Here is a 230,686-nt window from a genome sequence, read left to right on the forward strand (position 1 = left end):
CGCAACAAGCGCACGATCACCGCCGACCTCGGCAGCGAAGGCGGCCGCGAGGTCTTCCTCGCCCTCGCGACCACCGCCGACGTCGTGATCGAGAACTTCCGCCCGGGCACCCTCGAGCGCTGGCACCTCGGGTACGAGGAACTGGCGAGCTGGAACCCGAAGCTCGTCCTCGCCCGCGTCACCGGCTTCGGGCAGACCGGCCCGTACCGCACCCGGCCCGGCTTCGGCACCCTCGCCGAAGCGATGAGCGGCTTCGCGGCGACCACCGGGGAGCCCGACGGCCCGCCGACGCTCCCGCCGTTCGGCCTGGCCGACGGGGTCGCGTCCCTGGCCACGGCGTACGCGATCATGGTCGCGCTCGCCGCGCGCGCGAACACCGGGCGCGGGCAGGTCGTCGACACCGCGATCATCGAGCCGATGCTGGCCATGCTCGGCCCGCAGATCACGCGCTGGGACCAGCTGCGCACCGTCCAGCCGCGCACCGGCAACCGGTCGATCAACAACGCGCCGCGCAACACCTACCGCACCGCCGACGGCCAGTGGGTCGCGGTGTCCACGTCGGCCCAGTCGATCGCCGAGCGCGTGGTCGGGCTGGTCGGCCGGCCCGACCTGGCGGCCGAACCGTGGTTCGCCAGCGGCGCCGAGCGCGCCCGGCACGCCGACGAGCTCGACGAAGCCGTCGGCAAGTGGATCGGGCAGCGCACGCGCGACGAAGTCGTCGCCGCGTTCGAAGCGGCGCAGGCCGCGGTGGCGCCGATCTACGACGCCGCCGACGTCGTCGCCGACCCGCAGTTCCGGGCGCTCGGCACGATCCACGAGATCGACGACCCCGAGCTGGGGCCGATGCTGATGCAAGGCCCGCTGTTCCGGCTTTCGGGTCACGACGGGGTCATCGGGTTCACCGGGCGCCCGCACGGCGCCGACACCGACGCGGTCCTGGACGAGCTCGGGTTCGCGCCGGAGCGCGTGGCGGAGCTGCGGGACCGGGGTGCGGTGTGACCCCGCCGCTGACGTTCCTCTACGCGCCGGCCGACCGGCCGGACCGGGTGCGGAAGGCCCTGGAATCCGAGGCCGACGTCGTGCTCGTCGACCTCGAGGACGCCGTCGCCCCGGCCCGCAAGGACGAAGCCCGCGAGAACGCCGTCCGGCTGCTCGCCGCCGGGGACCGGCCCGTGCAGGTGCGCGTCAACCACCCGAGCACGCCGTGGCACGATGCCGATCTCGCGGCGGTCGCCGGCTTGCCGCCGTCGGTCGGGGTCCGGCTGCCGAAAGCCGAGGCACCGGCGGAAATCCTGGCCGTGGCCGCGGTGCTCGGAGACCGGGACCTGCACCCGCTGATCGAGTCCGCGCTCGGCGTGGAACGGGCACTGGAGCTCGCGACGGCGTCGCCGCGGGTGGCGTCGATCGGGCTGGGCGAGGCCGACCTGCGCTCGGACCTCGGCGTGGCCGACGACGCCGGGCTGACCTGGGCGCGCAGCCGGGTGATCGTCGCGGCGCGGGCTGCGCGGCTCGCCCCGCCCGCGATGTCCGCCTACCCGAACGTCCGCGACCTCGACGGGCTCGCGGCGTCCTGCCGCGCGGGCCGGGCGCTGGGGTTCCGCGGCCGGACCGCGATCCACCCGGTGCAGCTGGCGACGATCCGCGCCGCGTTCCGGCCGACCGAGCAGGAAGTCTCGCGCGCGCGGGAAGTCCTCGCGCGGGTGGCGGGCGCGACGGCCGCCGGGGTCGGCGCGATCGCCCTGCCGGACGGGACCTTCCTCGACGTCGCCATGGTCGAGCAGGCGCGCACGGTGCTCGCCCTGGCCGACTAGTACAAGCGCGTTGTACGGATTTTGGACCCGCGTGTGGCGCACTGGCGCCCATGCGAATTCCGAAAGCGATCGTCCTCGCGCTGGCCGTGGTGGCCGGCGCACTGGCGCTGCCCGGGACGGCGAGCGCCGCCTACAGCGACCCGCTGACGACCACCACGAAGCAGAACCTGGTCTGGCACGCCACGCCGGCCGCGGCGCTCACCGCGCTGGACAACGCGCTGCCGAACGTCAGCCTCAACACCGTCGTCAACGACACCAGCTACGCGATGACCGGCTGCACGAGCGCGGAGAAGGCCGCGCTGCCCAAAGCACCGGTGGCCACCAAGTCGCTGTGCTGGGACAGCGAGCGGGCCGGCAGCACGACGTGGGTGCCCCAGGGCATCACGACGTCCGGTGACGCCGACGACGACGGTATGTGGGGCGCGGACAAGATCATCCTGTCCGGCTGGCACGGCACCGACGCGCTCGGCCGGTACAACGACGCCCGGATCCAGGCGATCAACTACAACGACCCGGCGTCGGCCGCGCACCGGATGATGTACCTGGCCGTGCCGAACAGCACCGGCAGCAGCTTCACCGCGGCGAAGGCGCACATGGGCGGGATGGCCTGGCTCGGCGACAAGGTCTACGTCACCGCCGTCGGCAACACCTCGACCGCGATCCGGGTGTTCAGCACCAAGCACATCCTGCAGCTCAGCGACACGACGTCGAACGCGATCGGCAAGACGTCCGGCGGCTACGCGGCCTACACCTACAAGTACGCGATGATGCAGATCGGCTACTACTCCTACGCGGGCGGCACGTGCAGCATGTCCTCCGACACGGGCGTGCCGTGCTTTTCGTCGCTGTCACTGGACCGCAGCACCAGCCCGGCTTCGGTGGTCACCACGGAGTACTTCTCCGACCAGGCCCTCCACGGCCGCCTCTACCGCTTCCCGATGGGCGCGGACTACCTGCTGACCGGGACCGCGACCGAGGCGTTCCGCAGCTACGTCGGCAACATGCAGGGCGTGCTGTCCCACGACGGCAAGTGGTACGTGGCCCACAGCTCGGCGACCATCAACGGCCAGCTCTGGTCCCAGACGACCACGGCGAGCACCTCGGCGACCTGCGGCTCGACGACGGCCTGCTGGGCGATCCACCCGGAGGCACTGACGTACGACTGGGCGACCGGCCTGGTCTGGTCCCAGTCCGAGTGGTCGACGGCGGACTGCGCGGCGCAGAGCCAGACGTGCGGCCGGACGGTGTTCGCGGTGCCGCTGGCCTCGCTGGGCTAACCGGCCAGTAGGGACGTTCCGAGCGCCGTGATCAGGTAAAGGACCTGGCGTCCGGAGCGTTCCCGGTCGACCAGCCCGTTCTCCCGCAGGACCGCCAGGTGCTGCGAGACGGCGCTGGGCGTGACACCGAGGGCGCTGGCCAGCTCGGTCGTGGTCGCGGGGGAGCGGAGGGCTTCGAGGAGCCCGGCCCGCGCCCGGCCGAGCAGCCGGACCGTGGCCCTCGCCGGGGGCCGGGTGCCGGCCGTCCACAGCGCGCCGCGGCCGCGGGCGGGGTAGCGGACCGTCGTCTGCGTGGAGGTGTTCCGCTTGACCAGGACGTGCGGCGAGCCGAGCACGACGGGGATGAGGACGAGCCCGCCGGGCCCCCGGTTGACCGGGCGGACGTCGTTCAGCAGCAGCTTCCCCTCGTGCCAGCGCAGGTTCGGGTGGAGGCCGGCGAACAGCTTCTCGGCCCCGCCCGTGGCCAGCGCGCGGGCGCGGTGGGCGACGTCGGCGTCGAGGACGGCCCGGATCCGCGGCCAGTGCGGCGCCACCAGCCGGTCGTGCGCCGCGCGCAGCTCCGCGGCGATCACCCGCAGGCCGGCCGCCGGGCGGGCGGCGAGGTCGGCGGCGGGCCCGGGGAGCTCCGCGCCGAACACGCGGGTGAGGCTGGCCCGGACCTGGCGGGCGGTCGTGCGCCGCAGCGCGGCCAGGTCGTCCTCGATGGACGGACCCGAGTTCTTCGGCGCGGGCACCAGGAATTCCGGCCAGCCGGGCCGGTCGTGCACGAGCAGCGGCCACGTCCAGGCGAGGTCCAGGGGTTCGCGGGCGAGCTCGCCGGAAGCCCAGCGCAGCCACGGCAAGGTGGCCGCCTGGCGGTCGCGGCCGCCGAGCTGTTGCAGGCACGCCACGGTTTCCGACAGCGGGGAGACGGCGAAGCGGGTCGCCGCCAGCTCGGCGACGTCGAGTTCCACCGTGAGGACCACGGTCCCGAGTATGTAGCACCGCGCTAAAAGGTGTCCGGCCGCGGCGAAGCGCCGAAGGATCCCCGGTTGTGCCCCGGCTGCCTTATCGGCGTCTGTGGTGGGCGATCGGCGTCGACAACCTCGGCACCGGGGCGGTCACCGCGGCGATGCCCCTGCTGACCGTGACGGTGACGCGCGACCCCCGGCTCGTGTCCTTCGTCGCGACCGCCGCCGCTCTGCCGTGGCTCCTGCTGGCCCTTCCCGCGGGCGCACTGGCCGACCGGCACGACCGGGCCACCCTGATGTGGCGGGCGCAGGCGGGCCAGGCCGCACTGGCCGGGGTGCTCGCCGTGGTGGCCGCCTGCGGCGGAGCCGGCGTGCCGGTCCTGGCCGTCGTCGCGTTCGGGCTCGGTACGGGAGACGTCGTCTTCGGCACCGCGGCGCAGGCGATCCTGCCGGACCTGCTCCCGCCGCCCGACCTGCCGCGGGCGAACGGCCGTCAGCAGGCCATCACCACGGTCGCCCAGCAGTTCGCCGGGCCACCTCTGGGCAGCGCGTTGTTCGGCGTCGCCGCCGCGTGGCCGTTCGGGCTCGACGCCGTCTCGTACGCGGTGTCCGCGGCGGTGGTGGCGACGCTGCCCCGGCGAGCCCGCGGCGGTGCGCGGCGCTCCGGCGTCCGCGAGGGGCTGACCTGGCTCCGCCGGCACCGGTTGCTGCGGACCCTCGCCGTCCTGCTGGGCGTCAACGCTTTCTGCGGCCAGCTCGCGGCCGTGACGCTGGCCCTGCTCGCCACCGAGGTGGTGCACGTCGGCGCCCGCGGCTACGGCGTGCTGCTCGCCGGCGCGGCGGTCGGCAGCGTCCTCGGCGGGCTGGTCAACGCGCGCCTCGTGGCCCGGATCGGGACCCGGGCGGCGCTGGTGACGGCGCTGACCGTGAACGCCGGCGCGTTCGCCGGGATCGGCCTGAGCCCGGCGGCCGTCCCGATGGGGGCGTTCCTGGCCGTGTCCGGCTTCGCCACGACGCTCTGGAACATCGTGGCGATCGGCCTCCGGCAGCGGCTCGTGCCGCCCGCGCTGCTCGGCCGCGTCACCGGTGCCTACCGCCTGCTGGGCTGGGGACTGATCCCGGCCGGCACCCTGGCGGGCGGGCTGGTCGCGCACGGCCTGGGCCTGCGCGCGCCCTACCTGGTCGCGGCCGTCGTGCGCGGGCTCGCGCTGGTGCCGGCGCTGCCGATCCTGCTGCGCGAGCTCCGGGACACCGTCAGGTGACCGGCTGCGGCTCGGGCTCCGGCGCCGGCGGGGTGGCCGCGGCCCGGCGCCGCCCCCACCGCGCCTTCGCGCGCCGGTAGAGCGGGGGCGCCGCCACCACGCACAGCGCGAGCGCCGCGACGTCCAGCAGGTACGCCGCCAGCCACACGTGCTTGGCGATCTCGAAGTAGCCGTCGCCGACCACCGACATCGTCACGATGCCGAGCGCGCTCGTCACCGCCACGCCCGCGACAGCGCCGTAGCGGGTCGTCGCCGCGCGGTGGCGGCGCAGCAGGGCCGGCACCGTCGCGGCCAGGCCGAGCAGGACGAGCAGGACCGGCCACCACCACAGGCCCATGCTGTCGAGCCACGCCTGGAACGTCGTCGCGTCACCGCCCATGTCACCGCTGACCGGGGCCGAATTGTCCGGGGGCCGGGTCGCCGCCGTCCACGGCTCGTCCGGCAGGTAGGGCAGGCTGCGCCCGAGGGTGGCCTGCAGGCCGGTGCCGATCGCGGCCACCAGCGCGCCCGGGTTCGCCAGCAGCAGGTCCCAGACCTTGTGCTTGACCGTCGCCGGGTCCTCCAGCAGCACGTCCGAGCCGTTCAGCGCCTCCGGGCCGTCCGGGTAGTACGCGTGCCCCGCGCTCTGCTGCGCCTCCGCGGGCAGGCCGAGCCGGGCCGCCGAGCCCGGCAGCTCGACCAGGCCGAGGGTGTAGACCACGTTGACCGCGTTGACGTCGGCGTAGTTGCGGTCCTGCCAGGCGAGGTTCGCCCGGATCGGCGCGATGAGCTCCAGCACGAGCAGGATCGCGAGCACCGGCCCGACGATCCGGCCGGACCACCAGCGGCCCCGCCCCGGCCGGGCCGCGGTCACCGCGCACACGAGCACGGCCAGCACGAACAGGGGCAGGAACCCGATCTTCGCCAGCCCGCCCACGACCCCGCCGACGGCGACGAGGCCGAGCGCCGCCAGCCGCGCGAAGCCGTCCTCGGCCTTGGTCGCGGCGATGACCGCCAGCCCGCACAGCAGCGTGTACGCGCCGAACAGCCCGGCGGGCTCGGCGAAGGTCGAGATGAACAGCCGCGCGAAGGACGGTTCGAGCAGGGGGAGCAGCGGCGGGAGCAGGAAGAGCAGGCGCCGGGTGCCGCGGGCCTGCACCGCCCAGGCGGCCGGCAGCGTGACCAGGAAGACCAGGAGCACGTACAGCCAGCCCAGCTTGACGAGGCTGAACGAGCCGTCCCCGCCCGCGACGGACTCGAAGAGCACCGCGGCGCTCGACGGCTGCGGGTCCGGGCACGGCGTGCCGCGCCCGAAGTCGAGCACCACGCCGCCCAGCCAGCTCGCCTTGTGACCCGGCGTGGCCGGCGTCAGCCCCGGTCCGCAGAACAGCCGGTACCCGTCCCCGTTGTCCCCGGCGCCGGTCGGTGTACCGCCCAGCAAACCGAGGACGAGCGCCAGCACGAGCGCGGCGATCGCCGCGGTCGCCGTGGCGATCCCCACCCTCTTCATGCCGGTCAGCGTAGGTGGTCGGTCCGTCCGGTGGTTCCGGAACTCCCGATTTCCCCTTTCCGCGCCGGCGTGCTCAGGCGCCCGGGTGACCGCACGCGTAGACGTTCGCCGAAGCGAGCGCGACGCAGGCGGGACAGGTGTTCACCGGCCGGTCGCGGCGGCCGTAGTAGGGGTGGCGGGCGCCGCACAACGCCGTGAGCACGTCCCCGGGCCGGGGCTCCGGGTGGCACCGGGGGCAGAAGGCGTGCGCGGCGCGTTCGACGTCGGTGCTCATGGCGCCGGAGTACCCCTGGCGGCGGTGCGCCAACCGAGCACCGGCTTGCCGCCGGTGAAGCACCAGATCGCGATGACCGGGTCGCAGAGCGCGCAGCCGAACGACGAATCGTGCGCGAACGGCAGGATCGGCTGGCCCTTGAGGTGGTGCACGACGTCCCAGCCCGTGTGCAGCAGCCAGCCGATGCCGATGAACGTCCACGAGTCGAGCCCGCGGAAGGCCACGTACGTCAGGACGGCGCAGAACACGAGTTCCCACGGCCCGAGCGCGCCGCCCGAAAGGTACGCGGCGCCCGCACCGCCGACGACCACGGCGTTGAGCCGCCGCCGGTGGGCTTCGGGGACGAACGAGTTGAGCCCGGCGTAGAGGAGGCCGATCAGGATCGGCGCGAGGATCTCGATCACGCCGGAAACGCTAGGAACCGGCGGCCCGCCGGGCCAGTGGCTGTCCGGCCACCCTCCGCCGGGTTCTCGCCAGCGGCGCCCGCTCCGTAAGGTGTGGACCGGGAACGATCAGGGTGGGCTGGATGAACGTGAAGGCGGACCGCGCGAGTGCGACGCGGGAAAGCATCCTCGTGACGGCGGAGCGGCTCTTCGCCGAGCACGGGGTGCATGTGGTGTCCAACCGGCACATCAGCGAGGCGGCCGGGCAGGGCAACAACGCGGCGGTGAACTACCACTTCGGCACCAAGGTCGACCTGGTCCGCGCGATCGTCCGCAGGCACGCGGAACCCATGGAGCGGCTGCGCGCGGAGCTGGTCGAGGCCATCGACGGCGCCGGCGAACTCCGCGACTGGGTGGCCTGCCTGGTCCGCCCGAGCACGAGCCACCTGCGGGAACTGGGCGCGCCGACGTGGTTCGCGCGGTTCAGCGCCCAGGTGATGACCGACCCGGCGCTGCGGGCGATCATCGCCGAGGAGTCGCTGTCCTCACCGGCGCTGGCCCGTGCGGTCGAGGGCCTGGACCGCTGCCTGGACGGCCTGCCCCCGGACGTCCGCGCCGAGCGCGGCGACATGGCCCGCCAGCTGATGATCCACATGACCGCGGAGCGCGAACGCGCGCTGGCGGAGGGAACGCCCACGCCGCGGGCGAGCTGGGACGACGCGGGAACCGGCCTGATCGACGCGATCACCGGCCTGCTCCTGGCCCCGGTCTCGGGTCACGACGTCTCGTAGGCCAGCGTCAGCCAGTCCCGGACCTCCTCGTCCACATCGGACACCGCACGCAGCTTGAGCTGGTGTCCCACCCGGGCTCCGCTCGCCCAGCGCGCCGGCGCGATCCGCGCCGTTTCCACCGGGTGCGGCAGCCACAGGTACACCAGGACGTCCTTGGACCGCGGCCGCAGCTCGGCGAGCTTGTGGTCGCGCTTGAGGAACACCCCGACCTTGACGGCGTCCTCGTGCACGTCGCCGAGGTCGCGCAGGTGCCCGACGACGGCGTCGTAGACCGCGCGCTGCCACGGCGCCTTCCCGGCGAAGGTCTCCTCGACGGTGCAGCCGGGAACGCAGGTGTGCCCCTGGCGGGCGCGCGCGAACTCGCGGTCGCAGCGGGGGCAGGTCCAGCGGGTCGGCATGCCGTCTAGGATGGCACTCACCGCACCGCCGGGCCGAGCGCCGGGACCCTGGCGGCCGCGCGCACCAGCCGCCGGGCCGCCGTGGCTTGCGCTGCGCGGGCGGCAGCCGGTCCAGCAGCTCGCCCAGCGCCGCGTGCCGCCGCTCGAGGACGCGGTCCACGGGCGCGTGCCCCGGCTTCGGTGACCTCCAGGCGGGTCGGGTCAGCATGGTGATCCGGCCACCCGCACGTCATGACGACGAGCGTCAGCGGGTCGGGGGCACGATCCCGTACTCGTGGATCTTGCGGTAGATCGTCGCCCGTGAAATGCCCAGCAGCTTCGCCGCGCGGACCTTGTTGCCGTCCGCGTCCTCCAGGCAGCGCACGATGGCGTCGCGCTCGATCGACTCGAAGCGGTTGAGCGGGCGGCGGGTGACCGCGTGGAACTCCGCCGGGAGGTCGCCGGGGCGGATGCTGCCGGCGCGGCGGCGCTGGGCCACCTTGCGCAGCACCGCGTACAGCTGTCCGGTGTTGCCCGGCCACTCCGCGCGCATCAGCAGGTGCAGGGCCGCCGCCGAGCACGTCAGGCGGCCGCCGTAGCCGAGTTTGCTCAAGACCAGGGGGACCAGCTCGGCCAGGTCCTCGACGTGGTGGCGCAGCGGCGGGACCCGGACCGTGCGCGGGAACGCCTTGAGCAGCTCGGCCAGCGCCGGCTCGGTCTCCGCCTCGGGGACCAGCGTGACGACGACCCAGGGCGCGGCCGGGCTTTCGCGCAGCCGCCGCAGGACCGCCGCCAGCGCGTTCGCCGCCGGGGCCGTCAGCCGGTCGGCGTGGCGGACCACCAGCGTGCGGATCGGGGTTTCGGCGTGCTCGCGCAGCAGGGCGTCGCCGTCCAGGGCGCCGGCCGCGTCGACGGTGACCAGCCGGGCCGCCGGGTGGTGCCGCTGGTGCAGGCCCTTCGCCAGGGTCAGCTTGCCGGTGCCCGGCTCGCCCTCCAGCGCGACCCATTCGCCGCGCTGGTGCCCGGCGTCGAGCTCGTGCCCGCAGCGCAGCCACAGCGGGGCCGAGCCGACCACGCCCGGCAGGTACATCGGCAGCATCGGCGTTGACGCGGCGAGGGTCTCCTCGGCCTCGATCAGCTTCACCGACAGGACGCCGCCCGCGGTGTCGGTCTCGCGCTGGCCCGGGACGCGGCGGCAGAACACCCGGACCCGCAGGCCGCTGGACAGCGACAGCGTCGCCGGCGTCCGCCGTCCCTCGGCCAGCGCCTCCGTGGCGTGGCCGAGCAGCACCGACTGGTCGGCCGGGTCGAGCAGCTGCCGGGCCCGGTCGTTCATCATCACGATGTCGTCGTTGAACGCCAGCACGATGCCCGTCCACCGGCGGCACGTCTGCAGGTAGGCCTGGAAGAGGATCATCTCGCGCAGGTCGCTGTGCCGCAGCAGCGCCTGGCGGATCTGCTCCGCGGTCGAGCGGGCGAGCGCGATGAGCAGCCCGCCCGCGTCCTTGTGCCAGCAGGTGAGGTCGACCGCGCCGATCTTCTTGCCGGAGATCGGGTGGTGGATCGGCACGCCCGCGCACGCCAGGTTCTCCAGGTGTTCGGCGTAGTGCTCGTGGCCGAACACCGTCGTCGCGCGGCCGTCCTCCAGCGCCGTGCCGATGCCGTTGGTCCCGACGGACTGCTCGCCGTAGCTGAACCCCGGTACGAGCTCGACGCGCTCCAAGTGCCGTCGCAGGTCGGCGTCGCCGGTCCGCTGGGTGAGCACGACCCCGGCCGGGTCGGTGAGGATCAGGCTGATCGGCTGGCCGTCGAACTGCTCGCCGAGCTTGTGCAGCACCGGCTCCGCGCCGCGCATCAGCGGGATGTCGAGGTTCTGGTCGCCGAGGTAGTGCGGGTCGATCCGGTCGGCCTCGACGCGGAACTCCCGCGAGCGCCGCCAGGAGGCCAGGATCGTCTGGCGCACGACACCGGGCGGCACCGCTTCGGCGGTCAGGAAACGCACCCGGGTGCGGGCGAGCTCGTCGTCGGCGAGCAGGGTGCCGGGCGCGTTCTCGTCCACGTGACCTCCAGTTCCCCGCGGCCCACGTGGGTGCGGGCACACCCGTTGTGCCGCCCGTCCAGCCTAAGCGTCGCCCGCCCGCACCGGTGTCTCAAATTGAGACGCCCCGCACCCGGGCGGCGGCGGTGCCATGGGGGCATGGCCGCCGAGACGTACAACCCCTGGACGATCGTCAACCTGGTCTTCACCCACCTGGCCGAGGCGGGCCTGCACCCGACCCTCGGCGCGGAAGGTCACCCCGGAGAACCCGCCGCCGCGCTGCTGCGCGCGCTCGGCATCGTCCCCACCGTCGAGGGCGACGGGCGCGTGCAGGCCGGCGTCCACGAGGAGCTCGCCGCGTTGCGCGCCCGGGTGCTCGGCGCGACCGAAACGCCCTGAGCAGCGGTTCTGTCTCAGATTGAGACCCGCGTCACCCGCGGCCGCCCCGTTCAATGGTCACGCAGGACGCCCTGGGCGGCGAGCTCAGGAGATAAGGAGTGATCCATGAGTCGCCAGAGTGTGGCGAAAGCCCACCAGAAGATCCAGGAACTGTCGTGGGAACCGGCGTACCACACCCCGGTTTCGCACTACGGCACCGACTACACGTTCCGGAAGGCCAAGAAGAAGGACCCGTTGAAGCAGGTCCTCCGCTCGTACTTCCCGATGCAGGAGGAAAAGGACCACCGGGTCTACGGCGCCGAGGACGGCGCGATCCGCGGCAACATGTTCCGCCAGGTCCAGGAACGCTGGCTGGAGTGGCAGAAGCTGTTCCTCAGCATCATCCCGCTGCCGGAGATCTCCGCGGCCCGCGCGATGCCGCTGCTGTTCCGCACGGTCCCGAACCCGGAACTGCACAACGGCCAGGCGATCCAGATGATCGACGAGGTCCGCCACTCGACGATCCAGCAGAACCTCAAGCGCCTGTACATGCAGAACTACATCGACCCCGCGGGCTTCAACTCGAGCCTGCGCAACTTCCAGAACGACTACTGCGGCACCATCGGCCGCCAGTTCGCCGAGGGCTTCATCACCGGTGACGCCATCACCGCGGCGAGCATCTACCTCACGATCGTGGCCGAAACGGCGTTCACGAACACGTTGTTCGTCGCCATGCCGGCCGAAGCCGCCGCCAACGGCGACTACCTGCTGCCGACGGTGTTCCACTCCGTGCAGTCCGACGAATCCCGCCACATCAGCAACGGCTACGCGACGCTGCTGATGGCGCTGTCCGACGAAAGCAACCACCAGCTGCTCGAACGCGACCTGCGGTACGCGTGGTGGAACAACCACGCCGTCGTCGACGCGGCGATCGGGACGTTCATCGAATACGGCACCAAGGACCGCCGCAAGGACCGCGAAAGCTACGCGGAGATGTGGCGCCGCTGGATCTACGACGACTACTACCGCTCGTACCTGGTCCCGCTGGAGAAGTACGGGCTCGTGATCCCGCACGACCTCATCGAAGAGGCGTGGAACCGGATCTGGAACAAGGGCTACGTCCACGAAGTCGCGCAGTTCTTCGCCACCGGGTGGCTCGCCAACTACTGGCGCATCGACCCGATGACCGACGAGGACTTCGAGTGGTTCGAGTACAAGTACCCGGGCTGGTACGACAAGTACGGCAAGTGGTGGGAGAACTACGCCCGCCTCGCGACGCCGAACGGGCACCACCCGATCGTCGCCGAAGACGTCGGCTACGTGTACCCGCACCGCTGCTGGACGTGCATGGTGCCGTGCCTCATCCGCGAGGACATGGTGGTCGACGAGGTCGACGGCCAGCACCGCACGTACTGCTCGGAGACGTGCCGCTGGACCGACGCCGAGGCGTTCCGGCCCACCTACCAGGGCCGCAACACCCCGAACATGGGCCAGCTGGTCGGCGCCCGCGAGTGGGAGACGCTCTACCACGGCTGGAACTGGGCCGACGTCGTGTCCGACATGGGCTTCGTGCGCGACGACGGCAAGACCATGGTCGCGCAGCCGCACCTGAACCTGGACCCGAAGAAGATGTGGACGCTCGACCACCTGCGCCGGATGCCCGAGGTGCAGTCGCCGAACGTGCTCCTCAACCAGATGACCGACGAGCAGCGCGCCGCCTTCGTGGCCGACTACAACCGCCAGGGCCCGGCCGGGCGCCCGGCACCGCAGACGGCCTGATACGACCACGAGGGGCCGCACTTTCACGTGAAAGTGCGGCCCCCAGGTGGGCACTTTCACGTGAAAGTGCCGGAATGGGGCTGGGATGGCGGAAAAGCACCGCGTCCGGTTCGAGCCGGTCGGGATCGAGATCGACGTCGCCGAGGACACCACGATCCTGCGCGCCGCCGCCGAGCAAGGCGTCATGCTCATGCACGGCTGCAAGGAAGGGCAGTGCGCGGCGTGCAAGTCGTTCATCCTCGACGGCGACGACGTCGAACACGACCGGTACTCGACCTTCGCGCTCCCCGACTACGAAAAGGAGGAAGGCTTCACGCTGCTGTGCCGGGCCCACGCCTACGAAGACCTGACCATCGAGCTGCTCAACTACGACGAGGAGATGATCCAGTCCGGGCTGCCGATCCAGGAGGCGACCGTCGAGGTCGTCGCGAACGAGCACGTCACGCACGACCTGCGGCACCTGGTGGTGCGGCTCGACGAGGAACTGAAGTTCTTCCCCGGCCAGTACCTGGACTTCGCGGTCCCGGGCACCGAGGAGACGCGCTCGTTCTCGATGGCCAACACCTCGGCGCGCGACGGGCTGCTGGAGTTCGTCATCAAGATCTACCCCGACGGGCTGTTCTCCCGGTTCCTCGACACGCGGGTCGCGGTCGGCGACCGGCTCCGGGTGACCGGCCCGTTCGGGGTGTTCACCCTGCGGGACAACCCGGGCAAGGACCTCGTCTTCGTCGGCGGTGGCGCCGGGATGGCGCCGATCCTGGCGCTGCTGCGGTCCATGGCCGAGCGCGGCCTCGACCGGAAGGCGGTCTTCTACTACGGCGCCCGCCGCCGCCACGACCTCTGCTTCGAGGCCGAGCTGCGGGAGCTGGAAGAGAAACTGCCGGACTTCCGTTACGTTCCAGCGCTTTCCGAGCCCGGCGACGACGACTGGACCGGCGAGACCGGCTTCGTCACCGACGTCCTGCGCCGGGCCGGCCTGGACCTGTCCGGCGCCGACGCCTACGTCTGCGGGCCCCCGCCGATGGTGGAAGCCGCGCTGGAACTGCTGCCCGCGCTCGGCGTCGCCGACAAGCGCGTCTTCTACGACAAGTTCACCACCACGGGCGAAGGGTAAGGAACCCATGACAGCCACTTCCGAACGCAGCGTGCCGAAGCCGGCGTTCACCGACGCCGAAGCGGGCGCGAAGGTCTTCCCGGACTCCACTGCCCGCCAGTACAACTACTTCACCCCCGCCAAGCGCAAGCAGAGCCACTACGAGGACGTCACCGTCGAGGTCCAGCCCGACCCGCGCCACTACCTGTCCCAGGGCTGGCTCTACGCCTTCGCCGACGGCAAGGGCGGCTACCCGCTCGAGTGGACCGCGTTGAAGGCGTGGGGCTCCGACCGGCCGCTGCCCGAACGCGGCCCGGGCTCCGGCGGCAAGGGCTACGACTGGCCGGCCCACGGCTGGCACGAGTTCCGCGACCCGAACGAGGAGTGGGAGCTCACCCTCTACCGCTACAACGCCAACGTCGTGCGCCAACTGAACCAGAACATCGACGCCGCGCGCCAGGCCAAGGCGTTCGAGCAGTGGAACCGGAACTGGGTCGACTTCGTCGCCAAGCACGTCGGCGCCTGGATGCACGTCGACCACGGCCTCGGCCTGTACCTGTTCGCGAACGCCAACCGCCGGGCGCCGACGAACATGCACAACAACGCGATCTCGGTGAACAGCATGCACCGGATCCGCGCGGCGCAGGACCTGGCGCTGTACAACCTGACCCTCACCGAAGAGGTCGAAGGCTTCGACGGCACCGCCCACCTGGCCACCTGGAACGAAGACCCGGCGTGGCAGGGCGTGCGGGACACCGCCGAGCAGCTGACCGGGATCTGGGACTGGGGCGAGGCGATCTTCGCCGCGAACGTCGTCTTCGAGCCCCTCGTCGGCGAGCTGTTCCGCAGCAACCTGGTGCAGCAGGCCGCGCCGGCGAACGGCGACTTCGTCACCCCGACGCTGATCGGCGCCGAGGAGTTCGACTTCTCCGAACGCGACCTCCGCTACACCAAGTCGCTGTACCACCTGCTGATCAACGACAAGGAGTTCGCCGACCACAACAAGGCGCTGCTGCAGAAGTGGCTCGAGGACTGGGTGCCGCGGTGCATCGCCGCCGCCCGCGCGCTGCAGCCGCTGTGGTCGCAGCCCGACGCCAAGCCGATCCGGTTCGAGGACGGCCTCGACCGCGTGAAGAGCCGGTTCGCCGGAATCCTGTCCGAATTGGGCCTCAAAGCACCGGAGGAGCTGGGCCAGTGACCATCTTCAAGACGGCGGAAAGCCCGTTCAAGGCCGACAACACCGCGTCGAACATGTGCGGCTTCACCCTGATGAACAACCAGGTCGGCGCGATCATCGCGGAAGTCATGGCCACCAAGGAGAACGTGACCGTGACACCGCTGCCCTCGATGATCCGCGTCGACGCCAAGGGCCGGACGGACCTGGTCTACGCCGAGGTCGACGAGGCCGCCGGCGAGGAAGAAGGCTGGTTCAACGCGGCGGAGTTCGAGGAGAGCATGTCCACCCACTACGGGCGGATGATCCACGAAGACGACCGCACGATCATGTTCGCCAACCCCGAGGACGCGGCCGAGTACCTCGACTTCGACCTCAAGGTCATCAAGTAGTCAGCAAGGAAGCACTCGGTCCCGCTCAGGAGGATCAGCGATGTACGAAAAAGACGGCGAAAAATACTTCGTGGTGGACGCCCACACCCACTTCTGGGACGCGAGCCCGGACAACTGGGTCAAGGGCCAGGAGGAATACGCCAAGGGCTGGATCGAGTGCTTCCACGCCTACCAGGGCCTCGGGCCGAAGGAGACGCACTGGCCGATCGACCGGTTCCAGAAGTACTCCGAAGAACTGATGATGCACGACCTGTTCGAAGTCGGGCACGTGGACACGGCCATCTTCCAGCCGACGAACCTGCGGCAGTGGTACAAGAACGGCTTCAACACCACCGAGGCCGACGGCGCGCTGGCCGCCAAGCACCCGGGCAAGTTCCTCGTGAACACCACCTTCGACCCGCGTGAAGGCGACGAGGGGCTGAAGGCGTTCGAGGACCGCGTCAAGCGGTACGGCTGCAAGGGCGTCAAGCTCTACACGGCCGAGTGGCGCGGCGACTCCCGCGGCTGGAGCCTGAAGGACCCGGAAGCCGCGCGCTACCTCGAGAAGTGTGAGGAGCTCGGCGTCAAGAACATCCACGTCCACAAGGGACCGACGATCTGGCCGCTGGACAAGGACGCGTTCGACGTGTCCGATGTGGACCACGTGGCGACGAACTTCCAGGGCCTCAACTTCATCGTCGAGCACGTCGGCCTGCCGCGCATCGAGGACTTCTGCTTCATGGCCACCCAGGAGCGCAACGTCTACGCGGGACTCGCCGTCGTGGTCGGCGGCCTGATGCACGCCCGGCCGAAGTTCTTCGCGAAGGTCATGGGCGAGCTGATGTTCTGGCTCGGCGAGGACAAGCTGATCTTCGGCGCCGACTACGCCATCTGGGAACCCAAGTGGCAGGTCGAAGGCTTCGTCGACTGGAACATGCCCGGTGACGACGAGCTGTCGGACTTCGCGCCGCTGACCGTCGACCAGAAGAAGAAGATCCTCGGGCTCAACGCCGCGCGGCTCTACGACATCGACGTGCCGGCGGAGCTGCGGCTCAAGGACCCGGAGTCGGTCGAGCCGGTCGGCGTGCCGAACTCATGACCACCCTGGTGCTCGGTGCCCGCGCCGCCGTGTGGGCGGCGCTGGGCACCGTCCGCGATCCCGAACTGGACGAACCCCTCACCGACCTCGGGTTCGTCGCCCGCTGCGAAGTGGACGACGCGGGCCACGCGATCATCCGGCTCCGGCTGCCGACGTACTTCTGCGCGCCCAACTTCGCGTTCCTCATGGTGGCCGACGCCTACGACGCCGTGGCCGGGGTGCCGGGCCTGACCGGGCTCGACATCCGGCTGGACGACCACTTCGCGTCCGACGTCATCAACCGCGGGGTGGCGGCCCGGCAGGGGTTCGTCGCGTCGTTCGAAGGCGAGGCCGCCGACGAGCTCGACACGCTGCGGTACGACTTCGTCCGCAAGGCGGTGCTGGCCGGCACCGACCGCGTCTGCCGGTCCCTGGCCGGGCTCGACCCGCTGTCGCTGACCCTCGGCGAAGTCCCGCCGAGCCCCGACCTGGACCGGCTGCGGGCCCGCCGCCGCGAGCTCGGCCTGCCCGCCGGCGACGGCGACCCGCTGCTGCTCGACCCGGCCACCGGGCGAGCCGTCGCCCCTGCCGACGCGAAGCGCCACCTGGCCTTCGCCCGGCTCACCCGCACCAGCATGGAGGCCAACTCGGGGGTGTGCCGCGGCATGCTGCGCGCGCGGTATTCCCTGACCGGTGAAGAGGAGGGCACGGGATGAAGGCCGTGCGGCTGCAGAAGTACCACCAGCACCCGGTGATCGAAGACGTCCCGGAGCCGCGCGCCACCGGGCCCTTCGACGTCGTGGTCAAGATCGGCGGCGCCGGCGTGTGCCGCACCGACCTGCACATCATCGAGGAGCAGTGGGCCGAGAAGTCCGGCGTCGCGCTGCCGTACACGATCGGCCACGAGAACGCGGGCTGGGTGCACGAGGTCGGCCCGGCGGTGACGAACGTCGAGGTCGGCGACACGGTCATCCTGCACCCGACGCCGACGTGCGGGCTGTGCCACGCCTGCCGCGCGGGCGACGACATGCACTGCCCGAACGGGAGCTTCCCGGGCATCGACTCCGACGGCGGGATGGCGGAGTACCTGCTGACCTCGGCGCGGGCGTGCATCAAGCTCGACCCCTCGACGCAACCGGAAGACGTCGCCGCGCTGGCCGACGCGGGCATCACCGCCTACCACGCGGTGCGCAAGTCCGTGCCGCTGCTGTACCCGGGCACCACCTGCGTCGTCAACGGCGCCGGCGGCCTCGGGCACATCGGCATCCAGTCGCTCAAGGCGCTCACCGCGACCCGCGTGATCGTGGTGGACCGCAACGCCGACGCCCTCGAACTGGCGGCCACCCTGGGCGCCGACGAGACGGTGCTGGCCGACGGCAAGCAGGTCGAGGCGGTGCTCGACCTGACGAGCGGCGACGGCGCCGAGGTCGTCCTCGACTTCGTCGCCGAGCAGGGCGCCCAGCAGGACGCGTTCGCGATGACCCGCCGCGCCGGGTCGCACTTCGTCATCGGCTACGGCTCGAACATCGAGATCCCGACGATCGACATCATCTCCACCGAGCGCAACATCATCGGCAACCTCGTGGGCACCTACAACGACCTCGCGGAGCTGATGGTGCTGGCCCAGGCCGGCCAGGTCACCCTGCACACGAAGAAGTACCCCCTGGACGCGGCGCTCGACGCGCTGGCCGACCTCGACGCGGGCCGCGTGCGCGGCCGGGCGATCCTCACCCCCTAGGAGCAGGCACATGGCGAAGGAACTGCGGTTCGGCTCGGACGCCCGCGGCCTGCTGCTGTCGGGCGTCGACAAGCTGGCGGAAGCGGTCAAGTCCACCCTCGGCCCCAAGGGCCGCAACGTGATCATCGAGAAGATCACCGGCTCGCCGGTGGTCACCAACGACGGCGTCACCATCGCGCGCGAGATCCACCTGAAGAACCAGTTCGAGAACATGGGCGCGCAGCTGGTCAAGGAAGCGGCGATCAAGACCAACGACGTCGTCGGCGACGGCACCACCACGGCCACCGTGCTCGCCCAGGCGATCATCCGCGAGGGCATGCGGGCGATCGAGCACGGCGGCAACCCGGTGCTCGTCAAGCGCGGCATCGACCACGCGGTCGGGTTGCTGGTGGCGCACCTGGAGAAGCAGGCGCACCCGGTGGTGTCCGAACAGGACTACGCGCGGGTGGCGGCGATCTCGGCCAACGACGACGACGCCGTCGGCGCGGTGATCGCGAAGGCGCTGCACACCGTCGGCGACGGCGGCGTGGTGACGGTCGAGGAGTCGCCGTCGATCGGGATGGGCGTCGACTTCGTCGAAGGGTTCGAGTTCGACAACGGCTACCTCTCGCCGTACCTGGTCACCGACCCCGGCCGGCTGGAGGCGGTGCTCGACGACCCCTACATCCTGATGTGCGCGGAGAAGATCACCAAGGTGCAGCAGCTGATGCCGTTGCTGGACAAGGTGATGCGCGCGCCGAGGCCGTTGGTGGTGATCGGCGAGACGGTCGAGGGCACGGCGCTGTCGATGCTGGTGCACAACCACATGAACGGCACGTTCCAGTCGGTCGCGATCCGCGCCCCGGGGTTCGGCGACCGGCGGCTGCACAAGCTGGAGGACCTGGCCGCCATCGTCGGCGGCGCGGTCCTTTCGCGACAGTCCGGGTTCACGATGGAGACGATGACCCTGGAGCACCTCGGCCGGGCGAAGCAGGTCCGCGTCACCGAGAACCGCACGACGATCGTCGGCGGCGCGGGGTCTTCGGAAGCGGTCGACTTCCGGGTCGGCCAGCTGCGCGCGGAGCTGGAGCGCGCGCAGTTCGGCGTCGACGAGGACGTCCTGACCGAGCGCATCGGCGCCCTGACGGGAAAGGTCGCGGTGGTCCACGTCGGCGCGGCGACCCCGGCGGAGCTGAAGGAGCTGCAGCACCGGGTCGAGGACGCCCTCTCGGCCACCCGCGCGGCGATGGCCGAAGGCATCGTGGCCGGCGGGGGAGCGGCCCTGCTGCACGCCGAGAAGGCGCTGGAAGGCCTCGGGCTCGAAGGCGACCAGGCGGTCGGGGTGGAGATCGTGCGGCGGGCGCTGGCCGAACCGGCGTTCCTCATCGCCCACAACGCGGGCCACCCGGCGCACGAGATCGTCGCGCGCACCCGCGAGCTGGGCGACGACGAAGGGTTCGACGCCCTGCACGACCGCTACGGCGACATGGTCGCGATGGGGGTCGTGGACCCGCTGCGCGTCTGCCGGTCGGCGGTGCAGAACGGCGCTTCGGTGGCGGGGCTGCTGCTCACGACGAACTCCCTGATCGCCGAGGAACAGACCCCGTGGGGCGGCAGCGCGGCGCTGATGACCGAGTTCGGCCCGCTGGACGAGGGCTTGCACCAGCCTTCACCGGACGCGAGCACGCCGCAGTCCCTCGGGATGGGCCCCTCCGTCGGCTGAGTCCGCGCCGCGGAGAACGGAGGTCCCCCCACCGGCGTCCTGAGCCGCCGTGGGGGGACCTTCCCCGTGCGCGGGGCGGCCGGCGGTGCCACCCTGGTGATCATGACGCACTACGTTCTCGCGCAGACGGTGGCGGCGGTCGGGGAGTTCGAGGCCAAGGGCTTCCTCGGCACGGTGGGCAAGATCGCCGCCGCGACGGTGATCTTCTTCATCGCGATCGGCCTGGTCGCCGGGTTGCTGCTGGGCTTCTTCATCGGCCGCTCGGTCGGGCGGCGGCAGGGCCCGCGCTGAGGACGGCCCGGCTCAGGGGGCGAGGCCGTGGCGGGCGAGTTCGCGGCCGGCGAGTTCCTCGATGACGTCCCGGTCCCGCTCCCGCCAGCCCGTGGCCACGTTGTTCCCGGATGCCAGGCGCCGCAACGGTTGCGTGGTCAACGCCCGCAGCGCGAGCAGGTCGAGGCCCTCGTCCCCGAGGTTCCGCAGCCGGGCGGCGGCGGTCGCGTGGCGGGCGAAGTGCCAGCGCAGCGGGAGCCAGGTCACGACGAGCGTGAGCAGCGGCAGCACGACGATGATCGCGGCCAGCCACCACGCCAGGCTTTCGACGGCTTCGATCTGCCAGCGGCCGGCGTCGGCGAGCTGGTTGCCGACGTTCGAGCCGCCGTGCAGGGCGTTCGCGAGCGCGTCGCCGACGAGCGGGATGCCGCCGGCGGAGTCCGCGGCGCCGTCGAACGTGCCGCGCAGGCCGGTGCCGGCGTTCACCAGCCCGTCGCCGGGGGCGCGCAGCTTCATCACCTGGTCGTACACCGAGGTCGCGAGCCACACCGCGAAGACGACGAGCAGCAGGGCGAGCAAGTCGCTGACGAGCTGGGCGGTGCGGCGGATCGGCCGTTCGGCGTAGAGCTGCATCGAGGATGCCTTTCGCGGTGGGGGAGCGCGGCCACGGCAACGTACCCGCACGGCGATGGCGCGAATCCCCGGCTACGGCGGGGGTGTCGCGCCTGGTCCGCGGGAGAACAGGTAGGTGCCCATCACCCAGCCGTGGACAGTTTCGCCCGCGCCTGCGGACGGGTGGTTCTCCGGCGTCTTGACGACGGGGGCGAAGGTGGTGTGCAGGGATTCGAGCCGCCAGCCCGCGGAGGTGATGGCGTTGAGCGCCGCAGATTCGGCCGGGCCGTCGGGTGCCTCTTTCCAGGTTCGGTCCGCCGAGGTCCGAGGCCCGGTCGCGACCAAGGGGATCGAGATCTGGAACCACTCTTCGCCCGCCTCGTAGGCCGCGCGTGCCCGGCCCGGCAGGGAATTCTTCAGCTTCTCGGCGGCCAGTACGGCGTCGACCTTTTCCCGCAGCTGCTGCGTGGTCGGCACCTTCAGCGGTTCATGGCCGAACGATGACATCGAAGCTTCCTTCCCCGCGGGGCCCGTCCTTGCCCAACGGTCGCCGCGCCCGGTGCGGGCGTTACGCCACCGCTGATCTATGACAGCCGTCATAGTGTGTCGGTCCCCGCGATGTGCTCTCATGGGACTATGACCACCGTCATAGAGATCCGCGAAGCCGGCGACGCCGATCGCGAGTGCGTCGGCGCGCTGGTCGAGGCCTGCTCTCCCGCCAGCCTGCGGCGCCGCTTCCTCATGGGCGGTCCCGCCGAGCCGGCCGAGGTCTTCCGGCGCTACCAGCGGTTCCTGCTCGCGGGGCCGCCGGACGGCGTCGCGCTGCTCGCGTACCGGGGCGGCACGCCGGTGGGCCTGCTCAACTTCGCCTCGGAGACCCCGGGGACCGCCGAGATCGGCATCCTGGTCGCCGATGCGTGGCAGCGGCAGGGCGTCGGCACCGCGCTGAGCCGCCGGCTGTGGGCGTCCGGGCGGTGGCCGGGCTGGACCGTGCGGGCCACCGTCCAGTCCGGGAACGCCGGTGCCGAAGCGCTGCTGCTGGGGCAGGGCTTCCGGCCGGTGCCGTCGTACGAGCGGGGCGAGCGCGACTTCGCGCTGGTCGTCCCCGACTGGGCTATCATGACGGACGTCATGAAGGAGGCAGCCGATGACGAGGACGCCGCGCGAGCGGATGGTGCTCAGCGCCGCGCAGCTGGTGCGGATCCACGGTGTCGGGGCGACCGGCATGCGGGACGTGGCCGTCCACGCCGAAGCCCCGCGGGGGTCCCTGCAGCACTACTTCCCGGGCGGTAAGGACCAGCTGATCGCCGAAGCCGTCGCGTGGGCCGGCGACTACGCCGCCCGCCGGGTGGCGCGCGTCGTCACCCGGATCGAGGACCCGACACCGGGCAAGCTCTTCGCGGCGATGGCCGGCCAGTGGCGAGACCAGTTCACCGACGACGGCTTCGACGCGGGCTGCCCGCTGGTCGCGACGGTCGCCGACGCGGCGGCCACGAGCGACAGCCTCCGCGAAGCGGTCGGCAAGGCCTTCGACGGCTGGCAGCGCCCGGTCGCGACGGCCCTCGAACAGCTCGGCGTCCCCCCGGCCCGCAGCACCTCGCTGGCGGTCCTCATGCTCAGCACCCTGGAGGGCGCGATCGTCCTGGCCCGCGCCCACCGGGACGTCGCACCGCTCGAGACGGTGGTCGAGGAACTGCGCCCCCTGCTGGACGGCGCCGTCGACCGGCGGCGCCGCCGCGAGATCTGACGTGTACGCGCCGATGCCGTCCCACCTCGGGACCGAGCGCTTGCTCCTGCGCCCGTGGGCCGAGCCGGACGCCGATGACCTGCGCGCCCTGCACGCCGAACGCGGCAAGGGAACGCCCGCGCTCGGGGAGATGCGGGAACTCATCGCGAAGATGGCGGCCGCGGCTACGGGGATCGCCCTGCTGCCCATCCAGCGCCGTGCCGAAGGCGACTTCATCGGCTATTGCGGGCTGATCGTCGGCCGCGCCACCCTCGAGGAACCCGAGATCGCGTACGAGCTCTTCCGGCGCGCGCACGGAAACGGGTACGCCACCGAGGCGGCCGCCGCGGTGCTCGAAGCCGCGACGGCCACCGGGCGGAAGCGGCTCTGGGCGACTGTCGGGGCGGAGAACACGCCGTCGTTCCGCGTCCTCGAGAAGCTCGGGTTCGAGCGGGACCACGTGTCCGCGGAAGACAGTGGTGCGGTCGTCTGGCTGACCCGCTCGCTGGGCTAGATGTGATGTCCAGGGAGGTTGGTCAGGCGGGTGACCGGCGGCTTGCCGCCGGTTGAGCTGTGGGGTCGGTGATGATTGTAGAAGTGCAACCAGCCCGGTAACGCCGCCCGCCGCAGGGTTTCCGTGGGGTAGAACCGGGCGTAGGCCCAGCCTTCGGCGAGGGTTCCATGGAACCGTTCGATCTTGCCGTTGGTCTGCGGCCGGTAGGGCCGGGTCCGTTTCGGGGTGATCTCCAGCTCGGTGCAGGTATCACTCCAGGCGTGCGACCGATAGGCCGAGCCGTTGTCGGACAGGACCCGCTCGACGGTGACGCCGAGGTCGGCGAACCAGGCCACAGCCCGGCGCAGCACCGCGGTGGCGGTGGCGGCGGTTTCGTCGGTGTGGATTTCGGCGTAGGCGACGCGGGAGTGGTCGTCGATGACGGTATGCACGAAGGCGGTGCCGGTGCGGGGTTTGCGGTCGGCGCCGCGGGGCAGGTTCGGGGTGGCGCGTTTGTTGCGGTCGCCTTGGGCGCGTCCGACAAAGCGGTGCCCGCCACCGTCGGGGATGTTGCCGAACTTGGTGACATCGACATGGATCAGCGAGCCGGGATGGTCGTGTTCGTAGCGGCGCAAGGGTTCGCCGGTGACCCGGTCGATGCGGGACAGGCGGTTGATCCGGCAGCGCACCAGCATCGCGTGCACCGTCGAGGCGGGCAGCCCGAGCCGGCCGGCGATCTGGACCGGACCCAGCCGGTGCCACCACCGCAGCCGCACGATCGCCCGCACCACCGGCCTCGGGGTGCGGGCCGGGCTGTGGTGGGGACGGCTGCTGCGATCAGCCATCCCGGCCACGCCTTCGGCCCGGTAACGCCAGGCCCACTTCGCGGCGGTCTTGGCCGCGACCATGAACATCTTCGCTGCTTCGGCGCAGGTCCAGCCCTGCTCGACGATCAGGCGCGCAAGCCGGAGTCGGGTGCGTGGGGTCAAGGTGGCGTTAGGGTGGGACACGAAGGCCTCCGGTGGGTGACGTGGTTCCTAGACAGCTCCACTTCACATCCGGAGGCCTTCACCTGTCTGCACGACAGGCCGCCGCAGGTCACCTCAACTCGGGACAACGTCCCTGGACATCACAGCTAGAGCTCCCGGAAGAACTCGCGGATGTCGCGCACCAGCACGTCCGGTGCCTGCAGCGACGCGAAGTGCCCGCCGGCGTCGTACTCCGACCACCGCGTCACCGTGTTCGACAGCTCGGCCAGTCCCCGCAACGCGTGGTCGCCGCGGAAGTTCGCCACCGCCGTCGGGACGCCGGACGGGGGTGGGCGCTCGCCCCAGCCGTCCTGGCCCGTCTCCAGGTAGAGGCGGGCCGCCGAGCCGGCGGTGCCGGTGAGCCAGAAGATCGTCACGTCGGTCAGGATCGCGTCCCACGACACTGCCGTCTGCCGCGTCGCCGCGGGATCCCAGTCCACGAACCACTCCAGGTTCCATGCGAGCTGCCCGGCCGGGGAGTCGTTGAGCGCGTAGGCCAGCGTCTGCGGGCGGGTGGCCATCTGCGTGGCGTAACCCGAGTGGGCGTACCACCACACCTCGTTCTCCCGCGCCCGCTTCCGGTCCTCTTCGGACAGTCGCTCGAGGTCGCCCGGCGCGGTCGGCACCCCGGCGTTCGCGACGGCGTTGACGTGCACCCCGAGCACCGACGACGGCGCGACGCGGCCGAGTTCGGGCGAGACGATGCTGCCGAAGTCGCCGCCCTGGGCGCCGTAGCGCTCGTAACCCAGGCGCCGCATCAGCTCGACCCACGCGCGGGCCGTGCGGCGCGTGTTCCAGCCCGGCTCGGCCGTCGGGCCGGAGAACGCGAAGCCGGGGACCGAAGGGGCGACGAGGTGGAACGCGTCGGCCGGGTCGGCGCCGTGGGCGCGCGGGTCGGTGAGCGGGCCGATGACGTCGAGGAAGTCCGCGACCGTGCTCGGCCAGCCGTGGGTCATGATCAGCGGCTTCGCGCCGGGTTCGGGGGAGCGGACGTGGAGGAAGTGCACGCGCTGCCCGTCGATCGTGGTGGTGAACTGCGGAAGCGCGTTGAGCCGCGCCTCCTGCGCGCGCCAGTCGAAGCCGGTGCGCCAGTACTCGGCCAGCTCGCGGAGGTGGGGCTCGCTGACGCCGTACGCCCACCCGGCGCCGGGCAGCTCGCCCGGCCAGCGCGTGCGGGCGAGCCGGTGGTGCAGTTCGTCGAGGTCGGCCTGCGGGACGTCGATGCGGAAGGGATCCATGTCCGGCACCCTCCCGCCCGTGTAGGACAGGAACGGTCCTCGATGTCCGGCAGACTCGTCCCATGCGCGAAACCCCCGGCCGGCTGCTCCGGCTGCTGTCGCTGCTCCAGATGCACCGCGACTGGTCCGGCACCGAGCTGGCCGGCCGCCTCGGCGTGACGACCCGCACGATCCGCCGCGACGTCGACCGCCTGCGCGAACTGGGCTACCCGGTGCACGCGGCGATGGGCCCGATCGGCGGCTACCGCCTCGGCGCCGGCGCGGAACTCCCGCCGTTGCTGCTCGACGACGACGAAGCGGTCGCGGTGGTGGTCGGCCTGCACGCCGGCGGCGTCTCGGGCTTGGAAGAGGCGTCGCTGCGGGCGCTGACGAAGGTCGAGCAGGTCTTGCCGTCCCGGCTGCGCCACCGCGTGGCGGCGCTGGAGGCGAGCGTGCTCGCGCTCCCGGCCCGCGGTCCCGTGGTCGCGGCGGCGGTGCTCACGGCGGTGTCGGCGGCGATCCGCGCGGCGGAAACGCTGCGCTTCGACTACGTGAACCACGACGGCCGCGAGTCCCGCCGCGCGGTCGAGCCGCACCGCCTGGTGACGTGGGGCCGCCGCTGGTACCTGGTCGGCTGGGACACCGGCCGCGCGGACTGGCGGACGTTCCGCGCGGACCGCCTGACCCTGCGCACGCCCAACGGCCCCCGCTTCACCCACCGCGAACCCCCGGACGGTGACCTCACGGCATACCTCACGCGCACGATGGGCCGGGAGATGTGGCCGCTGCGCGCCCGCCTGAAGCTCCACGCACCGGCGTCCGAGCTGGCCGGTCGGGTGGACGGCGAGCTGACCCCGATCGACGCGGGGACGTGCCGGCTCGAACTGGCTTCGGATTCGTACGACGTCGTGGCGTTCGTGGTGGGGATGCTCGACGTGCCGTTCGAGGTGGAGTCCCCACCGGAACTGGCCGACCGGATCGCGGTGCTTTCCTCGCGGTACGCGGCGGCGGCCGGCGGCAGCTGAGAAGGTTCAGCCCGGCCTAGGTGTGCGTGCCGCCGTCCACGCGGATTTCCGTGCCCGTGATGAACTCGCCGTCGTCCGAGGCCAGCATCGCCACCACTCCCGCGACCGCCTCGGGGCGGGCCACCGGGTTGCCGACCTCCGTGGCCAGTCCCGTCGGGAGGATCGGCAGCAGGCGCCCGAACAGCGTGAAGTCGACGTCCTGGGGCAGCCAGCTCGCCGCCGAGTCCGTGATCCCGCTCTTCACGCTGCCCGGTGCGACGCTCACCGCGCGCAGGCCCTGCTTGGCGTACTCCAGCGCCAGCGAGTGCGTGAACGCCTGGATCCCGCCCTTGCTCGCGCAGTACGCCGCCATGTACGGGTGGGCGAAGGAAGCCGACGTGGAACTGAAGTTCACCACCACGCCCTTCCGCGAAGCCAGCAGCGCCGGCAGGGCCGCGCGGGTCACCAGGAACGTGCCGGTCAGGTTCACCGCCAGCACCCGGTTCCACAGCTCCAGCGAAGTCTCGTGGGTGTGCGACGCCAGCAGGATGCCGGCCGCGTTCACCAGCACGTCGAGGCCGCCCAACGTCGCCAGCGCGGAAGCCACCCCGGCGGCCACCGCGGCCTCGTCCGCGACGTCCATCGCCAGCGTCTCGAGCGCGGCCGAGGCGGGCAGGTCGTCGAGGCCCTTGACGTCGGTGGCGACGACCCGCGCCCCCTCGTCGAGCAGGCGGAGCGTGGTGGCCCGGCCGATGCCGGAACCGGCGCCGGTGACCAGGACCCGGCGATCGCGCAGGCGTTCCATGGCGATCACCGTAGCCGCAGAACTACAGCTCGGGCACCCTTTCGGCCACCGGTGGCGGGCCCGGCGGGGTGCCGTCACCGAACGGGCGGCCGCCGAGCTGTTCGCGGTCGTGCGGGGTGAGCCAGCCCGAGACGTCCGGGCCGAGCGGGACGATCCCGGTCGGGTTCACGTTCTTGTGCACCACGTAGTAGTGCTCCTTGATCTGCGGGAAGTCGATCGTGTCGCCGAACCCGGGCGTCTGGAAGAGGTCGCGCGTGTAGGCCCACAGCACCGGCAGCTCGGTGAGCTTCTGCCGGTTGCACTTGAAGTGGCCGTGGTAGACCGCGTCGAAGCGGACGAGTGTGGTGAACAGCCGGACGTCGGCTTCGGTGATCGTGTCGCCGACGAGGTAGCGCCGGTCGGCGAGGCGCTCCGACAGCCAGTCCAGCCGGGCGAACAGCTTGCGGTAGGAGTGCTCGTACGCCTCCTGGGACCGGGCGAAGCCGCACTGGTAGACCGCGTTGTTGACGTCGGTGAACACCTTCTGCGCGACGTCGTCGATCTCGTCGCGCAGCTTCTCCGGGTACAGCTCGGGCGCGCCGTCGCGGTGGTACGCCGTCCACTCGGTCGACATGTCGAGGGTCATCTGCGCGAAGTCGTTGGTGACGACCTGGCCGGTCGGCACGTCGACGAACGCGGGCACGGTGATGCCGCGCGGGTAGTCCGGGTCGCGCTTGAAGAACGCCTCCTGCAGCCGCTCGATGCCGAGCACCGGGTCGCGGCCACCGGGATCGAGGTCGAAGCTCCAGCTGCGCTCGTCGTGCACCGGCCCGGCGATGCCCATGGACAGCACGGGTTCCAGGCCCAGCAGCCGCCGGACGATCACCGCTCGGTTGGCCCACGGGCAGGCGCGGGCGACGATCAGCCGGTACCGGTCCGGCTCGACCGGCCAGCCGTCGCGGCCATCGGCGGTGATGCGGTCCGGGAGGTAGTTCAGGTCCCGCTGGTACTCGCCCTTGTCGCTCATCGCGTCCTCAGCACTCGTCGGTCGGGGGAGCGGCGTCGAGCGCCGCGGCCAGCCGGGCCAGCACCGGCCCGGCGGTCCGGATGTCTTCGGCGCTCAGGTGGTCGAACACCGAAGCCCGGACGCGGGCCAGGTGGCTCGGGTAGGCCGCCTCCAGTCTGGCCAATCCGGCGTCGGTCAGCACGGCGTTGGACGCGCGCCCGTCTTCCTCGCAGCGCCGCTTCTCGACCAGCCCGCGGCGGGTCAGGTCGTCGACCACCCGGCTGATCCGGCTGAGCGACAACGCCGTCGCCGCCGCCAGCGCGGAGATGCGGAGCAGGCGATCCGGTGCTTCGGACAGCGCGACGAGCACGCCGTAGTCGCTGATCGTGAGGCCGGTCTCCGGCAGGAACTGGTCTTCCAATGCGCGCGGCAGCACGGTCGTGACGCGGATCAGCGACCGCCAGAACGCGGCTTCCCCGGTGTCGAGCGCGGACAGATCACCCATACCGGCGACTCTACCGAAAGCTTGCTTGCGCAACCAGTAAAAGTGAGTACAGTGTCGTTGAACCCTCAATCACCCGGGGGACGCCACCACGAGGAGAGAAGACCAGCGATGACCAGCGCGACCACCTACCCCCAGCTGACCGGCGAATACACCCTCGACGCCGCCCACTCGCGGATCGGGTTCGTCGCCCGCCACGCGATGGTGACCAAGGTGCGCGGCAGCTTCAACGAGTTCACGGGTGCCGCGACGATCGACGGCGACGCGCCGGAGAAGTCGAGCGTCCAGGTGACCATCCAGGCCCACAGCATCGACACCCGCAACGCGGACCGCGACGGGCACCTGAAGAGCAACGACTTCCTGTCGATGGACGAGTACCCGCAGATCACCTTCACCTCGACCGAGATCAAGCAGACCGGCGAGACCTCCTTCGACGTCACCGGTGACCTGACCATCAAGGACGTCACCCGCTCGGTGACCGTCCCGTTCGAGTTCGAGGGCTCCGCGAAGGACCCGTTCGGCAACGACCGCATCGGCTTCGAAGGCTCCACCACGATCAGCCGCAAGGACTACGGCATCACCTGGAACGCCGCCCTCGAGACCGGTGGCGTGCTGGTGAGCGACAAGGTCACCCTCGAGTTCGAGATCTCCGCGATCAAGAACGCCTGACTTCGGGAGCGGGAACCGGGCTCACCGGTTCCCGCTCGCCCGCAGGTTCTCGATCCCGACGTCGAGCGCCGCTTCGAGGTGATCGATGCGGCCGGTCGAGAGCATCACCACCACGCCGCCCTGGATCCCGGCCAGCAGAGCGGCCGCGGTGCGTTCGGCGTCGGTGTCCGCGGCGACCTCGCCGGCGGCCTGCAGGTGGCGGATGCCGGCCGCGATCTCCCGCCGCCACTGCTCCAGCATCTCGCCGACGACCTTCTGCGCGCCGGGGGTCGCGCGGCCCAGCTGTGAGATGAGCACGTTGAGCGGGCAGTGCTGGCCGCGTTCGGTGTAGTGCGAGACGACCGTGTCGCGCCAGCGCCGCCACGCCGCCCACGACGTCAGCCCGCCGAGCTGGGGCTGCTGGGCCGCGATGACCTGATCCGCTTCGTACCGGGCCACCTCCAGCAGCAGGTCTTCCTTGCCGCCGGGGAAGTAGTGGAAGAGCTGGCTCTTGCTCGTGCCGGTCCGCGCCCGGATGTCGTCCAGCGTCGTGACGGCGACACCGCGCTCCCGGATCTCCTGCGCCGCGCCTTCGACGATGCGCTGCCGCGTCGCGGCGCCCTTGGCGGTCAGCTGCTTGTTGACTGGACTCACGGGTCCAATCTAGTCCGTTCGGGCGATTTCGGCCCGGCGAGGTGTCGGCGGCCCCGGGAACGGGGAATCGTTTTCCCGGCCGGGGAGGGAATCATGCTGCTGGACAAGTTCGTCTTCGACGGGGAGCCCGCGCAGGTCCGCCGGGTCCGCGCCTGGGTGCGCGAGCGCTTGGCCGCGGCCGAAGAGGTCCCGGACGAGGTCGCGGCGGACGTCGTGCTGATCGCGGGGGAGCTGGCCGCGAACGCCGTCCGCCACGCGAGGGGACCGGTGCGCGCGCTGCTGACGTGCGCGGACTCCGCGGTGTGGATCGGCGTCGAGGACGCGGGCGGAGCGGCGTGGTTCGACCCGGCGGCCCCCGACGTGGCCCCGGTCGGCACCGGACTGGCGCTCGTCGCCGCGTGCAGCCGACGGCGGGGCCACTTCCACCGCGCGGACGGCGGCAAGACGGTCTGGGCGGAGATCCCGATCGGCACCTGAGCACGGCCCGGCAAAGTCAAGACGGCGCTCCTGGCCCGGTGACAACAGCTCCACCAAGGTCGCGAATGACTCATTGGGGACCTCCGAGGTCCCCAATGAGTCATTCGCGACACCACAGCAGCAGCCGGAACCACCCGACTTCCCCGGGAACACCAGCCTCACAGAGTCGTGAACGACCCTTTCACCTCACCCGACGTCATGAACGACCCGTTCACCACATCTCGGCGACGTCAGCAGGCCCCGGGGGGGCACGACATTGCCGGGACCCTGTCGTCGGGCGCGGTGAACGACCCTTTCATGACACCCGGAGCCGGGCGCGGTCAGTGCGGGGTGTTGCGGGCGTACTCGGTCAACGCGCTCCGGTTCTGCAGGTTCGACTTCGCCATCAGGCTGGCCACGTGCTTCTCCACCGTCCGCGGCGAAATGTGCAGCCGGCGGGCGATGTCCTTGTTGCCCATGTTGTCCGCCAGCAGCTGCAGCACCTCGTACTCGCGGACCGTCACCCCCGCCGAGCGCAGGCCCGCCGGGAGGCGATCCGAACCCGTGCGGCGCTGGCCGACCGCGACGCCGGTCTTGCGCAGCAGCCCGCGGCACGCGCTCGCCACCGCCGTCACGTCCGCCTGGTGGAAGTACTCCTCCGCCTCCTTGAGCCACGTCACCGGGTCGCCCCAGCCGTCGGCCGCGGCGGACTCCGCCACCATGCGCAGGCCCAGGTGCCTGCTCATCGGGAACGGGGTGGCCGCTTCGATCGCCGCCGCCACCGCTTCGTCCGCGCGGTCCGGTTCGCCGGCGCGGCCGTGGTGGACGGCGTCGCCCAGCAGGACGAACTGGCGGTTCCAGCGCATGCCGCTCACCGCCGCCGGGGGCCGGGCCGGGGGCGCGGTGCCGTCGAGCGCTTCGAACAGCAGCCGCAGGCCGTGCTGGCCCGCCAGGTGGAAGCGGCTCGGCTGGCGTTCCTCCAGCGCCAGCACCTGCGCGAGCTCGCGGCGGGCGCGCTCGGCGTCCTCCTCCAGCAGTGAGCAGAACACCTGCGCCAGCCCGACGCTCAGCACCAGCTCCTGCGCGCTGGTGCCGCCCTCGGCGCGGAAGTCGTCGAGGGCGGCTTCCATCCGGGGCCGGTCCGCCTGGTGGGCGGCCACCATCGCGCGCGTCATGTGCGTGTATTGCAGCAGCGCCACCAGCCGGAGCCGGCCGAGGACGGCGAGGTTCTCGTCGAGGATCCGCTCGGCTTGCGCGAACTCGCCGCGCATCACCGCGTGCACCGCGCGGCTGGCGTCGACCGCGCAGGTGAGCGTGATCGCGCCGGTGCGCTGGGCTTCGGCGCGAGCCAGGTCGAACGTGCGGACGTCGCCCTCGGCGAGCATCCGGTGCCCGCCGAGGCGGACCAGCACCTGGGTGCGCAGGTGCGTCAGCTGGTGGCGTTCGGCCAGCCGCCGCGCCAGCTGCAGGTAGCGCTCGGCTTCCGCCAGGTCGGTCTCCAGCGCCACCATGCCGAGCACCTGCAACGCCTGGCACGACACGAACGGCACGCCGGCCCGCTCGGCCACCTGCCACGCCTGTTCGGCGAGCTTGCGGGCGCGTTCGGTGTGCGCCGGGCCCGGGATGTCCAGCCACAGCGTCGCTTCGACGGCGTCGAGGCCCGCCTTCTGCTCCTCGGTCATCTCGCCGCCGAGCGGGGCGCGGGCCTGCTCGATCTGGTTGAGGCACTCGTCGTGCCGCCCGCCGATGTAGGCCGCCCACGCCAGCTGGATGTGCAGGTCGACCGCGCGCTCCAGCCGGCCGATCTCCGCGAAGCGAGCGGAGAACTCGACTGCCCGGTCGAACTGCCCGGTCTGCCCGAGCGCGTGCAGCAGGGACTCCAGGGCGTCGGCGCGGTCGTCCGGGTTCGCCGTGGCCATCAGGTCGACGGCGCGGGTCAGCATGGTCACCGCGGAGTCGGCGGCGCCGCCGTCGAGGGCGCGGCGGCCGGCTTCGGCGAACAGCCGGCCGGCACCCGGGTGGTCCAGCGCCGTCAGCCGCAGCGCCGCGGCCAGCGCGCACAGCTCGCCGGGCAGGCCCGGGTGCAGCTGCTCGACGGCGTCCGCGGCCCGCCGCGCCAGGTTCGCCTTCGTCGACGGCACGAGCCGGGCCAGCAGGGCTTCCGCGGTGAGCGGGTGGCGGAAGGCGTACCAGCCGGGCGTCGTCTCGTCGGTGGTGACCAGGTGCGCGGCGACGCTCGCGCTGATGTGGTTGTGCAGCATGCGGTCGTCCATGTCGGTGACCGCCTGCACGACCGACAGCGGGAACCGCCGGCCCAGCACGGCGGCCACCGACAGCAGCGTCTCGCCGTCCGCGCCGAGTGCGTCGACGCGCGCGGCGATGCTGCTGATCAGCGCCTCCGGGACGCGGGCCTGCAGTTCGCCGACGACCTGCCAGCCGCCCGGGCCGCCGACGAGCAGGCCGTCGGTGACCATGCCGTGCAGCAGTTCTTCGACGACGAACGGCACGCCCTCGCTGTTCTGCCACAACAGGTTCGCGACGGCGGCCGGCACCGCCGACGGCTCGGTTTCCAGGCAGGCGGCGGCGAACTCGCGGGTACTCGCGGCGTCGAGCCGGGTCAGTTCGAAGGTGCGGCTGGCCGAACGCTGCGCCGCCGCGGTCGCCAGCCGGAGCGCCTCGCCCGGTTCGTTGCGCAGGGTGCCGATCAGCATCACGCGGCTCGACGCGAGGTTGTCGACGAGGTACTCGACGATGAACAGGGTCTCGGCGTCCGCGTTGTGCAGGTCTTCCAGGACGATCAGGCAGCCGGTTTCCCGCCCCGCCACCGACAGCAGCCGGAACACGGCCTCGGCGAGCACGAGGAGGTTGCCGTTGTCGTGGGGGCGGTCGCCGCGGTACCAGTCGGGCACGAGCCGGGCGAGCACCGGCACGAGCGGGTCGAGTTCGGGCGCCGCCGGCGGGTGGCCGCCCCGGAAGTGCGAAAGCAGGGCCTCGGCCAGCGGCCGGAACGGGACCATCGGCCCGATCGAGCTGGCTCGTCCGCGCAGCACCGGGAGCCCGGTCGCCAGTGCCCGCGCGGCGACGTCGGCGGCGAGCCGGGACTTCCCGATCCCGCCCTCGCCGACAAGGAAGAAGGCCCCACCGTGGTCGGTGCGGGCCTTCTCCAGGGCCTGGGACAGTGCGCCGAGCTCCCTGTCGCGCCCGATCAGGCGCGTCGATCGGATGCCCATCGCGGTCACTATAACCGGACGGACCCCCTCCGGGCGTAGGCCGAAATGCCGACGCCCGGGTCCGTCTCACTATCCGGGGAACGCACCCGTGACGACCGTGATGTCCATCGTCGTCAGGGAGTTCTGGCTGACCCGCGCCGCCTTGCCGGACAGGGCGTGGTTGCGCGCGCCCGTCCGGACCGACGTCGGAAGGGTCAAGTCGCCGATCGGGTTGTCCGCGCCGGCGAAGTCGTGCTCGGTCATGCAGGTGGCTCCACTCTCGGTAGTCGTACGGGGCGAAACGGAAGCTGTTCGGCGCTGAAGCTATTCAACGAAGGCGACGGTGAAGACCGGCGTGATGTCGAGGGTGCTCAGGCTGTTCTGGCTCAGCCGCGGCGCCTGGCCGGACAGCGCGCGGTTGCGGGCGCCGGTGCGGGTGGAGACCGGGAGGGTCAGGTCGCCGACGGGGTTCTCGGGGACGTCGTGCTCGGTCATGGCTTCGCTTTCGGTGCCGGGGGACGGGGGGAAGGAGTCAGAGGGCGAAGGTGCCGTGGGTGACGACGGTCGGCGAACCGAGCGTGTCGAGCGTGACGCCGGACAGCCGGGGCCGCGTGCCCGCGAGCGCCTGGTTGCGGGAGCCGGCGTGGTTCGCCCGCGGGAGCACCAGGGCGCCGACGGTGGCTTCGGCGGTCTCGGTCGTGGTTTCGCGCATCGGTGGTTCTCTCCTCGTGAGGTGGGGCGGGGGTGATCAGCGGGTCGGGGGTTGCAGGAGCAGGGCGGACGGGACGCGGGGGCCGAAGCCGAGGCGCAGCAGGCCGTACCCGATCCCGGCCAGGCCGGTCAGCAGGCCGGGGGAGGGCACGCCGTCCGGGGTGCCGCAGCGCGCGCCGTCCTGTTCGACGGCGGTCAGCAGCAGGCCGGTCCGGGTGGCCAGCGCGGCCTGCGCGCCGGCGTGGCCGGTCTCGGCCAGCACGCCGAGGACGTCGGTGATGCCGGTTTCGCCGTGGCACAGCGACAGGTCGCGCAGCGGCTCCTGGGCGGCCAGGCGCCGGACCTGCTCGTCGAGGCCGCCGAGCACGTCGGGGTCACCGGCGTAGGCGAGCACCTGGCCGGCGAGGCCGGAGCACCAGCCGTGCCCGGTCGCGGGCTTCGCGGGCGGCAGGGTCGCGGTCTCGCGCGGGTGCCCGGACAGCGCCCAGTCGACGCCGGCCGCGCCGTGCGCGAACCCGGGGTCGGCCAGGTCGGGGTCGATGGACCGGCTCGCGAGCTCGGCCGCGTAGGCCCCGGCGAGCACGGTGGCCGGCTCGAGGCCGGTCTGCGCGGCGACCGAGCGCAGCGCGACCAGGCCGCCGGCCAGCCCGGTGGTGAACCGCGGTGACGTCCGCGGCGTCGGGGCCGGCATCACCGCGACCGTGCGGGCGCAGAGGTCGAGCAGGTCCGGCCGGTCGAGCAGCCGCGCGAGGCGGGCCGCGGCGTAGGCGACCCCGCCGAGCCCGAGCAGCCCGCCCGGCCCGGCCGCTTCGGCGAGCTCCGGGTCGGCTTCGAGCGCGGAAACCAGCGACGGCAGGCCGGACAGCGCCTTCCCGGCGAGGTCCCGGTAGCGGTCGATGCCGGTCAGCTCGGCGAGCTGGGCGAGGAACAGCGCCACGCCGGGGTAGCCCTCGCCGAGCCCGCCGCCCATCGGCAGCACGGTCCAGTACTTCTCGTCGACGAGCTCCAGCCCGACCCAGTTGACCCGCCCGCCCGCGGTGCAGGCGCGGGCGATGATGGCGTCGGCGACCCCGCACGCGGCCGAGAGCAGGTGCGCGGGCTCGGGGGCCTTGCTCGGCAGGATGCCGTCGCTGACCCCGCTCCCGGCGTGCGTCTCGGCGTCGGGCCGGGTGGCCAGTGCGGCGGAGATCAGCCACTCCTGGTCGCGGCGGTCGATGGTGGTCATGCCGGCGACCTTCGCCCGCACCGACGCCAGCGGCGTCGTGCCGAGCAGGCCGGCCAGCCGGTTGCCCTCGGTGTCCCGGATGTCGGCGGAGCCGGGCTCGCCGGTGAACATCGGGACGTCGCCCGCCCACAGGTCGGTCAGCTCGGCGGCCACCAGCTCGCGGCGGACGTCGTCGGTGCTGTCGTCGTGCAGCAGCCCGAACGCTTCGTCGCGCGCGGCCGCGTCGGCCAGCAGTGACGGGTGCGTGGTCTCGTCGAGCAGCCGCGTGTAGAAGCTCGTGGGGCGGACCAGGACGCGGATGCCCGCGCCGGCGCAGCTTTCCAGCAGCGCGGCGAACTCGGTCGCGCCGGCGGCGATGGCGTCGTACCCGGCGCGGAACCCGGCCAGCAGCGCGGCACCGTGCTCGGCCGGCTCGACGTCGACGCCGCCGAGGGTGGGCCGGTTGACGCCGGTACCGACACCCCCGGGCACCCGGACCAGCCGCATCCGGTCGGTGCCGGCGTCGAGCCAGTCGACGCGCTCCAGGGCCGGGGCCGCGGCGCGGCCGCCGCCGAGCCCGGAGATGTCGACCGCGCCGTGCTCGCCGACGATCATCTGCGGCAGCAGCATGGTCCGGTGCACCGAGCGGGCGAGCAGCTCCGCGGCCGGGTCGGTTTCGGTGCTTTCGGCCGGCAGCACCGGCTGGAACAGCGTTTCGATGTCGATCAGCACCGGCTGGTCACCGGCCGCGATGATGTTCTCGAAGTGCACGTCGGTGCCGTCGAGGGCGTGCAGCAGGGCGAGCAGCACGCCCTGGCGGCGGTAGAAGCGGTCGATCTCGGTGAGGTCGGCGCACGGCCGGTGCTCGACGAACCGCAGCCAGCCGTAGCCGGGCCGGTTCAGGACCTCGACGGTCGCCAGCTCCAGGCCGGGGACACGCGGGTTGAGCCAGCCCACCAGCGCGGTGAACGCCGTGTGCAGGTCGAGCGGGCGCGGCTTGTAGACGACCCGCGCGCCGCCGGCGAACCGAAGTTCGCGGACCGCGCGGCCGCGCTGGTGGGCGTCCCCGGTGCCGCCGGTGACCTCGACCAGCGGGCCGGGGTCGGTGCCGACGAACGCGGCGAGGGCCACGCGGTCGGCGTCGAAGCGGCCCAGCAGCTCGGTGGCGGCGGCGATCGCGTGCAGCGACGCCTGCGCGGTGAGCCGGGCGAGCACCGGGTAGCGGTGCAGCAGGTCGGTCAGCCCGGCGGGGGTGCCGGTCCGGCGGACGAAGTCGGCGAAGCGCGCTTCCGGGGTTTCGCCCTCGAGGATCGCCTTGTGCCGCGCCCGGCCGAGCTCCAGCACCAGGGTGCGGGCGGCGAGGCCGGCCAGCTGGTGACCGAGCTGCGCGGCGCAGCCGTCCGCGACCGGCCCGGCGTCGACGGCGGGCGAACCCGCTGCGGCACCGGCGATCGCGGCGCGGGCCGCGTCGGTGAAGGGGCGGAACACCGCGGCGAACGCCGTCCGCCAAGCCGCACTTTCACGTGAAAGCTCCGACCAGGGGGCCGCACTTTCACGTGAAAGTGCGGCCTCGGCGAAGTCCACCCACGCGGGGCGGGTGCCGCCGGGGCGCCGCTCGTGCGGGGTCAGCCCGGCCGCCCACCAGGTGGGCGGGAGCGTCGTGGTCGCCGGGTTCGGCTGCGGGGGAATCACGGGATCGAGCATGCCAGCGGGTGACGCGGACCACATGGGGGTGCTACGCCCGCATTCCCGCGCGGCATGGGGGCGTTCTGGGGGTTCATGGGGGATCGGGCGGGGAAACGCCTGGTCGCGGCGTGGGGGATTGCGCCGTTCGGACGTGGCGGTTGCGCCGTCCGGCGGGCGGGTCCGACAGGGGTTCCCGCGGGGGCGACGGGGCGCGATCCCCCATGCGGGGCACTGCCGGCACACCGGACTCCGCGCCTCATGCGCGCGGCCGCGACGCCCGCGCGCGAGGCGGACCGGGGGGGCGGGACCGGCGGGGGAATGCGGGGCCGCCGCACCCATGTGTGCCGGGCGCCGGGCGATGACGATTCGTCGTGAGAAGTTCGCGGCCCGCACCGCGGACGTTCCCCGAACGCACAGGGAGCGACGCACGATGACCACCTTCCAGATCGAGCAGACCCCGGACCGGCCCGCCGTGTCCGCGGGGCCCCCGCTGAAGTTCGTCCTGTCCAGCGTCGAGTCCGACTCGCACATGTGGAACCTCGTCGCCCTCCAGCTGATCATGGAGGAAATGGGCCACGAGGTCGTCAACCTCGGTGCCTGCGTCCCGGTCGGGCGGCTGCTGGCCGCCTGCCGCGACGAGCGGCCGGACTGCCTGGTGATCAGCACCATCAACGGCCACGGCCACGTCGACGGCGCCCGGGTGATCTCGGCGCTGCGGTCCGACGCCGTCCTGGCCGGGCTGCCCGCCGTGATCGGCGGCAAGCTCGGCGTCCACGGCGACGCGAACAGCGCGCTGGAGGCCGAGCTGCTGGCGCTGGGCTACGACGCGGTCTTCCACGTCGGCGCCGGCGACTCCGGCCAGGCGATCGAGTCCTTCCGCGAGTTCGTCGCCGCGAACATCCGGACCTTGCGGTGACCGCTGCCCGGTCGGTGTTCAGCGCGTTCGTGGCCGAGCACCGCCGCCGCCGGACGCTCGTCGTCCAGCCGCGGATGGGGTTCTCCGACCCGGCCGCGATGCGCCGCGGGCTGCGCGCGGTGGCCGGCGCCGGGGTCCCGGCGGTCGGCACCGTGACGCTCGACAGCTACACCCGCACCGGGCAGCACGACCTCGCCGCGATGTCCGTCCAGTCCGGGGTCCCGCTCAACGGCTACCCGCTGGTGGCGCTGGGCGCGGCCGTCACCGCCGAGCTGGTGGCGGACCTGCCCGGGTTCCCCGTCCAGGTGCGCCACGGCTCGGCGCAGCCCGAAGACATCTTCGCCGTGATGCTCGAAGCCGGCCTCGACGCGTCCGAAGGCGGGCCGGTGTCCTACTGCCTGCCCTACAGCAGCGTGCCGCTGCGGACGGCGGCGAAGTCGTGGTCGCGCTCGGCGACCCTGCTGGCCGGGCAGGCCGTGGACTGCCACCTGGAGAGCTTCGGCGGCTGCATGCTCGGGCAGCTGTGCCCGCCGGGCCTGCTCGTCGCGTTGTCGGTGCTGGAGTGCCTGTTCTTCGCCGAACACGGCGTGCGCAGCGTGTCGGCCAGCTACGCGCAGCAGACGAGCCCGGAGCAGGACGCCGAAGCGCTGTGGGCGATGCGGCGGCTGTGCGCCGAAGAACTGTCCACTGTGGACCACCACCTGGTGCTCTACACCTACATGGGGCTGTTTCCGGAATCCGCGGCCGGGGCGCGGGAGCTGGTCGCCGAGAGCGTCCGGCTGGCCGTGCGCACCGGCACCGAGCGGCTGATCGTCAAGACCACCGCGGAAGCGCACCGGATCCCGACCGTCGAGGAGAACGTCTCGGCGCTGCAGCTGGCGCACGCGACCGCGCTGGAGCAGCCCGCCCCGGCCGCGCCGCCGGGCGAGACCGAGGTGTACGCCCAGGCCCGGCTGCTCGTCGACGAGGTGCGCTCGCTCGCCCCGACGCTGGCCGAGGCGCTGCCGGCGGCGTTCGAACGCGGCCTGCTCGACGTCCCGTACTGCCTGCACCCCGACAACGGCGGCGAAACCCGGTGCGTGCTCGACGACGAAGGCCGCCTGCAGTGGTGGCACACCGGCCGGATGCCGCTGCCGCCGGCGCTGGGCGGCCGCCGCGGCCACGACCGGGTCAGCGCGACCCGGCTGCTCGCCGACCTGTCCTACCACCGCCGAAGGCTCGACCCGGTCCTGTCCTGAACCGCCCGACCAGCTGGGAGTGAGAACGCCATGGAGTACACCGATCCGCCGGACCCGCGCACGCACCTGACCGCGGAGCGCACCCGGCACGTGCTGGGCCTCCAGCACAAGCTGCTCGCCGAGGCGCGCGCGTTCCTCGGCGCCCGCGGGTTCACCGAGCTGCTGCCGCCGGTGATCGGCCCGGTCACCGATCCGGGCGGGCGCGGCGCGAAGCAGGTGGACGTCGACTTCTACGGCCACCGCTACAAGCTGATGACCAGCGCGATCCTGTACAAGCAGGCGTCGCTGCTCGGCTTTTCGAAGATCTTCTACGTGGCCCCGAACGTGCGGCTCGAGCCGCTGGAGACGGCGAACACGAGCCGGCACCTGGCCGAGTTCCACCAGCTCGACGTCGAGGTCGCCGGTGCCTCCCGCGACGACGTGCTCGACCTGCTGCAGGACCTGGTTGCGCACGTGGTGCGCCGGGTCGTCGAGGACGCCGGCGACGTGCTGGAAGCGCTCGGCCGCGACTCGGGCGCGTTCACCGACCTGCTCGGCGGCGCGTTCGGCCGCCTGACGCACACGACCGCCGTCGAGACGCTGCGCGAGCTCGGCCACCCGCAGAGCGCGGACGCCGAGATCGACTGGGCGGGCGAGGCGATCCTGTCGGACAAGCACGCGCGGCCGTTCTTCCTCGTCGACTACCCGAAGGGCTCGCGCGGGTTCTACGACCGGGAAAGCACGTCCACGCCGGGCGTTCTGCGCAACTTCGACCTGATCGCGCCCGAGGGGTACGGCGAGCTGTGCAGCGGCAGCGAGCGCGAGCACGAGTACGGCCGGATCGTGACGCGGATGCGCGAAACGGGGGAGAACCCGGCGAAGTACGCCTGGTACCTCGACCTGGTCCGCTCGGGGATCCCCGGCAGCGCCGGCTTCGGGCTGGGCGTGCAGCGGTTGACGCGGTACATCGCCGGGCTGGACGCGGTGTGGCAGGCGACGGCGTTCCCGAAGCTGCCGGGGGTGGTCTCGCCGTGACCGCGCTGAGCGCTTCCGGTTTCCCCGCCGAGCAGGTCCGGGCCCGGGCCCGGATCGGTGCCGCGGCGGTCTTCCCGGACGCTTCTTCCTACGGGACCGCCTTGTTCGGCGGGTCGCCGGCCGATTCCGCGGACCTCCTGGAGTCGGCGCGGCTGGTGCCGCCGGTGTTCGTCCCGCGGCGGCTGGAGAAGCTGATCGAGCTGGGCCGCGAGCCGCTGTACGGCGACGTCTCGCTCTCGACGTCGATCGGCGGGTTCGCGTCTTCGCTGCCGGTGTACCTGTCGGCGTTCGGCTCGACGCAGGTGGCGGGAGCCGGCCTGGGCGCGGCGGCCTCGGCGCAGGCCGCGCGGCTCGGCATCCCGATGGTGATCGGCGAGAACGTCGTCCCGGTGCACGGCCACGGCCGGACCGGCGGACCGGCGGCGGGCACGTTGCTGGAGCGCCTGCGGGCCTACGGCGACGAGGTCCCGGACGGCCTCGGCGGCGTCGTCGTGCAGCAGAGCACGGAGGACGCCGACGCGGAGGTCTGGAACCTCGTGTATTCGGACCCGTCGGCGGCGGCGCTGCTGGCGTCCGGGCGGCTGGCGTTCGAGCTGAAGGTGGGGCAGGGCGCGAAGCCGGGGCTCGGCGGGATGACGCTGGTGGATCCTTCTGTCGCGGCTTCGCTCGCTTCGTTGTACGAGGTGGACCTGCCGCTGGGGTCTTCGGTGCTGCGGAGCAGCTCGCCCGGGACGTTCACGCCGGAGATCCTTCGGCAGCAGATCCGCTTGATGCGCAACAACTTCCCGCGCGCGAGGGTGTGGGTGAAGCTCCCGCCCGGCCGCGACGTCGCCTCCGCGGCTTCGGTGGCGTGGGAGGCCGGCGCCGACGCGGTGACGGTCGACGGCGCCGAGGGCGGCTCGGGCTGGACGCCGTTGTCGTTCGCTTCGGTCGGGCTGCCGCTGGCGGAGTGCCTGACCCGCATCGGCGCCCCGGCGGGCTGCCTGCTGGCCTCGGGCCGCATGTGGGAGGGCACGCGGGTGGCGAAGGTCCTGGCCCTGGGCGCGCGAGCCGCGGGCCTGGGCCGGGCGGCGCTGCTGGCGGTGGACACCGACCCGGAGTCGGGCCTGGTGCGGTTCGCGGAGGCGCTGGCGCTGGAGCTGCGGATGCTGATCAGCGCACTGGGCCAGTACCAGCCGGACGCGCTGACCCCGGAGGACGTGTGGTTCCCGGGCACGCCCGCCCGCGAGCGCGAAGAGGTCCTGTCATGACGCGCCGGGCCGTCGGTCGTTGCGCTGGTTCGAAGGTCTTGAATGACTCATTCAGGACCTCCGAAGACCGGAATGAGTCATTCAAGACGTCGGGCGCGCCGGCGATCGGTGGTGCGTCGTGACCGCGGTCGACGAGCCCCGCGCCGCGGCGGGCGGTGTGCCCCGCACTGGGGTGGCAGACCCGAGCGCTGCGGAGGCCGGGCTGCGCGCCACGGTGGCCGGATCGGCCGCGGCCGCGGCCGGGCCGCGAAGCGTGGCGGCCGCCCCGGGCGGTGCGTCCGCCGGGCCGGGCATCGCGGTGGCCGCGCCCGAGCCGGCCGCGCTGAGCGTCACCGAGGCGTCGGAGCCGGGCGACCTGCCGCGTGCCACACCAGGCACCGCGGCCAGGTCGCGAGCCCTTCCCGCTCCCTTCCTCGGCCTCGTCCTCGCCATGGGGCTGTCCTCCTTCGGCGACGCGGTCTGGCTCATCGCCCTCTCCGTCACCCTCGTCGGCACAGCCGGTCCCGCGCTCGCCGGCCTGGTCCTCGCCCTCGGTTCCCTCCCCAAGGTCCTCACCCTCCTGGTCGGCGGCGCCGTCGCCGATCGGACCGGGCCGCGGCGGGTCCTCATCACCACCGATCTCGTGCGGGCCGGGGCGATGCTCGGTGGGGCGGCCGCCGTCCTGGTGGTCGGGGCCGATGTTCCGCTCCTCGCCGGGCTGATCGTCGTCATGGCCGTTGCCAGTGCCTTCTTCATCCCGGCCTCCGACGCGCTCCGCCCGAACCTGCTGCCGCCGGAACACCTCGTGCGCGGCAACGCCGTCTACCTCGCCGCCGTGCGTGGGGGGCAGGCTGCCGGTGGGGCGCTCGGGTCGTGGCTGGCCGGGCTCGGGGGGCTGGTCACCGTGGCCGCCGTCAACGGGGTCAGCTTCCTCGTCTCCGCGCTCGCCGCCGGGAACACCAAGACCCTGGCCAAGGCCGAGCCGCGCGAACGCGTCAAGGTCCGGCAGCTCGCGAAGGACGTCGGCGAAGGCTGCCGCTACGTCGCGAAACGGCCTGCCCTGCGGACCGCCATGATCGTCACCGGGCTGCTCGAACTCAGCGGGGCCGGGCCGATCAACCTCGGGCTCGTCCTGCTGGGCGGGAACCGCGGCGCGGGCTGGCTGCTCACCGCCATGACGCTCGGCGCCTCCCTCGCCTTCGTCGTGTCGGTCAAGTGGCCGCCGCGGGAGAAGGCCGGGCGGCTCGCCACCGCCGGGCTCGCCGCGCAGGTCGGCTGCCTCGCGCTGCTCGCCACCGGGTCGCTCGCCGTCGGGATCGCCGCCTTCTTCGCCCTCGGGCTCGTCGCCGGACTGACGGCGCTCGTGCTCGTCAGCCTCGCCCAGCGGTGGGCCGCGCCGGAGATGCGCGGGCGCGTGATGTCGATCCTCGCGCTGTTCACCCTGGCCGCCACGCCGGTCGGGAACCTGCTCATCGGCGTCCTGGTCGAGGCGCTCGGCGTCCCGCTCACCATGTTCGCCCACGCCGCGGTCGCGCTCGTCGCGCTCGCCCTGCTCGTCGCCACCCCGGCACTCGGCCGGGCCGCCCTCACAGAGGAGAAGTAACCATGAGCAATCCCTTCGAAGACGAGAACGGCACCTTCCTGGTCCTGGTCAACGCCGAGAACCAGCACTCGCTCTGGCCGTCCACTGTGGACGTCCCGGCCGGCTGGCGGGCCGTGCACGGCGAGGACACCCGCGCCGCCTGCCTGGAGTACGTCGAAAAGAACTGGACCGACCTGCGCCCGGCGAGCCTCGTCGCCGCGATGCGCTGACCCTTCCCCGCCGGCAGTGAACGAACTGGAGCTGATCACCGTGAACCACGACGCCCGGCAGCTGCTGGCGGCCTGGAACGACACCACCACCGACGTCCCGGAGGCGGGCCGCACGCTCACCCGGCTGCTCGCCGAGCAGGCGGCCCGCACCCCGGACGCGACGGCGCTGGTGTTCGAGGGCGGAACCCTCACCTACCGCGAACTCCACGAACGAGCTGCCCGGCTCGCGAATCTCCTGGTCGAGCGGGGCGTGGGCCCCGGCGTCCTCACCGGCGTCTGCGCCGACCGGTCCCTTGAGCTGGTGATCGCCCTGCTGGGGGTGCTCAAGGCCGGCGGCGCCTACGTCCCGCTCGACCCGGACTACCCGGCCGACCGGCTGGCCTACATGGTCGCCGACAGCGCCGCGCCGGTCGTCCTCACCCAGACCCGCCACGCGAACCTCTTCGACGCCGAGACCATCCTCCTCGACGCCGTCGACCTCACCGCCTACCCGGCCGCCGCGCCGGAACCGGCAACGTCCACAAAGGACCTCGCCTACGCCATCTACACCTCCGGCTCCACCGGCCGCCCCAAGGGCGTGCTGGTGCCGCACGAAGGCATCGTCAACCGGCTCGCCTGGACCCAGGCCGAGTACGGCCTCACCCCCGACGACCGCGTGCTGCAGAAGACGCCGTCCAGCTTCGACGTCTCCGTCTGGGAGTTCTTCTGGCCGCTGCTGACCGGCGCCACGCTCGTCGTCGCGCGGCCCGGCGGGCACCGCGATCCCGCGTACCTGGCCGGGCTGATCCGCGCCGAGCGGATCACGACCGTCCACTTCGTCCCGTCGATGCTGCAGGCCTTCCTGCTCGACCCCGCGGCCGCGACCTGCACCGGCCTGCGCCGCGTGCTCTGCAGCGGGGAAGCGCTGCCCGCCGAACTGCAGGCCCGGTTCTTCGCCACCCTGCCCGGCGTCGAGCTGCACAACCTGTACGGCCCGACCGAGGCTTCGGTCGACGTCACGTACTGGGCGTGCGGTCCCGGCCAGACGTCCGTCCCCATCGGACGTCCGGTGTGGAACACCCGCACCTACGTCCTCGACGCGCGGCTGGAGCCGGTGGCACCCGGGGAAGCGGGCGAGCTGTACCTCGCCGGGATCCAGCTGGCCCGCGGCTACCACGGCCGGCCGGGCCTCACCTCGGAGCGGTTCGTGGCCAGCCCGTTCGAGCCGGGGGAGCGGATGTACCGCACCGGGGACCTGGCCCGCTGGGACGAAACCGGCGCGCTGCACTACCTCGGCCGCACCGACCACCAGGTCAAGATCCGCGGCCTGCGCGTGGAACTCGGCGAGATCGAGGCCGTCCTCGACCGCCAGCCCGGCGTCGGCGGCTCGTGCGTGCTGGCCCGCGAGGACCGCGAGGGCGACCAGCGCCTGGTCGGCTACCTCGTGCCGGACGGCAGCCCGGACCTCGGCGCCCTGCGCGCGGCCTTGGCGGAGCACCTGCCGGAGTACATGGTCCCGGCCGCGTTCGTCGTGCTCGAAGAACTCCCGCTGACCCCGAGCGGCAAGCTCGACCGCAAGGCCCTGCCCGCCCCCGACTGGGCCGCCCCCCGCACCGGACGCGCCCCGCGCACGCCGCGGGAAGCCGCGCTGTGCACCCTGTTCTCCGAGGTCCTCGGCGTCGAGGGCGTCGGCATCGACGACGGCTTCCTCGCCCTCGGCGGTCACTCCCTCCTCGCGGCGAAGCTCGTCTCCGGCATCCGCGCCACCCTCGGTGTCGAAGCGGCGATCGGTGACGTCTTCCGCGCGCCGACCCCGGCCGGGCTGGCCGAGCTCCTCGAAGACGCCGCACCGGCCCGCGTGCCGCTGGCCCCGCGGCGGCGTCCCGAGCCGATGCCGCTCTCGTTCGCCCAGCGGCGGCTGTGGTTCCTCGACCAGGCCGACACCCGGAACGCGAGCTACCACGTCCCGCAGGCCGTCCGCCTGACCGGCCCGGTCGACGCCGAGGTGCTGCGCTCGGCGGTCGAGGACGTCGCCGCCCGGCACGAGAGCCTGCGCACGATCTTCACCCGCGACGGCGACGAGCCGGTGCAGCACATCCTGCCCGGCGGCGAAGTCCCGTGGGTCGTCAAAGTGTCCACAGAGGACACCCTGAGCCGGGACCTCACCGCCGCCACCGAGGCCGCGTTCGACCTCGCCCGCGAGCTGCCGATCCGCGCCACGCTGTTCACCCTGCCCGGCGACGGCGCCGTGCTGCTGCTCGTCGTGCACCACATCGCCTGCGACGGCTGGTCGATGGCCCCGCTGCTGCGCCAGGTCGGCGAGGCCTACGCGGCCCGGCTCGCCGGAGACGCTCCACAGTGGACCGAGCTGCCGGTCCAGTACGCGGACTACACGCTGTGGCAACGCGAACTGCCGGTCGAGCGCGACCTCGCGTACTGGCGCGACGCACTGGCCGGTGCCCCCGAGGAACTGCCGCTGCCCACCGACCGGCCGCGCCCGGCGGTCGCGAGCCACCGCGGCGGCGTCGTCCCGATGGACGTGCCCGCCGAGGTCCACCGGAAGCTGGCGGCCCTGGCCACGGCGGAAGGCGCGACCCTGTTCATGGTGCTGCAGGCCGCGTTCGCCGCGCTGCTGACCCGGCTCGGCGCGGGGGAGGACGTCCCCGTCGGCTCCCCGGTGGCCGGTCGCACCGACGCCGCCCTCGACGACCTCGTCGGGTTCTTCGTCAACACCGTCGTCCTGCGCACCGCCACCGGCGGCGACCCGAGGTTCCGCGAGCTGCTCGATCGGGCCCGCGAGACGTGCCTGGCCGCGTTCGAGCACTCCGAGGTGCCGTTCGAGCGGGTGGTCGAGGAACTGAACCCGGCCCGCTCGCTCGGCCGCCACCCGCTGTTCCAGGTCCTGCTGGTGCTGCAGAACAACCTCGCCGCCGAACTCGCCATCGACGGTGTGCGCGCCACCGGCGAACGCGTCGACATCGGCTACGCGAAGTTCGACCTGGCCGCGATCTTCGAGGAACGCGACGGCGAGCTGACCGGCCTCCTGGAGTACGCGAGCGACCTGTTCGACCGCGAGACCGCCGCCGCGCTGGCCGCGCGCCTGCTGCGCGTCCTGGCCGCCGTCGCGGAGAACCCCGACACGCGGCTCGGCGACCTCGACCTCCTCGACGCCGCCGAGCGCGCCCAGGCCGCCACGGGCGGGATGCGCGCGCCCGCCGAGCCGGCCGTCACCCTGCACGAGGTCGTCGAGGGCCACGGCCGCCGCACTCCGGACCGCACCGCGCTGCTGTTCGAAGACCGCGCCGTCACCTACGCCGAGCTGGACGCCCGCGCCAACGGCGTCGCCGCGCTCCTGACCGGCGTCCCGGCCGGGCGGATCGTCGCGATCTGCCTCGACCGCGGCCCGGACCTGGTCGCCGCCATCCTCGGCGTGCTCAAGGCCGGCTGCGGCTACACGCTGCTGGACCCGTCGTTCCCCGCCGAACGGCGGCAGCTGCTCGCCGAGCAGGTCGACGCGCCCTTCGTGCTCGACGACCTGTCCTTCGTGCGGCCGACGACGAGCGCGCCGGAGCGCGCGGTGTCCCCGGCCGGGCCCGCCTGCGTCATGTTCACCTCCGGGTCCACCGGCACCCCGAAGGGCGTCGTCGCCTCGCACGAAGCCGTCGCCACCACGATCCTCGGCCAGGGCTACGGCGGGGACGTCTGGCTGCAGACCGCGCCGGTGTCCTGGGACGCCTTCGCGTTCGAGCTGTTCGGCGCCCTGCTCACCGGTGCCGCCTGCGTGCTGCAGCCGGGCCCGAAGCCCGAGCCCGCGCTCATCGCCGAGCTGGTCGCGCGCCACGGCGTCACGACGGCGTTCTTCTCCGCCAGCCTGTTCAACTTCCTCCTCGACGAGTACCCGGGCGTGTTCGAGCACCTCCGCGAGGTCTACACCGGCGGGGAGGCGGCGTCGGTCGCGCACCTCACGCGGGCCGTCCGGACCTTCCCGGACGTGGCCTTCACCAACGCCTACGGCCCGGTCGAGAACATGATCTTCGTGACCTCCCACCGCGTCACGAGCGCCGACCTCACCGGCGCGCCGATCCCGATCGGGGTGCCGCTGCACGGCAAGCGCGCGTACGTGCTGGACGAGCGGCTGCGCCCGGTCGCGCCCGGCGTCGTCGGCGAGCTGTACGCGGCGGGCGGCGGGATCGCCGACGGCTACGCGGGCCGCCCGGACCTCTCCGCCGTCCGCTTCGTCGCGAACCCCTTCGAGGCGGGGGCGCGGATGTACCGCACCGGCGACCTGGTGCGCCGCCGGGCGAACGGCATCCTGGAGTACGTCGGCCGAGCCGACGACCAGGTCAAGATCCGCGGGTTCCGCGTCGAGCCGGGCGAGATCCGGACCGCGCTGGGCACGCACCCGGCCGTCACCGAGTCCGCCGTCGTCGTCCGCGAAGACCGGCCGGGGCAGAAGCTCCTGGTCGCCTACGTCGTGGGCGAGCCGGCCGACTTCCGCGCGTACCTGGCCGAGCGGCTGCCCGAGCACCTGGTGCCCTCGGCGTTCGTGCTCCTCGACGCCCTGCCGCGGACGGCCAACGGGAAGCTCGACCACCGCGCGCTGCCCGCGCCGGAGCGCACGAGCACGAGCCGCGCCCCGCGCACCCCGCGCGAAGAAGTCCTCTGTGGACTCTTCGCCGACGTGCTGGGCGTCGAAGCGGTCGGCGTCGACGACGGGTTCTTCGCGCTCGGCGGGCACTCCCTGCTGGCGGCCCGGCTGGTCGCGCGGATCGGCGCGGTGCTCGGCGCCCGGATCGGGGTGGCGGACGTCTTCCGCGCGCCGACCGTCGCCGGCCTCGCCGCGGTGCTCGAAGGCGCCCGTGCGGCGCGCCCGGCCGTCGTGGCCCGGCCGCGGCCCGAGGTCCTGCCGCTGTCGCCGGCCCAGCGCAGCCTGTGGTTCGTCGAGCAGCTCGACCAGGCGGGCGCGACCTACCACGTTCCCCGGGCGCTGCGGCTGACCGGCCCGCTCGACGCGGCCGCGCTGCGGCAGGCGTTCGCCGACGTCGTCGAGCGCCACGAGGCCCTGCGGACGGTCTTCCCGGACACCGACGGTGTGCCCCGCCAGGAGATCCGCCCGCTCACCGAGCTGCCGTGGACCGACGGCCCGGTGGACGTCGCCGAGTTCGCCGCCCGCGAGTTCGACCTCGCCGCCGACCTCCCGATCCGCGCGGCTCTGCTCGGCGAAGGCGACGACCACGTCCTGCTCGTCGTCACCCACCACATCGCGAGCGACGGCTGGTCGTTCGCCCCGCTGCTGCGCGACCTCTCCACCGCTTACGCCGCCCGCGCCGAGGGGGTGAGTCCGAAGTGGACTCCGCTGCCGGTGCAGTACGCGGACTACGCGCTGTGGCAGCAGGAAGCGGCCGGGGAGTCGCTGGAGCACTGGGCCGAGGCGCTCGCCGGGCTGCCGGACGAGATCAACCTGCCCTTCGACCACCCGCGCCCGCCGGTCGCGACGCACCGGGGCGCCACCCTGCCGGTGAGCCTGGGCGCGGACCTGCACGCCCGGCTCCTGGAGCTGGCCCGCGGCGAGCACGCGACGCTGTTCATGGTGCTGCAGGCCGGGTTCGCCGCCCTGCTGTCCCGGCTCGGGGCGGGTGACGACGTCGCGATCGGTACGCCGTCGGCGGGCCGCCCGGACGCCGCGCTCGACGACCTGGTCGGCTTCTTCGTCCACACGCTCGTGCTGCGGACCGACCTCGGCGGCGACCCGAGCTTCACCGAGCTGGTGCACCGGGTCCGCGAGCGCGCCCTGACCGCGTTCGACCACGCCGACGTCCCGTTCGAGCGGATCGTCGAACGGCTCAACCCGGCCCGGTCGACCGCGCGGCACCCGCTGTTCCAGGTGATGCTCGCCCTGCAGAACAACGTCGTGGCCAACCTGGCCCTGCCCGGCGTGACCGCCGCGGACGTGCCGGTCGCCACGGCGACCGCGAAGTTCGACCTCACCCTCAACCTGGAGGAGAGCACGGACGCCGACGGGACTCCGGGCGGCATCGGCGGGTACCTGGAGTACGCGACCGATCTCCTGGAGCCGGGCACCGCGGCCGACCTCGCCGACCGGTTCGCCCGCCTGCTGACCGCCGCCGTCGAGGACCCCGCGGCCCCGCTGTCCACAGTGGACCTGCTGGCGCCCGCGGAAGCCGCGGCGATCGACGCCGCCAACGCCGGCACGGCGGTGCCGGTCCCGGACACCTCGGTGATCGAGCTGTTCGAAGCCCAGGCCGCCCGCACGCCGGACGCACCCGCGCTGGAGTTCGGCGCGGTCAAGCTCACCTACGCGGAGCTGAACGCCCGCGCCAACCAGCTCGCCTGGCACCTCGCCGGCCGCGGTGCCGGGCCGGAGCGGTACGTCGCCCTCGCCATGCCCCGCGACGAGCAGCTGATCATCGCCATGCTCGCGGTGCTCAAGACCGGCGCGGGCTACCTGGCGCTCGACCTGGACTACCCGGCCGACCGCATCGCGATGATGCTCGAGGACGCCGACCCGGCCCTCGTCCTGACCCGCGACGAACTCGTCTTCGAAGGTGAAGTCGGGAACCTCGGGCACACGGCGTCGCCGGACAGCCCCGCGTACGTGATCTTCACGTCCGGCTCGACCGGCCGCCCCAAGGGCGTCGTCGTGCCGCGCCGCCCGTTGCTGAACTTCCTGCTCGACATGGTCGAGCGGTTCGGGATCGCGGCCGGGGACCGGCTGCTGGCCGTCACCACGGTCGGCTTCGACATCGCGGGCCTGGAGATCTTCGCGCCGCTGCTGGCCGGGGCGACCGTCGTCCTCGCGAGCCGCGACGACGTGCGCGACACCCGGGCCCTGGCCGCGCTCGCCGAGGACGCCACCCTCCTGCAGGCGACGCCGAGCCTGTTCCACGCGCTGCTGGCCGAGCCCGCCGACCTCTCCGGCGTGCACGTCCTCGTCGGCGGCGAAGCCCTGCCCGACGACCTCGCGGTCGCGCTGCGGGCCCGGGCCGCGTCGGTGACCAACATGTACGGCCCGACCGAGACGACGATCTGGTCGACCACCGCCCGCGTCGGCGAAGGGGCGCCGACCATCGGCACGCCGATCGCCAACACGCAGGTGTACGTGCTGGACCGGGCGCTGCGGCCGGTGCCGCCGGGTGTCCCGGGGGAGCTGTACCTCGCCGGTGACGGCGTCGTGCGCGGCTACCTCGGCCGGCCTGACCTGACCGCCGACCGGTTCGTCGCCAACCCGTTCGCCGAGGGCGAGCGGATGTACCGCACCGGCGACCTGGTCGCCCGCCGCCGGGACGGCGAGCTCCGCTTCCTCGGCCGCGTCGACCACCAGGTCAAGATCCGCGGTTTCCGGATCGAGCTGGGCGAGATCGAGGCCGTGCTGGCCGCGCACCCGGCCGTCGCGCTGCGCGCGGTCGTGGTCCGCGAGGACCGGCCCGGGGACAAGCGCCTGGTCGCCTACGTCGTGCCCGCGGCGCCGGTCGAGGCCGAGGACCTGCGCCGCCACCTGGCCGCCGCGCTGCCGGGGTACATGGTGCCCTCGGCGTTCGTGCTGCTCGACGAGCTGCCCCGGACCCCGAACGGCAAGCTCGACCGCAAGGCGCTGCCCGCACCCGCCGTCGAGACCGGCGCGGGCCGGCTCCCGCGGACCGCGCGGGAGCACGCCCTGTGCGAGCTGTTCGCCGAGGTCCTCGGTGTGCCCGAGGTCGGGATCGACGACGGCTTCTTCGACCTGGGCGGGCATTCGCTGCTCGCCACCCGGCTGGCCGGGCGGATCCGGGCGGTGCTCGGCCTCGACGTCACCGTGCGGGCGCTGTTCGCGAACCCGACCGTGGCCGGGCTGAGCGAAAGCCTCGGCGTCGCGGTCGCGGCCCGCCCGGCCGTGACGCGGCGCGAGCGGCCGGCGCGCCTGCCACTGGCGCCCGGCCAGGAGCGGCTGTGGTTCCTGGCCCGGATGGACCGCGCGGACACCGCGTACCACATGCCGATCGCGCTGCGGCTGCGCGGCCACGTCGACACCGCCGCGCTGGCAGCGGCGCTGTCCGATGTGGCCGGTCGCCACGAAGCTCTGCGCACGTACTACGCCGAAGACGAATCCGGGCCGTACCAGGTGATCCTGGACTCCTTCGAGGTCCCGTTCGAGGTGGCGACCGGCTCGGTCGCCGACGCCGCCCGGACCCCGTTCGACCTGGCCGCCGCGCCACCGGTGCGATCCTGGCTGTTCACCGGAGGGGACGAGCACGTCCTGCTGGTGCTGACCCACCACATCGCCGGCGACGGCTGGTCGATCCCGGTCCTGCTCGGCGACCTCGCCGAGGCGTACGCGGCCCGGCTCGGCGGAAACGCTCCGAAGTGGACACCGCTGCCGGTGCAGTACGCGGACTACACGCTGTGGCAACGGGAACTCGACACCGACGTCGCCTACTGGGCGAACGCGCTGGCCGGGCTGCCCGAGGAGCTGGCGCTGCCCTACGACCGCGTGCGGCCCGCCACCGCCGACCACACCGGCGGGTCCGCGCCGGTCACGATCCCGGCCGAGCTGCACGCGCGGCTGCTGGAGCTGGCGGCCGGGCAGCGCGCGACGCTGTTCATGGTGCTGCAAGCCGCGCTCGCGACGCTGCTGGCGCGGTTCGGCGCCGGGGACGACATCCCGATCGGCACCCCGGTCGCCGGCCGGCCCGATCCGGCGCTCGACGAGCTCGTCGGGTTCTTCGTCAACACCGTCGTACTGCGCACGGACCTCAGCGGCGCCCCGGCGTTCACCGAGCTCCTGGCCCGCGTCCGCGAAGCCGACCTGAGCGCCTTCGAGCACGACGACGTCCCGTTCGAGCGGCTGGTCGAAGAGCTGAACCCGGCGCGCTCGGCGGCCCGGCACCCGCTGTTCCAGGTGATGCTGGTGCTGCAGCAGCACACCCCGGCCGTCGCACTGTCCGGAGTGGACACCGAGCCGTACGAGGTGGCCCGCGCGGTCGCCAAGTTCGACCTCACCGCCGCGCTGGAGGAGCACGCCGACGGCGGCGGGATCACCGGTGCCTTCGAATACGCGACCGCGCTCTTCGACGCCGCCACCGCCGAGCGGCTGGCGAGCGCCTTCGTCCGGCTGCTGGAGCAGATCGCCGACGCGCCCGCCACGTCCACTTCGGACTTCGAGGTGCTCACGGCCGCCGAGCGCGACCTCGTGCTGGCGGCGGGCAACGCCGTCCAGGTGAGCGACGCGCCCGTGGACTGCCTGCACACGATCGTCGCACGGCAGGACCCCGGCGCTGTCGCGATCCTCTTCGAGGGCGAGTCGCTGACCTACGGCGAGCTGAACGCCCGCGCCAACCAGGTCGCCCACCACCTGCTCGACGACGGGGTCCGCCGCGGGGAGGTGGTCGGGGTCCTGCTGGAGCGCGGCTTCGACTTCGCCGTCGCGGTGCTCGGCGTGCTCAAGTCCGGTGCCGCCTACACCCTGCTCGACCCGAGCTACCCGGCCGAGCGGCTGGCCGCGGTCACCGAGCAGGCGGGCGTGAAGCGGGTGCTGACGGCGCTGCCGACCCACCCGGACGCGACCGACCCCGGCGTCGAGCTGACCCCGGCGGACCTGGCCTGCGTCATGTTCACCTCCGGCTCGACCGGCGTCCCCAAGGGCGTCGCGACTTCGCACCGCGGGGTCGTCGCGACCATGGGCCAGCGCTACGCCACCTTCGACGCCGACCAGGTGTGGCTGCAGTGCGCGCCGGTCTCGTGGGACGGCTTCGCGCTCCAGCTGTTCGGCGCGCTGCTCTACGGCGGCCGCACGGTCCTGCAGCCGGGCCAGAACCCGGAGCCGGAGCGGATCGCCGCGCTCGTCGCCGAGCACGGCGTCACCGTGCTGCACGCCTCGGCGAGCCTGTTCAACTACCTCCTGGACTCCGAACCGCAGGTCTTCACCGTGCTGCGCCGCGCGATGACCGGCGGCGAGCCGGCCTCGGTCGAGCACGTCACGAAGGCGCTGCGCGAGTACCCGGACGTCCGGCTGATCAACGGCTACGGCCCCGCGGAAAGCATGGGCTACACGACGTTCCACCCGATCACCGCGGCCGACCTCGACGGGGCGGCGATCCCGATCGGGCGGCCGGTCGAGAGCAAGCGTGCCTATGTCCTCGACGCGCACCTGGCTCTGGCCGCGCCCGGAGTCACGGGCGAGCTGTACCTCGCGGGCCACGGCCTCGCCGACGGCTACCGCGGCCTGCCCGGCGCGACGGCCGAGCGGTTCGTGGCCTCGCCGTTCGTGCCGGGGGAGCGGATGTACCGCACCGGCGACCTCGTGCGCTGGCGCGCCGACGGCGTCCTGGAGTACGTCGGCCGCGCCGACGACCAGGTCAAGGTCCGCGGCTTCCGCGTCGAACCCGGGGAGGTCCGGGCGGTGCTGGCCCGCCACGACGGCGTCGAGCAGGCGGCCGTCGTCGTGCGCGACGGGCGCCTGCTCGGGTACGTCGTCGGCGCCGCCGAACCGGCCGCGCTGCGGGCGTACCTGGCCGAGCGGCTGCCGGACTACCTGGTGCCGTCGGCGATCGTGCCGCTGGCGGAGCTGCCCCGGACGGCGAACGGCAAGCTCGACCGCCGCGCGCTGCCCGCCCCCGACTTCGCCGCCGGGTCCCGGCGGCGGCCGCGGACCGTCACCGAGAACGTCCTCTGCGGGCTGTTCGCCGAGGTGCTCGGCCTGCCCGAGGTCGGCCTGGACGACGGGTTCTTCGACCTGGGCGGGCATTCGCTGCTGGCGGCCCGGCTGATCGGCCGCGTCCGCGCGGTGCTCGGCGTCGAGCTGGGCATCCGGGACCTGTTCCGCACCCCGGCCGTCGCCGGGCTGGCCGAAGTCCTCGGCGACGCCGCTCCGGCGCGCCCGCCGGTGACCCGCCGCGAGCGGCCCGAGCGGCTGCCGCTGTCGTTCGCGCAGCAGCGGCTGTGGTTCGTCGACCAGGCCGAGGAGGCCAACGCGGGCTACGACGTCCCGCGTGCGCTCCGCCTGCGCGGCCCGCTCGACGTCGCCGCGCTGCGGGCCGCACTGGCGGACGTCGTCGAGCGGCACGAGTCGCTGCGGACGGTGTTCCCCTCGCACGAAGGGGAGCCGTGGCAGGAGATCCTGACCGCTCCTCCGGTGCCCTGGACGGTCGTCCGGTCCACTGAGGACAGGCTGGACGACGTCCTCGCGGAGGCCGCCGCGCACGTCTTCGACCTGCGCACCGAGCTGCCGATCCGGGCCCACCTGGTCGAGGTCGCCGCCGACGACCACGTGCTGCTCCTGGTGCTGCACCACATCGCGTCCGACGGCTGGTCGGCCGCGCCGCTGTGGCGCGACCTGGCCACCGCCTACGCGGCCCGGCTCGACGGCCAGGCGCCGGGCTGGGCGCCGCTGCCGGTGCAGTACGCGGACTACACGCTGTGGCAGCGGGAAGTCCTCGACGACGGCGAGCTCGCCGGCCAGCTGGCGTTCTGGCGCGACACCCTCGCCGGGACGCCCGAAGAGCTGGCGCTGCCCGCCGACCGGGTCCGCCCGGCGTTGGCGAGCCACCGCGGTGGCTCGGTGGAGTTCGCGCTCGGCGCGGACGTCCACACCGGACTGGCCGAGCTGGCCCGCCGCGGCGGCGCGACGTTGTTCATGGCGCTGCAGGCCGGGTTCGCGGCGCTGCTGTCGCGGCTCGGCGCGGGCGATGACGTCCCGCTCGGCACCGCGGTCGCCGGCCGTGGCGACACCGCGCTGGACGACCTCGCCGGGTTCTTCGTCAACACCCTGGTGCTGCGCACCGACGTGTCCGGGCAGCCGACGTTCCGGCAGCTCCTCGACCGCGTCCGCGACGCCGGGCTGGCCGCGCTGGCGCACGCCGACGTCCCGTTCGAGCGGGTCGTCGAGGAGCTGAACCCGGCGCGTTCGGCGGCGCGGCACCCGCTGTTCCAGGTGATGCTGGTGCTGCAGAACAACGCCACCGCACGGCTGAGCCTGCCGGGGCTGGCCACCGAAGGCATCGCGGTCCGCCGGGACGTCGCCAAGTTCGACCTGACCGCGGGCATCGAGGAGAACCACGCGGCCGACGGCAGCCCCGGCGGGCTGACCGGGCAGCTGGAGTACGCGGCCGACCTGTTCGACGCGGCCACCGCGGCCGCCATCGCGGAGCGGTTCGCGCGGTTCCTGACCGCCGCCGTCACGACGCCGGACGTCCCGGTGACCGAGCTGGACCTGCTCACCGCCGGGGAGCGCGCCGCGCTGCTGGCCCAGGGCACGACCGAGGTCACCGCGCCCGCGGTGCGGCTGCACGAGCTCTTCGAGCGGCAGGCGGCCTGGGCCCCGGACGCGACCGCGCTGGTCTTCGAAGGCTCAGTGCTGACCTACCGGCAGCTCGACACCGAAGCCAACCGGCTGGCCCGGCACCTGATCGCCGAGGGCGTCCGGCCGGGCGACCTGGTCGGTGTCCACATCGGACGCTCGCCGCGGCTCGCCGTCGCGCTGCTGGCCGTGCTCAAGGCCGGCGCCGCCTACACCGTGCTGGACACGGACTTCCCGGCGGAACGGCTCATCGGGGCGCTGCGGCGGACGTCGGCCGCGGTCGTCGTCACCGATGGGCGCTCGTTGCCCTGGCGCCGGATCGACGTCGTCGAAGACGCGGCCGCGATCGCCGTGCGCGACGGCGGTGCTCTCGGCCTGCCCGGGAACCCGGACGACCTCGCCGTCGTCATGTTCACCTCCGGTTCGACGGGGGTGCCCAAGGCGGTCGCGGCCCCGCACCGCGCGGTCGTGGGCACGCTGACCGGCCAGGACTACGCCGGGTTCGGCCCGGACGACGTCTGGCTGCAGTGCGCGCCGGTGTCGTGGGACGCGTTCGGCACGCAGCTGCTCGGCCCGCTGCTGGCCGGCGGCACGGTCGTGCTCCAGCCCGGCCAGCGGCCCGAGCCCGCGCTGATCGAGGAGCTGGTCCTGGCGCACGGCGTCACGGTCCTGGACGTCTCGGCGAGCCTGTTCAACTTCCTGGTCGACGAGCACCCGGCGGTCTTCGCGACGGTCCGCCGCGCGATGACCGGCGGCGAGGCGGCGTCGCCCGCGCACCTGGCGAAGGTGCTGCGGGAGTACCCGCACGTGGCGGTGGTCAACGGCTACGGCCCGGCCGAGACGATGGGCTTCAGCACCTTCCACCCGGTCACGGCGGTGGACGGGCCGGTGCCGATCGGGCGGCCGCTGACCGGCAAGCACGCCTACGTCCTCGACGCCCGGCTGCGGCCGGTGCCCGCCGGGGTCGTCGGCGAGCTGTACCTGGCCGGCGTCGGCACCGCGCACGGCTACCTCGGGCAGCCCGGCGCGACCGCCGAACGGTTCGTGGCGTCGCCGTTCCGGGCGGGGGAGCGGATGTACCGCACCGGTGACCTGGCCCGGTGGAACGCCGGCGGCGTGCTGGAGTACGCCGGCCGCGCGGACGACCAGGTCAAGATCCGCGGCTTCCGCGTCGAGCCCGGCGAAGTGCAGGCCGTGCTGGCCGCGCACAGCGGCGTCACGCAGGCGGCGGTCGTGGTCCGGGACGGGCTGCTGGTCGCCTACGTCGTGGGCACCGCCGACCCGACGGCGGTCTCGGAGTTCGCCGCCGCGCGGCTGCCGGAGTACCTGGTGCCGTCGGTGATCGTGCCCCTTGCCGAGCTGCCGCGGACCGCCAACGGCAAGCTGGACCGGGCCGCGCTGCCCGCGCCGCAGCGGGTCGTCACCGGGCACGTGGCCCCGCGCAACCCGGTGGAGACCGCGCTCGCCGCGATCTGGGCCGACGTCCTCGGCGTGCCGGAACCGGGGGTGGCGGACAACTTCTTCGCCCTCGGCGGGCACTCGCTGCTGGCGGCCAAGGTGACCGGCCGGATGCGCACGGAGTTCGGCGTCCGGCTGGGCGTGCGGGCGCTGTTCGAAGCACCCACGATCGCGGCGCTGGCCCGGCTCGTGCCGGAGGCGTCCACGGCGGACTTCGAACCGATCCCGGTCCGCGGGGCCGGAGCCCGCACGCCGCTTTCGCCGGTGCAGCGCGGGCTCTGGTTCGCCGACCGGCTCGCCCCGGGCTCCGCGGAGTACCTCGTTCCGCTGGCCCTGCGGATCGGCGGCGACCTCGACGCCGAGGCCCTCGCGGGTGCCCTGTCCGCATTGGTGGCCCGGCACGAGGTGCTGCGCAGCCGGTTCGTGGAGGCCGGCGGGGAGCCGATCCAGGTCGTGGACCCGGTGCGGGCGCTGCCGCTTCCGGTGTCCGATGTGGACGACGTGGCCGCGTTCGTCCGGGCGCAGGTCGAGATCCCGCTCGACCTCGAGCACGGACCGGTCTTCCGCGCCGCGCTCGGCCGGGTCTCGGCCACCGACCACGTCCTCGTCCTGCTCCTGCACCACATCGTCGCCGACGGCTGGTCCATGGGCGTCCTGGCCGCCGAACTGCGCGACCACTACGCCGGGATCCGGCCCCCGGCGCTGCCGGTCCAGTTCGGCGATGTCGCCGCGTGGCAGACGAGCGCGTCCGACGAAGCCGGGCTCGCCTTCTGGCAGCGGGCCCTCGACGGTATGCCGCACGTCGCCGAGCTGCCCGCCGACCGGCCGCGGCCGCTCACCCGGGACATCGACGGCGCCAAGACCCCGGTGCACGTCCCGGCCGAAGTCGTCGGCCGCCTGAAGAAGCTGGGCGCCGAGCACGGTGCGAGCCTGTTCATGACCGTGCTCGCCGCCTTCGAGGTCTTGATCGGCCGCTACACCGCCATGCGGGACTTCGCGATCGGCACCCCGGTGTCCGGCCGCGCCCACCCGCAGACCGAGCCGCTCGTCGGGCACTTCGTCAACACCGTGCCGCTGCGCGCGGACCTGACCGGCGACCCGGCGTTCACCGAGCTGCTGACCCGCGTCCGCACCAGCACGCTGGCCGCGTTCGACCACGACGACGTCCCGTTCGACCGGATCGTCGAGCTGCTGCGCCCGCAGCGCGACCTCACCCGCACCCCGCTGGTCCAGATCGTGTTCGCCCTGCAGAACAACGAAGAGGCGGGCTGGGCGCTGCCGGGCTTGGCCGTCGAGAAGCTCGCCGTCGACACCCGGGTGAGCAAGTTCGACCTCGAACTCGCACTCGCCCAGGACACCGACGGTGCGCTGACCGGCATCTTCGAGTACCCGACCGCGCTGTTCGACGCCACCACGATCGCGCGGCTGGCCGGCCACTTCACCACCCTGCTGGCCCGCTTCGCCGACGCGCCGGGCACCCCGGTCGGCGAGCTGGACCTGCTGGGCGAGGCCGAACGGGAGCACCTCGTGCACGGCGTCAACGACACCGCCGTCGCCTACGACGAGAGCGTCTGCCTGCACCACCTGATCGGCGAGCAGGCGCGGAAGACCCCGGACGCCCCGGCCGTCGAATACCTCGACGAGAGCATCGACTACGCCGAACTCGAACGCCGGGCGGGGGTGCTTGCCGCGCGGCTGGCCGCGCACGGGGTCGGCCCGGACGTCCCGGTGGGCTTGCGGATGGACCGCTCGATCGACCTGATCGTCGGCCTGGTCGCGATCCTCAAGGCGGGCGGCGCGTTCGTCCCGATCGAGACCGACGCGCCCGAACCGCGGGTGCTCGGCATCCTCGGCGACGCGCGTTCCCCGGTCTGCCTGATCGACGAAGGCGCACCGGCCCCGGACAGCACCGAGGTCGTCTTCCTCGAAGTGTCCGGCTTGGACGGTGACGCACCGGAGCTGCCGGACACCACGCACCCGGACAACCTGGTGTCGATCTACTACACCTCGGGCTCCACCGGGAAACCGAAGGGCGTCGCCAGCACCCACCGCGGCTGGGTCAACCGGCTGCGCTGGCACCAGGACACCTACCGGCTCCAGCCGGGCGAGGCCGTCCTGCAGAAGACGACGCTGGTGTTCGACGACGCCGCCGTGGAATGCCTGTGGCCGCTCGTCGTCGGCGGCCGGGTCGCGCTGATCCCGCCGGGCCTGCACCGCGACCCGGCCGCGATCCTCGAAGGTGCGCTCCGGCACCGGGTGGTCAACCTGCAGTTCGTGCCGAGCATGCTGACGCTGTTCCTGGAGCAGCTGACCCCGGCCGACCGCGCCGCCCTCAAGCCGCTGCGCAACGTCATCACCAGCGGCGAGGCGCTCCAGCCGGAACTGCTGAAGCTGTTCTTCGACCGCCTGGGCGAGCACGCGACCCTGCACAACCAGTGGGGCGCCACCGAGGTCTCGATCGACTCGACGATGCGCGAGTGCCTCCGGTCCGATGTGGACGGAGCGGGTTCGGTGAGCGTCGGCTCGCCGATCGCCAACAACCGGATCCACGTCCTCGACGAGCACCTGCGGCCGGTCCCGGTCGGCGTCCCCGGCGACCTGTTCATCGGCGGCGTCGGCCTGGCCCGCGGCTACCTCGGCGACCCGGTCAAGACGGCGTCGGCGTTCCTCGCCAGCCCGTTCGACCCGGGTGAGCGGCTCTACCGCACCGGCGACCGCGGCCTGCGCACCCCCGACGGCGCGCTGACCTTCCTCGGCCGCCAGGACTCGCAGGTCAAGATCCGCGGCATCCGCGTCGAGCCCGGCGAGGTCGAGCAGGTCCTCCTGGAGCTGCCCGGCGTGCGCGAAGCCGCGGTCACGGTGTGGCAGCCGGTGCCGGGGGACAAGCGGCTCGCCGGGTACGTGACCCCGCAGGCCGGCGTCACGCTCACCGAAGGCGAGATCCGCGAACAGCTGCGCGAGCGGCTGCCGGTGTACCTCGTGCCCACGGCGCTGAGCGTGCTGCCCGAGTTCCCGACCACCACGAGCGGCAAGATCGACCGCAAGGCGCTGCCCGCGCCGGCCGCGGCCGGCGCCGAGTACCGCGCCCCGGAAGGACCAGTGGCGGAACTGGTGGCGGCGGTGCTGGGGACCGTCCTCGGGGTCGAGCGGGTCGGCGCGGACGACAACTTCTTCGACCTGGGCGGGCACTCCCTGCTGGGCGTGCGGGTGGTCGCCGAGCTGCGCAAGCGGCTCTCGGCGGACATCCCGATCCGGCTGATCTTCGACTCGCCCACGGTCGCGGAGCTCGCCGGCGCGGTCGCCCGCGCCACCAAGCGCGAGTTCGAGGCCATCCCGAAGCGCCCCGACGGCCCGGCGCCCCTGGCCGGGGTGCAGACCGGCATGTGGCTGGCCGACCGGATGGCACCCTCGAGCGCGGAGTACCTGGTGCCCAACGCGGTCCGCCTCCGCGGCCCGCTGGACGTCGACGCCCTCGCCGCCGCCCTGACGAAGCTGGTCGAGCGGCACGAGGTCCTGCGCACCCGGTTCGTGGAGCTCGACGGCGAGCCCCGGCAGGTCGTCGACCCGGCCGGGCCCGTCCCGCTGCCGGTCACCGAGATCGACGCGATCGAGCCGTTCCTGGCGGTGCGGGGCGTCGACCTCACCACCGGGCCGGTGTTCGCCGCCGCCCTCGGGCGCTTGGCCGAGGACGACCACGTGCTGCTCCTGTCGGCGCACCACATCGTCCTCGACGGCTGGTCGGAAGGCGTCCTCGCCGAGGAGCTGCGTGACCTCTACGCGGGCGCCGAGCTGCCGCCGCTGCCGGTGCAGTACGCCGACGTCGCGGCCTGGTCCCAGCCGACCGAAGCGGACGTCGAGTTCTGGCGGACGCAGCTGGCCGGCGTGCCGCAGGTCGTCCAGCTGCCGATCGACCGGCCGCGGCCGCCGGTGCGCGACCCCCGCGGCGCGCGGTACGAGTTCACCGTGCCCGCGGAGCTGGCCGCCCGGCTCGGCGAGGTCGGCGCGCAGGCACGGGCGAGCCTGTTCATGACGCTGCTCGCCGGGTTCCAGGTGCTCGTCTCGCGGCACACCGGGCTGCGGGAGTTCGCGATCGGCAGCCCGGTCGCCGGCCGGGACCACCCCGACACCGAGCGGCTGATCGGCCAGTTCGTCAACACCCTCGCCCTGCGCGCGGACCTGACCGGCTCGCCCGGCTTCACCGAGCTGCTCGGCCGGGTCCGGGAGACGGCGCTGAACTCCTTCAGCCACCAGGAGGTCCCGATCGACCGGGTCGTCGCCGAGCTGCGACCCGACCGCGACCCGAGCCGGAACCCGCTGGTCCAGCTCATGTTCGCGCTGCAGACGGTGTCCGCGGGCGGCTGGGAGTTCGCCGGGCTCGACTGCGAGCCCCTCGGTGTCGAGACCGGCGCGGCCAAGTTCGACCTCGCCATGGTCTTGCGCGAGCAGGCCTCCGGCGAGGTGGGCGGGGTGCTGGAGTACCCGGTCGCGCTGTTCGACGAGGACACGGTCGCCGCGTTCGCCGACCGGTACCTGCGGCTGCTGGCCGGGTTCGCCGCCGACCCGGCGCGTCCGGTCGACCGCGTCCCGATGCTCGACGCGGCCGAGGTCACCGCGGCCGAAGCCGATGCGCCGGGCGGGACGTTCGCCGGGCTCGTCGAGGCCCAGGTGCGGCGGAACCCGGACGCCCCGGCCGTCGTGGCCGGGCCGGACTCGCTGACCTACGGGGAGCTGGACCGGGCGGCCAACCGCCTGGCCCACGCCCTGCGCGAACGCGGGGCCGCTCCGGAAACGGTGGTCGCGCTGCTGCTGCCGCGCTCGGCCGACCTGGTCGTGGCGCAGCTCGCGGTGGTCAAGACCGGAGCCGCGTTCCTCCCGATCGACCCCGGTTACCCCGCCGAGCGCATCCGGTACATGCTCGACGACGCCGATCCGGTGGTGGTGCTGAGGGACCTCGAGATGTCCACAGTGGACGACAGGCCGCCGGCCGTCGAGGTCCGGCCGGAGAACGCGGCGTACGTGATCTACACGTCGGGCTCCACCGGACGGCCGAAGGGGGTCGTGGTCAGCCACGCCGGCCTCGGCACGCTGGTGGCCAACACCATCGCGGCCTACCGGGTCGGCCCGGGCGACCGGGTGCTGCAGTACGTGTCCCCGAGCTTCGACGCGTCGATCCTCGAGCTGTGCGCGTCGCTGATGACCGGCGCCGCACTGGTGGTCACCCCGCCCGGTCCGCTCCTGGGCGACCAGCTGCGGGACGTCCTCGCCGAAGGCCGGGTGACGCACGCGCTGATCCCGCCCGCGGCACTGGCCACCGTGGAGGACCCGGACCTGCCGGACTTCCGGACGGTCGTGGTCGGCGGCGACGTCTGCCCGCCCGAGCTGGTCGCGAAGTGGGCACCGGGCCGCCGGATGCTCAACATGTACGGCCCGACCGAAGCCACCGTCGTGTCCACGGTGTCCGAACCCCTGGTGACCGGCGCTCCGGTGACCATCGGCCGGGCGCTGCGGTACACCAGCGCGTACGTCCTGGACGACCGGCTCCAGCCGGTGCCGCCGGGCGTCGCGGGGGAGCTGTACGTGGCGAGCCCGGGCCTCGCCCGCGGCTACCTCGGGCGGCCGGGGCTCACCGCGAGCCGGTTCGTGGCGAACCCGGCGGGCGGGCGGATGTACCGCACCGGCGACCTCGTCCGCCGGACCCGGGCCGGGGAGCTGCAGTTCCTGGGCCGGACCGACGACCAGGTCAAGATCCGCGGCTTCCGCATCGAACTCGGCGAAGTCGAGTCGGCGCTGCGGGCGCACCCGGCACTGACCGCGGCGGTCGTGCTCGCCAAGCCCGACCCGGCCGGCCAGAAACGCCTGGTCGCCTACGTCGCCGGTGACGTGACGGCCGCGGACCTGCGGGCGTTCCTCGGGCAGCGGCTGCCGGAGCACCTGGTGCCCGGCGCGTTCGTCGTCCTCGACGCGCTGCCGGTCAACGCCAGCGGCAAGCTCGACCGGGCGGCGCTGCCCGAACCGGCCGAGGAAGTCGCGGACTACCTCGCCCCCACCAGTCCCGAGGAACAGCTGATCGCCGACATCTGGAGCGAGGTGCTCGGCGTGCCCCGCGTCGGGCTCGGCGACGACTTCTTCGCCCTCGGCGGGCATTCCGTGCTCGCCGCCAAGGTCCGGATGCGGCTGCAGGCCGCGTTCGGGGTGGACCTCTCCCTGCCCGTGCTGTTCCAGACCACCACGGTCGCCGCGCTCGCCGCCGTGGTCCACACCGAGATCGAGGCCGAGCTCGCCGGCATGTCCGAGCAGGAGCTCCTCGACTCCCTCACCGAGGAGGCCAGCGCATGACCACGTTCGACATCCGCCCCGACGCCGACGCCGAGCGCGCCGCGCGGCTGCGGGCCGCGGTGCTCGCGAAGCGGTTGCGCGGCCGGGCCGCCACGCCGGCCCGGGCGTTCGGCCGGGCCGACCGCGGCGCCCCGCTGCCGCTGTCGGCCGGGCAGCAGCGCCTGTGGTTCCTCGACCGGCTCGACCCGGACAGCGCCGAGTACGCCGTGCCGCTCCTGCTCCGGCTGGAGGGCGCCCTCGACGTCGAGGCGCTCCGGCGGTCGCTCGACGCCTTGGTGGCGCGGCACGAGATCCTGCGCACGACCTACACCGCGGAGGACAACAAGCCGCGCCAGGTGATCGAAGCTCCGGCGCCGGTCGACCTGCCGGTCGTCGAGGGTGACCTGGACACGCTGCTGGCGGAGTACGTCAGCCGCCCGTTCGACCTGGCCGCCGGGCCGGTCTTCCGGGCGCTGCTGGTCCGCGAGGCACCCGAGCGGCACGTGCTCGCCCTGAACGTCCACCACATCGCCTGCGACGGCTGGTCCCTGCCGATCCTGCTGGGCGACCTGCGCAAGCTCTACACCGGCACCGAGCTGCCCCCGGTCGAACTGTCCTATGCGGACTTCGCCGTTTGGGAACAGTCCCGGGTGGACGCCCACACGGCCGACCTCGCGTACTGGAAGGAGCGGCTCGCCGAACTGGAGACTCTGGAGCTGCCCGCGGACCGCCCGCGCCCGGCCCAGCGTGACCACCACGGAGCTTCGGTTCGCTTCACCATCCCCGCGGCCGCCGCCGAGGCGGTACTGAACCAGGGAAAGAACACGGGCGCGACGCCGTTCGTGACGCTGCTCGCCGCCGCGTACGTCGTGCTCGGGCGGCACACCGGCCGCGAGGACATCGCCGTCGGCACCCCGGTCGCCGGGCGCGGCCGGGCCGAGCTGGAGCACATGGTCGGGTTCTTCGTGAACACCGTCGTCGCCCGCGGCGACCTCTCCGGCGACCCGGACTTCACCGCGCTCGCCGACCGCGTCCGCGTGGCCCGGCTGGCCGACCAGGCGCACGAAGACCTGCCGTTCGAGCGGCTGGTGAAGGAACTGGCGCCGGAGCGCGACCTCGCGCACACCCCGGTCGTCCAGGTCATGTTCGCCGTCTACGACGCGTCCGAGGGGGAAGCCGCGCTGGGCGACCTGCGGGTGTCGCCGGTGGACCTCCCGTCGACGACGGCGAAGTTCGACCTGATGATCTCCTTCGTCCGCCAGGCCGACGGGTCGGTCGAAGGCGTGCTGGAGTACGCGACCGCGTTGTTCGACGAGGTCCGGATGGCGCGCATGGGCGAGCACTTCGTCCGGCTGTTCACGGAGCTGGCCGCCCGCCCCGGCGCCCGGCTGTCCGAAGTGCACGTCCTCGGCGCGGACGAACGGGAACTGCTGCTGGGGAAGTGGAACGACACCGCCGAGCCCTACCTGCGCGGCACCGTGCACGGCCGGATCGCCGCGCAGGCCGCGTCCGCCCCGGACGCGATCGCCGTCCGCTGCGGCCGCACCGAGCTGACCTACGCCGAGCTGGAAGCCCGTGCGACCCGGCTGGCCCAGCGGCTGCGCGCCCACGGCGTCGGCGTCGAAACCCCGGTCGGCGTGCTCTGCGAACGCGGCCCGCTGCTGCTGCCGGTGCTGCTGGCCGTCCTCAAGACCGGCGGCCACTACATCCCGCTCGACCCGGCCTACCCGCAGGACCGCAAGGAGTACATGCTCCGCCAGGCCGGCGCCCGCGTCCTCGTCACCACCCGCCGGTACGCCGGGGCGGACCTCGGCGAGATCAAGCTGCTGGCCGACGAGCCGGTCGCCGACGACCCGGTGCCGTGGACGGACCCGGTCGTCGACCCGGAAAACCTCGCCTACGTCATCTACACCTCCGGCTCGACCGGCCGCCCCAAGGGCGTCCAGATCAGCCACCGCGGGGTGCTGCACTACCTGGACTGGTGCCGCCAGGCCTACCGCGCCGACGAGGGCGACGGCGCCCCGGTGCACTCGTCGCTCGCCTTCGACCTCACCGTCACCGGGCTGTTCCTGCCGCTGCTGTGCGGCACGACGGTGACGCTGGTGCCGGAGGACGAGCACCCGGTGGCGGGCCTCGCGGACGTGCTGTCGAGCGGGCGGAAGTTCAGCTTCGTCAAGCTCACCCCGGCCCACCTCGAACCGCTGCGCCGCTGCCTCGCCCCGGAAGCCGCGGCGGCGGCCGCGCACCTGGTCGTCGGCGGCGAGCAGCTCACCGCGGAAGCGCTGGAGTTCTGGCGCGAGCACGCCCCCGACGTCGTGGTGGCCAACGAATACGGCCACACCGAGACGTCGGTGGCGAACGTGATCAACCTGCTGCCCGCCGCCGAGTGCGTCAGCACGCCGATCCCGGTCGGCCGCCCGATCTGGAACACCGAGGTCTACCTCCTCGACGAGCACCTGCGGCCGGTCCCGGTCGGTGTCACCGGCGAGCTGTACGCCGGTGGTGCGGGGGTGGCCCGCGGGTTCGCCGGCAACCCCGGCCTGACCGCGGCTAAGTACGTGGCCAACCCGTTCGGCCCCGGCCGCCTCTACCGCAGCGGCGACCTCGCCCGCTACCTGCCGGACGGGCGCCTGGAGTTCGTCGGCCGCACCGACCACCAGGTCAAGGTGCGCGGCTACCGGATCGAGCTGGGCGAGATCGAGGCCGCGCTGGTCGGCGGCCCCGGCGTCACCGAGGCGGTCGCGGTGGTCCGCGACGGCGCGCTCGCCGGGTACGTCGCCCCGTCCACCGTGGACGCCGACGCCCTGCGGGCGCACCTGTCCGAGCGGCTGCCGGAGTACATGGTCCCGGCGACGCTGACCACTTTGGCCACCCTGCCGCTGACGTCCAACGGCAAGGTCGACCGGGTCGCGCTGCCCGCCCCGGACGCCGCACCGGTGTCGACGTCCGGGGTGCTCCCGCGCGACGAGCTGGAGATGGCGCTGGCCAAGCTGTGGGAGGACCTGCTCGGCCGCCGCGTCGGCGTCACCGACGGCTTCTTCGACGTCGGCGGGCACTCGCTGCTGGCGGTCGTGCTGGTGGACCGGATCAAGGCCGAGCTGGGCGCGACCGTCGGGCTGGCCGAGGTGTTCCGCGCCCCGACGGTCCGGGCGCTGGCCGACCTCATCCGCGCCGGGGAAAGCGCCGGGGGACTGGTCGTCCCGCTCTCGCCGGGCCGCGCGGGCGTCGCACCGCTGTTCCTGCTGCCGCCGACCGCCGGGAGCCCGTTCCCGTACCTGCAGCTGGTGGCCGAGCTGGACCCGGCGCTGCCGGTGTTCGGTCTGCAGGCACCCGGGTTCGCGCCCGGCGAAGACCCGGTCCACACCATCGAGGAGCTGGCCGCGGCGTTCGTCGCGGACCTCCTGCCGGTGGCGGGGGACCGGCCGATCCGGCTCGCGGGCTGGTCCCAGGGCGGCTCGGTCGCCTTCGAAATGGCCGCCCAGCTGGAAAAAGCGGGCCGGGCCGTCGAGCACCTGTGCGTCATCGACGCCACCGTGCTCGGCGTCGACGACTACGGCAACCCGCTGCCGGAGGTCGACACCAGCGACCCGCTGGCGTGGTTCGGCGAGGCCGTGCTGAAGCTGGCGCCGGGGGCGGCCGACACCCTCGACGAGATGCTCGCCGAGGCCCGCGACCGCGGCATGGTGTCCGAAGTCGCGGGCAACGCCGTCGTCGAGCAGATGGCGCGGGTCTACCTCGCGGGCAAGGACGCCGTCGAGGCCTACCGCTGCCGGGCGGTCGTCGACACCGGGATCCACCTCATCACCTCCACCGGCACCCACCCGGTGAAGGGCCGCCCGGAGGTGCGGCCGGAGAGCTGGCGCGCCCGCACGCGCGGCGAGCTCACGGTGACGCCGGTGCCGGGCCACCACTGGGACATGGTCGAACCGCCGCACGTGGCGGAGCTGGCCCGGGCCGTGCTGGCCGGGCTCCCCGTGACCGCCGACGAGTGAAGGAGAACGCCATGACCGAAGACCTCGCGGTCGCCGCACCGGCCCCCGCCACCGTCACCGACCCCCGCGCGGGCAGCTTCCGCGTCGATGCCCATCACGGCGAAATCCTGCAAGGGGTGTTCGCCGACGGCGGCCGGCTGCGCCGCGGCCTGGTCACCCTGCCGTGCCCGCTCTACAGCACCCGCGCCACCTTCCTGCCGACCGAGGACGCCGGCACGACCGTGCGGCCCGCGTGGCGCAGCAAGGCGCGCCGCGCCGCCGACCTGACGCTGGCCCGGCTCGGGTACCCGGTGCCGGGCGGGCTGCTCGACATCACCAGCGACATCCCGCTGTGCCGCGGCTTCGGTTCCTCGACCGCGGATGTCACGTCGGCGATCGGCGCGGTCCTCGCCGCGACCGGCCGCCGCCTCGCACCCGCCGAGGTGGGCGCGCTGGCCGTCGAAGCCGAAACCGCGTCCGACTCGCTCATGTACGGCGGCCGGGCCGTGGTCTTCGCCCACCGCGAAGGCGAGCCGATCGAGGACCTCGGCGAGCTGATGCCGCTGGCCGTCCTGGGGTTCGGCACCAGCCCCGGCGGGCGCGGCGTCGACACGCTGGAACTCACGCCCGCGCGCTACACGTCGTGGGAGATCGAGGCGTTCCGACCGCTGCGCGGCCTGCTGCGCCGGGCCGTGGCCGACGGCGACGCGGGCCTGCTCGGCCGGGTCGCCACCGCCAGCACCCTGCTCAACCAGCGCCACCTGCCCGTGCCGGGGCTGGACGACGTCCTCGCCGTCGCCCGCGCCGCCGGGGCCGCCGGCGTGCAGGTCGCCCACAGCGGCGACGTCGCCGGGCTGATCTTCGACGCGACCGACCCCGAAACCCCGGCGCGGCTGCAGTTCGCCGCGACGCGGCTCGACGTGACCGAGACCTGGCAGTTCGAAACCGAGAGGTGAGTCCGATGACCCTTGCCGCACCCGTGAGCCGGTCCGTCGTGGAGGCGACCGAGCTGCCCCGGATCATCCGCGTCCGGCCGAACTTCCACGTCGCCGCCTTCGGCCTGATGAAGCTGCTGCCCGCCCGGTTCATGCTCGACCGCGCCGAGGAGCGCGGCGAGGTCGGCCCGGGCACGACCGTGCTCGAGACGTCGTCGGGCACCTTCGGCCTCGGCCTCGCCATGGTCTGCCGGCTGCGCGGCTACCCGCTCACGATCGTCGGCGACCCGGCGATCGACGCGCCGCTCAAGCGCCGCCTCGAGCACCTCGGCGCCCGAGTCGAGATCTGCCCGGAACCCAGTCCCGTCGGCGGGTACCAGCGTGCGCGGCTGGACCGGCTCGAGCAGCTGCGCGCGGAGTACCCGAACCACTGGGTTCCGGGCCAGTACAGCAATCCCGACAACCCGCGGTCGTACGCGCTGGTGGCCGAGCAGCTCGCCGAGACGATCGGCGTGCCGGACTGCCTCGTCGGCGCGGTCGGCTCCGGCGGCTCGACGTCCGGCACGAGCTCGTTCCTGCGGATGCTCGTCCCGGAGATGACGCTGATCGGCGTCGACACCCAGCGCAGCGCCATCTTCGGCCAGCCGGACGGCCCGCGCGTGCTGCGCGGGCTCGGCAACAGCCTGGTGCCGGCCAACGTCGAGCACTCGAGCTACGACCAGGTGCACTGGATCGGCGCGGCCGAGGCGTTCGCGGCGACGCGGGAGCTGTACGCGCGCCACTGCCTGTTCATGGGCCCGACCAGCGGCGCCTCGTTCAAGGTCGCGGACTGGTTCGCGCGCCGGAACCCGGACGCCACGGTCGTCGCGCTGCTGCCGGACGAGGGCTACCGCTACCAGGACACCGTCTACTCCGACGAATGGCTGCGCGCGCAGGGGCTGGCGCACGCGGGGGCGGCCGAGCCGTACGAAGTGGTCGCGCCGACCGAGCCCGGCGGCTCGTGGACGTGGCTGAACTGGGGCCGGCGCTCGCTCGCCGACGCGTCGTGATGCGCACGCTGCTGCTCGTCGAGAGCAACACGACCGGCACCGGGCGGCTGTTCGCGCGGCAGGCCCGGTCGCTGGGGTTCGAGCCGGTGCTCGCCGCGGCCGACCCGGCGCGCTACCCGTACGCGGCCGAGGACGGCGTCCGCGTCGTCCGGTGCGACACGGCGGACGCGTGCGCGGTGCTGGCCGCGGACATCGGCGAGCCCGCCGGGGTGACCACCAGTTCGGAGTACTTCATCCCGGTCGCGGCGCGGATCGCGGCGAAGCTGGGCCTGCCCGGACCCGATCCGCTCGCCGTGACGGAGTGCCGGAACAAGGCGCACCAGCGGGCCGTCCTCGGGGCGCCGTGCACCGTGGCGACGTCCGTGGCGGAGGCGGTCGCGGCGGCCGTCGAGTTCCCCGTCGTGCTGAAGCCGGCCGAGGGCTCGGGCAGCGTCGGGGTGCTGCGGTGCGAGACGCCGGAGGCGGTCGCGTCCCAGGCGGCGGCGCTGCTTTCGGTGACGCACAACGAACGCGGGCTGCCGGTGCCGGCGCAGGTGCTCGTCGAGCCGTACGCGAGCGGGCCGGAGTACTCGGTGGAGCTGTTCGGCGACGTCGTGGTCGCGGTGGTCCGCAAGCACCTCGGCCCGGCGCCGTACTTCGTCGAAGTGGGCCACGACGTCCCGGCGTCGCTGCCGCCCGCGGACGAGACGGCGCTGATCGACACGGCCCGGTCGGCGGTGACCGCGCTGGGCCTCGGCTTCGGCGCGGCCCACGTCGAGATCCGGCTGACCCCGTCCGGCCCGCGGCTGATGGAGGTCAACCCGCGCCCGGCGGGCGGCATGATCCCGGAGCTGGTCCGCGCGGCGACCGGCGTCGACCTGGTGGCGGCGCAGGTTTCCGCGGTCCTCGGCCTGCCGCCGGACCTGCGGGCGTCCCGGCGGGCGTGCGCGTCGCTGCGCTTCCTCACCGCCACCTCGTCTTCGGTGGTGTCGGCGGGGGACGCGGCGGAGCGGGCGGCGGCCGTTCCGGGGGTGCTCGAAGCCCGGGTGTCCCGCCCCGACGGCACCGTGGTCCGGCCGGCGCGGGACTACCGCGACCGGGCCGGGCACGTCCTCGCCGTTTCCGACCGCCCCCGCGGCGCCCGCGCGGCGGCCGCGGCCGGCCTCGACCGCCTGCGTGCCGCCCTGATCCCGGAAGGCCCCCACCGATGACCCTGCGGTTCCTCATCGCCACGATCGCCCCGCTCACAACCCCGCCGCCGCGCGTCGCGAATGACTCATTCGGGGCGCCGGAGGTCGCGAATGAGTCATTCGCGACCTCCGGGCGAGCCGCCGAACCCCACCCGGAGACCCCGGAAGGAGCACCTCGATGACCATCGCCCCAGGCGGGACCGGCCGGCTCACCAGCCCCATCTCCGCCGCGGCCCGCGAAATCCTCTTCGACCGCGACACCGCCCCCGCCCCCGACCCGGTCGCCGCCGAACTCGGGCTGATCAGCCAGGTCGACCGCGCCCACGTCGTGATGCTCGCCGAACGCGGCATCGTCGAGCCCGGGCCCGCGGCCGCGCTGCTGGCCGGCATCGAAGACCTGCGGGCGCGGCGGTTCGCGCCGCTGCACGACGTCCCCGCGCCCCGCGGCCGCTACCTCGCCTACGAATCCCACCTGATCGACACCCTCGGCGCCGACGTCGGCGGCGTCCTCCACAGTGGACGGTCCCGCAACGACCTCAACGCCACGGTGGTCCGGCTCCGGCTGCGCGAACCGCACGAACGGCTGCTCGCCGAGTCCGGCGCCCTCGGCCGCGCGCTGCTGGACCGGGCCCGGCGCTGGGCCGAGGTCACCATGCCCGCCTACACCCACCACCAGCCGGCCGTGCCGATCACCTACGGCCACTACCTGGCCGGGGTGGCGAGCGCGCTCGTCCGGGACGTCGAAGGCGTGTGGCAGGCGGGGGCGGAACTGGACCAGAACCCGCTCGGCGCGGGCGCGGTCGGCGGCACGTCGCTGCCGGTCGACCAGCACCGCACCACCGCGCTGCTCGGGTTCGCCGCGCCGCTGGCGAACTCGCTGCACGCCGTCGCCTCGCGGGACCTGGTGCTGCGCCTGCTGTCCGCGGCCACCGTGCTCGGCGTGCTGCTCTGCCGCGTCTCGCACGACCTGCAGGCGTGGACCAGCGCCGAGGCCGGGCTGCTGCGCCTGGCCGACGACGTCGTCGGGTCGAGCTCGATGATGCCGCAGAAGCGGAACCCGTTCCTGCTGGAGCACGTCCAGGGCCGGGCGCTCGCGCCGCTCGGCGCGTTCACCGCGTCGGCGGGCGCGATGGCGACCGCGCGCTTCACCAACGCGATCGCGGTAGGCACCGAAGCCGTGGCCCCGGCGTGGACGGCGCTGGAAGCGGCGACCGACGCCGTCGTGCTGCTCCGGCTGGTCGTCGAGGGCGCCGAGCCGGTGCCGGAGCGGATGTACGAACGCGCGGTCGACGGCCAGACCGCGGCCACGCACCTCGCCGAACGGCTCGTCGACGCCGGCGTCCCGTTCCGGCAGGCCCACCACGACGTCGGCGCGATCGCCAAGGAAGCGCTGGCCGGGAACCTGCCGCTGCACGAGGTCGCGCGCGTCCGGCTCGCCGGGCAGCCGGCGCACGTCCTGGCCGCGCTCGACCCGGCCGAAGTCGCGCAGCACGCGGCCCACGGCGGCGGCCCGGCGCGGGAGTCCGTGCTCGCCGCCGTCGCCGAGGCCGAAACCGCGTTCGCCCGCATCCGCGCCGCCGCCGAAGAACGCCGCTGGCGCTGGAGCCAGGCCGAAATCGGCCTCGACGACGCCGTCCGAACCCTCATCCGCTGACCCGCAAGGAGCCTGTTGTGACCACTTTCGCCGACGACCTCGCGACCCTCCGCCCGGAGCCGGCGTCCGCCCAGGGCGCGCACGTCGAACTCCGCAGCGACACCTTCACCCTTCCCACGCCCACGATGCTCGAAGCCGCCGCCCGCGCCCCGCTCGGCGACGACGTCTACGGCGAGGACCCGACCGTGGACCGGCTGGAGCAGCTGTCCGCCGAACTGCTCGGCAAGCAGGCCGGCTGCCTGATGCCGAGCGGCACCATGGCCAACCTGACCGCGCTGCTGGCGCACTGCCCCCGCGGCGGCAAGGCGATCGTCGGGCACGAGTCCGACGTGTACGTCTACGAAGCCGGCGGCGCGTCGCTGTGCGGTGGCATCGTCTACGACCCGCTGCCGAACCTGCCCGACGGCACGATCGACCCGGCCGCGATCGCCGAGGCGTGCGCGGTCGACCGCAGCGACCCGCAGATCGCGCCGCCCGCCGTGCTCAGCCTGGAAACCCCGCAGAACCGTTGCGGCGGGCTGCCGCTGCAGCTGGACTACCTCAGCGAGGTGTCCCGGCTGATCCGCTCCCACGGCGTCGCCCTGCACCTCGACGGCGCCCGCCTGTTCAACGCGGCCGTCGCGCTCGGCGTCAGCCCGGCGGAGGTGGCCAAGCACGCGGACACCGTGCAGATCTGCCTGTCGAAGGGCCTGTGCGCCCCGATCGGCTCGGTCCTGGTCGGCGACCGCGTGACGATCGCGGCGGCCCGCCGGATGCGCAAGATGCTCGGCGGCGGCATGCGCCAGGCCGGGATGATCGCGGCCTGCGGCATCGTGGCCCTGACGGAGATGACCGAGCGCCTGGCCGACGACCACGCCCGCGCGGCCCGCCTGGCCCGTGGCCTGTCGCGCATCCCGGGCGTCCGGCTCGACCCGGGCCCGCCGCTGACGAACATGGTGTTCTTCAAGGTCCGCGACGACCGCTACACCACGCGCACCCTGATCGAGGCCGCTCGCCGCCGCGGCATCCGGGTGGAGGAACTGGGCCACGACCGCATCCGCGCGGTGACCCACGCGGGCGTGGACGACGACGCGGTCGACCGCGCGGTCTCGGTCTTCGGCGACCTCCTCGGCCACGACGCCATGGTCCGCTGACGGCGGTGTCTTGAATGAGTCGTTCAGGACCTCCGGTGACCTGAACGACTCATTCAAGACGTCGGCTCGTGCGGTCTGCCGGTGGCGCGGGAGACGTCACGAACGGGCCGTGATCGCCCGGCGCCAGAGTTCGGCGCAGGTTTCGGTCGCCGCGTCGAGGTCGCCCGGCGGCCGTGACGCGTGGTAGAAGACGCGCTCGGTCATCCAGCACAGCGCCCGGGCCACCGCCGCCGCGCCGGTCGGCCCGTCCCCGGCCGGCAGGCCCGCCCGGAGCAGGACGCCGGTCATCGCCTCGGCGTACGCGGCGACAGTTCCGTTCCACAGCCGGGCGATCCCGGGCACGGTGGGGGAGAGGTCGACGGCCGCGCGCATCACCGGGCCGTGGTCCCGCCACATCCGCCCGGTGAGCCGCACGGACGCCCGCGCGGTCTCCCCGGGGTCCGCACCCGCGTCCACCGAAGCGGCGTCCTGGCCGAGCACGGCGACCGTGCGCGCGACCAGCGCGGTGAGGACCTCCTGTTTGGACCCGAAGTAGAAGTACAGCGACGCGCGCGAGATCCCGGCGCCGGTGGCGATGGTCTCCACGGTCATCGGCTCGACGTGCTCGCGGTCGAGGAGGGCTTCGGCGGTGTCGAGGATCGCCTGTTCCCGCAGGTCGCCCTTGCGCGGTGCGTCCCGCCGCTTGCGCGTCGTGGCCATCAGGCGATCCTAGTTCGCGTCGATCCGGTGCCCCTCGGGGAAGTCGGTGGAGCGGGACAGCTCCGCCCACTTCCCGATCTCGGCGTCGACCGCCGAACGGCCCGCGGCGACCAGGCTCAGCGCGTCGGAGCCCAGGACCAGGTGGGACGGCGGCTCCGGCGACTCGAGGACGGCGAGGACGGCTTCGGCCGCCTTGGCGGGATCGCCGAGCTGGTTGCCGCTGGCGGCCCGGCGGGCCGCGCGGATCGGCCCGAACAGCTCGTCGTAGTCCGAAACGGACCGTTCGGTGCGCACCATCGAGCGGCCGGCCCAGTCGGTCCGGAACGAGCCCGGCTCGATCAGCGTGACGTGCACGCCGAAGCCGGCGACCTCCTTGCCGACGGTTTCCAGGATCCCCTCCACGGCGTACTTGCTGCCGCAGTAGAACGCCAGCCCGGGCACGGTCATCAGCCCGCCCATGGAGCTGACGGCGAAGACGTGCCCGGACCGGCGCTGCCGCATGAACGGCAGCACGGCCTGCACGGTCGCGGCGACGCCGAAGACGTTGGTGGCGAACTGCGCGCGCAGCTCCGCGATCGGCGACTCCTCGAACACCCCTTCGTGCCCGTAGCCGGCGTTGGCGATGAGCACGTCGATCGCGCCGACGCCGGCTTCGACGTCCCGCACGAGCGCGGACACGGCTTCGTCGTCGGTGACGTCGAGCCGCCGGGCGTGGGCGCGTCCGGGCGCGAGGGCTTCGAAGGCGGCGAGGTCGTCCTCGCGGCGCACGGTGCCCACGACGGTGTGCCCGGCCTCGAGCGCGCCCCGCGCGAAGGCGCGGCCGAGGCCGCTGCTGACACCGGTGATGAGGAAGGTCTTGCTGGACATGCGCGGCTCCTGTTCCGGGGTTCGACCCCGTCGAGCCTACGCCGTGTCGATTAAAATCGACACCGTGTCGAAAATCTCGGAGGTACTCGGCCGCCGTCAGCCGAGGGCGGCGTCCAGCGACCGCGACGGGACCGCGTCCAGCGCCGCCAGCGTCGCCGCGTCCAGGACCACCGACCCCGCCGCGATGTTCGCCTCCAGGTGCTCGACGCTCGCCGTGCCCGGGATGAGGTGGACGTTCGGGGCGTGGTGCAGCAGCCACGCCAGCCCGATCTGCGCCGGCGTCACCCCCAGGGTGGCCGCCGCGGCCTGGACCGCCGGCTCGTCGGTCACCTTCGGCAGGCCCGGGAAAGCGCCGCCGAGGGGGAAGAACGGGACCCACGCGATGTCCTCCGCGACGCACAGCCGGAGCATCTCCTCGTCGTCGCGGGCGACCAGGCTGTAGGCGTTCTGGACGCACGCGATGCCCACCGGCAGGGCGCGGCGGAGGGTGTCGATGCCGACGCTGCTGAGCCCGATCGCGCCGATCTTGCCCTCGTCGCGCAGTGCCGTCAGGACCGCGAGCTGGTCGTCGACGTCGACCAGCTGGTCGCCCTCGGCCAGCAGGCCCGGCCGCAGCTCCGCGCGGCGCAGGTTGACCAGCGCGACCCGCTCGGTGCCGAGCGTCCGGAGGTTGTCCTCGACGCTCTTGCGGAGTTCTTCGGGCCGCTGCGCGAGGCGGAGCGGGATCGGGCCGCCCGGGTCCGGGTCGGCGCCGACCTTGGTGGCGATCAGGACGTCGTCGCCGGCCGCCTCGCGGATGACGTCGTTGACGAAGCTGTTGCCGTAGAACTCGGCCGTGTCGAGGTGGTCGACGCCCAGGTCCAGGGCCCGGCGCAGCAGGGCGACGGCCGCGCCCCGGTCCGCGTGGAGGCGTTCGAGCTGCATCGCGCCGAACCCGACGCGGGAGACGGTGCGGCCGGCTAGCTGGCTGGAAGACATGGCTGTCCCGCTTTCGTGCGATGATGGTGAAGCGGAGGAGCCTCCGCTAAACCGACCGTAGCACAACCGGAGGGACCTCCGCTTTGCCTTCGTCCGAACCCGGGCGCCCGGTGCGCGCCGACGCGCGCCGCAACCGCGAGAAGCTCGTCGAAGTCGCGCGCGACGCCTTCGCCACCGACGGCGCCGTCGCGCTGGAGACCATCGCCCGCGAGGCCGGCGTCGGGATCGGGACGCTCTACCGGCACTTCCCGACCCGCGAGGCGCTCGTCGAAGCCGTCTACGCCGCCGAGCTCGACGACGTGACCGCGAGCGCCCCGGCGCTGCTCGCCCAGCACCCGCCCGCGGAGGCACTGCGCGCGTGGATGGACCGCTACGCCGCCTTCTTCGCCACCAAGCGCGGGATGGCCGACACCCTGCGCGTCAGCCTCGGGACCGGGCGCATCGTGACGGCGGAGACCCGCGGGCGCATCGTCGCGGCGATCGGTGCGATCCTCGAAGCCGGCGCGAAGGCGGGCACGCTGCGCGCCGACGCCGACCCCGAGGACGTCACGCTCGTGCTGCTGGGCGTGTTCCTGTCGGCCGGGCCCGAACCGGAGCGGATCGGACGGCTGCTGGACCTCGTGGCGGACGCCGTCCGGCCCTGATCACTCGGGGCGGATCGGCAGCACCACGTCGTCGCGGACGAACAGCGGGATCCGGTCCGACGGCGCGGGCACCTCGACGGAAGTCCCGCCCTCGTACCGGTTCCCGGTCACCGCGTCCGTCCACACCGCACCGCCGGGCAGGTACACCGTCCGCGCGGTGACCCCGGGCTCGAGCACCGGCGCGACCAGCAGGTCCGGACCCAGCAGGAAAGCGTCCTCGACCGTCCAGCACTGCGGGTCGGCCGGGAAGTCGACGAACACCGGCCGCATCGGCGGGATGCCCTGCTCGTGCGCCACCCGCATCTGCGCCATCAGGTACGGCCGCAGCCGCTCCCGCAGCCGCAGCGACTCCGTGATCGCCGCGTAGGCCGCGTCTCCGTACGACCAGACCTCGTTGGGGCCGCCGGTCATGTCCGGCCCGAACGGCGGCCGCGGATCGCGGAAGCCGTGCAGCCGGAACAGCGGGCAGCACACGCCGTACTGGAACCACCGGACCATCAGCTCGCGGTACTCCGGCGACGCCGGGTCACCGCCGTGGAAGCCGCCGATGTCCGTGGTCCACCACGGGATCCCGGCCAGCGCCACGTTCAGGCCCGCCCGCACCTGCGCCCGCAGCGACGCCCACGTCGCGGCCACATCGCCCGACCAGAGCGCGGCCCCGTACCGCTGGCTGCCCGCCCACGCCGAGCGGGACAGCAGCACCACCTCGTCGTCGCCCTCGGCGCGGATGCCGTCGTGGAACGCCTGCGCGTTCGCCTGCGGGTAGAGGTTGAACACCTCCGCGCCCGGGCCGGCGTGGAAGCCGAGGTTGTGCGGGTGGCCGGGCTGGATCTCCGGCTCGTCGCCGTCCAGCCACCACGCGCGCACGCCGAGGTCGTAGTAGTTCTCCTTGACCTTGGCCCAGAAGAACTTCCGCGCGGCCGGGTTCGTCGCGTCGTAGAACGCCACCGGCATTTCGACGTCGAAGCCCTTGTCCTTCCAGGGCGCGTGCGCCGGGACTCCGCTCTCGGCGGCGACCAGCAGGCCCCGTTCGTGCAGCTCCTGGTAGTTCGCCGACAGCGGGCTGACCGACGGCCACACCGACACCATCAGCTTGACGCCGAGTTCGTCCAGCTCCCGGACCATCCCGGCCGGGTCCGGCCACTCGGCCGGGTCGAAGCGCCAGTCGCCGAGGTGCGTCCAGTGGAAGAAGTCCGCGACGATCACCGACAGCGGCAGCCCCCGCGCGTGGTACTCGCGCGCCACGGCCAGGAGCTCCTCCTGGGTGCCGTAGCGCAGTTTCGACTGCCAGAACCCGGCCGCCCACTCGGGCAGCATCGGCGCGTGCCCGGTCGCGTCGGCGTAGTGGCTCAGGATCCGGCGCGGGCCGTCGCCGGTGGTGATCCAGTAGTCGAGCTGGCGGGCGTCGTCGGCGACCCACCGGGTGCCGTTGGCGGCCAGCTCGACCCGCCCGACGGCCGGGCTGTTCCACAGGAACCCGTAGCCGCGGCTGGAGAGCAGGAACGGCACCGACACCTCGGCGTTGCGCTGCACCAGGTCGAGCACGAGGCCCTTCTGGTCGAGCCGGCCGTGCGTGTGCTGCCCGAGCCCGTAGACGCGCTCGTCGTCGTAGGCGGCGAACCGCTGTTCGAGCCGGCCGTAGCCGTTGCGGGACGGCATGAACAGCCGGGCGCCGGGCCACCAGAAGTGCGCCCGCTGCTCGGAAAGCAGCTCCTCGCCGGTGTCCGTGCGGACGAACTTCAGCTGCGCGTCGATCCCGGTGTCGGTGTCGGCGATCTCCACGATCGCGGTGAGCGCGCCGTTGACCACCCGGCCGGTGCGCCCCTCGGCGGTGGCGGTCGCGGCGGACGGTTTCGCGGGCAGCAGCGCGCCCGGCACGTCGTCGAGGATCTTGTGGCGCCCGGCGCGCACGCGCAGGCTCCCGTCACCCCACGGCTCGACGCGCAGCACCTCGTGCCGCACGCGGACTTCCAGCGAGCGGCCGTCTTCGGTCGTGGCGATCAAGCGCTCTCCTTAGTCTTTGACGGCGCCGCTGGTCAGCCCGGCGACGACGTACCGCTGGGCGACGACGAGCAGGACGGCCGCGGGGATCGCGGCGAGGACGGCGGTGGCCATGATCCCGTTCCAGTCGGCGGACTGGTTGCCGACGAACCGGTAGATGCCCACGGTGATCAGCTCGAACGACTGCCCGGTGGTGAGGGTGACGGCGAACAGGAAGTCGGCCCAGGCGAACAGGAACGAGAACAGCCCGGCGGTGACGAGCGCGTTGCGGCTGACCGGGACGATGATCGAGACGAAGGTCCGCCAGTACCCGGCACCGTCCACCCGGGACGCTTCGGTCAGCTCCTTCGGCACCGAGATCATGAACGCCCGCAGCAGGAGCACGGCGAACGGGATGGTCGCGGTCGAGTCCGCCAGCACCAGCCCGAGGTAGCTGTCGATCAGCCCGAGGTTGCCGAACACCGTGTAGAGCGCGTTGGCCATCACGATGCCCGGGATCATCTGCACGATGAGCAGCACGAACACCAGCACCGGACCGCCGCGCACCTTCAGCTGCGCCAGCGCGTACGACGCCGGTGCGGCGATCACCAGCGACACGGCCACCGTGCCGAGCGCGACGACGACGCTGGAGAGCAGGTTCGGCCCCTGTGTCGCCCACGCTTTCCGGTAGCCGTCCAGGGTGCCGCCGACGGGGAAGAACGCCGGGTCCGGGCGCAGCAGCGCGCCGCTGGGCTGCAGGGACGCGTTGACCATCCAGTACAGCGGGAACAGCAGCACCGCGACGATCAGGACGCCGAACACCGTCCGGGCTTTCACGCCGCCGCCTCGGCCAGGGTCGCTTTCGCCGAGCGCAGGTAGAGCAGCCCGAACACCGTCGCCACCAGGATGAGGACGTTGCCGACCGCGGCGCCCTGGCCGAACGCGAAGTCCCCGAAGCTCAGCCGGTAGGACCACGTCGTGAGCGTCTGGGTCGCGTTGGCCGGCCCGCCGCCGGTGACGACCATGATCACGTCGAACACCTTGATCGTGTAGACCAGCCCGAGCATCAGCACGATCCCGGTGACCGGCCGCAGCAGCGGCCACGTGATGTGCCGGAACCGCTGCCAGGAGCCGGCGCCGTCCAGTGCGGCGGCTTCGTAGAGGGACGCCGGGATCGCGCGCAGCCCGCCGTGCAGGATCACCAGGTTGAACGGGATGCCGATCCAGATGTTGGTGAGGACCACCGCCGGCAGCGCCCAGCTCGTGCTGCTCAGCCACGGCACGGCGTCGAGGCCCACGAGCCGCAGCGCCGCGTTGAGCACGCCGTGGTCCTGGTCGAACATCCAGCGCCAGACCGCGCCGCTGACCACCAGCGGCAGCAGCCACGGGAGCAGGAGCAGCGACCGCAGCAGCGCGCTGCCGAGGAAGCGGCCGCTGAAGAACACCGCGAGCGCCAGCCCGATGCCGAACTGGAAGAGCAGGGACCCGGCGGTGAACAGGACCGTGTTGAGCACCGCCGCCGAGAACAGCGGGTTGCCGAACACGGCCGCGTAGTTGGCGAGGCCGACGAACGGTGCTTCGCCGGTGTAGAACGACTTGACCGTGTAGTCCTGCGTGCTCATCGCGATGTTCGCGGCCAGCGGGTAGCCGAAGAACACGACGAGGTAGCCGAGCGCGGGCAGCAGGAACAGCCACGCGGCGAACCGGTTGTCCCGCCGGGGCTTGCGGCCGGTGCGGGGTGGTGCCGTGACGGCCGGGGCGACCAGGGTCACGACCCGCTCGCCTGCTGCGCGGCCTTGAGGGCCTGGTCGGCCGGCAGCTTCCCGGTCAGAGCTGCCTGGAGGGCGTCGGCCAGCGCCTGCGAGACCTTCGGGTACTTTTCGCCGAGTTCCGCGGTGCGGGAGCGGGCGGTACCGACCTCGTCGACGAACGCCTGCATCGCGGGCTGCCCGGCACCGAACTTGGCCGCCGTGGCCGTCTTGGACGGGATGTAGGCGTGCGCCTTGCTCCACTCGAGCATCGTCGGCTCCGAGAGGATGCAGGAGAGCACCTTGCCCGCGGCCTGCTGGGTGGGGCCGCTGGTGACCGGCACCGCGCCGACCTCGCCGCCGAGGGCGACCACCGGCTTGGCGCCCGCCTGCGGCACCGGGATCGGCACGACGCCGTAGTGCAGGGACTGCTGCTCGTCGAGCCGGGCGAGGTTCCACGACCCGTTGACCATCATCGCGGCGTTGCCCGCGACGAACTGGTCGGCGACGTCGTTCTGGTTCCAGGTGACGACGGACTTCGACGCCGACCCGGAGTTCACCAGGTCCGTCACGAATTGAAGCGCTTTCACGGACGACGCGGAGTCCAATTGGGACAGTTCCGCGCCGTTGCTCCAGAAGAACGGCAGGAACTGCCACGTGCCCTCTTCGGAGGGGATGGCGGAGAAGGCGAGCCCGTACTTGCCGTCCTTGGTCAGCTTGGCCGCGGCGGCCTTGAGCTCGTCCCAGGTCTTCGGCGGCTGGATGCCGGCCGCGGTGAGGAGGTCCTTGTTGTAGATCAGCGCGAGGCCGTTGACGCCGGGGGCCACGCCGTACACCTTGTCCTGGTAGGTACCGGCCTTGACGATGCTCTCGTAGTAGCCGTCGGTGGTGATGCCGTAGTCGGCCAGCGGGGTCAGCGCGCCGGTGGCGGCGACCTGCTGCAGCGTCGGGTTGTCGGTGAACAGCAGGTCCGGCAGCGTCTTCGAGCTCGCGCCCTGCAGGACCTTCGGCAGCATCTGGTTCGTCGGCACCTTCTGCCGCTCGATCTTGACCCCGGTCTGGCCCGCGCAGGTGTCGAGGATCTTCTGCCAGGCCGCCGATCCCTGCTCGTCGGCGTAGTAGTCGAGCTCGGTGATCGAGCCGGCGGGCTGGGCGTTGTTCGAGGTCGTGGGCGCGGGACTGGGGCTGCAGGCGGCCAGGAGCGCGGCGCTCGCGGCCAGGACGAGGGCGCGACGGGCTACGGGCATGGCGATTCTCCTTCGGCGGTGGAGCAGAACCGGGGTCAGGCGCGCGGCGCGGACGTGCTTTCGCGCCGGGTGAGCCGGGGCCCGAGCAGGCGGACCTCCGGGGTGGTGTGGCCGGCGAGCCGGCGCATCGTCATCTCGACGGCCTGGGTGCCGACCTCCTCGGCCGGGATGGCCACGTTGGTCAGCGCGACGGCGTGCTGCTCGGCCATGCTGTCCGGGCAGACGGCGATGACCGAGATGTCCTCGGGCACGCGCAGGCCGCGGTGGCGCAGGTCCGCCAGCAGGCCGGGCAGGACGGCCTCGTTGTGCACGACCAGGCCGGTCAGGTCCGGGTCGGCGGTGAGCAGGTCGTCCAGGCAGGCGCTCACCGCTTCGTAGGAGTGCGCGCACGGGCGGTTCGCCGCCCGCACGTCACGCGTCTTCGCCGCTTCGTCGAAGCCGCGCAGGAACCGAGTCGCGTAGCTCGTGCCGCGCCGGTAGACGGCGGGGGAGGGGCCGATCAGCCCGATCGAGCGGTGCCCGAGGTCGGCCAGGTGCGCGACGCACGCCGAGGCGGCGGCGGTGAAGTCGAGGTCGACGCAGCTGAGCCCGGCCGGGTGGTCGGGTACGCCGATGAGCACCACCGGCAGGTCGAGCGCGAGCAGCATCGGCACCCGCGGGTCGGCGGTTTCGACGTCCATCACCATCAGCGCGTCGGCGATCGCCGAGGACGCCACCCGCTGCAGCGCGGCGGGGCCTTCGTCCTTGGTGAGCAGTAGGAGGTCGTGGTCGTGCGCGCGGGCCGCGGTGACCGCCGAGGCGACGAACTCCATCACCACGGCGACGTTGAGGTCGGTGCGCAGCGGGACGACCAGTGCCAGTACGTTGGTCTTGCTGCTGGCGAGCGCCCGCGCGCCGGCGTGCGGGTGGTAGCCGAGCTTGCGGATGCTGTCCTCGACCAGCCGCCGGGTCTTGGGCGAGATCGAGCGCTTGCCGCTGATCACGTACGACACCGTGCTGGGGGCCACTCCCGCCGCCGTCGCGACGTCGTTGATCGTGACCACGGGCAGCCTCCTGGGGACGGGGCGGGAGATCATTGTCGAAGCGCATCGACGATGGCACGAAGGTAAGCGACACCCGTCGGAAACACAAGCGTGATTCGCGATTCCCCGCAATTCGATTCCCATTCGACGACGGTGTTGTTCGTCGAAATTGTCGAACGCTGCTGATGGCGGTTCTTCTCGCAGCTCAGCGGCCAGATCGGGCGTAGTCGCGAGAGTCGCTGGGAGCGCACCCAGCAAGTCTTGACCTCCTGTCGACGCGGCTGTAATAGTCGTCCGCATCCCCACCCTCGACGCGAATGTTCCGCGCCGCGCCGTCGAAACGATTCGACGAAACCGGAGGCCGTCCGTGCGCCTGTCCCCGTTCCGCCGCGCCCTCGTCCCGGTGGTGACCGCGACCCTGCTGCTGGCCCCGTCGCCGGCGCTCGCGGCGCCCCCACCGCCGTTCCGCGACCCGGCGCTGCCGGTGGCCGCGCGGATCGACGACCTGCTGTCCCGGCTGACGGCGGACGAGAAGATCTCGCTGCTGCACCAGTACCAGCCCGCCATCCCGCGGCTCGGCATCGGCGTGTTCAAGACCGGCACCGAAGCCCTGCACGGCGTCGCGTGGTCGACGGACTACGACAACAACGGCGCGGTCGTCAAAGCGGACGGCACCGTGTTCCCGCAGGCCGTGGGGCTGGCTTCGACGTGGGACCCGGCGCTGGTCAAGCAGGTCGGCGCGGCGGTCGGGCAGGAGGCGCGCGGCTTCAACGCGCGCAACCCGACGCTGTGGGGCCTCAACCTGTGGGCGCCGGTCGTCAACCTGCTGCGCGACCCGCGCTGGGGCCGCAACGAAGAGGGCTACTCCGAGGACCCGCACCTCACCGGCGAGCTCGCGACCGCCTACGGCCGCGGCATCCAGGGCGACGACCCGCGCTACCTGCAGGCCGCCCCGACGTTGAAGCACTACCTGGCCTACAACAACGAAGTCAGCCGCGACACCAGCAACTCCTCGGTGCCGCCCAAGATCCTGCACGACTACGACGAGCAGGCGTTCAAGATCCCACTGCAGGCCGGTGCGGCCAACGCCGTCATGCCGTCGTACAACCTGGTCAACGGACGGCCGAACACGGTCAGCCCGGACCTCGGTGGCGCGCTGCGGGACTGGGCGCCCCGGGACATCGCCGTCGTCAGCGACGCCGGCGCACCGTCCAACCTGGTCAACTCGGAGAAGTACTACGCCACCAAGGCCGAAGCGGACGCGGCGGCGATCAAGGCGGGCCTCGACAGCTTCACCGACAACGACACCAACGGCTCGATCACCGTCGCCGCGGTCAAGGAGGCGCTCGACCGCGGGCTGCTGACCATGGCCGACGTCGAAACGGCCGACCGCCACCTGCTTTCGCTGCGGTTCCGGCTCGGCGAGTTCGACCCGCCGGGCCGCAACCCGTACGCGAAGATCACCCCCGCGGTGATCAATTCGCCGGCGCACCGGGCACTCGCGCGCAAGGCCGCGGACGAACAGGTCGTCCTGCTGCGCAACAACGCGAACGCGCTGCCGCTGGCGGCGTCCGCGAACCGGAAGGTCGCGGTCGTCGGCCCGCTCTCGGACACGCTGTACGAGGATTGGTACAGCGGCGCGATGCCGTACCGGGTCACGCCGAAGCAGGGCATCGCCGAGCGGGCCGCGGTGACGTCGTCGGAAGGCGTCGACCGGATCGCGCTGAAAGATCTCGGCACGGGCCGCTACCTGACGGCGCCCGCCGCCCCCGGCAAGGTGACCGCCGGCGGGACCACGGCGGGCACCGCGGAGTCCTTCGACGTCTACGACTGGGGCGCGGGCAAGCACACCCTGCGCGCCGCCGCGAACGGCAAGTTCCTGAGCTTCTCAGGTGGGGCGCTGGTGAACGACGCCGACCAGCCGTCCGGGTGGTTCGTGCAGCAGCAGCTGAAGCTCGACCCGCAGCCGGACGGCAGCTACGTCCTGGAATACGCGGGCAACGAGGTGACCGAGCCGTGGTTCGGCCCGAACCGCTTCGCCGTCGTCGGCCCCGACGGGGTCCTGACGATCTCCGCCCCGGACGCCGCGCACGCCACGAAGTTCGGCCGCGAGGTGCTCAGCAGCGGGATCGCTTCGGCGGTCGACGCGGCCCGCGGCGCCGACACGGCCGTCGTCGTGGTGGGCAGCATGCCGTTCATCAACGGCCGCGAGGCGAACGACCGGACGAGCACGTCACTGGCGCCCGCCCAGCGCGCGCTGATCGAGGCGGTCGCGAAGGCCAACCCGCACACGGTCGTCGTGGTGGAGAACAGCTACCCGACGACCGGCTGGGACACGCTGCCGGTGCCGGGGATCGTCTGGACCAGCCACGCCGGCCAGGAGACCGGCCACGCGGTGGTGGACGTGCTCTTCGGCGACGTCGACCCGGGTGGCCGGCTGACGCAGACGTGGTACGCCTCGGACGAGGGGCTGCCGGGCATCCTCGACTACGACATCTCCAAGACCGGGATGACGTACCAGTACTACCGCGGGAAGCCGTTGTACCCCTTCGGGTACGGCCTGAGCTACACAAGCTTCCGGTACGGCACCGCGCGGGCTTCGCTCGCCGGGTCGTCGGTGCGGGTGAGCGTGGACGTGACGAACACCGGCGCTCGCGCGGGGACGGACGTCGTCCAGCTGTACTCGAAGGACGCGGGTGTGCAGCGGCTGCGGGACTTCGAGCGCGTGACGCTTTCCCCGCACCAGACGCGCACGGTCCGGTTCGAAGTACCGGTCGCGGACCTGGCCGCCTGGGACGCCTCGCGCGGCCGATCCGCGGTGGCGGCCGGGGTCCGCGAGTTCTCGGTGGGCCGCAACGCGGCCGACCTCGGCGCGGCGCAGCGGGTGTTCGTGCCGGGGGAGCGGGCACTGCCCCGCGACCTGAGCCGCCCGACCCCGGCGGAGAACTTCGACGACTACTCCGGCACCACCCTCACGGACACCTCGAAGACCGCGGGCACGTCGGTGGCGGCCGCGACCGGGAACTGGGTGGCCTACCGGAACGTCGCCTTGAACGGCCCGGCGCGGTTCTCGGCGTCGGTGTCCACAGTGGAGCCGGCCCGCATCGCGGTCCGGCTGGACGCACCGACCGGCCCGGTCCTGGGCACGGCGCAGGTGCCGGCCACGGGGGACCGGTACGCGTATACGACGGTGACGGCGGCACTGGCCAAGGCGACCGGCCGCCACGACGTCTACCTCACGTTCGAGGGACCGGTGAACCTGGCGACGTTCTCCCTGCGGTGACGGGATGTCATGAACGAGTCGTTCACCGCACCTCGCCGGGGTCGACGTCAGGGGCCCGGCGGAGTCGCCGGACCGGCCGGCTACGGCCCGAGATGCGCTGAAGGCATCGCGGGCGGTGACCGATGTGGCTGCTGGGGTCTGATGTGCTGGTCCCGGAGGCACCCAATGTGGCGTTCGGTGCGTTGGACGCACCCAACGCCACATTGGGGCGCATCCGCCTGCCACCTCGGCCTGACTTTGCCGGAGCCTTGGGGTCGACACCCCTCGCGCGCCCCGCGTGCCGCGACGCCGGCGGTGATCAGGGCTTCCGGCCCACCCCGGCGTACGGCAGCGCGTTGATCGCCGGGTCGTCGGACATGTCGCCCGCGCCCTCCGGTTTCCACATCGCGCAGCCGACCACGCCCGGGTCCACCACCTCGAAGCCGTCGAAGAAGGCGAGGACCTGGTCGTGGGTGCGGGGGACCGGCTGGTTCTGCTGGTCCTGGTTGCTCTTGTACACCTCGACCGCCTCGTCGAGGCGCTGGGAGTCCGAGTCCGCCGCGACGTGCGTGACGGCCAGGAAGCTGCCCGGGGCGAGCCGGTCGCGGTAGCGGGCGAGGATGCTCACCGGGTCCCACGAGTCCGGGACGAAGTGCAGCAGCAGCAGCATGAACACCGCGACCGGCTCGTCGAGGTCGAGCAGCTTGGCGGCGCCGTCGAAGATGTCGTTGACGTCGCGCAGGTCCGCCTGCAGCACCAGGGTGTTGTCGTTGTCCTGCAGCAGCAGTTCGCTGTGCGCGACCGCGACGGCCTCGCGGTCGACGTAGACCACCCGGCACGACGGGTCGGCCTGCTGGACGATCTCGTGCAGGTTGCCCACCGTCGGGATGCCGGAGCCGATGTCGAGGAACTGCCGGACACCCTGGCCGACCAGGTAGCGGGCCGCGCGGCGGAGGAACGCCCGGTTGAGGCGGGCCGCGTCGCGGACGCCCGGCATGATCTTGAGGATCTGCTCGCCGAGGGCGCGGTCCGCGGCGAAGTTGTGGTCGCCGTCGAGCCAGAAGTCGTACACCCGCGCCGGGTTCGGCACCGAGGTGTCGATCTCCGGCGGTACCCAGCTCAGTTCCCCGGTCACGGGACCTCCCACCCTCGCGGACTCTCTGGAGCGCCGGAGTCTAGTCCCTCGGGTGTGCTCCCGGCCGGTCCCGCCCGCTAAGGTGGCGCGGTCACGAGGAGACGAGGCCATGACGAACGTCCCCGGTCGCTGGCCCGTGCTCGGGCACACCGTGCCCCTGCTGCGCGACCCGCTGAAACTCTTCAGTTCCCTGCCCGCACACGGAGAAGTCGTCAAACTCCACCTCGGGCCGCTGCCGGTGCACGTGGTCACCACGCCGGAGCTGGCCTGGCGGGTGCTCGCCACCGACGCCGACAAGTTCGACAAGGGCCTGGTCTTCGACAAGATGCGCCCGCTCTTCGGCGACGGCCTGGCCACGTCCAACGGCGAGCTGAACCGCCGCCAGCGCCGCCTGGTGATGCCCGCGTTCGGCCGCGCCCGCCTCGCCGGCTACGCCGAGAACACCATGACGAAGCTGGCCGACGAGCTGGCGAGTTCCTGGCAGCCCGGCGAAGTCGTCGAGTTCGACCAGCGCATGCAGGAGCTCGTGCTGACCATCGCCGGGCAGACGCTGTTCTCCACCGCACTCGGCGCCGAAGCGCTGGCGGAGATCCAGCGCTCGATCCCGGTCATGCTCAAGTACGTCCTGGTCCGGGCGTTCTCGCCGAAGTTCGTGGAGCGCCTGCCCCTCCCGCCGAACCGCAAGTTCGACGCGGCCGCCGCGCGCCTGCGGAACGTCATCGGCGAAACCGTCGTCGCCGCTCGTGAACAGGGCGCGGACCACGGCGACCTGCTCTCGATGCTGCTGCTGGCCCGCGACGAGGACACCGGCGAGGGCATGTCCGACCGCCAGGTGCACGACGAGGTCATCACCATCCTCACCACCGGCGCGGAAACCACCGCCGTGGCGCTGGCCTGGTTCTTCCACGAGCTCGGGCAGCACCCCGACGTCGAGCGCCGCTTCCACGCGGAGGTCGACGAAGTCCTCGGCGGGCGGCCCGCGCGCCTCGAAGACCTCCCGGACCTGGTCTACACGCACCAGATCGTCAACGAGATCGTCCGCCGCACCCCGCCGCTGATCCTGATGCGCCGGGCGCGCGAAGACGTCGTGCTCGGCGGCGTCCGGATCCCGGCCGGCACCGAGGTCGCGGTCAGCCAGCACACGCTGCACCGGGACCCGCGGTGGTTCCCGGACCCGGACCGGTTCGACCCGGACCGCTGGACCCCCGGCCACACCGCGGAACTGCCGAAGGGCGCCTACATCCCGTTCGGCGCGGGCGCCCGGCTGTGCCCGGGGCACGTGTTCGCGCCGACGGAGATCGGCATCGTCGCCGCGACCATCGGGGCGCGCTGGCGCCTGGTCCCGGTGCCGGGCAAGAAGGTCTACGCGCAGCTCAAGGCCACGATGCAGCCGAACCGCCTGCCGATGACGCTGGTGCCCCGGACCTGACGGTGCCGGTTCCACTACCGGGTGTAGTGTTCTCGGGTCCGAACAGCCCGCCCCATCCGGAGGAGTACGGCGTGAGACTGCCGGTCAAGCTGACGTCGGCGTTGTTCGCCTGCGGCGTCCTGCTCGCCTCGCTGACCGCCGCGATGCCCGCCGAGGCCGCCGCGATCTCCTGCGGCGACACGGATCTGCCGGTCACCGGCCCGGGCCTCCCGCCGCTGGTGCCGGGCGCGCCCGCGACCGTGCACGGCCGGCTGTGCCTGCCCGCCGGCGAGGCGCCGGACACCGTCCAGCTGCTCGTGCACGGCGGGACGTACAACAGCGCGTACTGGGACCTGCCCTACGAGCCCCAGCGGTACTCCTACCAGCGCGACATGGCCGCCCACGGGTACGCGACGTTCGCCGCGGACCAGCTCGGCGCCGGGCGCAGCAGCCACCCGTTGAGCCTGCCGCTGTCGGTCTGGGCCGCGGCCGAGTCGATGCACGAGGTCGTCGGGCACCTGCGCGCCGGGCGCGTGGGCGGGGTGCCGTTCGCGAGGGTGGTCATCGTCGGGCACTCGGTCGGGTCCGGTGTCGTCGCCGTGGAGGCGTCGACCTACCACGACGTCGACGGCGTGGTCCTCACCGGCATCACGCACCTGCCGGCGCTGCCGGTGCTCGCGCTCGGCGCGGCACTGGGCCTGCAGCCGGCCCTGCTCGACAGCCAGCTCGGCACGCTCGGCAGCGATCCGCTGTACTTCACGACGAAGCCGGGCGCGCGTGCCGGGCTGTTCTACGCCGACGGTGACGCCGACCCCGCGGTGATCGCGGCGGACGAGGCCACCAAGGACCAGGTTTCGGTGCCCGGGATGGGCACGGTGGCGCTGTTCGGGATCGTGCTGCCGGCGACGAAGGGAATTACCGCACCGGTTTTGCAGGTGGTGGGGGAAAAGGACGTCCTTTTCTGCGGACTGCTCGCGCTGCGTGACTGCGCGCACCCCGATGTGTTGCGCGCGCAGGAAGTGCCGTATTACGCCGATCCGTCGAAGTTGTCGACGTACGTCCTCCCGGGCGCGGGTCATTCCGTTGCATTGCACGAAAACGCCGCCGATTACCGGGACGCCACCCGTTCGTGGCTGCAGGACGACCTGGGGGTCGCTCCGCAGGGTTATCACTCGATTGGATGAATGCTGTTTCGTGCGCCGGACGCTTTTTCGCGCCAAGATAAACCGGCCAACCGACCGGAGCCCGTGCGTCGAAACCAGGACAGGCTGAGGTGACTGTTCCCCAACCCCGTGGCGACCAGCCGCGGAAGAAGCCGTCCGCCGAACGAGCGGCGCGGCGGCTCGGCACGCTCGCGCGCAAGTGGGGCTACCTGATCAGCACCACGGCGTACCTGCCGCACACGCCCGAGGAGATCGAACGCGAACTGGGCGTCCTCGCCACCGCGGTCTTCGACGCCGTCGCCGGCGACCCGCCGGACCTGGAAGCGGCCGCGGCGGCGGGCGGCCGGCTCGTCGAGCTGCGGTGCGTCGGCACGGACAGCCTGCGCCGCAGCCTGGAGGTGCTCGGCAAGGCGCTGCTGCGCGAGCCGGAGCTGCACCGCGTCGACGGGCTCGCCGAGCGGGTCGTGGTGGTGCTCGGCGCGCTCAGCTCGGGCTACGGCGAGATGCTGCGCGAGGACATCCAGAAGCGCCAGGAGGGCCTGAGCCGCGCGCTGCTGAAGGTGGAGCAGGAGACGCGGCAGAAGCAGGTCATCACGCGCGCGCAGTTCGAGGAGGTGTTCGCCGGCTCGGCCAGCGGTATCGCGCTCACCGAGCTGGACGGCCGCGTGCTGCGGGCCAACGCGGCCCTCGCCAAGACGCTCAACCGCACACCGGCCGAGATCGGCGCGCTGAGCCTGTTCGACCTCGTGCACCCCGAAGACGTCGAGCAGCTGCGGGACGGCTACCGCGAACTCGTCGACGGCAAGCTGCACCGGCTGCGCACCGGACGGCGGCTGGTCGGCAAGGACGGCGAGCCGATGTGGGCCACGTTCGCGGCGTCGGTGATCCGCGACGCCGTCGGCGCGCCCCGCCGGCTGCTCACCATCGTCGACGACGACACCGAGGTCTCGCTGCTGCAGCGGCGGCTGTCCCACCAGGCCCTGCACGACGTCCTCACCGGGCTGCCGAACCGCCAGTTCTTCAGCACCCGCCTGGAAACCCTGCTCCGCGACGCCGACCAGGCGCGCGGCGTCACGCTGTTCCACCTCGACCTCGACGGCTTCTCCCGGATCAACGGCGGGCTCGGCCAAGAGCTCGGCGACCGCGTGCTGCGCGGGGTCGCCGCGAAGCTCAAGACGATCTTCGACGGCGAGAAGGCGCTCGTCGCGCGGCTCGGCGGCGACGAGTTCGGCGTGCTGGTGCAGAACTCGGCGGAGACGCCGGGAGTGCTGACGCTGGTCCGCCGCATCACCCACGAGCTCGCGGAGCCGGAGTACGTCGACGGCCAGCGCGGGGTGGCGGTGTCGGCCGCCATCGGCGTCGTCCACCGGCCGCCGCGCGACGTGACGCCGGTGGAACTGCTGCGCGCGTCGGACCTAACGCTGCGGCGAGCCCAGCGCACGGGCAACCAGTGGGGCCTGTTCGACCGCGAGCTGGACCGGCGCGACCGGCACGACTTCGGGCTGGCCGCCGGGATGGCGGGCGCTTGGGAGAACGGCGAGATCGAGGTCTGCTACCGGTCCCTGGTGGCCGCGGCCGACGGGGCCGTGCAGGGCGTCGAAGCCCGGCTGCGGTGGAACCACCCGGCCGAAGGGGTGCTGGCGCACGAAACCTGCGTGCGGCTGGCGGCGGAGACCGGGCTGGCCCTGCCGCTGGGGACGTGGCTCCTGCGCACCGCGGCCGAGCGGCTGCTCGCGTCCGGGAGCGAACTGCCGCTCACCGTCGAACTCACCCCGCAGCAGGCGGCCGATCCCGAGCTGGTCGGCGAAATCCGCGGGGTGCTGGAGTCGACCGGGCTGGCCCCGGCCGCCGTCCGGCCCGGCTTCCCGGCCGAGGCACTGCTCGCGGAGTCCGGCGACGCGGCCGACAACCTCCGGGTGCTGGCCGAAATCGGCGTCCCGGCGGAGCTGCACGGCGTCGGCGACGTCACCTGCCTGACGGAGTTCCCGGCCCGCACGGTCCGCCTGGCGCCGAGCCTGGTGGCGCGTCGCACCCACCCGCTCGTCGGGCCTTCGCTGACCGCGCTGATCGACGCGGCCCACCAGGCCGGTGCCGAAGTCGGCGTCACCGGCGTGGCGGACGCGGACCAGGCGCAGTGGTGGCGGGACCGCGGCGCCGACCGGCTGTCCGGCCCGGCGTTCGCCGGCCCGCCCGGCCTCTAGACGGCCCCGGCCCGGCGGGCTGAAGGGGACGTTGCTCTCACCTGATGCGAGGAAAGTCCCCTTCAGCGCGCCACATGCGCTGAACGTCCCCTTCAGCTCGCGTGTGGCGAGCGGGCCGGCCGCTAGACCCGCACGAGCACTTCGTCGAGGGACTTGCGCCGCAGGTCCGGTACGACGCAGTCGTCGGCCGGGTAGCCGACCGGGATCACCGCGAACGCCTTTTCGTTGCGGGGACGGCCGAGCAGCTCGCCGAGGAAGCGCATCGGCGACGGCGTGTGCGTCAGCGCCGCCAGCCCGGCCACCTGCAACGCCGTCAGCAGCATGCCGACCGCGATGCCCACCGACTCGTCGACGTAGTAGTGCTTGTGGACGCCGCCGTCTTCGTCGAGGGCGAAGCGCTGCTGGAACACGACGATCAGGTACGGCGCGTCGGTCAGGTGCGGCTTCACCGCGTCCGTGCCGAGCGGCCGCAGCGCGTCGATCCACGCCTCGCCGAGCCGGCCGCCGTAGGAGATCCGCTCCTCCTCTTCGGCGGCTTCGCGAAGCCGGCGGCGCACCTCGGGATCGCTGACGAGGACGTACGTCCACGGCTGCTGGTGCGCCCCGCTCGGCGCGGTGGACGCGACCGCGATGGCGTCCAGCACCGCGCGCTCGGGCACCGGGTCGGCGGAGAACATCCGGACCGAGCGCCGGGCCTCCATCCGCTGCCGCAGTGCGGCGGCCCTGGCGAGGGCTTCGTCGTCGGGCAGGCGGGCGGGCCGGTAGGGGACCGGGTGGTAGGTCATGCCCGGATTGTGGCGGGGGACACGCGCGTCGCAGCAGGGCCAAACGTACGATCCGCGGTGTGAAGCGTCCGTTCTACGGACAGTAAGGTCATCCTTGCCTTGATTTTTACGCTGAACGGCGCAGGGCAACTAGGCCGGTCGGTCCTGTCGCGCGAAGTGATCCCCTCATTACCCTCCAGTAGCAGACAGTGGTGCCGATCACAGTCGTTCCGGGAGGCTCTATGGCGTCGCGCGTCCGTGGACCCGGCTCCGAAGACCGGCGCGAACTGCGGATCCGGCACCTCACCGGCTGCCTCTCGTGCACGCTGAAATGCGCGTACTGCGGGCTGCCGGTGCGGCTCACCGGGCCCGGCGGCCACCCCGGCTACGGCGTGGTCGACGAAGTGGGCGACCACCTCGTGCTGCTGCACCGCTTCTGCCGCGGCGCGCTCGGCCGCTGCCGGACGCGGGGGTGCGTGCTGCGGCGCGCCCACCTCGGCCGCGCGACCGAGCAGTACGAAACCGGCCGGCGGCGGCCGGGGCGCTACCAGCGCCTGGGCGTCCGCCGCTCGGCCGACCTCGATCTGTACCGGAAACACTGGCGGGTCGCGAAGATGCGGTACGCGTGCAAGGCGTGCCGGTACTACACCGGCTCGCACTGAGCCGGTCCTTCCATCACGACGCGGAGGACTCGTGCTCGTTCGTCTCATCCTCGGCCTGCTCATGACCGTCGTCGGCCTCGCCGTCGCCGGGAAGCGCGTGGCCTTCCTATTCCAGCTGATCAAGGCGGGCCAGCCCGACGCGAAGCGCTCGAACGAGCTGGGCGCCCGCCTCTTCGCGCAGGTCCGCGAAGTGTTCGGCCAGCGCAAGCTGCTCAAGTGGTCGGTGCCCGGCGCCGCGCACTTCTTCACGTTCTGGGGCTTCGTCATCCTGGCCTCGGTGTACCTCGAGGCCTACGGCGCCCTGTTCGACGAGAAGTTCGCGATCCCGTGGATCGGCCACTGGGCGGTGCTCGGCTTCCTGCAGGACTTCATCGCCGTCGCGGTGGCCGTCTCGCTCGGGGTGTTCACGATCATCCGGATCCGCAACGCCCCCGCGCGCAAGGACCGCGCGTCGCGCTTCTACGGCTCGCACACCAGCGGCGCCTGGCTGATCCTCATCATGATCTTCAACGTCGTCTGGACGATGTTCTTCTTCCGCGGCGCGTCCTCGGCGTCCGGCAACTTCCCGTACGACAACGGAGCCTACGTCTCCCTCGGCGTCGGGAACCTCCTGGAGCCGCTGGGCCACTCGACGACCGAAGTGCTCGAAACCGTCGGCCTGCTGCTGCACATCGGCGTCATGCTGGTGTTCCTGTCGATCGTGCTCTACTCCAAGCACCTGCACATCTTCGTCGCGCCGATCAACGTCTCGGCGAAGCGGCTGCCGGACGCGCTCGGCCCGCTGCTGCCGATGGAGTCCGGCGGCGTCGCGATCGACTTCGAGGACCCGGGCGAGGACGACACGTTCGGCCGCGGCAAGATCGGCGACTTCACGTGGAAGGGCATGCTCGACTTCGCCACGTGCACCGAGTGCGGCCGCTGCCAGTCGCAGTGCCCGGCGTGGAACACCGGGAAGCCGCTGTCGCCCAAGCTCGTCATCATGAACCTGCGCGACAACCTCTTCGAGGAGGCGCCCTACATCCTCGCGGGCACCGAGCACGAGGAGGCGCGCCCGCTGGTCGGCCCGGAGGCCGAGGGCGGCGTCATCGACCCGGACGTGCTCTGGTCGTGCACCACCTGCGGCGCGTGCGTCGAGCAGTGCCCGGTGGACATCGAGCACGTCGACCACATCGTCGACATGCGCCGCTACCAGGTGATGATCGAATCGGCGTTCCCGACCGAGCTGGGCGGGCTGTTCAAGAACCTGGAGACCAAGGGCAACCCCTGGGGCCAGAACAACTCCGAGCGGCTCGCGTGGACGAAGGACCTCGGCTTCGACGTCCCGGTGTTCGACGGCGAGCTGGGAGAGGACGTCGAGTACGTCTTCTGGGTCGGCTGCGCGGGCGCGTTCGACGACCAGGCGCGCAAGACCGTCCGCGCCACGGCCGAGCTGCTGCACATCGCCGGCGTGAACTACGTGGTGCTCGGCAACGAGGAGTCGTGCACCGGCGACCCGGCGCGCCGCGCGGGCAACGAGTTCCTGTTCCAGATGATGGCCCAGCAGACGGCCGAGACGCTCAACGCCGTGTTCGAAGGCCGCGAGCCGCGCCTGCGCAAGATCGTCACGACGTGCCCGCACTGCCTCAACACGCTCAGCCGTGAGTACCCGCAGCTGTACGGGCACTACGAGGTCGTGCACCACACGCAGCTGCTGAACCGCCTCGTCCGCGGCGGCCAGCTGACCCCGGTGAAGGCCGTCGAGGACGGCCCGCGCGTGACCTACCACGACCCGTGCTACCTCGGCCGCCACAACAAGGTCTACACCCCGCCGCGCGACTTGGTCGGCGCGGCCGGCGCCCAGCTCACGGAAATGCCGCGCCACGCGGACCGAGCCCTCTGCTGCGGCGCCGGCGGTGCCCGCATGTGGATGGAGGAGCAGATCGGCAAGCGCATCAACCTGGAGCGGGTGGACGAAGCGATCGCGACCGACGCGGAAACGATCGTGACCGGCTGCCCGTTCTGCCGCGTGATGCTCACCGACGGCCTGGTCCAGCGCCAGAGCGAGCAGAAAGCGGAGAACGTCGACGTCCGCGACGTGGCACAGCTGCTGCTGGAGCGGGTGAAGGCACCGGACAACTCGGCCCCGAAGGTCTGAACGGGTTCACCCGTTCGCCGGATATCTCCGGCCCGCCGCACGGCTCTTCCTTGAAGGAGCGAAGAGCCGTGCGGCGGGAGGAGTGCCGATGGCCGAGGCGAGGATCGAAACGCTCGGCGGCGCCGGTGCGCGCCTGGCGGTGCGCCGGGGGTCGTGGCTGGTGGGGCGCGGGCCCGACGCGGACCTGCGGTTGCCCTCGGACCAGGTGTCGCTGCGGCACGCCTGGATCCGCCGCGACGGGCGCGGTACCTGGGTCGCCGACGCCGGATCGCGCAACGGCACCTGGGTGAACGGGCGGCGGCTGGCCCCGCGCCAGGACCACCCGCTGCGCAACGGCGACCGGCTCGAGTTCGGCCCGGTGGCCGCGGTCTACTCCGACGGCGAGGGTGGCGCGCCGCAGACGCGGACGTGGGAGCGGTCGGCGTCGGGCGGGGTCTCCTTCGGCGACGTCTCCGCCGGCACGATCAACAACGCCGGGCGCGACATCCACCACAGCTACGACCACCGCCAGCACCACAACTACGCATTCACCACCCCCGAAGGCGAAGCGATCACCCTGCTGGCCACCGGCAAAGGGCCCGGCCGCGTGATCATGGTGCTCGGGTTCCTCATGATCCTGACCGGCTTCGGCATCTGGGCGTCGGTGATCTTCCGGTTCATCAAGGCGGGTTCGGATTCGGTCTCGGCCGGCTCGTTCGACGCGCCACCGCCCCTGCTCGGCCCGGAGGTCTTCGACGGCGTGCCGCTCGGCGCGGTCGGCTTCGCGCTGTTCGGGCTGGGCGGCGTGGTGGTGCTGATCGGGATGGTCATGGCCAAGGCGGCGCGCGAGCGGCGCCGGAACGGGAGGCGCTAGGTGGACGGCATCCACTTCCACGGCGAGGTCCGCGCCGGGACGGTCAACAACGCGGTGCACGGCGACATCAACACCGTCCACGGCGGCCGCCAGGGGATCCACCGCGGCTTCGACGCCCGCCAGGTCGCCGAGCTGGTCCGGGCGGTCCGTGCGGAACTGGACGCGGCCCGCCTCCCGCCGGCGGCGAAGGAAGCCGTGCACGACGCGCTGGACGAGGTCGACCGGGACGTGGTGCGCGGCGGGTCCGCCGGCGCCGCCCAGCGGGTGCGGGAGCTGCTCCGGGACGCCGGCGGCCTCGCGACCGCCGGCGCGGGGTTGTGGACCGCGCTGCGGGCTTTGGCCGCGGCGGTCGGCGTGCCGCTTTAGTCGTCCACAGTGGACGGTTCCGATGTCGTGGTCTCCGTGTCGTCCAGCCGGGCTCCACTCGAAGTGATGTGAGCGAACTAGTTCGTACATTACGGCGCAGTGGCGCTTGACCAGCTACCTGATCGGACTCGTCGGCACGGGCATCGGGCCGTCCGCCAGCCCGGCGCTGCACGAGTGAGTCGCGAGCCACGGCCGGGGCAAACGGCACACTCCGGTCCACGCCTCGCAGGGGTGGGTTCCCGGCGCCCGGGAGCCCTTCGGAGCGACCTGGCGGCGCGGTGAACGCACTGGTGCGGATGGCCGCACCGCACCCCCCCGACCTGCCGCGCCACCAGCGAAAACGCCGTCCCGATCGCGTCCGCCGCCCCGGGAGTCCTTTCCCGGGGCGGCTTTCGTTGTCTCCAGTGTGCGATCCAGTGGCGATTTCCGGCTCCCTCGCGGTGAAAAACGGCCCGGACACCTTCCTATTCGGACGACTTCTCCCGCTCACTCACGTCGACCGGGTGACCGGTCGGCTACTCCCCGTCAGAGTCCCCGGTGGGTTTACAACGTTCCGGCAACCGCCTTGACAGGGCCTGTGGTACGTACCACTCTAAGCCCAACATTGGTCTACACCATTTGGGGAGCCTGGCCGTGGCGGCCGGGTATCGAAAGGACGGCATCGAGTGAAACGCTGGCTCAAGCTGGCGGCGGGCGCCGCCGCATTCACGCTCGCGACCGCAGGGTGCGCGGGCTCCAGCGGATCGGACACCGCCGCGTCGTCGAGCGGTGCTCCCGCGCAGATCACCGGCGACGTCACGGTCTGGCTGATGACGGGCTCCGCGCCCGCCACGCTGACCGACGCGCTGAACAAGGAGTTCGAGGCCGCGCACCCCGGGGTCAAGGTCAAGTACGAAGTCCAGCAGTGGGACGGCATCCAGCAGAAGCTGACCACCGCCCTGGCCGGCGGCACCCCGCCGGACGTCATCGAGATCGGCAACACGCAGACCGCGGCGTTCGCCTCGCAGGACGGCGTCCTGACCGACCTCTCCGGGGACAAGGACAGCTTCAACGGCGCCCAGTGGCTGAAGGGCCTCGCCGACTCGGGCACCTACGACGGCAAGACCTACGGCGTGCCGTTCTACGCGGCGAACCGCGAGGTCATCTACCGCAAGGACATGTTCGAGCAGGCCGGCATCGCCAAGCCGCCGACGTCGAACGACGAGTGGATCGACGCGATCGGCAAGCTGAAGACGAAGTTCGGCTCGGACCCCGACTTCCAGGCCCTGTACATGCCGGGGCAGAACTGGTACTCGCTGCTGTCCTTCATCTGGGACAACGGCGGTGACATCGCCCAGGCCGACGGCAAGAACTTCAAGGCGACGCTGGACAGCGCCGGCGCGAAGGCGGGCCTCGAGTTCTACAAGAAGCTCGTCGACACCTCCGGCACCAAGGCGCCGAAGGACGCGGACGAGGCCAAGCCGCAGCAGGCGACCGTCTACGGTGCCGGCAAGGTGGCCATGATGATCGGTCTCCCGTGGGAGCTGGCGACGGCGGCGAAGACCGACCCGAGCCTGACCGCCAAGACCGGTGCTTTCGCGATCCCGAGCAAGACCGCCGGTCAGAGCGCCCCGGTCTTCCTGGGCGGCTCGAACCTGGCCATCCCGGCCAACAGCAAGAACGTGGCCGCGGCCAAGGAGTACATCAAGCTGCTCTCCAGCGCGAAGTACCAGGGCCAGCTCGCCGCCGCCGGCGTCGTGCCCGGCACGTCGACCGACCTGACCGGCCTGGACAAGGACCCGCTGGGCAGCGTCATGGCGAAGGCCTCCGCCAACGGCAAGGCCGTGCCGGCCAGCCCGAAGTGGGGTGACGTGGAGTCCGGCCAGAACCCGGTCAAGGACATGCTGACCGCGTACCTGACCGGCAAGAAGACGCTCGACCAGGCGACCGCCGACGCCAACGCAGCGCTGAACAAGCTCATCGGCGGATGACAGCGACCGCCAATGTGACGATGCCGGCGGGGGCGACCCCGCCGGCATCGCCGCGCGACCCGGGGGTCAAGCGGCGCAGGCGGGGCCGGTTCGGCGACCGGGTCCTCCCGTACCTGCTGCTGCTCCCCGCGCTCGCCGCGATCCTCGTCCTGCTCGCCTGGCCGCTGGTCCAGGTGCTCGCGATCAGCTTCCGCAAGCTCGACATCGGCCAGCTCGTCTCCGGCAAGACGGTCTGGATCGGCTTCGACAACTACACGAACACGCTCTCGGACCCCGAGTTCTGGACCGTCACCTTCCGGACGCTGGTCTTCACCGCCGCGATCGTGGCCGCCACCATCCTCGGCGGCCTGCTGCTGGCGGTGCTCATGCGCCACCTCGGCCCGGTCGTGCGGATCCTGGTCCAGGTGACGCTGGTGCTGGCCTGGGCCACCCCGGTGATCGCCACGACCACCGTCTTCCAGTGGATCTTCGACGAGCAGTACGGCATCCTCAACAAGACCCTCGACCGGCTGGGCTTCCACGGCTTCATCGGCTTCTCGTGGTTCTCCAGCGGTCCCAGCACGCTGGCCGTGATCGGGCTGCTCATCGTGTGGCAGGCCGTGCCGTTCGTGACGTTCTCGCTGTACGCGGGCATCATCGGCGTCTCGCGGGAGCAGTACGAGGCCGCCGGCATCGACGGCGCCAGCGCGTGGCAGACGTTCCGCGCGGTCACCTGGCCCGCGATCCGGCCGATCACCACGATGGTGACGTTCCTGTCGGTGCTGTGGGACTTCAACGCCTTCGCCCAGATCTGGGCGATCCGCGAAGGCGGCCCCGACGGCGGGAGCACCACGCTGGCCGTCGTGCTGTACCTCAAGGGCATCGCGGGCAACCACTTCGGCGCGGCGGGCGCGATCGCGACCCTGATGCTGATCGTGCTCGCGCTCATCACGGGCCGGTACATCCAGCTGCTCACCCGGACCCGGGAAGGTGATCTGTCGTGAAGAAATCGCTGTCGCAGCGGATCGTGCTCTCGGTGGTCGGCGTGCTGGTCGCGCTGGCGATCGTCTTCCCGACGTACTGGATGTTCGTCACCTCGCTGCGGACGCCCGGCGAGATCCTCTCGCCGAAGTACGACCTCATCCCGACGTCGTTCTCGTTCGGCAACTTCGCCACCGCGCTCGGCAAGGACAACTTCCCGACGTACCTGCTGAACAGCCTGATCGTCACCGTCGGGTCGGTGCTGTGCGCGCTGGTCGCCGGGACGCTCGCGGCGATCCCGCTCTCGCGGCTGCGCTTCACCGGCCGCAAGGGCTTCCTGGTGCTGGTCATGGTGGCGCAGCTGGCGCCGGTGTCGGCCCTGTTCATCCCGCTGTTCCTGCTGATGCGGGACGCCGGGCTGCTCAACACGCTGCCGTCGCTGCTGCTGATCTACTTCGCCACCACGCTGCCGTTCACGGTGTGGATGCTCTACGGCTTCGTCAACGGGATCCCGTACGAGCTGGAAGAGGCCGCGATGATCGACGGCTGCAGCCAGACCGGCGCCTTCCGCCGGGTCACGCTGCCGCTGCTCGGACCGGGACTGGTCACCACGTCGGTGTTCAGCTTCATCACCGCGTGGAACGAGTACCTGTTCGCGCTGGTCTTCATCCAGGACAAGCCGAAGGAGACCCTGCCGGTGTGGCTCGCGTCGTTCCGCACGGCGTTCGCCACCGACTGGGGCGGGGTGATGGCCGCGTCGGTCATCTACGCGGTCCCGGCGCTGATCTTCTTCCTGCTCGTGCAGCGCAAGCTCGTGTCCGGCGCGACCGCCGGCGCCGTGAAGGGATAGCCGTTGTCTCCCGAACCCGCAACGCTCGCCGAGGCCGTCCTCCTGCCCGGGTTCGCCGGGACGACCGCGCCGGACTGGCTGCGCAGGCGTGTCGCCGGCGGCCTCGGCGGGGTGGTGCTGTTCGGCCGCAACGTCGTCGACGACGAGCAGGTCGCCGCCCTCACCGCGCAGCTGCGGGGTGAGCGCGACGGTGTCGTGGTCGGGATCGACGAGGAGGGTGGCGACGTCACCCGCCTCGACGTCAACACCGGGTCGTTCGTGCCGGGCCCGCTCGCGCTGGGCGCGGCCGACGACCCGGAGCTGACCACCGCGGTCGCCGCCGCGCTCGGCGAACGGCTCGCCGCCTGCGGCGTGACGCTCGACCTGGCGCCGTGCGCGGACCTCACCCTGGCGGCCGAGGACCCGATCATCGGCGTGCGGGCGTTCGGGTCCGACCCGGCGAAGGCTTCGCCGCACGTCGCGGCGTACGTGACCGGGCTGCAGAAGTACGGCGTGGCCGCGTGCGCCAAGCACTTCCCGGGCCACGGCGCCGCGACCGAGGACTCGCACGTGGCGCTGCCGGTGCTGCCGCGGACCGTCGAAGAGCTGCGGGAGATCGAGCTGGTCCCGTTCGCCGCGGCGATCCGGGCCGGGGTGCGCTCGGTGATGTCGGGCCACCTGGTCGTGCGGGCCTGGGGCGACGAGCCGGCCACGCTCAACCGGACGGCGCTGACCGGCGTCCTTCGCGGCGAGCTCGGCTTCACCGGCGCGGTGATCACCGACGCACTGGAGATGGGCGCGGTTTCGGGCGCGTACGGCAAGCACGACGGCCTCGGCCGCTCGGCCGTGCGGGCCCTGGCCGCGGGTGCGGACGCGCTCTGCCTCGGCGGCGCGGCGTTCGAGGCCGAGCACCTGGACGCGTGCGTCGCGGCCATCGTGGCGGCGGTCGCGGCGGGGGAGCTGCCCCTGGAGCGGCTCGAGGAGGCGGCCGCGCGGACGGCGGCGCTGGGCACCGACCCGGCCCCGGCCACGGTCGGCCCGGTCGACCGGCGGCTGGGTCTCGAAGCGGCGCGCAAGGCGTTGCGCGTGCGGGGCGAACCGCGGCTGGACGGCCCGCCGCTGGTGGTCGACGTCCAGACCGAGCCGACCATCGCGGCCGGCCCGATGCCGTGGGGCCTCGGCGCGCACCTGGCCGAGCTGGTGCCGGGCACGCGGACGCTGACCGCGAGCCCGGAGGACGCCGACGCCGTGCTCGAAGCGGCGCAAGGGTTCCGCAGCGTCGTCGTGGTGACGCGGGAAGCGCACCGGCACCCGCGCGTCCGCGCGCTGCTGGCCGCGTTGTCCACTGTGGACTACATCCGCGTGGAGACCGGGGCGCCGGGGCCGGCGGACGAGGGCGGCCCGCGGATCGACACGTTCAGCGGCTCCTACGTGAGCCTGCGCGCGGCGGCCGAGTACCTGGCCTGAGTTCTCCCGAAGCCCCGCCGGCCGCGCCCGGCGGGGCTTCGTCCGGTTTGCCGCATCTCCAGAGCCGGGTCCCGGCGTTTGTACGGGCCTTGTACCGGCGGCCGCCATCGTGGGGGGCACACCGGAAACTGGAGGACGGACAAATGAGAATTCGGATCGGGAAGCGGACGGCGGCCGTGGTCGGCGCCGCCGCGGCGATCGTGCTGGCCGGCGCCACACCGGCCCTGGCGGCGACGGGCACGGTGCACACCGACTCCGGCGCGCCGCTGACCGTGCGCTCGGCCCCGAGCACCGGCGCGAGCTCGACCGGCACGGTCGCCGACGGCACCGCCGTCACGATCGACTGCCAGACGACGGGCGAGACGGTCACCGGCAAGTACGGCACGAGCAACATCTGGGACCACGTCCCGGGCGGCTACATCACCGACACCTACGTCTACACCGGGTCCGACGGCCGGATCGCGCCGGACTGCACCGACGTGCCGACCCCGCCGGCCACCGCGTGCTCGACGTCGGGCCTGAACGACCCGAACACCTGTGCCGAGGCGGTCACGAAGGCGAAGTCGCGGATCCACACGAACTACGACGCCTCCTACGACGGCTGGTGCGACCGCATCAACGCCCAGAACTACGGCTTCACCGCGAGCGGCTCGACCACCGCATACGTGCACTGGACGCAGATCCCCAGCACGTACAAGCACGCGAACAGCACCGACGTCCCGGCGGGCGGCCTGGCGTTCTTCTCCAACGGCGGCGCGGGCCACACGATGATCTCGATCGGCGGCGGCAAGTTCCTGTCGAACGACATCAACGGCGCGGGCACCTACACCGAGACCACGATCGCCCAGATCAAGAGCAAGTGGGGCCAGACCTACCTCGGCTGGGCGCAGCCGTGGTTCAAGGTGAACCACTGATCTGACCCCCCGGCCACCATCCCCGGCCGGGGGACCCGGCCCCCTGCCCACCTCCCCCGGGCCGGGGGCCGGTCAGGGTTTCAGGTGGTGCAGCACGAAGATCCCGCCGACCGCGGGCCGGTCCCGGCGCTCGTGGTCGGTCGCCACGTACTCGTCCAGCACCGCCAGGATCCGGCGGTCGAGCTCGTCGACCTCGTCGGGGGACAGGTGCAGCAGGAACTTCTCGTGCACCGCCACCGAATCCGGGCCCGCGGCCGCGAGCTCCTCCTGGAAGATCTCGATCGGCGCGAACCGCGTCTCGGCGTCGGCGGTCGAGAGCGGGCCGTCCAGCCACCACGTCTCGTTGTCGGCGCGGTAGGGCTTCTCCAGTGCGCCGCTCGGGCCGGTGCGGACCGGGGCCGGCTGGAGGAGACCGGCGGCCACCAGCTGCCGGACGTGGTGCAGCACCGTGCCGGGGTCGCGGTCGAGGCGGTCGGCCAGCTGCTTGTTCGTCAGCTCGTCGACCAGGCACAGCCGCATGATGCGCAGCCGCAGCGGGTGGCCTAGGGCCTTCGCTTCGGCCGGCGTCGCGGGCCGCCGGTGGCGGGGCTCGTTCATGGACGCAGCGTAGTCGATCGATGGGGAAACCTCAGATCGATGGAGAAAACCCCATCGATGTGCGATCCTCCATCAATGCACCGGACCTTCTGGCGGCTGTGGACCGCGGCGGGACTGTCGAGCCTCGCCGACGGCGTCCTCAAGGTCGCCCTGCCGCTGGTCGCCGTCGGGTACACCCGCTCGCCCGCGCTGGTGGCGGGGCTCGCGTTCGCCTTCAGCGTCCCGTGGCTGCTGTTCGCGCTGCCGGCCGGCGCGCTCGTCGACCGGCTCGACCGCCGCCGCGTGATGCTCACCGCGAACGTCCTGCGCGGCGGGCTGGTCGCCGCCGTCGCGCTGCTGACCGCCCTCGGCGGGGGATCGATCTGGGTGCTCTACGTTGTCGCGCTGGGTGTCGGCACCGCCGAGACGCTCTACGACACCGCCGCGCAGTCGATCGTCCCGCAGGTCGTCGGGCGCGACGAGCTCGCGCGCGCCAACGGCCGGGTGTACGCGGTCGAGCAGACCGCCAACGAGTTCGCCGGGCCGCCGCTGGCCGGCGTCCTGGTCGCCGCCGGGGTGCTGGCCGCGCTCGCCACGCCGGTGGCGCTGTGGGCGGTGGCCGTCGCCGCGCTGCTGCTCGTGCGCGGCTCGTACCGGGTCCCGCGCGGGGACCGGTCCACCAGCCTGCGCACGGACATCGCCGAAGGCCTGCGGTTCCTGGTGCACCACAAGATCCTGCGGACGTTCTCGCTCATGGTCGCCGCGTTCAACTTCGCCACCGGCGCCACGTTCGCGGTCCTCGTCCTCCACGCGGTCGGTCCCGGCTCGGCGATGGGGCTGTCCGGACCGGCGTTCGGCCTGCTGACGGCGATGACGGCGGCGGGCGGCCTGGCCGGCTCGCTGCTCGCCGAAGCGGTGGAACGCCGGCTCGGCCGCGTCCGCGCGCTCTGGGTGTCGTGGCTCGCCGGCGGCCTGACGGTCGGCGTGCTCGCGGTGACGGCGAACCCGTACGCCGTGGGCGCGGCGTTCTTCGCCGGGGGCGCGGGAATCCTGGTGTCCAACGTCGTGATGGTGTCGCTGCGCCAGCGGATCACGCCGGACCGGCTGCTCGGCCGCCTCACCAGCAGCCACCGGCTCGTCGCGTGGGGCACGAAGTCGCTCGGCGCGCTGGCCGGCGGCGCGCTCGCGCAGGCGTCCGGGCTGCACACGGTGTTCGTCGTGATGGCCGTGCTGGCGTTTTCCGTGGTGGGCGGCCTCTTCGCGGTGACCGAAGACGCGCTCAGAGCCGCCGAGCCAGCAGTTCCGACACACCCGTCTTGACCGGCGCCACCGCCGTCCAGCCCCAGCGGTGGTACAGCGCGTGCGCCGGCGCCGCCGTAGCCGCGGCGAGGACCGCGGCCGGCTCGGTCCGGTCGGCCAGCAGGCGGTCGAGCAGGGCCCGGCCGTGGCCGCGGCCGCGCTGCCCCGGCCGGACGGCGAACTCGTACACGTAGAACAGCGGGCCGCTCGCGAGCCACGGCGGCGGGCCGGCCGCCGCCAGGGAAGGCCACCAGCCCGCCTCGCGGCCGACGCCGTAGGCGAACCCGGCGAGCTCGCCGCCACTGTGGACGGTCTCGAGCGCGAACCCGGGCAGCTTCGCGTGCTCTGCCACCGCTTCGCGGAACCGGGCCGCGTCCGCTTCGCTTTCCCCATAAGGGGGTTCCCGGTAGACCTCGTGGTAGAGGTCGGTGAGCTCGGCCCAGTCAGGCATCCACGTTCTCCCGCGTCGGGACCGCCTCCGGCGCCGCTTTCAGTCCCGCGAGGACGGCCACCGCCAGCATGCAGCACCCGGCCAGCACGAGCCACGGCAACTGCGGGCCGCCGGCCAGCAGCGCGGTGAAGGTCACCGGCGCCAGCACCCGCGCCGCACCCCAGAGCAGTTCCTCGAGCCCGAGGTAGCGCCCGCGCAGGTGGGCGGGGGCGAGCGCGACGGTCAGCGCACTGCTGGTCGGCGCCTGCAGCAGCTCGGCGGTGGTGAAGACCGCCGTGGCCACGGTCAGCACGGCGAACGCGGGCAGCGCGGTGACCAGCGGCACGGCCGCGTAGAGCAGGAACGCCCCGGCCCACACGACGGCCGCGACCTGGAGCGTCCGCGCCCGGCGGAAGCGGTCCACCCGCGCGGCCACGACCGTCTGCGCGAGCACCACCAGGACCGTGTTGAGGGCGAAGAGCACACCGGGCTGCCAGGCCGGCAACCGCAGCGCGTCGAGCACGTACGCGCTCAGCAGCACCGTCAAGGCCAAGTCGCACAACGCGAAGACGAAGACGGTCACGAGCACCCGGCGGAACGCGCGGTCGGCGAGCACGGCCCGGTAGCCCCCGCGCGGCGCGGCGGCCCGGGCCGGTGGTTCGGCGGCTTGGCCCCGCCAGGTCGCGACGAGCACCGCCGCGACGAGGAAGCTCACGGCGTTGAGCACGACGATCGCCGAGTACCCGCCCACCACGACGAGCACGCTGCCGGCCAGCCCGCCGAGGCCGATCCCGACGTTGCGCAGCGTGCGCTCCATCGCGTACCAGCGGGCGCGCTGCCCGTCGTCGGCCACCTGCGCCACCAGCGCGCCGGACGCGGGCCAGAACAGGCCTTCGCCCCAGAACGTCAGTGCCGCCAGCGCCACCAGCACCGCCGGCGATCCCGCGAAGACGTACCCGGTGAAGGTGAGCACCCGCAGCAGGTTCGCCGCGACGACGACCCGCCGCGGGCCGAAGCGGTCCACCAGCGGGCCCGCGCAGAGCCCGGCCGGCAGGGCGAGCAGCGCGGCCAGCGAAAGCGCCGCGCCGACCGCGGTGAGCGGAAGTCCTTTGGCGGCGTGGAAGTAGACGACGGCGAACGGCAGGAACAGGCCGGTGCCGAGCGCGTCCACGCCCTGGGCGGCGACCAGCGGGCGGCGGCCCCGGGTGCGGGGCAGCCCGAGCAGTGCAGTGACGGCCATCGGTGCGTCCTCAGGCGTGGGGGAGCGGGAAGGTGTTCAGCCGCGCTTCGGGCAGGGGGTGCGCGCGCCAGCCGAGGTCGACCGCCGCGCGGCGCACCCGGCCGTCGCCCCAGTACGGCAGCCCGGCCGGGAAGTTGGCCACCAGCCCCGGCACGAGCGTGTGCGCGGCGTGGAACCCGGCGGCGGCGACGTCGCGGGTGGTGAGGTCCACGCTGAGCACCTCGAACCCGCGTGCCTCGACGCGTTCCCGGTAGGTCTTCAGCGTCCGTTCACCGAGCGCGGGCAGGCCTTCCCAGGTCCGTTCCGGCAGGTCGCGGACCCACGGTGCGACGTGGGCCGCGGCGCGCGGGTCGAGGTAGACCTGTTGCTGGCACAGCAGGTCCACGACGTCGCCGAAGTCCGCGCGGTAGGAGTCGAGGTAGCGCCGGTCGGCCCGGTACGGCTTCAGGTTGCCCAGGTGCGGCAGGTCGTCGCGCATCGCGGCCAGCTCGCGCTCGTCGTCGAGGGCGAGGCAGGTGTGCTGCAGCGTGAACCCTTCGGCGAGCGCCTTCTTCGCCGCTTCCAGCGCGTCGGGGCGGGTGGCGAACCCGATCGACAGCCAGCGCCGCGCGCGGTCGAACACCGCCGCCGCGACGACCGGGACGGCGAACTCGTTGTCCAGCGGGATCAGCGTCACGTCGTAGGTGTCCGTGGTGTCGGCGACGAGCGCGTGCACCTCGGGCGGCACCGGCAGCGCGCGCAGCCGCGGCGTGTTGGCCCACCACACCATGGTGGTGTCCCGTTCCAGGACTTCTTCGAGGCCGGAGGTGACGGCGTGCTCCGCGCTCGTGCCGCCGGCCAGCCCGGCGATCAGCGGGTCGGTGAAGCGCGCCCCGCCGGGTTCGGGCGCCTGCGAGACGAGGGCGGCCGGGACCCAGACCGGCTCCTTCGTCGTGTGCGAAAAGGCTTCCACCCACGCGCAGTCCGCGTCCGTGGTCAGCGGCGCGAACGGGAAGCCGGGGGTGGCGTACTGCCGGGCCGAGTAGAGGTTGAGGCGGCGCGGGTCCAGCGCGGGGACGCCGGCGCGGCGAAGCTGGTCATAGCTGCCGTGGCGGATCTCGCGCTCCGGGGGCAGCCAGCTGCCGCAGTAGCGTTCGACGGCCTCCCCGATCGCGGACTCGCGGGCCGGCTCGAAGTCGTGCCACGACGTGCCGAACGCCTGGCGGTCGTTCGGCCAGTCGACGACCCGCCGCATGTCGGCGACGTCGACCGCGCACACCTTGAGCCGGGCGGGCATGCCGGGCGCGGCGGGCAGCTCGTGGACGGCGGTCACGATGCCGGTCCGGTCGTCGACGAGCAGATCCGGTCGCAGGCCTTGTTCTCGCACCGGCCGCGGCCGGTCGGGCACCGGGAGCACGGGCCGGGGGAGCGCGGTCAGCCGGACGGGGTCGAGCTCGAGTTCGCCGGTCGTCGTTTCGGCGGGTTCACCGGCGATCCACCGTTCGAGCTGGACGGCGAGGGCGGTGACCAGCCAGCGGGCGTCGGCTTGCCGGAACCGCGGCCCGGCCGGGGCTTCGGCGGCGGCGAAGGCGTCGGTGACCCGGGCGTCGAGGGCGGCCGAGCGGCGGCGCGCCAGCACGTCGGCGAAGTCGGGGCCGAAACCGGGTTCGACGGCGGGGCCGGCGATGCCCTGGCCGCGTTCGCAGCGGAAGGGGAAGAACCGCACGCCGTGCTCGGTGCAGAACGCGTCCAGCGCGGCGAGCTCGCGGTAGGCGGGGTGGGTGTAGGCGGCGACGAGAACGGTGTCCGCCGGGTCCAGGGGAAAGGTGGCTTCGGCCAGGGGCTGCACCGCGCGGAAGGCGGCCGAGCCGAGGATGTCCGCCGGGTCCGCGGGGGCCGCGGTTTCGGCGAGGGGCTGCGCTGAGCCGTGGTCGGCCGAGCCGGGAATCTCCGCCGGGACTGCGGTGTCGGCGTGCGGCCCCGCCGAGTCATCGCCGGCCGTGCGGAGGACCTCCGCCGGGTTCACCAGGAGCGCGGCTTCGGCCAGCGGCCGCACCGCGCCGTAAGCGGTCGCGCCGAGCACCTCCGTCAGCACCCCCGTCAACTCGGCTGCCCCGGTGACCAGCACCGTCGTCGCGGCCAGGCGGCGGGCGCCGTCGTCGCCGGTGGCCGGATGCAGGCAGCCGTCCGCTTCGAGGACGTCGAGCACCTCCGCGTGGTCCGGGCTCATCCCGGCGAGCAGCTCGGCCCGCGTCCGGGTGCCGTCGCAGCGGCCGAGCCACGCGCGGAACTCGCCGACCGGCGCGGTGATCGAGTACTGCCCGCCGTTCGGGGTGATGAGCAGGCACAGCTCCGGCTCGAGGTCATGGAGCTCGACGCCGGTCAGCTGCAGGCGGGTGTCGTCGGAAGGCATGGGCGATCCCCTCGTCGGCGGGGCCGTGCCGCGGCCCGGGGTACGGGCCGCGGCACGTCGGCGGCTGGGCGGGGACTACTTGGCGGACGCGCGGTTGTGCACGACGGCGCGGTTGTGGACCACGGCGCGGTTGTGGACGACGGCCCGGTTGTGGACGACCGCGCGGTTGTGGACGACGACGGCCGACGGGCGCTCGAAGGTCGAGATCATGGTTCCTCCTGCGGAGTGGGTGGGATGTCCCCCGGCGGGCCCACCGGGGCGGGGTGACGGGAACCAGTTTCGGGTGGCGCCGTGCGTTCCGACGTCTTCTCGAGTGCGATCCGCACCGGCGCACCCGTGCGTTCGTCACGGTCAGGGCGTGACCGGCGCACGAAGAAGGCCCCCACCGGTGGGCGGTGGGGGCCTTCTCTGGTCCGTCAGGTCACGCCCGGCAGGTCCGCCCGCGGTTCACGCAGTTGACCAGCCCGTTCATGATCCGCTGCGACATCACGTTGGCGAAGTCGTCGTGGTCGGAGAACGGGTTGTGCTTCTCCTGGGGGAAAGCGTCCACTTTGTACTGCTTCTTGACCTGGATGTCGTGCGGGATGTCGTAGGTCAGCGAGATCTGCAGCTGCGGGACCGCCTTGAACCCCTTGGCGCACCGGCCGTTCTGGTCCGGGAAGACGATGTGCGTGCGGTGGTTGGCGCTGTCGGTGTTCTGCCCGTCCCAGCAGCTCGGGAACGTGTGCACGCGCTTGACCTTGCTGTTCTGCGGGCAGATCGGGTACTTCTCGGTGACGCGGTTCTCGAACCCGGTGCACGTCCAGCTGGCGCGCGCGTTGGCCGGGCCGTTGGTCGACACCTTCGCGTCGCCGTAGAGCACGCGCAGGAACTTCGGCATCGCCACGACCTTGCCGACCGGGCTGCCGCGGAAGGTGAGCTGGACCTTCTGCGGGCGCAGGATCTTGCCGTCGTTGCCGGGCAGCTCGTTGTTGCCGTCCTGGCCGGGCAGCTGGCCGCCCGCGGTGCTGCTCGGCGGCGGTGTCGGCGATCCGGTGTCCTTGCCGGGCTTCGCCGTGCACGGCAGGGTGCCGACGCCGCCCGGTTTCGGCGCGAACCGGCCGATCGCGGTGAGGATCCGGTCGATGATCGCCTTCCGGCGGTCGTTGAGCGGGCCGATGATGCTGTTCTGGACGAGGTTCTGGCCGCCCTGGCCCTGCGCCGCGGCGACGCGCTGGTTCGCCTCGTCGGTCTGGGTGTCGAGCTGGTCGAGGTTGCTGTCCACTTCGGCCATCGCCTGGTCGGGGATATCCGGCAGCTTGCTCGCGACGTCCGGGCAGGCCACCTGGACGGTCTTCGACTCCTGGGCGGCCTGCGCCCGGTCGCCGTCGGGCGCCTTGGCCGGCTCGTTCTTCTCCTCTTCGCCCGTGTCGATCCGGACGACGGGCCAGAAGTACGCGGACTTGTCGCCGTTGCGGCAGGTGGTGCCGGCCTTCGCGAGGCTCTTGTTGGTGGAGTCGGCGTTGGTGGAGAGGTTGCCGACGTAGTCGTGCAGGTGCTGGGCGCCGTTGCGGACGCCGGGCTGCGCGATGAAGTTGTCGGGGTTGAAGTGCTGGTTTTCGTTGCGGCCGCAGTCGACGGTGAACGTGCCCGTCGCGGCACCGTAGACCGGCCGCGGGTCGAACTGGTTCGGCTGCACCTTCAGGATGTCGATGTAGAAGGCGGGATCGGCCTCGTCGGCGCTGGCTTCACCGGTGTTGCCGGTGGTCGTCGCGACGACGATACCGCCGACCGCGATCGCGAGGGCGAGGCCGCCGGTCGCGATCTTGGTTCTGCGGGAAAGGCGGTGCCGTCCTTGGGTGCGGGGCATGGGGGAATCCTCCGGGGGTGTCGGGCTGGCGGGAACGCGCGACACTGAACGGGTACGAGCCCAGGCTCGTCCCCATCAGGAATGCGTCGGCAAGGAACGGTTTCCGGCTGGTCCACTGACCCGACATCAGTGGGTGCGCGCTCACCTGCCCGTGGCCGCGCCGTCAACCGGCTGGTTATCGTTCCGTTATGGAAGTTACACGGGCGTTTGACACCGGGCAAGCACCGAAAAAAGTTTGAACCGAACTGAACCGGCGTCCGTATCCCCAGGTGAGGCCCGGCGCATGCGCCCGGCCGGAAAGCCTTGCGCGACGCCGGGATCAGCGCAGCGGCGCGGGCACCGCCGGAATGGCCGCCAATGCCGAGCCGAGCCGGTGGCCGACCGCGAGTCCGACCTGATCGCGCACCTCGGCGAGTTTCGCGACGTCGATTCCGGTCGCGATTCCTTCGCGGTGGAAGAAGTCGACGAGGTCGTCCGTGCCGACGTTGCCGGACGCGCCCGGCGCGAACGGGCAGCCGCCGATCCCGCCCAGCGCCGCGTCGAACCGGCGGATCCCGAGGGAGAGCCCTTCCCACGCGTTGGCCGCCGCGCGGCCGTAGGTGTTGTGCAGGTGCAGGCCGAGCGGGACGTCCGGGAGTTCGTCGCGGACCGCCGAGACGACCGCGCGCAGCTGGCTCGGCCGGGCCGCACCGATCGTGTCGGCGAGGTGCACGACCCGCGCGCCGAGCCGGCCGAGCCGCGCGGCGACGTCGGCGGTCCGGTCCGGGCCGGTGTCGCCGTCGAACGGGCAGACGAAGGCCGTCGCCACCGACGCCTCGATCGCGACCCCCGCCGCGGCGAGCAGTTCGGCGCACCCGGCCAGCCGGTCGAGCGCCGCGGCCGTGGGGACGCCGGCGTTCGCGGTGCTGTGGCCGTCGCTCGCGGAGACGACCAGCCGCACCGACCGGGCGCCGGCGTCGATCGCCTGCCGCGCCCCGCGTTCGGTGAACACGAGGGTGTGCAGGCACGCGGGCGTGTCCGGCAGCAGCGCCCGGAGCACCTCGCCGGTGTCGGCCAGCTGCGGTACCCGGCGCGCGGAGACGAACGAGCCGACCTCCAGCGCGCGGACACCGGCGTCGACCAGCCCGCGGGCGAGCCGGATCTTTTCGTGCGCCGGCACGGTGACGGGCTCGTCCTGCAGCCCGTCGCGCAGCACGACCTCGGTGATGAGGACTTCGGTCACGTCAGATCACTCCGTTCCGGCGAAGTTCGGCGACGGCGTCGCCGGTGATGCCGAGCTCGGCGAGCACGGCTTCGGTGTGCGCGCCGAGGTCCGGCCCGAGCGCGCGGGTGCGTCCCGGCCGTTCGGCCAGGCTGGGCACGATGCCGGGGAAGGTGACCTCGGCCTCGCGGTCTTCGCCGAGGCGCACGCGGTGCCGTTCGTGCATGCCGCGGGCTTCGAAGTGCGGGTCCTTCGCGATGTCCGCGGCGGTCAGGATCGGACCGCTCGGCACGGCCGCGGCCAGCAGCGCGGCTTCGGCGGCTTCCTGGGGGAGCGTGGCCGCCCACGCGCCGATCGCGTCGTCGAGCAGCCCGGCGTGCCGGACGCGCCCGGCGTTGTCCGCCAGCCGCGGGTCGTCCGCGAGGTCGGTGCGGCCGATGGCGTGCATGAGCCGGCGGAAGATCGCGTCGCCGTTGCCGCTGACCACGATGTACTTGCCGTCGGCGCAGCGGTAGGTGTTGGAGGGAGCCACCCCGGGCAGCGCGGAGCCGGCCGGGCCGCGCACGACGCCGTGCGCGTCGAAGTCCGGGAGCAGCGACTCCATCAGGGAGTAGACGGCTTCGTAGAGGGCGACGTCCACGACTTCGCCGGGCCGGGTGCCCGGCTGACGTTCGCGGCGCAGCAACCCCATGAGCGCGCCGATCACCGCGTAGAGGCCCGCGACGGAGTCGGCGAGGCTGACGCCGGCACGGGTGGGTGCCTGGCCGGGGTAGCCGGTGAGCGCGCGCAGGCCGCCGATCGCCTCCGCGACGCCGCCGAAGCCGGGCCGGTCGCGGTACGGGCCGGTCTGGCCGTAGCCGGAGACACGGACGACGACCAGCCGCGGGTTGAGCGCGCGCAGCTCGTCGGGGCCCAGGCCCCAGCGCTCCAGCGTGCCGGGCCGGAAGTTCTCGAGCAGGACGTCGCCGCGGCCGGCCAGCGCGCGGACGATGTCCTGGCCTTCGGGGCGGCGGAGGTCGACGGTCACCGAGCGCTTGTTGCGGCCGAGGGTGCGGAAGAGCAGCGAGGTGTCGCCGCCGTGCAGCCGCCAGCGCCGGAGCTCGTCGCCGGTGCCGGGGCGCTCGACCTTGACGACGTCCGCCCCGAAGTCGGCCAGCAGGCGCCCGGCGGTCGGCGCGGCGATGAAGTTGCCCAGTTCGACCACCCGGAGGCCCGCCAGGGGCCCGGATTGTTCACTCATGCCCGACTCCAAACCACGATGTGAGTTGCTAACCCAGAATACGGGCGTGTGTCGCGGAGTCAACGGGGGCGAGCGTCGCTAGACTGTGCGGCACACCACGGGCACGGGGCGGGGCGATGGCAGAGGAAGAGCGCAGCGGCGGCGGGACCACGCCGGTGCTGGTGCTGCGCAAGTTCAAGCAGATCCTCGAGTCGTTCACGATCGACGACCCGGAGCTGACGCTGCAGCAGATCACCCGGTCCACCGGCCTGCCGGCGAGCACCTGCCAGCGGCTGGTGCACAACCTGGTGCGCGAGGGGTTCCTCGACCGCTACGACGACACCTACCGCGTCGGCCTCGGCCTGGTCCGCTGGGCGGCGCCGGGCACGTTCGGCCTGGACCTGGTCCGGCTGACCCGGCCGGTGCTGCAGCAGCTGCGCGACGAAACGGGCGAGACGGCCTGCCTGTACGTCCGCGACGGCGCCTACCGCACGGTGATCTCCCTGGCGGAATCCCGGCACCCGGTGGTCCGGCTGTTCGTGGTCGGCATGGTGATGCCCCTGCACGCGGGTTCGGCCGGCAAGGTCTTCCTGGCCTGGGACAAGCTCGCGATCAAGGACGCGATCGGCCACGGCCTGGCGCGGTTCACCCCGCGCACGGTGGTGGACATCGACCTGCTGACCGAGCAGCTCGACCAGATCCGGTCGACGGGCTACGCGGTGAGCTTCGAGGAACGCGACCTGGGAGCGGCCTCGCTGAGCGCCCCGGTGTTCGGCCTGAACGGAGAAGTCAGCGCGGCCATCGGCATCGGCGCCCCGACCCAGCGCATGACGGCGGCCGACGTACCCCGCCTGGCCCCGGTCGTGGTGGAGGCGGCGAGGCGAGCCTCGGAGCGGCTCGGGTATCGGCCGGGTGTGGAGCAGGTCGCCGCACTCTGACCAGGCCGGCTGGGGCTGGTCTGCCGGCTTGGCTGCCTGGGCGCAGCTGACCGAACCTGCCCGGCTGTCTCGCGGGCCGGCTTCGCTGAGGTGATCAGCCGGCCGCGCCGGCGAGCTGCCTGGACCGGGCGAGGCTGCCGGCCCCGTCGGCCGGGCCGCTCAGCCTTGTCGGCCGCACCTCCGGCGCGCCAGGCCTTGTCGGCTGAGCTACCGGCCTGGCCCGCCGATACCTCCTCCCCGTCCCTCGTGTCCGGATCCTGGTGCCGACCTGCGATCCGGCGCGGGCTGACACATCCTGTCCCCGTCCCGTGAGTCCTTGACTAGGCCCCTCCCTCCGTCACATTATGAGTCCGCCAACCACATAGTGGCGAAGTCAAAGGAGACGACGGATGGCCCACATCCCCGATACCGCGCCGGACACCGGCACGATCGCGGGCCGGCTCGACCGGCTGCCCATCACCCGCACCCACCGGCGGGCCACCGTCGCCGTCGGGCTCGGGCTGTTCTTCGACTTCTACGAGGTCTTCCTGACCGGCGTGCTCAGCTCGGTGCTCGTCGAAGAGTTCGACCTCACCAAAGCCGAACTCCCGCCGCTGCTCGCCTCGACCTTCGTCGGCATGTTCTTCGGCGCCCTGCTGCTCGGCCGGCTCGCCGACCGGTTCGGGCGGCGCGGCGCGTTCCTCGTGAACCTCGGGCTCTACTCGGTCTTCTCGCTGCTCGGCGCGTTCAGCGGCAGCGCGCTGATGCTGCTGGTCACGCGGTTCTTCGCGGGCATCGGCCTCGGCGCCGAGCCACCGCTGGCCGACACCTACCTGACCGACCTGCTGCCCGCCCGCAAGCGCGGCCGCTTCATCGCCTGGGCCTACACGCTCGCCTTCTGCGGCTTCCCGGTCGTCGGCTTCCTCGCCCGCGGCCTGACCGACCACGAAGTCCTCGGCGTCGCCGGCTGGCGCTGGCTGTTCGTGATCGGCGCGCTCGGCGCGGGCGCGGTCTTCCTGCTGCGCCGCGGCCTGCCCGAATCGCCGCGCTGGCTGGACTCCGTCGGCCGCACCGAGGAGGCCGAGCACCTGGTCGCCGGCATGGAAGCCGAAGCCCGCGGCACCACCGTCGAGACGCCGGCCCCGCGGCGCGGTGTCACCCGCAAGCGCGCCGCCGCGCCGGTGCGCGAGCTTTTCGCTCCCGCGCTGCGGCGGCGGACCTGGATGATGGTCGTCTTCCACATCCTGCAGACCCTCGGCTACTACGGCTTCGGCACGCTGGTCCCGCTCGTCCTCGCCGCCAAGGGGTACGCCGTCTCGCAGTCGCTGCTGTTCGCCGCGCTGACCTACCTCGGCTACCCGGTCGGCTCCGCGCTGTCCCTGCCGATCGTGGAACGCGTCGAGCGCAAGTACCTCGTGGTCGGGTCGGTACTGGCGATGGCGGTGTTCGGCATCGCGTTCGGCTACGCGGGCTCGATGGCGCTGATCCTGGTGTTCGGCTTCCTCTACACCGCGACCAGCAACCTCTTCTCGAACGCCTACCACATCTACCAGGCCGAAATCTTCCCCACGGCCTTGCGCTCGACGGCGTCCAGCGGCACCTACTCGCTCTCGCGCCTGGCCAGCGGCGCGATGCCGTTCGTCCTGGTCCCGCTGCTGAACTCGAACGGCCCGACGACGCTGTTCCTGGTCGTCGCCGGCGCGCTCGTGGTGGTCGCGGCCGACATCGCGGTTCTCGGCCCGCGCACCACCGGACGGCGGCTGGAGAACGTCAACGGCGCCGCGTGATCCTCAAGAAGCGCGCTTCTGCCCGAGGAGGCCGCGCCGCAGGGTGGTGAGGGCCCGGTGCTGGGCGACGCGGACCGCGCCGGCGCTGGCGAGGCCGACCGCGGCGGCCGTCTCCTCCGCCGTCAGCCCGAGGATGATCCGCAGCACCAGGATTTCGCGCTGCCGCGGCGGGAGCGTGTCGAGCAGGCCGGACGACCAGTCGAGCGCGGCCGAGCGTTCGACCTCTTCGCCGGTCGGGTCGCCGCCGGTCCCGCGGTCGGTGGGCAGTTCGGCGACCGGGCTGGTGCGGTCGCGCGCCCGGCGGCGGTGGAAGTCCGAAACCTTGTGCGAGGCGATGCCGAAGACGAACGCCAGGAAGCTGTCGGCCTCGTAGCGGTAGCCGGGCAGCGCGTTGACGATCGCGAGGAGCACGTCCTGCGCGCAGTCCTCGGCGTCGGACGAACCGTCCTGCCAGGTGCGGAGCCGGCCGAGGCAGTAGCGGAACACCGGCGGCCGCAAGGTGCGCAGCAGTCCGGCCACGGCGGCCCGGTCGCCCCGGATCGCCGACCGGACGACGGCCGGGTCGAGGGTGAACGTCGCCGGGGGAGCGGACGCGCCCTCGGCGGAGTGCGGCGACATCGGCCTCACCTTTCCCACACTCAGCGTCACGGATGATCACGACGCTAAGTCACTCCGCGTGGCCGCCGCACCGGCCGGGCGGCCGCTGCGGCCCGGGTCTTCCGGCCCTGGCGCGCACCGCCCGGGTGTGCCGCCGGGGTCTCGCGGCGGTGGCCGGGCCGAACGGCCCTACCGGGGTGCCCGGGCCACCGATCACGCTGGTGGCCGGGCATTTTCACAGGAGAAACACAGGGACGCGATGGTGGACGACGTGGGCTTCGGGCTCTTGCTGGACCGGCAGCAATGCCTGGCGCTGCTGCGGACGGCGAGCCTCGGCCGGGTGATCTTCACCCACCGGGCGATGCCGGCGGTCCGCCCGGTCCGCTTCACGGTCGTCGAGGACGCCGTGGTCTTCGCCGTCCCGGCCGCCAGTCCCCTCTACGCGGGCGCGCGCGACGCCGTCGTCGCGTTCGAAGCCGACGAATACGCCGACGACCTCGGGGCCGGCTGGTACGTCAGCCTGCTCGGGCGGGCCACCGAGTCCGGCGCGGTCGACATCGCCTGCCCGTGCCCCGGCCCGGTCCCGGTGGGGCACCGGTTCCTGCGGATCCCGGCCGAATCGATCAGCGGGCACCGGCTCGCCTGCCACGCCCAGTAACGAACCCGCTCCGCCGATCGACCCACCGGATGGACGAACCGGATTGGGCCGACACGGGCAGTCTTCTGTGGCACCCTTGACGGCCCGGGAGTGGCCCGGGATTCGGGCGGAGCCAGCGGGGTCGACGGGAAGTGACGGACGAAATCAGCATGCCGGCGATCCTCGCGGCGGTGGGCGGCATCGCCCGCGAGCTCGAGCTGCCGTCGTTGCTGGAGCGGGCGGTCACGACGATGTGCGAACTGGTGGGCGCCCCGCGCGGCCGGCTGGAGCTGGCGGAGAACGGCGTCGCCCGGTACGGCGGCGAGCCCGGTGCCGGCGCGGTCGAGGTGCCGGTCCGCGCCGGGCCGCAGGAGTTCGGGACCCTGGTGGTCGAGCCCGGGGCCGGCGGGTTTACGCGGCGCGAACGGGAAGTGCTGGGCGCGCTCGCCGCGGCGACCGGGATGGCCGTCGAGAAGGCGCTGCTCGTCGACCAGATGCGCCGCCGCGAACGCTGGCTCGAAGCCTCCTACGACGTCACCGGCGCGCTGCTCGCGGCCCAGGACCTGCACGCCACGCTCCGGCTGATCGCCGAACGCGCCCGCATCGTCGCCGGGGGAACGGCGGGCGCGATCGCGCGCCCGGCCGGGCCGGGGCAGCTGGTGTTCGACGTCGTGGAGCCCCCGGGCGACGACGCCGACCGGCTCACCGGGCTGACCGTCCCCACCGAAGGCACCGCCACCGGCGTCGCGTTCGCGACCCGCCGCCCGGTCGTCGTGCGCGACTACGGCGAGCGCGTCCAGGAAGAGCAGCGCGACCGCGCGGGGCCGATGCCGGCGATGATCAAGGACCTCGACTCGGCGATCTCGGTGCCGCTGCTGGTCGGCGAGGACACCCTCGGCGTGCTGGTGGTCGCGAAGTTCCGCGACAAGTCGCCGTTCACCGACTCCGACGTCCAGCTGGCCGAGACCTTCGCCGGGCACGCCGCGCTCGCCGTCGAGTTCTCCCGCGCGCAGGAGGCGCGGCAGCAGCTCGCGGTGTTCGAGGACCGCGACCGGATCGCCCGCGACCTGCACGACCTGGTCATCCAGCGGCTGTTCGCGACCGGACTCGGCCTCGAAGGCGTGAGCAGGCTGATCGCCGACCCGGCGGTCGCCGCGCGCGTGGCCGGGTTCGCCCAGGACCTCGACGGCACCATCCGCGAGATCCGCAACAGCATCTTTTCGCTGCAGGCGCCCGCGCAGGCGCACGGCAGCCTCCGCGCGGAGCTGCTGCGGGTGGCGGTGGACGCCCGCGACACGCTGGGTTTCGAGCCCCGCGTCGGGTTCGACGGGCCGCTGGACGCCGCGGTGCCCGACGCGGTCCGCACCGACCTGATCGCGTCGCTGCGCGAAGCGCTGACGAACGTCGCGCGGCACGCCGGGGCGACGTCGTCGTCGGTCGACGTCACCGTGGACGGGCTGGGCCGCCGGCTGACCCTGGCCGTGCGCGACGACGGGACGGGCCCGCCGCCGGAGCGGGATCGCGTCAGCGGGCTCGCCAACCTGGCCGCGCGGGCGGCCCGGTGGGGCGGGACGTGTGTGCTGGTGGCCGCCGCCGGCGGCGGCGCCCGGCTGGAATGGACCGCCGAGCTGCCGGCGCGGGCCGGCGAGCAGGGGAGTGGACGATGACGATCTCGGTGTTCCTGCTCGACGACCACGAGCTGGTCCGGACCGGGCTGAAGACCGTCTTCGAGGCCGAAGCGGACATCGAAGTGGTCGGCGAGGCGGCGACGGCGGCCGAGGCCCTGGTGCGGATCCCGCAGGCGCGCCCGGACGTCGCGATCCTCGACGTCCGGCTGCCGGACGGGCAGGGCGTCGAGGTGTGCCGCGAGATCCGGTCCACTGTGGAGCCGCCGCCCGCGTGCCTGATGCTGACGTCCTATTCGGACGACGACGCGCTGTTCGGCGCGATCATGGCGGGCGCGGCGGGCTACATGCTGAAGCAGGTCTCCGGCCGGTCCCTGATCGACGCCGTCCGCACGGTCGCCGGCGGCGGCTCGCTGCTGGACGCCACGCTCACCGCGTCGGTGATGAACAAGCTGCGCGGCGAGAACGTGGCCACCGCGGACCCGCGCTACGAGCAGCTGAGTCCCCAGGAACGCCGGGTGCTCGACCTGGTCGCGGAGGGCCTGACCAACCGCCAGATCGCCGAGCGGCTGTTCCTGGCGGAGAAGACGGTGAAGAACTACGTGTCGTCGGTGCTGCACAAGCTCGGCGTCGAGCGGCGCACGTCGGCGGCGGTCTACATGTCCGAGCGGCGCGCCGGTCCGGGACGATCGGGCTGAATCCGGGACCGATCGGACGAAACCGGTGGGGCGTTCGACGTATCCAGCGGCCGATGCGGTACACCTGTCGGGGGACGCACAGATCGGTGTGCGCGGTGGAGGGGACGGCATGTCGGGGTTGTCGAGCGGGGACTACGTCGCGCAGCAGATCCGGGCACTCGCGCAAGCGGTGCGCCGGGAAGGAGCGGGAGGGGTCGGCACGCGCAGCTTCCAGCTCGCGGAGCACCTGGCCGCGGAGGGTGGCGTCCACCGCGGCGACATCATGACCGCGACGGCGACCCTCCTGGCCATGACGGCCTGGTGCGACGGCGAAGTCGAGGCGGCGCGCCGGTTCGCGGAGCTGGCCGGCGAGAACGACGAAGACTCCCGGGAACTGGTCACCCACCTGCTGCGGCTGGAGGCCGGCGCGGACCAGGGGTGGCTGCCGCAGGAGCAGGTGGAGGCGCTGCTCGAATACGCGCGCAAGGCCCGCCGCGGGGATCTGGTGCAGCGGGTGCGGGCGATCGCGGGCGCTTCGCGCGGCGGACGGCACCGGCGGGCGGACTAGGCCCGGCGGATCGTGCGGCCGCCAGGGAAGCCGCCCGTCAGCCGCTGACCCCGGTCAGCGCGAAGAACTCCTGCCGGGTCTTGGGTTCCTCGCGCAGCAGGCCGTGCAGCGACGAGGTGACCGTCAGCGCGCCGGTCGCCCGGACCCCGCGCAGCGACATGCACAGGTGCTCGGCTTCGATCACCACACCGACGCCCTTCGGCGAGAGGTGTTCCTGCAGCCAGTCCGCGACCTGCTTGGTCAGCCGCTCCTGCACCTGCAGGTCGCGCGCGAACAGCTCGACGACGCGGGCGAGCTTCGACAGGCCGAGGATCCGGTCGCCGGGCAGGTAACCGACGTGCGCGACGCCGCGGAAGGGCAGCATGTGGTGCTCGCACAGCGACTGCACCGGGATGCTCTTGGCCAGCACGAGTTCGTCGTAGCCCTCGTCGTTGGGGAACGTCGTCAGCTGGAAGTCGCGCGGCCGCAGCATTTCCGCGTAGGCGTGGGCGACCCGGCGTGGCGTGTCGCCCAGGTGCACCGACGTCGGGTCCTTGCCGAGCGCCCGCAGCAGATCGGCGACCGCGCGCTCCGCCGCGTGCAGGTCGACGGCGTCGCGGTCGTGGACGACACCGAGGTGCCGCAGCGGAACGGGTTCGACGCTCACGGGCGTGCCTCCTTCTAAAATCAATTCGAGCCGACGTTAGAAGCTCGTCCCGCTTTTCGTCAAGAGTTTTGTGTTTTAGAATGCGGCGATGCACGAACCCCAGGCCGGTGCGCTGGCCGCGGTCGCGGCACTCGACGAGCCGACCCGGCGCCGGCTGTACGAGTACGTCGTCCGCCAGCCGGTACCGGTGAGCCGCGACGACGTCGCCACCGCCCTCAGCGTGCCTCGCGCGACCGTCGCGTTCCACCTCGACCGCCTGGTGGACGCGCGGCTGCTGGCGGTCGGCCACGAACGCCGCACCGGCCGCACCGGCCCGGGCGCCGGCCGGCCCGCGAAGCTGTACCGGCGGTCCGACCGGCAGGTGAGCGTCTCCCTGCCGGAACGCCAGTACGAACTGGCCGGTCAGCTGCTCGCGACGGCGGTGGAGGAAGCCGGCGAAACCGGCGGCTCGGCCCGCGAAATCCTGACCCGGCGGGCCCGCGAACGGGGCGCGGACCTCGCCCGCGGCGCCCCGGACATCCTGGGCACGCTGGAAGAACACGGCTTCGAGCCCCGCGCCGACGGCGACCGGGTCCTGCTGGGCAACTGCCCGTTCCATCAGCTCGCCCGGACCCACCGGCGGCTGGTCTGCGAGATGAACCTCGCCCTGGTCGAAGGCCTGCTCGCCGGGGTGGGCGACCGCCGCCTGCGCGCACGGCCCGAACCGGGGCCGGGGCTCTGCTGCGTGCGCCTCGAGCCGGCCTAGCGCGGGAGGAAGGGGAGGACGAAGAGGAGGCCGCCGAAGCCGACGAGCGCGGCCGAGACGACGCGGTGCAGGTGCCGGGCGGGAAGCCGGCGCGCCAAGCGTGCGCCGAGCAGCACACCGGCCGCGGACAGGACGCCGAGGACGCTGCCGAGTCCGAAGTGGACGGAGCCGTGGGCGGTGTAGCCGAGCGTCGCGAACCCGACGAGCGGAAGCTGCACCAGCTGCCCGGCGGCGACGGTGGTCAGCACGGGAACACCCAGGGCGAGCAGGACGGGGACGAGGAGCACGGGACCGCCGGTACCGGTGAGCGCCGACCCGAACCCGACGAAGGCTCCGACGGCGACCGCCCCGGCCGGGGGCAGCTCATGGCGCCGGCCGGGCGGCGAGCCGGGCTCGGCTGGTGGTGCTTGGCGCGGCGGCCCGGGCTCCTGGGGTGGGGCGGCTTTGGCCGGCGGGCCGGACTCGGCCGGTGGTGCTTCGGGCGGCGGGTTGGGCTCGGCCCGCCGGGGTTGGGTCAGCGGTCCGGTCTCGGGAGGCTGTGGGCGGGACTCGGCTGGCGGGCCGGGTTCGGCCGGTCGGGGGTGGGTTGGCGGGTCGGGCTCGGGAGGTGGCGGGCTGGGCTCGGCCGGTCGTGCTCGGCGCGGCGAGTCGGCCTCTGCCGGTGGCGCTCGGTCCGCCTGCCGGGGCTCGGCCGGTGGCGCCTGAGTGAGCGCCCCGCCCGCAGCATCCCGCCGCCCGCGCGGCCGTCCCCACAGGTTGAACGCTCCCGAGCCTGCCGTGAGCGTCGCCAGCAGCAGCCACAGCGCCGTTGCCGGGACCGTGCCGTTCACCCACGCCCCCGCGGCCGCCGCCGGGGCTGCGCCGAGGGTGAGGTGGGCGCCGAAGCGCCAGGGCATTGCCCGGCTGCGGGCGTAGGCGGCGGTGCCGGCCAGGCCGGTGAACAGGAAGCACCAGCTGCTGGTGCCCGCCGCCGCGTGGATGTCGAGGCCGGTCAGCCAGGAGAGGGCGGGGGGCAGCAGGACTCCGCCGATGCCGACGACCCCGATGCAGATCCCCACCGGGATCGCGAGGAGCAGGACGGCGATCACGTCCGCCGACCGTAGCCGCACCCCGGTGCCGGGGCACGGTGAACGGCCGTCGCGGTGGGGAAAGCCGCTCGGCCGGTCCTGACCCGGCGCGGGAGGCCCGGTGCGCGCCGATTCGGCGGTACCGTCTCGGACGTGGGGACGCGGCACGACGGGGAAGGGGCCAGGGTGGTGGACCGGGCGAAGGCGGGGGAGCAGACGAGGGTGCCGGCACCCGGGCCGCGGCAGCCGAGCCTGGCCGATGTCGCCGGCATGGCCGGGGTCTCGCACATGACCGTTTCGCGCGTGGTCAACGAGAGCGGGCCGGTGCGCCCGGAGACCCGCGAGCGGGTCCTCGCCGCGGTGCAGAAGCTCGGCTACCGGCCCAACACGGCCGCGCGGACCCTGGTCACCGGCCGGTCCGGCACGCTCGGCGTGGTCGCGCTGGAGTCGAACCTCTACGGACCGGCGAGCACGTTGTACGGCATCGAAAACGCGGCGCGCGAGGCCGGTTACGGCGTCGCGATCTGCAGCGTGACCCGGCCCGGCCGGACGTCGATCGGCGACGCGGTCGAAAGCCTGCGCCGCCAGGCGGTCGAAGGCATCGTGGTGATCGCCCCGCACGTGACGGCGGGCCGCGCGCTGGCGGCGGCCCCGTCGGACATCCCGCTGGTGGCCGTCGGCGGCGGTGAGTCGGCGCCGGTCCCGGTGCTCTCGGTCGACCAGTACGACGGCGCCCGCCGCGCCACCGAGCACCTGCTCGCCTTGGGGCACCGGACGGTCTGGCACCTCGCCGGCCCGGAGGACTGGCTCGAGGCCCGCGACCGCGAGCGCGGCTGGCGGGAGACGCTGGAGGCGCGCGGCCTGCGGGTCCCGGCGCTCGTGCGCGGCGACTGGAGCCCGCGCTCGGGCTACGAAGCCGGGCGGGCGCTGGCCGGGAAGCGGGGGCTCAAGGCGGTGTTCTCGGCGAACGACCAGATGGCGCTGGGGCTGCTGCGGGCGTTCACCGAGGCCGGCATCCGGGTGCCGGAGGACGTGCACGTCGCCGGCTTCGACGACGTCCCCGAGGCGGCGTACTTTTCCCCGCCGCTGACGACGGTCCGCCAGGACTTCATCGAGGTCGGGCGCCGCACCTTCGGCCTGCTGGAGGAGCGGATGGCGGGCGGCGACGCCGGGGCCCGGCACCTGGTGCCCGCCGAGCTGATCGTGCGGGAGAGCACCGGCCCGCGCTGAACCGCCTTGAATGACTCATTCAGGACCGCCGAAGACCTGAATGAGTCATTCAAGACATCCGGCGCGGAGTGTTAGCGCTAACACTACCTCGGCACTGATCCATCTCGGTGTTGTATCTTGACCAGTTCTGTGTGATCGGCAAAGGATCGTGTTCGATTCTGGTCCCCCGCCGTGCCAGGAGGTCCCGCATGCGCCGCGCCCGGACGTTGTTCGCCGCCCTGTTCGCGTTCGTCTTCGCGGTCGCCGGGGTGACCGTCCCGCACGCCGCGGCCGCACCACCGAAACCCGGCCACACCGTCACCTACGACGGCTACTCCTTCCTCGTCGACGGGCAGCGGACCTACCTCTGGTCCGGCGAGTTCCACTCCTACCGCCTCCCCAGCCCGGACCTGTGGCTCGACATCTTCCAGAAGATGAAGGCCGCCGGCTTCAACTCGACCTCCCTCTACTTCGACTGGGGCTACCACTCGCCGCGCCAAGGGGTCTACGACTTCAGTGGCGTCCGGGACCTCGACAAGCTCCTCGACGTGGCCCAGCAAGCCGGGCTCTACGTCATCGCGCGGCCCGGTCCGTACATCAACGCCGAGGTCGACGGCGGCGGCTTCCCGACCTGGCTGTCCACCACCCCCGGCCACACCCGCAGCGCCGACCCGGCCTACCTGAAGTACTCGGACGAGTGGCAGACGCAGATCGACCGGATCATCGCCCGCCACCAGCTCACGAACGGCACCGGCAGCGTCCTCGCCTACCAGGTCGAAAACGAGTACTACAACGGCAACGCCGACGGCCGCGCGTACCTGAAGCACCTCGAGGACAAGGCCCGCGCCGACGGGATCACCGTCCCGCTGGTCGGCAACAACAACGGCACCTTCAACGCCGGGGAGGCCGCGCTCGACGTCGACGCCGCCGACTCCTACCCGCAGGGCTTCGACTGCTCCAACCCGACGCGGTGGAACGGCGTCCCCGACATCAGCTACGACCACGTCCCCGGCAAGCCGCTGATCACCGCCGAGTTCCAGGGCGGCGCCTTCGATCCCTGGGGCGGCCCGGGCTACGAGAAGTGCGCCCAGCTGATCAACGACCAGTTCGCGAACGTCTTCTACAAGCAGAACATCGCCGTGGGTGCGACCGGCCAGAGCTTCTACATGCTGCACGGCGGCACCTCGTGGGGCTGGAGCGCGATCCCGCAGAACTACACCTCCTACGACTACGGCGCCGCGATCACCGAAGGCCGCCAGTTCGACCCGAAGTACGCCGAGGACAAGCTGATCGGCTACTTCACCCAGTCCGTCGCGCCGCTGACCAAGACCGACGGGCTGGTCGCCGCCCCGCTCACCGATCCGGCGCTCACCGACACCGCCCGGATCAACCCCGACACCCGCACGCAGTTCCACACCCTGCGGCACACCGATTCGACGTCGACCGCCACGAACACCACGAGCCTCGCGCTCGACCTCGCCGCGCACGCCGGCTACACCTACGACGACCGGGCGGCCGAGGTCGGCTACACCGGCACCTGGAGCCACGTCGGGCCGGAGGTGAACTACACCGGCGGCGACTACCAGCACACGGAGTCCTTTTCGGAGGTCACCGGCGACAGCGTCAGCATCCCCTTCACCGGCACCGGGATCCGCTGGGTGACGTCGAAGGACCCGAGCCACGGCATCGCCGACGTCTATCTCGACGGATCCAAAGTGGACACCGTCGACCTCTACGCGGTGAGCAAGCAGAACCAGGTCACCGGCTACCAGGTCCGGGACCTGCCCGCCGGGGCGCACACGCTGAAGATCGCCGTCACCGGGCAGAAGAACGTCAAGGCGACCGGCCCGTTCGTCGTGGTCGACGCCGTCGACCTCCTGGCGGGCAGCGCCGACTACTACCCGGTTGTGCCGCAGCAGCCGGGCACCGGCACCACGCTGAACGGCCGCCAGTCGAAGATCCTCGTCGCCGGCTACGACTTCGGGCAGACCAGGATGCAGTACTCGACGTCGGAGATCATGACGTCCGCGGCCATCGGCGGCCGGGACGTCGCCGTCCTCTACGGTGACCACGGCGGGCCGGGGGAGACGGTCCTGCGGTTCGCGAAGCAGCCGGCCGTGCAGGTCCTCGGCGGCGCCGCGACGTCCACTTGGGACGCTGCCCGCGGCGACCTGCGGCTGAACTACACCCACGACGGCCTGACCCGCGTGCTCGTCACCGCGCCCGGCGCGCGCCCGCTGCTCCTGCTGCTCGCGGACAAGGCGACGGCGGCGACGTTCTGGCGCCAGGACACCGCGGTGGGGCCGGTCCTGGTCCGCGGCACCGACCTGGTGCGGACCGCGGCCGCGCGGAACGGCACCCTCGCCCTCACCGGCGACACCGGGACCGACGGCGCCTTCGAGGTCTTCGGCACGGCGAAGTCGTTGCTGTGGAACGGTTCCCCGGTCCCGGCGAAGCCGACTTCGAGCGGCAGCCTCACCGGCACCGCGCCGACCGCGCAGCCAGTGACGCTGCCCGCCCTGACCGGGTGGAAGCACCAGCAGGAGTCGCCCGAGAGCCGGCCCGGGTTCGACGACTCGGCGTGGCCGGTGGCGGACAAGGAAACCACCAACAGCTCGACCGCGCTCGGCACGAAACCGGTGCTGTTCGCCGACGACTACGGCTTCCACACCGGCAACACCTGGTACCGCGGCCGGTTCACCGGCGACGGGAAGCAGACCGGGATCACCCTGTCGAGCCAGAGCGGCGGCCCGGCGGGCGCCTTCTCGGCGTGGCTCAACGGTGTCTTCCTCGGCAGCTCGAAGGACCCGCAGCACACGTTCCCCTTCCCGGCGGGCACCTTGCGCACGGGCGAGAACGAGATCTCCGTCCTGACGGTGAACATGGGCCACGAGGAGGACTACGGCGCGAACAACGGCAACAAGGCCGCCCGGGGCCTGACCTCCGCCCGGCTCACCGGAGCGCCGCTGACGTCGGTCACCTGGCGGCTGCAGGGCGTCCGCGGCGGCGAGACCGGGCTCGACCCGGTCCGCGGCCCGCTCAACACCGGCGGCCTCTACGGCGAGCGCGCGGGCTGGTCCCTGCCCGGTTTCCCCGACGGGAACTGGACACCGGCGGCCCTGCCCGCGACGGACACGACCCCCGGCGTCTCGTGGTACCGCACCACCGCGGACCTGGATTTGCCGCGCGGCCAGGACACCTCGCTCGGCCTGACCATCACCGACGACCCCGCGCGGCAGTACCGCGCACTGATCTTCGTGAACGGCTGGCAGCTCGGCCAGTACGTCGACTACCTCGGGCCGCAGCACAGCTTCCCGATCCCGAACGGCGTGCTGAACCCCAACGGGCACAACACGATCGCCGTCGCGGTGTGGAACCTCGACGGCAGCACCGGCGGTCTTGGGAAGATCGCCTGGACGAACTACGGCAGCCACCGCTCGCCGCTGACCGTCCGGCCGAACGCCTCGCCCGGGTACGACCCCGCGCGGTACGCGATGCCGCCGGCACCGACCGCCGGCGTGTCGCTGACCGCACCGGACACGGCGTCGGGCGGGCAGCCCTTCACCGCGTCCGCGACCGTCCGGGTCCCGGCGGGCGCGCCGCCGGCGTTCGACGTCAAGCCCGCGCTCACCGTCCCCGCCGGGTGGACGGCCGGTCCCGCGGCACCGGCCTCGGCCGCGCGGATCGACGGCGGCGGTTCGGCCACGTTCACCTGGACCGTGACCCCGCCGTCCACAGTGGACACCGCAGCGCTTAAGGTCGCGGTGGCGTACCGGCAGGCGGGACACCCGGGCTCGGTGACCGGGGAACGGATCGTCGGCGCGGTGCCGCCCGCGCCACCCGCCGGCCAGGTCGCGGCCAGCTCACTGCCGTTCCTCACCGCGACGAACGGCTGGGGTCCGGTGGAGCGCGACACGAGCAACGGCGAGGCGAGCGCGGGCGACGGCAAGCCGATGACCATCGGCGGGGTGGCGTACGCGAAGGGGCTCGGCGTCCACGCGGCGAGCGACGTCCAGCTCTACCTGGCGGGTGCGTGCACCCGGCTGACGGCTTCGGCCGGGGTGGACGGCGAAACCGGCACCGCGGGCAGCGTCGCCTTCAGCGTGTCGGTGGACGGCACGACCCGCGTCACGACGCCGGTGGTCCGCGGCGGCCAGGCCGCGGTGCCGGTCGACGTCGACGTCACCGGGGCCCAGGTCCTGGACCTGCTGGTGAGCGACGGCGGGGACGGCAACGGCAACGACCACGCCGACTGGGCGCTGCCGACGCTCACCTGCGCTACGCCGCCTGCCGGGTGACGTCGGGGAGCGGGCGCACGAGGAACGTCGCCCGCACCTCCCCGCGTTCCCGCCACAGGTGGTGGAGCGCCAGGCCGAAGATGATCGAGCCCACGACGTTCGCGGCGAAGTGCCACCAGACGCGGTAGGTGGTCAGGCCCGGGCCCGGGTCGACGAGCCCGAAGAACGTCGACAGCCCGATCGCCCGGGAGCCGAACGCCACCGACAGCGTGAGGACGAGGTGCTCGAGCCCGTGCAGACCCTGCATCCACACGCCCATCTTCGCCCAGCGGCGGGCGCGGGTCTTCAGCGCCCGCCGCGTGATCACCATGACGCCGGCCAGCCCGGCCAGGAAGATGAAGTTGCCGGTCAGGTGCAGCAGCTCCATCCCGAACGTCGGCCGGTCCGGCAGGACCAGCTGCAGGCCGTCGGCGAGCGCGGTGCCCCACGGCGTCATCCACGCGGGCGAGTTCGGGTGGCCGAGCCAGTAGCCGACCTGGGCGATGTGCTCCTGGACGTGCCCGAGCTGCCCGAGCACGCCGATGCCGATCACCGCCGCCGAGCCGCGGTACACCCACGGCCGGACCGGCCCGCGGTTCGCGTACGCCAGGACACCGACCGCCGCCCACATGGCCACAGCCCAGCCGGCGATCAGGATCGCCCCCGCGATGTCCCAGCCCGACGTTCCCGTCATCGGCATGTCCATGACCGCCTCCTGTCGCCGGGACCGAGCCTAACGCCGCCGCGGGGCGGGGAACGTCTTCCGGTGTGCGCGGCCGGCGGGGACAAACCGTTACAGGACAACGGGTTTCGCTCAAGTCAGGACAAGTCGGACGGCGAGTGCGGTGATCACCGCGCTCGACGCCAGCGCCGTCACCAGCCGCCCGCGGCGGCCGGTGAGGACCCGGCCCAGCAGCGCGCCGCCGCCCGCGAGGAGGGTTTGCCAGCTCGCCGAGGCGGCGAACGCGGCGAGCACGAACACCCCTTGGCCGAGGACCGGGGCCGGCGTCCCGGCCCGGCCGCCGACCACCAAGGCGGCGAAGTAGACGACGGTCGCCGGGTTGACGAGCGTGATGCCGAGCAGGCCGGCGTACGCGCGGCCGGGCGTTAGCGGGGTCACGGGCCGTTCGGTGGGGTCGCGGTGCGACCGCAGGGCCAGCACGGCCCCGCGCACCGCCAGCACGGCGAGGATCCCCGCCGAGACCAGCCGCAGCGGCCCGGCCACCGGCGTGACGACGCTCGCGATCGCGGCGCCGCCGAGCACCGCGACCAGCGCGTACACCCCGTCGGCCGTGGCGACGCCGAGGGCGGCCGCGAGCCCGGTGCCGAGCGAGGTGCGGGCGGTGAGCGCGACCAGGTAGGTGCCGACCGCGCCGACCGGGATCGCGATGCCGTAGCCGGCCACCAGGCCGTCGAGCAGCGCGGTGGTCACAGCGCGGGCGGGCTCGGCCTCCGGGGGCCACTCTGCTGCCGGACCGGCGCGGTGGTCGCGGCGGTCGGCAGGAGCGGCGTGCGGCGGGAAGTCATGCGCCGATGGTGGAGCCGCCGCCCCGGCCGGGCAACCGGTTTTCCAGCCGGTGCGTCCCGGGCGGCTGTGCTTCAATCGGCCGGGGAGCGGGACGTCGAGGCGAGAGAGGGCTTTCACGATGCGGGTCGACCTGAGCGGGAAGACGGCACTGGTCACCGGGTCCACCCAGGGCATCGGCTCGGCGATCGCGGCGGGTCTCGCGGCCGCGGGTGCCCGCGTCGCGATCAACGGCCGGAGCGAAACCGGGGTCCGGAAGGCCATCGCGCGGCTGCGCGAAGACCTGCCGGACGCGGACTTCCTCCCGGCGCCGGGCGACGTCTCGGAGGAGGCGGGCGCCGCGCAGGTGGTCGAGGAGGTGCCGGACGCCGACATCCTGGTCAACAACCTCGGCATCTTCGGCGCGCAGGAACCGCTGGACATCACCGACGCCGACTGGCGCCGCTACTTCGAGGTCAACGTCCTGGCCGCGGTGCGGCTGACCCGCGCGTACCTGCCGGGGATGACCGAACGCGGCTGGGGCCGGATCCAGTACATCGCCAGCGATTCCGCGATCGTGATCCCGGCCGAGATGATCCACTATGGAGTGTCGAAGACGGCGCTGCTCGGCGTCTCCCGCGGGTTCGCCAAGCACGCGGCGGGGACCGGCGTCACCGTCAACGCGGTGATCGCCGGGCCGACGCACACCGGCGGCGTCGAAGACTTCGTCCACGAGCTGGTCGGCACGGACCTGCCGTGGGACGAGGCGCAGCGCGAGTTCATGACGCGGTACCGGCCGCAGTCGTTGCTGCAGCGGCTGATCGAGCCTGAGGAGATCGCGCACCTGGTGGTGTACTTGAGTTCTCCGTTCGCTTCGGCCACGACCGGGGCGGCCGTGCGCGTCGACGGCGGGTACGTCGACTCGATCGTGCCGTGAGGCCCGTTCCCGCCCAGGAGCACGGGGGAACCCCGGGAGGGAACGGGGGATTCGGAGCCGGGGGTTTCTCCGCACCGGCACTACGTACAACGAGCCGGCCGGGCTGGTGTTCCGGTGCGCGGGGGTGACGTGCGTCGCCCGGGGTACCCCGCGCAGGGGTCGCCCGGACGAGCGCGCCGGGTGTCGTGATCGGCCCGCGTGGTTCATGATCGACTCCATGGACCACATCGAGACACCGGCGAAACCCGCCCGCGGCCTGCATCGGGTGCTCCTCGTGGCGGCGGCGGGCGCCCTGATCGCCGCCGCCGCGTGGGTGGCCCTCTGGCTGGCCATGCACCTCTGAGGGGAGGACTACGGGGTGACCGGGACGTTCGTCAGGCCCGACTTGGCGTTCGTCACGGTGTTCGACGCGTACACCACGTTCGGGTTCGCCGCGCACTTCGACACCGAGCTGATCTTGATCGCGTAGGCGCCGGCCCCGCCGAGGTCGGACTTGTTGTTGCGCCAGACGTTCCCGCAGCCGTTGTCGAACGACGGGCTCGTGCTGGTGTTGTGGTTCTCGTAGCCGTTGGCGAACACGCCGGGCGAGGAGAAGGTGCCCGTGTTGTCCTCGATCGTGTAGCCGATGCCCTTGACGTCGATCCAGGAGTCGGCGGAGTTCTCGCCGCTGATCCCGCGCCCGTCGAAGGTGTTGCCGCGGATCAGCCCGCTGAAGGTGCCTTCCTTGACGTCGATCGGCTCGGCCGCGATGAACGGGCCGATGTGGTTGTCCAGCACCTGGATCCGGTCGCCGCGGTCGACGCCGCCGGAATTGCCGTGGCAGCCCCAGTTCGAGTTGGCCGAGCCGAGGTAGACGCCCTCGCCGTAGCCGGGCTGCCCGAGCCCGGTGTAGGTGATCGTGGAGTTCTTCAGCACGCTGTCGGCCGACGACCGGCGGAAGTGGATCGCCTCTTCGTCGACGTGGTGCACGGTGACGCCGTCGATGGTGGTGTGCGGCGAATCGTCGACGACGATGCCCTTCTTGGACTCCTGGACCGTGAACCCGGTCAGGTTCCAGTACGGCGCGCCCGAGAGCCACAGGCCGTAGCCGGAATCCCAGCCCGCGGTGGGCGCGGGGCAGTCGGGCGCGTCACCGGACGGTCCGTCGTTGATCAGGACGGCGTTCGACGGCCCCGAAAGGGTGATGGGCTTCGCCGCCGTGCCCGGCTTCGTCGTGACGAAGGAGCCGCGGTAGGTGCCGGCCGCCAGCTTGATCGCCTGCCCCGGCGCCGCGTTCGCCAGCGCGGCCTGCAGCTGCGCGGCCGTCGCGACGTTCACGGTGTCGCCGCTCGGTGGGGGAGTGGTCGTCGTGACCGGCGGCGGGGTGGTGGTGGGCGTCGTCGGCGTGGTGGTGACCTGGCCGCCACCGGTGCACGCGGCGCCGTTCACCGTGCACCCGGCCGGCGACCCCGCGCCCGAGACGGTGAAGCCGAAGCTCGCGGTGGCGCCGGGGGCGACCGTGCCGTTGAACCCGGCGTTCGTGAACTTGTAGTGCTGCCCGGTCTGCGCCTTCACCGAGCTCCACGAGCTGGTCACCGCCGAGCCGGCGGGCAGGTCGAACTCGACCGTCCAGCCGGTGGCGGGCGTGTCGCCGCGGTTGGCGATCGTGTAACCGCCGCCGTAGCCGCCGGTCCAGACCGACGTCTGGGTGAAGGTGGCGGAGAGGTTCGCCGCGGCCGCCCGCGCGGTCACCCCGCCGGTCAGGGCGAGGGCGACCGCGGCGGCGGAAACGGTGGCGGCACCGAGGAAAACGGCACTTCGTGGGGACACCGATGGCCTCCGGAAAAGGGACAGCGGAGGTGTTGCGGCGTACACCCGGACGTTCCCTTTATAGGCGACCCCCGCGACGTGCGTCAATGGGCTGAACTACGGTCATGGATGTGAACGGCTAGCCGGTGACGCTCGGCGCGCCGGTCTCGAGGTGCCCGCTGAACCGGCGCAGGAACTTCGGGTCGGCGTCGAGGGTGGCCGACAGGTCGTACCAGCCGGACCCGTACGCGACCGGGTTCCAGTCGTCGGTCACCGTCTGCCCGGCGGCGAGGGGGTAGGTCCACGGCCCGTCGGTGCGGTAGTGGTTCGCGGTGATCGTGAGCTTGACCGCCGTCGTCCCGGAGTTGCGCATGGTCAGCCGCAGCTTGTTCTCGGCGGTGTAGCCGCCGAGGACGTCGACGCCCGCGCCGGCGCTGTTCGCGTCCCCGGCCAGCACCCAGCGGAAGCGGTTGGGCCCGTGCACCGCCACGCCGTACTTGCCGCCGCCGTAGAGCTGGATCCGCCAGGTGTCGCTGACCTGCGCCCCGGGCGCGACGTCGTAGGGCCACGGGCCGTCGGTCTGGCCGTCATTGCGGTAGGCCAGCAGCTGCACGGCCGCGGTGCCCTGGTTGGCGAACGTCGTGGTGAGGATCTTGCGGTCGGCGCTCAGCGACGTCGTGACCAGAGGCCGGTAGGGGAGCGCTCGGGCGGGCCGGGTCCCCGGCTCCTGGACCGGGACCTGCTGCTTGCCGGTCGCGGGCGGCGCGGGTTTCGGCAGCTTCTTCTGGGTGTCGTCGGCCTGCTTGCGCAGCGCCGCGGTGTCCGGCAGCAGCGGGATCTGCGTGGCCGGTGTGCCGAAGTCGAAGCACGTCATGAGGTCACCGCAGAGCGCCCGGCGCCACGCGCTGATGTTCGGCTCGGCGACGCCGGTCCAGCGTTCCAGGAACCGGAGCACCGAGGTGTGGTCGGTGACCTCGGAGCTGACCCAGCCGCCGCGGCTCCACGGCGAGATGACCGTCATCGGCACGCGCGCGCCGAGGCCGATCGGCTGGCCGCCGATGTACTCCCCGGTGGTGCCCGGTGGCGCGATCGGCGGGGCGACGTGGTCGAAGAACCCGTCGTTCTCGTCGTAGTTGATGAGGACCACGGTGGACTCCCACAGCTTCGGGTTGGCCCACAACGCGTTCAGCACGGTCTGGGTGTACGCGGCACCGTCGACCGGCCGGGCTTCGGGGTGCTCGCAGTAGCCGTAGGGCGCGACGATCCAGGACACCGCCGGCAGCGAGCCGCTCGCGCAGTCGGCCTTGAATTCGGCGAGGACGTGGTCGACGTCCTTGCCCTGCCCCGAATCCGGTCCCCAGGTCTTGAACACGCTGGCCCGCTTGGACAGTTCGCTGGCGTAGTCCTGGTGGTAGGCCTGGAAGAGCCAGAGGGGGTTGTCGCCGTAGTCGCCGACGAAAGAGTCGCTCGCGTCGCCGACCTCCTTGTTGGCGTAGACCTTCCACGAAACCCCGTGCTGCTGGAGGCGTTCCGGGTAGGTCGTCCAGCGGAAGACCGGCCGGTAGTCGGCGGGGTTGTAGTTCGCCGGCCCGCCCGCCTGGCCCGCGGCGTCGATGGTGCCGGTGAACAGGTAGAGCCGGTTGGGCGTGGTCGGGCCCTGGACCGAGCAGAAGTAGTGGTCGCAGACGGTGAACGCGTCGGCGAGCGCGCGGTGGAACGGGATGTCGCCCTGGTCGAAGTAGCCCATGGTCATCTCGCCCTTGGCGGGGATCCAGGCGTTGTTGGCGCCGCCGGCGATCGCCTGGTGCTGGTCGGCCCAGCCGTGCCCGAGGTCGCCGAGGTCCTGACCGTCCACTTTGGTGGTGTCCACCCGGAACGGCAGCAGGTACTTCCCGTCGGTGCGCCCGGAATCGGGCTGGTGGAAGACGTCCTGGCCGTTCGGCTGGACGATCGCGGACCGGTCGCCGTAGCCGCGGACGCCCCGCATCGTGCCGTAGTAGTGGTCGAACGAACGGTTCTCCTGCATGAGGACCACGACGTGCTCGACGTCGGAGAGGCTGCCGGTGGCGCGGGGTTCGGCGAGGGCCTCGGCCATGCCGGGCGGCAAGGCGCCGAGGGCGCCGGCGGCGGCTACCCCGCCGAGGAAACTGCGTCGGGTGAGCTTGAGCGGATCGGCCATCACGGGAGCCTCCAGGGGACCTCGGCGGGGCGGCGCGCCCAGCGTAAGTGATCGAAGGTGCGCGAAAACACCGACGTTCGGACGTAATCGCGCAACCCCGCATTCACCGGCTGTTCGGTTCGCGGTCCGCCCGCACGACACTTTCCGGTGACCGGCAGCTGAACCGGAGCGGCGCGGGGAATCTTGATCAGCACGAACCCCTGACGCGCAGGGGAGAAAGCGGGAGGAGAGCACGATGAACACCCGAATCGCTTCCCTGGCGGTGGCCGGTGCCCTCGCGGTTTCCGGGATGGTCGCCGCGGCGGCCCCGGCGTCGGCCGACCCGGTGCCCGGCAGTGCGAACCAGTTCTACGCCTACTGCTCGGTCGACCTGCTCGGCGTGCCGCTGGGGTGCACCGAGACCGACGTGGCGCACGCGTCGCACATCTGCCAGTACGTCGTCACCGGTGTCGGGCTCGGGCTCGACTGCATCCTGCGCTGACGTTGCCCGAAAGTACCCGGTGGTCCGGACCATCGGGTACTCGTCGGAAAATGTCCGACCGGTTAGCCTTGTTCTTCGCCACTTCGCCGTTCATACTTTGTTGTGATCCACAACAAATAGGGTGACGGTGAGCCGCCAGCCGTCGCCCGCGGAAGAAGAAGAGGCGACAATGACGTCGACCAGGATCCCCACCCGGTGGCGCCGGACGGCCCGGTTGCTGGCCGTCCCCGCCGCCCTGCTCGCGCTCGGTGCCGTGGTGGCCGCCCCGCCGAGCCAGGCCGCTTCGGTTCTCGAGAGTTTCTCCGACGACTTCGACGGTGCCGCCGGGAGCGGCGTCGACGGTTCGAAGTGGGTGCACGAGACCGGCGACAACGTCAACAACCACGAACGGCAGTGGTACACCGACGGGACCGCCAACGCGGCCCTCGACGGCCAGGGCCACCTCGTGATCACCGCGAAGAAGGAGAACAGCGGCAACAACTGCTGGTACGGCGCGTGCGAGTACACCTCGGCGCGGCTGAACACCTCCGGCAAGTTCTCCACGTCGTCCGGGCACGTCGAGGCCCGGATGAAACTGCCGCGCGGGCAGGGCATGTGGCCCGCGTTCTGGATGCTCGGCACCGACATCGGCAGCGTCGGCTGGCCGAACTGCGGCGAGATCGACATCATGGAAAACGTCGGGTTCGAGCCGAACACCGTGCACGGCACCATCCACGGCCCGGGCTACTCGGGTTCCGGTGGCATCGGCGCGGCCTACAACGGCCCGAACTTCTCCGACGACTTCCACACCTACGCCGTGGACTGGTCGACCGACAAGATCGTGTGGTCGGTGGACGGCAACGTCTACCAGACCCGCACGCCGGCCGACGTCGGCGGCAACGCGTGGGCGTTCAACCACCCGTTCTTCGTGATCCTCAACCTCGCGGTCGGCGGCTACTGGCCGGGTGACCCGGACGGCAGCACGCAGTTCCCGCAGCAGCTGGTGGTCGACTACGTCCACGTGAGCTGAGCGGCCCCGATCGGCGGGACCGGCTCGCTCCCCGTGCGCGGCGGGGAGCGGACCGGTCCCGCGTCTTTTCCCGGGTTCCGGCGGGGCGGCCGGGATGTCGTGAAAGGGTCGTTCACCTCGCCAGACGACATGAACGACTCTTTCACGACGTCTGGCCGGGAGGTCTTTGGTACAGAGCTGTGACACTTCTGGTTCAGACCTGTCGAACAACCCCGACGGGCCGGCGATCTTCCCCGGACAGAGTGACCGGAGTGCGCTCGGACGAGCGCGCTTCGGCAGCCGGAGGAGATCATGTCCCGTACCCGCATCCCACCCGTCGCCGGCGGGATCGCCGCCGCGGTGGCTGTCGCCGTCGTCGTGACCTGCTGGGTGCTCTTCCCGCCGGAACTCGCGGGCCGGGCGAGCGCGGCTCGGCCGTCGATCGACCTGGCGCTGCCGTGGCCGTCGGAGGGGCAGGCCAGCGCCGAGGTGCTGGGGCTGGGCTCGCTCGGCAGCCGCGGTGAGCGGGAGCCGGTGCCGATCGCCAGCGTCACCAAGGTGATGACCGCGTACGTGGTGCTGAAGGACCACCCGCTCGACGCGGCGGAGGCGGGCCCGCTGATCACCGTCGACGAGCAGGCCGAGGCCGAATCGACGTCGGCGGAGGAGTCGACCGCGCCGGTCCGGGCGGGCCGCCGGATCAGCGAGCGGGACCTGCTGGCGCTGATGCTGGTGCCGTCCGGCAACAACGTGGCGCGGTTGCTCGCGCGGTGGGACGCGGGCAGCCAGGAGGCGTTCGTCGGGAAGATGAACCGCGAGGCCGCGGCGCTCGGCATGACGAGCACGACGTACACGGGCGCGAGCGGCGTCGAGGATTCGACCACGAGCACCGCCGCGGATCAGCTGCGGCTGGCGCGCGAGGCGATGAAGATCCCGGTGCTGCGCGCGATCGTGGCCACCCCGAGCCTGCGCGTCGACGGCGTCCCGGGCACGGTGGTCAACACCAACACCCTCCTCGGCCGCGACGGCGTGATCGGCCTGAAGACAGGCTCTTCCACGGCGGCCGGCGGCGCCCTGATGTGGGCGGCGAAGGCCCCGGGCGGAGCGTTGATCCTGGGGGTGGTGCTCCACCAGAGCCCGGGCGGCAGCCCGGCATCGGGCCTGCAGGCGGCCCTGGAGAACAGCCGCCGCCTGATCGCGGCCATCCAGCGCGAACTGCCCACGGCGGCCACCCGATGACGGCAACCATCCACCCCGGCGACCGGAGTTCGGCGACCACGCAGCCCTTGGGGCGGGGTGGCGGGCATCCGGGGGCGGGGATGACGCAACCGCTGGGGTCGGCTGGCGGGCGCCCGGGGCCTGAGTTCGCCCGGTCGGCGGGCACGGTTGGCGAGCCTCCGGGGACCGCACCGAGCCAGCCGCCGGGGCGGGGCAGCGGGCGTCCGGGTGCCGCGGTCGCCTGGTCGGCGGGTGCGAGTGGTGAGCATCCGGCGGTTGCAGCTGGTCAGTTCCCGGGTGCCGCGGTCGCCTGGTCGGCGGGTGCGAGTGGTGAGCATCCGGCGGTTGCAGCTGGTCAGTTCCCGGGTGCCGCGGTCGCCTGGTCGGCGGGTGCGAGTGGTGAGCATCCGGCGGTTGCAGCTGGTCAGTTCCCGGGTGCCGCGGTCGCCTGGTCGGCGGGTGCGAGTGGTGAGCATCCGGCGGTTGCAGCTGGTCAGTTCCCGGGTGCCGCGGTCGCCTGGTCGGCGGGTGCGGTTGGTGAGCATCCGGCGGTTGCAGCCGGTCAGTTCCCGGGTGCCGCGGTCGCCTGGTCGGCGGGTGCGGTTGGCGAGCCTCCGGGGACCGCACCGAGCCAGCCGCCGGGGCGGGGCAGCGGGCGTCCGGAGGCCGAGCCCGCCCCGCGCCGATGGGCCGGGATCTGGCGCCGCGGCCGCATCATCGCCGTCTTCGCTGTGCTGGCCGCGCTGCTCCTGCTCGCGCATCCCCTCGTCCCCAACTGGCCGGGGAACGCGGGCAGCCTCCTCGAAACCTTCCTCCCGTGGACCGGCGCCCTGGTCCTCCTCCTGCTCCTCGCCGCCCTGCTCCGCCGCTCGGCGCTCGCGCTCGTCGTGCTCCTCCTTCCCACCGTGGTCTGGGGCGCTTCCTTCGGCGGCAAGCTCTTCGACCAGCGCGGCACCGGGGGCGACTTCACCGTCGTCTCCCACAACGTCAACGACGAAAACCCGGATCCGGCCGGCACCGCGCGGGCCCTCGCCGCTTCGGGGGCTCAGGTCGTCGCGCTCGAGGAGCTGAAACGGTCCGAAATCCCCAAGTACGAAGAGGCGCTCGCCGCCCGGTACCCGCACCACACCGTCCAGGGCACCGTCGGGGTCTGGAGCGCCTTTCCGCTCCGGGACACCCGGCCGCTCGAAATCATGCCGTGGACCCGGGCGCTCCGGACCACTGTGGACACTCCGAAGGGGGCCGTCGCGGTCTTCGTGGCGCACCTGCCGTCGGTGCGCGTGCGGCTCGACGCCGGGTTCACCGCCGGTGGCCGGGACGCCGCGGTCGAGCGGCTCGCGGACTACGTCGCCGCGGAATCCGCGCCGCGGACCGTGCTCGTCGGCGATTTCAACGGGACCGCCGACGATCGGGCGCTCGCGCCGATCACCGCGCGCCTGCGAGCGGCGCAGGACGAGGCCGGGGACGGGTTCGGGTTCAGCTGGCCCGCGTCGCTGCCGCTGGCCCGGATCGACCAGATCTTCGTCGGCGGGGTCCGGCCGGTGGCGGCGTGGACGCTGCCCGCGACCGGGAGCGACCACCTGCCCGTGGCGGCCACCGTCGCGCTGTAGCCGCGGCCGCGAACACGCGCCTGAACACCGTGGTCACCGCGCAGCTGGTGAATCACACACGAAGCTTTCCGCAGGCCGGAGCCCCGAGGCCGGAGCGGAGACGAGTCCGCGGCGCGTGACCACACCGTTACGCGACCCAGGGTTGACCGCGAGGGTGTTATCGCTAACACTACTCCTCGCCGTCACCGGAACGGGTGACGCAGACCCAGTCGGCGCGGACGGGAAGGGGACGCCGGTGGCTGAACGACCTCGCTCCGGCGGACCCGTGCGGGTGACCGCGGCCGGGACGCGGCAGCCGAGCCTGACCGATGTCGCGGGTGTCGCCGGGGTGTCGCACATGACCGTGTCGCGGGTGATCAACGGGACCGGTCCGGTGCGCCCGGAGACGCGGGCCCGGGTGCTCGCGGCGATCGAGGAACTGGGCTACCGGCCCAACTCCGCGGCCCGCGCGCTGGTCACCGGGCGGACCGGGACGCTCGGCGTCGTCGCGCTCGAGTCCAATCTGTACGGTCCGGCCAGCACGCTGTACGGCATCGAGAACGCCGCCCGCGAAGCCGGGTACGCGATCACGATCTCCAGCGTGAGCCGGCCGGGCCGGTCGTCGATCGCCGACGCGGTGGAGAACCTCCGCCGCCAGGCGGTCGAGGGCATCATCGTCATCGCCCCGCACGTCAGTGCGGGCCGCGCACTGGAAGCCGCGCCCGCGGACTTCCCGGTCGTCGCCGTCGGCGGCGGGGAGACCGCGCCCGTGCCGGTCATCTCCGTCGACCAGCGCGACGGCGCCCGCCGCGCCACCGAACACCTGCTCGCCCTCGGCCACCGCACGGTCTGGCACGTCGCCGGGCCGGAGGACTGGCTGGAGGCCCGCGACCGCGAGCTCGGCTGGCGCGAAACCCTGGAACGCCACGGAGTCGCGGCCCCGCGGGTCATCCGCGGCGACTGGAGCTCGCGGTCGGGTTACGAGGCGGGGCGATCCCTCGCCGCGGAACCGAAGCTGGACGCCGTCTTCGCCGGCAACGACCAGATGGCGCTCGGCCTGCTGCGCGCGTTCGCCGAGGCGGGCATTTCGGTGCCGCGCGACGTGCGCGTCGCGGGCTTCGACGACGTGCCGGAGGCGGCGTACTTCACGCCGCCGCTCACCACGGTGCGCCAGGACTTCATCGAAGTCGGCCGGCGCACGTTCGGCCTGCTCACCCAGCGGATGGACGGGGGCGACCGGCACGCACGCGCGCTGGTGGTGCCCGAGCTGATCGTCCGCGAGAGCACCGGGCCGCGTTAGCACGGCGAACGCGCCCGCACCGAGAAGACCAGCTCCGAATGTTAACGCTAACAAATTTGATCACCGTCGATCGAGGAGTGAACGTGCTGAAGAAGCGATGGGCCGCCGCGGCGGCCGCGGCGGCCGGACTCGTGCTGCTCACCGCCTGCGGGAGTGGTGGCTCTTCCGGTGGCTCCGGCGGGGCGATCACGCTCGGCTTCGCCCAGGTGGGCGCCGAGAGCGGCTGGCGGACGGCGAACACGAAGTCGATCCAGGAGTCGGCCAAGACCGCGGGCATCGAGCTGAAGTTCTCCGACGCGCAGCAGAAGCAGGAGAACCAGATCTCCGCGATCCGCTCCTACATCCAGCAGAAGGTCAAGGTCATCGCCTTCTCGCCGGTCGTCGAGTCCGGCTGGGACACCGTGCTCAAGGAGGCGAAGAGCGCCAACATCCCGGTCATCCTCACCGACCGCGCGATCGACTCGCCGGACAAGTCGCTCTACAAGACCTTCCTCGGCTCGGACTTCATCGCCGAGGGCAAGAAGGCGGGGGAGTGGCTGACCAAGGAGTTCGGCAGCGCCACCGGCCAGGTCAACATCGTCGAACTGCAGGGCACCACGGGTTCCGCGCCGGCGAACGACCGCAAGAAGGGCTTCGCGGACGTCATCGCGGCGGACCCGAAGTACAAGATCGTCGCGTCGCAGACCGGTGAGTTCACCCGCGCGAAGGGCAAGGAGGTCATGGAGGCCTTCCTGAAGTCCCAGCCCAAGATCGACGTCCTCTACGCGCACAACGACGACATGGCGCTCGGCGCCATCGAGGCGATCGAGGCCGCGGGCAAGGTCCCGGGCAAGGACATCAAGATCGTCTCGGTCGACGGTGTCAAGGACGCGCTGCAGGCACTCGCCGACGGCAAGATCAACCACGTCGTCGAATGCAACCCGCTGCTCGGCCCGCAGCTGATGGACCTGGTGAAGAAGGTCTCCGCCGGCGAGCAGGTGCCCGCCCGCATCGAAACCCAGGAAACCGAGTTCGACCAGGCGTCGGCGAAGGCCGCCCTGCCGCAGCGGCAGTACTGAGAGGTCCCGCATGCCCGCCGAAATCCTGACCATGACCGGGATCCGCAAGGAGTTCCCCGGCGTCCTCGCCCTCGACGGCGTCGACTTCCGCCTGTTCCCGGGCGAGGTCCACGCGCTGATGGGGGAGAACGGCGCCGGCAAGTCCACCCTGATCAAGGTGCTGACCGGGGTGTACGGGGTGGACGCGGGCACGATCACCCTCGCCGGGACCGCCGTCGCCTTCGGCGGCCCCGGCGAGGCCCAGCGGGCCGGTGTCAGCACGGTCTACCAGGAGGTCAACCTCTGCCCGAACCTGTCCGTGGCGGAGAACGTCTGCCTCGGCCGGGAACCCCGCCGCTTCGGCCGCATCCAATGGGGCCCGATGCGGCGGCGGGCCGAGGAGCTCCTGGCCCGGCTGGACGTCCACGTGGACGTCTCGGCCGAGCTGAGCACCTGCTCGATCGCGGTGCAACAGCTGGTCGCGATCGCCCGCGCCCTCGACGTCGACGCGCGGGTCCTCGTCCTCGACGAGCCGACGTCCAGTTTGGACGCCGGCGAGGTCGAGCAGCTGCTGACGGTCGTCCGGTCCCTGCGCGAGCAGGGGCTGGCGATCCTGTTCGTCTCCCACTTCATCGACCAGGTCTTCGCCGTCGCCGACCGGATGACCGTGCTGCGCAACGGAAAGCTGATCGGCGAGTACCGCACCGCGGACATCACGCCGGTCGAGCTCGTCACCAAGATGATCGGCAAGGAGCTGCAGGTCCTCGAAGACCTGGAGGACTCCGGCCCCACCCGGGCCGAGGTCGCGGACGCGCCGGTCCTGCTGTCCGCCGAAGACCTCGGCCGCAAGGGCGGCGTCGAACCGTTCAGCCTCGACATCCACGCCGGCGAGGTCGTCGGCCTCGCCGGGCTCCTGGGTTCCGGCCGCACCGAGCTGGCCCGGCTGCTCTTCGGCGCCGACCACGCCGACAGCGGTTCGGTCCGCGTCGACGACGAGGTCACGAACCTGCGGACCCCGCGCGCCGGGCTCGACCACCGGATCGCGTTCTGCTCGGAGAACCGCAAGACCGAAGGCCTGGTCGAAGAGCTGACCGTCCGGGAGAACATCGTCCTGGCGCTCCAAGCTTCACGCGGCTGGGCGCGGCCGCTGTCCCGGCGCCGCCAGGACGAACTCGCGGAGAAGTACATCAAGGCGCTCGACATCCGCCCCGCCGACCCGGAAGCCCTGGTGGGCAACCTCTCCGGCGGGAACCAGCAGAAGGTGCTGCTGGCCCGCTGGCTCATCACCGAACCGCGGCTGCTGATCCTCGACGAGCCGACCCGCGGCATCGACATCGGTGCCAAGACGGAGATCCAGCGGCTGGTCACCCAGCTCTCGGCGGACGGCATGGCCGTCGTCTACATCTCCGCCGAGCTGGACGAGGTGCTCCGGCTGAGTCACCGCGTCGTCGTGCTGCGCGACCGGAAGGTCGTGGCACAACGGGAAAACCAGGGCCTCACCGCGGACGACGTCATGGCCACGATGGCCGAGGGGGTGCAGGCATGACCGGCCTGGCGAAGAAGCGGCTCTTCTGGCCCGTGGTGGCGCTGCTCGCGCTGCTGCTGGGCGACCTGATCGCGAGCCCGGCGTTCTTCTCGATCGAACTGCGCGACGGTCACCTCTACGGGAACCTCGTCGACATCCTGAAGAACGGCGCCCCGCTGATCCTCATCGCGATCGGCATGACGCTCGTCATCGCCACCCGCGGCATCGACCTCTCGGTGGGCGCGGTCGTCGCGATCAGCGGTTCGCTGGCCTGCCTGTGGATCGCCGACCACCCCGGCGGCGTGGGCGCCACGCTCGTCGCGGTCGGGCTGGCACTGGGGCTTTCGCTGGTGCTCGGGGTGTGGAACGGCTGGCTCGTCGCCGCACTGGGCATCCAGCCGATCATCGCCACGCTCATCCTGATGGTCGCCGGGCGGGGGATCGCGCAGCTGATCTCCGGCGGGCAGATCATCACGATCAACTCCGCGCCCTACGAATGGATCGGCAGCGGGTTCGTGCTCACCCTGCCGAGCGCCATCCTCATTGCGCTGGCCGTGTTCGTGCTCGCGTCGCTGCTGGTCCGCCGCTCGGCGCTCGGGCTGCTCGTCGAGGCCGTCGGCGGCAACCCCGAAGCCAGCCGGCTGGCCGGGCTGCGCTCGGCGCGGCTGACCTGGCTCGTCTACGTGTTCTGCGCGCTGTGCGCGGGCATCGCCGGGCTGATGATCAGCGCGAACGTGCACAGCGCCGACGCCAACCACGCCGGGCTGTTCATCGAGCTCGACGCCATCCTCGCCGTCGTCGTCGGCGGCACGCAGCTGACCGGCGGCCGGTTCTCCATCGGCGGGGCGGTGATCGGCGCGCTGCTCATCCAGACGCTGACCACCACCGTCTACGCCCTCGGCATCCCGCCCGAGGCGATCATGCTGTTCAAGGCCGTGGTCGTGCTGGCGGTGTGCCTGCTGCAGTCGCCCGCGTTCCGCCGCAAGCTCCGCCGCAGGGCCCGCCCGGCCGCACCGGCGCCTGTGTCCGCTCCGGAGAAGGTGGAGGTCACGGCATGACCACGCTGACCCGCATCAAGGGCTACCGGCCGCAGCAGCGGCACCTCCCGATCCTGGCGACGATGGCGCTGCTCATCGGTGCCTACGTCTTCGGCGCGGCCAGCTACGACGCGTTCGGGTCCGGGCAGGTCGTGCTCGACCTGTTCATCAACAACGCCTTCCTGCTCGTGGTCGCGGTCGGGATGACGTTCGTGATCCTCACCGGCGGCATCGACCTGTCCGTCGGCTCGGTCGTCGCACTGTCCACAGTGATCTCCGGCGACCTGCTGCAGAAGCACGGCTGGCCCGCGTACGCGGCGATCGCCGTGGTGCTGGTGGCCGGCGCGCTGCTCGGCGCCGGGATGGGCGCGCTCATCCACTTCTTCGAGATCCAGCCGTTCATCGCCACGCTGATCGGGATGTTCTTCGCCCGCGGGCTCTGCTACACGATCAGCACCGAGGCGTACTCGATCGACAACACGACGATCGCCACCCTCGCGCAGACGCAGATCCCGCTCGGCGGGGAACTGCACATCTCGATCAGCGTGGTCGTCGCGCTCGTGGTCGTGGCGGCCGCGGTCTACGTTCTGGCGTTCACGCGGTTCGGGCGGACGGTCTACTCGATCGGCGGCAACGCGCAGTCCGCGATGCTGATGGGGCTCAAGACCGGTCGCACGAAGATCGCGGTGTACACGATCAGCGGGTTCTGCTCGGCGCTCGGCGGGCTGCTGCTGGTGCTGTACAAGTCTTCCGGCGACCCGCTCAACGGCGTGGGCCTCGAACTGACCGCGATCGCCGCGGTCGTCATCGGCGGCACCATCCTCACCGGCGGCTCCGGCTACGTGCTCGGCACCGTGCTCGGGATCATGGTGCTGGGCATCATCCAGACGCTGATCACCTTCGACGGCACCCTGAACTCCTGGTGGACCTCGATCATCACCGGTGCCCTCCTGTTCGTCTTCATCGTCCTGCAACGCCTCGTGACCCGACGGACCCGCTAGCGCGGAGCCCGCACTTTCACGTGAAAGTGAGGGCTCCGCACCGCACTGTGAGCGCTCACACTCGAAGGAGAGTCATGCTCCGCAGAATCCGGTGCCCCTTGGCCGTGCTGGCGGCCTTGGCGCTGTGCTCTGCCCTGCCCGTGACCGCGGCGGCGGCCGACCCCGACCCGGCGCTCGCCGGGCACTGGACGTTCGACGAGGGCAGCGGGACGACCGCCGCCGACACCGCGGGGGAGCACCCCGCCACCCTGAACTCCGGCGCGGGCTGGGCACCCGGCATCCGCGGCGGCGCCTTGACCACCGACGGCGCGGGCGGTTTCGCCGACGCGGGCGCGCCCGTGCTGGACACCACCAAGAGCTTCTCCGTCGGCAGCTGGGTCAAGCTCGACAAGACCTCGGGCTACCAGACGTTCGTGAGCGTCGACGGCAACCAGGTCAGCAACTTCTTCCTGCAGTTCCGCGACGACTCGCGCCGGTTCGCCTTCACCCGCCTGGCCGGGGACGCCCCGACCGACGGCGTCGTCGCGGGCGCGAACTTCGACCCGGTCGTCGGCCAGTGGTACCAGCTGACCGGTGTGTTCGACGCCGCCGCGTCGACGCTGTCGCTGTACGTCGACGGCAGCCGGCAGGCCACCGTCTCCGCGCCCGCGGGCTGGGCGGGCACCGGCCACCTGGTGATCGGCCGCGGCAAGTACGGCGGCAACCCGGTGGACTACGTCGACGGCTCGATCGACGACGTCCGCGCCTACTCCGGTGCGCTCACCCCGGCCGACGCCGCGCGCCTGGCCATCGCCGGGCACTGGAGCCTCGACGAGGGCACCGGCACCACGGCGGCCGACGACTCGCTCGACGCGCGCACCGCCACCCTGACCGGCGGCGCCACCTGGGACGACGGAGTGGTCGGCCCGCACGGGGTCGTCCTCGACGGCACCGATGCCGCGGTCGACGCTCCGGCTCCGGTCGTCGACACCGCGCAGAGCTTCTCGGTGTCCGCCTGGGTCAAGCCCTCGGCGGCCACCGGGTTCCGGACCGCGGTGAGCGTCGACGGCTCGGCGATCAGCGGCTTCTACCTCCAGCGCGCGGCCGACGGCCGGTTCGCCTTCACCCGCCGCGCGGGCGACGGCGACACGGCGTCCTCCTCGGCGGTCTCCACGCTGCCCGCGCAGGCCGGCCAGTGGCAGCACCTCGCCGGCGTCTACAACCGCGCGTCGGGCACGCTTTCCCTGTACGTCAACGGAACCCTGCAGCAGAGCGTCCCGTTCACCACGCCGTGGACCGCCGCCGGGCACCTGGTCATCGGACGCGGCAAGTGGGCCGGCGGCCCGGCCGACTGGTTCGCCGGGGGCGTGGACGACGTCCGCGCGTACCCGACCCCGCTGACCGCCTCCGCCGTCGCCGCACTGGCGGCCGGCGGATCGTGGCACTTCGACGAGGGCACCGGCACGGTCGCCCGCGACTCCTCGGCCAACGCGGCCGACGGCACCCTCCGCGGAGCCACCTGGACCGCGGGTGCGGCGGGCCAGGCGGTCCAGTTCGACGGGAAGTCCACTGTGGACATGGGCACCTCGCCCGCGTTCGACACCGGCACCGGCTCGCTCTCCCTGGCCGCGTGGTTCCGCACCACCTCGGACGGCACGCTCGTGGACCACGGCGACGGCTACGCCCTCGGCATGACCGGCGGCAGGCTCACCGCCCGCGTCGGCACCGTCCAGGTGACCACCACCGGGGGCGGCCTCGCCGACGGCACCTGGCACCACGCCGCCGTCGTCCTGGACCGCGCCTCGCAGCGGCTCACCGTCTACGCCGACGGCGACGCGGCCACGGTGACCAGCACCTGCGGCACCCCGACCGGCACCACGCTGGACGTCTCCGCCTGCCCGGCCTCCGGGACCGCCGCGGCGCCGCTGACGGTCGGCGCCGGGTTCACCGGCGCGATCGACGAACTGGAGCTGCGCCGCTTCCCGCTCACCGCGGCCCAGATCGGCACGCTGGCCGGGGCGAACCAGCTGGCCGTGGACGCCAACGTCGTCCGCGCCAACACCCGCCCGACCACCTACGGCTCGATCCTCGAAGACATCAGCCACTCCGTCGAGGGCGGGCTGTACGCGGAGCTGGTCCGCAACCGCACCTTCAAGGAGGCCTACCAGCGCGGCAGCGGCGCGGGCGACACCCCGGTCCCGTACTGGTCGCTGGTCACCTCGCCGGGTGCCACCGGCACCTACGCGATCGACACGGCCACGCCGCTCAACACCGCCCTCGACCGGTCGCTGAAGCTGCACGCCGACGCGGTGCCGGTGACCGGGCGCGTGGCCGCCGCCAACGTCGGCTTCTACGGCATCGCGGCGAAACCGGCCACGAAGTACACCGGCAGCTTCTTCGCGAAGGGCACGTGGACCGGCGCGGTCCGCGTCAGCCTGGAGAAGCCGGACGGCACGGTGCTGGCGAGCAAGGACGTCCAGCCGGTCGGTGCCGCGTGGGCGCAGCAGACGTTCAGCTTCACCACGCCGTCCACCATCGCCGCGTCGACCGACAACCGGATCGTCGTGTCCCTGGTGAACAAGGGGAAGCAGGCGCTCGCCGGGGACGCCTGGTTCCAGCAGGTGTCGCTCTTCCCGCCGACCTTCAAGAACCACGGCGTCCGGCTGGACCTCGGGCAGAAGCTCGCCGCGATGAAGCTCGGCCTGTTCCGCGTCCCGGGCGGCAACTACCTCGAGGGCAACACCCTCGACACCCGGTTCGCGTGGAAGAACACCATCGGCAAGCCGGAGGAGCGGCCCGGCCACCAGAACACCGCGTGGGGCTACTGGTCCACCGACGGGTTCGGCATCCTCGACTACCTGAAGCTCGCCGAGGACATCGGCGCCCAGCCGCTCCTGGCCCTGTTCGCCGGCTACACGCTCAACGGCCAGCACGTCAGCCAGGCCGATTACCCGCAGTACGTCCAGGAAGCCCTCGACGAAATCGAGTACGCCATCGGCGACAGCTCGACGACGTGGGGCGCGAAGCGGATCGCCGACGGGCACCCGGCGCCGTTCGACCTGCACTACGTCGAGGTCGGCAACGAGGACTGGTTCGACGGCTCGGGCAGCTACGCCTGGCGCTTCACCGACATGTACAACGCCGTCAAGGCGAAGTACCCGCAGCTGACGGTCATCGCCACGACCGGCGGGCTGCAGGGCGGGGCCGCGTCGAGCACACCGACCGGGGTGCGCCCCGACGCCGCGGACGACCACTACTACCAGTCGCCGCAGTGGTTCACTGACAACTCGACCCGCTACGACACCGCGGACCGCTCCGGCCCGGACATCCTCGTCGGCGAATACGGCGCCCAGGACGGCCGGCCCACCGGCACCCTGGCCGCCGCCATCGGCGAGGCCGCGTTCCTCACCGGGCTCGAGCGCAACAGCGACGTCGTCATCGGTTCGATGTACGCACCGGTGCTGGTGCACGAGAACCAGTCCAACTGGCCGGTCAACCTGATCGGCCTCGACGCCGGGAGCAGCTACGGCTCGCCGTCGTACTGGGTGCAGCAGATGTTTTCCAGCACGCTCGGCAAGCAGATCGTGACCAGCCGCCTCAACCAGGGCAGCCCGCTGCGGCAAGTGGTGAACGTGACCACCAAGGCGGGGAAGAAGACGTTCACGGTCAAGCTCGTCAACCCGACCGGCCAGGTCCAGACCGCGCGGCTGGCGTTCACCGGCGTCACCGCGGTCGACGGCACCGGGACGCTCACCACGCTCACCGGCGACCCGGCGGGGCGCAACAGCCTCGCCGCGCCGGCCGCGATCGTGCCGCAGACCAGGGAGCTCACCGGGCTCGCCGCGACGTCGAAGCTGACCCTGCCCGCCAACTCCGTGACCACCCTGGTCATGACCGGCCGCTGAACAACACCAGGAGAGAGGACACCGTGGGAGAACCACTAACCGTCGGCGTCGACTTCGGCACGCTGTCGGGCCGCGCGGTGGTCGTGCGCGTGGCGGACGGCGCCGAGCTGGGCAGCGCGGTCTTCGAGTACCCGCACGGCGTGCTCGACGAGACGCTGCCCGCCACCGGTCGCGCGCTGCCGCCGGACTGGGCGCTGCAGGTGCCCGCGGACTACGTCGGGGTGCTCCGCACCGCCGTCCCGGCCGCGATCGCCGCGGCCGGGGCGGATCCGGCCGACGTCATCGGCATCGGCACCGACTTCACCGCGTGCACGATGGTGCCGACGACCGCGGACGGCACCCCGCTGTGCGAGCTGCCCGAGTTCGCGGGCGACCCGCACGCGTACGTGAAGCTGTGGAAGCACCACTCGGCCCAGCCGCAGGCCGACCGGATCAACGAGCTGGCCCGCGCCCGCGGCGAGAAGTGGCTGCCGCGCTACGGCGGCCTGATCTCCTCGGAGTGGGAGTTCGCCAAGGGACTCCAGGTGTTCGAGGAGGCGCCCGGGGTCTACGGCGCCATGCGGCACTGGGTCGAAGCGGCCGACTGGATCGTCTGGCAGCTGACCGGGACCTACGTCCGCAACGCGTGCACCGCCGGGTACAAGGGCATCCTGCAGGACGGCCAGTACCCGAGCCGCGACTTCCTCCGCGAGCTGGCGCCGGGCTTCGAGTCCTTCGTGGCCGACAAGCTCGAACACCCGCTGGGGCAGCTGGGTGCCCGCGCCGGGTCGTTGTCGGCGGAAGCGGCGGCGTGGACCGGGCTGCGCGAAGGCATCGCCGTGGCCGTCGGCAACGTCGACGCCCACGTCACCGCGCCCGCGGCGAACGCGGTCGAGCCCGGGCAGATGGTCGCGATCATGGGCACCTCGACGTGCCACGTGATGAACGGCGCCGAACTGCGGGAAGTCCCCGGCATGTGCGGCGTCGTCGACGGCGGGATCGTCACCGGGCTCTGGGGCTACGAAGCCGGGCAGAGCGGCGTCGGCGACATCTTCGGCTGGTTCACCGAGCACTTCGCCCCGATCGGCCACGACCAGCTCACCCGGCTGGCCGCGCAGCAGGAAATCGGCGAGCACGGGCTCGTGGCGCTGGACTGGCACAGCGGCAACCGCTCGGTGCTCGTCGACCACGAGCTGTCCGGCGTGATCGTCGGCCAGACCCTCGCCACCCGCGCCGAGGACGTCTACCGCGCCCTGCTGGAGGCGACGGCGTTCGGCACCCGCAAGATCATCGAGACGTTCGGCGAGGCCGGCGTCCCGGTCACCGAGCTGATCATCGCGGGCGGGCTGGTCAAGAACGCGCTGCTCATGCAGATCTACGCCGACGTCACCAACCTGCCGCTGTCGGTCATCGGCTCCGAGCAGGGCCCCGCGCTCGGGTCGGCCATGCACGCGGCCGTCGCCGCCGGAGTCCACGCGGACATCCGCGCGGCCGCCGCGGCGATGGGGTCCGTGCGGCGTGCGGTCTACCGGCCGGTGCCCGCGCACGCCGCCGCCTACGACGAGCTGTACGCCGAATACACGACGCTGCACGACTACTTCGGCCGCGGCGGCAACGATGTCATGCACCGCCTCGCCGCCCGCCGCCGAGCCGTCGCGAAAGGACGGTCCTGATGTCGCTGACCGATGAAGTCCTCGACACCGTCGCCGAACTGCGCGAGACGGTGGCGAACCTGCACGGCGAACTCACCCGCAACGCGCTGGTCATCTGGACCGCGGGCAACGTCTCGGCCCGCGTGCCCGGCCGCGAGCTGATGGTCATCAAGCCGTCCGGGGTGTCCTACGACGACCTGTCCGCCGACACCATGGTCGTCACCGACCTGCACGGCGACCTGGTGCACGGCGAGCTGGCGCCGTCGTCGGACACCGCCGCGCACGCCTACGTCTACCGGCACATGCCCGAGATCGGCGGCGTCGTCCACACGCACTCGACCTACGCCACGGCGTGGGCCGCCCGCGGCGAGCCGATCCCGTGCGTGCTCACGATGATCGCCGACGAGTTCGGCGGCGAGGTCCCGGTCGGACCGTTCGCCCTGATCGGCGACGACTCCATCGGCCGCGGCATCGTCGAAACGCTTCGCGCCAGCCGGTCGCCCGCCGTGCTGATGCGCAACCACGGGCCGTTCACCGTCGGCCGCACCGCCCGCGACGCCGTCAAGGCCGCGGTGATGGTCGAGGACGTGGCCCGCACCGTGCACAAGGCCTTCGAGCTGGGCACGCCCGAACCCCTCCCACCCGAAGACGTCGACCGGCTCTACGCCCGGTACCAGAACGTCTACGGCCAGCACTGAAACGTTTCGAGGAGAACGATGACCCGCGCGTCGAAACCCCAGCTCTGGTTCCTCACCGGGAGCCAGGCCCTTTACGGCGAGGAGACCCTCGAACAGGTCGCCGGCCAGTCCCTGCGCATCCAGCAGCTGCTGGCGGCCGCCGGCGGGCTCCCCGCCGAGATCGTCGGGAAGCCGGTGCTGACCGAGGCCTCGTCGATCCGCCGGGTGCTGCAGGAGGCCAACTCCGACGCCGCGTGCGTCGGCGTGATCGCGTGGATGCACACGTTCTCGCCGGCGAAGATGTGGATCACCGGGCTGGACGCGCTGCGCAAGCCGCTGCTGCACCTGCACACCCAGCTCAACGAAGCCCTGCCGTGGTCGACCATCGACATGGACTTCATGAACCTCAACCAGGCCGCGCACGGCGACCGCGAGTTCGGGTTCATCCAGACGCGGCTCGGGGTGCCGCGCAAGACCGTCGCCGGACACGTGTCGGACCCGGCCGTCGTCGCGAGGATCGACGCGTGGGCGCGGGCCGCGATCGGCGCCGACCACCTGCGCAACCTGCGGCTGGCCCGGTTCGGCGACAACATGCGCGACGTCGCCGTCACCGAAGGGGACAAGGTCGAGGCCGAGCTGCGGTTCGGCGTCTCGGTCAACACCTACGGCGTCAACGACCTGGTCGAGGTCGTCGACTCGGTGTCCGATGTGGACGGGCTGGTCGCGCAGTACGCCGAGGACTACGACCTCGCTCCGGAGCTCGCGGCCGGGGGAGCGCGGCACGAGTCGCTGCGGTACGCGGCGAAGATCGAAGCCGGGCTGCGGAAGTTCCTCACCGACGGCGGGTTCGGCGCGTTCACCACGAACTTCGAGGACCTCGGCGGCCTGCGCCAGCTGCCCGGCCTGGCCGTCCAGCGGCTGATGGCCGACGGCTACGGCTTCGGCGGCGAGGGCGACTGGAAGACTTCGGCGCTGCTCGCCGCGGTCAAGGCGATGGGCGTCGGCGCCGAGCGGGGCACCTCGTTCATGGAGGACTACACCTACCACTTCGGGCCGGGCACGCCGAAGATCCTCGGCGCCCACATGCTGGAGGTCTGCCCGAGCATCGCCGCCGCGAAGCCGTCGTGCGAGATCCACGCGCTCGGCATCGGCGGCCGCGAGGACCCGGTCCGGCTGGTCTTCGACGCCCGGCCCGGGCCCGGCGTCACCCTCGGCCTGGTCGACCTCGGCGACCGGTTCCGGCTGGTGGCCAACGAGATCGAGGTGGTCGCGCCGGACGAGCCGCTGCCGAACCTGCCCGTGGCGCGGGCGGTCTGGGAGCCGGCGCCGTCGCTGTCGACGTCGGCGGAGTCGTGGATCACCGCCGGCGGGCCGCACCACACCGTGCTCACCCAGGCCGTCAGCACCGAATCCCTTCGCGACTTCGCGAACCTGCTCGGCGTCGAGCTGCTGGTGATCGACGCCGACACCACGCCGCACGGCTTCGCCGACCGCATCCGCTGGAACCAGGCCTACCACCGGCTCGCCCAGGGTTTCTGAGAAAGGAAGTACGGAACAATGAAGTTCACCAGAGGAATCGCGGCGCTCGCGGCCGCGGGACTCGCGTTGACGCTGTCGGCGTGCGGCTCGAGCCAGAAGACCGCCGACCAGGCGGCGGCGCCCGGTACCGCGAGCGCGGCGGGCGCGCTGGTCGGCGTCACCATGCCGACGAAGTCGTCGGAACGGTGGATCCACGACGGCGACAACATCAAGTCGGCGCTGGAGAAGCTCGGCTACAAGGTCGACCTGCAGTACGCCGAGAACGACATCCCCACCCAGGTGAACCAGATCGAGAACCAGATCACCAAGGGCGCCAAGCTCCTGGTCGTCGCCTCGATCGACGGCACCGCCATCACCACCCAGCTGCAGGAGGCGGCCGACCGCAAGATCCCGGTCATCGCCTACGACCGGCTGATCCGCAATTCACCCAACGTCGACTACTACGCCACGTTCGACAACTTCAAGGTCGGCGTCGAGCAGGCGAACTCGCTGGTCAAGGGGCTGGGCACGGGCCCGGGACCGTTCAACGTCGAGCTGTTCGCCGGTTCGCCGGACGACAACAACGCCACGTTCTTCTTCAACGGCGCGATGTCCGTCCTCAAGCCCTTGATGGACAGCGGCAAGCTCGTCGTCAAGAGCGGCCAGACCGACTTCGCCCGCGCGGCCATCCTGCGCTGGGACCCGGCCACCGCGCAGCGGCGCATGGAGGACCTGCTCACCAAGACCTACACCGGGGGCGCGAAGGTCGCGGGCGTGCTTTCGCCGTACGACGGCCTGTCGATCGGCATCCTCTCGGCGCTGAAGAGCAACGGCTACGGCACCGCCGGCCAGCCGTACCCGATCGTCACCGGGCAGGACGCCGAGGTCGCCTCGGTCAAGTCCATCATCGCCGGTGAGCAGTACTCGACGATCTTCAAGGACACCCGCATCCTCGCCGACACCACGGTGAAGATGGCCGACGCGGTGCTCAAGGGCGGCAAGCCCGAGGTCAACAACACCACCGACTACGAGAACGGCAAGAAGGTCGTCCCGTCCTTCCTGCTGCAGCCGGTGACCGTGGACAAGGCCAACTACCAGAAGGAACTCGTCGACTCGGGCTACTACACGGCGGGTCAGCTGAAATGACCGAACTGCTCGGCATGCGCGGGATCACCAAGACCTTCCCCGGGGTCAAGGCGCTGTCGGACGTCACGCTTTCCGTGAACAGCGGCGAGATCCACGCGATCTGCGGGGAGAACGGCGCCGGGAAGTCCACCTTGATGAAGGTGCTCTCCGGCGTCTACCCGCACGGGACGTACGACGGTGAGATCCACTTCGACGGGCAGCGGTGTGAGTTCGGTTCGGTCCGCGACAGCGAGCGGCACGGAATCGTGATCATCCACCAGGAGCTCGCGCTGTGCGGGCAGCTCTCGATAGCCGAGAACATCTTCCTCGGCAACGAACGCGGCAAGCGGGGCTGGATCGACTGGAACCGCACCAACCACGAGGCCGGCGCGCTGCTCAAGCGCGTCGGCCTCGCCGAAAACCCGGTGACCCCGGTGCGGGACCTCGGGGTCGGCAAGCAGCAGCTGGTCGAGATCGCCAAGGCGCTGTCCAAGGAGGTCCGGCTGCTGATCCTCGACGAGCCCACCGCGGCGCTCAACGACGAGGACTCGGCCCACCTGCTGGAGCTGCTGCGCGAGCTGCGGTCCGACGGCGTGACGTGCGTGATCATCTCCCACAAGCTCGGCGAGGTGACCGCGATCGCCGACACCGTCACGATCCTGCGCGACGGCCGCACCATCGACACCCTCGACGCGGCCGGCCTGACCGAGGAACGCATCATCACCGGGATGGTCGGCCGCGACCTCGAGCACCGGTTCCCGCCCCGGGAACCGGACATCGGCGAAGAGGTGCTGCGGATCGAGGACTGGACCGTGCACAGCCCCACCCAGGCCGGCCGGGTCGTCGTCGACAACGCGTCGCTCTCGCTGCGGCGCGGGGAGATCGTCGGCCTCGCCGGACTGATGGGCGCGGGCCGGACCGAGCTCGCGATGAGCGTGTTCGGCCGGTCCTACGGCAAGGACATCTCCGGGCGGATCCTCAAGCACGGAAAGGAGATCGACGTCCGGTCGGTGCGCGACGCCGTCCGCCACGGCATCGCCTACGCCACCGAAGACCGGAAGCGGTACGGGCTCAACCTGATCGAGGACATCCAGCGCAACGTGTCCGCGGCCGGGCTGGGCAAGCTGGCCAAGCGCGGCTGGGTCAACGAGCACGCCGAGCACGACACGGCCGTCGGGTTCCGCCGCGACCTGCGGATCAAGGCGCCGACCGTGCGCAGCGTGACCGGGAAGCTCTCCGGCGGCAACCAGCAGAAGGTCGTGCTGGCCAAGTGGATCTTCACCGACCCGGACGTGCTGATCCTCGACGAGCCGACCCGCGGCATCGACGTCGGCGCGAAGTTCGAGATCTACACGATCATCAACTCCCTCGCCGCGCAGGGGAAGGCCGTGCTGGTCATCTCCTCCGAGCTGCCGGAGCTGCTCGGGCTCTGCGACCGGATCTACGCGCTGTCGGCGGGCCGGATCACCGGTGAGGCGACCCGCGAAGAAGCCACCCAGGAACTGCTCATGCAGTACATGACCAAGGAACGGCAATGACCACGACCGAAGCGCGGCCTGCCGCGCCCCCGGCCGAGCGCTCCGCCCGGCGGATCTCGATCAACCCGCGCCAGAGCGGCATCTACGTCGCGTTCGCGCTGATCGTGGTCCTGTTCGAAGTGCTCACCGGCGGCGCGCTGCTGGAACCGCAGAACATCTCCAACATCATCGTGCAGAACTCCTACGTGCTGATCCTCGCGATCGGGATGATCCTGGTGATCATCTCCGGGCACATCGACCTGTCCGCCGGGTCGGTCGTCGCGATGACCGGCGCAGTGTCGGCGGTGCTGATGGTGAACTGGCAGCTGCCGTGGTTCTGGGCGGTGCTGATCACCCTCGTCGTCGGCGCGGTGATCGGCGCGTGGCAGGGCTACTGGGTCGCCTACTTCGGGATCCCGGCGTTCATCGTGACGCTGGCCGGGATGCTGGCGTTCCGGGCGCTGACCCTGACGGTGCTGGGCAACCAGGGCATCGGGCCGTTCCCGGACGCGATCCGCACGCTGTCGAACGGCTTCACCGACGGCTACCTGGGCAACATCGGGCTCGGCCCGCTCGGCGGCGCCGACCTGGTCTCGCTGCTCGCCGGTGTCGCGGCGGTCGCCGGGATCGCCTTCACGCAGTGGCGGAAGCGCTCGGCGCGGCTGGGCTACGGCCAGGACGTCGACCCGTTCCCGGTGTTCGTGCTCAAGATCGTCGGGATCGCGGTGCTGGTGCTCGCGCTGGTCGTGCAGCTGGCGCGGTTCAAGAACCTGCCGTGGGTGCTGATCCTGCTGGCGGTGCTGGTGCTCGGCTACTCGCTGGTGGCCGGGAAGTCGGTGTTCGGCAGGCACATCTACGCCGTGGGCGGCAACCTGCAGGCCGCGACGCTGTCGGGCGTCAAGGTCAAGTCGGTGACGTTCTGGATCTTCGTCAACATGGGCGTGCTGGCGGCGCTGGCCGGGATCATCTTCGCGGGCCGGCTCAACCAGGCGGGCCCGACGGCGGGCGTCAACTTCGAGCTCGACGCGATCGCCGCGGCCTTCATCGGCGGCGCGGCGGTCCAGGGCGGCGTCGGCAAGGTGGTCGGCGCGATCACCGGTGGCCTGATCATGGCGGTCATCAACAACGGCATGTCCCTGATCGGCGCGCCGAGCGAGCGGGTGATGCTGGTGAAGGGCGTCGTGCTGCTGGCCGCGGTGGCCTACGACATCTGGACGAAGCGCCGCGCGACGTCCTGAGGTCATTCGCCGAAAAGGGGCTTTCCCCCGTTGCGGGGAAAGCCCCTTTTCGAACTTCTCGAAATGCTTGACCGGGTGGTAACGGGACGGTCATAGTGCTGGTGAATCCCTCACCAATGGAGGACCTCCCTCATGCACAAAGCCGTGCGTTCCCTTGTGGTTTCCTTGACTGTGGCCGCTTCGGTGGCCACTTCGGCCGGTGTCGCTTCCGCGGCGACGTGGTCGTCTTCCGACCAATGGGCGACCTGGTCCAATGGCGGGTACACGATCCGCAACGACGTCTGGGGCAGTGGGGCCGGCCCGCAGACCATCTGGGCGAATTCGTATTCGAACTGGGGTGTCTGGTCGAACCAGCCGAACACCGGCGGCGTGAAGTCGTACCCGCATTCGGCGAAGAACGTCGGCAAGAAGCTCAGCGCGCTGGGAAAGGTTTCGAGCAGCTTCGACGTCAACCGCCCGGGCAGCGGCGCTTATGAGACCGCGTACGACATCTGGGCGGACAACAACGCCTACGAAACCATGCTGTGGATGAACAAGCAGGGCGCGGTGGGTCCGCTCGGCAGCAAGCAGGCGACGGCGACCGTCGGCGGGCACACCTGGGACGTCTACCGGGGATCGAACGGGTCGAACGCGGTGTTCTCGTTCGTCCGGACGTCGAACACGAACGCGGGCACGGTCGACGTGCTGGCGGTACTGAACTGGATCCGCGCTCGCGGCTGGTTCGGCGACGTGACGCTCGGCGAAGTCCAGTTCGGCTTCGAGATCACCTCGTCCGCCGGGGGACTGGACTTCGCCGCGAACAGCTACTCCGTCACCGCGTCCTGAGCGCTACTGCGAACAGCGCTTGCCCGTGTTGATGCAGTTGACCACCTGGTTCATCAGGCGCTGGCCCATGACGTTCGCGAAGTCGTCGTGGTCCGACCGCGGGTTGTGGCTCTCCTGCGGGAAGGCGTCCACTTTGTACTGACCCTTCACCTGGATGTCGTGCGGGATGTCGTAGACCAGCTTGATCACCAGCTGCGGCACGTTCTTGAAGCCCTGCGGGCACTTGCCCTGCTGGTCGGCGAACACGATGTGCGTGCGGTGGTTGGCGCTGTCGATGTTCTTGCCGTCCCAGCAGTTCGGGAACGCGTGGATCCGCTCCACCCGGCTGTTCTGCGGGCAGATCGGGTAGTGGTCGGTCAGCCGGTCTTCGAACCCGGTGCACGTCCAGCTGGGCCGGGCGTTGGCCGGGCCGTTGGTGCTCTGCTTGGCGTCGCCGTAGAGGATGCGGAGGAACTGCGGCATCGCGACGACCTTCTTCGCGCCGCCGCTGGTGAAGGTGATCGTCGCCGACCGGACGCGCTGGATCTCGCCGTCGTTGCCCGCCAGTTCGTTCTGGTCGTTGACGCCCGGCAGTTCGGTCGCCTGGCCGCCGCCGTTCTGGCCACCGCTGTTCTGGCCGCCGTTGTCGAGCCCGCCCTGGCCGTTCTGCTTGAGCGCGCACGCCGCGAGCCCGCCCAGGTCCGTCGGCTTCGCCGCCCGGCGGCCGATCGCGATGGCGATCCGCTCGATGGTCGCCGTCCGCTTGTCCTTGAGCGGGCCGACGACGGCGTTCTGGACGTCCTGCGGCGTCTTGAGGTCACCGTTCGCGATCCGCTGGTTCGCCTCGTCGATCTGCTTGTCGAGCAGGTCGAGGTTGCGGTTCACCTCGTCCATCGCCTGGTCGGGGACGTCGGGGAGCTTGCTGGCGACGTCCGGGCAGTCGACCTGGGTGCTCGCCTTGTCCTTCGCGCTGCCGGCGCGGTCGGGCTGCGTGGCGGGCGGGTTCGCTTCGTCCTCGCCGGTGTCGATCCGGACGACGGGCCAGAAGTACGCGGACTTGTCGCCGTTCTTGCAGGTGGTCCCGGCCTTCGAGAGGCTCTTGTTGTTCGAATCGGCGTTGGTCGACAGGTTGCCGACGTAGTCGTGGAGGTGCTGCGCGCCGTTGCGGATACCGGGCTGCGCGATGAAGTTGTCGGGGTTGAAGTGCTGGTTTTCGTTGCGGCCGCAGTCGACGGTGAACGTGCCGCGCGCGCCTTGCTTCTGCAACGCCTTGTTCACGTTAACACCGCTGGGGACCTTCGCGATGTCGAGGAAGAACGACGGGTCGGCCTCGTCGGCGCTGGCCTCGCCGGTGCGCCCGGCCGTGGTCGCGACGACGATGCCGCCGACGGCGAGCGCGAGTGCGAGACCGCCGGTCGCGATCTTCGTGCGGCGGGTGATGCGATGCCTGCCCGTGGCGGGAGTGCGGGTGGTTTTCCGGGCCATGGTCACCTCGTTCGGTTTTCCGGGCACGACGGAGAAAGCTGCGTGCCCGGTGGGGAGACGCGCGGAACCCGGGGGAGTGCCGCCGCGTCCGGGGCACTGGTTCCGGCACTGGCAGAAACGGCTCCGGGCGAGAGCCGGTTCAAGCCCGGATTTGCGCGTTATCGTTTCGTTATTTATGGAAGGTGAACAAAGTTCACGTCTAGCCGTGTGATCGCTAACATCGGCCCATGCCCGAGGACGACGGCCCCCTGCTCGCTCCACGGGGAAGAGGCACGCTCGGCGTGATCGCGACCGGCTCCACCGCGTCCGGGCCGGTCCTGCACGGTCTCCGCGCCGCGGCCCGCGAGCAGGGGTACGCGCTGAACGTCTTCAGCGTCCCCGGCCGCGGCGGCGCGGCGGTGACGGCCGCGATCGCCGGCCTGAGCCTGCAAGGAGTGGTGGGCATCGTCGTGCTCGACGCGCGGTTCGTCCCGGACCCGGCCCCGCTGCCGCTCGTCCCGGCCGCCTCGACCGACCAGTACGCGGGCGCGCGCCGGGCCACCGAGCACCTCCTGGACCTCGGCCACCTGACGGTCTGGCACCTCGGCGGCCCCGAAGACGGCCCGGCCGGCCGCGACCGCGAGCGCGGCTGGCGCGAAACCCTGGAGCGCCACGGCGCCGAGGTCCCCCCGGTGGTCCGCGGCGACTGGTCCGCGAGATCCGGCTACCGCGCGGGCCAGTCCCTGGCGGCCGAACCGGGCGTGCGCGCGGTGTTCTCGGCCAACGACCACATGGCACTGGGCCTGCTGGCGGCCTTCACCGAAGCGGGCATGCGAGTCCCGCGCGACGCCCACGTGGTCGGCTTCGACGACGTCCCCGAGGCGGCGTACTTCGCGCCACCGTTGACGACGGTCCGCCAGGACTTCGTGGCGGCGGGCCGCCAGACACTGGCGGCACTGACCGCCCGCATCGACGGCGTGGCGGCTCCGGTGCGGGGGAGCGTGGAGGGGGAGCTGGTGGTCCGGGAGAGCAGCCGCTGCCTGCGGGCGGTCTAGAGCGTGAGCCGGTCGCCCAGGTCGCGGATGTGGTCGGCGTTCCCGCAGTCCAGGTCCAGCTGACGGCGGCGTTCCGCCACGAACGCCCGCCCCAGCCCGGTCCGGTCCGAAGTGGACATCGTGCGGCGCAAGTCGTTCAGCAACCCGCGTTCCTCGCCGCGGACGTGCGCGTCCACGACGTTCTCCAAGTGCGGCAACGCCTTCTCGAAGTCCTCGGTCTCCAGCACCGCCAGCAGGTCGTCGGCGAACGGCGTGCCCGGCGAACCCGGGCGGACGATCCGCTCGGTCGCCGTCGCGTGGGCGACCAGCAGGGCCGCCAGCTCCGCGAGCAGGGCGGGGTGGTCCGCGTCGGTGTTGCGGAGGTCGCGCAGCAGCTGCTCGAAGCGGCGGTGGTCGGCCAGCAGCACCTCGACCAGGTCGGACCCGGGCGCGGCGGCGGCCGGGCCGGGGCGCATCCAGCCGAACGTCAGCTCCACCGCCTGGCGCCAGTGGCCGTACTCGGACGCGCGGCGGGCCGGGTCCATCGCCGGCAGCCACTGGCCGGCCCGGTGCCAGTTGCGGCGCAGCCCCTCCAGGTCCGGCCAGTACCCCACGGACAGGCCGGCCGCGTAGGCCGCCCCGAGGGACACCGTCTCCGCCACCATGGGGCGGACCACCGGGACGTCGAGGACGTCGGCGATGAACTGCATCAGCAGGTTGTCAGCGGTCATCCCGCCGTCGACCTTCAACGTCTTCAGGGCGAGGCCCGAGTCGGCGTTCATCGCGTCGACGACCTCGCGGGTCTGCCAGCCGGTCGCCTCCAGCACCGCCCGGGCCAGGTGGCCCTTCGTGATGTAGGACGTCAGGCCGGCGATCACCCCGCGGGCTTCGCTGTGCCAGTGCGGGGCGAACAGCCCGGAGAACGCCGGGACGATGTAGCAGCCGCCGTTGTCCTCGACCGTCCTGGCCAGCGTCTCGATCTCCGGCGCACTGCCGATCAGCTCCAGCCCGTCGCGGAACCACTGCACCAGCGACCCGGTGACGGCGATCGAGCCTTCGAGCGCGTACACCGCGGGCTCGTCGCCGATCTTGAAGCCGACCGTGGTGAGCATGCCGTGGGTGGACAGCACCGGCGTCGGGCCGGTGTTGAGCAGCAGGAAGCTGCCGGTGCCGTAGGTGCACTTGGCCTCGCCGGGTGCGAAGCACGTCTGGCCGAACAGCGCGGCCTGCTGGTCGCCCAGCGCCGCCGCGATCCGGATGCCGGGAACCACGCGCGAAGTGGTGCCGTAGACCTCGGTGGAGGAGCGGATCTCCGGCAGCATCGCGCGTGGGACGTCGAAGAAGTCGAGGAGCTCGTCGTCCCAGCCGAGCGTGCGCAGGTTCATCAGCATGGTGCGCGAGGCGTTGGTGACGTCGGTGACGTGCACGCCGCCCTCGGCGCCGCCGGTGAGGTTCCAGATCAGCCAGCTCTCGATGGTGCCGAACAGCACGTCGCCGCGCTCGGCGCGCTCGCGCAGGCCGGGGGTGCGTTCGAGCAGCCAGCGGATGCGCGGCGCGGAGAAGTACGTCGCCAGCGGCAGCCCGCACAGCTGCCGCACGCGCTCGGCCCCCGGCTCGCGCGCGAGCTGTTCGAGCATCGCGTCGGTGCGGGTGTCCTGCCAGACGATGGCCCGCCCGACCGGGTTGCCGGTCCGCCGGTCCCACAGCACGGTGGTCTCGCGCTGGTTGGCGATCCCGAGCCCGACGACCTGCTCGGCACCCACCCCGGCGTCGGCCAGGGCCTGGGGGACGATCCGCGAGAGGTTCCGCCAGATCTCGACGGCGTCGTGCTCGACCCACCCGGGCCGCGGGAAGTGCTGCTGGTGCTCCCGCTGCACGACCGACACCAGCCGGCCGCGGGCGTCGAACAGGATGCACCGGGTGGAGGTGGTGCCCTGGTCGATGGACATCACGTACCGCTGGACCACGTGCTCACCTCCGTGCCTCTCCCCGCGCGTCGCGAATGACTCATTCGCGACCTCCGGCGTCCCGAATGAGTCATTCGCGACGCCGGAGCCAGGCTGGCCGGGTCCATCCCGAGCACCTCCTTCACCATCGGGACGCGCCCAGGTCCCGCGACACCGCGCGGGCCGCGTCGCGGACGTGGCCCAGCAGCCGCGGGCTCGGGCTGCCGTCCGGCTCGCAGATCCGCTCCACCGCGCCGGACACCCCGATCGCGCCGACGACGATGCCGCCGTGGCCTCGGATCGGGGCCGCGATCCCGGCTTCGCCGGCGATCATCTCGCCGTTCTCGGCCGCCCAGCCCGCCTCCCGTACCTTCGCACACGCGCGCTTGATCGCCGTCTGGGTGACCAGCGTGCGGCGCGTGTACGGCTCCGGGTCCGCCTTCAGCGTCGTGTCGTAGGCCAGCAGGACCTTCCCCAGCGCGGTCGCGTGCAGCGGCAGCAGCGTGCCGACGTCGAGGCTCTGGAGGCTGTCGTCGGGGCGGAACACGTGGTGCACCACCAGCACGCGGCCCTCCAGCGGCGCGCCGATCCGGACGGCCTCGCCGCTGCGGGCCGCAAGCGCGTCCGCCCAGTTGATCGCCCGGGAGCGCAGCTCGTTGACGTCCAGGTAGCTCGTGCCCAGGTGCAGCAGCGCCGCACCGAGCTGGTACTTGCCCGAATCCCGGTCCTGCTCGACGAACCCGACGCCCTGCAGCGTGCGCAGGATCCCGTGCGCCGTGCCCTTGGCCAGCTCCAGCGATTCCGCGATCTCGCCGACGCCGAGACGGCCCGAACCGCGCGCCAGCAACCGCAGGATCGCGGCGGCGCGCTCGATGGACTGGATCGGACCGGGCACGGCGCGACCCTAACCCGACCGGCCCTGATTCGACAATGTCGAACATCCACATCGGCCGTTCGACAATGCCGACCGGCGTCCGTTGACCGGCCGGAAATGCGAACTTAACTTCACTCCACTGTGCCTGCCCGGGGTCGAACCCCGGACCCCGCCGGGGGGATCCCCCTGGACCCCCAACGGCGTCGGGGAGGGGACAAGGTCCTTTGTGGAGGAAAGCAATGGTGCGAAACCTCAAGGCCCGTGGGCTCGGCGGCGAGATGGCCGCCGAGTTCGTGGGCACGATGATCCTCATCCTGTTCGGGTGCGGGGTGGTGGCGCAGGTCGCCGCCGCGGGCATCGGGGACCACGACAGCATCGCCTGGGCCTGGGGGCTCGGCGTCACGCTCGGTGTGTACGTCGCTTCGCGGATCAGCGGCGCGCACCTGAACCCGGCCGTGACCATCGCCCTCGCCGTGTTCAAGGGCTTCGAGTGGCGCAAGGTCGCCCCCTACGCCCTCGCGCAGACCGCCGGCGCGTTCCTCGCCGCGCTGCTCGTGCGCTGGAACTACACCGAGGTGCTCAACGCCAAGGACCCCGGCCTGACGATCAAGACCCAGGGCGTGTTCTCCACCCTCCCGGGTAACGGAACGCTGCCCGTGGGTGACTGGGGCGCCTTCCGCGACCAGATCATCGGCACCGCGATCCTCCTGATCGTCCTGTTCGCCATCACCGACCTCCGCAACACCTCGCCGGGCGCGAACCTGGCCCCGGTGGTCGTCGGCTTCCTCGTCGTCGCCATCGGCATGGCCTGGGGCACGAACGCCGGCTACGCGATCAACCCCGCCCGCGACTTCGGCCCGCGCCTGGCCTCCTGGCTGACCGGCTACGACACGGCGTGGTCCGACCAGTACGGCTTCCCCTACTGGTGGATCCCGATCGTCGGCCCGATCATCGGCGCCCTCGTCGGCGGCGCGATCTACAAGTACCTGATCGAGCGGTTCCTGCCCGCCGGGGACCCGCTGGACGCCATACCCGCCAAGGACCTCGAGCCCGCCAACTGAGTGAGGAGTACCCCGATGCCTGACTACGTCGGCGCCGTTGACCAGGGCACCACCAGCACCCGCTTCATGATCTTCGACCACGGCGGCAACGAAATCGCCCGCCACCAGCTCGAGCACGAGCAGATCCTGCCCAAGCCGGGCTGGGTCGAGCACGACGCCACCGAGATCTGGGAACGCACCCGCTCGGTCATCGCCACCGCGCTCAACAAGGCCGACCTGACCGCCGGGGACCTCGCCGCGCTGGGCATCACCAACCAGCGCGAGACCACCGTCGTGTGGAACCGCCGCACCGGCCGCCCGTACGGCAACGCGATCGTCTGGCAGGACACCCGCACCGACCGCATCGCCTCGGCGCTGGAGCGCGCGGGCAAGGGCGACGTCATCCGCCGCAAGGCCGGCCTGCCGCCCGCGACGTACTTCTCCGGCGGCAAGCTGCAGTGGATCCTCGAAAACGTCGACGGCGTGCGCGAGGACGCCGAGAAGGGCGACGCCCTCTTCGGCACCACCGACTCGTGGCTCATCTGGAACCTGACCGGCGGCCCGGACGGCGGCGTGCACGTCACCGACCCGACCAACGCGTCGCGCACCATGCTGATGGACCTCGAAACCCTGGACTGGGACGACGAGCTGCTCTCGTTCTTCAACGTCCCGCGCGCGATGCTGCCGGCGATCCGGCCGTCGTCGAACCCGGGCCTCTTCGGCACCACCCGCGCCGACGGCCCGCTCGGCGGCGAGGTCGCCATCACCGGCGTCCTCGGCGACCAGCAGGCGGCGACCGTCGGCCAGGTCTGCTTCCGGCCCGGCGAGGCCAAGAACACCTACGGCACCGGCAACTTCCTGCTCCTCAACACCGGCCAGGAACTGGTCCGCTCGAAGCACGGCCTGCTGACGACGCTGTGCTACCAGTTCGGCGACGAAAAGCCGGTCTACGCGCTGGAAGGCTCGATCGCCGTCACCGGTTCCGCGGTGCAGTGGCTGCGCGACCAGCTGGGCATCATCAGCGGCGCGTCCCAGAGCGAAAGCCTGGCCCGCCAGGTCGAGGACAACGGGGGCGTCTACTTCGTCCCGGCGTTCTCCGGCCTGTTCGCGCCGTACTGGCGGTCCGACGCGCGCGGCGCGATCGTCGGCCTCACCCGGGCCACGACCAACGCTCATCTCGCGCGGGCCACCCTGGAAGCGATCTGCTACCAGACCCGCGACGTCGTCGAGGCCATGCAGAACGACTCCGGCGTCACGCTCGACGTGCTCCGGGTCGACGGCGGCGTCACCGCCAACGAGCTGTGCATGCAGCTGCAGGCGGACATCCTCGGCGTGCCGGTGTCGAAGCCGGTCGTCGCCGAGACCACCGCGCTCGGTGCCGCCTACGCGGCCGGGCTGGCCGTCGGCTTCTGGCGGTCGACCGACGAGCTCGAACAGAACTGGAACGAAGACAAGCGCTGGACGCCGTCGTGGAGCGACGAGCAGCGCGCCGAGGGCTACGCGGGCTGGCAGAAAGCCGTCGGCCGCACGCTCGACTGGGTCGATGTGGAGTGAGGATCCGATGAAGAGGAGTTCGGTGGAAGCCGTGCCGCTGTCCCCGCTGTACCGGGCGGAGACGCTGAAGAAGCTGGCGCGCGGGGAGGTCGACGTGCTGGTCGTCGGCGGGGGAGTGACCGGGGCCGGCGTCGCGCTCGACGCCGCGTCCCGTGGGCTTTCGACCGCGCTGGTCGAGGCCCGTGACTTCGCCGCCGGCACGTCCAGCCGGTCGTCGAAGCTGATCCACGGTGGCCTGCGCTACCTCGAGCAGCTCGACTTCAAGCTGGTGCGCGAGGCGCTCAAGGAACGCGGGCTGCTGCTGCAGAAGCTGGCCCCGCACCTGGTGCGGCCGGTGAAGTTCCTGGTGCCGCTGCAGCACCGGGTGTGGGAGCGCGGTTACATCGGCGCCGGCGTCACGCTGTACGACACGCTCGGCGGCGCCCGCGCGCTGCCGCGGCACCGGCACCTGTCCAAACGCGGCGCGTTCAAGGCCGCGCCCGGCCTGGCCGACGACGCGCTGATCGGCGCGATCCAGTACTACGACGCCCAGGTCGACGACGCCCGCCACACGATGACGATCGCGCGGACGGCGGCCGAGCAGGGCGCTTCGGTGCTGACGCGGGCCCGGGTGACATCGCTGCTGCGCGACGGCGAGCGCGTCGTGGGCGCCAAGGTCGTCGACCGCGAAAGCGGCGTCGAGTTCGAGATCCGGGCTCGTACGGTGGTCGCCGCGACGGGGGTGTGGAGCGACGACATGGCCGAGGCGGCCGGGATTCCCGCGCCGTTCACCGTCCGCGCGTCGAAGGGCATCCACCTGGTGGTGCCGCGGGAGAAGATCGACCTCGACACCGGGCTGATCCTGCGCACCGAGAAGAGCGTGCTCTTCGTGATCCCGTGGGGCCGGCACTGGATCGTCGGCACCACCGACACCGAGTGGGACCTCGACCGCGAGCACCCGGCGGCCAGCCGCGCGGACGTCGACTACGTGCTGGAGCACCTCAACAAGGTGCTGCGCACGCCGGTGACCCACGACGACATCGAAGGCGTCTACGCGGGTCTCCGTCCGCTGCTCGCGGCGAAGGCGGCCGCGACGACGAAGCTGTCGCGGGAACACGCGGTGGCGCACCCGGTGCCGGGCCTGGTGATCGTGGCCGGCGGCAAGTACACGACGTACCGGGTGATGGCCGCGGACGCGGTCGACGTGGTGGTCGAGGACGTCGGCCGCCCGGCCCCGCCGTCGTGGACCGACCGGCTCCCGATCGTCGGCGCGGACGGCTACCACGAGCTGTGGGACGACCGGTTCGGCGTCGCTTCGCGGGCCGGCCTGACGGTGCCGCAGGTGGAGCACCTGCTGCAGCGCTACGGCACGCGGATCTGGAACCTGCTGGACCTGATCCGCGACGAGCCCGAGCTGGCCTCGCCGGTCCCGGGCGCGACGGAGTACCTCCGTGCGGAAGCGGTGTACGCGGCTTCGCACGAGGGCGCGCTGCACCTGGAGGACGTCCTGACCCGCCGCACGCGCATCTCGATCGAGGAGCGCGACCGGGGTGTCACGGCGGCCCCCGAGGTCGCGGCGCTGATGGCCCCGGTGCTGGGCTGGGACGAGCACCGGACCGAGCGCGAGGTGGCGAACTACCTCGCGCGGGTCGAGGCGGAGCGCTCGGCCCAGGAGGCCCCGGACGACGAGGCGGCCAACGCCACCCGCCTCGCGGCTCCGGCCCTGCTGCCCGGCTGAGTCCCGTAGTCCGTGAAGGCCACATCGAGAGACGCGAAGGCTCTCGATGTGGCCTTCACGGCTTTCGGCAGCCGAGTTGCGTGAGGACGTAACGCGCGTTGGCGGAGATGGTCGCGTTCGTGTGGCGGTAGTACGGGAGTTGGAGCACCGCCATGGACAGGGCCCAGCCGCGGCCGCGGGCCCACGTCGCGTCGTCGGGGCCGAGGACCTCGCGGAAGAGCGGGCGGGTGGCCGCGGTCAGCAGGTTCCACGCCGGGATCAGGTCGCACGCCGGGTCGCCGAGGCCCGCGGTGGCCCAGTCGAGCACACCGGTCAGGCGGCCGTCGCGCAGCAGGAGGTTGCTCGGCATCAGGTCCGAGTGGAGCCAGCGGGGCGGTCCCGTCCACTGTGGAGCGTTCAGGGCCGACGTCCAGACGCCCAGCGCCGCGGAGGCGTCGAACGGCTCGCCGGTGCGGTCCAGTTCCGTGATCGCCCGCCGGGTCGCGTCGTCGACCGTGGACAGTGGCCCGCCGCGGTACGCCGGCGGGCCGGCCGCCGGGTGCGTCCGCAGGGCGAGGACGAACTCCGCCAGGTCACGGGCCGGTGCGGGCTCGCCTTCGACCGCCGGCGAGCCGTCCAGCCAGGTGTGCACCGCCCACGGCCACGGGTAGCCCTCGGCCGGTTCGCCCAGTGCGACGACGGCCGGGACGGCCACGGGGAGCTCGGCCAGCGCCGCGAGCACCCGGTGCTCCCCGCCGCCGGAGGAGGCGAGCGGGAGCCGGACCGTCAGCTCGTCGCCCAGGCGGTAGACGGCGTTGACCGTGCCGCCGGAAGCCAGGGGAGTGAGGGGCAAGCGAGCCCACGCTGGGAACTGGCCGTCGACGAGCCGCCGGACCAACGCGGTGTCGATCGGGTGCTCAGCGGCGTGCATCCGGGCCATGCTTCCACCGAACCACCCCGGTCAACGCGGTTTCCGTGACGCCAGGCACCCCGGATTGCACGGTGATGCATGGGCGTGCATAATCATTCGCATGTCCAAGGTGCTCACTTCCCTGCCCGTCGGCGAGCGTGTCGGTATCGCCTTCTCCGGTGGCCTCGACACTTCCGTAGCGGTCGCGTGGATGCGCGACAAGGGCGCGGTGCCCTGCACCTACACCGCCGACATCGGGCAGTACGACGAGCCCGACATCGACTCGGTGCCCGGGCGGGCCGGCCAGTACGGTGCCGAGATCGCGCGGCTGGTCGACTGCCGGGAAGCCCTCGTCGAAGAGGGGCTCGCGGCGCTGACCTGCGGGGCGTTCCACATCCGCACCGGCGGCCGCAGCTACTTCAACACCACGCCGCTCGGCCGCGCGGTCACCGGCACGCTGCTGGTGCGCGCGATGCTCGAGGACGACGTCCAGATCTGGGGCGACGGCTCCACCTACAAGGGCAACGACATCGAGCGGTTCTACCGCTACGGCCTGCTGGCCAACCCGTCCCTGCGGATCTACAAGCCGTGGCTCGACGCCGACTTCGTCACCGAGCTCGGTGGCCGCAAGGAGATGTCGGAGTGGCTGGCCGCGCACGACCTGCCCTACCGGGACAGCACCGAGAAGGCCTACTCCACCGACGCCAACATCTGGGGCGCGACGCACGAGGCGAAGTCGCTGGAGCACCTCGACACCGGCATCGAGATCGTCAAGCCGATCATGGGCGTGGCGTTCTGGGACCCCGCCGTCGAGATCCCCGCCGAGGACGTCACGATCGGGTTCGAGCACGGACGGCCGATGACGATTAACGGCAAGGAGTTCGCCTCCGCCGTGGACCTGGTGCTGGAGGCCAACGCCATCGGCGGCCGGCACGGCCTCGGCATGTCCGACCAGATCGAGAACCGGATCATCGAGGCCAAGAGCCGCGGCATCTACGAGGCGCCGGGCATGGCACTGCTGCACGCCGCGTACGAGCGGCTCGTCAACGCCATCCACAACGAGGACACCCTCGCCAGCTACCACAACGAGGGCCGCCGCCTCGGCCGCCTGATGTACGAGGGCCGCTGGCTGGACCCGCAGGCGATGATGCTGCGCGAGTCGCTGCAGCGCTGGGTCGGCACCGCGATCACCGGCGAGGTGACGCTGCGGCTGCGGCGCGGCGAGGACTACTCGATCCTCGACACGACCGGCCCGGCGTTCAGCTACCACCCGGACAAGCTGTCGATGGAGCGCACCGAGGACTCGGCGTTCGGCCCGGTGGACCGGATCGGCCAGCTGACCATGCGCAACCTCGACATCGCCGACTCGCGGGCGAAGCTGGAGCAGTACGCGAGCCTCGGCATGGTCGGCGGCTCGAACCCGAAGCTGATCGGCGCCGCCCAGGCCGCGTCGACCGGCCTGATCGGCGCGATGCCGGAGGGCGGCGCCGAGGTGATCGCCTCGCGCGGCAAGACCGACGACGTGGAGCTGCTCGACAGCGCCGCGATGGAGTTCGGCACGGACTGATCGCTCACGACCCGAAGGCCACCACGCTCGCCGTGGTGGCCTTCGGTGCGTTCACGGGACGAGCACGACCTTGCCGGTGACCGTGCCCGATTCGGCCAGTGCCAAGGCCTTCCCGGCTTCGGTCAGGGGGATGCGCGCGGCCACCTGCGCTTTGAGCTGTCCCTTCGCCGCCAGGGCGAAGACGGCGGTTAGGTCTTCGGCGAGCCGCGCGCGGAAGCGGGCGAGGTTCCGCTTGCCGCCCCAGACGTTGTAGAAGTGCGCGCGGCGCCGGTTCGGGGCGACGTTCCACCACAACAGCCGGGCGACCAGCTTCAGCACCGCGGGCTTCGGGTTGCCGCCGGTGTCCTTGGTGGACGCGCTGCCGTAGGCGAGCAGGGCGCCACCGGGGGCGAGCAGGCGGAACGAATCGACGATGCCCGGGCCGCCGACGTGGTCGAAGACGGCGTCGACCCCGCCGGGCGCCAGTTCGCGCACCCGGGCCGGGACGTCGCCGCGGTAGTCGATGGCGGTGGCGCCGAGCGCGGTCACGACGTCGAGGTTGCGGGCCGAGGCGGTGCCGAGCACCGTGAGCCCGGCCGCGCGGGCGAGCTGCACGAGCGTGGTGCCGACGCCGCCGCTCGCCCCGTGGACCAGGATCGTGCCGCCGGTCTTCACCTTCGCCCACCGGTGCAGCATCTGGTACGCCGTGATGCCGTTGACCACGAACGTCTCCGCTTCGGCCGCGTCGAGCCCGTCGGGCACCGGCACCAGGTCGGCGGCGGGGACGGTGAGGTGACTGCGCCACCCGCCGATCTTGGTCATCGCGGCCACCCGGCGCCCGACGAGCGCCGGGTCCTCGGCGTCGAGCACCGTGCCGACGACGTCGTAGCCGGGCACGAACGGGAACGGCGGCTGGTCGTAGTACTTGCCGCGCCGCATCTGCTGTTCGGCGAAGGAGATCCCGCTCGCCTCGACGCGGATCAGCGCTTCGCCGGCGGCGACCGTCGGCAACGCACGGTGCTCGACGCGGAGGCCGTCCGGCTCGACGAGGCCGGGGAGGACGATTTCGGTGACGGTCATGGTGGTTCCTTCCGGTGTGAGTGACTGGTCAATCACTTGATGGGCGTGAAAATGGACGAGCTGGTCAGGGGTCAGTTCTTGCCGGGGTGGCGGATGCCGGCGGACAGGACCGCGGCCCACTCGCCGGCGTGCTCGTCCAGGTCGAGGGTGGCGATCAGGTGGCAGAGCTGGCCGTAGGCGACGAACCGCTGCACCTGCTCGTCCCCGGCGCCGGAGCGCGAGCGGGCGAACTCGGTCACCTTCGCCAGCCCGCGCCGCACGGCGTCGGCGATCTCCGGGGTGTCGGCGGCCGACTGGGCGTGCACCTGCAGCATCAGCAGGTTCCGGTCGGCGATCAGTTCGGCGTAGGCGCCGCCCATTTCGTACAGGAGCTTGTCGGGATCGGCGTCCCCGGCCCGCGCGGCCCCGTTCGACAGCGCGTGCGTGACGAGTTCGTAGCACCGGTCGAGTGCGGCGACGAAGAGGGAAACCTTGCCGGGGAACAACTTGAAGACGTAGGCGGGGGAGATGTCAGCTCGTTCCGCCACGGCGCTGATCGGCGTCCCGTGGAACCCGCCCCGCGCGAACTCGGCGATGGCGGCGTCGACGACGACGTCCCGCCGGGCGTCGGAGGTGGAGAGGGTGGCACCGCGCTTCGTCATGTGAGTGACTGTACACTCACTCTTGGCAGTGGAACAAGCCCGGACTCGATCCTCACGCGGAACCGGAGCCGCTGCACTGGCGGACGGTGCTCGCGGTCAGCGGTCCGCCTTCGGGGCACAGAACGACCGCGCGCAGGCTCGGGTCGACGGCGAGTTGGCGCATTCCCGGTGGCAGGCATTCGGAGGCCCACAGCGGTTCGACGATGCCGCGGATCGCCTCTGGCGAGGCTTCGAGGAGGTCCGCGACGGACGGCCAGCGAACCCGGAGGATCGTCCAAAGCGCCAGCACGTCGGACGGTACGGTGTTCTGCTCGAGAGTCCGGACGGACCGCAATACGTTGTAGGTGTTGAGGAACTTCTTGATCGTCCGGGGATTGGCTTCGAGAAGTGGCAGGAACTTGCTCAGGGCGTGGTCGGTACGGGCGCGGGTCTGCGGTGCCACGAGAGCGAGCGCGGCTGGGCCGGCGAGCTCTTCCTTGGCCTGCGGACTGGCCGTGCTGACCACTCGCAGGATGGCGGCCTCGTCGTCGACCCGGTCAAGCTCCGCCTTGCCTGCTTCGACCTCGCGTCTGATGCGCTCGGCGGATATCGGGTCGGCCAGGTGCAGCAGCTGGTCGAGGTAGCCGGCGCGAGCGCGGGCGCTCGGTGCCGGCACGGGCACGGTGAGCTGGAAGATCTTGTCCAGGAAAAGGTGGCCAAGCGAAGAACCGGGCGCCGGGACGCAGGCGTGGAACGAGGGGAACGCGTCTTCGTAGCTCTGGCGCAGCCAAGCACCGTCCGCGGCCACGACGAAGTAGGACGCCGAGCGCTCCCGAGCCGCGGTTGCCCGCTGCGGATGGTCGCGGACGAGAGTCTGCATCGCGTCGAGCAGATCGACCACGTAGGTGCCCGGGCACCGGTCGAGGTCGTCGATGAAGACGAGCACGGGCTTGCGCGAACGGTGCAACAACCAGTGGAAGTGAGCTGCGACCTGGTCCATCGGGTTGGGGTTCGACTGCTCGAAAAGCCGAGCGCCGCGCGCGGAATCCCAGAGGAGCAGTTTGGCCGACACCTGCGCACCGGCCCATAGCAATGCCGCTGCGCCGAGCACGGTAGTCACCGCCTTCGCCAATGTGGCCATGGCCTCGGTGCCAGGCACGCGGGGGAGCACGAACGCCGTGAGCACGCCGATCGACATGATCAGGAGGAGTACGGCGAGGACGAAGGCGGCGCCGGAGCGCCGGGCGCGAGCCGCGGTTTCCGCCGTGCGGAGCCAGGTGGCGGAGAGGCGGCTACGGTCGCGGGCGACCGCTTTGCGTGTCGCGCTGAGGAGCGCCCACCACGGAGGCCCCAGCCTGGACTGCCGCCAGGCATCGAAGTGGACGATCGTGTATTCGTGTTCCAGGCGTTCTTCGAGGAAGTTGAGCAGGGAGCTCTTCCCGACCCCCCATGGTCCGTCGAGGTGGACGAGAAAGGACGTCGACGGCTCCCTCTTGCGCACTTCGCGCAGCTGGCCGGCCAATACCTCGGCGAGTGGTGCACGGTTGAGGTGGTCTTCGCGCGCGGGTGCGTCCGTCGCCCAATCGACCTTGGTCTCCGGTTCCCTTCTCGCTGACTCGATCACGGCGTCGTCTTCGATGTCGGCGGCACCAGGGAGTTCGGCCGCGGCGCGGTGGGTGAGCTGTCGGCGTGCACGCGGGATTTCGGGTACGCGGGCGAAGGCGAGCTTCCCGGTGAGTCCGGCGAGCCGGCTGGGTGTCTGGAGGAAGCCGTCGCCCTGGCTCGCCTCGACGACGCTGGCGTGCAGGAAGTCGAACAGCTCGTCCACATCGACGGTTCCGTCGCCGTTGAGGTCGGCGGCGCCGGTGCGCAACCCTTCGATCAGCGCGTCGGTGAAGACGGAACCGGAGGCCGAGGCCTGGGATTCGGCGGGTGCGAAGGCGTGCTGGTAGGCACCCGACGAGCAGATGACGATCCAGCCCGTGCCACCGATGTCCGGGTCGATCGCGGCCGGATGCGCTCGCAGGGTGCCGAAATCGTGTTGGAAAGCTCCGGCGAACGTGCAATCCAGGATGATCACGATCGCGAGGCAACGACTGGTTCGCACGGCTTCGCCGAGGAAGGTGGCGGAGACGCCGGTTGCGGCCAAGAGGTCGCTGCGGGTGTCCGTCGCCGCGAAGTAGAGCCTGCCCTCGACATCTTTGATCCCGTGGCTGCTGAGGTAGAGCGTTCTGAGCTCGTCCTGCTGCGCCGAGGCGAAGAACCGCTCGATCGCGATCCGCATCTCGTGGCTGGCCGGGTTCGTCACGGTCTCGACCTCGTAGCCGCCGACCTCCGGGTCGGCAAGCAGGTCGGCCAGGGCGGGGGCGGCCGGGAGCCGAGCCAGATCCCGGTCGTCGAACCGGCCGACCGAAATCACCATGGCTTCCCGTTTCGCCATCGTCCACCTTCCGTCACGAACTCGCCGTGTCGCGACGTGAGTCGCCGGACGCTCCGTCGACGTAACGGCTCGTGACGCGAAACGCCCGCCGTGGCCACGAAATGGCCGGCGGGCGTCTCGGTGAAGTGGGCTCAGACGCCCGCGGTGGAGGAGATCCAGTCGCGGTACTTCGTGATGTTGATGTACGCCGTGTACGACTGGCGGTCACTGGTCGAGGCCACGCCGACCTGCTTGCCGTTCGCGTACATCGGGCCGCCGGAGTCGCCGCCGGCCGTGATGCCGTCGCCGCGGTTCGCGCAGACCGAGACGCCCGCCGCGCCGTCCGGGCAGTCGATCGACGTCACGCTGACCTTCGCCACCTTCAGCAGCTGGGACTGGCACTCGATCTCCGGCTTGTCGGTGCAGGTCGCGCCCCAGCCGTAGACCTCGGCCTGGTCGCCCACCTTGACGTCGCCCTCGCTGCCCAGCGGCGCGTAGTCCGTCTGCACCTGCTGGTCGATCTGCACCAGCGCGATGTCCGCGTCCGGTGCCTCGTGCACCGAGGTCGCGTTGACCGTGGTGCCCTTCGTCTGGTCCAGGTCGCCGACGTGGAAGCTGATCGGCTGACCGTCGGCGCCCTGCGTGCAGTGGCGGGCGGTGAGGATCCAGTCCGGCGCGATGATCGTCGCCGAGCAGATCTCCTGGCCGCCGGCGAACATCCGGGCCGCGGAGTGGAGCGAGTCGGCGTTGCTGCCGTCGATGATGGCCGGCTGGGCGGCCAGGGCGGGCGCCGCGGCCACGAACGCCGACAGGAAAACACCGGAGACGACTACGCCGGTTCGCGCGATACGCACTTTAGGATCAACCTCCATCCGCGGACCGGGGCCTCGCGGTGACGGGGTGGTCAAGGACACACCTACCGTCACCGCTGTGGGTGAATCTCCGAAACCCGCCGATAGTCGGTTGATCAAGGACGCGACTTTCGTCGTGCGCCGTCCGGCCCAGCGGGCTCGCCAACCGAGTGACAGAACCGATCGCGGTGTCCCGGATGTCAGCGATTCGCCCACGGGCGCCCCACCCCCTCGTTAGAGTCCGCCACGATGGGGCCAGAAGTGCGGTTTCACCTGCTCGGACCGCTGACCGTGACGGTCGGCGGGCGGTCGGTGCCGCTCGGCGGGGCGAAGCAGCGGGTGCTGCTGGCGCACCTGCTGCTCAACGCGAACCGGACCGTCACGCCCGGCCAGCTCGTCGAGACCATCTGGCCGCGGGAACCACCCACCTCGGCCACCGCCAACCTGCAGACCTACGTCTGGCGCCTGCGCCGCCTGCTGCCGGACACGCTCCTGCGCACCCACGGCCCGGGGTACTCGCTCGCCGTCGGCCCCGACGCCGTGGACGCGCACCGGTTCGCCCGGCTCGTCGCCGACGCCAAGCGGGCGGACTGCCCCGAGGCCGCGCTGGCGCTGCTGGCCGAAGCCGAAACGCTCTGGCGCGGCGATCCCCTCGAGGACCTGCCCACCGCGCCGGCGTGGGACGCCGAACTCGGCCGGCTCGTCGAGAACCGGCTGGCCGCGGTCGAGGAACGGCTGGCGTTGCAGGTGTCGCTCGGCCGGCACGACCCGGCGATCGCCGAGCTCACCGTGCTGCTGGCCGAGCACCCCTACCGGGAACGCCTGTGGCAGCAGTACCTGCTGGCGCTCACCGGCGCGGGCCGGCGGGCCGAAGCCCTGCAGGCGTACGCGACGGCGCGGGAGCGCCTGGTCACCGAACTCGGCGTCGAACCGGGACCGGAACTGCGGACGCTGCAGGCCGCGATCCTTTCCGGGGAACCGCTTCAGGCGCCTCCGGCGGATCCGCCGCCGGTGCGACAGCTCCCGGCGGACCTGCCGGACTTCACCGGCCGCGAAACCTACGTCCGGGACCTGGAGGCCGCCGTGGGCCCGGCGCCGGTGGTGCTGACCGGCGCGCCGGGCACCGGCAAGACGGCGCTGGCCATGCACGTCGCCCACCGCCTCGCCGAGCGGTACCCGGACGGCCAGCTGTACGTCGACCTGGCCGGCACGGGCACACCGCGCGACCCGGCCGAAGTGCTCGCCGACTTCCTGCACGCGCTGGGCGTCACCGGGAACGCCGTGCCGGCCGGGCTCGGCCAGCGGGCGGCGGTGTTCCGCTCGCGGCTGGCGGGCCGGCGGATGCTGCTCGTGCTCGACGACGCCGCCACGGCCGCGCAGGTCCGGCCGCTGCTGCCCGCCGACGCCGGGTGCGCCGTGCTGGCGACGACGCGCGGGCGGCTGCCGGAGCTGGCCGGCGCGAAGCACGTCGAGCTCGGCGTGTTCGGCGAGCGCGAGGCCTCGGCGCTGCTGGCCGGGGTCGCGGGCGCGGACCGGGTCGTCGGCGAACCGGCCGAAGCGGCGGCGATCGTGCGCTGCTGCGGGTACCTGCCGCTGGCGATCCGGATCGCCGGGGCGCGGCTGGCCGGGCGGCAGGCGTGGAGCCTGCGGACGCTGCACGACCGGCTCGCCGACGAGTCGAGCCGGCTGAGCGAGCTACGCGTCGGCGACCTCGGCGTCCGGCCGAGCTTCGAGCTGAGCCTGCGGCAGCTGCCCGCCCGGGCGCGGACCGCGTTCTGCCGCTCGGCGGTGCTGGGCGCGCAGGACTTCCCGAGCTGGGTCGTCGACGCGGTGCTCGGGCGCGAGGACACGCACGAGGTGCTCGACGTGCTCGTCGACGCCAACCTGGTTTCGCTCGCGGGCCGGGACGCCGGCGGGCAGCCGCGCTACCGGCTGCACGACCTGCTGCGGTGCTACGCGGCGGAACTGCTGGCGGAGGAACCGGCCGCGACGCGGCGGGAAACGCTGGCGCGCGTGCTGTCGGTGCTGCTGGCGCTGGCGAAAACGGCCGCCGCGGGCCTGCCCCCGGCGTTCGGCGCGATGACGGGACCCGCGGTGCCCGCCGCGAGCCCGAAGCTGCCCGCCGCTCCGCTGGAGTGGTTCACGGCCGAGCGCAAGCTCCTCGCCGGCGCGGTCCAGCTCGCGGCGGACGCGGGCCTCGACGAACTGGCCTGGCAGCTGACGGCCGCGGCGGTCCCGTTCTACGACCTGCGCGGCGCGTACGACGAGTGGCGCCGCAGCCACCTGACCGCACTGGCGGCCGTCGAGGCGGCCGGCAACCCGGCGGGCGCGGCGGTGCTGCACCGCGGCCTCGGCCAGGTCCGGCTCTACCACGACGAGTACGAGGCGGCGGTGGCCGACATGGACCGCTCGGCGACGCTGTTTCGCGAACTCGGCGACGTCCGCGGCGAAGCACTGGCGGTGGCGGGCCTCGGCACGGTCGCCCGGGTCCGCGACCACCCGCGCGAGGCGCTCGGCTGGTACCGGCGGGCCCTGTCCGGGCTGGAGCGCGCGGGCGACCGCACCGGCGTCGCCCAGATGCGCAACGCGATCGGCTCGACGTACGCGCTGCTGGGCGAATTCACCGAGGCGGACTCGTGGCTGCGGCGCGCCCGCGACCTGGCGCGGGAGATCGAGGACCCGCACCGCGAGGCGAAGGTCCTGACGGAACTGGGCACCCTGCACCGCGACGCCGGCCGCCTGCCGGATTCGCTGGCGTGCTTGAGGTTGGCGCAGAGCATCCTGGAGGAACTCGACGACGAGCGGTGCAGCGCGTACGCGTTGCTGGGCATCGGGCAGACCCTGCTGGCGGCGGGGGAACCGGTGCAGGCCCGCGGGGTGTGCGACCGGGCGCTGCGCGTCTTCCGGGAAACCGGGAACCGGCAAGGGGAAACGACGGGGTTGGAGCTGCTGGAGCAGGCCCAGCGCCGACGCAGCCCCTCGGCCGCGACGCGCGCCTGAGGCGGGAGTCGCGCGGGGCGAGGCCGGCGGTGGCGGGCCGGCCGCGGTCGCTTGCGCGGGGGCTGGCGGGAAGTACGCGGGCGGGTGCCGGGGCCGTTGTCGTGGTGGCCAGCGGAACTTGCGCGGTAAGGCCAGATGCGGCGGGCGCTGCGGTCGTTCGCGTGGCGGCCGGTGGGAGTTGCGTGCGGCGGCGGGTGCCGGAGTCGTTCGCGTGTCGGCCGCGGGAGTTGCGCGGGGTGGGCGCCAGTGCTGCGCTCGCTGGCGGCTGGCGGCTGGCGGCTGGCGGCTGGCGGCTGGCGGCTGGCGGCTGGCGGCTGGCGGCTGGCGGCTGGCGGCTGGCGGGAGCCGGGAGCCGGGGTCGCTCGCGAGCCGGCCGGCGTGATCGGCGGGGCCCAGCATCCCGGTCGTGTGCCGTGGCGGTGCTGGGCGGGCTCCGCAAGCGTCGTGCGGCAGGTCAGGCGGCCTGCCGCACGCCCCCGGTGCCGGGCGCGGCCCACCCGCGCCCGGCGTGCCCGGGATCAGTTGCTGTTGCCCGGCTTCCAGCCCAGGTAGTTCGCGAAGTACCCCTGGCGGGCGTGGCCGATCGCGCCGTTGACGCTCGTCGCCCAGACGCCGCCGCTGCCGTCCGCGATGCCCACGTGGCCGTAGGCCGAGATGTTCCAGAACACGAACGCGCCGCGGGGCGGGGTGCCCGTCGTGTGGCGGGCGCCGTCCGAGGAGCGCCAGTGCTCGATCGCGCTCGCGTGGTGGGTCGTGCGGTCCCAGGCCAGGCGCACCGCCTTCTCGCAGTAGCCCTGGTAGGCGGTGCTGCCGTTGCGGCTGGAGAACCAGGAGATCGCCTGGTTGGCCGTCCGCGCCGCGGCGAGGTCGGCGGCCGAGTCGGTGAGGACGGCGCCCGGGTCGGCGATGTCGGCCGCGGTGACCTCCGAGTACACCTCCGACGGCGCGGTGGCGGCCGAAGCGACGGTGGCGCCGCCGAACAGCAGGGCGGCCGACAGCGCGGCCGCCTGGCAGATGGTTCGCATGGGTGTGTCTCCCTCAGTGGGCCGGGACGGCGTGCCCCGGCGTTGGGGAGAACCCTGCGTGCGGCCGCTACACCGCCACTACACCGCCGCTCTCGAAGGTGCTGACGCTAATGAGTGCCCGCGAGAACGGAATTGTCACCCGCGACCGGGGCGGTGACAAAAACCGCACGGACGCACGCAAACCGGCGTGACAAATTCATCGGCAACGGAAAAGGAGAATGGCCGGTTGGGTAGTTTCCACCTACGATCCGAAAGTCCGTTCGACGATGAAAGGATCCGACATGACGGAAACCCCCGTTCGGAAAACCGGCCGCCGATTCCTCGGAATGGGAATGGCCGCGTTGCTGGCGGGCGCGGTCGCCGTGGCGGGCGCCGGGCCGGCCGCCGCGGCCGAGAAAACGCTCACCTACAAGGGCGGGTTCCCGCTGATCGGGGACCAGCGGGTCTCGGTCGTGGTCAAGGCCGACATCCCGGCCACCGCCACCGCGGGCACGCCGGTTTCGGTGCCGTTCAGCCTCGACGTCGACGCCGGGCAGGCCGCCGGTGACGGCCTGCGGCTGGTCGGCGCCACCAAGGTCTCCGGCGCGATCAAGTCCAAGGTGAACGTCGCCATCGCCGGCCAGTCGGTGGCGATCCCGATCGAGCTGCCCATCCCCGAGACGCCCGTGCCCGCCGAAGGCTCGCTGAAGTTCACCGCGCAGGGCCAGGTCGACTTCACCGTGCCGGCCGGCACCCCGGCCGGGGAAGCCACGAGCAGCGTCGACGCGGCGGCGACCACCCACGTCGTCACCGACAGCAGCCTCGGCGAGTTCGACGTCGACCTGACGCTCGACCCGCCGGACCAGGACGCCACCCTGGGCACGACGACGGTCGGCTGACGCGCGCGAGCCCCCGCCGGAATCCGTCCGGCGGGGGTGAGCCGCTGCCGGAATCCGGCAGCTGGGGAAATGCCGGTATCCACCGGAAACCGTTCCTCCCCAACGTGTTCCTCCCTTAGTAGGTACCGGATGCACGGGCCGGGCGCGGAGTATTCCGTGCCACCACATCGCCTCGTCACCGGCTGGAGGTTCACCTTCGTGAAAACCATTCCAGGAGTCCTTCGTGGACTCGCGGTCCTTTCGGCCGCCACGGCCGCGGCCGCCGTGCTGCAGGCGCCGGCCACCGCGGCCGCCGCGCGCACCGACCTCGGCATCACCATGCAGGCCCAGCAGAAGGACCAGTGGTGCTGGGACGCCAGCGGCAACACCATCGCCGACTACTGGGGCCATTCCCTGACCCAGACCCGGTTCTGCCAGATCGCGCACAACGAGTCCGGCAGCGACTGCGCCAACAACCAGGGCTACCTGTCCGATCAGCAGCGGGTGTTCCGCTACCTCGGTTTCGCGAGCGCCGGGACGTACAACTCCAACGGCCAGGTCCTGACGTTCACCGGCATCAAGAACCAGATCGACGCCGGGCAGCCGATCGGCACCCGGATCGGCTGGCGCTCCGGCGGCGGGCACATGCACGTGCTCTACGGCTACGACAATTCCGGCGGTGCCACCCGCGTCGAATACGGCGACCCGTGGCCGAACAACAGCCGCTACAACTCGATGAACTACGACACCTACCGTTCCAACACCCAGTTCCAGTGGACCCACACCGTGTACGGAATCGAGGGATGAGCGTGCTGCGGAACGCGATGGGCGCGGCCGTGCTGGCCGGCGCCGCGATGCTCGCCACGACCGGGGCCGCGAGCGCGGCGACCGGGCCCGCCGGCACCCCGACCGCCGCGGACACCGCCGCGATCGGGCAGCTGACCGGGAGCCCGGCCACGGCGGACCGGCTGGCCTCGACGAAGTTCCCCGGCGCCCGCGCGGCGGCCGCGGCGAACACCGCGAAGGCCGACCCGCGCACCCAGGTCGCGGTGTACGAGCCGACGGCGGCGTTCGTCGCGGGCAAGTCGGACGTCCCCGCCGAGCTCGCCTACGTCGCCGTGCCGGCGCGGACCGGCGACGGCGCGGAAGCGACGGTCTGGGCCGAGCGGCAGGGCCCGGCCTGGACCGTCGTGAACGTCGCGTCCGGCGACTACGAGCAGCGCTACGCCCAGGCCGCCGCCGGGGGCTACCTCCTGCACGAGCCGCAGGTCAACGCCTGGTACGCGGTCCACGGCGACGCCGTGACGGTCCTCGACGGCTCGGTCACGGGCCTGGCGGCGGGCACGAAGCTCGCGCTGGCGGACTACCGGGCGGCGCTGCACCGGCGGTACGCCGACAAGCTGCCGGGTTCGGCCTACGACCACGACGGCGCGGGCGGCGGGTACGGCGGCCGCGAGCGCGCGGTCCCGGCCGCGGACCCGGGCGAGGTCCCGGTGCTGCCGTTCGCGCTCGGCGGTGTCCTGCTGCTGGCGGCCGGCGCGGTCGTGGTGCCGCGGCTGCGGCGCCAGTAGCGGGCCCGCAACGTCATGAACGAGTCGTTCACCGCGTCCGGCGAGGTGAACGACTCGTTCATGACGTCCGGATCGGCGGTCCTTGGCAGGTGATCATGATCGGGGCACAATGCGCCATGCCCGTTCCTTCGGCCCCGCCGGAACCGGCGCGTCCGAGCGCTTCGGACCTCGCGCTGGTGGAGGCGCTGCAGCGCGACCCGCGGGCGCCCTGGACCCGGATCGCCGCCGCCGTGGGCACCGACGCCACGACGGCGGCCCGCCGCTGGGACCGGCTGCAGGCGGCCGGGCTGGCCTGGCTGACCGCGTACGTCACCGCCCCGACCACGACGGTCGGCTACGTCGACGTGGCCTGCCGCCCGGACGCGCTCGCCGCCCTCACCCAGGAGCTCTGCGGCTGGCCGCCGGTGTTCAGCGTCGAGCGCACGACCAGCCGCTTCGGGCTGTTCCTGTCCTTGGCCGCGCGCGACCTCGACGCGCTCGACGCCTTGGTCACCGGCCGGATCGGCGCGCTGCCCGGGGTGCTCGAGGTGCGGTTCGCCGTCGCCACCCGCGTCTACCGCGAGGGCAGCGGGTGGCTGGTGAACGCGCTGGCGCCGGAGCAGCGGGCGGTGCTGGACGACACCGCGGAGCAGGCCCGGCTGGTCGTCCCGCAGCAGTGGAACGACCGGGACCTGCGCGCGCTGGTGGAGTCCCTCGGCGAGGACGGGCGGCGCAGCTACGCCGAGCTGGCCCGCGACTGCCGGATGAGCGAGTCGGCGGTCCGGCGCGCGCTGGCGCGGATGGTGCGCAACCACGAACTCGACTTCCGCTGCGACCTCGCGCACGTGCCGGCGGGCTGGCCGGTGATCGCGGGCTACCGCCTCGACATCCCCGCGGCGGACCTCGACCGGGCCGGCACGGCGATCGCGCAGCTGCCGGAAACCCGCCTCTCGGCGGCGGTCGTGGGGGAGGGCAACCTGGTCGTGTCGGCCTGGCTGCGCGAACCGGCGGGCTGCACGGCCTACGAGTCGGCGCTCGCCACCGCGTCTCCCGGCTCGCGCGTGGTCGACCGCGCGATCACGCTGCGGATGCCGAAGCGGATGGGCCGGCTGCTCAGCCCGCACGGTCTCGGCGGCACCCACCAGGCCATCATCCCGGCGCGCTGAGCGTAGGGTCGGAAGCGGATCTCCGGACGGTGGAAGGACGCAGCGCGTGCAGGAGTCGAACTGGGCCGGGAACCACGCGTACGCCGCGGACGCCGTCCTGGCTCCGCGAACGGTCGACGAAGTACGGGAGGCGGTGGCCGGCGCGAGCCGCGTCAAGGCCCTCGGCAGCCGGCACTGCTTCAACGCCATCGCGGACGCCCCGGGCGGGACGCTGCTGGACCTCCGCGCGCTCGACGTCCCGGTGGCGATCGGCGACGGCACGGTGACCGTCGGCGGGTCCGCGCGCTACGGCGACTTCGCCGAGCAGCTGCACGCCGCCGGCTTCGCCCTGCCCAACCTCGCGTCCCTGCCGCACATCACGGTGGTCGGCAGCGTCGCGACCGGCACCCACGGTTCCGGGCGGCGGCAGCCGGGGCTCGCATCGGTGGTCTCGGCGGTGGAGCTGGTGACCGCGGACGGCGGGCTGCGGACCTTCACGCGCGCCGACCCCGAATTCCCCGGCCTGGCCGTCGGGCTCGGCGCGCTCGGGGTCGTCACCCGGCTGACGCTCGACGTGGTGCCCGCGTTCGACGTCCGGCAGGACGTCTTCGACGGCCTGCCGTGGGAAGCCGCGTACCGGCACTTCGACGAGATCGAGGACGCCGGCTACAGCGTCAGCCTCTTCACGAACTGGGTGAACGACGCGATCGACCAGGTCTGGGTCAAGAGCCGTACCGACGCCTTCACCGAGCGGCGCGAGCTCTTCGGCGCGGTCCCCGCCGACGGCCCGCGGCACCCGGCGCACGCCGCGGGGGTCGCGGCGGGCAACTGCACGCCGCAGCAAGGGGTTCCCGGCCCGTGGCACGAGCGGCTGCCGCACTTCGCGCTCGCGTTCACCCCGAGCGTCGGGGACGAGCTGCAGTCGGAGTACTTCGTCCCGTACGAGCACGCGACGGCGGCGATCGCGGCGGTCCGCGAACTCGCCGGCCTCGTCGCGCCGGTCCTGCTGGTGTCGGAGATCCGCGCGATCGCGGGCGACGAGCTGTGGCTGAGCCCGTCCCACGGCGGTGACCGGGTCGGGCTGCACTTCACCTGGCAGCCGCGCCAGCCCGAGGTCGAAGCGGTCCTGCCGGTCCTCGAGGAGCGCCTGGCCCCGTTCGGCGCGCGGCCGCACTGGGGCAAGCTCTTCCACGACGTCCGCGGCGAGTACCCGCGGCTGCCGGATTTCCGGGAGCTGGCGGCGAGTCTCGACCCCGGCGGCAAGTTCCGGAACCCGTTCCTCGACCGGCACGTCTTCGGCGGCTAACCCGCCGGGGGAGCCGTCGTCGCGCGCACGATGAGGTAGGTGTCGAGCACCTGGGCCGTGCGTTCGTCGGCTTCGCCCTCGAGCAGGCCCAGCAGGATCGTCACCGCCGCGCGGCCCGCCGCCTCCGTCGGCATCGCGATCGTCGTCAGCGGCGGCGCGGAGATGGCCGCGAAGACCAGGTCGTCGAAGCCGACCAGGCTGATCTCGTCCGGCACCGGCACGCCGCGGGCGTTGAGCCGCGCGAGCGCGCCGAAGGCGACGAGGTCGTTGTAGGCGACGATCGCCGTCACGTCCGCGGCCAGCGCGAGGTCCGCGCCCTGCAGGCCGCCTTCGAACACCGGCGGGAACGGGCCGAACTCGACGACGTCCGTGCCGTGCCGCTCGGCCGCCTCCGCCAGGCCGTGGCGCCGGGCCCGGTTCGCCCACGACGTCCGCGGGCCGCCCAGGTAGGCGCAGCGGCGGTGGCCCAGCGCGGCCAGGTGCTGGATCGCCTGCCGCATCCCGTCCGCGGCGTCCATCACGATCGACGGGATCCCGGTGACCTCCCGGTTGAGCAGCACCAGGGTGGTCTGCCCGGCGAGTGCGCGCAGCTGGTCGTCGGTCATGCTCGGGCTGCACAGCACGACGCCGTCGACCTGCTTCGCCATCCGGCGGACCAGGTTCTGCTCGGTCGCCGGGTCCTCGTCGCTGTTGGCGAACAGCACGGCGATGTCGTCCTGGCGTGCGCGGGCCTGGACGCCGTTGAGCACGCCGGTGAAGAACGGGTTGCCCAGGTCCGAAACCACGATGCCGATGTGCCCGGTGCGCGCGGCGGGCACCGGCTGGGGCGCGCCCGCGGCGTGGTAGCCCAGTTCGGTCGCCGCGGCCAGCACCCGCGTCCGGGTCTGCCGGCGGACCAGATCCGGCGACGTGAACGCCCGGGACACCGTCGAGATCGACACGTTCGCGAGGCGGGCGACGTCGTGAATCGTCACGGTCACGGCAACTCCTCATGCTCCTGCACCATGATGGAAACGCCCGGCAGTGTTGTCAACAAATGCTGCAAACCCATGACTTGATTCCAGTAAGCGCTATCTCGAATCACTCGCCGCCGTTCGGAGTACCTTTGTTTCGATGAATTCGACGAACATTGACACCCCTGTCGGGAACGCCTTACCGTGACGATCGGAAGTTTCTCCCGAACGCCTGACCCATTCGTCACCTTCCGCGCGGCCCGGGCGGGCCCCGCCGATCGGAGACCCATGTCGGGGAGCCGGAGCCGCACCGCCGCGGACCCGCCGAGGCTGGCCGTCGTCGGCACGTCCGGCTACGCGTTCAGCTACCTGCACCGCGCGCGCATCCTGCACGACGAGGGCCTGGTGCGGTTCGCGGGCATGGCCGACATCCGGGTGCCCTCGGCCGCCGCGGTCGCGCTGCTGCCCGAGGGGGCCACCGCGCACCTCGGCGTCGACGACCTGCTCCGCCGGTGCCGCCCCGACATCACCGTCGTCGCGACCCCGCCGCACGCGCACGTCGAGGTCGGCGGCGCCGTGCTGCGGGCGGGCGGCGACCTGCTCCTGGAAACGCCGCCGGTGCTCGACCTCGGCGGGTTCACCACGCTGACGCGGCTGGCCGCGGAGTCGGGCGCGGCCTGCCAGACCGGGTTCCAGAGCTTCGGGTCCCCGGCTCTGCCCGTCCTCCGCGCGGCGATCGCCGCCGGACGGCTCGGGGAGGTGGCGGGCGTCGGTGCGGCCGGGGCGTGGATCCGCACCGACGCCTACTACCGCCGCAATCCGTGGGCGGGCCGCCGGTGGCTCGACGGCGAGGCCGTCGTCGACGGCGCGCTGACCAACCCCTTCTCCCACGCGGTGGCCACCGCGCTGCTCGTCGGCGGGGTCGGCGGCGCCGACCCGGCGGAGATCGCGCTCGAGCTCTACGGCACGCGCGACATCGAGGCCGACGACACGGCGTGCCTGCGCATCCGGTTCGCCGCCGGTCCCGAGATCGTCGTCGCCGCGTCGTTGTGCGCGGAGCAGGACCACGAGCCCTACGTCGTCGTGCACGGCACGAAGGGGCGCGCGAAGTTCTGGTACAAGAGCCACCGCCTGGAGATCGACGACGAGCGCGTCCACCTCGGGGCGCCGGCCGACCTGCTGCGCAACCTGGTGGCCCACCACCGGGACCCGGCCGGGGTGCCGCTGCTCGCGCCGCTGGCGCGGACCCGGGCGTTCGCCTCGGTGGTCGGGGCGGTCCGGGACGCGCCGTCGCCGTCGCGGATCCCGGCGGGCTGGATCCGCTCGGTCGGCGAGGGGGCCGGCCGGCACCCGGTGGTGCGGGGGATCGGCGAAGAGGTCGCCGTCGCCGCGGACCGGCTGGCGCTGTTCTCCGAAATCGGCGTCCCGTGGGCGAGCGCCGCGCGGGCGGCGGAGGCCGCCCACCGCACCGGATAGCGCGTTCCGGTGCCCATCGCGCTGGCGGCCCGGCTTTCCACCCGGTTGCTGTAAGCGCTTTCCCAGCGCGCCCGCAATTCGTCGAAACCGTTGCTGCACAAGGGTTGCACTGCCGAAGAGGCCGTTGACACCGGTGTGGCGTACTGCCTACCGTGAGCGCGCTGACAGCGTTTTCAGAAAAGTGCTGACCGGCTGAGGACGGAGAGTTCGATGGGGCGGACAACTGTGCGTGGGACCAAGGGGCGCGGCGTCGCCGCGCTGGCCGTGGTGGTTCCCCTGCTGCTGACCGGGGTGGCCGCGTGCGGCTCGGGCTCCGGGTCCGGCGACGGGGACGTGACCATCACCTTCGTCTGGTGGGGCAGCGACGGCCGCGCGAACCTGACGAAGAAGGCCGTCGAACTGTTCCAGCAGAAGAACCCGAAGATCAAGGTGCAGACGTCGTTCTCGGCGTACGCGGCCTACTGGGAGAAGCTGGCGACGCAGACGGCCGGTGGCAAGCCGCCGGACGTGCTCAACGTCGACACGCGCTACCTGGCCGAGTACGGCGGCCGGGGCGTGCTGGCCGACCTGAACCAGGGCGCGGGCAAGGCGATCTCGCTCGCCGACGTCAACCCCGAGCTGGCCGCCACCGGGGTGTACCAGGGCAAGCGGTACGCCGTGCCGTGGGCGCAGAACACCCCGGCGATGATCTACGACCCGGCGGCCTTCACCGCGGCCGGCGCGGACCCGGCCAAGGGCCTGACCTGGCAGCAGTACGCCGACGCGACGCAGAAGGTCAGCGCCGCCAGCGGGTTCGCCGCGCGCGGTGCGACCGACTTCGGCATCCTCGACACGACACTGGAGATCTGGCTGCGCCAGCAGGGCAAGCAGTTCTACACCCCCGAAGGCAAGCTCGGCTTCACCGCCGACGACCTGCGCCGCTACTGGCAGCTCGCGAGCGGCTTCCGCGACGCCAAGGGCGCCTCGCCCGCGGACGTCACGGCGTCCTACAACACCTCGCCCGAGCAGGCGCCGCTGGGCAAGAAGCTGACCAGCTCGGAGTTCGCCTACGACAACCTGCTGCCCGCGTACCAGAAGGCGAACGGCAAGCCGCTGAACGTGGCGCCGTACCCGAGCGACAAGGCCGGCGAAACCGGGCAGTACCGGCGGCCCTCGATGTTCCTGGCCGTCTCGGCCCGCAGCGCGCAGCAGGAGGCGGCCGCCAAGCTCGTCGACTTCCTGGTGAACGACGCCGAGGTCGGCAAGATCGTCGGCACCGACCGCGGGCTGGCGCCGAACCTCAAGGTCCGCGCGCAGCTGGCGGGGTCGGCGACCGGCAACGACAAGACCCTCTACGACTACGAAGCCGCGCTGGAACCGAAGCTCGGGGCCGCGCCGCCGGTGCCGCCGAAGGGCGCCGGCGCGATCCAGAAGCTCCTCCAGCGCACGTACGAAGAGGTCGCGTTCGGGCGGATGAGCATCGACGACGCCGTGAGCCGGTTCATGACCGAAGCCGAGAAGGGGCTGTCCTAGCCGATGACGACCGTGCGCACCCCGGACCCGCCGCTCGCCCGGGACACTCCTGCGGGCCCCCGGCGGCGGGACCGGCCGGACCGGCGCCGCCGCAAGAGCCAGCCGCAGGCCTTCGCGTTCCTGACGCCGTGGCTGCTCGGCGCGGTGGCGCTGACCGTCGGCCCGATGGTCGTCTCGCTGTACCTGTCGTTCACCGACTACGACATGTTCACCGCGCCGGACTGGGTCGGCTTCGGCAACTTCACGCACATGTTCACCGACGACGACCGCTACCTGCAGTCGGTGAAGGTCACGCTGATCTACGTCCTGGTCTCGGTGCCGCTGAAGCTGACGGTGTCGCTGCTGGTGGCGATGCTGCTCAACACCCGCCGCGGGGCGAACGGCTTCTACCGGGCGGCGTTCTACGCGCCCTCGCTGCTCGGCGCCAGCGTCGCGGCGGCGCTGGTGTGGCGGGCGCTGTTCATGGGCGGCGGCCCGGTGAACGAGGTGCTGGCGTTCTTCGGCTGGCACACGCCGAGCTGGGTCGACGACCCGCAGTTCAGCCTGGCGTCGATCGTGCTGCTCGGGGTGTGGCAGTTCGGCGCGCCGATGGTGATCTTCCTGGCCGGGCTCAAGCAGATCCCGGCGGAGCTGCACGAGGCCGCGGCGATCGACGGCGCGGGCGCGTTCCGCCGCTTCCGGCACATCACGCTGCCGATGCTGTCGCCGGTGATCTTCTTCAACCTGGTGATGGAGGCCATCCACGCGTTCCAGGCGTTCACCCCGGCGTTCGTCATCGGCGGCGGCCGCGGCGGCCCGGCCGACGCGGACCTGTTCTACACCCTCTACCTGTTCGAGGTCGGCTTCCAGGACTTCCGGATGGGCTACGCGTCGGCGATGGCGTGGGTGCTGCTGGCGGTGATCGCGATCGTCACGGCGATCGTGTTCCGCACGGCGAAGCTGTGGGTGTTCTACGACGACGCAGAGGAGCGCACATGACGGTGCTCCCGCGTTCGGCCCGGTCGTTCGGCTGGCACGTGCTGTGCCTGGTGATCGTGGCCGTGGTGCTGTACCCGCTGGTGTGGCTGGCGTTCGCGTCGGTCAAGCCGCCGGACGAGATCCTGTCGAGGCTGGCGCTGCTGCCGACGAGGTTCGTCTTCGACGGCTACACGAAGGGCTGGGAAGGCGCGGCGGACGTCGGGTTCGGCCGCTTCTTCTTGAACTCCTTCCTGGTGGCCGGGCTGTCGGTGGTGGCGAACGTGCTGTCGTGCTCGCTGGCCGCGTACGCCTTCGCCCGGCTGAACTTCCGGTTCCGCGGTGCGCTGTTCGCGTTCATGATCACGACGTTGATGCTGCCCTACCACGTGACGCTGATCCCGCAGTACGTGATCTTCCAGCAGGCCGGGCTGGTCAACACGTTCGTCCCGCTGATCCTGCCGAAGCTCCTGGCGACCGAGGCGTTCTTCGTGTTCCTGATCGTGCAGTTCATGCGCGGCATCCCGCGGGAGCTCGACGAAGCCGCGACCATCGACGGCTGTTCGGTGTACCGGACGTTCTGGCACGTGGTGCTGCCGCTGTCGAAACCGGCGCTCGTCACGACGTCGATCTTCACGTTCATCTGGACGTGGAACGACTTCTTCACGCAGATGGTGTACCTGAACGACACGGAGAAGTTCACGGTCCCGCTGGGGCTGCGGCTGTTCGTGGACACCAGCAGCCAGTCCAACTTCGGCGCGATGTTCGCGATGTCCGCGCTCGCGCTGGTCCCGATCGTGCTGTTCTTCCTCGCCTTCCAGCGCCTGCTGGTGGAGGGCGTGAGCACCAGCGGCCTGAAGGGGTGAGGGGATGCGCGAAGCGACGTGGCGGGCGGGCTTGGGGGAGTTCTCGGACTGCCTCCTGGCGGGATTGCTGGTCGCCTTGGCGTCCGTCCCGGTGGTGACGGCGGCCCCGGCGCTGGCGGCGGGCTGCCGCGCGCTCGACCGCTCCCGGCGCGGCGTCGGTGGTCCACTGTGGACGACTTTCTGGGCGGACTTCCGTTCGGCGGCCCGCGGTGGGGTGCTGTTCGGGCTCGGGTGCCTCGCGGCGGTGGCGGTGTTCGCGGTGGACCTGGAGGTGGCGGCATCGCTGCCGGGCGCGGCCCTGCTCCGGCCGGTACTGGGGGTGCTGGCCGGAGCGGCGGCGGTGCTCGCGGTGCGGACGTGCGAGGTGACGGCAACCCGCGGCTCGCCTGTGCTGCCGCCGGGCGGAGTGGTGGGTGCAGGCGTTGCGGCGGGGCGAGCTGTGGTGCCGCCGGGTGATGCGGTGTCGGCCGGCGATGCGGCGGGGCGAGCTGTCGTGTCGCCGGGCAGTGCGGGCGTTGCGGCGGGGCGGCGAGCTGGACTGGCGCCGGGTGATGCGGTGTCGGCCGGCGTTGCGGCCGAGCGGCGGGCTTTGGCGTCGCCAGGCCGTGAGGTGGCAGCCGGCGATGCGGCGGGGCGAGCTGTCGTGTCGCCGGGCGGCGGGATGGCCCCCGGCGCTCCTTCCTGGCGCCGGGCGATCCGCACCGCCGCCCGAGAATCGGCCGCCGCGCCCGGTAGTGCCGCCCTTCTCGGCGGGGCGATCCTGCTCTCCGCCGTTCTCGTCTGGATGCTTCCCATCCTCGCCCTCGTGGTCGCCGGGCCGCTCTGCCTCGCCGTCGTCGCGACCGGCGGGCGATCGTGATTCCCGCCGTCGTCGTCTTCGGGACCGCCGGGCACGCGCTCACCCACCTCCGCCGCGCGCGGGCGCTCCACGATCGCGGCGAGATCGTCCTCGCCGGAGCGTGTGACGTCCGCGAACCGCCGGAAGAAGCCCGCGCGCTCCTGCCGGACCACGCCGAACTCACCACCGATCCCGGCGAACTCGCCGCCGGGGCGGACATCGCCGTCGTCGCGACGCCGCCGCACACCCACCTGCCGCTCGCGCGCGTCGCGCTCGAGGCCGGGTGCCACCTGCTGGTCGAGAAGCCGCCGGTGCTCGACCTCGGCGGGTTCGCCGAACTCGAACGGCGGGCCCGTGACCGCGGCCTCGCCTGCCAGACCGGGTTCCAGAGCTTCGGGTCGGCCGCCGTCCCGCTCGTGCGGGCGGCGATCGGGCGGGGCGAGATCGGGACGGTCACCGGGATCGCCGCCGCCGGGGCCTGGATCCGGCGGGACCGGTACTTCGGGCGGACCGCGTGGGCGGGACGGCGCCGCGTCGGCGGGCAGCCCGTCGTGGACGGCGCCCTGACCAACCCGTTCGCGCACGCCGTCGCGACCGCGCTGCTGCTCAACGGGACCGCGAACCTCCTCCCGGACCGGCTGGCCGTGGAGCTCCACCGCGCCCGCGACATCGAGTCCGACGACACGGCGTGCGCGCGGCTCGCCTTCGCCGGCGCGCCGGACGTCGTCGTCGCGGCCACGCTCGCCGCCGCGGCCGATCACCAGCCCTACGTCCTCGTGCACGGGACCGAGGGCCGGATCCGCTGGGAGTACAAGACCGACCGGCTGGAGATCCGCGGCACGCCGATCCCCGTGGACCCGCCCGAAGACCTCCTGGTCAACCTCGTCGAGCACCTGCGCGGCGGCGTCGCGCTGCGGGCGCCGCTGTCCGCGACCCGCGCGTTCACCGCGCTCGTCGAGGCGGTCCGCGACGCGCCCGAGCCGCGGCCGCTGCCCGCCGAGTGGGTGCGGGCCGTCGGCACCGGCCCCGACCGGCACCACGTCGTGCCGGGTGTCGACGCCGCCGTGGACACCGCCGCCGAGCGGCTCGCCCTCTTCTCCGAACTCGCCCTGCCCTGGACCGGCGCCGGTGCTCGCGCCGGAGAGAGAGGTGATGGTGGTGCGTAAGTACGCGATCGTCGGCCTGGGCTCGCGGGCCGGGCTGTTCGCCCGGGCACTGGCCGGGTCGCCGCGGGCGGAGCTCGCCGCCTTCTGCGACACCACCGAAACCCGCATGCGCGTCCACAACGGCTGGCTGGGCACGGCGGTGCCCGGCTACCGGCCCGCCGACTTCGCCGCCATGCTGGCGAAGGAGCGCATCGACGTCGTCGTCGTGTGCACGCCGGACCACACGCACGCGGACTACGTCGTCGCGGCGCTCGAAGCAGGCTGCGACGTCGTCACCGAAAAGCCCATGACCACCGACGTCGACGGCGCCCGCCGGATCCTCGAGGCCCGGCGCGAGACGGGACGCTCGGTGCGCGTCACCTTCAACTACCGCTACAACCCGGTGCACCGCCGGGTCCGGGAGCTCCTGGCCGCCGGCGCGATCGGGGAGGTCGGCTCGGTCGAGTTCAGCTGGCTGCTCGACACCGCGCACGGCGCCGACTACTTCCGCCGCTGGCACCGCGACAAGGCGAACTCCGGCGGCCTGCTGGTGCACAAGTCCGGGCACCACTTCGACCTCGTCAACTGGTGGCTCGGCCGCGGCCCCGAGACGGTGTTCGCGCTGGGCCGGCTGTTCTTCTACGGCGAGGAGAACGGGCGGCGGCACGGCCGGCGGACGGACTACGCGCGCGGCACCGGCACCACCGGCGACCCGTTCGCGCTCGACCTCGACCGCTCGCCTCGGCTGCGCGCCCTCTACCGGGACGCCGAGGCCGAGGACGGCTACCTCCGCGACCGCACCGTCTTCGCACCCGGCATCACGATCGAGGACGACCTGTCGGTCCTCGTGCGCCACCACGGCGGGGCGGTGCTGAACTACCACTTGCACGCGTATTCGCCCCGCGAGGGCTACCGCGTCGCCTTTTCCGGCAGCGAGGGACGGCTGGAGCTCGACGTCCGGGAAAACGAGCACGCCACCGGCGCGGCCAAGTCCGTCGCGGACCTGCCACCGGGCGTGGTGCCCGAGCCCGGCCGGGCCCGGCTCACGCTGCAACGGCTCTGGGCGCCGCCCGAGGTCGTGCTCGACCAGGTCCTCGGCGAGGGGCACGGCGGCGGTGACGAACGGATGCTCGCCGAGCTGCTCGGGGACGCCGGGCCGGACGCGCTCGGCTGCGCGGCCGACCACGACGCGGGGCTCGCGGCGTTGCTCACCGGGCTGGCCGCCAACCGGTCGCTGGCGACCGGGCGGCCGGTCGCCGTCGCGGAGCTGCTCGCCGAGATCGGGGAGCCGTCGTGAGCCGCGCGGCGGTCGGGGACGGGACGCTGGCGCTGGCCGAGGCCGACGACGGCCGGGTGCGGGTCCGCCTCGGCGAGCTCGTGCTGGCCGAGTACGTGGTCGCGCCGCCGACCCCGGCCGGGGACTCGCCGAAGCCGTACCTGCACCCCCTGCGCACCACCGCGGGCGAGGTCGTGACCGCGGTCCGGCCGCACGACCACACGTGGCACAACGGCCTGCAGTTCACCATGGCCCACCTGTCGGGCGAGAACTTCTGGGGCGGCCGCACCTACGTCCGCGGCCGCGGGTACACCCCGCTGGACAACAACGGCACCGTCGGTCACGTCCGCTGGGAAAGCCTCGTGGCCGCGCCCGGGCACTGCGAACTCCGGCACGAGCTGGCCTGGCGCACCGCGGCCGGGCGGCGCTGGCTCACCGAGCACCGCACGCTGCGCTTCGGCGACGTCGATGTCGGCGGCGGGCACTGGACGCTCACCTGGACCAGCCGGCTGCGCAACACCAGCGGCCGCGAGCTGCGCTGGGGCAGCCCGGTCACCGAAGGACGGGACACCGCCGGCTACGGCGGGCTGTTCTGGCGCGGCCCGCGGTCGTTCGTCGGCGGCGAAGTCCGGACACCGGACGGCCGGAGCGCGGCCGGCGCGATGGGGCACCGGGCACCGTGGCTCGCCTTCACCGGGCGGCACGACGTCAGCCTGCGGACCTCGACGCTGCTGTTCGCCGACAGCCCGGTGAACCCCGCGTACCCGACGGCCTGGTACGTGCGCGCCGAGCCGTTCCCGGTGGTCAGCTTCGCGACGACCTACCACCGGCCGTGGCTGCTCGAACCGGGCGGCGAACTGACGCTGACCCACCACCTCGTCGTCGTCGACGGCGAGCCCGACCCCGCCCGGCTGGCCGAGCTCGCGGCCCGGGCGGCCGAGTGAAGGAGCTGCCATGTCCCGGAAGGCGCTCGTGGGGTGCCTCGCCCTGATCGGACTCACCTGCGCGGCGGCGCCCGCGTCCGCGCGGGGGCACGACCCCGGCCGCGTCGTGCTCGGCGCGCGCGACGGCTGGGCCGCGGCGACCACCGGAACGACCGGGGGAGCGGCCGCCGCTGTCGTCCGCACGGTGACCAAGCGCTCCGAACTCGTCGCCGCGCTGGCGGCGGACCCGGGCGCGCCGAAGATCATCCGCGTCCGGGGCACCATCGAGGGCAACGCGGACGACCGGGACCGGCCGATGAGCTGCACCGACTTCGCCGACCCCGGCTACACCCTGCCCGCCTACCTGGCGGCGTACGACCCGGCCACCTGGGGCAAGGTCGAGCCGTCGGGGCCGCTGGAGGAGGCGCGCGCCCGTTCGCAGGCCAACCAGGCGGCGCAGGTGGTGGTCGACGTCGGGCCGAACACGACGATCATCGGCGACCACGGCACGCTGCACGGGCTGACCCTGCGGGTGACCGGGGACAACGTGATCCTCCGGAACCTGAGCTTCGCCGACGCGCACGACTGCTTCCCGCAGTGGGACCCGCTGGACGGCGCCGACGGCAACTGGAACTCCGAGTACGACAACGTCGACCTGGTCGGCGCCACGCACGTCTGGGTGGACCACAACGACTTCGGCGACGGCGGGAACTCCCGGCAGCCGACGTACTTCGGGCGCAAGTACGAGGTGCACGACGGCCTGCTGGACATCGTGAACGGCTCGGACCTGGTGACGGTGTCGTACAACCGGCTGCACGACCACGACAAGACGATGCTGATCGGCAACACCGACAAGCCCACCCACGACGTCGGCAAGCTGCGGGTCACCGTGCACCACAACCTCTTTTCCGAGATCGGGCAGCGCGCGCCGCGGGTCCGGTACGGGCAGGTCCACGTCTACGACAACCTGTACTCGGTGCGGGACGCGGCGGCGTACACGTATTCGCTGGGTGTCGGCGTGGAGTCCCGGATCTACGCGGAGAACAACTTCTTCCGGATCCCCGCCGCGGTGCCGCCGGGCGCGCTGGTCGAGTACTGGAAGGGGACGGTGCTGCACGCGACCGGCACGCTGGTGGCGACCGGCACCGCGTGGCCGAGGCCGGTGGATCTGCTGGCCGAGTACAACGCGGCCAACGACCCGGACCTCGGTCCCGACGTCGGGTGGACGCCCACCCTGGTGCAGCGCCTCGACCCGGCGTGGCAGGTGCCGGCGCGCGTGCTCGCCGGTGCCGGGCCCGGGCGGTAGGCGTTCGACACTTTCGGCGTTTTCAGAAAAGCGGCCCGGGTGGCGACCATCCGGGCGACTTGGCCGCCACCCGCGCCGGGCGACATTGACACGGACTGCCCGCAACCCGAAACTCGGTGGCGAGAAAGCGCTTTCACAACCCGGTCGGACGTTTTCGTCAGCGCCGATTGAAGAATCAGACCAGGGAGTGATGAATGGTTTCCCCAGTGATTTCCCGGATGATCCGGGTGGCCGCGGTCGCCGCGCTCGTGGTTTCGGCGGCGGCGGGCACCGGCGCGAGCGCGTCGGCCGCCACCTGGCCGAGCCCCGGCACGAACGTGCCGGTCGGCGCGACGATCAAGGTCACCAGCGGCACCTACGACGGCGGGCTCAAGCGGTTCTACGGCACCGGCGACCTCGGGTCCGGCGGCCAGGACGAGGGCCAGGACCCGCTGTTCCAGCTCGCGAACGGCACCACGCTGAAGAACGTCGTCCTGGGCAGCCCGGCCGCCGACGGCGTGCACTGCCTCGGCACCTGCACGCTGCTCAACGTCTGGTGGGAGGACGTCGGCGAGGACGCGGCGACCTTCAAGGGCACCTCCGCCTCGCAGACCATGACGATCGACGGCGGCGGCGCCCGGAAGGCGTCGGACAAGGTGTTCCAGCACAACGGCCCGGGCACCATGTACATCCGGAACTTCGAGGTGAACGACTTCGGCAAGCTCTACCGCTCCTGCGGCAACTGCGGGACGCAGTACAAGCGCAACGTCGTCGTCGACAACGTCACCGCGACCGTGCCCGGCAAGACGCTCGTCGGCATCAACACCAACTACGGCGACACCGCCAAGCTGACCCGGATCACCATCGTCGGGGACTCGAGCCGCAAGATCGTGCCCTGCGAGAAGTACAAGGGCGTCACCAGCGGCGAGCCGACGAAGATCGGCAGCGGTCCCGACTCGACGAACTGCCTCTACACCACCGCCAACATCACCTACCGGTAGTCCGAGCCGCGCCGCGGGTGCCGGCCGCCGTCCGGCACCCGCGGCGCTCCCAGGGAGACGTCATGCTCAAGACCCTGCTCGTCGCTTCGGCGCTCGCGGCGCTGGTCACCCCGCCGGCCGGGGCCGCGGCCGGCACCGTCGTCGTGGCCAAGGACGGCTCCGGCGCATACCCCACCGTCCAAGCCGGGATCGACGCCGTGCCGGCGGGCGGCACCGTGTCGATCAAGCCCGGCACCTACCGCGAGGTGATCACCGTGCCCGCGGCCAAGACCGGCGTCACCCTGCGGGGAACCACCGGCAAGGCGGCCGACGTCGTCGTCGACTACGACAACGCCAGCGGGACGAAGAAGCCGGACGGCTCGACCTACGGCACCACGGGCAGCGCGACCGCGACCATCGCCGCGAACGGCTTCACCGCCACGGCGCTGACCTTCCGCAACTCCTTCGACCGCAAGGCCCACCCGGAGATCACCGCCACGCAGGCCGTCGCGGTCAAGACCACCGGCGACCGGATGGTCTTCGACAACGTCACCTTCCTCGGGCACCAGGACACGCTGTACGCCGACACCGCGGCCGTGGGCACGACCGGCCGCCAGTACTACCGGAACTGCTCGATCAGCGGCGACGTCGACTTCCTCTTCGGGCGCGCCACCGCGGTGTTCGACCGCGCGACGATCACCGCGCTCGACCGCGGTTCGAACCCCAACGGCTACCTGACCGCGGCCAGCACCCGGCGCACCAACCCGTACGGCTTCCTGATCGTGGGCAGCCGGGTGCTCAGCCCGGCCGCGAACGCGAGCTTCTACCTGGGCCGGCCGTGGCACCCGAGCGGCGACGTCGACGCGATCGCGCAGGTCGTGATCCGCGAGACCGCCCTGCCCGCGGCGATCAAGGCGACGCCGTGGACGGACATGTCGGGCTTCTCGTGGAAGGACGCCCGGTTCTTCGAGTACCGCAACACCGGGGCCGGCGCGGGCACCGGCGCCGACCGGCCGCAGCTCACCGCCGCGCAGGCCGCGGACTTCACCGCGCAGCGCTACCTCGCGGGCGGCGACGGGTGGAACCCCGTGCACTGACCCCGGAACCCCATCGAGTGCGAGGACACCCCATGCGCCTGCCCCGCCTGCTCGCCGTCCTGGCCGCCGCCCTGCTGAGCGCGCCGGCCGCCCAAGCCGCCACCTACCCGGACCCGGGGTACGTCACCGGGGACATCACGGCGGTGCACGACCCGTCGATGATCCGGGCGGCGGACGGCAGCTACCTGCTCTACTCGACCGACCAGTACCTGCAGATCCGCCGCTCGACCGACCGCATCCACTTCACGAAGATCGGCTCGGTGTGGCCGGACGGCGCACCGTGGACCGCGCCGTTCACCGACCCGGCCCACCCGGGCTACCTGTGGGCGCCGGACATCTCGTTCCACAACGGCAGGTACTACCTGTACTACGCGGCTTCGACGTTCGGCTCGCGCAACTCGGCGATCTTCCTGGCCACCAGTGCGACCGGGCTGCCGGGGAGCTGGACCGACCAGGGCATCGTCACGCGGACGAGCACGAGTGACGACTACAACGCGATCGACCCCAACCTCTTCGTCGACTCCTCGGGCCGGTGGTGGCTGAGCTTCGGCTCGTGGTGGACGGGCATCAAGATGTACCGGCTCGATCCGGCGACCGGGAAGCGCAGCACGGCCGACCCGGCGCTGCGGAGCATCGCCCAGCGCACGGGCAGCACGTCCGCGGCCGAGGCGCCGTACATCGTGCAGCACGGGAGCTACTACTACCTGTTCGTTTCGTGGGATCTCTGCTGCCAGGGCACGAAGAGCACGTACCGCGTGATGGTCGGCCGGTCGACGTCGATCACCGGGCCCTACACCGACCGCGACGGCGTCCGCCTGACCGCGGGCGGGGGCACGCAGATCCTGGCGAGCCACGGTGCCGTGCACGGCCCCGGGCACGTGGCGGTGCTGCACGACTCCGACGCGGACGTGCTGGTCTACCACTACTACTACTCCGACGCGACGCCGGCGACGGGCAAGCTCGGCATCAACCTCATCGGCTACGACAGCGCCGGCTGGCCGTACGTCTTCTGATCCGCGGGAGTTGTCATGCGCCTGTTCCTGGCGATCGCCGCCGTGCTGTCCGTCGCGGCCGCCCCGGCCGCGGCGGCCGACGTCCCGGTCACCGACGCGAACCTCGCGTACACCGGCCGCTGGACCACCGAGGCCGCCGGCGCGGTCCCGCACTGGGCCGGCGGCTACGTCACGGCGAAGTTCACCGGCACGACGGTGAAGGTGAAGGCCCGCGACACGGTGAACTTCTACGCGAGCGTCGACAACGGTCCCGACGTGTTCTTCGCCGGGGTGAAGGGGGTCGTCGCGCTGACGCCGTCGGCCCTGCCCGCCGGCACGCATTCGCTGCGGCTGTCCTACCGCTCCGGCGACACGATCTTCCAGGGCCTGGTCCTCGACGCGGGCGCGAAGACGGTGCCGGTCACGCTGCCGCCGAAGCTGGTCGAATTCGTCGGCGACTCGATCACGTACGGCGCGTTGACGAGCAAGCTCGCGCTGTCGGCCTACGGCTGGCGGGTGGGGGAGCAGCTCGGCGTGCGGCACACGCAGATCGCGCGCTCCGGGTACTGCCTGGTGGCGGCGTCCGGTTGCGCCGGCCAGGCGGCGCAGTTCTTCCGCACCGACAGCACCGGCGACGCGGCCTGGGACTTCACGCGCTACCAGGCTTCCGCGGTGGTGGTCAACCTCGGCACCAACGACGTGGGGCACGGCGTCAGCGGCCCGGTTTTCCAGGTGGCGTACACGAAGTTGCTGCGGGACATCAGGGCGAAGTACCCGAACGCGACGCTCTTCGCCTTCGAGACGTTGAAGCAGCGGTACGTCTCGGAGACGAAGAACGCGGTCGCGGCGGCGGGGGACGCGAAGGTCCGGTTCATCACCACCGAAGGCTGGCTGACGACCGGCACGGACTACGCGGACGGCGACGGCCACCCCAACGACGCCGGCCACGCGAAGATCGCCGACCGGCTGGCGCCGATCCTCGCCCCGCTCCTCGGTCCCTAGCCCGGTCCCAGCGCGGCGCCCGCGACCGCGCCGCCGGGCTCTTTCAGCTCGATGAACAGGGAGTGCGTCGGCGTGGTGCCGACGTTCTCGCCCGAATGCTCCTGCGCCGCGACCCAGCGCACCGCGCCGGCGGGCAGGTCCACGCCGACCTCGCGGCCGCCGGCGGAGATGCGGCGGCGGAACGCGCTCAGCGTGACCATGACCGTGTCGGGGTGCCGGTGGGGCGCGGTGCGGTCGCCGGGGCGGTCGCGGTACTCCAGCACCCGCACCCGCTCGTTCTCGAAGACCACCTGGTACAGCTCGGGGTTCGTCTCGGCCGGGTCACCGGTCATGGCCGCCTCCTTCGTGGGACGTGAGTACCATGATGGCATGGCAGTACCATATGAGTCCACCGGCCGGCAGCGGCAGAAGGGCCGGACCCGGGCCGCGCTGGTCGAGGCCGCGCACGCGCTGCTCGCCGACGGCGGGTCGCCGACGGTCGAAGACGCGGCCGCGGCCGCCGGGATTTCCCGCACCACCGCCTACCGCTACTTCCCCAACCAGCGCGAGCTGCTGCTGGCCGCCTACCCGGAGATCCAGGACGACGCCCGCCTGCTGCCCCCGGACGCGCCGGCCGACCCCGTCGCGCGGCTCGAGCTGGTGATGCGGGAGTTCATCGCCTTCACGCTGCGCTGGGAGCCGCAACTGCGCGCCCAGCTCCGGCTGTCGCTGGAACCCGGCGCCCCGCAGCCGGTGCTGCGTCGCGGGCGGGCGATCCGCTGGATCGAGGAGGCGCTCGCCCCGCTCGCGGACACCCACCCGCACCTGGACGTCCACGGCCTGGCCACGGCGATCCGCTCGGCGTCGGGCATCGAGTCCCTGGTGTGGCTGACCGACATCGGTGGGCTCGACCGCCCGCGGGCCGCGCAGGTGCTGGCGAGTTCGGCGCGGGCCATCCTGCGGGAGGCCCTCCTCACGTGATGGACACCGTCGCCACGCACGAATCGGTGCCGTTGTCGAACGTCGTCGACGCGTTCCCCACCGCGGTCACCGGCACGTCGAGGCCCGACGGCAGCGTCAGGCTCGTGCTCCCCGACGTCGGCACCGACCGGGTGTAGATCGTGTGCGTCGTGAAGCCGTCGCGGTAGGAGATCCGCAGGAGCAGGTTGCCCGCGTCGCCGATGTACGGGCCCGACGAAGTCGTCGCCCCGACCATGTGGTGGAAGCCGCCGGACGTCTCGTACTTGAGGGTGAACGAGCCGCCGAAGTCGCCGGAGTGGCAAACACCGGTTTTCTGGGTGAGGGTGGCCGCCTGGGCCGGGGTCGCCAGCACCGTCGCGCCGGCCACGAGTGCCGCCAGCCCGGCTCGGATCGCAGTCTTCATGGCGTCATCCTGGCGGGTCCCGCTTCCGTTCCGCTTCTCTCCAGGCGGTGGTGCGGACCAGCAGGACCGGGCAGGCGGCGTGGTGCAGCAGGGCCTGGCCGGTGGAGCCGAGCAGCAGACCGGGGAAGCCGCCGCGGCCGCGGTCGCCGAGGACGACGAGCTGGGCGCCGCCGCTGCGCGCGATCAGCTCCCGCCGCGGGTGGGCGTGCACCAGGACCCGCTCGACCTCGACGTCGCCGGTGTCGTGCGCCAGCACCCGCTCGCCGAGCAGCCGGTGCCCGGCCTCGGTGACGCAGCGGGGGTCCTGGCGCGGCGGCGGGGTGTCCGCCCAGGCGTGCAGCACGACGAGCGGGGCACCGCGGGTCCGCGCTTCGGCCAGCGCGGCTTCGAGGACCCGGGCGCCGGCGTCGCTGCCGTCGATCCCGGTGACGACCGGGCGGTCCGCCGCGTCCGGCTCGTCCCAGCTGTCCCCGCGGACGACGACGGTGTCGCAGCGGGCGTGCGTCCCGACGGCCGCGGCGACCGAGCCCGCCAGCAGGCTGGTGAGCCGCCCGTGCCCGGCCGAACCGACGACGAGCAGCGTCGCGGACCTCGACGCCTCGATCAGCGCCTGCGCCGCGCGGTCGGAGTCGAGCCGGGTGACGGCGTCCCGGACACCCTGCGCGGCGGCGAGTTCCCCGGCGGTCCGCAGCGCCCGGCGCCCCCGCGCCCGCAGCGCGTCCACCAGCTCGTCCGGCGGCGGCACGACCCCACCGGCGAGCAGCGCGGGCACGTCGAGGGCGTGCACGACCTCGAGGGGCGCACCCCGCAGCCGTGCGGTCCGCGCGGCCCAGCGAACGGCGTCGAGCGACTCGGCCGACCCGTCCACCCCGGTGACGATCGGCGGTCCGGTCATCTTCACGACTGTAGGCCGGAGCGGTCGTCGTCGGGAGCCTGGCGGGGATGTCATGAACGGGTCGTTCAGGTCGTCGGGTGAGGTGAACGACCCGTTCATGACGTTCGGGTGCCGCCGCTCCGGCAAAACCAGGGGGGCGTGCGGTCGCGGGCGGGGCCGGTCTCGGGCAAGATCTGCGGCGTCCCCCGAACGGACCGGAGGAGCCGATGGCGGTGCTGGTCGTGGCGGCCGCGGTGCTCGGGCTGCTCGTCGGGTCGTTCCTCAACGTCGTCGTCCACCGGGTGCCGCGGGGCGAGTCGGTCGTCCGCCCGGCCTCGCGCTGCCCCGGCTGCGGGCAGGAGATCCGCGCGCGGCACAACGTCCCCGTCCTCGGCTGGCTCGTGCTCCGCGGCCGGTGCGCCGGCTGCGGCAGCCGGATCAGCGTCCGGTACCCGCTGGTCGAGCTGGGGACGGCGATCCTCTTCGTGCTCCTCGCCCTGCGGCTCGGCCCGCCGGACCTGCCCGCCTATCTCTACTTCGGCGCGATCGGCATCGCGCTCGCCCTGATCGACCTCGACTGCCGCCGGCTGCCGGACGCGATCGTGCTGCCCGCCTACCCGGTGCTCGCCGTGCTGCTCGCCGCGTCGGCCTGGTACCGCGGCGACTGGTGGTCGCTCACCCGCGCGGGGATCGGCGGGGCCGCCCTCTTCGCCTTCTACCTGCTGCTCGCCCTCGCCCACCCCAAGGGCATGGGCTTCGGGGACGTCAAGCTCGCCGGCCTGCTGGGCGGGATCCTCGGCTACCTCTCCTGGACGGCCTTGGTGCTCGGCGCGTTCGGCGGCTTCCTGCTCGGCGCGGTGGCCGGCGTCGTCGTGCTGGCGGCGGGCAAGGGCGATCGCAAGACGGCGCTGCCGTTCGGGCCGTTCATGATCGCCGCGGCGCTGATCGCGGTCTTCGCGGCCGGGCCGCTCGGCCAGGCCTACCGGGACCTGGTCGGCCTGGCCTGAGCGGTCACCGGTTCCCGGACCAGCTGAGCACCGACACCTGTCTCGCGCCGGGCACCGGGTTGGCCGGGTCGCCGTCGACGTAGGCCACCCGGGCCCGGGCCGCCGGGGTGCCGCCCGGGGCGCACGTGCCCGCCCCGGGGCAGACGTACGCCGCCAGGTAGACGCCGAAGACGAAGCCAGGGGAGTCGTCGGGAACTTCGATCACCGCGCCGGTGAACGAGACGCTGCCGGTTTCCTTCACCCACAACGACCGGGCGATCACGCCGAAGCGGAAGATCGGTTCGATCGCGTTGTTGAGCGTGATGTCCAGGACGGCCTTCGGCGCGTACGTCGTCCCCTGCACGTAGAACCGGTTGCCGGAGTTGTTCACCGACGTCACCATCGCGCACGCCGCGCTGTTCGTGTACAGCAGCTGGGTGCACCCGTTCTGCGCGCGCAGCGCGGGCGGGGTGTAGGTGAGCTCCAGCTGGAGCGCGTCGAGCTGTTCGGTGCCCTTGTGCTTGAGCGCCGCGGTGTACCCCAGCTGCGCACCGGTGAACCCGCCGTCGTACACCTGCTGCGAGAGCGCCGCGGTGACGTCGACCAGATCGGTGTGCAGGACCTTGTCCGGGTACGACGGCACCCCGAACTTGTCCGCACCCAGCTGGACGGACAGGTTGTCCTGGCTCGACCCGTTGTCGTTGCCGTGCACCACCCGGATCTTCGCGGACTTGAGCAGGGACCCGGCCGGGATCGCGGCGGGCGGCGCGTAGCCGGTCGCCGTCACGGTCGCGCTCTGGTTGCCGTTGCCGTTGTTCGTCCACGTCGCGAAGTTGCCGTCCACAGTGGACAGGCTGCCGGCCGGGGCGCTGGTGAAGGTCCCGGCCGGCGTGCCGGACGGCGTGAGCGTCGCGGTCACCGGGGCCTCGACGCCGGACGTGAGCCCGTACAGCGCCACCGGCGGCTTCGTGCCGCTGTAGGACCCGCAGATCTCGGCCTCCGCGGCCTTGACCGCGAGCCGGCTGTCGCCGCCGAAGACGAACTGGACACCGGCCGCCTTCGCGTCTTCGATCGGGTTGTCGCACGCGCCCGGGATGGCCGAGCCGGCCGCCGACGGCGCGGCGATGATCCGGCCGGCGCGGTCCACCGGCGTGCCGGCGACCAGGCGGCCGCTGTTGATCGTCCAGACGTCGTCGCCCGCGGGGAGGCCCGGCGGGCGGGTGACCTCGCTGTTGCGGAAGTCGAAGTAGTACGCGCCCGGCTTGAACCACCAGATGCTGTCCTTGCACGGGCTGCTGTTGGTCATCAGCGCGGACAGGCCGACCGCGTCGTCGTAGAAGCCGGGCTCGAACGTCACCACCGGGCCGGTGCAGCCGGGCACGCCCCGGTGGGCCGGCACCGACGTCAGCGCCGGGGCGTAGCCGGGATCGGCGCCCAGGCCCGACCCGGGGTAGCCGCAGTTCGCCGCCGGCGTGCTCCGGATGGTGCCCGCGCAGGCCCCGCGCGCGTACACCGCGGTGTTGGTGTCGAGTGAACCGTTGACGACGTTGATGGTCGAGTTCGAATAGACGACGCCGTGGACGCGGAACGAGGAGCCGCTCGGCTGCTGGATGTTGAGGCCGTCCTCGCCGCCGGTGCCGAGGGTGAGGATCGCGCTGCCCGGCCGGTTGCACGCGCTCAGCGACGGGCACTGGATGAGCACCTTCGCCGGGTCCGCGGTGCACGTCACCGCGGCCGACCCGCCGCTGCCGAAGCCCGGCAGCGCGAGGGTGTCGGACCCGCCGAAGCACTGCTGCCCGGGCGCGCCGGTGAAGGTGCTGTTCCGGATGCTGTTGATCCCCGCCTGCAGCGCGCCGTCGGCCGTGTAGGCGGCCGCCGCCTGGTCGCGGAGGTTGACCGTGGCGCGGACGCTGGTGTCGGCGAAGGACAGCAGCGCGCCGAGCACCACCGCGACGACCGTGACGAGGATGAGCACCAGCGGCAGCGCGGCCCCGGTGTCGTCGCGCTTCATGTCTGCCTCCGTTGGCCGAACAGGGTGATGGGGTAGGGGTCGGCGCCGGCCGCGACCGCGGTGAAGGTGAACCGCACCCACTGCGGCACCGCCGCGTCCGTGCAGGTGCCGGCGCAGGTGACGGCCGGGGTGCCGGGCTGCACGTTGTGCGCGACGACCGCGTCGGACACCGGCACCGGGGACCCGAGGCAGCGCAGGCGGTGCAGCTCGGTCCCGGACAGGTAGTAGGCGACGACGGCGGTGCGCCGGGTCGCGGCCGGCGTGCCGGTGTCCCAGTCGTCCGACAGCAGCCGCACGACCGAAACCGGGGTCGCCGCGGTGCCGCAGACCTGGCCGCCCGCGTCGTAGGCGGCGTTCAGCTGGATCGACGGCGAGAACGGGACCTGGCCGTTGGCCACCTGCCCCGTGAAGTCGCGCAGCCCGGTCGCGGCGACGTCCTGGGCGAAGAACGCCGAGCTCTGCTGGGCGTCGTGGGAGACGGCGAGGCGGGCGGAGGTCGCGTCGGTGTTCTTGATCGCGACGACGACCGCGGTGGCGATCGGCGCGGCGACCACGCCGAGGATCACGATGACGACGAGCAGCTCGACGAGCGTGAACCCGGCGTCGGAGCGGCGGTTCAGCACGGCGCCTCCCCGAGCCCGCAGCGCTTGCGCACCACGACTTCCAGGCGTTCGCTCGCGCGCCCGTCGCCGCTGGCGACCTGCACGGTCAGCTGCTGCAGCCCGGTGTCGGTGCCGCAGGTGGCCGACCACGCCGAGCCGGTCCAGTACTTCACCGAGGCCACCGAGCTGATGAACCCCGACGGCACCGTGAAGCCGGCCGGTGCGGCGTACTTCGCCGGCGCCGCGCACGGGAAGTACCCGCCCGCCATGACCTGGTTCTCGATCGCCTCGCCGAAGTCGCGCACGCCCGCGCCGGCGGTCGCCTGCTTGCGGTGGACGTCGGACATCAGCACGCTCACGCCGATGCCGCCGACGATCGCGGCGACCGCGACGCCGAGCACCGCGACGGCGACCAGCAGCTCGAGGAGGCTCTCGCCCCGGTCGTCGGCGCGCATCAGACGTGCACCTGCGTGAAGATGCCGTACATCGCCGACACGAGCGCGACCGCGACGAACCCGACGACCAGGCCCATCACCACGATGACGGCGGGCTCGAACAGCGCGGTCAGCTTCTTCAGCCGGTAGTCCAGCTCGCCTTCGTAGTACTGGGCGGTGACCTCGAGCTGGGTGTCGAGCGTGCCGGTGTCCTCGCCGACGCGGATCATCTGCGCGGCGGTCACCGGGAACAGCCCCGAGCCGGTGAGCGGGCGGGCCAGGCCTTCGCCTTCGAGCACGGCGTGCGCGACGCGGGCGAGCGCCCGCATGAAGACGCGGTTGCGCAGGGAATCCGTCGCCACCCGCAGGGCCTCCGGCAGCGGCACCCCGGCGCTCACCATCGACGAGAGGATCCGGCAGAACCGCTCGACGAGCGCGTGCCGCACGGTCGGGCCGATCGCGGGCACGGCCAGCAGCACCCGGTCCCGCGCGTACCGCCCGCCCGGCGTCCGCACCCCGAGCACGTACAGCGCGATCACGGCGGCGAGCCCCACCAGCAGCGCCCACCACCACTGGCCGAGGAAGTCGGTGACGGCCAGCAGCATCCGCGTCGGCAGCGGGAGCTTCGCGTTGAGGCTGGCGAAGAACACCTTGAACCGCGGCAGCACGAACGTCGCCAGCACCACGACGGTGACGACGGACATCAGCGCGATCATCGCCGGGTAGATCAGCGCGGCCTTGATCTTGCGCCGGGCTTCGAGGTCGCGTTCGAGGTAGTCGGCGAGCTGGTCGAGGACGACGTCGAGCTGCCCGGTCAGCTCCGCCGAGCGCAGGATCTCGCGGTAGAACTCGGGGAAGATCTTCGGGTGCCGGTCGACGCAGTCCGACAGCCGGTCGCCGCCGCGCAGGCCGAGCTCGACGTCCCGCAGCATCCGGGCCACCGACGAGTTCGCGGCCTCCTCGCCGAGGATGCGCACCGCGTCGATGAGCGGCAGCCCGGCCCGGACGAACGCGCCGAGCTGGCGCGAGAGGTGCAGCACGACCTCGCGCTTGACCCGGGGTGCGGTCAGCTCCAGGCTCAGCACGCTCTTCTTCTCGGTGAGCTCGATGTCCCGCAGTTCGCGCTCGTACAGCGCGAGCGCGGCGGCGTCGAGGTCGGCGGCCTTCTGCACCCCGCGGGTGCGCTGCCCGTCCGGGCCGGTCGCGACGTAGGCGTACCGGTTCATCGCGCGCCTCCGGTGAGGTAGATCGACCGCAGCACCTCGGCCGGGGTGGTGACGCCCTCGGCGATCAGCCGGAGCGCCTCGTCCTGCAGCGTCCGCATGCCTTCCTTGCGGGCCAGCTCGTGCACCTCGCGGTGCGGCGCGCTGTCCAGCACGAGCGAGCGGATCCCTTCGCTGACCGGCATCAGCTCGTAGACGCCGGTGCGGTCCAGGAACCCGGTCTGGGCGCAGAAGTTGCAGCCGGTGCCCCGGACGAACCCGCCGTCCGGGCCCGCCGCGTTCATCGAGTCCAGAAAGGACAGCTCTTCGGCGGAGGGCCGGTAGTACTCGCGGCAGCGCAGGCAGATCCGCCGGACGAGCCGCTGGGCGAGCACGGCGGTGACCGAGGACGCCACGAGGAAGTTCTCGATGCCCATGTCGAGCAGCCGGTGCAGCGCCGACGCGGCGTCGGTGGCGTGCAGCGAGGAGAGCACGAAGTGCCCGGTGAGCGCGGACTGCACGGCGATGCGGGCGGTGTCGACGTCGCGGACCTCGCCGACGAGGATGACGTCGGGGTCCTGGCGCAGGATCGACTTCAGGCCGTCGGCGAAGGTGACGCCGGTCTGCTCGTTGATCTGGATCTGGTTGATCGAGGACATGGTGTACTCGACCGGGTCCTCGATGGTCATGATGTTGCGCTCGGCGCTGTCGAGCTCGCCCAGCGAGCCGTAGAGCGTCGTCGTCTTGCCGCTGCCGGTCGGCCCGGCGCAGATCACCATGCCGTAGGGCGACTGCAGCACCGAGCCGTAGCGCGCCGCCATCTCGGCGGGCATGCCGAGCTGCGGCAGCCGGAACAGCGGGCGGCTCTTGTCGAGCAGCCGGAGCACGACCTTCTCGCCGCCGACGACCGGCGTGGTCGCCACCCGGATGTCCACCGGCCGGTCCTCGACGGCCATGCTGATCTGGCCGTCCTGCGGGCGGCGGCGTTCGACGATGTTCATCCCGCCGAGGATCTTGATCCGGCTGGTCACCGCGGGGCCCATCGACCCGGGCAGGTCCAGCACGTCGTGCAGCACGCCGTCGATGCGGTAGCGGACGCGGACCCGCTCGGCCTGCGGCTCGACGTGGATGTCGGAGGCCCGGTCGCGCAGCGCCTGCTTGATCATCAGCGCGACGACGTGCACCACCGGCGCGTCGTCGTTCGCGGTGGCCGCCGGCTCGGCGCGGGTCGCGTCGCGCCGGACGGCGTCCCGGGCTTCGAACGCCTTGACCTGCCGGTCGACGCCGGTGAGGGCGCGGTAGGTGCGTTCGACGGTGGCGAGGATGTCGGCGCGGGCGGCGACCGCGACGGTCACCGGCCGGCCGAGCGCCTCCTGCAACGCGGGTGCGGTGCCCGGGTCGGCGACCGCGACCAGCACGCTGTCTTCGCGGACGGCGAGGGGGATCGCGCAGAGCTCGCGCGCTTTCGCTTCGCCGAGCAGGTCGGCGGCCGCGCGGTCCGGGGTCACCGTGCGCAGGTCGACGGTGCGGGGCTGGGTGCGGAGTCTCATGCCGGCACGCTCCGGGGCCGCGGGCGCGGGTCGATGTCCTGCGGGTGGAGGCTGCGGGCGGCCGCGTCGGCGGGGGAGACCAGGCCGGCGGCGACGAGCGCGGACAGCGACTGCTCCAGCGTCACCATGCCTTCGCGGTGGCCGGTCACCAGCGCGTTGCGCAGCTGGTGCGGCTTGCCCTCCTTGATCAGGTTGCGCACGGCGGTGTTCGCGACGAGCACCTCGAACGCGGCGACCAGCCCGCCGCCGACGCGCGGCAGCAGCCGCTGGTAGACGATCCCGGTGAGCGCCGCGGCGAGCTGCACCCGCACCTGTTCCTGCTGCCCGGCCGGGAAGACGTCGATCATCCGGGCGAGGGACTGCGCGGTGTCGTTGGTGTGCAGCGTGGCGAAGACCAGGTGCCCGGTTTCGGCGATGGTGAGGGCGAAGCGGATCGACTCGAGGTCGCGCATCTCGCCCACCAGCAGGACGTCGGGGTCCTCACGCAGCGCGCTGCGCAGGGCGGCCGGGAAGGACTCGGTGTCGGTGCCGACCTCGCGCTGGTTCACCGCGGAACGGCGGTGCTCGTGGACGTACTCGATCGGGTCCTCGACGGTGAGGATGTGGCAGGCGCGCTCGTGGTTGATCCGGTCGATGACGGCGGCGAGCGTCGTCGACTTGCCCGAGCCGGTCGGCCCGGTGACGAGCACGAGACCCTGGTGCCGGCGGGCGAAGTCGCTCAGGACCGGCGGCAGGCCGAGGTCGGCCATGGCGGGGATCCGGCGCGGGATCATCCGCAGCGCGACGACGGTGGCGCCGCGCTGGGTGAAGGCGTTGCCGCGGACGCGGGCGTGGTCGCGCCAGCTGAAGGAGAAGTCGAATTCGTGGGCGGTGCGCCAGGCGCGGGCCTGCTCGTCGGTGAGCAGCTCGCCGAGCAGGGCGTCGGTGTCCTCGCCGGAGAGGACGGGGTGCCCGGCGACCGCGGCGAGGTCGCCGTGCACGCGCAGCTGGGGCGGCAGGCCGGCGGTGAGCAGCAGGTCGGTGCCGCGGGCTTGCCAGAGCGCTTCGAGCAGGCCGTCGGCGCGGCTGCCGGTCAGGGTGGGCATGGGTTCCCTCCGGGGCGAGGAGGCCGCGGGGCGGGTCGCCCCACCCCGCGGCGTGGTTCAGTGGGTGCAGGCGCCGGTCGCCTTGACGACGCCGGCGGCGATGGTGATCGTGTAGCCGTTGGTGGTGGACGGTTCGTCCTTCAGGTAGCCGGCGGTCTTCAGCGCCGCCGGGTCCGCGGCGTAGCCGCCGGTCTTGGCGTAGAAGGCCTCGTTGGCGGTCTCGACGCTCTTCCAGTCGGCGTTGCACGCGGCGGCCTTGCCTTCGCCGTTGAACGCCTGCACGGCGAACACGACGACGCCGGCGAGCACGCCGAGGATCACGACGACGATGAGCAGTTCGATCAGGGTGAAGCCGTCCTCGTTAGCGCGGGCGGCACGCAGTCTTTCCAGCATGAGCTTTTCCTTTGCGTTGCAGGGGTTTCGGGGTGTTCCGGAATCAGCAGGCGGCCACCTCCGGGGAACGGGCCCCCTGCCAGGTGCCGGCGACCGCGCGCACGCTGACGTACACCTTGTTGTTGCCGGGCAGGGGGATGGTGGCCGACGTGGTCGTGGCGGTGCCCGCAACGGAAGCGGTGCCGCCCGGGGCGGTCGCGGTGAGAAGCTCGAAGCCCGGCGGCAGCGGAGCCGGGTAGTTCCAGCGCAGCGTGGCCGTGGGACTGCCGCCGCCGTTGTTGCACTTCGCCGAGTCGACGATGGGCTTGTCCGGTGTGGACAGTCGCAGGGCGGCCGCGCCGGCGGTGCCGGAGCCGCTTTTCAGCCACGCCGCTTCGGCCTGGCCGCCGATCGCCGTGGTCGCCAGCAGCGCGGCCGCGAAGATCACCCGGGTGGTGCTCACTGGCTCACCACCGTGACGGTCACCGGGATCGTGAACACCGCGCCCTGGCAGGAGTCGTCGGCGGAGGACGCCATCGACACCGCGGTGGTCAGGGTGAGGGTCGCGGTCGCCCCGGCGGCCAGCACGGAGTTCGGCTGCTGCGCGATCCAGGTGACGGCGCTGCCCGGGCAGGAGCCGGTCGCGGTCGGTGTGCCGTTGGCGGTGACTCCGCTGACCTTCACCCCGTACGGGTTGGGGTTGGTGATCCGGATCAGGGCGGTGCCGGAGGTCCCGGGGTAGAGCAGGCCGGTGGTGAGCGCCGCGGCGTCCACCGTCCCGGTCGACGGCGCGGACGCGGTGCCCGCCTTCGCGCCGGCCGTGCCGGCGCCGGAGCTCGTCCACGCCGCGACGGCGATCCCGCCGCCCAGCGTCGCGCCGACCACCGCGGTGACCACGAGCACGCGGCGCAGGGTCGGGTTGTTCATGGCTTGACCGCCGTTCCTGTGTACGTCAGGGGAAAGGTGAGGGCGCGGCACGCGTCGGGCGTGCCGGGGAGCATGTGCGTGGTGAGCGCGACGTCGGCGGTGCCTTTGCCGGGCACCGTGACGGGCGCGGCGAGCGCGTCCACCCGCACCGACGAAGCCGGGCAGGCCGCGACCGTCCGGCCCCGGTCGTCGACGGGCTTGCCGACCGCTGCCGACACCGTCTCGACCCGGATGGGGAAGTTTTCGGCGTTGCCGAGCCGGATCCACCGCGTCCCGGTCGCCCCGGGGAAGAGTGCGGTGGCCCGGCCCGGCACGTCGCCGATGGCGAACTGTTTGATGCCGTTGCCGTTCGCGGTGTTCGCCACGGGCGTCGGGGCGAGCGCGAACCACCCGAGCAGGACGGCCGCGAGCGCGCCGATCCGCCGCCTGGACATCGTTCGGATCAGGCGTTGGAGGACAGCGTGGCGGTGAGCGGCAGCGTGAACGTCTGGCTCTTGCAGGCGTCGGTGGCGTTGCCGTTCATGGTCGCGGTGAGGGTGTAGGTGCCTTCGCCGTGCGCCAGGATGGTGCCCGCCAGGTCCCCGGGGACGCTCGTCACGGTTCCGGCGGCGCAGCCGTTGACCGCGTTCGAAGAGCCGTTGCTGATGCTGTTCACCACGACCGGGTAGTCGTTGGGGTTGGAGATCTTCACCGTGAAGGTGGTCGAGCCGCCGGGGTAGAGCGCGCTGCCCGAGTTGCCGGGCGTGATCACCGAGGCGACATCGGTCTTCGAGGTGACCGTGCCGGTGCCGGCGCCGGTGCTCGTCCAGGCCGCGTAGGCGACACCGGCGACGACGACCGCTCCGGCAGCGCCGAGGACGATGGCGGACCGCTTGCTGATCTTGCGCATGGGTTCTCTCCAGGAATTCGCTGTGTCGGGGAGGCCCGGGTGGACCGTCACGAAGAGTGTGCGAATCCGGGTGTGCCCAGCACCTCAGGCGACCGGCCCGACTGCGAAGGACAGAGGTCCCTTGCGCCGTTCGGCCCAGCGTGTTACGCGCGCGGGATCGAGCCGCCGCGACCGTGTTTCACCGCGGAAGAGTTCCGTTGCGGGACCGTGACCTGGGGTGATGCGCACCCGTTCGGCCGAATGGCGGCGGCCGGTGCGGAGGCTTCGCGGCGGGCTCTCCGAAGGCCGCCGGCGGGGTCCGGAGTGCCGTCCCCGGGCCCTGCGCGGTGATGACTTTCGGTAACAATTCTCCGCGTGCTGAAACGCACCCGCCGAAGACCCTCCGGGCGGCCCTTGACGCGCCTCCCGGCGTCCCCCGATCATTCCCGTCGCTCACCCCCGGGAGAACGAGGTACCCCGTGAAGAACCGCCTCGCCGTCGTGGTCCTCGTGTGTGCGGCCGCCGTGCTGGTCCCGGCCGCCGCGCACGCCGATCCCATCGACGGCGGCACCTTCTCCGTGCTGAGCTACAACGTCGCCGGGCTGCCCGAAGGCATTTCGAGCGCACCGACCCCCCGCGAGCCCGCCACGACGGCGATCGGGCAGCGGCTGGGCCCGTACGACGTGGTGCACGTGGAGGAGGACTTCAACTACCACGCCACGCTCTACGCGGCCGACCACCACCCGTACCGCACCCCGACGAGCGGCGGCGCGGGGATCGGCAGCGGCCTGAACACGCTGTCCTCGCTGCCCTACGACACCGGCGACTTCGAGCGCGTGCGCTGGAACTCGTGCCAGTTCGACTCGGGCGACTGCCTCACCCCCAAGGGGTTCACCTTCATGCGGCTGAGGCTCGCCGAAGGCGTGTACGTCGACACCTACAACGTGCACACCAACGCGGGCACGAACGACGGCGACCAGGCGTCGCGCGCGTCGAACCTGGCGCAGCTGACGGCGTTCATCCGCACCCGCTCGGCGGGCAACGCGGTGCTCGTCCTGGGCGACACGAACACGCGCTACACCCGCGCGGCGGACACGATCGCCGCGTTCGCCGCGGACAACGGCCTCACCGACGCGTGGGTGAAGCTCGTCCGCGGCGGGACCGCGCCCGCGCCGGGCAGTCCCGCGCTGGTGTGCGACCCGCAGCACGTCACCGACGACTGCGAAGTCGTCGACAAGGTCCTCTACCGCGGCAGCCCGCTCGTGTCCCTCGGCGCGACGGCGTACCACAACGAGCACGCGGGGTTCCTCGACGACGCGGGCCGGATGCTGTCCGACCACGACCCGGTCAGTGTCCGCTTCGACTGGACGCGCAACCCGGAACTGCGCCTGTCCGACCAGTTCGGCGGCCCGCACGGCGACTACTTCACCGACGTCGCCGCCCTCCCGCCGGGCGCCCGCGTCCGGACGCTGTCGCTGCGCGCCGGCTCGCGGGTGGACCAGCTCGGGGTGACGCTCGAGAACGGCACGGTGCTGACCCACGGCGGTGCCGGCGGGACGGCGGCCGCGCTCACCCTCGGCGCCGGCGAGTACGTCACGGAAGCGACGGTGTGCCAGGGCAGCTACCAGGGGCGGACGCGGATCTTCTCGGCGGCGTTCACGACCAGCACCGGCCGCACCCTCGCGGGCGGCTCGGTGACGCCGGACTGCGTGACGCGCACGACACCGGCGGGCTGGCAGCTCGCCGGCTTCCACGGCCGCGCCGGCGGCGAGGTCGACAAGGTCGGGTTCGCCTACACCCGGCGCTGAGCGGTGCGCCGCGCGGACCAGCCGAGCAGGGCCAGTTCCACGAGCGCGAACCCGGTCAGCACGGCCGATCCGGGTGCCAGGAGCATCGCCAGCCCGACGAGCAGCACCGGCAGCACGAGACCCGCGTAGGCGGCGAGGAACAGCGCCGCCAGCACCTCGCCGCGGGTGCGGTCGTCCGCGAGCGCCGCCACCGTCCCGGCCGACGCGCGGAAGCCGAGGCCGAACCCGGCGCCCGCCAGCACGCTCGCGGCGAAGAACAGTGGGAGTGAAGCCGCGAGCGCCGACGCCGTCAGCAGCGCCAGCCCGGTGCCCATCAGCACGTACCCGGACTTGAGCTGCGGGCGCGTGCCGAGCCGTGAGAACGCGATCTGGGCGAGCGCCGCGCTGCCCAGCATCGTGAACGGCGCGACCCCGGCGAGCAGGCGTGACGGCTCGTGCAGTTCGTGGGCCAGCAGGGCCGGGGCGAGCGCCATGAACAGGCCGCTCAGCGCGAACGCGGCGAACGCGCCGAGTGCGGCGCCGGTGAACTCGCGCCGGGCGGCCGGCGGCAGCGAGAGCCGCTGCGGGCGGTAGGCCGGGCGCTCTTCCCGGCGTTCCACCGTCTCCGGCACCAGGCTCACCGCGATCGCTTCGAGCAGGAGCACGACCAGGAACACCGCGAACGGCGTGCTGAGCGGGTGGCCGGCGAACCGCGCGAACAGCCCGCCCACCAGCGGGCCGAGCGCCAGGCCGCCGGCGTTCACCACGGTCGCGGTGAGGGCGGGGGCGCGCAGCTCGGACAGGTGCGCGGTGGCGGTCGCGGTGAGCACGCCGATGCCGGCGCCGCTGACCAGCCGGGCGACGATCAGGCCGGGGACATCCGGCCACAGCAGGAACAGCGCGGCGGCGAGGGCCTCCGCGAGCAGGCCGGCGAGCAGGACGCGGCGGCGGCCCAGCCAGTCGCTGACGTGCCCGGCCAGGTACAGGCTCAGCATCACCCCGACCGCGTACGCGGCGAAGACCACCGTGACGAGGAAGGCGGGGAAGCCGTCGCGCTGCTGGTAAAGCGCGTACAGCGGGGTCGGCACGGTGGAGAACGCGAGCGCCGTCGCGAACGCGACCGCGACGACGCGGAAACCCAGCCCGTGGCTCACGCGGAGCCGGGCGGGGGACAGGGTGACGGACATCGGGACCTTCCGGGACGCCGGGGGATCTTCCGCTGTCCACGATGTCCCCGCCGACTCAGCAAGTCCAACGAAAAGTGCTGGTGCCAGTTATCGCTCGCGGCGATAAGTTGGGCGGATGGAGACACGTCAGCTCGAGTACTTCGTCGCCGTCGCCGAGGAGCTCAGCTTCACCCGGGCCGCCCAGCGGGTGTTCGCGGTGCAGTCCACCGTGTCCGCCGCCGTGCGGTCCCTCGAAGCCGAGCTCGGCACGCGGCTGTTCGACCGGTCCACCCGCCGGGTCGCGCTTTCCGCGGCGGGCACGGCGTTCCTGCCCGAAGCCAAGGCCGCGATCGAGGCCCTCGAACGGGCGCGCGCGACCGTGCAGGAGGCGTCGGAGGGACTGCGCGGCAGCCTCCGCATCGGCACGCTGACGTCGATCGGCGGTGTCGACCTGCCCGCGCTGCTCGGGGCGTTCCACCGGCGCTACCCGCTGGTGGACATCCACGTGACGGTGTCGATCACCGGGTCCACCGGGCTGGCCGAAGAGGTCCGCCGGGGGCGCCTCGACGTCGCGCTGGTGGGCCTGCCCGAGAGCGACCTCGCCGGGCTGGCCGTGCTGCGGGTCGACACCCGGCCGTTCGTCGTGGTGCTGCCGGCCACGCACCGGCTCGCGGCCCGCAAGGCGGTCCGCCTGGCCGACCTCGCCGGCGAAGCCTTCATCGACACGCCGCGCGGGTTCGGCAACCGGGTGCTGCTGGACCGCGCCTTCGACGCGCTCGGCTCGCCGCGGCGGGTCACCGTCGAGGTCGCCGACCTGCGCCCGGTGCCCGGGTACGTGCGTGCCGGGCTCGGCGTCGCGGTCGTCCCGGAGACGCCCGCCCCGGCCGAGGCGGACGTCGTGGTCCGGCCGCTGGCGGGCGCCGGGCTCGACTGGCCGCTCAACCTGGTCACCGCCGGGGCGAAGCCGCCGAGCCGGGCGCTGCGGACGCTGCTCGACCTCGTCGAGAGCAGTATTTGAACGTGTTCAACTCTTTCGGTACGGTGGGGCCATGAAGGTCGTGATACCGGGAGGGACCGGACACCTGGGGCGCGTGCTCAGCCGCGCGCTGGCCGGGAGCGGGCACGAGGTCGTCGTCCTGACCCGAGGGGAAGCCGCCGCGGCGCCGGGGGTGCGCCACGTCCGCTGGGACGGGCGGAGCGCGGGGCCGTGGACGCGCGAGATCGACGGCAGCGACGTCGTCGTCAACCTGGCGGGCCGGTCGGTGAACTGCCGCTACACCCAGGCGAACCTGCGGGAGATGTGGAACTCCCGCATCGACTCCGCGCGGGTCGTCGGCGGCGCGATCGAGCGCGCCGTCCGGCCGCCGCGGGTCTGGCTGCAGATGAGCACGGCGACGATCTACGCCCACCGCCACGACGCCCCGAACGACGAAACCACCGGCGTCCTGGGCGGCGACGAACCGGACGTGCCGGCGTACTGGTCCTACAGCGTCGACATCGCCCGGGCGTGGGAGCGCGAGCAGCAGCTCGCCGGCACGCCGAGCACGCGCAAGGTCGCGCTGCGGACGGCCATGGTGATGAGCCCGGAGCCCGGTGGCGCGTTCGAGATGCTGCTGCGCCTGACGAGGCTGGGCCTGGGTGGCCCGGTCGCCGGCGGGGCGCAGTACATGTCGTGGATCCACGAGGCCGACCTGCTGCGGGCGATCGACTTCCTCATCGGGCACGACGAGCTGAGCGGCCCGGTGAACCTGGCGGCCCCGGAACCGTTGCCCTACCGGGAGTTCCTGCGGGCGCTGCGCGCGGCGGCGGGCGTCCCCTTCGGGCTGCCCGCGACGCGGTGGCTGGCGGCGATCGGCGCGTTCGTGCTGCGCAGCGACCCGGAGCTGCTGCTGAAGAGCCGTTTCGTGGTGCCGGGCCGGCTCCTGGCGGCCGGTTTCGAGTTCGGCTTCCCGGCCTGGCCCGCCGCGGCGGCGGATCTGGTGCGCGGTCCACTCAGGACGGTCAGCTGAGGCCGGCGTTGTCCCGCAGCCGCCGCAGCATCAGCGCGAGGTGCAGCCGGAAGCGCCCGGCGGGGGAGTCGACGTCGAAGCCGAGGACGGCCTCGGCCCGGGCGAGCCGGGCCGGCATCGTGCTGTGGTGGCGGTGCAGCACCGCGGCCGCCTTGCGGGCCGAGCCGGTGGCGCACAAGGCCGAGAGCGCCGCGAGGGTGTCTTCGCCGTGGGGTTCGGCCGCGAGCCGGTCGAGGGCGCGGACGTCGGGGAGGCCGGCCGGGCTGAGCGTGCCGTCGAGGGCGGCGAGGCTGCCGAGGTGCTCCCAGTGGACCACGGGGTCGTCGTCCGCGGTGAACCGCAACGCCGTCCGCGCGGCGGCCCAGGAGCGGGCGACCTCGATGGCCGGCACGACCGGGCCGACGCCCACCCGCCGGTAGCCGGGGAGCGCCGGCACGGCGCCGGGGGCGGTCGTCCGCCCGGCGCCGGCTCGCCCGTCGGCCGCGGGTGGGGTGGGTGTTGCGCGTTGGGTGCCGGCCTGCCCGTCGGCCGCGGGTGCGGCGGCTGTTGCCCGTCCGGTGCCGGCTCGCCCGTCGGCTGCGGGTGGGGTGGGTGTTGCGCGTTGGGTGCCGGCCCGTCCGCCGGCCGCGGGTGGAACGGGTGTTGCCCGTCCGGTGCCGGGCACCGCCGCCGGGTGCCGGGTGCCGTCCGGGTGCGGGCCGGGCGCGGTGGCCGGTGCCGCCGGGCCGTTGCCGGGCACCGCCGATCGGCCGGCACCGGCGTCCGGGATCGGGTCGGTGTCCGCCGTCAGCACCGCGCGCACGGTGCCCAGCACCGCCGAGCGGCGCGCGGGCACCTCGCCGCCGGCCGTGGCCAGCACCCGCAACCGGGCCGCCGGGCCGAACCCGAGCAGGTGCAGCGCGCGCGACCGCTCGGCCGTGCCCGCGTCCTCCGTCAGCGCCAGTTCCACCAGCGCCGGGTCGCCGAGTTCCGGTCGCGGGACGCCGGGGTGTTCGAGCAGGATCGCGGTGGCGATCGCGAACCGCTCCAGCAGCATGTCGTCGAGCGGGACCGGCGCGCCCGCGCGGGCCACCCACACCACCACCCCGCCTTCGAGCTCGCGGGCCGCCGCGCCGGGCGGGGCCGTCCCGGGCGCGCCGACGTCGCCGCCGGGCGCCGCGCGCAGGGACAGGCCGCGGCCGGGCGCGTGCACGCCGACCGGGCAGCCGGCGAGGTCGGCCGTGCTGCGCACCAGGGTGTCGAGGTCGGCGTGGGCGGTGATCAGGCGGTCGAAGAACCCGATCACCCGTACGGCGTTCTCGGCGTCGGCGTCGAGCCCGGACAGCCGCAGCAGCAGCCCTTTCATGCCGTCACGATAGGCGCGCCCGCCGCCGGATGGCGAGTTCCGGCCCGCCAACGCCCGCCGCGTGGCGGTGGCCCGCACGCGGGCGGCGGCCGATGATCGGTGCCATGACCTACGCGATCGACCCCGAGCTGGTGCCCTGGCTGGACATGCTGCCGGCGGTGACCCTGACCGACCACGAATCCCTGCTGGCCGCGCGTTCTTCGATGTCGCGGCTGGGCGAAGTCCTCCCCAGCTACGAACCCACGACCGCGATCGACGTCCGGGACACCGCCGTCCCCGGTCCGTCGGACGCGCCCGACGTGCCCGTGCGCGTCTACCGTCCGGCCGGCCGCACCGAAGCGGTGCCCGGGCTGCTCTACATCCACGGCGGCGGGTTCGTCCTCGGCGACCTGGACATGTTCCACACCTCGCTGCTGCGGCTGGTCGACGAGCTGGGCATCGTGATCGTGTCGGTCGACTACCGGCTGGCGCCCGAGCACCCGTTCCCGGCGCCGCTCGAAGACTGCTACGCGGCACTGACCTGGCTCGAAGCCAAGGCGGACGAGCTGGGGGTCGACCCGGGACGCCTCGGCGTGGCCGGCGAGAGCGCGGGCGGCGGGCTTTCCGCGGCCGTCGCCCTGCTGGCCCGGGATCGCGGCGGCCCGGCGCTGGCCTTCCAGTACCTCGGCATCCCGGAACTCGACGACCGGCTCGGCACCCCGTCGATGCGCGCGTACACCGACACCCCGGTGTGGAACCGCCCGAACGCCGTCTTCAGCTGGACGAGCTACCTCGGCGCGGAACCGGGCGGCGAAGGCGTTTCCCCGTACGCGGCCCCGGCTCGCGCCACCGACCTGGCCGGCCTGCCGCCCGCGTTCGTGACGACGTGCCAGTTCGACCCGCTGCGCGACGAAGGCATCGACTACGCCCAGCGCCTGGCCCACGCGGGCGTCGCGGTCGAGTTCCGCCACTACCCGGGCACGTTCCACGGCTCCGGGCTGGTCGAGACGGCGGAGATCTCGCGGCGGATGTTCGCCGACGAGGTCGAAGCCCTGCGCCGCGGGCTTCGCGTCTGACTCACGGCCGGGGCAGCTTGCCCGCCAGCGCTTCGCCGAACGCCACCGCCGCGTCGCAGGCGCCACCGCCCGGCTTCGTCGCGAAGATCCGGACGTGCTCCGCCTGCTTCGCGTCGAACTGGCGGTGGTGCCACGCCACCGTGCAGCTGTCGCCGGTTTCGCGGCGGGTGGCGGGCACGCCGCCGAGGTCGACCGGGGTGCCTTCCGCCGGGACGACTGTCAGCTTCTCGAACGTCAGCCGCAGCGACGTCGTGGCCGTCCATTCGCACTCGCGGAGGCGGTTCAGCGTCACCTGGCGGACCGGCCCGAGCACCGTCTCGGGCCGGTCGAGCACCCGGCACGGATCCAGCGCGAGCAGGGTCCCCGCCGGGAGGGCGTAGTCGATCCCGCCGTCGCGGAGGCGCTGGAGCACCGTCCCGAGCGCGGTTTTCGCCAGCGAGCACGTCTTCGCCAGCGCCGTCACGCCGAGTTCGGGCTGGGCCGGCACCTGGACGCTGGCGTCGCACGTGCTGCCGCTGATCTCGCTGAACAGCACCGGCCGGCCGTCGAGGTCCCCGGCGGGCCGGCCGCCCTCGACGGAAATGCGGTCGCCGAGCTTGACGCCGATCTTCGCGCCGGAGCGGGTTTCGTAGTCGCAGCGGTCGAAGTACAGCGGGTCCGGTTCGGCCTGCAGCTTGCCCGCGTCCGGGACCGAGACGCCGTTCAGCACCTGGCAGGGATCGGTGCGCCGCAGCGTTTCCAGGCTCACCGGGTCCAGGTTCCGGCCCGGCGGCGGGGGATCCGCGCCGAACACCTCGACGGCGACCAGGCTGCCGGCCGCGAGCGCGGCGACGGCGGCCAGGACCGCGACGACCGGCACCCAGCGGCGCCGGCTCGGCGGCGCGGGCAGCGGTTCGGGCACCGGCCACGCGAGCGCGGCGCGGATCGCGGCGTCCTGCGTCTCGATCAGCCGGAGCACCGGCGGGGGCCACGTCCCCGGCGGCACCGCGCCGAGGAAGTCGAGGAGCTGCCGGGGCGACGGCCGGTGCGCCGGATCCTTGGCCAGGCACGGCTCGACCAGCGCGCGCAGCTCGGGCGGTACGCCGCTCAGGTCCGGGACGGCGTGCACGACGTTGTAGAGCACCTGCGCCGTCGTCGAGCCGGTGAACGGCGCGCGGCCGGTGGCCGCCATGACGAGCAGGCCGCCGAGGGAGAAGACGTCGCTCGCCGGGGTGAGCGGGCGGCTTTCGGCCTGTTCCGGCGACATGAACGCGGGGGAGCCGACGATGCCGCCGGTGCGGGTGAGCTCCGGCCCGCCCTCGGTGGCGCGCGCGATGCCGAAGTCGATGACGCGCGGCCCGTCGCCGGTGAGCAGGACGTTGCCGGGCTTGAGGTCCCGGTGGACCAGGCCCACGCGGTGGATCTCGAGCAGCGCGCCCGCCAGGCCGGCGGCGAGCCGCCGGACCGCTTCGGCCGGCAGCGGCCCGGTCGCTTCGACGGCCTCCTTCAGCGACGGACCGGTGACGAAGACCGAGGCCAGCCACGGCGTCGGCGCGTCGGGATCGGCGTCCATGACGGCCGCCGTGAACGCCCCGGAAACCCGTTGCGAGGCCACGACTTCCTGCCGGAACCGGTCGCGGAAGTGCGGGTCGCGGGCGAACTCGGCGTGCACCTGCTTGAGCGCGACGAGCCGGCCGTCCGGGGCCACGCCGAGCAGGACGCGGCCCATGCCGCCCTCGCCCAGCTCGGCGACCAGGCGGTACTTCCCGGCGGTGCGGGGCTCGCCCGCTTCGAGTGGCTTCACGGCTTCGGCAGCCCCGGCCGGGCCGCCTTGGCGAACTCCTGCGTCTGCCGGCAGGTTTCTTCGGGGCTCAGCGAACTGGCGGACGTGCGGTAGGCGACGGTCACGTTCTCCGACGTTCCTTCGTCGATCGGGCGGTGCGCCCAGCTCAGGCTGCACAGCACCTTCGCCGGGTTGAACCGTTTGGTGGTGTAGAAGGCGGTGACGCCGCCGAGGTCGACGGTGCCCGCCGAGTCGTAGTAGGAGTCCTTCGACCGGAACGGCCGGGTGCCGCGTTCCAGCGTCAGCGTCACCTCACCGCCGACCTGCCAGTGGCACTCGTGCAGCCCGTTCGGTTCGACCTTGGTGACCGGGCCGACGATCCGCTGCGCGGCCGCCGTCGTCACGAGCCCGCACGGGTCGACCGGCGCGAGACCGCCCTGCGGCGCGGGGGAGTTCAAGGTCCGGAGGCGCTTCACCGCTTCGCCGAGCGCGGCCTTCGCCGCGTCGCACGGCTTGGCGAACTTCGTGGCCGCGTCACTGGCTTCGACGCCGATCGTGGCGGCCGGGCGGTCCACCACGGGCACCGACGCGGTGCAGCGGGTCGTCTCGTCTTCGACGCTGAGCGGCCGGCCGTCGAGGTCCCCGGCGGGAGTTCCCTTGGCGGCCACCGGGCCGCCGATGGTCAGCTCCAGCCACTGGCCCTGCGCGGTCTCGTAGGTGCAGGCGAAGAAGTGCACGCCGATCTCGGGGGTGAGCGTTCCCGTCCCGGGCACCGACGGCAGCACCGCGCACGGGTCGGCACCGCGCAGCTTGTCCGGGCCCAGCGGGTCCGGGTTCGGCGCGGACGTCGGCGCGGCCGGCACTGGCGGGGTGCTGCTCGCCGGGGCGGCGGCGGTGGCGCCGTAGTCGCCGTCGAGGAGGCTGACGGCGGTGATCGTGCCGCCGAGGACGACGGCGGCCGCGGCCGCGGCGAGCGCGACCCGCGGACCTCGCCGCCGCGGCTTCGGCGGCTTGGCCACGACGGCCGCGACCTCGGCCTGGCGGCGGGCGATCAGCGCGTGCACGGCGGGTGGCCACGGGCGCTGCACGGGCGGCAGCGGCCCGAGCAGTTCGAGGAGCCGAGCCGGGTCCGGCCGCCGCGCCGGGTCCTTGACCAGGCACGCCTCGGCGAGCGCGCGCAGGTCCGGCGGCAGGGCGCGCAGGTCGGGGTGCGTGTGGACGACGTTGTAGAGCGACTGCGGTGCCGACGCCCCGGCGAAAGGGCTGCGCCCGGTGGCGGCGAGGACGAGCAGGGCGCCGAGGGAGAAGACGTCGCTCGCCGGGGTCAGCGGCCGCCCGTCCGCCTGCTCCGGCGACATGAACGCCGGCGAGCCCAGGATGACGCCGGTGTGCGTGAGGTCGGTGCCGCCTTCCGCGGCGCGCGCGATGCCGAAGTCGATGACCCGGGGACCGTCTTCGGCGAGCAGCACGTTGCCCGGTTTGAGGTCCCGGTGCACCAGCCCGGCCCGGTGGATGCCGTCCAGCGCCGACGCCAGCCCGGCGGCGAGGTGCCGGACTGCGGCGGGCGGCAGCGGCCCGGTCGCCTCGACGGCTTCCTGCAGCGACGGCCCGGCGACGAACACCGAGGCGAGCCACGGCACCGGCGCGAAGGGATCGGCGTCCAGCACCGCGGCGGTGTAGGCCCCCGAGACCAGCCGCGAGACCTCGACCTCGCGGCGGAACCGTTCGCGGAAACCGGGGTCGTGCGCGAACTGCCGGTGGACCTGCTTGACGGCGGCGAGCCTGCCGTCCGGGCCGACGCCGAGCAGCACGCGCCCCATCCCGCCCGCGCCGACCACGGCGAGCAGCCGGTACCGCCCGGCCGGCGCCGGTTCACCCGGTCCCAACGGCTCCACGCCCACCTCCGCGGGCGATGGTAGATCGTCGGGTGGCAGCGGTGGCCCGGAACGCCCGGACCGGCTGCGCCGGGACCCCCAGGCCCGGCGCACCCGCAGGTCAGGGCACGACGTCGGTGACCGTGTCCTTGACCACCTGCCACCGGCCGTGGTCCCGCACGAGCGTCAGGCTGATCGTGTAGTGGCGGTCGACGCCGTGCGCCGGCTCGAGGTAGTGCGCGTCGAGGATGGCGAACCCCACGTGGCAGCCCTCGACGACGGTGTGCGTGACCGTCCACGGCATCGAGTACTCGTAGGGCACCTTGAACTGCTCCAGCACCGGGTTCACGTTCGCGTCGTACCCGAGGTAGAGGTTGCCCCGGCGGCCCACCGTGACCATGTCGCGGTGGATGATCGCGCGGTAGCGGGCCGCGTCGCGCTTGTTGTAGCTGTCCATGTCCTCCCACACGGCGTGGTCGAACGCCCGGCGGCACTCCTGCTGCCCGCCGTCGCCCTGCTCGCCGGCCGCCGCGGCGACCGGGGCACCGAGCGCCGCCGCCACCAGCGCCGTGCCCAGTGCCGCGTAACCCCACTTGCGCATCTGGCCTTCCCTTCCTCGTGGACCGGCGCCGACGCTGCCCGGGCGGCGCATCACAGCTGCATCACTTCCGCACCACCGCCGCGCGGGGTCCCGATAACCTCGCCCGCGGGGTGAGGCCATGGAGTTCCGCGTCCTGGGTCCGGTGCGGGTGCTCGCCGGGGACCGGCCGATCGGACCGTCCGGGCCGCGGCAGGAACGCATCCTGGCGGCCCTGCTGCTCGACGCCGGGCGCGTCGTCCCGGTGGCCCGGCTGGTCGACGTCGTCTGGGACGGCGAACCCCCGGCGACCGCGGCGCGGCAGGTCCGCAACCTCACCACCGCCCTGCGGCGCACGCTCGTCGCGGCCGGGGCAGGCGAAGACGTCCTCACCGCCGACGGGCCCGGCTTCACGCTGCGGCCCGCCGCGTTCGACCTCCGCGAGTTCGAGGCGCACGCGTCCCGCGGCGACTTCCGGGACGCCTTGGCGTGCTGGCGCGGGCCCGCGCTCGCCGGCCTGGACAGCGCGGCGCTGCGGCCGGACGCCGAGCGCCTCCAGGAGCGGCGGCTCGCGGTGCTGGAACAGTGCCTGGCCGCCGAGGTCGACCACGGGGACGGCGACGCCGTCGCGGAACTGACCGCGCTCGTCGCCGAGCACCCGCTGCGCGAAGGAGCGGTCGGGCTGCTCATGCGCGCGCTGCACCGGGCAGGACGGCAGGCCGACGCGATCGACGCCTACCAGCGCGCGAAGCGGCGGCTCGCCGTCGAACTCGGGATCAGCCCGGGCGCGCCGCTGCGGGCGGTCTACGAAGAGCTGCTGCACGAGGAACCCGCACCCGGGCGGTGCTTCCTGCCCTACGACGTCCCGGACTTCACCGGCCGCGCGGCCGAGACCGCCCGCGCGCTCGAGGCGTTGCGCGCCGGGCGCCCGGTGGTCGTCGACGGCATGGCCGGGGTGGGGAAGACGGCGTTCGCGGTCCGCGTCGCGCACCGGGCCGCCGCGGACTTCCCGGACGGGCAGCTGTTCGTCGACCTGCACGGCCACACCCCGGGCCGGGATCCGCTGCCCGCCGGAGCCGCGCTGTCCGCGTTGCTGTTGCAGGTCGGCGTGCCGGCGAGCCGTCAGCCGGACGGGCTGGACGAGCGGGCCGCGCTGTGGCGGTCCCGGGTGGCCGGGCGGCGCCTGCTCGTCGTGCTGGACAACGCCGCCGGCGCCGGGCAGCTGGTCCCGCTGCTGCCCGGCGGCCCGGGTGTGCTGGTCACCGGCCGCCGCCGGCCGGTCGTGGACGGCGCGCTCGCGCTCGGCCTGGACGTGCTGCCGCCCGCCGAAGCCGAGGCCCTGTTCGCCGCCGCGGCGGGACGGCCCGGCGCGGACGTCACCCGGCTCTGCGGGTACCTGCCGCTGGCGCTGCGGATCGCCGCCGCCCGCCTGCAGGCGCGTCCACTGTGGACGGCCGACGACCTGGCGGCGCGGCTCGGGTCCGAACGGCGGCGGCTGGCCGAGCTGCGCGCGGGCGGCCGGGACGTCGCGGCCGCGTTCGCGCTGTCCTACCGGGACCTCACCCCGGCGCGGCGGCGGGCGTTCCGGCTGCTGGGCGGCCACCCGGGCGCCGACTTCGACGTGGCCGCCGCGGCGGCGCTGTGCGGCACCGGCGACGCCGAGCGGCTCGTGGAGGACCTGCTCGACGCGCACCTGCTGCGCCAGCCGGCCCCGGGCCGCTACGCCTTCCACGACCTGATCGCCGAACACGCCCGTGCGGTCGCCGACCCGGCCGAGACCGCGGCGGCGCTGGAACGGCTGCTGGACCACTACCGCGACGGTGAGTACTCGTTCGCGGCCGAGCGCGCGAACCTCGTCGCCGTCACGGCGTTGGCGGGGCACGACGAGCACGTCTGGCGCATCGCCGACCGCGCGGTGGCGGCGTTGCGCGAGCGGGGGCACCGCGACGAGCTGACGGCGCTGGCCCGCGCGGCCGTGCGGGCCGCGGACCGCTCGGGCGACCCGCACGCCCGCCAGCTGAGCCTGGCGAACCTGACGACGGCGCACTGGGAAAGCGGCAGGCTCACCGAGGCGGTCGAGGCGACGGCGGAGCGGCTGCGCCTGGTCCGCGCGTCCGGCGACCGCGCGGCCGAGGCGGCGGCGGTCGCCCGGATGGGCGCGCTGCACGGCATGCTCGGCCGCTACCCGGACGCCGCCGGGCACTACCGGCGGGCGCTGGTGCTGGCGGGCGAGACGGGCAGCCACGCGGTCGCCGGGCTGGCGTGGGGAAACCTGAGCAACGCCCAGGAGGTGCTGGGGGAGTACGAGGACGCGCTGACGTCGGCCGCGCGCGCCCGTGCGATCCGCGAAGAGCTCGGTGACGGCGACGGCGCGATCCTGGCGACGGCCCAGCTCGCCCTGGTCCTCGCCCGGCTCGGCCGCCACCGGGAGGCGAGGGCGACCGCGGAGAAGGCGGTGCACGCGGCCGTCACTCGCGGGTACGCCTTCGGGGAGGCGTGGAGCCGCATCGACTTCGCCGAGGTGCTGCTCGCGGCCGGCCTGCCCGGGGCAGCGCACGCGGAAGCGGAACGCGCGTGCGCGATCCTGGCCGGGCTGAACCACCCGCTGCTGCTGACGATGGCGGCGACCAGCCTCGGCGCGGCCGCCTTGTCCCTCGCCGACCCGGCCGCGGCGACGGCCGCCTACCGCCTCGCCCTCACGACAGCGCGTCGCATCGGCTACCGCGCCCAGGAGGCCCGCGCCCTGCTCGGCCTGGCGGCCTCGCTTTCCGGCCCCGACGCCGATGCCCACCTCCGCGCCGGCCGCGCCCTCCAGGCGGAACTCGGCCTCGTGCCCGCCCCCGTCCCGATGTCATGAAAGGGTCGTTCACCGCGTCCGGCGCGGTGAACGACCCTTTCATGACCTCCGGTGTCGGGTCAGGGAGCGGTGACGTCGATCAGCACCTTGCCGGTGACGCCGTCTTCGGACGTCGCGTGCGCCTTCGCCGTGTCGGCAAGGGAAAACCGGTGAACCGGCACGCCCCGGTCTTCGCCGACCCGCAGGGCTCCGTCGGCCAGCGCCGCGGTGACGTCCTCCGTGCCGGCGCGCAGCTTGTCCTCGCCCACCGTGTACAGCACCAGGAACTGGTAGCGCGCGTTCAGCCACACGTTGGCCCCGAAGTCGAGGGTCACCGTCCCCGTGCCGCGGTCGTCGCCGTACAGCGCGACCGTGCCGCGCGGGCGCAGCACCTCGGTGTGCAGCTTCGCGTTGACCCCGGCCGCGACCTCGACCACCAGGTCGACGCCGCCGGGCGCGACTTCGCGGATCCGGGCGCCCAGTTCCGCGTCGGGGTAGCGGAAGACGTGGTGGGCGCCGGCCGTGCGGGCGAGGGCGGCCTTCTCCTCGCTGCTGACCGTCGCGATCACCGTCGCCCCGGCCCAGCGGCCGAGCTGGATCGCCGCGTTGCCGACCGCGCCCGCACCGCCGCTGACCAGCACCGTGCGGCCGTCGAGGGCGCCGGGGGCGAGCCGCGACGGCCCGTCTTCGGCGACGGTGAGCGCCCGGTGCGCCGTCAGCGCCGGGATGCCGAGCCCGGCACCCTCGTCGAAGCCGGCCCCGTCGGGCAGCCGGACCAGTTTGGCCGCCGGCAGCACCGTGTACTCCTGCGCGGTGCCCGATCCGGGCCCGTACGCCCCGGCGATGACCACCCACACGCGATCGCCGGTGGCGAAGCCGGTGACGTCCGGGCCGACCGCGTCGACCACGCCGGCCCCGTCCTGGTTGGGCACGGTCTCGGGGACGTCGGCGCCCGGTTCGGCGCGGGCCCCGGCGCGGGCTTTCCAGTCCGTGGGGTTGACCGCGGACACCACGATCCGGACGCGGACTTCGCCGGGACCCGGCTCCGGTACGGCCCGCTCGGTCAGCGACAGCACCTCGGGTCCGCCGTGGCGGCGGTAGACGACTGCTTTCATGTCCGGTGCAATCCCGTCCGACCCGCGGTTATTCCCGGCGCGCCGCTAAATCGGCCCGCCGCAAATCGGTTTTTCGCCGCCGGGAAAAGCGAAAACGGCGCCACGCGGGTGATCCCCCGGCCGGGCGATTTTCCGTGTTGCCCGAGCGAAATCGGCCGCCGTCGCAGAAACTGGGCGCGTGGGAGAGGAAAAGCGCACGCCGTCCGACGAACGGCCGAAGCGCGACGAACGAGAACCGACACCGATCTTCGACGCGGTGTTCAGCGCGACGCGCGCGAAGGCGAATACGGGCAATCCGGCGCCGGAACCGGACAAAGCCGGGCGGTGAGCGGACGCCGCCACGCCGGACGTGTGGCACTTTGTTCGACGTCCGCAGCGAACATGTAGCATCTCGGGTGGCTCAGCACCCGGCGGTCGAGGAGTGATCCGTGGCAGGCGTCGTCAACAGCATGATCGCCGCCGAGTACGCGGCGGGCGCCACGATCTCCGAGCTCGCCGAGCGCTGGGGGATCGACCCCCGCCAGGTGGTCGAGCGGATCTCGGCCGCCGCCCGCTCCTGAAGCGCCCTCAGATCGCCCGTTCCCCCTTGCCGAGCACGACGATGCCGCCTTCGCTGACGTGGTAGTGCCCGCGGTCGCGGGCCAGGTCCACGCCGATGTGCGCGCCCGGCGGGACCACCACGTTCTTGTCCAGGATCGCCCGCCGCACCACCGCGCCGCGGCCCACCCGGGCGCCGTCGAGCAGCACCGAACCCTGCACCACCGCGCCCTGCTCGACGAGCACGTCGGGGGAGAGCACCGAGTCCACGACCTGGGCGCCGGAGATGATGCAGCCGTTGCTGACGATCGACTGGTTCGCCGACCCGCCCTCGACGAACTTCGCCGCCGCGCGCTGGCCCGGGTGGGCGAGGATCGGCCACTTCCGGTTGTAGAGGTTGAAGATCGGGTGCGTCGAGATCAGGTCGGTGTGCGCCTCGTAGTAGCTGTCGATGGTCCCGACGTCGCGCCAGTAGCCGTGATCGCGTTCGGTTTCGCCGGGCACGACGTTGCCGTTGAAGTTGTACACCGCCGCTTCGCCGGACTTGACCAGCGCCGGGATGATGTCGCGGCCCATGTCGTGGTGCGAGGCCGCGTTCTCGGCGTCCGCGTGCAGCGCCTCCAGCATCACCTTCGTCGTGAAGATGTAGTTGCCCATCGACACGTACGACTCCTCGGGGGAGTCCGGCAGGCCCGGCGGGTCGTCGGGCTTCTCCATGAACGCGTCGATCATCAGCCCGTCGGTGGTGCGGATGACGCCGAACGAGCTCGCCTCCGACCGCGGGACGCGGATCCCGGCCACCGTGACCCCGGCGCCCGAAGCGATGTGGGCGTCCAGCATCTGCCGGGGGTCCATCCGGTAGATGTTGTCCGCGCCGAACACCGCGATGTAGTCGGGGTCCTCGTCGTACACCAGGTTGAGGCTCTGGTGGATGGCGTCGGCGCTGCCCTGGTACCAGCGCGGCCCCAGCCGCTGCTGCGCCGGCACCGGCGTGACGTACTCGCCGGTGAGCGACGAGAGGCGCCACGTCGTCGAGATGTGCCGGTCGAGCGAGTGCGACTTGTACTGCGTCAGCACGCACAGCCGCCGGAAGCCGCCGTGCACCAGGTTCGACAGCACGAAGTCGACCAGCCGGTGCACACCCCCGAAAGGCACGGCGGGTTTGGCGCGGTCGGCGGTGAGCGGCATCAGCCGCTTGCCCTCGCCGCCCGCGAGCACGATGCCCAGCACGTCGGCTCCACTGTTCACGACGACCTCCCGCACGCCTCGTAGAGGGCGACCGTCCGCTCGGCGATCGCCCTCCAGCCGAACTCGCCGACCGCGCGCTCGCGGCCGGCGGTACCCATCGCGGCGGCCCGGTCCGGGGCGCCCACCACCTCGTTCAGCGCGGCGGCCAGACCCGCCTCGAACCCCTCCGCGTCGCGCTCGTCGTAGTGCACGAGCAGCCCGGTCCGGCCGTCGTCGACGACCTCCGGGATGCCGCCGACGTCGCTGGCCACCACGGGGGTGCCGCACGCCATCGCCTCGAGGTTCACGATCCCGAGCGGCTCGTAGACCGACGGGCAGGCGAACACCGCGGCGTGGGTGAGCAGCTGCACGACCTCGTCGCGCGGCAGCATCTCGGGGATCCAGCGGACCCCGGTGCGCGTCCGTTCCAGCTCGGCGACCAGGCCGCGGAACTCCGCGTCCAGCTCGGGGGTGTCCGCGCCGCCGGCGCACAGCACCAGCTGGACGCCGGGGTCGAGCTCCGCGCCGGCCCGGACCAGGTGCGGGACGCCCTTCTGCCGCGTGATCCGGCCGACGAACAGCACGTACGGCCGGTCCGGGTCGATGCCGTGCTTGGCGAGCGCGTCCTTGCCCGGGTCGGGCCGGTAGAGCGCGGTGTCGATGCCGTTGTGGATCACGTGCACGCGCTCGGGCGGCACTGCGGGGTAGGCGGCGAGAACGTCCCGGCGCATGCCGCCGCTGACCGCGACGATCGCGTCGGCGGCCTCGTAGGCCTCGCGCTCGATCCACGACGAAACCCGGTAGCCGCCGCCGAGCTGTTCGGCCTTCCACGGCCGCAGCGGTTCCAGCGAGTGCGCGGTGACGACGTGCGGGATGCCGTGCGTCATCTTCGCCAGGTGCCCGGCCAGGTTCGCGTACCAGGTGTGGCTGTGCGCGAGGTCGTGGCCTTCGAGGGCGTTCGCCATGGACACCGCGATGTCCATGGTCGTGAACGCGGGCTGGCGGTAGCCGTGGGGATCCGTGTGCCCGGTGGCGTCCGCGCGGTCGGCGCCCCAGCAGTGCACGTCGAGATCGACCAGCGGCCGCAACTCCCGGGCGAGGAACTCCACGTGGACCCCGGCGCCGCCGTAGACCTCCGGCGGGTACTCCCGGGTGAGCAGGCCGACCTTCATGTCCGAAACCCTATGGCCTCACGGGGGTTTCGCGCAGTCCGACTTCCCGGGGAAATACCGGAGTTTTCCGTCACGGCTCGCGGGTGAAGACGAAGTGGCCGACGCCCTTCGCCGCGGACCGGACCTGCCAGTCGTCCGGTCCGGTCGCCGGGCCGGCCGCGTACTGCATCCGGAAGTCCGGTTTGCGCGGGGCCACCGAGGTGTCCAGCCAGTGGTAGTTCACCCGCAGCGCCAGGCTCATCAGCGGGTTCGCCGTCGCGATCCGCTTCTCGACCAGCTTCACCGCCTCACCGCGGTCGGAGAACTCGTCGAGGATGGCGCACTCGCAGAAGTAGGCCAGGGTGCCGATCTCGCCCGGGCTGGCCACGCTCGCCCCGTTCAGCCGCGCGCCGAGCTCGGTGCCGACCCGCGCGTAGTCCTCGGCGCTCGCCCAGTTCCCGAACACCACCGGCGACGGCCACGGCAGGCCCTGGGCGCCGTCGACCGCGGCCCCGCCCAGCACGAGGACCCCGGTGAGCCCGAGGGCGAGCACCGGCGGCCCGGTCCGCAGCTCCGTCCGCTCGCGCGCCTGGGCGTACCAGGTGCCGAACGCGGCGACGGCGAACGCGCTCGCCGCGGTCACCGGCGCCACGTAGTACCAGTGGAACGGGCCGACCCCGATGAACGAGTAGGCGAGGTAGTAGAGGACCCCGCCGCCGGCCAGCGCCGCGACCGGGCCGAGCGCGGGGAAGAGCGGCCACCGCACCGCGAACCGCGCCGCCGCCCACCCGGCGAGCGCGACCACGCCGACCAGCGCCGGCAGGAACGACACGAGCACGGTGACCGGCCAGCCGAGGTAGTACATCACCGGCCCGGTGCTGTAGCTCCACGGCGCGAACAGCCCCGCCTGCGTCTGCTTGATGGCGAGCGTGTCGGGCACGAACGAGCCGAAGGCGATCCAGCTGACCAGGAACCACGGCGCGGCCGTCAGCACCGCGCAGCCCGCCGCGGGCAGCAGCCGCCGCCGGATCCCGGGCGCGCTGAGGGCGATCACCACCACGAACACCACGAGGTCGATCCGGGTGAGGACGGCGAGCCCGGCCACGACGCCGAACCAGAGCGGCCTGCCTTCGAGCGCGAGGACCGTGAGCACGAGCAGCACGGCCGGGATCAGCAGCACTTCCAGCCCGACCGCGGACAGCACGAACGGGTTCAGCAGCACCAGCGCGACCCCGAGCACCCCGGCCGCGGGCGGCAGCGCCAGCCGGCGGCCGAGCCGCAGCCACGCCCACCCGAGCGCGGCGCCGCACGCGACGGTCAGGACGCCGAGCGCGACGACCGGGTGCGGCCCGCCCACCACCCGCGTCACCAGGGTCAGCGCGCCGAGGAGCAGGACGTTCAGCGGCGACGTCGCGGAGTTCGCCGGCGACCCGGGGATGATGCCCCATTCGCCGTGCGCGGCGAGGTTCTTGGCGTAGGCGAGGGTGATGTAGGCGTCGTCGGTCAGGCTCCCGCGCACCACCAGGAAGACGGCGGCGCCGAGGACCGCCCCGTAGATCGGCAGCCACCGGCCGCGCGTGCCCGTCCGGTCTTCGGTCGTTCTGTCCGCGTCAGTCTCCGCCAGCACCTGTCCACCTCGCGGAAGCGCCATCGGCGCGGGATCCGCCCTCGTCCCGATCGAAACCGTCCCCGATCACCGCGGTGGGCGCCCGGAGGTCACCCGATCGTGACACGGTTCGCGTGGGACCGCAGTGTGGCGGCGTTCCATTGTGGAGCGTCAGCGCGTCCGGCGGCGGCTCGCGACGAGGACCAGCGCGATGCCACCGGTGAGCAGCAGGGCGCCGAGGCCGAGGACCGGGCCCAGGTCGGTGCCGGTGCTCGGCAGCCGGCCGTGGCCGCCCAGCGTGGTCGGGACGGTCGGGTTCGGGCCGGCCGGTGTGGTGCTCGTCTCCGACGATTCCGGCGAGGTGCCGGTCGGGGTGGTGACCGTGGTCGAGGTGGCCGTCGTGGTGGTGCCCGACGGGGTCGTGGTGCCGGTGGGGCTCGTGCTGGTGGGGCTCGTGGGGGAGGTGGGCACCGTGGTGGTGTCCGTCGGGGTGGTGCTGGTGGGCACGGTCGTGGTGCCCGCCGTGGTGCTGGTGGGTGTGGTGCTGGTGGGGGAGGTGGGCACGGTGGTCGTGTCCGTCGGGGTGGTGCTCGTCGGGGTG

General features: G+C 72.7%; 187 protein-coding genes and 1 pseudogene (2 of these 188 cut by a window edge). 110 read left to right on the forward strand and 78 right to left on the reverse strand.

What is annotated here, in order from left to right; translation table 11 throughout:
• The 3 genes in view from AB5J73_RS33870 to AB5J73_RS33880 are tightly spaced (at most 50 nt apart) and all read left to right on the forward strand, a layout consistent with a single transcriptional unit that may run on beyond the window.
• On the forward strand, positions 1 to 999 hold the 3' portion of the coding sequence (locus AB5J73_RS33870) for a CaiB/BaiF CoA transferase family protein (protein ID WP_370962842.1). It extends 210 nt beyond the left edge of the window; 999 of the gene's 1,209 nt are visible here — the last part of the coding sequence; the start codon falls outside the window, past its left edge; its stop codon occupies positions 997 to 999.
• Complete coding sequence (locus tag AB5J73_RS33875) at positions 996 to 1,811, forward strand: CoA ester lyase (RefSeq protein ID WP_370962843.1); 816 nt, start codon at positions 996 to 998, stop codon at positions 1,809 to 1,811. Before AB5J73_RS33870 ends, AB5J73_RS33875 begins: the two co-directional genes overlap by 4 nt.
• Before the next feature lie 50 nt (positions 1,812 to 1,861).
• Complete coding sequence (locus tag AB5J73_RS33880; protein WP_370962845.1) at positions 1,862 to 3,088, forward strand: hypothetical protein; 1,227 nt, start codon at positions 1,862 to 1,864, stop codon at positions 3,086 to 3,088.
• Here AB5J73_RS33880 and AB5J73_RS33885 read toward each other — a convergent pair.
• On the reverse strand, positions 3,085 to 4,053 hold the full coding sequence (locus AB5J73_RS33885) for a DUF5937 family protein (RefSeq protein WP_370962847.1): 969 nt from the start codon (positions 4,051 to 4,053) through the stop codon (positions 3,085 to 3,087). The two genes, AB5J73_RS33880 and AB5J73_RS33885, sit on opposite strands and share 4 nt — an antisense overlap.
• A 68-nt stretch (positions 4,054 to 4,121) precedes the next feature.
• On the opposite strand from AB5J73_RS33885, the gene AB5J73_RS33890 reads away from it, so the two are divergent.
• The gene (locus AB5J73_RS33890) at positions 4,122 to 5,300 is read left to right on the forward strand and encodes an MFS transporter (RefSeq protein ID WP_370962849.1); all 1,179 of its coding nucleotides are present in this window, start codon (positions 4,122 to 4,124) and stop codon (positions 5,298 to 5,300) included.
• Here AB5J73_RS33890 and AB5J73_RS33895 read toward each other — a convergent pair.
• The 3 genes from AB5J73_RS33895 to AB5J73_RS33905 all read right to left on the reverse strand — a co-directional run bounded on the left by AB5J73_RS33895 (position 5,293) and on the right by AB5J73_RS33905 (position 7,467).
• Positions 5,293 to 6,789 (reverse strand): hypothetical protein, encoded by a 1,497-nt coding sequence (locus AB5J73_RS33895; RefSeq protein WP_370962850.1) that lies wholly within the window; start codon positions 6,787 to 6,789, stop codon positions 5,293 to 5,295. The genes AB5J73_RS33890 and AB5J73_RS33895 overlap by 8 nt on opposite strands.
• Positions 6,790 to 6,862: 73 nt before the next feature.
• Entirely contained in the window at positions 6,863 to 7,063 is a 201-nt protein-coding gene (locus AB5J73_RS33900; RefSeq protein ID WP_247023784.1) for a hypothetical protein, read from the reverse strand.
• Positions 7,060 to 7,467, reverse strand: coding sequence for a DUF6010 family protein (locus tag AB5J73_RS33905; RefSeq protein ID WP_370962851.1), 408 nt, complete (start codon positions 7,465 to 7,467; stop codon positions 7,060 to 7,062). The genes AB5J73_RS33900 and AB5J73_RS33905 overlap by 4 nt, the downstream gene beginning before the upstream one ends.
• Before the next feature lie 122 nt (positions 7,468 to 7,589).
• On the opposite strand from AB5J73_RS33905, the gene AB5J73_RS33910 reads away from it, so the two are divergent.
• Positions 7,590 to 8,237 carry a TetR/AcrR family transcriptional regulator gene (locus AB5J73_RS33910; protein WP_370962853.1) on the forward strand — a complete coding sequence of 216 codons (648 nt, stop codon included), beginning with the start codon at positions 7,590 to 7,592 and terminating at the stop codon, positions 8,235 to 8,237.
• On the opposite strand, the gene AB5J73_RS33915 is transcribed toward AB5J73_RS33910, so the two are convergent.
• Together AB5J73_RS33915 and AB5J73_RS33920 are read right to left on the reverse strand one after the other, a co-directional pair.
• Positions 8,222 to 8,635 (reverse strand): DUF5655 domain-containing protein, encoded by a 414-nt coding sequence (locus AB5J73_RS33915; protein ID WP_370962854.1) that lies wholly within the window; start codon positions 8,633 to 8,635, stop codon positions 8,222 to 8,224. The two genes, AB5J73_RS33910 and AB5J73_RS33915, sit on opposite strands and share 16 nt — an antisense overlap.
• A gap of 244 nt (positions 8,636 to 8,879) precedes the next feature.
• The gene (locus AB5J73_RS33920) at positions 8,880 to 10,673 is read right to left on the reverse strand and encodes a sigma-54-dependent Fis family transcriptional regulator (protein WP_370962855.1); all 1,794 of its coding nucleotides are present in this window, start codon (positions 10,671 to 10,673) and stop codon (positions 8,880 to 8,882) included.
• Between the two features lie 138 nt (positions 10,674 to 10,811).
• On the opposite strand from AB5J73_RS33920, the gene AB5J73_RS33925 reads away from it, so the two are divergent.
• The 10 genes from AB5J73_RS33925 (at position 10,812) to AB5J73_RS33970 (ending at position 20,256) form a co-directional block, all read left to right on the forward strand.
• Positions 10,812 to 11,051 (forward strand): hypothetical protein, encoded by a 240-nt coding sequence (locus AB5J73_RS33925; protein ID WP_370962857.1) that lies wholly within the window; start codon positions 10,812 to 10,814, stop codon positions 11,049 to 11,051.
• 105 nt (positions 11,052 to 11,156) lie between these two features.
• On the forward strand, positions 11,157 to 12,809 hold the full coding sequence (locus AB5J73_RS33930) for a methane monooxygenase (protein ID WP_370962858.1): 1,653 nt from the start codon (positions 11,157 to 11,159) through the stop codon (positions 12,807 to 12,809).
• Between the two features lie 85 nt (positions 12,810 to 12,894).
• Positions 12,895 to 13,923, forward strand: a complete 1,029-nt coding sequence (locus AB5J73_RS33935) for an FAD-binding oxidoreductase (protein ID WP_370962859.1) — start codon at positions 12,895 to 12,897, stop codon at positions 13,921 to 13,923.
• Between the two features lie 7 nt (positions 13,924 to 13,930).
• The gene (locus AB5J73_RS33940; protein WP_370962860.1) at positions 13,931 to 15,100 is read left to right on the forward strand and encodes a toluene hydroxylase; all 1,170 of its coding nucleotides are present in this window, start codon (positions 13,931 to 13,933) and stop codon (positions 15,098 to 15,100) included.
• Positions 15,097 to 15,468 carry a propane 2-monooxygenase effector subunit MimD gene (mimD, locus tag AB5J73_RS33945; RefSeq protein WP_370962861.1) on the forward strand — a complete coding sequence of 124 codons (372 nt, stop codon included), beginning with the start codon at positions 15,097 to 15,099 and terminating at the stop codon, positions 15,466 to 15,468. Before AB5J73_RS33940 ends, mimD begins: the two co-directional genes overlap by 4 nt.
• Positions 15,469 to 15,508: 40 nt before the next feature.
• The gene (locus AB5J73_RS33950; protein ID WP_370962862.1) at positions 15,509 to 16,546 is read left to right on the forward strand and encodes an amidohydrolase family protein; all 1,038 of its coding nucleotides are present in this window, start codon (positions 15,509 to 15,511) and stop codon (positions 16,544 to 16,546) included.
• On the forward strand, positions 16,543 to 17,241 hold the full coding sequence (locus AB5J73_RS33955; RefSeq protein WP_370962863.1) for a metal-sulfur cluster assembly factor: 699 nt from the start codon (positions 16,543 to 16,545) through the stop codon (positions 17,239 to 17,241). Before AB5J73_RS33950 ends, AB5J73_RS33955 begins: the two co-directional genes overlap by 4 nt.
• Entirely contained in the window at positions 17,238 to 18,263 is a 1,026-nt protein-coding gene (locus AB5J73_RS33960) for an NAD(P)-dependent alcohol dehydrogenase (protein WP_370962864.1), read from the forward strand. Before AB5J73_RS33955 ends, AB5J73_RS33960 begins: the two co-directional genes overlap by 4 nt.
• A gap of 10 nt (positions 18,264 to 18,273) precedes the next feature.
• Positions 18,274 to 19,965 (forward strand): chaperonin GroEL, encoded by a 1,692-nt coding sequence (gene groL / locus AB5J73_RS33965; RefSeq protein ID WP_370962865.1) that lies wholly within the window; start codon positions 18,274 to 18,276, stop codon positions 19,963 to 19,965.
• Positions 19,966 to 20,067: 102 nt separating this feature from the next.
• Positions 20,068 to 20,256, forward strand: coding sequence for a hypothetical protein (locus AB5J73_RS33970; protein WP_370962867.1), 189 nt, complete (start codon positions 20,068 to 20,070; stop codon positions 20,254 to 20,256).
• A 12-nt stretch (positions 20,257 to 20,268) separates the two neighbouring features.
• On the opposite strand, the gene AB5J73_RS33975 is transcribed toward AB5J73_RS33970, so the two are convergent.
• A complete protein-coding gene (locus AB5J73_RS33975; protein ID WP_370962868.1) occupies positions 20,269 to 20,868 on the reverse strand; it encodes a hypothetical protein in 600 nt (199 codons plus the stop codon).
• Positions 20,869 to 20,940: 72 nt separating this feature from the next.
• Entirely contained in the window at positions 20,941 to 21,354 is a 414-nt protein-coding gene (locus tag AB5J73_RS33980; RefSeq protein ID WP_370962869.1) for a hypothetical protein, read from the reverse strand.
• A gap of 129 nt (positions 21,355 to 21,483) precedes the next feature.
• Between AB5J73_RS33980 and AB5J73_RS33985 the strand changes: the two genes are divergently transcribed.
• From AB5J73_RS33985 to AB5J73_RS33995, 3 genes are read left to right on the forward strand one after another with little or no spacing between them, the layout of a single operon-like run.
• Positions 21,484 to 22,140 (forward strand): N-acetyltransferase family protein, encoded by a 657-nt coding sequence (locus AB5J73_RS33985; RefSeq protein WP_370962870.1) that lies wholly within the window; start codon positions 21,484 to 21,486, stop codon positions 22,138 to 22,140.
• Entirely contained in the window at positions 22,082 to 22,594 is a 513-nt protein-coding gene (locus AB5J73_RS33990) for a TetR family transcriptional regulator C-terminal domain-containing protein (RefSeq protein WP_370973417.1), read from the forward strand. The genes AB5J73_RS33985 and AB5J73_RS33990 overlap by 59 nt, the downstream gene beginning before the upstream one ends.
• Positions 22,595 to 22,607: 13 nt before the next feature.
• On the forward strand, positions 22,608 to 23,087 hold the full coding sequence (locus AB5J73_RS33995; protein ID WP_370962872.1) for a GNAT family N-acetyltransferase: 480 nt from the start codon (positions 22,608 to 22,610) through the stop codon (positions 23,085 to 23,087).
• Here the strand turns inward: AB5J73_RS33995 and AB5J73_RS34000 are convergent.
• Both AB5J73_RS34000 and AB5J73_RS34005 read right to left on the reverse strand, forming a co-directional pair.
• A complete protein-coding gene (locus tag AB5J73_RS34000; protein WP_370962873.1) occupies positions 23,084 to 24,076 on the reverse strand; it encodes an IS481 family transposase in 993 nt (330 codons plus the stop codon). The two genes, AB5J73_RS33995 and AB5J73_RS34000, sit on opposite strands and share 4 nt — an antisense overlap.
• A gap of 125 nt (positions 24,077 to 24,201) precedes the next feature.
• On the reverse strand, positions 24,202 to 25,332 hold the full coding sequence (locus tag AB5J73_RS34005) for an epoxide hydrolase family protein (RefSeq protein ID WP_370962874.1): 1,131 nt from the start codon (positions 25,330 to 25,332) through the stop codon (positions 24,202 to 24,204).
• A gap of 62 nt (positions 25,333 to 25,394) precedes the next feature.
• Between AB5J73_RS34005 and AB5J73_RS34010 the strand changes: the two genes are divergently transcribed.
• Entirely contained in the window at positions 25,395 to 26,336 is a 942-nt protein-coding gene (locus AB5J73_RS34010; RefSeq protein WP_370962875.1) for a helix-turn-helix transcriptional regulator, read from the forward strand.
• Between the two features lie 16 nt (positions 26,337 to 26,352).
• Here the strand turns inward: AB5J73_RS34010 and AB5J73_RS34015 are convergent, their stop codons facing one another.
• Genes AB5J73_RS34015 through AB5J73_RS34025 form a run of 3 tightly spaced genes read right to left on the reverse strand, consistent with a single transcriptional unit; the run spans position 26,353 to position 28,610 of the window.
• Positions 26,353 to 27,120, reverse strand: a complete 768-nt coding sequence (locus AB5J73_RS34015; RefSeq protein WP_370962876.1) for an SDR family NAD(P)-dependent oxidoreductase — start codon at positions 27,118 to 27,120, stop codon at positions 26,353 to 26,355.
• Positions 27,121 to 27,142: 22 nt separating this feature from the next.
• Positions 27,143 to 28,126, reverse strand: a complete 984-nt coding sequence (locus AB5J73_RS34020) for a glutathione S-transferase family protein (RefSeq protein WP_370962877.1) — start codon at positions 28,124 to 28,126, stop codon at positions 27,143 to 27,145.
• 7 nt (positions 28,127 to 28,133) lie between these two features.
• Positions 28,134 to 28,610, reverse strand: a complete 477-nt coding sequence (locus AB5J73_RS34025; RefSeq protein ID WP_370962879.1) for a MarR family winged helix-turn-helix transcriptional regulator — start codon at positions 28,608 to 28,610, stop codon at positions 28,134 to 28,136.
• Positions 28,611 to 28,718: 108 nt separating this feature from the next.
• On the opposite strand from AB5J73_RS34025, the gene AB5J73_RS34030 reads away from it, so the two are divergent.
• Complete coding sequence (locus AB5J73_RS34030; RefSeq protein WP_370962881.1) at positions 28,719 to 29,276, forward strand: YceI family protein; 558 nt, start codon at positions 28,719 to 28,721, stop codon at positions 29,274 to 29,276.
• Positions 29,277 to 29,297: 21 nt separating this feature from the next.
• On the opposite strand, the gene AB5J73_RS34035 is transcribed toward AB5J73_RS34030, so the two are convergent.
• Complete coding sequence (locus AB5J73_RS34035) at positions 29,298 to 29,909, reverse strand: TetR/AcrR family transcriptional regulator (protein WP_370962883.1); 612 nt, start codon at positions 29,907 to 29,909, stop codon at positions 29,298 to 29,300.
• A 93-nt stretch (positions 29,910 to 30,002) separates the two neighbouring features.
• Between AB5J73_RS34035 and AB5J73_RS34040 the strand changes: the two genes are divergently transcribed.
• Positions 30,003 to 30,386, forward strand: a complete 384-nt coding sequence (locus AB5J73_RS34040) for an ATP-binding protein (protein WP_370962884.1) — start codon at positions 30,003 to 30,005, stop codon at positions 30,384 to 30,386.
• Positions 30,387 to 30,706: 320 nt separating this feature from the next.
• On the opposite strand, the gene AB5J73_RS34045 is transcribed toward AB5J73_RS34040, so the two are convergent.
• From AB5J73_RS34045 to AB5J73_RS34065, 5 genes are all read right to left on the reverse strand, one after another.
• On the reverse strand, positions 30,707 to 33,595 hold the full coding sequence (locus tag AB5J73_RS34045; protein WP_370962885.1) for a helix-turn-helix transcriptional regulator: 2,889 nt from the start codon (positions 33,593 to 33,595) through the stop codon (positions 30,707 to 30,709).
• Positions 33,596 to 33,664: 69 nt separating this feature from the next.
• Complete coding sequence (locus tag AB5J73_RS34050; RefSeq protein ID WP_370962887.1) at positions 33,665 to 33,838, reverse strand: hypothetical protein; 174 nt, start codon at positions 33,836 to 33,838, stop codon at positions 33,665 to 33,667.
• A gap of 60 nt (positions 33,839 to 33,898) precedes the next feature.
• Positions 33,899 to 34,069, reverse strand: coding sequence for a hypothetical protein (locus tag AB5J73_RS34055; RefSeq protein ID WP_370962888.1), 171 nt, complete (start codon positions 34,067 to 34,069; stop codon positions 33,899 to 33,901).
• A 37-nt stretch (positions 34,070 to 34,106) separates the two neighbouring features.
• A complete protein-coding gene (locus tag AB5J73_RS34060; protein ID WP_370962889.1) occupies positions 34,107 to 34,286 on the reverse strand; it encodes a hypothetical protein in 180 nt (59 codons plus the stop codon).
• Between the two features lie 36 nt (positions 34,287 to 34,322).
• The gene (locus AB5J73_RS34065; protein ID WP_370962890.1) at positions 34,323 to 37,181 is read right to left on the reverse strand and encodes a type 2 lanthipeptide synthetase LanM family protein; all 2,859 of its coding nucleotides are present in this window, start codon (positions 37,179 to 37,181) and stop codon (positions 34,323 to 34,325) included.
• A gap of 424 nt (positions 37,182 to 37,605) precedes the next feature.
• On the opposite strand from AB5J73_RS34065, the gene AB5J73_RS34070 reads away from it, so the two are divergent.
• From AB5J73_RS34070 to AB5J73_RS34130, 13 genes are all read left to right on the forward strand, one after another.
• Positions 37,606 to 38,091: a cobalamin-dependent protein gene (locus AB5J73_RS34070; RefSeq protein ID WP_360780650.1), complete on the forward strand. Its 486-nt coding sequence runs from the start codon at positions 37,606 to 37,608 to the stop codon at positions 38,089 to 38,091.
• Positions 38,088 to 39,329, forward strand: coding sequence for a methylaspartate mutase (locus AB5J73_RS34075; protein WP_370962891.1), 1,242 nt, complete (start codon positions 38,088 to 38,090; stop codon positions 39,327 to 39,329). Before AB5J73_RS34070 ends, AB5J73_RS34075 begins: the two co-directional genes overlap by 4 nt.
• 30 nt (positions 39,330 to 39,359) lie before the next feature.
• Complete coding sequence (locus AB5J73_RS34080) at positions 39,360 to 40,343, forward strand: asparagine synthetase A (RefSeq protein WP_370962892.1); 984 nt, start codon at positions 39,360 to 39,362, stop codon at positions 40,341 to 40,343.
• Positions 40,340 to 41,593 carry a glutamate synthase-related protein gene (locus AB5J73_RS34085; protein ID WP_370962893.1) on the forward strand — a complete coding sequence of 418 codons (1,254 nt, stop codon included), beginning with the start codon at positions 40,340 to 40,342 and terminating at the stop codon, positions 41,591 to 41,593. The genes AB5J73_RS34080 and AB5J73_RS34085 overlap by 4 nt, the downstream gene beginning before the upstream one ends.
• Positions 41,594 to 41,711: 118 nt before the next feature.
• Positions 41,712 to 43,175 carry an MFS transporter gene (locus tag AB5J73_RS34090; protein WP_370962894.1) on the forward strand — a complete coding sequence of 488 codons (1,464 nt, stop codon included), beginning with the start codon at positions 41,712 to 41,714 and terminating at the stop codon, positions 43,173 to 43,175.
• A gap of 2 nt (positions 43,176 to 43,177) precedes the next feature.
• Positions 43,178 to 43,384: an MbtH family protein gene (locus AB5J73_RS34095; RefSeq protein ID WP_370962895.1), complete on the forward strand. Its 207-nt coding sequence runs from the start codon at positions 43,178 to 43,180 to the stop codon at positions 43,382 to 43,384.
• Between the two features lie 16 nt (positions 43,385 to 43,400).
• A complete protein-coding gene (locus AB5J73_RS34100) occupies positions 43,401 to 63,449 on the forward strand; it encodes a non-ribosomal peptide synthase/polyketide synthase (RefSeq protein WP_370962896.1) in 20,049 nt (6,682 codons plus the stop codon).
• Positions 63,446 to 67,420 carry an amino acid adenylation domain-containing protein gene (locus AB5J73_RS34105; protein ID WP_370962897.1) on the forward strand — a complete coding sequence of 1,325 codons (3,975 nt, stop codon included), beginning with the start codon at positions 63,446 to 63,448 and terminating at the stop codon, positions 67,418 to 67,420. Before AB5J73_RS34100 ends, AB5J73_RS34105 begins: the two co-directional genes overlap by 4 nt.
• 11 nt (positions 67,421 to 67,431) lie before the next feature.
• Positions 67,432 to 68,355 (forward strand): kinase, encoded by a 924-nt coding sequence (locus AB5J73_RS34110; protein ID WP_370962898.1) that lies wholly within the window; start codon positions 67,432 to 67,434, stop codon positions 68,353 to 68,355.
• A 5-nt stretch (positions 68,356 to 68,360) separates the two neighbouring features.
• The gene (locus tag AB5J73_RS34115; protein WP_370962900.1) at positions 68,361 to 69,383 is read left to right on the forward strand and encodes a pyridoxal-phosphate dependent enzyme; all 1,023 of its coding nucleotides are present in this window, start codon (positions 68,361 to 68,363) and stop codon (positions 69,381 to 69,383) included.
• A complete protein-coding gene (locus AB5J73_RS34120) occupies positions 69,341 to 70,573 on the forward strand; it encodes an ATP-grasp domain-containing protein (RefSeq protein WP_370962901.1) in 1,233 nt (410 codons plus the stop codon). Before AB5J73_RS34115 ends, AB5J73_RS34120 begins: the two co-directional genes overlap by 43 nt.
• Before the next feature lie 157 nt (positions 70,574 to 70,730).
• Positions 70,731 to 72,206: an argininosuccinate lyase gene (locus AB5J73_RS34125; protein WP_370962902.1), complete on the forward strand. Its 1,476-nt coding sequence runs from the start codon at positions 70,731 to 70,733 to the stop codon at positions 72,204 to 72,206.
• 17 nt (positions 72,207 to 72,223) lie between these two features.
• Positions 72,224 to 73,339 (forward strand): GntG family PLP-dependent aldolase, encoded by a 1,116-nt coding sequence (locus tag AB5J73_RS34130; RefSeq protein ID WP_370962903.1) that lies wholly within the window; start codon positions 72,224 to 72,226, stop codon positions 73,337 to 73,339.
• Between the two features lie 96 nt (positions 73,340 to 73,435).
• Here the strand turns inward: AB5J73_RS34130 and AB5J73_RS34135 are convergent, their stop codons facing one another.
• The 3 genes from AB5J73_RS34135 to AB5J73_RS34145 form a co-directional block, all read right to left on the reverse strand.
• A complete protein-coding gene (locus tag AB5J73_RS34135) occupies positions 73,436 to 74,038 on the reverse strand; it encodes a TetR/AcrR family transcriptional regulator (RefSeq protein WP_370962904.1) in 603 nt (200 codons plus the stop codon).
• Positions 74,039 to 74,047: 9 nt separating this feature from the next.
• Positions 74,048 to 74,905 (reverse strand): oxidoreductase, encoded by an 858-nt coding sequence (locus AB5J73_RS34140; protein ID WP_370962905.1) that lies wholly within the window; start codon positions 74,903 to 74,905, stop codon positions 74,048 to 74,050.
• 96 nt (positions 74,906 to 75,001) lie between these two features.
• Positions 75,002 to 75,883: an aldo/keto reductase gene (locus AB5J73_RS34145; RefSeq protein WP_370962907.1), complete on the reverse strand. Its 882-nt coding sequence runs from the start codon at positions 75,881 to 75,883 to the stop codon at positions 75,002 to 75,004.
• An 83-nt stretch (positions 75,884 to 75,966) separates the two neighbouring features.
• Between AB5J73_RS34145 and AB5J73_RS34150 the strand changes: the two genes are divergently transcribed.
• Positions 75,967 to 76,527: a TetR/AcrR family transcriptional regulator gene (locus tag AB5J73_RS34150; RefSeq protein ID WP_370962908.1), complete on the forward strand. Its 561-nt coding sequence runs from the start codon at positions 75,967 to 75,969 to the stop codon at positions 76,525 to 76,527.
• On the opposite strand, the gene AB5J73_RS34155 is transcribed toward AB5J73_RS34150, so the two are convergent.
• Genes AB5J73_RS34155 through AB5J73_RS34175 form a run of 5 tightly spaced genes read right to left on the reverse strand, consistent with a single transcriptional unit; the run spans position 76,528 to position 82,545 of the window.
• The gene (locus tag AB5J73_RS34155) at positions 76,528 to 78,531 is read right to left on the reverse strand and encodes a TIM-barrel domain-containing protein (RefSeq protein WP_370962909.1); all 2,004 of its coding nucleotides are present in this window, start codon (positions 78,529 to 78,531) and stop codon (positions 76,528 to 76,530) included.
• A 9-nt stretch (positions 78,532 to 78,540) separates the two neighbouring features.
• Positions 78,541 to 79,344: a carbohydrate ABC transporter permease gene (locus AB5J73_RS34160; RefSeq protein WP_370962910.1), complete on the reverse strand. Its 804-nt coding sequence runs from the start codon at positions 79,342 to 79,344 to the stop codon at positions 78,541 to 78,543.
• Complete coding sequence (locus tag AB5J73_RS34165) at positions 79,341 to 80,279, reverse strand: carbohydrate ABC transporter permease (RefSeq protein ID WP_370962911.1); 939 nt, start codon at positions 80,277 to 80,279, stop codon at positions 79,341 to 79,343. Before AB5J73_RS34165 ends, AB5J73_RS34160 begins: the two co-directional genes overlap by 4 nt.
• A complete protein-coding gene (locus AB5J73_RS34170) occupies positions 80,276 to 81,502 on the reverse strand; it encodes an extracellular solute-binding protein (RefSeq protein WP_370962913.1) in 1,227 nt (408 codons plus the stop codon). Before AB5J73_RS34170 ends, AB5J73_RS34165 begins: the two co-directional genes overlap by 4 nt.
• A gap of 35 nt (positions 81,503 to 81,537) precedes the next feature.
• Entirely contained in the window at positions 81,538 to 82,545 is a 1,008-nt protein-coding gene (locus tag AB5J73_RS34175; RefSeq protein WP_370962915.1) for a LacI family DNA-binding transcriptional regulator, read from the reverse strand.
• 385 nt (positions 82,546 to 82,930) lie between these two features.
• On the opposite strand from AB5J73_RS34175, the gene AB5J73_RS34180 reads away from it, so the two are divergent.
• On the forward strand, positions 82,931 to 85,807 hold the full coding sequence (locus AB5J73_RS34180; protein ID WP_370962916.1) for a glycoside hydrolase family 3 C-terminal domain-containing protein: 2,877 nt from the start codon (positions 82,931 to 82,933) through the stop codon (positions 85,805 to 85,807).
• Positions 85,808 to 86,105: 298 nt separating this feature from the next.
• Here the strand turns inward: AB5J73_RS34180 and AB5J73_RS34185 are convergent, their stop codons facing one another.
• Positions 86,106 to 86,921 carry an SAM-dependent methyltransferase gene (locus AB5J73_RS34185; RefSeq protein ID WP_370962917.1) on the reverse strand — a complete coding sequence of 272 codons (816 nt, stop codon included), beginning with the start codon at positions 86,919 to 86,921 and terminating at the stop codon, positions 86,106 to 86,108.
• 109 nt (positions 86,922 to 87,030) lie between these two features.
• Here AB5J73_RS34185 and AB5J73_RS34190 point away from each other — a divergent pair, with 109 nt between their 5' ends.
• From AB5J73_RS34190 to AB5J73_RS34200, 3 genes are all read left to right on the forward strand, one after another.
• Complete coding sequence (locus tag AB5J73_RS34190) at positions 87,031 to 88,350, forward strand: cytochrome P450 (protein ID WP_370962918.1); 1,320 nt, start codon at positions 87,031 to 87,033, stop codon at positions 88,348 to 88,350.
• Positions 88,351 to 88,421: 71 nt separating this feature from the next.
• Positions 88,422 to 89,513 (forward strand): alpha/beta hydrolase, encoded by a 1,092-nt coding sequence (locus AB5J73_RS34195; protein WP_370962919.1) that lies wholly within the window; start codon positions 88,422 to 88,424, stop codon positions 89,511 to 89,513.
• An 89-nt stretch (positions 89,514 to 89,602) separates the two neighbouring features.
• The gene (locus tag AB5J73_RS34200) at positions 89,603 to 91,693 is read left to right on the forward strand and encodes a putative bifunctional diguanylate cyclase/phosphodiesterase (protein ID WP_370962921.1); all 2,091 of its coding nucleotides are present in this window, start codon (positions 89,603 to 89,605) and stop codon (positions 91,691 to 91,693) included.
• Positions 91,694 to 91,815: 122 nt separating this feature from the next.
• Here AB5J73_RS34200 and AB5J73_RS34205 read toward each other — a convergent pair whose 3' ends face one another.
• Entirely contained in the window at positions 91,816 to 92,478 is a 663-nt protein-coding gene (locus tag AB5J73_RS34205) for a nitroreductase family protein (RefSeq protein ID WP_370962922.1), read from the reverse strand.
• A gap of 221 nt (positions 92,479 to 92,699) precedes the next feature.
• On the opposite strand from AB5J73_RS34205, the gene AB5J73_RS34210 reads away from it, so the two are divergent.
• The 9 genes from AB5J73_RS34210 to AB5J73_RS34250 all read left to right on the forward strand — a co-directional run bounded on the left by AB5J73_RS34210 (position 92,700) and on the right by AB5J73_RS34250 (position 102,612).
• Entirely contained in the window at positions 92,700 to 93,119 is a 420-nt protein-coding gene (locus AB5J73_RS34210; RefSeq protein ID WP_370962923.1) for a hypothetical protein, read from the forward strand.
• A gap of 31 nt (positions 93,120 to 93,150) precedes the next feature.
• On the forward strand, positions 93,151 to 95,253 hold the full coding sequence (locus tag AB5J73_RS34215; RefSeq protein WP_370962924.1) for a (Fe-S)-binding protein: 2,103 nt from the start codon (positions 93,151 to 93,153) through the stop codon (positions 95,251 to 95,253).
• Between the two features lie 88 nt (positions 95,254 to 95,341).
• Entirely contained in the window at positions 95,342 to 96,106 is a 765-nt protein-coding gene (locus tag AB5J73_RS34220; RefSeq protein ID WP_370962925.1) for an FHA domain-containing protein, read from the forward strand.
• The gene (locus tag AB5J73_RS34225) at positions 96,107 to 96,472 is read left to right on the forward strand and encodes a hypothetical protein (RefSeq protein ID WP_370962926.1); all 366 of its coding nucleotides are present in this window, start codon (positions 96,107 to 96,109) and stop codon (positions 96,470 to 96,472) included.
• 665 nt (positions 96,473 to 97,137) lie between these two features.
• Positions 97,138 to 98,442, forward strand: a complete 1,305-nt coding sequence (locus AB5J73_RS34230) for a sugar ABC transporter substrate-binding protein (RefSeq protein WP_370962927.1) — start codon at positions 97,138 to 97,140, stop codon at positions 98,440 to 98,442.
• A complete protein-coding gene (locus tag AB5J73_RS34235) occupies positions 98,439 to 99,425 on the forward strand; it encodes a carbohydrate ABC transporter permease (protein ID WP_370962928.1) in 987 nt (328 codons plus the stop codon). Before AB5J73_RS34230 ends, AB5J73_RS34235 begins: the two co-directional genes overlap by 4 nt.
• Positions 99,422 to 100,252 (forward strand): carbohydrate ABC transporter permease, encoded by an 831-nt coding sequence (locus AB5J73_RS34240; protein ID WP_370962930.1) that lies wholly within the window; start codon positions 99,422 to 99,424, stop codon positions 100,250 to 100,252. The genes AB5J73_RS34235 and AB5J73_RS34240 overlap by 4 nt, the downstream gene beginning before the upstream one ends.
• A 3-nt stretch (positions 100,253 to 100,255) precedes the next feature.
• On the forward strand, positions 100,256 to 101,698 hold the full coding sequence (locus tag AB5J73_RS34245; protein ID WP_370962932.1) for a glycoside hydrolase family 3 protein: 1,443 nt from the start codon (positions 100,256 to 100,258) through the stop codon (positions 101,696 to 101,698).
• Positions 101,699 to 101,841: 143 nt separating this feature from the next.
• Positions 101,842 to 102,612 carry a hypothetical protein gene (locus tag AB5J73_RS34250; protein WP_370962933.1) on the forward strand — a complete coding sequence of 257 codons (771 nt, stop codon included), beginning with the start codon at positions 101,842 to 101,844 and terminating at the stop codon, positions 102,610 to 102,612.
• Positions 102,613 to 102,684: 72 nt separating this feature from the next.
• Here AB5J73_RS34250 and AB5J73_RS34255 read toward each other — a convergent pair whose 3' ends face one another.
• Positions 102,685 to 103,209, reverse strand: a complete 525-nt coding sequence (locus tag AB5J73_RS34255; protein WP_370962934.1) for an ArsR/SmtB family transcription factor — start codon at positions 103,207 to 103,209, stop codon at positions 102,685 to 102,687.
• A gap of 75 nt (positions 103,210 to 103,284) precedes the next feature.
• Here AB5J73_RS34255 and AB5J73_RS34260 point away from each other — a divergent pair, with 75 nt between their 5' ends.
• The gene (locus AB5J73_RS34260; RefSeq protein WP_370962935.1) at positions 103,285 to 104,508 is read left to right on the forward strand and encodes an MFS transporter; all 1,224 of its coding nucleotides are present in this window, start codon (positions 103,285 to 103,287) and stop codon (positions 104,506 to 104,508) included.
• On the opposite strand, the gene AB5J73_RS34265 is transcribed toward AB5J73_RS34260, so the two are convergent.
• The 7 genes from AB5J73_RS34265 to AB5J73_RS34295 all read right to left on the reverse strand — a co-directional run bounded on the left by AB5J73_RS34265 (position 104,468) and on the right by AB5J73_RS34295 (position 112,839).
• A complete protein-coding gene (locus AB5J73_RS34265) occupies positions 104,468 to 104,938 on the reverse strand; it encodes an N-acetyltransferase family protein (protein ID WP_370962936.1) in 471 nt (156 codons plus the stop codon). The genes AB5J73_RS34260 and AB5J73_RS34265 overlap by 41 nt on opposite strands.
• On the reverse strand, positions 104,931 to 106,157 hold the full coding sequence (locus tag AB5J73_RS34270) for an MDR family MFS transporter (protein WP_370962937.1): 1,227 nt from the start codon (positions 106,155 to 106,157) through the stop codon (positions 104,931 to 104,933). Before AB5J73_RS34270 ends, AB5J73_RS34265 begins: the two co-directional genes overlap by 8 nt.
• Before the next feature lie 10 nt (positions 106,158 to 106,167).
• Positions 106,168 to 108,549, reverse strand: a complete 2,382-nt coding sequence (locus tag AB5J73_RS34275; protein ID WP_370962938.1) for a YcaO-like family protein — start codon at positions 108,547 to 108,549, stop codon at positions 106,168 to 106,170.
• Between the two features lie 75 nt (positions 108,550 to 108,624).
• A complete protein-coding gene (locus tag AB5J73_RS34280; RefSeq protein ID WP_268747407.1) occupies positions 108,625 to 108,759 on the reverse strand; it encodes a hypothetical protein in 135 nt (44 codons plus the stop codon).
• Between the two features lie 211 nt (positions 108,760 to 108,970).
• A complete protein-coding gene (locus tag AB5J73_RS34285; protein ID WP_370962940.1) occupies positions 108,971 to 110,398 on the reverse strand; it encodes a DUF1996 domain-containing protein in 1,428 nt (475 codons plus the stop codon).
• Positions 110,399 to 110,717: 319 nt separating this feature from the next.
• Positions 110,718 to 111,620, reverse strand: coding sequence for a hydroxymethylglutaryl-CoA lyase (locus tag AB5J73_RS34290; RefSeq protein WP_370962941.1), 903 nt, complete (start codon positions 111,618 to 111,620; stop codon positions 110,718 to 110,720).
• A 1-nt stretch (position 111,621) separates the two neighbouring features.
• Positions 111,622 to 112,839: a CaiB/BaiF CoA transferase family protein gene (locus tag AB5J73_RS34295; protein WP_370962942.1), complete on the reverse strand. Its 1,218-nt coding sequence runs from the start codon at positions 112,837 to 112,839 to the stop codon at positions 111,622 to 111,624.
• A 116-nt stretch (positions 112,840 to 112,955) separates the two neighbouring features.
• On the opposite strand from AB5J73_RS34295, the gene AB5J73_RS34300 reads away from it, so the two are divergent.
• Together AB5J73_RS34300 and AB5J73_RS34305 are read left to right on the forward strand one after the other, a co-directional pair.
• On the forward strand, positions 112,956 to 113,756 hold the full coding sequence (locus AB5J73_RS34300; RefSeq protein WP_370962943.1) for an IclR family transcriptional regulator: 801 nt from the start codon (positions 112,956 to 112,958) through the stop codon (positions 113,754 to 113,756).
• A gap of 389 nt (positions 113,757 to 114,145) precedes the next feature.
• Positions 114,146 to 115,522, forward strand: coding sequence for an MFS transporter (locus AB5J73_RS34305; RefSeq protein WP_370962945.1), 1,377 nt, complete (start codon positions 114,146 to 114,148; stop codon positions 115,520 to 115,522).
• 3 nt (positions 115,523 to 115,525) lie between these two features.
• Here AB5J73_RS34305 and AB5J73_RS34310 read toward each other — a convergent pair whose 3' ends face one another.
• Entirely contained in the window at positions 115,526 to 116,140 is a 615-nt protein-coding gene (locus tag AB5J73_RS34310) for a sigma-70 family RNA polymerase sigma factor (protein ID WP_370962946.1), read from the reverse strand.
• A 238-nt stretch (positions 116,141 to 116,378) separates the two neighbouring features.
• On the opposite strand from AB5J73_RS34310, the gene AB5J73_RS34315 reads away from it, so the two are divergent.
• The 4 genes from AB5J73_RS34315 (at position 116,379) to AB5J73_RS34330 (ending at position 119,626) form a co-directional block, all read left to right on the forward strand.
• Positions 116,379 to 116,777, forward strand: coding sequence for a pyridoxamine 5'-phosphate oxidase family protein (locus tag AB5J73_RS34315; protein ID WP_370962948.1), 399 nt, complete (start codon positions 116,379 to 116,381; stop codon positions 116,775 to 116,777).
• 149 nt (positions 116,778 to 116,926) lie between these two features.
• On the forward strand, positions 116,927 to 118,423 hold the full coding sequence (locus AB5J73_RS34320) for a GAF domain-containing sensor histidine kinase (protein ID WP_370973419.1): 1,497 nt from the start codon (positions 116,927 to 116,929) through the stop codon (positions 118,421 to 118,423).
• Complete coding sequence (locus tag AB5J73_RS34325) at positions 118,420 to 119,079, forward strand: response regulator (protein ID WP_370962949.1); 660 nt, start codon at positions 118,420 to 118,422, stop codon at positions 119,077 to 119,079. The genes AB5J73_RS34320 and AB5J73_RS34325 overlap by 4 nt, the downstream gene beginning before the upstream one ends.
• Before the next feature lie 109 nt (positions 119,080 to 119,188).
• A complete protein-coding gene (locus AB5J73_RS34330) occupies positions 119,189 to 119,626 on the forward strand; it encodes a hypothetical protein (RefSeq protein WP_370962950.1) in 438 nt (145 codons plus the stop codon).
• 37 nt (positions 119,627 to 119,663) lie between these two features.
• Here the strand turns inward: AB5J73_RS34330 and folE are convergent, their stop codons facing one another.
• On the reverse strand, positions 119,664 to 120,272 hold the full coding sequence (gene folE, locus AB5J73_RS34335; RefSeq protein ID WP_370962951.1) for a GTP cyclohydrolase I FolE: 609 nt from the start codon (positions 120,270 to 120,272) through the stop codon (positions 119,664 to 119,666).
• Positions 120,273 to 120,360: 88 nt separating this feature from the next.
• On the opposite strand from folE, the gene AB5J73_RS34340 reads away from it, so the two are divergent.
• Entirely contained in the window at positions 120,361 to 121,017 is a 657-nt protein-coding gene (locus tag AB5J73_RS34340) for a helix-turn-helix transcriptional regulator (protein WP_370962952.1), read from the forward strand.
• Here AB5J73_RS34340 and AB5J73_RS34345 read toward each other — a convergent pair.
• Positions 121,014 to 122,105, reverse strand: a complete 1,092-nt coding sequence (locus AB5J73_RS34345) for a TSUP family transporter (RefSeq protein WP_370962953.1) — start codon at positions 122,103 to 122,105, stop codon at positions 121,014 to 121,016. The genes AB5J73_RS34340 and AB5J73_RS34345 overlap by 4 nt on opposite strands.
• Before the next feature lie 165 nt (positions 122,106 to 122,270).
• Here AB5J73_RS34345 and AB5J73_RS34350 point away from each other — a divergent pair, with 165 nt between their 5' ends.
• Both AB5J73_RS34350 and AB5J73_RS34355 read left to right on the forward strand, forming a co-directional pair.
• Positions 122,271 to 123,314: a LacI family DNA-binding transcriptional regulator gene (locus AB5J73_RS34350; RefSeq protein WP_370973421.1), complete on the forward strand. Its 1,044-nt coding sequence runs from the start codon at positions 122,271 to 122,273 to the stop codon at positions 123,312 to 123,314.
• 188 nt (positions 123,315 to 123,502) lie between these two features.
• A complete protein-coding gene (locus AB5J73_RS34355; RefSeq protein ID WP_370962954.1) occupies positions 123,503 to 127,591 on the forward strand; it encodes a beta-galactosidase in 4,089 nt (1,362 codons plus the stop codon).
• Here AB5J73_RS34355 and AB5J73_RS34360 read toward each other — a convergent pair.
• Complete coding sequence (locus AB5J73_RS34360; RefSeq protein WP_370962955.1) at positions 127,572 to 128,276, reverse strand: DUF6008 family protein; 705 nt, start codon at positions 128,274 to 128,276, stop codon at positions 127,572 to 127,574. The genes AB5J73_RS34355 and AB5J73_RS34360 overlap by 20 nt on opposite strands.
• A gap of 108 nt (positions 128,277 to 128,384) precedes the next feature.
• Positions 128,385 to 129,002 (reverse strand): LysE/ArgO family amino acid transporter, encoded by a 618-nt coding sequence (locus AB5J73_RS34365; RefSeq protein ID WP_370962956.1) that lies wholly within the window; start codon positions 129,000 to 129,002, stop codon positions 128,385 to 128,387.
• A gap of 214 nt (positions 129,003 to 129,216) precedes the next feature.
• On the opposite strand from AB5J73_RS34365, the gene AB5J73_RS34370 reads away from it, so the two are divergent.
• Together AB5J73_RS34370 and AB5J73_RS34375 are read left to right on the forward strand one after the other, a co-directional pair.
• Entirely contained in the window at positions 129,217 to 130,011 is a 795-nt protein-coding gene (locus tag AB5J73_RS34370) for an SDR family NAD(P)-dependent oxidoreductase (protein WP_370962958.1), read from the forward strand.
• A 217-nt stretch (positions 130,012 to 130,228) separates the two neighbouring features.
• Positions 130,229 to 130,354 carry a hypothetical protein gene (locus AB5J73_RS34375; RefSeq protein WP_370962959.1) on the forward strand — a complete coding sequence of 42 codons (126 nt, stop codon included), beginning with the start codon at positions 130,229 to 130,231 and terminating at the stop codon, positions 130,352 to 130,354.
• A gap of 8 nt (positions 130,355 to 130,362) precedes the next feature.
• On the opposite strand, the gene AB5J73_RS34380 is transcribed toward AB5J73_RS34375, so the two are convergent.
• Positions 130,363 to 131,820: a cellulose binding domain-containing protein gene (locus AB5J73_RS34380; protein WP_370962960.1), complete on the reverse strand. Its 1,458-nt coding sequence runs from the start codon at positions 131,818 to 131,820 to the stop codon at positions 130,363 to 130,365.
• 118 nt (positions 131,821 to 131,938) lie between these two features.
• Complete coding sequence (locus tag AB5J73_RS34385; protein ID WP_370962961.1) at positions 131,939 to 133,978, reverse strand: phosphocholine-specific phospholipase C; 2,040 nt, start codon at positions 133,976 to 133,978, stop codon at positions 131,939 to 131,941.
• A gap of 235 nt (positions 133,979 to 134,213) precedes the next feature.
• Here AB5J73_RS34385 and AB5J73_RS34390 point away from each other — a divergent pair, with 235 nt between their 5' ends.
• The 17 genes and pseudogenes from AB5J73_RS34390 to AB5J73_RS34470 all read left to right on the forward strand — a co-directional run bounded on the left by AB5J73_RS34390 (position 134,214) and on the right by AB5J73_RS34470 (position 156,569).
• Positions 134,214 to 134,459 (forward strand): hypothetical protein, encoded by a 246-nt coding sequence (locus AB5J73_RS34390; protein ID WP_370962962.1) that lies wholly within the window; start codon positions 134,214 to 134,216, stop codon positions 134,457 to 134,459.
• 169 nt (positions 134,460 to 134,628) lie between these two features.
• Positions 134,629 to 135,465: pseudogene (locus AB5J73_RS34395) on the forward strand (family 16 glycosylhydrolase); the annotation flags it as partial.
• Between the two features lie 294 nt (positions 135,466 to 135,759).
• On the forward strand, positions 135,760 to 136,686 hold the full coding sequence (locus AB5J73_RS34400; protein ID WP_370962963.1) for a D-alanyl-D-alanine carboxypeptidase family protein: 927 nt from the start codon (positions 135,760 to 135,762) through the stop codon (positions 136,684 to 136,686).
• Positions 136,687 to 137,360: 674 nt separating this feature from the next.
• Entirely contained in the window at positions 137,361 to 138,275 is a 915-nt protein-coding gene (locus tag AB5J73_RS34405) for an endonuclease/exonuclease/phosphatase family protein (RefSeq protein ID WP_370973423.1), read from the forward strand.
• Positions 138,276 to 138,510: 235 nt separating this feature from the next.
• Positions 138,511 to 139,554 carry a LacI family DNA-binding transcriptional regulator gene (locus tag AB5J73_RS34410; protein WP_370962964.1) on the forward strand — a complete coding sequence of 348 codons (1,044 nt, stop codon included), beginning with the start codon at positions 138,511 to 138,513 and terminating at the stop codon, positions 139,552 to 139,554.
• Between the two features lie 38 nt (positions 139,555 to 139,592).
• On the forward strand, positions 139,593 to 140,612 hold the full coding sequence (locus tag AB5J73_RS34415; RefSeq protein WP_370962965.1) for an ABC transporter substrate-binding protein: 1,020 nt from the start codon (positions 139,593 to 139,595) through the stop codon (positions 140,610 to 140,612).
• 10 nt (positions 140,613 to 140,622) lie between these two features.
• Entirely contained in the window at positions 140,623 to 142,137 is a 1,515-nt protein-coding gene (locus AB5J73_RS34420; RefSeq protein ID WP_370962967.1) for a sugar ABC transporter ATP-binding protein, read from the forward strand.
• A complete protein-coding gene (locus AB5J73_RS34425; RefSeq protein ID WP_370962968.1) occupies positions 142,134 to 143,174 on the forward strand; it encodes an ABC transporter permease in 1,041 nt (346 codons plus the stop codon). The genes AB5J73_RS34420 and AB5J73_RS34425 overlap by 4 nt, the downstream gene beginning before the upstream one ends.
• On the forward strand, positions 143,171 to 144,154 hold the full coding sequence (gene yjfF / locus AB5J73_RS34430; RefSeq protein WP_370962969.1) for a galactofuranose ABC transporter, permease protein YjfF: 984 nt from the start codon (positions 143,171 to 143,173) through the stop codon (positions 144,152 to 144,154). Before AB5J73_RS34425 ends, yjfF begins: the two co-directional genes overlap by 4 nt.
• 74 nt (positions 144,155 to 144,228) lie before the next feature.
• Positions 144,229 to 148,038: a LamG-like jellyroll fold domain-containing protein gene (locus tag AB5J73_RS34435; protein WP_370962970.1), complete on the forward strand. Its 3,810-nt coding sequence runs from the start codon at positions 144,229 to 144,231 to the stop codon at positions 148,036 to 148,038.
• A 23-nt stretch (positions 148,039 to 148,061) separates the two neighbouring features.
• Entirely contained in the window at positions 148,062 to 149,690 is a 1,629-nt protein-coding gene (gene araB, locus AB5J73_RS34440; protein ID WP_370962971.1) for a ribulokinase, read from the forward strand.
• Entirely contained in the window at positions 149,690 to 150,367 is a 678-nt protein-coding gene (locus AB5J73_RS34445) for an L-ribulose-5-phosphate 4-epimerase (protein WP_370962972.1), read from the forward strand. The genes araB and AB5J73_RS34445 overlap by 1 nt, the downstream gene beginning before the upstream one ends.
• An 18-nt stretch (positions 150,368 to 150,385) precedes the next feature.
• A complete protein-coding gene (araA, locus tag AB5J73_RS34450) occupies positions 150,386 to 151,885 on the forward strand; it encodes an L-arabinose isomerase (RefSeq protein ID WP_370962973.1) in 1,500 nt (499 codons plus the stop codon).
• Between the two features lie 18 nt (positions 151,886 to 151,903).
• Entirely contained in the window at positions 151,904 to 153,010 is a 1,107-nt protein-coding gene (gene chvE, locus AB5J73_RS34455; protein WP_370962975.1) for a multiple monosaccharide ABC transporter substrate-binding protein, read from the forward strand.
• Entirely contained in the window at positions 153,007 to 154,527 is a 1,521-nt protein-coding gene (gene mmsA, locus AB5J73_RS34460) for a multiple monosaccharide ABC transporter ATP-binding protein (protein ID WP_370962976.1), read from the forward strand. Before chvE ends, mmsA begins: the two co-directional genes overlap by 4 nt.
• A complete protein-coding gene (gene mmsB / locus AB5J73_RS34465; RefSeq protein ID WP_370962977.1) occupies positions 154,524 to 155,744 on the forward strand; it encodes a multiple monosaccharide ABC transporter permease in 1,221 nt (406 codons plus the stop codon). Before mmsA ends, mmsB begins: the two co-directional genes overlap by 4 nt.
• 132 nt (positions 155,745 to 155,876) lie before the next feature.
• The gene (locus AB5J73_RS34470; protein ID WP_370962978.1) at positions 155,877 to 156,569 is read left to right on the forward strand and encodes a hypothetical protein; all 693 of its coding nucleotides are present in this window, start codon (positions 155,877 to 155,879) and stop codon (positions 156,567 to 156,569) included.
• Between the two features lie 3 nt (positions 156,570 to 156,572).
• On the opposite strand, the gene AB5J73_RS34475 is transcribed toward AB5J73_RS34470, so the two are convergent.
• Entirely contained in the window at positions 156,573 to 158,033 is a 1,461-nt protein-coding gene (locus tag AB5J73_RS34475; RefSeq protein WP_370962979.1) for a DUF1996 domain-containing protein, read from the reverse strand.
• Positions 158,034 to 158,260: 227 nt separating this feature from the next.
• On the opposite strand from AB5J73_RS34475, the gene AB5J73_RS34480 reads away from it, so the two are divergent.
• On the forward strand, positions 158,261 to 159,067 hold the full coding sequence (locus AB5J73_RS34480; RefSeq protein WP_370962980.1) for a substrate-binding domain-containing protein: 807 nt from the start codon (positions 158,261 to 158,263) through the stop codon (positions 159,065 to 159,067).
• Here the strand turns inward: AB5J73_RS34480 and glpK (AB5J73_RS34485) are convergent.
• Together glpK (AB5J73_RS34485) and AB5J73_RS34490 are read right to left on the reverse strand one after the other, a co-directional pair.
• Positions 159,064 to 161,013, reverse strand: a complete 1,950-nt coding sequence (gene glpK, locus AB5J73_RS34485; protein WP_370962981.1) for a glycerol kinase GlpK — start codon at positions 161,011 to 161,013, stop codon at positions 159,064 to 159,066. The two genes, AB5J73_RS34480 and glpK (AB5J73_RS34485), sit on opposite strands and share 4 nt — an antisense overlap.
• A gap of 121 nt (positions 161,014 to 161,134) precedes the next feature.
• On the reverse strand, positions 161,135 to 161,887 hold the full coding sequence (locus AB5J73_RS34490) for an IclR family transcriptional regulator (RefSeq protein WP_370962982.1): 753 nt from the start codon (positions 161,885 to 161,887) through the stop codon (positions 161,135 to 161,137).
• A gap of 218 nt (positions 161,888 to 162,105) precedes the next feature.
• On the opposite strand from AB5J73_RS34490, the gene AB5J73_RS34495 reads away from it, so the two are divergent.
• The 3 genes from AB5J73_RS34495 to AB5J73_RS34505 are packed head-to-tail and all read left to right on the forward strand — an operon-like array spanning position 162,106 to position 166,177.
• Positions 162,106 to 162,927 carry an MIP/aquaporin family protein gene (locus AB5J73_RS34495; protein ID WP_370962983.1) on the forward strand — a complete coding sequence of 274 codons (822 nt, stop codon included), beginning with the start codon at positions 162,106 to 162,108 and terminating at the stop codon, positions 162,925 to 162,927.
• Between the two features lie 15 nt (positions 162,928 to 162,942).
• On the forward strand, positions 162,943 to 164,460 hold the full coding sequence (gene glpK, locus AB5J73_RS34500; RefSeq protein ID WP_370962984.1) for a glycerol kinase GlpK: 1,518 nt from the start codon (positions 162,943 to 162,945) through the stop codon (positions 164,458 to 164,460).
• 7 nt (positions 164,461 to 164,467) lie between these two features.
• Positions 164,468 to 166,177, forward strand: a complete 1,710-nt coding sequence (locus AB5J73_RS34505; protein WP_370962985.1) for a glycerol-3-phosphate dehydrogenase/oxidase — start codon at positions 164,468 to 164,470, stop codon at positions 166,175 to 166,177.
• A gap of 55 nt (positions 166,178 to 166,232) precedes the next feature.
• On the opposite strand, the gene AB5J73_RS34510 is transcribed toward AB5J73_RS34505, so the two are convergent.
• Positions 166,233 to 167,096, reverse strand: coding sequence for an aminoglycoside phosphotransferase family protein (locus tag AB5J73_RS34510; protein WP_370962986.1), 864 nt, complete (start codon positions 167,094 to 167,096; stop codon positions 166,233 to 166,235).
• Between the two features lie 91 nt (positions 167,097 to 167,187).
• On the opposite strand from AB5J73_RS34510, the gene argG reads away from it, so the two are divergent.
• Entirely contained in the window at positions 167,188 to 168,633 is a 1,446-nt protein-coding gene (gene argG, locus AB5J73_RS34515) for an argininosuccinate synthase (RefSeq protein WP_370962987.1), read from the forward strand.
• A 51-nt stretch (positions 168,634 to 168,684) separates the two neighbouring features.
• On the opposite strand, the gene AB5J73_RS34520 is transcribed toward argG, so the two are convergent.
• The 4 genes from AB5J73_RS34520 to AB5J73_RS34535 all read right to left on the reverse strand — a co-directional run bounded on the left by AB5J73_RS34520 (position 168,685) and on the right by AB5J73_RS34535 (position 173,585).
• On the reverse strand, positions 168,685 to 169,692 hold the full coding sequence (locus AB5J73_RS34520; RefSeq protein WP_370962988.1) for a medium chain dehydrogenase/reductase family protein: 1,008 nt from the start codon (positions 169,690 to 169,692) through the stop codon (positions 168,685 to 168,687).
• A gap of 71 nt (positions 169,693 to 169,763) precedes the next feature.
• Positions 169,764 to 170,333 carry a TetR/AcrR family transcriptional regulator gene (locus tag AB5J73_RS34525; protein WP_370962989.1) on the reverse strand — a complete coding sequence of 190 codons (570 nt, stop codon included), beginning with the start codon at positions 170,331 to 170,333 and terminating at the stop codon, positions 169,764 to 169,766.
• A gap of 52 nt (positions 170,334 to 170,385) precedes the next feature.
• Positions 170,386 to 172,752 (reverse strand): P-loop NTPase fold protein, encoded by a 2,367-nt coding sequence (locus AB5J73_RS34530; RefSeq protein WP_370962990.1) that lies wholly within the window; start codon positions 172,750 to 172,752, stop codon positions 170,386 to 170,388.
• Between the two features lie 131 nt (positions 172,753 to 172,883).
• Positions 172,884 to 173,585, reverse strand: coding sequence for a trypsin-like serine protease (locus AB5J73_RS34535; RefSeq protein ID WP_370962991.1), 702 nt, complete (start codon positions 173,583 to 173,585; stop codon positions 172,884 to 172,886).
• Positions 173,586 to 173,831: 246 nt separating this feature from the next.
• On the opposite strand from AB5J73_RS34535, the gene AB5J73_RS34540 reads away from it, so the two are divergent.
• Positions 173,832 to 176,582: a BTAD domain-containing putative transcriptional regulator gene (locus tag AB5J73_RS34540; RefSeq protein ID WP_370962992.1), complete on the forward strand. Its 2,751-nt coding sequence runs from the start codon at positions 173,832 to 173,834 to the stop codon at positions 176,580 to 176,582.
• Positions 176,583 to 177,100: 518 nt separating this feature from the next.
• Here AB5J73_RS34540 and AB5J73_RS34545 read toward each other — a convergent pair.
• The gene (locus AB5J73_RS34545; RefSeq protein ID WP_370962993.1) at positions 177,101 to 177,607 is read right to left on the reverse strand and encodes a hypothetical protein; all 507 of its coding nucleotides are present in this window, start codon (positions 177,605 to 177,607) and stop codon (positions 177,101 to 177,103) included.
• A 332-nt stretch (positions 177,608 to 177,939) separates the two neighbouring features.
• Between AB5J73_RS34545 and AB5J73_RS34550 the strand changes: the two genes are divergently transcribed.
• The 5 genes from AB5J73_RS34550 to AB5J73_RS34570 all read left to right on the forward strand — a co-directional run bounded on the left by AB5J73_RS34550 (position 177,940) and on the right by AB5J73_RS34570 (position 182,465).
• Positions 177,940 to 178,485: a DUF6801 domain-containing protein gene (locus AB5J73_RS34550; RefSeq protein WP_370962994.1), complete on the forward strand. Its 546-nt coding sequence runs from the start codon at positions 177,940 to 177,942 to the stop codon at positions 178,483 to 178,485.
• 198 nt (positions 178,486 to 178,683) lie between these two features.
• Positions 178,684 to 179,271, forward strand: coding sequence for a papain-like cysteine protease family protein (locus AB5J73_RS34555; protein ID WP_370962995.1), 588 nt, complete (start codon positions 178,684 to 178,686; stop codon positions 179,269 to 179,271).
• The gene (locus tag AB5J73_RS34560) at positions 179,268 to 180,035 is read left to right on the forward strand and encodes a hypothetical protein (RefSeq protein ID WP_370962996.1); all 768 of its coding nucleotides are present in this window, start codon (positions 179,268 to 179,270) and stop codon (positions 180,033 to 180,035) included. Before AB5J73_RS34555 ends, AB5J73_RS34560 begins: the two co-directional genes overlap by 4 nt.
• A 116-nt stretch (positions 180,036 to 180,151) precedes the next feature.
• The gene (locus AB5J73_RS34565) at positions 180,152 to 181,180 is read left to right on the forward strand and encodes an Lrp/AsnC family transcriptional regulator (RefSeq protein ID WP_370962997.1); all 1,029 of its coding nucleotides are present in this window, start codon (positions 180,152 to 180,154) and stop codon (positions 181,178 to 181,180) included.
• Positions 181,181 to 181,226: 46 nt separating this feature from the next.
• Positions 181,227 to 182,465, forward strand: a complete 1,239-nt coding sequence (locus tag AB5J73_RS34570; RefSeq protein WP_370962998.1) for an FAD-binding protein — start codon at positions 181,227 to 181,229, stop codon at positions 182,463 to 182,465.
• On the opposite strand, the gene AB5J73_RS34575 is transcribed toward AB5J73_RS34570, so the two are convergent.
• Positions 182,462 to 183,445 (reverse strand): LacI family DNA-binding transcriptional regulator, encoded by a 984-nt coding sequence (locus AB5J73_RS34575; protein WP_370962999.1) that lies wholly within the window; start codon positions 183,443 to 183,445, stop codon positions 182,462 to 182,464. The two genes, AB5J73_RS34570 and AB5J73_RS34575, sit on opposite strands and share 4 nt — an antisense overlap.
• Before the next feature lie 261 nt (positions 183,446 to 183,706).
• On the opposite strand from AB5J73_RS34575, the gene AB5J73_RS34580 reads away from it, so the two are divergent.
• The 13 genes from AB5J73_RS34580 to AB5J73_RS34640 all read left to right on the forward strand — a co-directional run bounded on the left by AB5J73_RS34580 (position 183,707) and on the right by AB5J73_RS34640 (position 197,764).
• Positions 183,707 to 184,894, forward strand: a complete 1,188-nt coding sequence (locus AB5J73_RS34580; RefSeq protein ID WP_370963000.1) for a Gfo/Idh/MocA family protein — start codon at positions 183,707 to 183,709, stop codon at positions 184,892 to 184,894.
• 210 nt (positions 184,895 to 185,104) lie between these two features.
• The gene (locus AB5J73_RS34585; RefSeq protein WP_370963001.1) at positions 185,105 to 186,406 is read left to right on the forward strand and encodes an ABC transporter substrate-binding protein; all 1,302 of its coding nucleotides are present in this window, start codon (positions 185,105 to 185,107) and stop codon (positions 186,404 to 186,406) included.
• Between the two features lie 3 nt (positions 186,407 to 186,409).
• On the forward strand, positions 186,410 to 187,384 hold the full coding sequence (locus AB5J73_RS34590; RefSeq protein ID WP_370963002.1) for a carbohydrate ABC transporter permease: 975 nt from the start codon (positions 186,410 to 186,412) through the stop codon (positions 187,382 to 187,384).
• Positions 187,381 to 188,226 carry a carbohydrate ABC transporter permease gene (locus tag AB5J73_RS34595; protein WP_370963003.1) on the forward strand — a complete coding sequence of 282 codons (846 nt, stop codon included), beginning with the start codon at positions 187,381 to 187,383 and terminating at the stop codon, positions 188,224 to 188,226. The genes AB5J73_RS34590 and AB5J73_RS34595 overlap by 4 nt, the downstream gene beginning before the upstream one ends.
• A 4-nt stretch (positions 188,227 to 188,230) precedes the next feature.
• Positions 188,231 to 189,085 carry a DUF624 domain-containing protein gene (locus AB5J73_RS34600; protein WP_370963004.1) on the forward strand — a complete coding sequence of 285 codons (855 nt, stop codon included), beginning with the start codon at positions 188,231 to 188,233 and terminating at the stop codon, positions 189,083 to 189,085.
• The gene (locus tag AB5J73_RS34605; RefSeq protein ID WP_370963005.1) at positions 189,082 to 190,230 is read left to right on the forward strand and encodes a Gfo/Idh/MocA family protein; all 1,149 of its coding nucleotides are present in this window, start codon (positions 189,082 to 189,084) and stop codon (positions 190,228 to 190,230) included. Before AB5J73_RS34600 ends, AB5J73_RS34605 begins: the two co-directional genes overlap by 4 nt.
• Positions 190,217 to 191,506, forward strand: coding sequence for a Gfo/Idh/MocA family protein (locus AB5J73_RS34610; protein WP_370963006.1), 1,290 nt, complete (start codon positions 190,217 to 190,219; stop codon positions 191,504 to 191,506). The genes AB5J73_RS34605 and AB5J73_RS34610 overlap by 14 nt, the downstream gene beginning before the upstream one ends.
• Entirely contained in the window at positions 191,503 to 192,429 is a 927-nt protein-coding gene (locus AB5J73_RS34615; RefSeq protein WP_370963007.1) for a PmoA family protein, read from the forward strand. Before AB5J73_RS34610 ends, AB5J73_RS34615 begins: the two co-directional genes overlap by 4 nt.
• A 10-nt stretch (positions 192,430 to 192,439) precedes the next feature.
• Positions 192,440 to 193,714 (forward strand): polysaccharide lyase family 1 protein, encoded by a 1,275-nt coding sequence (locus AB5J73_RS34620; protein ID WP_370963008.1) that lies wholly within the window; start codon positions 192,440 to 192,442, stop codon positions 193,712 to 193,714.
• A 209-nt stretch (positions 193,715 to 193,923) separates the two neighbouring features.
• A complete protein-coding gene (locus AB5J73_RS34625) occupies positions 193,924 to 194,694 on the forward strand; it encodes a pectate lyase (protein WP_370973425.1) in 771 nt (256 codons plus the stop codon).
• Positions 194,695 to 194,756: 62 nt separating this feature from the next.
• Positions 194,757 to 195,770 carry a pectinesterase family protein gene (locus tag AB5J73_RS34630; RefSeq protein ID WP_370963009.1) on the forward strand — a complete coding sequence of 338 codons (1,014 nt, stop codon included), beginning with the start codon at positions 194,757 to 194,759 and terminating at the stop codon, positions 195,768 to 195,770.
• Between the two features lie 32 nt (positions 195,771 to 195,802).
• Positions 195,803 to 196,783, forward strand: a complete 981-nt coding sequence (locus tag AB5J73_RS34635; protein ID WP_370963010.1) for an arabinan endo-1,5-alpha-L-arabinosidase — start codon at positions 195,803 to 195,805, stop codon at positions 196,781 to 196,783.
• A gap of 15 nt (positions 196,784 to 196,798) precedes the next feature.
• Positions 196,799 to 197,764, forward strand: coding sequence for a GDSL-type esterase/lipase family protein (locus AB5J73_RS34640; RefSeq protein WP_370963011.1), 966 nt, complete (start codon positions 196,799 to 196,801; stop codon positions 197,762 to 197,764).
• Here the strand turns inward: AB5J73_RS34640 and AB5J73_RS34645 are convergent.
• Positions 197,761 to 198,096: a cupin domain-containing protein gene (locus AB5J73_RS34645; protein WP_370963012.1), complete on the reverse strand. Its 336-nt coding sequence runs from the start codon at positions 198,094 to 198,096 to the stop codon at positions 197,761 to 197,763. The genes AB5J73_RS34640 and AB5J73_RS34645 overlap by 4 nt on opposite strands.
• A gap of 37 nt (positions 198,097 to 198,133) precedes the next feature.
• On the opposite strand from AB5J73_RS34645, the gene AB5J73_RS34650 reads away from it, so the two are divergent.
• A complete protein-coding gene (locus AB5J73_RS34650) occupies positions 198,134 to 198,724 on the forward strand; it encodes a TetR/AcrR family transcriptional regulator (RefSeq protein WP_370963013.1) in 591 nt (196 codons plus the stop codon).
• Here the strand turns inward: AB5J73_RS34650 and AB5J73_RS34655 are convergent.
• Positions 198,717 to 199,127, reverse strand: a complete 411-nt coding sequence (locus AB5J73_RS34655) for a hypothetical protein (protein ID WP_370963015.1) — start codon at positions 199,125 to 199,127, stop codon at positions 198,717 to 198,719. The genes AB5J73_RS34650 and AB5J73_RS34655 overlap by 8 nt on opposite strands.
• Positions 199,128 to 199,131: 4 nt before the next feature.
• Complete coding sequence (locus tag AB5J73_RS34660) at positions 199,132 to 200,022, reverse strand: universal stress protein (protein ID WP_370963016.1); 891 nt, start codon at positions 200,020 to 200,022, stop codon at positions 199,132 to 199,134.
• A gap of 206 nt (positions 200,023 to 200,228) precedes the next feature.
• On the opposite strand from AB5J73_RS34660, the gene AB5J73_RS34665 reads away from it, so the two are divergent.
• Complete coding sequence (locus tag AB5J73_RS34665; RefSeq protein WP_370963018.1) at positions 200,229 to 201,008, forward strand: A24 family peptidase; 780 nt, start codon at positions 200,229 to 200,231, stop codon at positions 201,006 to 201,008.
• A 4-nt stretch (positions 201,009 to 201,012) separates the two neighbouring features.
• On the opposite strand, the gene AB5J73_RS34670 is transcribed toward AB5J73_RS34665, so the two are convergent.
• From AB5J73_RS34670 to AB5J73_RS34720, 11 genes are read right to left on the reverse strand one after another with little or no spacing between them, the layout of a single operon-like run.
• Entirely contained in the window at positions 201,013 to 202,998 is a 1,986-nt protein-coding gene (locus tag AB5J73_RS34670) for a hypothetical protein (RefSeq protein ID WP_370963019.1), read from the reverse strand.
• Positions 202,995 to 203,621, reverse strand: coding sequence for a prepilin-type N-terminal cleavage/methylation domain-containing protein (locus tag AB5J73_RS34675; RefSeq protein WP_370963021.1), 627 nt, complete (start codon positions 203,619 to 203,621; stop codon positions 202,995 to 202,997). Before AB5J73_RS34675 ends, AB5J73_RS34670 begins: the two co-directional genes overlap by 4 nt.
• Positions 203,615 to 204,055 (reverse strand): type II secretion system protein, encoded by a 441-nt coding sequence (locus AB5J73_RS34680; RefSeq protein WP_370963022.1) that lies wholly within the window; start codon positions 204,053 to 204,055, stop codon positions 203,615 to 203,617. The genes AB5J73_RS34675 and AB5J73_RS34680 overlap by 7 nt, the downstream gene beginning before the upstream one ends.
• On the reverse strand, positions 204,055 to 205,260 hold the full coding sequence (locus AB5J73_RS34685) for a type II secretion system F family protein (protein ID WP_370963023.1): 1,206 nt from the start codon (positions 205,258 to 205,260) through the stop codon (positions 204,055 to 204,057). Before AB5J73_RS34685 ends, AB5J73_RS34680 begins: the two co-directional genes overlap by 1 nt.
• A complete protein-coding gene (locus AB5J73_RS34690) occupies positions 205,257 to 206,786 on the reverse strand; it encodes a GspE/PulE family protein (RefSeq protein ID WP_370963024.1) in 1,530 nt (509 codons plus the stop codon). The genes AB5J73_RS34685 and AB5J73_RS34690 overlap by 4 nt, the downstream gene beginning before the upstream one ends.
• Positions 206,783 to 207,871, reverse strand: coding sequence for a type IV pilus twitching motility protein PilT (locus tag AB5J73_RS34695; RefSeq protein ID WP_370963025.1), 1,089 nt, complete (start codon positions 207,869 to 207,871; stop codon positions 206,783 to 206,785). Before AB5J73_RS34695 ends, AB5J73_RS34690 begins: the two co-directional genes overlap by 4 nt.
• 57 nt (positions 207,872 to 207,928) lie before the next feature.
• Positions 207,929 to 208,264, reverse strand: a complete 336-nt coding sequence (locus tag AB5J73_RS34700; RefSeq protein ID WP_370963026.1) for a competence type IV pilus major pilin ComGC — start codon at positions 208,262 to 208,264, stop codon at positions 207,929 to 207,931.
• 43 nt (positions 208,265 to 208,307) lie between these two features.
• Positions 208,308 to 208,706 carry a hypothetical protein gene (locus AB5J73_RS34705; protein WP_370963027.1) on the reverse strand — a complete coding sequence of 133 codons (399 nt, stop codon included), beginning with the start codon at positions 208,704 to 208,706 and terminating at the stop codon, positions 208,308 to 208,310.
• Complete coding sequence (locus tag AB5J73_RS34710) at positions 208,703 to 209,170, reverse strand: hypothetical protein (RefSeq protein WP_370963028.1); 468 nt, start codon at positions 209,168 to 209,170, stop codon at positions 208,703 to 208,705. Before AB5J73_RS34710 ends, AB5J73_RS34705 begins: the two co-directional genes overlap by 4 nt.
• Positions 209,167 to 209,604: a hypothetical protein gene (locus tag AB5J73_RS34715; protein WP_370963029.1), complete on the reverse strand. Its 438-nt coding sequence runs from the start codon at positions 209,602 to 209,604 to the stop codon at positions 209,167 to 209,169. Before AB5J73_RS34715 ends, AB5J73_RS34710 begins: the two co-directional genes overlap by 4 nt.
• Before the next feature lie 8 nt (positions 209,605 to 209,612).
• Positions 209,613 to 210,059 carry a hypothetical protein gene (locus tag AB5J73_RS34720; protein ID WP_370963030.1) on the reverse strand — a complete coding sequence of 149 codons (447 nt, stop codon included), beginning with the start codon at positions 210,057 to 210,059 and terminating at the stop codon, positions 209,613 to 209,615.
• A gap of 458 nt (positions 210,060 to 210,517) precedes the next feature.
• Between AB5J73_RS34720 and AB5J73_RS34725 the strand changes: the two genes are divergently transcribed.
• Positions 210,518 to 211,846 carry a jacalin-like lectin gene (locus AB5J73_RS34725; RefSeq protein WP_370963031.1) on the forward strand — a complete coding sequence of 443 codons (1,329 nt, stop codon included), beginning with the start codon at positions 210,518 to 210,520 and terminating at the stop codon, positions 211,844 to 211,846.
• Here AB5J73_RS34725 and AB5J73_RS34730 read toward each other — a convergent pair.
• Entirely contained in the window at positions 211,831 to 213,012 is a 1,182-nt protein-coding gene (locus tag AB5J73_RS34730; RefSeq protein WP_370963032.1) for an MFS transporter, read from the reverse strand. The genes AB5J73_RS34725 and AB5J73_RS34730 overlap by 16 nt on opposite strands.
• Positions 213,013 to 213,127: 115 nt before the next feature.
• On the opposite strand from AB5J73_RS34730, the gene AB5J73_RS34735 reads away from it, so the two are divergent.
• On the forward strand, positions 213,128 to 214,009 hold the full coding sequence (locus AB5J73_RS34735) for a LysR family transcriptional regulator (RefSeq protein ID WP_370963033.1): 882 nt from the start codon (positions 213,128 to 213,130) through the stop codon (positions 214,007 to 214,009).
• 31 nt (positions 214,010 to 214,040) lie between these two features.
• Positions 214,041 to 215,000 (forward strand): TIGR01777 family oxidoreductase, encoded by a 960-nt coding sequence (locus AB5J73_RS34740; RefSeq protein WP_370963034.1) that lies wholly within the window; start codon positions 214,041 to 214,043, stop codon positions 214,998 to 215,000.
• Here the strand turns inward: AB5J73_RS34740 and AB5J73_RS34745 are convergent.
• Entirely contained in the window at positions 214,993 to 216,345 is a 1,353-nt protein-coding gene (locus tag AB5J73_RS34745) for a helix-turn-helix domain-containing protein (protein ID WP_370963035.1), read from the reverse strand. The genes AB5J73_RS34740 and AB5J73_RS34745 overlap by 8 nt on opposite strands.
• Positions 216,346 to 216,449: 104 nt before the next feature.
• On the opposite strand from AB5J73_RS34745, the gene AB5J73_RS34750 reads away from it, so the two are divergent.
• Positions 216,450 to 217,400, forward strand: a complete 951-nt coding sequence (locus AB5J73_RS34750; protein WP_370963036.1) for an alpha/beta hydrolase — start codon at positions 216,450 to 216,452, stop codon at positions 217,398 to 217,400.
• Between the two features lies 1 nt (position 217,401).
• Here the strand turns inward: AB5J73_RS34750 and AB5J73_RS34755 are convergent, their stop codons facing one another.
• From AB5J73_RS34755 to AB5J73_RS34765, 3 genes are all read right to left on the reverse strand, one after another.
• Positions 217,402 to 219,183, reverse strand: coding sequence for a serine/threonine-protein kinase (locus AB5J73_RS34755; protein WP_370963037.1), 1,782 nt, complete (start codon positions 219,181 to 219,183; stop codon positions 217,402 to 217,404).
• A complete protein-coding gene (locus AB5J73_RS34760) occupies positions 219,180 to 221,057 on the reverse strand; it encodes a serine/threonine-protein kinase (RefSeq protein WP_370963038.1) in 1,878 nt (625 codons plus the stop codon). Before AB5J73_RS34760 ends, AB5J73_RS34755 begins: the two co-directional genes overlap by 4 nt.
• Before the next feature lie 100 nt (positions 221,058 to 221,157).
• On the reverse strand, positions 221,158 to 221,637 hold the full coding sequence (locus AB5J73_RS34765; protein WP_370963039.1) for a hypothetical protein: 480 nt from the start codon (positions 221,635 to 221,637) through the stop codon (positions 221,158 to 221,160).
• 118 nt (positions 221,638 to 221,755) lie between these two features.
• Here AB5J73_RS34765 and AB5J73_RS34770 point away from each other — a divergent pair, with 118 nt between their 5' ends.
• Positions 221,756 to 224,470, forward strand: a complete 2,715-nt coding sequence (locus tag AB5J73_RS34770) for a BTAD domain-containing putative transcriptional regulator (RefSeq protein WP_370963040.1) — start codon at positions 221,756 to 221,758, stop codon at positions 224,468 to 224,470.
• A 59-nt stretch (positions 224,471 to 224,529) separates the two neighbouring features.
• Here AB5J73_RS34770 and AB5J73_RS34775 read toward each other — a convergent pair whose 3' ends face one another.
• On the reverse strand, positions 224,530 to 225,564 hold the full coding sequence (locus AB5J73_RS34775; protein WP_370963041.1) for an NADPH:quinone reductase: 1,035 nt from the start codon (positions 225,562 to 225,564) through the stop codon (positions 224,530 to 224,532).
• Between the two features lie 178 nt (positions 225,565 to 225,742).
• On the opposite strand from AB5J73_RS34775, the gene AB5J73_RS34780 reads away from it, so the two are divergent.
• Both AB5J73_RS34780 and AB5J73_RS34785 read left to right on the forward strand, forming a co-directional pair.
• Complete coding sequence (locus AB5J73_RS34780) at positions 225,743 to 225,892, forward strand: hypothetical protein (RefSeq protein ID WP_370963042.1); 150 nt, start codon at positions 225,743 to 225,745, stop codon at positions 225,890 to 225,892.
• Positions 225,893 to 225,992: 100 nt separating this feature from the next.
• Positions 225,993 to 226,124: a hypothetical protein gene (locus AB5J73_RS34785; protein ID WP_255482215.1), complete on the forward strand. Its 132-nt coding sequence runs from the start codon at positions 225,993 to 225,995 to the stop codon at positions 226,122 to 226,124.
• 7 nt (positions 226,125 to 226,131) lie between these two features.
• Here AB5J73_RS34785 and glgC read toward each other — a convergent pair whose 3' ends face one another.
• The 4 genes from glgC to AB5J73_RS34805 all read right to left on the reverse strand — a co-directional run.
• Positions 226,132 to 227,349, reverse strand: a complete 1,218-nt coding sequence (gene glgC, locus AB5J73_RS34790) for a glucose-1-phosphate adenylyltransferase (RefSeq protein ID WP_370963043.1) — start codon at positions 227,347 to 227,349, stop codon at positions 226,132 to 226,134.
• Positions 227,346 to 228,500: a glycogen synthase gene (glgA, locus tag AB5J73_RS34795; RefSeq protein WP_370963044.1), complete on the reverse strand. Its 1,155-nt coding sequence runs from the start codon at positions 228,498 to 228,500 to the stop codon at positions 227,346 to 227,348. The genes glgC and glgA overlap by 4 nt, the downstream gene beginning before the upstream one ends.
• Before the next feature lie 70 nt (positions 228,501 to 228,570).
• On the reverse strand, positions 228,571 to 230,106 hold the full coding sequence (locus tag AB5J73_RS34800) for a hypothetical protein (protein ID WP_370963045.1): 1,536 nt from the start codon (positions 230,104 to 230,106) through the stop codon (positions 228,571 to 228,573).
• Between the two features lie 150 nt (positions 230,107 to 230,256).
• Positions 230,257 to 230,686 carry the 3' portion of a choice-of-anchor A family protein gene (locus tag AB5J73_RS34805; RefSeq protein ID WP_370963046.1) on the reverse strand. The gene runs 1,193 nt beyond the window's last position, so the window shows 430 of its 1,623 coding nt (coding positions 1,194-1,623); its start codon lies off the right edge, out of view; its stop codon occupies positions 230,257 to 230,259.

It is taken from the genome of Amycolatopsis sp. cg9, from assembly GCF_041346945.1.
Lineage (GTDB): Bacteria > Actinomycetota > Actinomycetes > Mycobacteriales > Pseudonocardiaceae > Amycolatopsis.

Coding starts and splice junctions, on each gene's coding strand:
- AB5J73_RS33880 (WP_370962845.1), top strand. CDS start 1,862: ATGCGAATTCCGAAAGCGATCGTCCTCGCGCTGGCCGTGGTGGCCGGC.
- AB5J73_RS33895 (WP_370962850.1), bottom strand. CDS start 6,789: ATGAAGAGGGTGGGGATCGCCACGGCGACCGCGGCGATCGCCGCGCTC.
- AB5J73_RS33900 (WP_247023784.1), bottom strand. CDS start 7,063: ATGAGCACCGACGTCGAACGCGCCGCGCACGCCTTCTGCCCCCGGTGC.
- AB5J73_RS33910 (WP_370962853.1), top strand. CDS start 7,590: ATGAACGTGAAGGCGGACCGCGCGAGTGCGACGCGGGAAAGCATCCTC.
- AB5J73_RS33915 (WP_370962854.1), bottom strand. CDS start 8,635: ATGCCGACCCGCTGGACCTGCCCCCGCTGCGACCGCGAGTTCGCGCGC.
- AB5J73_RS33925 (WP_370962857.1), top strand. CDS start 10,812: ATGGCCGCCGAGACGTACAACCCCTGGACGATCGTCAACCTGGTCTTC.
- AB5J73_RS33930 (WP_370962858.1), top strand. CDS start 11,157: ATGAGTCGCCAGAGTGTGGCGAAAGCCCACCAGAAGATCCAGGAACTG.
- AB5J73_RS33935 (WP_370962859.1), top strand. CDS start 12,895: ATGGCGGAAAAGCACCGCGTCCGGTTCGAGCCGGTCGGGATCGAGATC.
- AB5J73_RS33940 (WP_370962860.1), top strand. CDS start 13,931: ATGACAGCCACTTCCGAACGCAGCGTGCCGAAGCCGGCGTTCACCGAC.
- AB5J73_RS33950 (WP_370962862.1), top strand. CDS start 15,509: ATGTACGAAAAAGACGGCGAAAAATACTTCGTGGTGGACGCCCACACC.
- AB5J73_RS33955 (WP_370962863.1), top strand. CDS start 16,543: ATGACCACCCTGGTGCTCGGTGCCCGCGCCGCCGTGTGGGCGGCGCTG.
- AB5J73_RS33960 (WP_370962864.1), top strand. CDS start 17,238: ATGAAGGCCGTGCGGCTGCAGAAGTACCACCAGCACCCGGTGATCGAA.
- groL (WP_370962865.1), top strand. CDS start 18,274: ATGGCGAAGGAACTGCGGTTCGGCTCGGACGCCCGCGGCCTGCTGCTG.
- AB5J73_RS33970 (WP_370962867.1), top strand. CDS start 20,068: ATGACGCACTACGTTCTCGCGCAGACGGTGGCGGCGGTCGGGGAGTTC.
- AB5J73_RS33975 (WP_370962868.1), bottom strand. CDS start 20,868: ATGCAGCTCTACGCCGAACGGCCGATCCGCCGCACCGCCCAGCTCGTC.
- AB5J73_RS33980 (WP_370962869.1), bottom strand. CDS start 21,354: ATGTCATCGTTCGGCCATGAACCGCTGAAGGTGCCGACCACGCAGCAG.
- AB5J73_RS33985 (WP_370962870.1), top strand. CDS start 21,484: ATGACCACCGTCATAGAGATCCGCGAAGCCGGCGACGCCGATCGCGAG.
- AB5J73_RS33995 (WP_370962872.1), top strand. CDS start 22,608: ATGCCGTCCCACCTCGGGACCGAGCGCTTGCTCCTGCGCCCGTGGGCC.
- AB5J73_RS34005 (WP_370962874.1), bottom strand. CDS start 25,332: ATGGATCCCTTCCGCATCGACGTCCCGCAGGCCGACCTCGACGAACTG.
- AB5J73_RS34010 (WP_370962875.1), top strand. CDS start 25,395: ATGCGCGAAACCCCCGGCCGGCTGCTCCGGCTGCTGTCGCTGCTCCAG.
- AB5J73_RS34015 (WP_370962876.1), bottom strand. CDS start 27,120: ATGGAACGCCTGCGCGATCGCCGGGTCCTGGTCACCGGCGCCGGTTCC.
- AB5J73_RS34020 (WP_370962877.1), bottom strand. CDS start 28,126: ATGAGCGACAAGGGCGAGTACCAGCGGGACCTGAACTACCTCCCGGAC.
- AB5J73_RS34025 (WP_370962879.1), bottom strand. CDS start 28,610: ATGGGTGATCTGTCCGCGCTCGACACCGGGGAAGCCGCGTTCTGGCGG.
- AB5J73_RS34030 (WP_370962881.1), top strand. CDS start 28,719: ATGACCAGCGCGACCACCTACCCCCAGCTGACCGGCGAATACACCCTC.
- AB5J73_RS34040 (WP_370962884.1), top strand. CDS start 30,003: ATGCTGCTGGACAAGTTCGTCTTCGACGGGGAGCCCGCGCAGGTCCGC.
- AB5J73_RS34045 (WP_370962885.1), bottom strand. CDS start 33,595: ATGGGCATCCGATCGACGCGCCTGATCGGGCGCGACAGGGAGCTCGGC.
- AB5J73_RS34050 (WP_370962887.1), bottom strand. CDS start 33,838: ATGACCGAGCACGACTTCGCCGGCGCGGACAACCCGATCGGCGACTTG.
- AB5J73_RS34055 (WP_370962888.1), bottom strand. CDS start 34,069: ATGACCGAGCACGACGTCCCCGAGAACCCCGTCGGCGACCTGACCCTC.
- AB5J73_RS34060 (WP_370962889.1), bottom strand. CDS start 34,286: ATGCGCGAAACCACGACCGAGACCGCCGAAGCCACCGTCGGCGCCCTG.
- AB5J73_RS34070 (WP_360780650.1), top strand. CDS start 37,606: ATGACCACCTTCCAGATCGAGCAGACCCCGGACCGGCCCGCCGTGTCC.
- AB5J73_RS34080 (WP_370962892.1), top strand. CDS start 39,360: ATGGAGTACACCGATCCGCCGGACCCGCGCACGCACCTGACCGCGGAG.
- AB5J73_RS34095 (WP_370962895.1), top strand. CDS start 43,178: ATGAGCAATCCCTTCGAAGACGAGAACGGCACCTTCCTGGTCCTGGTC.
- AB5J73_RS34105 (WP_370962897.1), top strand. CDS start 63,446: ATGACCACGTTCGACATCCGCCCCGACGCCGACGCCGAGCGCGCCGCG.
- AB5J73_RS34110 (WP_370962898.1), top strand. CDS start 67,432: ATGACCGAAGACCTCGCGGTCGCCGCACCGGCCCCCGCCACCGTCACC.
- AB5J73_RS34115 (WP_370962900.1), top strand. CDS start 68,361: ATGACCCTTGCCGCACCCGTGAGCCGGTCCGTCGTGGAGGCGACCGAG.
- AB5J73_RS34125 (WP_370962902.1), top strand. CDS start 70,731: ATGACCATCGCCCCAGGCGGGACCGGCCGGCTCACCAGCCCCATCTCC.
- AB5J73_RS34135 (WP_370962904.1), bottom strand. CDS start 74,038: ATGGCCACGACGCGCAAGCGGCGGGACGCACCGCGCAAGGGCGACCTG.
- AB5J73_RS34140 (WP_370962905.1), bottom strand. CDS start 74,905: ATGTCCAGCAAGACCTTCCTCATCACCGGTGTCAGCAGCGGCCTCGGC.
- AB5J73_RS34145 (WP_370962907.1), bottom strand. CDS start 75,883: ATGTCTTCCAGCCAGCTAGCCGGCCGCACCGTCTCCCGCGTCGGGTTC.
- AB5J73_RS34170 (WP_370962913.1), bottom strand. CDS start 81,502: ATGCCCGTAGCCCGTCGCGCCCTCGTCCTGGCCGCGAGCGCCGCGCTC.
- AB5J73_RS34190 (WP_370962918.1), top strand. CDS start 87,031: ATGACGAACGTCCCCGGTCGCTGGCCCGTGCTCGGGCACACCGTGCCC.
- AB5J73_RS34205 (WP_370962922.1), bottom strand. CDS start 92,478: ATGACCTACCACCCGGTCCCCTACCGGCCCGCCCGCCTGCCCGACGAC.
- AB5J73_RS34210 (WP_370962923.1), top strand. CDS start 92,700: ATGGCGTCGCGCGTCCGTGGACCCGGCTCCGAAGACCGGCGCGAACTG.
- AB5J73_RS34220 (WP_370962925.1), top strand. CDS start 95,342: ATGGCCGAGGCGAGGATCGAAACGCTCGGCGGCGCCGGTGCGCGCCTG.
- AB5J73_RS34235 (WP_370962928.1), top strand. CDS start 98,439: ATGACAGCGACCGCCAATGTGACGATGCCGGCGGGGGCGACCCCGCCG.
- AB5J73_RS34250 (WP_370962933.1), top strand. CDS start 101,842: ATGAGAATTCGGATCGGGAAGCGGACGGCGGCCGTGGTCGGCGCCGCC.
- AB5J73_RS34255 (WP_370962934.1), bottom strand. CDS start 103,209: ATGAACGAGCCCCGCCACCGGCGGCCCGCGACGCCGGCCGAAGCGAAG.
- AB5J73_RS34260 (WP_370962935.1), top strand. CDS start 103,285: ATGCACCGGACCTTCTGGCGGCTGTGGACCGCGGCGGGACTGTCGAGC.
- AB5J73_RS34265 (WP_370962936.1), bottom strand. CDS start 104,938: ATGCCTGACTGGGCCGAGCTCACCGACCTCTACCACGAGGTCTACCGG.
- AB5J73_RS34270 (WP_370962937.1), bottom strand. CDS start 106,157: ATGGCCGTCACTGCACTGCTCGGGCTGCCCCGCACCCGGGGCCGCCGC.
- AB5J73_RS34275 (WP_370962938.1), bottom strand. CDS start 108,549: ATGCCTTCCGACGACACCCGCCTGCAGCTGACCGGCGTCGAGCTCCAT.
- AB5J73_RS34280 (WP_268747407.1), bottom strand. CDS start 108,759: ATGATCTCGACCTTCGAGCGCCCGTCGGCCGTCGTCGTCCACAACCGC.
- AB5J73_RS34285 (WP_370962940.1), bottom strand. CDS start 110,398: ATGCCCCGCACCCAAGGACGGCACCGCCTTTCCCGCAGAACCAAGATC.
- AB5J73_RS34295 (WP_370962942.1), bottom strand. CDS start 112,839: ATGAGTGAACAATCCGGGCCCCTGGCGGGCCTCCGGGTGGTCGAACTG.
- AB5J73_RS34300 (WP_370962943.1), top strand. CDS start 112,956: ATGGCAGAGGAAGAGCGCAGCGGCGGCGGGACCACGCCGGTGCTGGTG.
- AB5J73_RS34305 (WP_370962945.1), top strand. CDS start 114,146: ATGGCCCACATCCCCGATACCGCGCCGGACACCGGCACGATCGCGGGC.
- AB5J73_RS34310 (WP_370962946.1), bottom strand. CDS start 116,140: ATGTCGCCGCACTCCGCCGAGGGCGCGTCCGCTCCCCCGGCGACGTTC.
- AB5J73_RS34315 (WP_370962948.1), top strand. CDS start 116,379: ATGGTGGACGACGTGGGCTTCGGGCTCTTGCTGGACCGGCAGCAATGC.
- AB5J73_RS34320 (WP_370973419.1), top strand. CDS start 116,927: ATGCCGGCGATCCTCGCGGCGGTGGGCGGCATCGCCCGCGAGCTCGAG.
- AB5J73_RS34325 (WP_370962949.1), top strand. CDS start 118,420: ATGACGATCTCGGTGTTCCTGCTCGACGACCACGAGCTGGTCCGGACC.
- AB5J73_RS34330 (WP_370962950.1), top strand. CDS start 119,189: ATGTCGGGGTTGTCGAGCGGGGACTACGTCGCGCAGCAGATCCGGGCA.
- AB5J73_RS34340 (WP_370962952.1), top strand. CDS start 120,361: ATGCACGAACCCCAGGCCGGTGCGCTGGCCGCGGTCGCGGCACTCGAC.
- AB5J73_RS34355 (WP_370962954.1), top strand. CDS start 123,503: ATGCGCCGCGCCCGGACGTTGTTCGCCGCCCTGTTCGCGTTCGTCTTC.
- AB5J73_RS34360 (WP_370962955.1), bottom strand. CDS start 128,276: ATGGACATGCCGATGACGGGAACGTCGGGCTGGGACATCGCGGGGGCG.
- AB5J73_RS34370 (WP_370962958.1), top strand. CDS start 129,217: ATGCGGGTCGACCTGAGCGGGAAGACGGCACTGGTCACCGGGTCCACC.
- AB5J73_RS34375 (WP_370962959.1), top strand. CDS start 130,229: ATGGACCACATCGAGACACCGGCGAAACCCGCCCGCGGCCTGCATCGG.
- AB5J73_RS34385 (WP_370962961.1), bottom strand. CDS start 133,978: ATGGCCGATCCGCTCAAGCTCACCCGACGCAGTTTCCTCGGCGGGGTA.
- AB5J73_RS34390 (WP_370962962.1), top strand. CDS start 134,214: ATGAACACCCGAATCGCTTCCCTGGCGGTGGCCGGTGCCCTCGCGGTT.
- AB5J73_RS34400 (WP_370962963.1), top strand. CDS start 135,760: ATGTCCCGTACCCGCATCCCACCCGTCGCCGGCGGGATCGCCGCCGCG.
- AB5J73_RS34415 (WP_370962965.1), top strand. CDS start 139,593: ATGTTAACGCTAACAAATTTGATCACCGTCGATCGAGGAGTGAACGTG.
- AB5J73_RS34420 (WP_370962967.1), top strand. CDS start 140,623: ATGCCCGCCGAAATCCTGACCATGACCGGGATCCGCAAGGAGTTCCCC.
- AB5J73_RS34425 (WP_370962968.1), top strand. CDS start 142,134: ATGACCGGCCTGGCGAAGAAGCGGCTCTTCTGGCCCGTGGTGGCGCTG.
- yjfF (WP_370962969.1), top strand. CDS start 143,171: ATGACCACGCTGACCCGCATCAAGGGCTACCGGCCGCAGCAGCGGCAC.
- AB5J73_RS34435 (WP_370962970.1), top strand. CDS start 144,229: ATGCTCCGCAGAATCCGGTGCCCCTTGGCCGTGCTGGCGGCCTTGGCG.
- AB5J73_RS34445 (WP_370962972.1), top strand. CDS start 149,690: ATGTCGCTGACCGATGAAGTCCTCGACACCGTCGCCGAACTGCGCGAG.
- araA (WP_370962973.1), top strand. CDS start 150,386: ATGACCCGCGCGTCGAAACCCCAGCTCTGGTTCCTCACCGGGAGCCAG.
- chvE (WP_370962975.1), top strand. CDS start 151,904: ATGAAGTTCACCAGAGGAATCGCGGCGCTCGCGGCCGCGGGACTCGCG.
- mmsA (WP_370962976.1), top strand. CDS start 153,007: ATGACCGAACTGCTCGGCATGCGCGGGATCACCAAGACCTTCCCCGGG.
- mmsB (WP_370962977.1), top strand. CDS start 154,524: ATGACCACGACCGAAGCGCGGCCTGCCGCGCCCCCGGCCGAGCGCTCC.
- AB5J73_RS34470 (WP_370962978.1), top strand. CDS start 155,877: ATGCACAAAGCCGTGCGTTCCCTTGTGGTTTCCTTGACTGTGGCCGCT.
- AB5J73_RS34475 (WP_370962979.1), bottom strand. CDS start 158,033: ATGGCCCGGAAAACCACCCGCACTCCCGCCACGGGCAGGCATCGCATC.
- AB5J73_RS34480 (WP_370962980.1), top strand. CDS start 158,261: ATGCCCGAGGACGACGGCCCCCTGCTCGCTCCACGGGGAAGAGGCACG.
- AB5J73_RS34495 (WP_370962983.1), top strand. CDS start 162,106: ATGGTGCGAAACCTCAAGGCCCGTGGGCTCGGCGGCGAGATGGCCGCC.
- glpK (WP_370962984.1), top strand. CDS start 162,943: ATGCCTGACTACGTCGGCGCCGTTGACCAGGGCACCACCAGCACCCGC.
- AB5J73_RS34505 (WP_370962985.1), top strand. CDS start 164,468: ATGAAGAGGAGTTCGGTGGAAGCCGTGCCGCTGTCCCCGCTGTACCGG.
- AB5J73_RS34510 (WP_370962986.1), bottom strand. CDS start 167,096: ATGGCCCGGATGCACGCCGCTGAGCACCCGATCGACACCGCGTTGGTC.
- argG (WP_370962987.1), top strand. CDS start 167,188: ATGTCCAAGGTGCTCACTTCCCTGCCCGTCGGCGAGCGTGTCGGTATC.
- AB5J73_RS34520 (WP_370962988.1), bottom strand. CDS start 169,692: ATGACCGTCACCGAAATCGTCCTCCCCGGCCTCGTCGAGCCGGACGGC.
- AB5J73_RS34525 (WP_370962989.1), bottom strand. CDS start 170,333: ATGACGAAGCGCGGTGCCACCCTCTCCACCTCCGACGCCCGGCGGGAC.
- AB5J73_RS34530 (WP_370962990.1), bottom strand. CDS start 172,752: ATGGCGAAACGGGAAGCCATGGTGATTTCGGTCGGCCGGTTCGACGAC.
- AB5J73_RS34540 (WP_370962992.1), top strand. CDS start 173,832: ATGGGGCCAGAAGTGCGGTTTCACCTGCTCGGACCGCTGACCGTGACG.
- AB5J73_RS34545 (WP_370962993.1), bottom strand. CDS start 177,607: ATGCGAACCATCTGCCAGGCGGCCGCGCTGTCGGCCGCCCTGCTGTTC.
- AB5J73_RS34550 (WP_370962994.1), top strand. CDS start 177,940: ATGGCCGCGTTGCTGGCGGGCGCGGTCGCCGTGGCGGGCGCCGGGCCG.
- AB5J73_RS34560 (WP_370962996.1), top strand. CDS start 179,268: ATGAGCGTGCTGCGGAACGCGATGGGCGCGGCCGTGCTGGCCGGCGCC.
- AB5J73_RS34565 (WP_370962997.1), top strand. CDS start 180,152: ATGCCCGTTCCTTCGGCCCCGCCGGAACCGGCGCGTCCGAGCGCTTCG.
- AB5J73_RS34580 (WP_370963000.1), top strand. CDS start 183,707: ATGTCGGGGAGCCGGAGCCGCACCGCCGCGGACCCGCCGAGGCTGGCC.
- AB5J73_RS34585 (WP_370963001.1), top strand. CDS start 185,105: ATGGGGCGGACAACTGTGCGTGGGACCAAGGGGCGCGGCGTCGCCGCG.
- AB5J73_RS34590 (WP_370963002.1), top strand. CDS start 186,410: ATGACGACCGTGCGCACCCCGGACCCGCCGCTCGCCCGGGACACTCCT.
- AB5J73_RS34595 (WP_370963003.1), top strand. CDS start 187,381: ATGACGGTGCTCCCGCGTTCGGCCCGGTCGTTCGGCTGGCACGTGCTG.
- AB5J73_RS34600 (WP_370963004.1), top strand. CDS start 188,231: ATGCGCGAAGCGACGTGGCGGGCGGGCTTGGGGGAGTTCTCGGACTGC.
- AB5J73_RS34610 (WP_370963006.1), top strand. CDS start 190,217: ATGGTGGTGCGTAAGTACGCGATCGTCGGCCTGGGCTCGCGGGCCGGG.
- AB5J73_RS34620 (WP_370963008.1), top strand. CDS start 192,440: ATGTCCCGGAAGGCGCTCGTGGGGTGCCTCGCCCTGATCGGACTCACC.
- AB5J73_RS34630 (WP_370963009.1), top strand. CDS start 194,757: ATGCTCAAGACCCTGCTCGTCGCTTCGGCGCTCGCGGCGCTGGTCACC.
- AB5J73_RS34635 (WP_370963010.1), top strand. CDS start 195,803: ATGCGCCTGCCCCGCCTGCTCGCCGTCCTGGCCGCCGCCCTGCTGAGC.
- AB5J73_RS34640 (WP_370963011.1), top strand. CDS start 196,799: ATGCGCCTGTTCCTGGCGATCGCCGCCGTGCTGTCCGTCGCGGCCGCC.
- AB5J73_RS34645 (WP_370963012.1), bottom strand. CDS start 198,096: ATGACCGGTGACCCGGCCGAGACGAACCCCGAGCTGTACCAGGTGGTC.
- AB5J73_RS34650 (WP_370963013.1), top strand. CDS start 198,134: ATGGCAGTACCATATGAGTCCACCGGCCGGCAGCGGCAGAAGGGCCGG.
- AB5J73_RS34655 (WP_370963015.1), bottom strand. CDS start 199,127: ATGAAGACTGCGATCCGAGCCGGGCTGGCGGCACTCGTGGCCGGCGCG.
- AB5J73_RS34660 (WP_370963016.1), bottom strand. CDS start 200,022: ATGACCGGACCGCCGATCGTCACCGGGGTGGACGGGTCGGCCGAGTCG.
- AB5J73_RS34665 (WP_370963018.1), top strand. CDS start 200,229: ATGGCGGTGCTGGTCGTGGCGGCCGCGGTGCTCGGGCTGCTCGTCGGG.
- AB5J73_RS34670 (WP_370963019.1), bottom strand. CDS start 202,998: ATGAAGCGCGACGACACCGGGGCCGCGCTGCCGCTGGTGCTCATCCTC.
- AB5J73_RS34680 (WP_370963022.1), bottom strand. CDS start 204,055: ATGCGCGCCGACGACCGGGGCGAGAGCCTCCTCGAGCTGCTGGTCGCC.
- AB5J73_RS34685 (WP_370963023.1), bottom strand. CDS start 205,260: ATGAACCGGTACGCCTACGTCGCGACCGGCCCGGACGGGCAGCGCACC.
- AB5J73_RS34690 (WP_370963024.1), bottom strand. CDS start 206,786: ATGAGACTCCGCACCCAGCCCCGCACCGTCGACCTGCGCACGGTGACC.
- AB5J73_RS34695 (WP_370963025.1), bottom strand. CDS start 207,871: ATGCCCACCCTGACCGGCAGCCGCGCCGACGGCCTGCTCGAAGCGCTC.
- AB5J73_RS34700 (WP_370963026.1), bottom strand. CDS start 208,264: ATGCTGGAAAGACTGCGTGCCGCCCGCGCTAACGAGGACGGCTTCACC.
- AB5J73_RS34710 (WP_370963028.1), bottom strand. CDS start 209,170: ATGAACAACCCGACCCTGCGCCGCGTGCTCGTGGTCACCGCGGTGGTC.
- AB5J73_RS34715 (WP_370963029.1), bottom strand. CDS start 209,604: ATGTCCAGGCGGCGGATCGGCGCGCTCGCGGCCGTCCTGCTCGGGTGG.
- AB5J73_RS34720 (WP_370963030.1), bottom strand. CDS start 210,059: ATGCGCAAGATCAGCAAGCGGTCCGCCATCGTCCTCGGCGCTGCCGGA.
- AB5J73_RS34730 (WP_370963032.1), bottom strand. CDS start 213,012: ATGTCCGTCACCCTGTCCCCCGCCCGGCTCCGCGTGAGCCACGGGCTG.
- AB5J73_RS34735 (WP_370963033.1), top strand. CDS start 213,128: ATGGAGACACGTCAGCTCGAGTACTTCGTCGCCGTCGCCGAGGAGCTC.
- AB5J73_RS34740 (WP_370963034.1), top strand. CDS start 214,041: ATGAAGGTCGTGATACCGGGAGGGACCGGACACCTGGGGCGCGTGCTC.
- AB5J73_RS34745 (WP_370963035.1), bottom strand. CDS start 216,345: ATGAAAGGGCTGCTGCTGCGGCTGTCCGGGCTCGACGCCGACGCCGAG.
- AB5J73_RS34750 (WP_370963036.1), top strand. CDS start 216,450: ATGACCTACGCGATCGACCCCGAGCTGGTGCCCTGGCTGGACATGCTG.
- AB5J73_RS34765 (WP_370963039.1), bottom strand. CDS start 221,637: ATGCGCAAGTGGGGTTACGCGGCACTGGGCACGGCGCTGGTGGCGGCG.
- AB5J73_RS34770 (WP_370963040.1), top strand. CDS start 221,756: ATGGAGTTCCGCGTCCTGGGTCCGGTGCGGGTGCTCGCCGGGGACCGG.
- AB5J73_RS34775 (WP_370963041.1), bottom strand. CDS start 225,564: ATGAAAGCAGTCGTCTACCGCCGCCACGGCGGACCCGAGGTGCTGTCG.
- glgA (WP_370963044.1), bottom strand. CDS start 228,500: ATGAAGGTCGGCCTGCTCACCCGGGAGTACCCGCCGGAGGTCTACGGC.